Origin of the sequence: Photobacterium sanguinicancri (assembly GCF_024346675.1) — a bacterium.
Lineage (GTDB): Bacteria > Pseudomonadota > Gammaproteobacteria > Enterobacterales > Vibrionaceae > Photobacterium > Photobacterium sanguinicancri.
On the sequence record NZ_AP024851.1, the window covers coordinates 1,441,784 to 1,672,469 of the forward strand.

Here is a 230,686-nt window from a genome sequence, read left to right on the forward strand (position 1 = left end):
CAGGAAGGTGTCCTTTCCAATGAGCAATAAACGGAACATGCACCCCACCGCGGTAACGCTGGCCTTTAAATGCGCGATCCATGCCGTTCATTGGCATTGGTGATTCATGCACGGCACCGTTATCTGAAAGGAAGAAAATCAGGGTGTTCTCGTACTCACCCATTTCTTTCAATTTATCGATAATTTTACCTATGCCTTCATCGGACGCATTCACGTGGGCATAGTACTTATCGACTTCAAGATTACCGGTATTAAAGCGCTCCATGAACTTAGCAGGTGCAGGCTGTTCTAGCGGAATATGTGGCACGCTGTAAGCTAAGTTGATGAAGAAAGGCTGCTTTTCTTTATCCGCTTTTTCAATAAACTGGATAGCCTCATTAGTCAGGTTATAGGTGAGGTAACCTGGCGCTGGCGCACTCTTTCCATTGCGGAATACGGTCGGTGAGTTATATAGCGCGGCACCTGACACATAGTAGCTGTAGGAATAATCGAAGCCTCGCTCTTCAGGGCCGTAGCCTGGTTCAGCAAGCGAGATTTGATTATCGTGGTAATCACGACTTTGCTCATCTTTAGGAATGAACTCTTTGCGAACTTTGGCGTTGTGGTACTTCCCAATATTGGCCGTTGCGTAGCCGTTTTCGTTCATTAATGCCGGCAGCAATTTGATATCAAGCGGGATCCCCAGCTTGGCATCATCATTACTGTAGGTACCAAAGCTATGAGGGAAACGGCCTGTCATCATACCTGCGCGAGAAGGGCCACAAACAGGGGTTGCAACGTAGGCATTCGTCATCCGCACGCCTTCATTGGCTAGCTGGGTGATGTTTGGCATCGAGCGCTTCGCAGCATCATAAAGCTGGTCAAAATCGCCGTCGTAACGTGCGGGTACCGGACGCTTAACCAATTCATCTTTATTGATATTATCTAGGGCAAAGTCCAATTGCGCAGACCCAAGATCATCCATCACAATCAATAACACATTGGGTTGTTCCACTTTTTCTGCCGCCTGACTCAGGGTCGGGGTAACAGCACAAGCAGCCGCAACAAAACCAGCAAGTATGGTTTTTTTCGGCAGTAACAGATTCATTCTCTACTCCTTTATTTGAGGGTTAACTGTTGATTTGAAACCGAGTAAAACTAACGAGGTTGTTCGCTATGCTTTAAATTCTTGAGGGTCGCCATTACGCTTGCGGCAACACCACCACGCTGAATTTCTTGAGTCATTAAGTGCATGGCTGGCGCTGTATGATGGAAAATGCGTTGATAAGAAGCGCACAGATAATTCTGCTTATGTTTCTCGCCTTGAATGGGCGTAATGCGGTGTTTAGGGCAACCGCCATAACACAATGCATGGACTTCACATTGCTGGCATTTATCGGTCAATTTGGTCTGCTTGGCTTTGCCAAATCGCAGTTGCTGTTTGCTGGTTGCTAGCGAGGCGATGTTAGTGGTTGCGATATTGCCCAATTTATTGGCGGGATAAACGTAATGGTCACAAGAATACATGTCGCCATTGGCTTCCAAGATCATGGCTTGACCACACTCTTTGGATTGCACGCACACCGAAGCTGGGTAACCCATCCAAGTGGCGAGAATGCTATCGAACATACGGACAAACACAGTACCGATATCCTCTTTCACCCACTCATCGAATACATCCGTCATAAACTGGCCATAGCCTTTCGCAGGCACAGAAAAGTGGGCTAATTTGGGGTCTGAATTTAGCGTGTAATGGCCGCTGGCTGCGCTTTGGCAACTAGGCTCAACTTCAACAATGGGAATAAATTGCATGAACTGCGCGCCTAATTGTTTTAGCGCGAGATAGGTTTCCTTACCACGGTGCCAGTTCTTATCGTTAATCACCGTGAGGGTATTGAACTCAACCTGATACTCTTTGAGTAAATCAATCGCTTGCTTAACACGTGCAAAAGTTGGTTTTCCGTTTACCGAAATACGATACTGATCGTGCACCTCGGCTACACCATCAATCGACACCCCGATCAGAAAATTATGTTGCTTGAAAAATGCCGCCCACTGCCGATTTATCGCTATCGCATTGGTCTGAAAACTGTTGGTAATGGTTTTGCCATTGGCATACTGCGCTTGGTATTTCACAACCGATTCATAAAATGCCAATCCCGCCAGTGTTGGCTCACCACCTTGCCACGCAAAATCGATGGTATCGGCATCTTGCGATCGAATGTAATCACGCACATAGCGCTTTAGCATCCCATCCGACATACGATCAGATGACATGCCAGCAGGCGTAACCTCACCACCATCGAGCATGGTTTCTTTTTCTAGATAGAAGCAATAGTCACACTTTAAGTTACAACGATAACTCGCAGGCTTTGCCATCATATGAAAACGGGCGTTCTGTGTTTGCTTCATCGTAATTCCATATCTCGAATCGAAGGAGTTTGAAAATACTACGAAAGAAATCGTAAGAATAAAATGACAAAAGTCACAATAAAGACTATTTCAAAAGCAATTGAAAGAAAGGAGGAAGCTAAAGATCGATATCAATCGAAAATGAAAGAAGTAAAGCGAAGGAAGTGAAAGTCGCTTGGTAATTAAGGTACGACAGAATCGCTTGGTGATCACACGAGCTAGCAACAGTAGCTAGCTCGTTGTTGGACAAAGATGTGTTATATGTTTTGCTAATTTAGCAATGCATGAATTAGTTGATGTATGGGAATTCTAACTCACTTAGATGATTGTCCCGTATTGCTGGAGAAGATCAGTTCAAGTAATGGCAGAGTATCAAACACTAATAGTCGCGGTTGTTAGTGCCTTATCTAGCGGGGTAGGTGTAGGCATTACACTCAAAACCGATGTTAAGTGGTTACGCCTGATGATGGAAAAGATGGATGAGCGTTTGACTCGGCTAGAAAATAAAAGCCCTCTATAGGAGGGCTTCATACTATTTTTTCGCTTTTGGATCTCGGAACATTAATGAAAGAGCTTGCTTTACTTCTTCTGTATCAATGCCTTCAGGAGTCGAGGCTATGCTTCGGTCATAAATATCTCGTAGCTTCAGTTTCGCTGAGGCTTCTCTTATCTTTACTGCCTTTGAGCCACTTTTATCAGATGGCTGATATACTAAGTTACAGAAAAAGTGCCGTACAAAAATGTCAGAACCGCGATCTAATGTAACTTTGGTATCTACAATATGTTCACTTCTATCTATGAGCTCATGTGTGTTCATGAAGTTTGTTACTCCATCCCTGAACTCTTCTTGGACAATGTTCTCGACATAGTGATTCCAATTTCCAGATGAAGATAAAAACTCTAACCAAGCATCAATTTTTTTACGATATTGGCCAGTCTGAACATATACAAGTAAGCCTGCTTGTTTATCTCGTTTAGCGTACCTTGTTAGCAGTTGGAGTATTCCTTCAAAAGCTTTGTCATTAGAAGTTAGCCTCTTAGCTTCGGCTATCCACTCGTGACCATAGCCTTTTACGACAAGATCTACTGCCCCGCCTTTACGTTTTACTTGGCTTTCTGCTTCTAAATACTCATTGACATTGAGTTGGCGGACTAGTGCACTTGTGATGCTGTCTTCACTGCTTTCTAAGAAGTGGTCTGCATCATTCTCTAATGCTTCAAGTTGAAGGGCAATTTTATCATAGAGAATAGCGATGAAATCTCCGTATTCCATCGATTGCATTGTTGGTAATGCTGCTTGTGCTAATTTTGTCGCTGAAACTCGGCTGTTGATTAGTTCAACTATTTCAACTTCAGTCATGCATTTCTAATCTCAGGGTGAATGAAACAAGAAAAACCTAATCTCTTCTGATCGAAGTCCTTTATCTCACGCCCATCTCTATCGACTGGCGGTAGGTCATGAGTCTTGGCTTCAAAGTATGACTCAGATGTTACTTGTATTGCATCGCTATTATCGAGTGGGTAATAACAGAACTGTAAGGAAAAAATCTTTACAGGCTTGGATGATAGGAATAAAACACTATCAATCAGTCCTTCAAGATCCATAGATTTTGATGCTTCAAGTAGTTCAACGATCGAGTAGTACGTTCTATTCGGGTGTTGTTCGATAGAGTTTAAGATATTGACAATCAAACTGTGATTGTCTTTACCATGAGTTAGGTGTCGAGCCGCCTCGATTTTCTCGATAAGCAGTTTGAGGTTTACCTTTCCAGTAATTCGGCTCATTTTTTAAGACCTTGATAGTAAGGTGTTTATTGTATTCGAAAGCATTAGACTATCTTTAGGTTCTTTTATCACAATGCTTTCACACTTCTTAGCGTCCCAATGTGTTCTGGTTGGGTCGAATGATAGTTCCATTTCAAAGTCATCATGATTAGGGTAAAGATAACGCAATGTAATTTGAAATGGATGATAAGTATTTCCATTAGCACTTACATCATGCTTTGCGAGTTCGGGCCTACAGCAGTGCCCTGGATCATTACAAGCACTTGAGGTTTGATGCGGTTTTTCTTCAAATGTTGCCACTCTACCCCAGCTTATTCTGCCAGCGTTTTGGTCTTCATAAAGTGATTTGATAGCTTTGAAAAAGTTTACAGGGGTACCATCGACTTTTCCGCCTCGAACATTCACGTCATTAACAAATGCAATTTTGAGTTGTTTGAGTTCATCTTGAGTATCGCTTTTGCGTATCTCACATGATAGTCGATACTCTACTCTATCACTCGTATGTGGAACAAAAACTGTGTGAAATGCTTGAGAGTGTACAAGCTTATAGGAGTTTTGCTTTATTCGAACTGAAGAATAAATAAGAGCGTAACCGCCATTTATATCTGAAATTTTGCACAGCTTTACACCAGTTTCGTACGAAATACCATCATCTAAATCGAATTTAGATGGATATAAGCATGCTGCTTGTGAATTTGTTTTTGCTCGATTACCCGCAGCAGCTATTTGGGTTCTTAACAAAGTTGCGGTAGCGCTGTCTAGTTCAACGATTTCATAGCGATGGTTGGCGCTGGATAAAAAACGATCAATGGTATCTGCTAGTGCGCTTATAGTGCAGCGAGCTTTGCTAGCGTCTTTAGACTCTATATCTGTTTTGATGCGCTCTTTCAAAGTACCCCAACGACCCGTTGTACTGAACCCGACGTTTTCAAGGAGGTGACGGAAATAAGTTAGCCCTTCAGTCTGTCCGACGGAAGCGAGTAACTTATCCAGCGTAATATCTGTCGCTGGTTGAGAAGTCGACTGTGGAGAGGTTGTTTGACTATTTACAGAGCCCATACTTATCTTGATTTATAGTTTATTGATTTCATAATGTTACCTTGGTTTTAACTGATATTGAATCAATATTAACTAATAGTGAGACGATTGAGGCAAATTCAAAGCAATTAGAATACTCGGTGGCTAAAAGCTTTCAACTAGTAGTAATCGTTAGCGGTTATGAAGCTTATGTGGAAATAACTGAGTATAAACTTGCCACAAAATATTCAAATTTCGGTGTCCGGTTACTTGAGCAACTTCCTCAATGGAGTACCCTCCCTCAAACAGGCGGCTTGCGCCTTCCCCTACCTGTCAGGCTAGTTGTCACTGTTAAAAATTAATCAATTAGAGCGGCTTGTTAAGTTGAAATCCCTGCTGGATTCGAAAGTAAATACCACTTTCCCATTTTAACAACTAGTGCTGATACGTAGTTTGTAAGGCAGTATCAGTTTTGCATGAATATGCAAATTGAGTTCTGTATTGACATTATTGCATTTTGAAAGGTTCTGAGAGTTTTCTTTCACCGCTTCTTTACGGTCATGCATAAGCAAATGTAGGGCGAATTATGGCGAGATTTATCAGCCGAAAATCTCGCTAGCTTGGAATGGGGCAGATCTGAGTTAGCTGGCACTTTTTGAGAAAAGTGCCACGAGTAAAACTTCAGGTCTATGAAGCCTCTGGACACAAGCGAGTCAGTGACTTTGCTAATTTAGTAAAAGGCGGATTAGCTCAGTTAATGATAGAAACCATTTTCTAGAGTAGTTGGCTTAATAATGAAAGTGACAAGACTAAATGGGTGACATTCATTTGCAAATGCCCCCACTTGAGGTTTTGATTGTGGTGGAGTTACGCTAGTTAATATCTTTTGACAATGGTATTAACTTCTCACCATTTGCTTCTGCAAGAACTAGAGGCGAACTTGCATCAGTAATATGGAAACGCTCTAGATGATTTTCAATGAACTTCTGACCTTGGTTAGTCAGTCTGTCAATACTTTGGTTAAGACTAACAATGTCTCTGTTAAGCTCTTCTAAGAAGCGAGTTGATGTATCAATGATATTACCCATTTTGGTATCAACAGCTCTGATTAGAATGTCTTTTGCCCTTTCATTATCACCAAATTTTTCTTCGATTCTAAGGAAGTCATTCATTGCTTCTTCCATAGCGGTATTTTGTAGCTCTTTATACTGAATAGTTTTTTCGTATACGAGTTGTTGAGCACGCTCTTTAAGTTCAAGTTGCATATGACCAATAGCATTGATCGTTTCAACGTTTAATTTGGTCAACTGTTCAAGGTAAAGAGCAATTGCTGCGGTGGTGCGCTCCATACGCTCAAACTCTTTCTCCTTTTTCCATTCTTGAATTTCAGCTACAGCCATTTCGATTTCACGAACTCTACGAACTTCAAGATCTACATCTAGTTCTTTCTCTTTAGCCTTAAGTTCGTGCTCAATTTCCATCTCTCTAGTTCTGATTTCGTGTTCAGATCTTGATTGAGCTGTTAAAGTTTCCATATTTCGTTGATGAGCAGAATCCCTTGCCGATTCGCTTCTATCGTGAGATCTACTCTTTAACGGTTCAGAAGCCCAATCACACAAAACTTCAACGGGCTTACTGATGCAATCGAGAAGAGCACCACCCACTTTACTTAACCAACCCATTTTGTTCTCCTAACAGTCGATTAAATTCTCTTTCAAAAAGAACTTGATCCTTTCTTCTTATGTAATTAATTTCTTCGAGTCGATCCTTGTCTTTGTCAAAGATTGAGAAGATTTTTTCAATCTGTTTGACTTTATCATCAAGGAAGAACGTGTCTATGCAAGAGGTACTTTTGGATTGCTTAAAGCTCACAAATTCTTCGGTGATGTGCTTTAACTTCTTCTTCGTGTCAACATCTTCAATATCAGTGATATTGTTTGAAAATTTTTCCAGATTACTATTGATGAAAATGGAATATTCTCTTTCAAAAGATAATGATAAAAGGTTTTCGTTGTTCTCATATTGAAAGAACGCTGAAAAAAGTTGAGGATCTTCACTAATACTACGAGAAACAAGGTCAGTCCTTGCCTCTCGTAAAGCTTTCAATAGCTCTTGCATTGCTTTAGGAGCTATCTTTGTCTCTGCCGTTTTAAGTTGCATTATTGAATGTAATACTCTTAATAAGGTTTCTATAGCATTTCGATGCAATTAATTTTCTAAAGCTTTACGTTGCTTGATAAAATGAAGTACACCTACCAAAAGTCTTATCTGAGTATCATTACCCATCAATTAGCTGTAACGGTAGGTTTGTTTAACTTAGCTTCTGAACGGATTTTACCGATAGTATCAAGCGTATGCTCTTCAATCAGGTTACTACTTAGATCTAAACTTTTTGTGTAACTATCAACAAGTTCTTTTAACCACTTGGAAGCAACATCACCGTCAACTTGAGACTCACTAAGTGTATGAGAGACTTCTTTAAGTGTTTCAGAAAAGAACTTTGAACGTTCTTTACGTAAATCTTCTTGTAGTGTGCTGGCGAACTTGATCTCTTCTTTATACTCTTTAACCAGTTCTAGATAGTTTTTCTCAAAGTTATATAGAACTTCTAGCTTAGTCTTAAGAAGTTCTAGGTTGACGTAGCCGTTAAGTTCTTTATTTAAAGCTTCTGTCAATTGAGCGTTAATTGAATCGTCTACGCCTGATGCTTTAACTGCCGAAGAGATTAGTTGATTTAAATCTGTCATTACGTACTTTCCATTGAATGTAATATTGGGTTACTTAGCTGTATATTCAGGCTTGTGCGTATCAAAATCAAAGCATAGAGATACTTATCTTGATCTTGCTCATACACGGCAGAATCATCAGCCTAGATTTTAACCAACAGATAATGCCACTTAGTGGAACTTAACCCATGATCCCATTGATGTTGCATGCCCACTCAGATAACTTTTGATAGGGGAAAGCCCATTAACAGGATATGAATGAGTTTTTGTTCTAGATGATAAAGGGGCACTTCTATGTTACGAAGTGCCAACTGTGAAGGTTCTGGACAAAACCGAGATAGCCTCTCCGGACAGAATTGATCCTTCAGATAACTTCTGATATCGCAAAACGTCAACGACCACCGTTAGTAGCGGTGGTCAAAGTGAAAGGTTTTGGGCAAAAGTTATCATTCGCAGCCTGAGTTAAGTAATAATATTTATGCATAATTTGCAGTAAATGATGCTGTATCTCGCTAATTCCTAAGTTGCTTTAGCCCCAAAATTAGCTAGCGTAAGCACTCAGTAGTTGAGTTCGTATTGATTTTGAATCAATTAACCTAATGTCAGCGACGGGAGTATAAAGGCCGTAAGCGCAAGAGGGGGTATCAAAATATATATCGAAAAGCTAAGTAATACTTGCTGGTCTTCTTCGTTATGGTCACTGTTTCAATAATCATTACAGGATGGGAGAACCTGAACTTGCCTATTGTAAATAGTCAAAAAGAGCGATTATCTAGCTGATTTATTTAGCCTGTTTCTATTTCTTCAATGGACGATGGGTTTTGAGTTAGTTAAAATTTTAAAAAAATTCATGTGGTTTTGGCTATGGAATACAATCAGAAAGATAAATATTTTTTGGCAATGCAGGCATACAAGGAAGATGACTTTACAAAAGAAGTTTTAGTTCCTTTATTTAAGTCCATGGGTTATGACCGCGTAGAGTTCCATGGTGGGCCTAGTGAGCGTGGTAGAGATTTGATTGCTACAGCTATATTGCCTCCACCAAAACGAGGAGAATATGTAGTCTATGTTCAAGCTAAAAAGCTCAACAAGAATAAAACGTTAGCTCAAAATGACTTATCTCGGCTTTGTAGGCAGTTAAGACAAGCAAAATCAAAAGGTTTTACAAAGGGAACCGGAGAGCGAGTCAAGCCTGATCATGTCTACATGGCGACACCGCATGAAATCACTCAAAGGTTCATAGAAGATTTGGAAGATGAGCTGTTTTGTGAAGATTACAGTGACTGGTTAGAGTTGTACGATTGTGTACGAATTTTGAAGGATATTGAAGAGTTTTGCCCAGAACTTTTAGAAAAACTAGAACCATTTGAGGAAAAAATCTGGAATGCTAAAAGTGAGAACACCGTAGACAGAAATCATGAGCTGTTAGGAGCACTTTGCTCAGTACGTGACTCTATTGACATTAGTAAGTTTTACAGTGACTTATCGTTCTTTGTCGGTTCAATTGATAGCAGGGTACTTGTTACATACAAAGCACATGTAACGAAAAAACGCTTTAGACTTATTAGTAAAGAGCAGTGGGAAATGCTCAAGTCAGAGCGTGTAAAAATCATTGGTTTGGTTGGCTTAGATATTTTAAAAGAAGATACACAAGTTATCGAAGATAGATATAAAGATCATTATAATCAATATAACTCGAAAGAGAATAAAGCTAACGAATCAGCTTATGATTCATCTGTTGCACATTTATCTTCTATTGTTGAAGAGTTTGACTCAAGAGCCTTTTTACTTTTAGAGAGGTTAGAGTCTGAAGCAAAAAAACAGCCTAGCCTCAATAAAAACAAGCTTGGTTTTGTTACAGCACAGTTGAAAAACATTCGTTCAAAAGTTAAAAATGAAAATTTTGAACTGGAAACATCTAGTTATGTAATTGATACATCTGAATTAAGTAAAGAATCTGCTGATTTAGTCGAAAAAACTGTTGAGTTTATTGATGACTTTTCTAAAAGAATTATAGAACAACAAAGATATGTGAAGTCAATAAAAGAAGAAATTATACCTGAGCCTTACTACGATGTGTGTTTAAACTCTTCTCAACTTGAAAAAGAAATTTCACAACGTGTAGACGAATATCGTTCTTGTGTTAAATTTCTAAATAGTGATGATCGCCCTAATATGGCAGGTGTGCGCCGATTGCTTGACTCGGTAGAAGTTAGCCTTAGATTTTTTGAGTGCATTTATACAGATGAATCGGTTCTGAGCTCAATAATTGAGCTGAAAGAGTTAGAAAATTGTTCTGATAGGGTATCAATATCAGCTCATGATGTATTCTATACGGGCAAGGATGTTGCTATTTATGGTGGTGCTGGTGTCGGTAAGACAACAACACTAGAAATGTTTTTTAAGTCTTATGAAGAAACTATTAACGGAAGGAAAATAATATTCTGTAGTTTGAATAGGGTTGTTCAAAGCTTATCAGACTTGAGGATAGAAAAGAGAAACACAAAAGACACTAAGCCAGCATATTTGGATAAAGTAATCTATTCAATTATTCTGTTATCGTATGGGCTAGATGTTAGTGATGATAATATTGATAGGATAAAACCATATTTAGAAGATGGAGTGGTTCTTGTTTTTGATGGATTAGACGAGATAGTTACTGAATACCCTATTGTTCTAGATGCCATGAATAATTTCAAGAAGAGTTATGGAAAAACTCAATGGATTATTTCAAGCAGGGATTGTGTTAGCTATCTTAAAGAAATAAACTTTTTAGGAATTACGCTATTGCCGTTTACGCCCGAACAGCTGCGAAGTTTTATTTGTGGTTGGTTTAATAATGAGCGTAAAGGAATGAAGCTCTGGAATGAAATTTCAGGGACGGAACTTCATGAAAACCTGTTAACACCATTGGTTGCAACAATTCTTTGTACATTGGTTGAAAAAGGGATAAAAGCTCCTTCTAACGAATCTGAAATATACGGTGAGCGTTTAAGTCTTTTACTTGGTAAGTATGATGCGAATAAAAGAATACGGCGACAGGAACAGGGTAGTGATGAATTATTCACGTGTGCTAAAGCCCTTGCTTGGATAATGCATTCTCATGGTATTCGTACCATAAGTTATAAAGAAGCTATTGAAAAGCTAGAAATTAAAGTTGGGGCAAAGTATACAACGAGACTTATTTCAAAGTGTGTGAAAGAGTTAGAAGACCCATGCACGGTATTGGTTCGAGATAAAGTGTCAGGAAAGCTGTCATTTGGTCACTTTAGATTTCAAGAGCATCTTGCATCACTAGAGTTGAGGGACAATAGATCTATTGATCTTAGTACTATAATCATTCGAGATTGGTGGCGAGGGGCGTTTAGTTTGTTTGCCCAAAGCTTGGATGACATTGAGTCTACAATAGAAGAGCTCACTAGAGGTGATAAATTAATCCCTGAAGAAGCATTCACAACATTATATGCGATGTGTAATGTTTTGAGTCCTAAAAAAAGGGGGAACATGAAGTCATTGCTTGATCATCTTAAGCAAGATAACTCCTCTTTCTATGAAGCAGAACATTACGATTTCTCAGATAATTATGGTAATGATCGCTATGCTTATTCTACAGAGTTAGGGCTTGATTGGTGATCTTTACAAGTTCAGCTCTACTCTGACAGTTACTCATCTTCTTATTGGGTAACTATCACAGTTTACAGTTATACAGTTCTGAACGCCTGTATAACAATACAAATGAAAATCGCTGGCTAGAAACGTCGCTCTTGCACGAAAATGGGAGTTTCCTTTCATCGCCTCACAGTCGTCAGACATGAGGAAATGTATGGTGATTCCAGTGGCGCGATCTACCACTGAGTAAGTGCGTTAACAAGTAACGGGGCACTTCTGATTTACAAAGTGCCGACTGTGAAGGTTCTGGACAATTCCGAGTTAGGAGGTACGACTGTGGCCGCTCAGTTCGGATAACTTCAGATAAGGGAAAATGGACTAGATGGCTTTGTTGTTCAGGAAATAGCTAAACAACATAGGAATCACCCTGCGAACCGTAGGTTCGAATTACAGATAACTTATGACTAAAAAGAAAGACCCAACAATCAAAGCTATTAGGCTTAGTTCATTGGGTCAGTAATTATCGTATTTAACGATTGTTTATTATGTAATGCTTAAACTTGTGCGTATTTATATCGATGCTAATCACTTCGAAGCCGAAGGACTGTAATGCAGGTAGGTACTTATCCAAATCCTTATGGTGTCCACCTGCCAATATCAAACGATGGTTATCTATTGATTGACTGTAATGCATCAATTGCAAAATAGCTTTGGATATCCCCGCTTCATCTAGTTTTACCTTCAATTCAACAATCGAAGTATCCGTCAGAATATCAACTCGACCTTGATTAACCCATTGCTCCTGTCGAGGATTCTCTCCAATGCTACTCGGAAACTTAGATAGGTAATTGCGTAATTTTGCTTCCTTAACTTTAGGGGTGTCGATGAACTGATATATCGGATTCTTTATTTCAGTAGTTTCGTCTGGTTCAGAAGACTGTGGGTTATCTGAAGTATTTGGAGTACCTGAAGATGTATTGGTAGGTTTAGGTCCTTTACTAGAACGGTCTTTAGCTCGACGTGTGTACCAAGCCTCAATTTGTTCTGGAGACACTTTGAATAAATCAGCTAATTCTTCTTTAGTGTATTCGCCATTCTTGATGGAGTTGTATACAAACTGCTCACGATTAACACGACGGTAGCTGGTATTATATCGTTCAACGAAGTCTAGGATTAGCAGGCTTGAAGATTTCAATGCAACAAGGTCAGCCAGTTCTTGAGGAGCCATCTTACGAAAACGAGCTTTAATATCTGCATTGTTTGCGATTTCTTCACGCAGTTCTTCATATGCATCCTCAATACAGTTGATTAAGGTTGCTTGATTACGTCTTACACGTGGCTTAGTGATTGCATTAGCCTTTCGAGCTAATCGACGTGCATCTCGTTTAGTACCTTCACCTACAACAATTGCATCGATGTAATCTGCACCGTTTTGTACATGGGCTGTTGTACGGTGGAATCCATCGATGAGGTAATAGTAAGTACCGTTTGTAACGTCAGTAGCTTTCATTACTTCAATCGGGTCTAATGTTTCCCCTGCCTGAAATACTTCATTCAAGTGCGTCAACTGGCTTTGACTGGGCTTATCTCGAAACTGTGTAACTTCCTCTGCAATTATAGATTTAATCGTTACAGCCAGAAGGTTATTAGATTTTAGTGTATTCATGTAATTTTCACGTGCCGTGATTCTATTAGTTGGGGAATCCTACATTAGAGCGTTAGCTCTATATGGATAGGGAAGCAGGGGATGGAATCCCCTTTAATAGTCAGTAATGGGTATGGAAAGCCATTCTGGAGGACTTATATCTGTGTTAGTGCATTAGGTCAACTTTAGCTTTTGGTACGTTGACGTACTGCTTATTGGGGGAACCTGAACGTTTGTTAGCCCTGTTGCCCATTACTAGCACTAGACTCTCTCATTTGCTTAATATTATCTAGATTTTCGTTATAAACGGGCTCAACAATGTAGATAAGGGGCATAAATGTGCTAGCGATGAGCACGTAGACACGCCTCTACACATTTCCAGCGAGCTCCCTGCTTTCGCATAACAGTTACACCACCTACCACATGATCGGCACAAGCCCAATTAACTGTCGGTGCAAAAGGTAACGAGAGCAAAACAACTGCGTTAAAATAATAAACCACACCAAGTGTAATCTTTCACAACACATGCGAAGCATCACTTTTGAAAGTACCCGCCCGCCAATAGCGAAAATAGACAAGTCAAAAAAATCAAATCAAAACCAACAACGAAACATTATGAAATGTGATAACCGATCAAAAACCACAAATGAAACCATTTGAAAGTCATTAATTGCTATTCAGTGTGAGATCGCTCAACAAAACGTCATAGCACTTTCATTACCCTTCGTTATCAAATAACGTAAGTAAGGGAAAACAATGAACACAACAAAATGGTGTAAGCCAAGCTACCTCGCAGTCAGCTTGTTATTGGCCTTAACGGGCTGTAATAGCGAAAATGTTGAAAGCGATAAAGGCGGAGCCGGAAAAACCGAACCCGGCGGGTATATGTATTTTTTTGAACAGGGACTCCCCTCAGCCATTACAACAACGTCGATAAAGCCATTAACGATCAGCAATAAACACTTTAAAGATGGTAATAATGCTTTGCAGTGGCGTTTTAACCCTAATAGCCAATTAGTTTTCTCCCAAGATATTGGCTATAAAACCGATGACAGTGACATCACCCCCTACACTTTCATGGCGTGGATCTACAACGAAACACCATCGGATCAATCCCTCACTTTTCAATTTGGCACCGATGACAGCCAGCAAAGCCAATTTAGCTATGGCTTAAACTTCAAAGGGTGGCGCGGTATATCTGTGCCGTTTAGAGATATGAAAGGCACGCCTAGTGCTGGAATGAACCGCTTAACCGTCACAGCTCCCGACACCAACGGCACGCTCTATTTTGACCAAGCAATGATGGCAGTTCCTGTCGATAACCGCTGGCCAACCGCCGATATTCAGCAGCCTTTCGTTAATCCTAATGTCGTTAACATGGCCAGTAAAAACTGGACAGCATTATTGATGTACGATCAAATGCTGCGCGACCAACAGCCTAGCTTTAACTACGACCTTGCCTTTGATGACAGTCAAGGTGATACCGCTGTCTTGTATCAAAACTTCGATAAACACTTAGGGGTGAATAGTCAGCAAGTCATTTCCCAACAAAAGGTCGATGATAACTTAGCGAAATACCAAGCATTTATGATCAGCCAAAACAGTGATGGCAGCTATGTGGGTAAACCACTCGATCACCCCAAAAGGCACAACTTCCTAAAAACAGGCATAGTGAGTGACGATACTCTGGCCATGCTCACCGACACCATGAGTATTCGGACGCTGGGTAAAACCATGCTTGAAACCGCCAAGTACCTTCGCAGCCAATCACTCTCAACTGAAAACAAAGCGGCGTTAGAAAAAGCCTTCACCGACGCAGCTCGATACGCCTTTGATCAAGGTTGGGAAGGTGGCTCTGGTTTCCAAATCATCACCCATGTCGGCTACCAAACTCGGGAGTTCTTCGATGCGCTATTTGTCGCCAGAAAACTGCTCGCTGAACAAAACCTGCTTCAACAAGCCCAGCAATCTATGATGTGGTTTAACGCGACAGGCCGCGTATACGAACAAGATAAAGACATTAACTCTTCTAACGTGGATATTCTTAACACCCAATTGCAGTGGATGACAAAGAGCTTTTTGTTATTGCCCGATCAGGCGCAGCGCCAAACCATGCTTCATCAGTTGCAGTCATGGTTAAGCACCACACTATTAAGCTCTGATGGTTTAGCCGGCGGCTTTAAACCCGATGGCAGTGTATTCCATCACTCACAACATTACCCAGCCTACGGCAAAGATGCTTTTGGCGGCTTATCTGGGGTTATTTTTGGTTTAAGCCACAGCAGCTATCAAATATCCCAACAGGCTCATGAAAGGATCAAAGACGTCTTACTCAAAATGCGGGTTTACACCAAAGAAACTCAAACCCCGATTGTATTAAGTGGTCGTCACCCAGACGGTAAGCAAAAGATATCTGCGACCCCATTTAAATGGATGGCGCAATCTGGCGAACCTGATCAATCCGATGCTATCGATCACGAACTTGCTGCGGCCTACGCTAACTTAACCAATAAGCCGAGCTTTGAAGGTATCTCTGCCGAAAAAGAACCGACTGGGGTATGGGCAATGAACTACGCCTCTATGGCGATAGCACGAGGCGCTAACCCTGTTGATGCAACACAGTCTTGGCTCGCGACCGCTAGAGGATTTAGTCGCTATTTAGTGGGCAACGAAACCTACGCCGCCAACAACCTTTATGGGCGTTACCTGCAATATGGTCAATTTGAGATCACCCCAGCCGATCTGAGCAAACGGGCGTTTAGCCATGATGGCTGGGACTGGAACCGCTACCCGGGCACAACCACGATTCAAATGCCAAATAACGAACTTCGTGCTCAGTTGAACCAATTGCCGGGGGCTGGCATTGAGGAAATGCTGTTATCTACAGAAAGCTACTCAGGTGCCAATACGCTAGGCAACGACAATGCGATGTTTGCGATGACGCTGCACGGACATAAAAAATACCAACAGCAGAGCTTCTACGCCCATAAATCCTATTTCATCTTTGGGAATAAGGTGGTCGCACTGGGTTCTGGCATCAAGAACGATATTGCTGAGCACGAAACCCAAACGACGTTATTCCAGCACAGTGTTAAAAACCTTGAACCTGTCGAAATCGATGGGCAACAAATAGACACGCTTGGTACCGATTCTATCTACGCCAACGACACCACTTTGCTAGACCCAGCAGGCAATCGCTACTTTGTGACCAGCAGTTCGGGACAACAAGTCCACTTCACCTATCAAATGCAGCAATCCAATGATGAAGATGACGCCGCACCAACAACAGGCCAGTTTGCGACCGCTGTGATAGAGCATGGCAAAGCGCCGACCAATGGCAGCTATGAGTATGCGATTAAGATTGCGGCTCAAGATGCTGTGAAACCAATCTATACTGTGCTGCAAAAAGACCAAAACCTGCATGCGGTAAGAACAGAACAAGGTGTCGAAGGCTATGCGTTCTTTAGCCCAACAGCAACCAATCAAGCGGGTTGGGTATTGTCATCGGCAAGCGCAAGCCAAATCATGCTTCAAGCCAGTCCTGCTCAAGATCAGTTGTCACTGAGTGTGGTGAATCCAGATCTCGCGCTGTACCAAGGGCAAGATCCTGACCAAGTGGACGCCAATGGCGAACAAGTCGAAGTCAGTATTTACGATAGAGATTGGCGCTTTAACCTATCACAACCCGTCAGCAGCGAGTTTACACTCAAAGGGCAATGGCAGTTGATAGGCAGCAACAGCCAAGTATCTATCCAATCTACTACCGAAGGAAACACCAAAGTACGTGTTACCACCAAAGACGCTAAACCTGAAAAATTCATGCTGAAAAAAGTATAAGTAATAAAAAACCAGCAGCTATTACAGCTGCTGGTTCTATTTATTAGGATCGAAGCTAGCCTCACACTTTACAAGTGGACGCTCTCGCCTTGGCGATAACCTCTCTTTTCGCTTTTTCAACTGCCGCATAATCTTGCTGCTTCTCTAACGGCCGAATATTACGTAGATAAAGATCAATTGATGAATCACCTTTATGGTGTTTATAACCAACTGGATGAGCTCGCCAACGTTGATCAATAACAGCTTCTTGAGTGAGAAATGGATCCACTTGCTCTGCCAAATAGGATTTAAACTGAGCTCGCATTTGCGTTAACAGTGGATAGAACTCACTCATCTGGCTCAAGTTTTTCTTTTCACCGGGATCAGTAAACAAATCATACAGTTCTTCGTCATTATCTTCTTGATACACGATGTACTTGTATCGCTCCGTGCGCATCATTCTGCCCGGTTGAATAGTCATTTCCCGATTGGTATGCCACTGAGATACCACTTCTTGACGCCAATTTTCGACCTTTTCTCCACGCAACAACGGCAACAGTGAGCGGCCATAGAGCTGGGCAGGCGGGGCTATTCCAACGTAATCACATAATGTTGGTAATAAATCACACAAGGAAACCAACTCATTATGAGTTTGACGTGCAGTAATACCAGGACCTGAAAAGACGAGAGGTACATTCGTGGTTTCTTGATAAAACCAATTCATTTTCGTCACTAAACGATGCGCTCCCATTGAGTCACCATGATCAGAAAAAAATACGACTAATGTTTCGTCTTCAAGCCCTCGCTGACGCAAAGTCTCTAATACTTGTTCAATACACTCATCAGCCAACTGGGTGTAATGATAATAAGCCTTTAAATACTGCCTAAAGTTAAGTGCATTCCATTGTGTCGATTGTCTTGTTCGATTATGAGTACAACACGAATATTGCACAGATTTAGAGCGTGTCATTAAATCCGCTTCAGTGTCAAAGTTATCAGGTAATGGTGGTAACTCACCTATCCCCTCTACATCTCCATGCTCGCCTTCAAAAGCACCAACCCAACCACAAATGTTATGAGGATTATTAAACTCTACTGCCATCATAAATGGCTTTTTACCGTCATACTCCTTTAAATACTTCACACTTTCTTCTAGGCAATAAACATCCTCTCGACTATCGTAATTGACAGGGAATGCATTATTCGACGCTAACTCTTTTTCAACTTGCTGTGCTCGTTTAAAGCCATCTAATGAACCATAATCATGCTGCTTGCCAAAGTGAACACATTCGTAACCAGCTCGAGTAAATATCTGACCTAATGTTGGCATCGATTGCGGAATATTAGGGCTACTATTTGCGTATACTCCTGTTTGATGTGGGAGTTTACCTGTCCAAAATGAAGCCCGAGACGGAGCACAAAGAGGAAAAGCACAATAGGCCTCTTCAAAGCGGTGACCACGTTGGATTAAGCTATCTATAGCAGGAGTCTTTACAAACGTATTACCGTAGCCTGCCACCGCTTTTTTGGCTAATTGATCTGCTGTAATAATGAGGATGTTCTTGGGGTTAGTCGGGGTATTTAACGCAACAGCTTGGTTTGATTGTGAAAAAGCTTGCACTGGTGAAGTGGCTGCCAACGCACCGCTTACCGCTGCACCTTTCATAAACCGTCTTCGTGTTATAGACATCATTTATCCTTAAATATAAATACATATAGGGTTAAATTTCAGCCACAAGTAATCGTTACAGCGCTTAACTCTGAGTAGAAGAAATAACGACTCTTATATTTAATATGTTTATTAATGGCTAAATATTTATGGTAACTCTCCTCATAAATTGTCAGTCGTTATCTCCTTATCTAGTGTTTAAATATAAAAAAAGCCGAGTCATAACGACTCAGCTTTAATGAAATACAAATTAATTACTCGCCAAGCTTTACAACTTCTGTCGCCGCAAGCATAAATGCCCCAGCGCCATAATCGATATTATGCTCAAACTTCACATCACGTGGATTAAAGGCAGGAAGTTGTACCCAGCCCATCATGCCGTTGTCGTGAATACAGCCTTGCAAAGCGGCCCATGCTTTTTCAATTATTGGAAGGTAGGTATCACGATCAAGTTGCTCGGTATTAATCCCCCATGCTAAGCCATAACAAAACAGCGCAGTGGCACTACTTTCAGGCGCTGGGAAGTTATCAGGGTCGAGCAAACTGGTTCGCCAAAAACCATCATCTTGTTGGTATTTCACTACCTCTGCCGCAAGGTTATTAAAAAGCTCAAGGTAGCGACCACGTTCGCTATAGTCTTCTGGCATACGTGCCAATAAGCGCGGTACAGAGGCTAATACCCAACCTATACCTCGGCTCCAGAACACTTTATTGCCATTCACTTCGCGTAATTCATTGCCGCTGCCATCTGGAATGTAGCGGTGATCGCGATAAAACAAACCTGTTTCTGGATCAAACAAATGTTCAACTGAATCCCAGTAGGCGGTGTTCATGTAATCAAGGTATTTATTGTCACCGGTTTGCTGCGACAAGGCGGCAAAGGCTGGCGGCGCCATAAATAATGAATCACACCACCACCAATCTTTACGCCCGAGCACTGGGGTCTCCACCATCAGATCCAACGCTTTGATCGTTGGCTCAAGGGCTTCAGCTTGATTCACCACAGGGTAGACATCAAGGTATGCCTGACAACAGATATGGTCATCCGCAAAACGCGCATTAGGGCCTGCACGAAAACCTGTGTGCAACGCGTAATTCATAACACCGTCGAGGTATTCTGAGTCATCGGTTGCTAGCCATGCTGCTGAGGTACAAGACCAAAATACGCCTCGTTCCCAATCGGTATCTTTAATAAAACGGGTTTTACCACTACGACGGATCACGCTGCGAGTTTGATTGGCCGCTTGATAGCGATATACCCGCTTCATGGTATCGAGAATGGCTTGTTTAGTGCCTAACGTCATCTTGCTTCTCCCTTTTCCTTTTCTTTTGCTTGCTTGCTTGCTTAACGCGCCAACCAACCACCATCAACCGCAATGGTATAGCCGTTTATATAGTCGCTCGCAGAAGAAGCAAGGAATACCGCAGGGCCTTCTAAGTCCGATGGTAAGCCCCAACGATTCGCAGGAATACGCTCTAAAATCGCTGCATTACGCGCTTCATCGGCACGCAGAGCAGTCGTGTTGTCGGTTGCCATGTAGCCCGGCGCAATCGCATTCACATTGATGTTGTGCTCGGCAAGTTCAGTCGCCAAGGCGCGGGTTAAGCCCATCACAGCCGACTTACTCGCGGTGTAAGAAGGTACGCGGATACCGCCTTGGTAAGACAGCATTGAAGCGATATTGATGATCTTGCCGCCATTGCCCTGTTTAACAAATTGCTTGGCAACAGATTGCGATAAGAAGAATAAGGTTTTCTGGTTAATGTTGATCACATCATCCCAGTCTGATTCTGAGAATTTCAGCAGATCTTCACGGCGAATGATGCCTGCGTTGTTGATCAAAATATCAACCTGCCCCATCACCTCGACCGCTTCCGCAACAATGGCTTCAAGCTTATCTTGTTCCATTAGGTTGGCCGTAATGTAGTGGAACTTACGACCCAGCGCTTCCACTTGCTGCTGAGTTTCTGGGGCTGCTTGGTGGCCAATGCCTACAATATTTGCGCCCGCTTTCGCCAGCCCTAACGCCATACCCTGACCAAGACCCGTGTTACAGCCAGTAACGATGGCAACTTTGCCTGAAAGATCAAACATGTTCATTTGGAATTCCTAATTTAGCTGGGCGGTATAGCAAGCAATGAAAAGCTAATTGCTATTCGCTATACCGCAAATTGAGAGAGGTGTTACTTCAGATCGCTCATTGCGACGTGGTCCATGTCATGGAAGGTTTGGTTCTCTCCCACCATGCTCCAAATAAAGGTGTAAGCCGCGGTGCCAACGCCTGAGTGAATAGACCAGCTAGGGCTGATCACCGCTTGTTCGTTACGCATCACAATATGGCGGGTTTCTTGTGGCTCACCCATGTAATGGAAAACGATATTGTCGTCTTTCATGTTGAAGTACAGGTACACTTCCATACGGCGTTCGTGGGTATGGCACGGCATGGTATTCCAAAGGCTACCCGGTGCTAGCTCCGTCAAACCCATGAGTAACTGGCAAGTTGGTAGAACCGCAGGGTGCAGGTACTTGTTGATGGTACGAACGTTACAGTTTTCTTGGCTACCTAGGGTTTCTGGCGAGGCATCTTCACGGGTAATTTTGCGGGTTGGGTACGTCATGTGGGCTGGCGCGCTGTTCACGTAAAAACGAGCAGGCTGTTGAGCCGAGACACTTTCAAATTTAACTTCTTTAGCCCCTTTACCCACATAAATGGCTTCACGCGTGCCAATCTCATAGGTTTTGCCATCCACAATGACTAAACCTGGTTCACCGATATTGATCGCACCCAGTTCGCGACGCTCTAGGAAGTAATCAACACCGATTTCTTTACCGCCCTCAAGCATTAATGCTTCGTCAGTCGGTACGGCACCGCCAACAATAATGCGGTCTATGTGGCTATAAGTCAGGTTCAGTTGACCGTCCTGAAACATATTTTCGATCAGGAACTGCTCACGAAGCCCAGCTGTGTCGAGTTGTTTAGCGTGTTCGCTATGAATTGGTTGACGAATTTCCATGTTAAACCTCTTATTCATTTGTTTGGCAAGGTACACAACGTTATGTCGTCGTGGCTGTTAGTGACCGCTTTTACTCGCAGCGGCTTGGTAGGCCCATTCACCTTTTAGTAAGGTCCCTTGCACGTGTAATGCTTCATTCATAACAATCAGGCTGGCATCCATGCCTTCGGCAATACTGCCAAGGCGGTGGGCAAGCCCAAGATAATTTGCAGGAACATACGATGCCATTTGCACCGCTTCCCATTCAGGTACATGGCTGCTGAACACCATGTTTCGCAGCGCTTGATCTAAGCTACAAGTGCTACCTGCGAGCGAACCACACTTAGTGCGCGCAGCGCCATCAGTGACGGTAATGGTTTGCGCGCCAAGTAAGTATTCACCATCGGCTAAGCCACCCGCACGCATACAATCTGTGATTAGGGCAATGCCTTGATAGCCTTTCATTCGGTAGGCGAGTTGCATCATGACTGGGTTAACGTGAATACCATCGGCTATGAGTTCTGCCAGCATGTCGTGGTAAAGTACCGCGCCACAGCAGCCAGGTTCGCGGTGATGTAGCCCTCGCATACCGTTGAAAAGATGGACCCCACAATCAGCGCCACGGTGATAAGCTTCTGTGACTTGATCAAAGGTGGCATCGGTGTGTGCAACCGACGATTTGATTTCACGCTCGGCCAGCCAACTGATCGCTTCCATTGCCCCTTTCGCTTCTGGTGCAACCGCCACACGGAGTAGCGACTCCCCCGCACTTTGATGAAGCTGTTCAAGCTCAGACAATGATGGCGATTTTAAATACGCCGTTGGGTGCGATCCGCGATGAGGCTCTGTGAAATACGGACCCTCTAAAAAACTCCCCAATAGTTCCGCACCTTGGTGCTGCACTGTTGAAGTGAAACTGCGAACCTGCTCTAAAGCATTTAGAATATCGGTCCAAGGCGCTGTCACTGTGGTGCCAACCCAAGCAACAACCCCCGTTTGGGGTAAGGCATTGGCGATGGTTTGCAGTGCGTTATCTGTTGCATCCATCACATCGGCGCCGTCACGGCCATGAATATGAATATCAACAAAACCCGGCATTAAAGATTGCCCTTCAAGGCGAATAACAGGGCAGTCTGTTGGAATATCCGTCGTGAGTGCTGCAATCTTTCCATCTGCAACAATAACTAGGGTATCTGTGGCTATACCTTGTGGTGTAAACACCCGATCGGCGTGTAAAGCGTATCGCATGGTTATAACCCATCTTCACATTCAGAAACGGGCTCAGGTTGCATCAGCGCTTCGACTTCTTTGCGCATGTCTTGCATACACGAAGTGCCAATCTCTAGTAATAAGTCCACCAGTACTGGCAATGTCACGTCTTCACGTTCAAAAGCGGCATTGGCTATCATAGGTAAGTTAGCGCCACCAATAAGCTCAACGTTTGGCTGATCCATCAAAATCGCCAACGCACGGTTACACGGTGAACCACCTGGAATATCGGTTAAAAACAACACCCCTTCGCCCGAATCTACGTCTTGTGCCGCTTGACGAAGATCCGCTTCAAGTTGCTCTGTCGACATTGATTCTACAAAGTCGATAAACGCCATTTGCTCTTGCTCACCCGCAATCGCTTTTACTGCCGACTGCATCCCAGATGCGAAGTTAATGTGGCCTGAAACAACAATACCAATCATCTTAAAATCCTTGATTAGGGGGGAGGTTATCCCCCCAAACTATCGAAACGTATGGCTTACAAAATACCGAGGAAGTGACCGACAACACCGGCTGCAAGGGTTGAGAAAATCAACACTGGCGGTTTAGCCCAGAAGCCCGTGCCCTTCACCATTTTGAGCATAAAGAACACCAATGCCAGTGGCAGAATGTTCGGCATGATCTTGTCGAATAAGGCACTTTGTAGTTCGACTACCTTGCCCCCCAATTCGAGCGAGGCCGTGGTCTGGACCCGAATAAAGGTGGCCGATAACGCCCCAATAACAAAGATACCCATGATATTGGCCGCTTTGGCGAGCTTCTCGGTGGCATCACTCATGTTCACCATGGCGGCAGTACCCGCTCTGTAACCCATGAACATCAAACCGAAGTACACAGCAAAGTGAACAATTTGGTACAAGAAGAAGAACACGAATGGACCAGCAATCGAGCCTTCCATCGCAATCGACGCACCCAGTGCCAAGGTCAATGGCATCAAGGTCATGTGGTCAATCGCATCACCGATACCGCCTGTTGGTCCCATACCCGCAACTTTCATGACGTTAACGGTCGACGGTTTTTCTTTGTTCTCTTCCATTGCAATGGCTGTACCTAGCAAGAAAGTGAACAACTTAGGACTGGCATTAAAGAACTGTAAGTGGTTCTTTAACGATTTCGCCAAATCGCGTTTATTATCACCGTGGATTTTCTTCAGTGCTGGAATGATGGAGTAAGCAAAACCACCCGCCTGCATCCGCTCAAAGTTAAAGTTACCTTCCATGAACAGGCCACGTAACGCACAGATCCAAAGATCTTTTTTCGAAATCACTTTGCGTGGTGTGGTGTCTTCGTATGAATCAATATCATCAACCAGACTTTCATGAACCTTGGTGTTGTTATCGGCTAAAGTGCCTGCTGTGATATCAGATGCCATCTTCAAATTCCTCTACTTGTTGGTTGTTTGAACTTCCATTGTTTCCACTGAAGAAGTAGTAAAGCGCGGCTGCTGACGCACCTAGAATTGCTACAGCCATGATTGGTAACTTGAGGTACGTTGTCATTACGAAGCCGATGAAGAACACACCCGCCACTTCTTTTGACCACATGATTTTCAGTAACATTGCGAAACCAATTGCCGGAACCATCTTGGCACCAATGCCTAGGCCTTCTAGCAATACTTTCGGTGCGTTTTCATCAATCCAGCTAGCGGCGTGCTCGCCAAAGTAAACAGTGATGAAAGCAACTAAGGCGTACAATAAAGAACGTAACGAGATGGTGGTGATCAGTAGCCTGTCGATACCGCCTGAGTCTGCAGCTTCAGCAAATCGATCTGCTTTACCCATAGTGAAAGACGTTAGCGCGAAGAAACCAATGACCAACATTTGCATCATGACGGCAATCGGCATACCTACACCCATTGCTACTTCTGCTGATTGGCCTGTCATCACGGCAAAAGCAACAGCAGCAATCGTACCCATGGTCACATCTGGCGGCTGTGCCCCAGCGTTAGGCACTAAGCCTAACCAAGCCAGTTCCAAGGTGGCACCAGCAATCAGACCAATTTGCATATCACCCATGATCAGACCAACGACAGGGCCTGTGATGAGTGGACGGTGGATGTTCAACGCGACATCGTATTTATCGATACCACAGAAGAACGCCCATACTGCGACCAGCGTAGCTTCAAAAAACATGATTTATTCCTTGTTTAAATCTCTGTTTATAGTGAGGTATGACGCGGCTTACGCCGACGCCATGGCAAGTTCAAGAACGTTAACTGGTTTTTGATCCGGCGTGTTTTGCACTGTGCAAGTCACACCACGCTCCACCATACGTTCAAAAGCATTAATGTCTTTTTCATCGACCGAGACCGTCTTGGCGATCTGGCGTTTACCCTCATGAAAATGCATATTCCCAACATTGCAATGCGTCAATGGCACACCACCTTCAACCAAACGAGCAACATCTGTAGGGTTGTTACATAAGACGAAGATCTTCTGTTTCTCTGACGCTTTGTGGATCACATCAATGGTTTTTTGGATAGAGAAAAAACGAACGGCATACTCACCACCAGCTGAAGCTTTCATTCCCGCTTGCATAAAGGCAGCGTTTGGCCCTTCAGCAGCGTCATCATTAGCAACAAGGATTAAGTTTGCTTCGGTGTGCTTTCCCCACGTGATTCGAATTTGACCATGTAGTAGGCGCTCATCGATTCGGGTCCAAACAATGTTAGGTGCTGTCATAAGAGTGCTTCCTGTCTACTTATTAAAATTATGTATAGTGACACCTTGAACAACGCGGTTTACTTCACCGGTAGGGCAAGGATTATCAGGCGTATTACCCAATGCTATTGCACGATGGAATGCATAAATCTGGGCAAAAATAATGTATGGGAATAAGAGCTCGATATCAGTCGCAGTATCCATAGTAGGGACATGTAGGTAGTCACCACTGGTTACTTGATCGTCTAGCTGAGCTGTAATCGCAATGACCTTACGCGCAATCTTGTCGCGACGAAGCTCACTGAGTAAATCAAGGTCATATTGGCGGGTATATGGGTTGTTCGAGATATACACAACTATCAACGTCTCGTTATCAACAATGGATTTAGGTCCATGACGAAAGCCCAGTGGCGAGTCATACGTTGCCACGACTTTGCCCGCCGTCAGTTCAAGTAGCTTCAGTGCTGATTCCTGAGCGAGCCCTTGTAAACCACCACTTCCTAAGTAAATGACGCGGCTAATATCTAGCTTTGCTATATTACTGATAGGTATATTAATTTCCTTGACCAGCCCCTCAGAACATAAGGATAACCTTTCAATCTCTTTCGAATGATCACGTTTTCCATCAAGAATCGAAAATGCAGCCACCATCATCGAAGAAAAGCTCGAGGTCATCGCAAACGATTTATCATTGGTTTCTTCTGGCATCAGCAGGGCGAAACAACGATGATCATTGATACTATTTTTATATAACTGCCCCTCTGCATTGCAGGTCAGCACAAGGTGATAGCAATTGGTCAGGCATTGGTTCGCTAACTCAACCGCAGCAACACTTTCAGGGCTGTTTCCTGAGCGGGCAAACGACACCAATAACGTTGGTAAATCCTCCGCAAAATATTGATACGGATTCGAGACTAAATTCGTTGTCGCAACAGCATCGACACGTCTTCCTGTATTTTCAGCTAAAGCGGGTGCCAATGCTTGGCCAGCAAATGCCGATGTTCCTGCGCCTGTCATCACAATGCGTAAGTTTGAATGTGCTAGCACTTTCGCCATAAAGGCGTCGATTGCAGGAAGGCATTCGTTAAACGTCGCCTGCGTTTTACGCCAGCATGAAGGTTGCTGCTCAACTTCTTTAGCAGTCCAGAAAGCACTTAAGCTTTCAAGATCTTGCTCTGAGTAGCCCAGATATTGGTTCATGTAGTACCTCTTAACCTTTAATTTGCTTACAGGCTTTCGCATAACTACGAAGCACCTGATGAATTTTGTCTAAAACCAAAGCCTTAGGCTCAGATTCAATCAGGCCTGCACGAACCGCTTGAAACTGCTCAGGCAAATACTGACTTAATAGGGGAAGTGGAATGCCTGTACGCGATAGGTTGGCAAACAATGTTTCTTGGGCGTGATGAATTTGTTCATTCGGCCAGTAATAACGAATGCGATCACTGAAGCTGTAACAGCGTGCAAAACGCTGTTGGTGTTCATCACCGTGGTAGTATTTGTTCCAGTAATCGGGCGCATTACACATCTGCTGCTCGATCATTTCACGGAGGTTTGAACAATGCGCTTTGGCGACAATTTCTTCTTCAATATCGCAAAGATTGAACAGTGCTTCTCGCATTGCAAACGTTAAAGCTGGACCAACTTTCAGAATCGCAAAATGCCCTTCGACCAATGCTTTATAAGCTGTATCGGTTTGATAATCGGTTGAGTGCGCTTCAAACACTAAGTGTTCGTAATCATTCACCACAGTACTTAAAGACACCGCTTTCTCTGGGCAATAATCAATAACGCCTGTGTGGTCAAATTCAACCCCAGGTTGAACCACTAAACCGATAACCCGTGACCAACAATCAGCAACACCAGCGGTATCAAATGCAGCTTGATGGCATTCAATGGTTTTAATTGCTGCAGCAGATGAGGTGACTTCAAGCTCGTTCAGTGCTTCAGCGGCCCCGCCCGGTACTGGTACTTCGGTACCAATCACATAGGAAAGATCACTAAATCCAAAGCCTGATATCGCCGTCTTTTCAGCAATATTTGCCAATCTAGCAGCACGTTCCGCGACAATTTCATCAGATAGCGGCACGGGATCATCAAGACAAGACATGCTGCAATCGAGGTGAATTTTCTTAAAACCAGCAGCGACATAAGCTGCGATCAAATCATCGGCATTTCGCATGGCTTCATCGGCATTAAGGCCTTGCCAGCGATTGGGACCTAGATGATCGCCACCTAAAATGAGTTTTTCCGTAGGGAATTGAAGTAATTCCGCCATCTCCAATACGAAATTTCGAAAGTCGACAGGCGTCATGCCTGTGTAACCACCAAATTGATCGACTTGATTGGAGGTAGCTTCAATTAATAATAAAGAATCGTCGCTCAACGCCTGCTTGAGAGCGGCTTCTATCACCAGAGGGTGAGCAGAACAAACAGCATAAATACCGTTTTGTTCACCCGCTTTATGGCGTTGAACGAGATTTTGAAGGGTGTTCATGTACTAACTCCACAATCCACATCTGGAATGCTGTTATGGAGTTAGTGGGTTAATATTCTTTTTCTACAATAATCACATCAACTTTCATATCACGAAGACCTTGAACATAGTCTTCAGGAATATCAGAATCTGTCACTAAAATATCAATGTTTCCGAACTCACGAATCATGTGGCAACTGCGTTTACCGAATTTACTTGAATCGACAACCGCAATTACTTGCTCAGAAATCTCACACATCAAACGGTTAAGACTCGCTTCCTGCTCGTTGTGTGTTGTGATACCGGCTCTTAAATCAAAACCATCCACCCCAAGAAAAACCTTATCAAAACGATAGTTTTTCAAGCTGTGTTCGGCTTGAGAGCCTGAAAAAGAGAGTGCATTCTTACGAAGTACACCACCCGACATCAGAACCTCTATTCCAGGTGCTGACGCCAACTCCATTGCAACATCCAGACCATTGGTCATAACCACTACATCTTCCAGCGATTTCAAGCTGGATGCGATTTCTCGCGTAGTCGTTCCCGAATCCAGAATTACAGTGTCACCACTTTCGATAAGTTTCGCTGCAGCCTGACCAATCAGAGATTTAATACCCGCATTTTGGCGGCGTTTCTCATGAACAGTCAGCTCTGCAATCACCCCAGTATTCGGAATGGCTGCGCCATGAGAGCGGACAACATAACCATTCTTTTCCAGAAAACTAAGGTCACTTCGAATCGTGACACTAGAGACATCAAACTGTGCGGCAAGGTCCTCGACACGTGCTTTCCCATCACGGTTAACCACGTTCACAATTTCCATGCGCCTTTCGACTGCACTTTTCACTTTACCTTGTCTCCTTACGAAATCAGCAAAATCTCTTTCGCTTGATTTCGAATACAGCTTACACCTAAAAACGAAAGCAACAACGCAAGAAATGAAAACTTTTGATCTCTTTCACAATCTTTCGCATTGTTACGTTTACTCTTGCGTAGACTTACGCATTTGTTCATATCATAACCTTCGCCAACCTTAATGCCAAACTCTAACCACTTATATAGCGCCCAATTTTAACTAATTGTGTGACATATAAAGATAATAACTTTCGCTAAAAGCACCAATTAACTTTCGTTTACTTTTTTGTGATCAATTACACAGCCATTTAAATTTCGATCACTTACGATCCGAAGCAATTCGCAAGCACTTCGTAAGTAATTAATCGTGCTAGGTCATAAAAATAACTAAACACAAGGCTAATGAAAGAAAACACACCTTTCATTTGTTTTTAAACATCCAATACGTTTCACTTTCAGGAGAACATATGTCTATCTCGCGACGTAGCCTACTAAAAGGCATGGCAGCCACCAGTGCTGTCGCGGCAACGGCAGGGTGTGCCACATCACCCAATACCCTCACAGCTAGTGACAGCAATACACCACAAGAGAAACAACCCAATCTATTGATCGTCTTTCCTGACGAGATGCGTGCCCACGCGTTAGGTTTTATGAAGCAAGACCCTTCTGACACGCCAAACCTGAACCGCTTTGCGAAACAGAGTGTGGTTTTGCGCCAGGCAGTGTCTAACTTCCCGCTTTGTACGCCTTTCCGTGGCATGCTGATGACGGGGCAATACCCTTACCGAAACGGGATTCAGGGCAACAGCCATACTGCAATGCCGGGCAAATTTGGCGGTAAAGATTTTGGAATTGAATTAAAGAAACAGACCCGAACTTGGTCAGATATTTTGAAAGATCAAGGCTATAGCATGGGCTATATCGGGAAGTGGCACCTTGATACGCCAGAAGCACCCTTTATTCCAAGTTATAACAACCCAATGGAAGGCCGTTACTGGAATGATTGGACAGCCCCTGATCGTCGCCATGGTTTCGATTTTTGGTATGCCTACGGCACTTACGATAAACACCTAACACCTATGTACTGGACCAATGAAACACCGCGTGATCAGCCGATCAAAGTGAATCAATGGAGTCCAGAACACGAAGCTGATATTGCGATTAAATATTTACGTAATGAAAACGGTGCCTACCGTGATAGCGATAAACCCTTTACGTTAGTGGTGTCGATGAACCCACCCCACTCGCCTTACGACCAAGTACCGCAAAAATATTTAGATCGTTATAAAGATAAAACCTCGCAAGCGCTGAATACCCGACCAAATGTGCAATGGGATAAGGAATACCTTGAAGGTTATGGCCCTGAGTATTTCAAAGAATACATGGCGATGGTTAATGGCGTTGATGAGCAGTTTGGTCGTATTGTCGACGAGCTTGACCGCTTAGGTCTTGAAGAGGAAACCCTTGTGGTCTTCTTCTCTGATCATGGCTGCTGCCTTGGTTCACACGGTATGCCAACCAAAAACAACCATTACGATGAGTCTATGCGGATCCCTATGATGTTCCGTTGGCCAGGCAAACTCGCGCCACGCCAAGATGATCTCTTATTCTCAGCACCGGATATTTACCCAACCTTATTTGGCTTAATGGGTATCCCAGCTCTGATCCCAGATACCGTTGAAGGGGCTAACTTTGCCAATACTATCAATGGCATCGAAGGTGATGACAAACCTAGCTCGCAGTTCTACACCTTTATGCCATACGGCGGACAATCCTATGGTCGCCGTGGAGTAAGAACCGATCGCTACACCCTCATGATGGATAGGAAAATCGGTAAACCACTATCAGTGGTATTACACGATAACCAGCAAGACCCTTATCAAATGCAAAACATCGCCGAGCAAAATGAAAGCCTAGTACATCAGTTAGTCGAAGAGGAATTGATGCCTTGGCTTGAACATACCGGTGATCCTTGGCGCCCGACCGAAGTACCCGCCAATACCGCGAATGCTTACACCTAATTTAACAATCACAACCAAATCAAATACCAACTTAAACAATAAGGTTATTATGAACACGACAACGAAATTTATGCTGGCCTCTTTATTAGCAGCATCATCAGCACAAGCCCTTGCTAACGACTATAAGACCACGGTTGAATACCGCCACCAATATTTAGACGGTTCAGAAAAACATGCTGATCGTTTCAAAGCCTTTTTAGACACAGGTAAAAACATTGGTTTTGAACTTGATGCGCGTTATTCAAATGATGAAGGCGCTTTCGATGCTATGACAATGAACGGTTCTGAATTCTCAGCCTTCTATTACAAGAAACTGAATAAGAACATCGTTGGGTTAGTCGGTACCTCGCTCGACTTTACTTCTGCGGGTCTTGTATACGTGCCGTATGCGCGTTTGAACTACGCGTTTGACAATGGTTTCCGTATCCAAGGTCGTTATAAGTGGAAATTCTGGGATTACGGTCAACAAGGTACTGACGGCAATAGCTACCATTCAAAAATCCAACAATTTGATACTTGGCTAGGTTATAAAACGGGTGACTGGGACTTCCAATACGAGTTCCAATTCTGGAAAGAGATGTCTGACAACGCGCAACCACTATTTGATAACGGCTCCACCGACTACTTACATAATGCGCGCGTGATGTACTCAATTAAGACCACAGACGGTGAAAACTGGCGTCCATTTGTTGAAGTGGGTCAGGTAAAACAAAGCCGCACTAGCGATGAAAGACAAATCCGTTACCGTGTGGGTATTAAATACACGTGGTAATAACGCGGTTCCTTATTTAACTAAATAGAAAGCCTCCAATAGGAGGCTTTCATTATACTAAAGCAATCTACGCGTTAACGACTCACTCGCTATTACTTCGATTTTTCCGCAATCATCTTTTTGACCATTGGCGCTAGCTGTTCATAAGGTAGATAACCCGGTAACAACTGCCCATCAATTAGCATTGCTGGCGTACCACGAACCCCAAGATCGTTGAATAACTGATAGTTTTTCTGAACGATATCAGTTGCAGTCGCATCTTCAGGTACATATTGAGTAACGTCATTTGCTTTTGCTACTTTCATGATTGAGCGTTCGTTATGGATCCCCGGCTTACTGATCAACATTTTATTTACAGCATCAAACTTATCAGGTGCATTTTTCCATACATTAAGCGCAAATGTGGTTGAGTTTGCCGAAGACGACATTTCTTTTAACGGCACAAGAATATTAATAACTTTAATATCCGCTGGGTTTTCATTCGCAATACGTTGAACAACCGGATCCAGTTTTTTACACCAAGGGCAGCTAAAATCAGTCAGAACCACAATGGTTAACTTAGGATCGCTTGAACCAAACCAAGGTAGGTTTGGATTGTTATAGATATAGTCATGATTGTCGCTAAGCACTTGGTCAAAATGCTTTTCTTGCGCAAAATACGCATTCAAGTTGTCATACAGGCCATCAATAATACTTGGGTTAGCTTGGAGCATTTCATTAATTCCTTGAATTTTTTCTTGTTGCGTCTTAGCTAAAGACAGCGGCGAAAAAATCATAGTCATAATAAATGTAATAATAAGTGTCGCTTTAAATTTCATAATTTTTCCAACTTAAATCTGAGTTAACAATAGACGAGCAAGTAATCCCCAAGGCGTTGTCAGGCCCGTCGTTATCGTTTTAATTTCACCGTTATCAATGATTGCTATGGTCGGAGTTACGGATATACCCCATTGGCTAGAGATATCATGTTGCACATCATTGATATTGTTAAAGTGGTAATCTTTCGCGTTGAGATAGCGCAGAACCCGCCGATCTTCACCGGAGTTTAGGCTAACCCCAACAACCGGATAAGAATCGCTAAGCCAGTTAATTGTTGGCGTCACAAACTTACAGGCAGCGCACCAAGTCGCCCAAAAATAGACAACGACAGGCTTTTGCTTACTCATTGTTATCACATCAACAGGCACATTATTTTGTGTCATCCCTGTTATTGCTGGCATCGAATCTAATGGCATATCTTGGGTTCGCCAAGCATCCATCACAAAACCAAAAGCAATAAATACCATTACGTAAGTGAGTACTTCTTTACGCCAATTCTTTACGCTTTTCTTCGCCTTCACTTTTCCTTTAACCATTATCAATGCCTGCTTGCTTTATCGCCTGCATCACAACATTGCTGGTTAAAATAACGGGCAGCTTAATGCCTTGTGGCGCATTGGGGCCATAAACCACGTTGAAAGGCACCCCAAAACGATCATGACGTTGTAAGTAAGCCGTTATCGTTTTACTTGGCACCGTCCAATCACCTTTCATAGCAATAACATCTTGGCTATTAAGTTTACTCAGCACTGGCTCTTGTAGAATAACGCCAATTTTATTGGCTTTGCATGTCACACACCAATCGGCAGTCACATCAACAAAAACAACTTTACCATCAGCAACATAGTTATTAATCGCATCCACCGAAAGTGGCTGCCAATCGGGTTCAGGAGGGAGAACTTTTGCCGTTACCGACTGTTCAATAAATACCGAAGATGAAACCACGATAGCTAACAATATCCCAGCGAATCCCGTTGCTTTCAAACCATGTATTTGCATCATTCTGATTAAGAAAGTTCCTCCAGAAACCCACGCTAATGCATAGAGCCACTGTGGAGAAATATGATTAGACAGCAAGGAAAGTAGCCATAAACTCGTTATCAACATCATGATTCCGAACAGGTACTTAATACGGTTCATCCAAGCACCAGGTCTGGGTAACGCAAGTGCTATCGATGGAAAAGCAGAGACAAGGATCCACGGTAGAGCCATACCAAAAGCCAGTGCAGTAAAAATAGCAAACATAGTCGGAATGTTCGTCGCAAGCGCATAAGCGATAGCTGTCCCAAGGAAAGGAGCAGAACAAGGCGTTGCTAATAATGTTGCAAACATGCCCTGAGTGAAATGGCCTAAGTGCGAGTTATCCCCTTGTGAAGCCATCCATGTATTGGTATTTGAAGACAAACGGATCTCAAACAAACCCAACATATTTGCCCCAAACAAAGCCGTTATCACGAACATCAATCCGATAAACCAACCACTTTGGAATTGGATCCCCCAACCAATAGCACTACCTGACAGCTTCAATACGGCCAAAAAGGCGGCAAGCAGCCAAAATGAAGCAAAAATACCACTAGCTGACGATAAGAACTGGCGTCTAACTTGCTTCTTCTCTACCCCTTGAGCACTAATAATTCCGCTTAACTTCATGCCTAATACAGGGAATACACAAGGCATTACATTCAAGATCAAGCCGCCAAGTACTGCAAACAAAACCATTTTCACTATCGAACTATTACTGCTCGAGGTAACAATCGTATCAGCCTTGATAACAGTCGATTGCTCAGCAAAGAAATCACTATCTTTAAATGTAATCGCTACTTTTTCATCCGATAAGTGTGGCGTTCCCATCCAACTACTGACATCAAACGTTGCAATCAAGTTGTTTCCGTCTATCTCAACGACAGGGCGCGAAAATGTTGAATCCTGCACTTCATCGCTTTGTCCATCAACAATAACATCAGGTGCTTTCCACCCCATTTTATTGACAGTGGTCACTTGAAGTTGTTCTTTAGTTTGATCCCATACCGCGTTTACACCAGATAGCAAAGGTGAGGCTTTAGGCACCTTGCTCACACCTTTCGCATAGGTACGCATCGCATCATCTGACACCGTTAAGTGGCTAGGGTCAAAAGACAGCTTTATTGGATAATCGGTTAAAACACAGATCGTCGTGCACGATGACAACGTTAACTTTGCATCCAATACAACGGGCTTTGTCAGATCCTTGATATGCAATGTCATCGGAAAAATGACATCTTTCTTATACCCAAGTGTTTCTAATCCCAGTGTTTGAAAACGCTTTGGGTACGGCCAATGCCAATCAACAGCACTGATATTTTTAGATTTATCCCATCGCATTTCAGGCGCAACACCGCCTTCACCAGGACTACGCCAGTACGACTTCCAATCTCCGTCGAGGCGAACTTCAAGGTATCCAGCTAATGTCTGATCAGACTCGCTAACTTGGCCCGTGACAACAAATTGTGTCTCTATGGGTGGATGGTTAGGATTCTGCAGCCAACCCGTTGCTTGTGTTTCTGCATTAGCATTCACTGCGGTAAGAGCGTAAAAAATCGCGAATAACCAAAACATGGCTAAACGTCTATATCGATTGTTTTTTTGCACGTAATTATTCCTTAAAGATAAATAGTTAGGGTGTTATCAAAACAACCTAAGATTTATTCTCTAAAGACACACAATGTGAGATGAAGCCGCCTTCCTTTATGCAGGATAGGCTCTGTAAATGGCGGGTGGTAATTGGGTATTGAAAGAAGCCACAATATAAGCACCAATATCACAAACTGCATGATTAGCGCATATTCAGCAACTTGGTGCTGCTCAAAATTGATCAAATGCTCAGACAACTCACACTTATCTTGATCATCTACATCTTGCTGAGCTTGCTGAGCTTGCTGAGCTTGCTGAGCTTGCTGAGCGGAATGACTTACAGCGTTGTATTTCACTGAGCAAGTTCCCAACAAGCCAATATTGTTCGCTAAACAGACACAAATAACCCACCACACTAACAAGAGCGTTAGCTTGGTCAGTTTATTCTGTTTTTGCTTAGCTACATACATGCAGGCATCTTTCAATTAACACAGTGAGGATAGTTATGACTGACTAAAGGATTGTTAGTTCCACTTAACGTGAAATTTATTAATATAAATAAAAAGCACTCCCTACATGGTGAGTAACTGAACAACCCAACACCTAGAGAGTGATTAAAACCAAGCGACTACGACTAGCTAAGCATTTGAGCTTTCAGCTTGCGTACTTAGTGTGCCATCTTTATTAAAGACGCCTTCTAGCATTAGCGTTAATGCCCCGTCACCCGTTACATTACAAGCGGTTCCGAAGCTATCTTGCAATGCAAAAATGGCAATAAGTAAGGCAACACCAGCAGGATCAAAACCAATGACGCCAACCACGATTCCCATCGAGGCCATTACCGTCCCGCCTGGTACACCTGGCGCACCAATGGCAAAAATCCCGAATAACAATACGAATAAAGCCATGGTGCCAACAGGTGGTATCGCGCCATAAAGCATCAATGAAATCACCATAATAAATAGCGTTTCGGTTAATACAGAACCCGCCAAGTGAATCGTGCCACCTAACGGCACCATAAAATCGACCGTTTCTTTACTCAAAACATTGGATTTTCTCGCGCAATCTAAAGCAACGGGTAAAGTTGCTGCGCTAGACATAGTGCCCACAGCTGTCAGGTAAGCCGGACCATAGTGCTTTAACACTTCCCACGGATTTTTACCCGACACAGCACCCGCTAATGAATACAGCACACCCAGCCAAATCATGTGGCCAACTAAAGCCAGTACGACAATCTTCAAAAATACTGGAAGTTGCAAAGTCAGCGTACCTTCGTAGGCCAAGCCTGCAAAGGTCGTTGCAACAAAGAAAGGGAGTACAGGGATCACCGCTGACTTAATCACCATCAGCATCATTTTTTCAAATTCTTGTAAGCCCTTTTCAAACACCTCAGCTTTGGTTTTAAGCGTCGTTATACCGAGCAAAATGGCGATAACCAATGCCGACATCACAGGCATCACAGGTGGAATCGCAAGTTTAAAGCTGGCTTCAGGCAACTCTTGTAAACTATCCATCACACTGGGAACAGAAAGATGAGGAATTATCATCAAACCCGCAATATAAGCAAAACTTGCGGCACCTACAGCTGATAAATACGCCATCCCAATGCCCATACCTAACATTTTATTCGCATTGTTTTTCAATTTAGTTATGGCAGGAGCAATAAAAGCAATAATAACCAAAGGTACCGTAAAAAATATAAATTGCCCTAACACATATTTAATTGATACAACCACAGACATTACCGATTCAGTGGCTAACAACCCAATAACTGAACCTAATAAAATTCCTATTAATAATTTAATGATCAGAGACCATTCATTTTTAGCATTCCCTTTATTTTTCATAACGTACAACTTCTTAGTATAAGTATATTTAAATCCATCCGAAACAAACAAACGCACTTATCATATCACCAGCTAATTAAAGCAGTAATTAAGCACGCATCTATGTAAAAACCAGCAGAGCATTCATCCATACTATAATAAAAAACTGAAATAAAAATGAACGTTTTGCTATATATTATTCAGATAAATACGCCTTATCACATTTACGACACAATATTATAAACAGGTAGCAGCAATAAATCGTGACTAGCAACATATTTACAAAAAGAGAACACTTTTACATCTCATTTTGTGCATAAAAAACACTACTTTTAAATAAATGTCCCTTTATAACAAAGAGATAAATGGTCAAAGACTAACGAATAAATAGAAAAACTGTGCCATTTAATGCTGCCTTTACTCAAAAAGTACGGCATCAAAGCGGTCGTTTATATCATCACTGGTGAGGGCTTTAATCGCAGGGGTGTGGAAAATGCAGGCCGTACTATGAGCCGAAGATGGACTCGCTTTCACGTGATGAGCCGTTTGACGAGATCCGTCGTATTGGTATTTTCCCACGAACCGATGTCTTTGGACTATGGCGTAAGGTACGAGGTAATTACCTTTTCAGGAAAGTGAAAGCTTAATAGCTTAATACGGGGTCAATCATATTTTGAACCCGTATTATGCTTAATCCATTATTAAAGCTTTTACCTCAAAAAGAACATTTGTTCTCTACAATGTATTTTTGTAGACCATGCCATCTTTCATGATTAAGTTTTGCTTTTCAGGATTGGTAACACATTCTACGCCCGATAATGGGTTACCATCGATAATCAATAAATCGGCATACGCACCTTCAGTAATAACGCCCAACTTACCTTGCTGATAAGGGTGCTGATACGTCGACATCTCGAATAAACGACCACAGTTTGCCGTTACCATGCGTAGAGCCGTTACCGAATCAAATACATTTTCTATGGCTTGTAGTTCATTTGACTGTGTTTTGTGCACATCGAGTCTGCCGACACAATCGGTACCAAAACATACGTTTTGAATATCGTATTTTTTGATTAATTCAGCGGACTTAAACATCGCTTTACCCACTCGCTCAGTCTTTTGGTACAGAACTTCACTACCGAGTGGGATCTTGCGCTCAGCAATCAACGACGATGTGAAATACGAAGGAATGACATAAATACCTTTGTCTTTGATGATTTTCGCAATGTCATCGTCCATGATAGTGGCATGTTCAAATGACATCACCCCCGCTTCAGCAGCACGACGCATCGCATCTGCCGTATGAATATGGGCAGCAACATACGTGCCGTAATCCGAAGCCGCTTCAACGGCTGCTTTCATTTCATCAAGGGTATATTGCAAAGTATCTAGCGGATCGAAGGTTGATGATGCACCACCACCAGCCATGATTTTGATCTGAGATGCGCCCATAAATAGCTGTTCACGCACCGCTTTAAGCACACCAGAACGTCCATCGGCAACGGTAAACGCACCTGTTTTCATTAGTGGAGAATCTTCGTGTCCACCCACACGTTGTTGTGCCTGATTTTGGCGATAATCTGAATGACCGCAAGTTTGCGAAATAGCAGCTTGTGACGGTAGAATTCGAGGGCCAGTCGCATAACCTTGGTCGATGCTATTTTTCAAACCCAACGTGTTACCCGCCACATCACGAACAGTCGTAAAGCCTCGCATTAGCATCTCTTCTGCCACTTTCGCAGAACGGATTGCAACCTCTTCACGCGTCATTTTATCTAGCTCATAGAAAGGTGCTGACATCGTGATATGAACATGCGCATCCATAAGCCCAGGCATAACTGTTTTGCCTTGAGCATCAATAACTTCATCCGCTATTGCTGGATCAATGTCTCCGATCTTTGTAATCAGATTATCTTCGATAAGAAGAGATGTATTACGCTCAAGTTGATCATCAGTACCGTTAAAAACATTGGCGTTAATAATTGCAATTTTCATGACAAAACTCTCTCTGTTTTTTCGTGTTATGACTTAGGGTGTGGTCATATCATAGGAAAAGAGTGAGAGAGAGAATTGCCATTTGATGACAGTGGCTATTTTGACCGATTCAATTTCCGATATTGGGATGGCGTCATCTGCATCTGACGTTTAAATGCGCGGGTAAAATGGGCGGAATCTGTATAACCCATCTTACTGGCTATACTGGTAAGCGATAAATCAGTATTACAGATAAGGTCAATAATCTGCTCAAGCACCATCTCTTCAATAATGTCGCTGTATATAGCGCCTTCTTTTTCTAAACGCCGCTGCAAAGTACGCACATTAATCCCCAAGATGTCTGAGGCCCATTTGATTGAAAGCTTCCCCATCGATAAATAAGGCCTAATCGCCAGCTTAAACACAGCAACAAATGAATCTGCTTTAATTGAATCTGTCGTGCTATCTGAAAACGAAGCCCGCGATGACAAATGAATTGGACTTAACATCATTTCTTCAGGGATCGCGACCGCCATGACAGAACGTGCAGTATAAAGCTGAGTATTTATGAGTGGCTTGAAGCTACGAAAAATATCGGCATCGTGGGATTGCAGTGCCAATTCACTCGCACTCCATTTACCCGAGGTTAATGTAGACAACAATTCATGAATAAAAATCACCGAAAACAGCTCGGCATACTGAAAGCTTAAATCATGGTTAAACGGTTTATCCCTGACTAGCCACCATTTTCCACCTCTATGCTGGGTATAGACTCTACTGCCAGTGGCAGACTGTTGCAGTAACCCACAGCACTCATCTAATGCTGCCTTTAAGCTTGAAGAGTGAGTAAGCTTTTCAAGCAAGCGAGGAATATACACATCATGGCAAACACTCCAGACCAAGAGTCCAAACTGATCAGGTGTTGTTCTACTGCCTAAAATTTGAATAAGATTTTTCAGTGCATTTTCAGGTAAATAATCGTAGCGGCTGTCATTGCTATGCAGATCATTAGGGATTCTGGACTCTTTCAACAACACATACATATTATGATCTAACGTTTTGAATAGTTGCGAAAAAAGCGCAATATCTTCGCGCTTAACTAATGCTATTTCTCGATTTTCAACCATCGCATTCACCCTTATATCGACCCTAGATAGATAAAAACAGTATTGTCATCAAATGGCAAGAACTTCCAAGCCTGATCGCTAAGATGGAACAACACTTAGTCACGAGGTATAGCGTTATGTCACATCAATTCAATCAGTATAAATCACCATTACAGCAATCATTTAAACATGCGGTTTCTTATATTGAGTCACTGCCAGATCGAAAAATCGACCAAACACCAACATCGCAGCAGCTTCGCCAAGCAATTGCAGGGCCACTCCCCCTTCATGCTACTGATCCTGCAACCGTTATCGATGACATGGTTAAAAATGTTGACGCTGGACTTATTGCGTCAGGTGGTCCGCGTTTCTTTGGTTATGCGATTGGCGGTTCATTCCCAGCTTCATTAGCGGCTGATTGGATGGTGAGTGCTTGGGACCAAAATGTACCGTATTTTGTTGCAAGCCCTGCAATGGCCGTTGTTGAAGAAACTGCAGCCGAATGGATGGTTGAGCTACTCGGCCTAACAAAAGGCTCGGCTGTCGGCTTTACTTCTGGCGCACAAGAAGCGATTTATACTTCGTTGATCACTGCAAGAAATACGCTGTTGCAACGTGAAGGTTGGGATGTGGCAGCCCGTGGTATGTATGGTGCACCTCGCATCCAAGTGGTTATTAGCGATCAAATCCACTCTACAATTAAGCGCGCCTTATCCATGATTGGCATTGGCTTAGAAGACATCATCAAAGTACCAACAGATGACAACCTAAGGTTGATCCCCGAAGAGCTGGAACGCGTGATGAAATTGTGCGAAGGACCAACCTTGGTATGTGCACAAGCGGGCTGTATTGATTCTGGTGCATTTGACCCCTTTGATCAAATTGCTGATTGCGTAGAAGCACATAACAACGCATGGCTACACGTTGATGGTGCTATCGGTTTATGGGCGGCGGCAAGTGATAAACAAAAACACCTATTGAAAGGCATTGAACGTGTCGACTCTATCGATACCGATGGCCATAAATGGTTCAACATGCCTTACGACTGCGGCATGGTGATTGTCAAAGATCCAAGCACGATCACTACCGCTATGGGCGGGAACAACATGGGTGATTACCTGAATGATGCGATGGAGAAGCCCGATCGTAATGCGATCAACTTCGGCATTTCAGCATCACGCCGTGCACGAGGTGTGCCAGTGTATGCTGCATTTAAATCGCTAGGTAAAGAAGGTATTGTCGCTCATCTTGATAATTGCAGTGCACTAGCAAAACTCATGGCAGAAAAACTGGCGGCGGTTGACGGAATCACCATTCTTAACGATGTCGTTTCAAATCGTTTTTCAGCTCAATTTGGCTACGGTGATGAGAACTACCGTAACGAACTGACAGCACGTGTCGTACACCACTTACAAGAAGAAGGTTATTTATACCCATCAACATCAGGCTACAAAGGCTTAAAAACAATGTTGATTTCAATTCTGAGCTGTCATACCAGTGAAGAAGATGTCGTAACTTCAACCAAGAAAATCATTGCTGCCTACCATCATGAGCAAGCAATGATGGAAACAGAATCGCATCAAGCAGAATGCATGAGTTAAGTTACCTATATCAGCCACAATCAAAAACGAGCTAGCCTTTAAGGCTAGCTCGTTTCATTTCTACCGCTATCGTAATATAGTGAATATGCTTGGTCACACTCAACTAGAAAACTTATATTATCCGTTATTTTAAATGTGGATAAATTGCATAAACAAGGATGTCGATAATGAGTATCAACTTTCTCAAAATCAATGGTCATATTGCTGAAGAAGTGATTAAACTCGCAGTCGGAACAAATCAAGATCACTTGATTGCGACTAACGCAGAATGGCTTACTCAAGCTAATTTTAATAATGACAGCATAGACTTTGCTATCTATCACAGTGGACAACCCGCCGGGTTAATTTCACTCATCGACCCAAGAATTCGAGCGATTCCAGATGATCACTTTCAACCTGATCACCTGTACGTCTGGCGATTAATGATAGATCATGCATTTCAGGGCAAAGGTATCGGCAACAAAGCGGTCAACTTTGCTAAAAACTATGCGCAACTGGTCGGATTATCGGGTGTCTCGTTAACTACAATGGATAATGAACAAGGCAATGCCAAGCCCTTGTATTTAGCGAATGGGTTCACGCCGACAGGACGCAGACTTGAAGATGAAATCGAGTTAATATTTAGCCACGATTAAGCGCTCCCATTAACTCACCGACTAATCACCTACCCCAACCATCAAGTCTAACGAGCTTAATCTTCAAGACTCGGCGCGCGTAAACAACGAATAATACGTGTTACATCAATGTTCAACGGTTGGAATTTTCCTAAACTGATGAAAACTTTTCATCAGTTTAGATTATGAGCCAAGCCAATACTCAACCAGCGACACTACAACAAACCACACTACAACAAACCATTGCCAGCTTTACTTCTATCGAACAAGCACTGGAATACTTCGACATTGGCTTTGATAGTCGCTTTATTGATACCAATCGCCTTGAGTTAACCAAACGCTTTAATGGCTATTTATTACTCACTAAACCTGATGATTGGTTTTCAGGCAGACGCGCACTAAAGAATGCCTACTGCAAAGTACAACGGAGTAAATTAGACCGTCATACCCGTTCAGCTTGCCGTGGCTGCACCTCTTGCCAGCGACGCTAAAATTCATCTCAACTCATATTTACTATCAATATTGGCTATTCACATTTATTTAGTCATTCACTGAAAGCTTGAGTAGCCCTTTAAATACATCGATTAAGTACAGATCAACATCTCTTAATCCGCGATTTTTTGGCCAAATAGCGTCGTACTGAATAAAGAACTCCGTTTGTGCAAACTCAGCATCGAGCTCAACCATCCCGTCAGGCATAGGATCATTACCACACATTAAGGTGGACCAGCCTAAGTTCTGTCTAACCATATCAACAGTGCCATGATACCCCTGAGCAAACCACACATAAGGCGACATTCTTGCTGCCTGCATCATATTGGGCTGACTTTGCCAAGAATTCGATAATATTTGAGTTGTCATTGCTAACTGATCATTCGATACATAGCGTTTCCGAGCAAGCGGATGCCCTTTCCCAACAACAATTTTCAGATTACATTGGCCAATAGCCATAAACTCATAAAAACTACTTTGCCCTTCAAGGGTCGGCGCAAGAGCTAGGTCTATCTGTCCGAGCTTTATACCTTCAAAAATATGTTCAGGGCTTAAACTCACCACACTTAACCGCAGGTGGGGCCATTTTTTTTGAAATTCAGGTAAAGCCGCAAATACGCGATCAACATTGAGATCTTGGTCTAATGCCAATGTCAGCTCAGCAGGTACCCCCATAGATAGCTGCAATGCGTTATTACTAAAACGTTCGGCACTATCAACAACAACCTTCGCACTATCGTAAAGGTTCAACCCTTCTGGTGTGATTTCGGGGTATTTCCCTTTCCGATCAAACAACACCACCCCAAGCTCATCTTCTAACCGCGCGATATTACCGCTCACTGTCGCAAGGTGTTTACCCATCAACCGCGCGGCAGCACTAAATGATCCCGCGTCTGCTGCAGCAATAAAACTCTTTAGTAATTCAAGCCTAATCATAAACCCTCTGGTGTAACCATAGGAAACCTATTAAATGATATTGAAAATATGATTAACAATACACTCGTTCTCAACAATAACTCCGAGATTTTCGAGGTAATTATGAAAAAGACGATTCTAGCTCTGACGTTAACTGCATCATTTTCAGCTTTCGCTACCACACCTGTCGCGGGTGATGACCTGCCGTTTTTCAATGCTGAGCGTCAAGCCGTTCAACATGGTGCAATTGTAAAAGACATGACTGGACAAGGTCAGGTTGCATTAGCGCAATTTATGGCAACACAGCCTTTAGGTGAGTTTTCAGAACCAGTATTAAAGGCCGCCCAACATGCCGTTGAAAACAACCGAAAAATTGCACCTGACTATGTTGCTATGATGGAAGCGTCTGCCAAAATTCGAGGCGTAGATGTTGCTGAACTCTTTGCCTCTGTGTCACAAGTTGATTACAGCGTAAACCAAGCCGTTAAAAGTAGCATGCAGGCGGAGCAGGATGTTGAGGAAATCAAAGGCTGTACTTCTATTGCCTTTAATAACGGTATTGTCGGTCAGACCAATGACCTCAGCCTAGCAACTAGCTTAACGGATCACACCACAGTCGTAAAAACTGATGATTCAATTTTTGTCGTGGCTGATGGTGCACACTTCCAAGGCATGGGTAAACATGTAGGCATCGTGATTAACTTTATGGGGGCACCAGCCGGAGAAGATGGTATTAACAGCGAAAACCTTGTCACTGTTGATGCTATTTTTGCTGCGGCAACCCAAGCAAAAAGTGTCGATGCTTTCCTAAACACAATTAAAGATGTACGTACCATCATTCCTTTCAACTTCACCTTGGCTGATGATCAGGGTAATCACGCCGCAGTAGAAATAACGGTAGAGAATGGTGTTAAGGCTATCCAGTACTCAGATAGAGGTTCTGTTCATGCCAACCACAGTGCTGATTTTAAGCAGGCTTTTCTTACTGAACATACCGCAATAGAGGCTAATACTGCATTTTTCAGTACGTTTGCACGTGAAGCTGCTGCCGCTAACTTCCTCGATTATTCACCAGAACTAACAGTAGAGTCGATGCAATGGTTGTTTAGCCAGCGTCCAATTAACATGACTAAATACAAAGGCAAAGATTTTGTGACAGTAGAAGCCATGATCTTCGACACTGCGGAAGGTTGTGCGTATGTATCAGGCGACAATCCAAACTTCGCGGGGTATTCTAAAGTCTGCTTTGACTAAGCCAACCTGCAATCCGGCCATCGCGCCGGATTGCATTATATCCATCGTCATAACCCCTGCATAAATAATGACTCCCGCAACAAATAATATGAATCAAATAAAATTCACTAATTTATATTTCGCCCTCCAATATCATCCTTAATGCCACAGCAGCCAACATTAGAGTATTAGCTCATTCACAATTTTGTCTTCTGCATTTGCTTTATATTAACCGTTATCATCTACTCTAAATAAAATTAAACGCACAAAAACTGATTGCATTTTTATTCAATAGTTATTATTTAAATTTAGCCTTACCGCAATTTGATTTAAATATTAATTACGGCAATAAAATCTAGGCCATTTAATGGCTGAACATTTTTAGACTTTACTTTGAATAAATAACATCCGATGAATCTGCATTAAATAATAATGAATGGATGACATATGAAAAAACTCCTCGCAATTAATCTCTGTTTACTTTCGTCTGTAGCCTTTGCATCGCCTTCAACCATCACAAACAATGCGCCAGATGGATACTACATTGAAGCACAAGGGTTAACAGGTGAAGCATTAAAAGACATGCTCGGTATTATCGCAGCACGAGGGCAGCATCAGCTCAGCTATAGCCAAGTTTGGTCAGCGTTAAAAGATGCTAACGAAGATCCTAACAACGCTGACAATGTCATTTTGTATTACAGCGGTCGCTCACAATCAAAAGATTTCAATTCATCAAAAACGAATAACCAAGACGCGTGGAACCGCGAACATATTTGGCCTAAATCATTTGGCTTTAAGCGCAAAAACCAATGGGGATATACCGATATCCACCACCTTCAACCAACGGACGCCAAAATAAATTCTATTCGTTCCAATAAAGATTTCGGTTATGGGGGTCAACCTGTTGCTAAAGCACCGTTTAATAAAACCAGTACAACCACTTTTGAACCTCGTGATGCAGTAAAAGGCGATACTGCCCGATCTATTTTTTACATGGCTGTTCGCTACCAAGGTAACGATGCCAACATGCCAGATCTATTCCTTGTTGATAATACGTCAAGTACATCAGGGCAGCCTAAAATGGGTAAACTCTGCACCTTGCTTCAATGGCACAATGCTGATCCTGTCGATAACTGGGAGCAACAGCGTCACGAAAAAGTCGTAAAATGGCAGGGCAACCGTAACCCATTTATAGATAACCCAACATGGGTAAATGCTATCTACGGTGCTAAGTGTCAATAAGGCACTAAAGAACAACGTCCTTACGCGTGAAATCACACGTAAGGACGAGATAACAATACCCGAGATGCGATCTTACTCTTCATCGTATTGATCGAGAATGAAGGCAAACTCATTCAAGAAAGTTTCTATATCTTGATGATCCAATTCACTCAGAGGGTAAGCAGGTTTTCGGCAATAATTGGTAGTAATAATTCCGCGCCTGACCAATATTTCTTTTTCGACGGCGATAATGTATTCACAGTGGCTCATCCACTTACTGATATATCGAAACAACAGCGTATGCAGCGCCTGTGCTTGTTGTTTATCCCCATCCAACCATAGCTGATATATCGCATTGTAGATCTCAGTGAAAGAACACCCCGGCATAACACCTTTACCACCCACTTCAAGCATATCCAGCATATATAAGCCGGCATAACCGTTCATGATCACCGCATCTGGCAGTAACGTAAGCAGCTGCCGAGCATATTCCACAGGCGGGTTACACTCAATTTTAAACACCGCATTAGGATGGTTATCGGTGATGGCTTTCATGTCTTGCGGTGTGATCGGAATCCCCGTCTCTGTTGGCGCGTATTGGATCAATACTGGAATATCAACCGCACTCAACACACTTTGGATATGATAAATAATATGCTCATTACTTGGGTTCAAGAAAAACGGTGGTAATAGCATTAAGCTATCAAAGCCTTGTTGTTGATATTCCTTGGCTTGTTGCACCGCAAGTTCAGTGGCGTGTTCTGTAATTGAGACACAACTAAACACCTGAGATTCAGATGTAATCGCCTGAAACCAGCGAGCAAGCGTCCGTTTCTCATCTTGATTGAGCTTATAAAACTCACTCGCAATCCCAAATAAGGTTAAGCCATGACATCCAGTTTGAATCAAGTGCTTGACCAGCTGTTTAAAACTTTCGATATCAACAGCGCCATTATCAGCAAATGGCATCGCAACGATCGGGTTAACACCAAAAATATCTGTCGGTTTTAATCGAGACTTTTGCGCTGAACAAGGTGCTAGCAATGTGTCCGTTTGTGATGTATTCATTTCAAGATCGCTCCGTGCGCTGCCGATGAAACACGATCCCGATACAAACGCAGAAAGCCTTTTGGCACTTCTTTATGCAACCTTGCCCATACGGCTTTTCGGGTTGCAATCGTCGCCTCATCGACCTCAAGCGTGATTTCTCGTGTTGTTAAATCGATAGTGATGCCATCGCCATCTTGCACTACACCAATCAAGCCCCCCTCATAAGCTTCTGGCGAAATATGCCCCACAAATAGTCCACGATTCGACCCCGAAAAACGACCGTCGGTGATCAAGGCACAACTTTCAGAGAGCCCCATTCCTTCCAGCAACTTCATGGGTTTATACATCTCAGGTAAACCTGCGCCACCAGTGGTGCCTTCATAACGAATGACAATGACAGATTTTTCTTTAATGGTTTCCTGCATAATGGCTTCAATGGCAGCTTGTTCTGAATCAAACACCACCGCTTTGCCAGTAAAGTAGAACATGTCTTTTGGCACTGCTGCGGGTTTGGCTACGGAGCCCCAAGGCGACAAGTTGCCTCTCAATACACCCACACCCGACTCCAACATAAAAGGATCGTCAATCGGGCGGATCAATGCACGATTGTCAGTGCTTGCGACCTCAGCTAGACAGTCTCGTTTGGTTCCTGAAACGGTTAACGCATCGAGTTCTAATAACGGCGCAAGCTCTTTTTCGACCGCCGCTACGCCACCAGCCTCAAAGAAATCGACCATATCGTATTCAGAAGCCGGGTAGATTGACGCGAGCAAAGGCACCTTGCGGCTCATTTGATCAAACACATCCAAATCTAGCTCACCTAAACCCGCTTCATAGTGGATCGCTTGTAAGTGAATAATGGCATTAGTCGAACCGCCCGTGGCTAACAAGGTGCAAATGGCATTATGGATCCCTTGTTTGCTGATAATTTTGCGCGCGGTTAACCCCTCTTCCAACATGCCTACAATGCGTTGTCCGCTCTGATAGCCCACGTGTAAACGTTGTGGGTGAATGGCAGGAATAGTGGCGGTTTGTGGCAAGGTCATACCTAGAGATTCCGACAAACAACACATGGTATTCGCTGTACCATACATGGTGCAGGAGCCAATGGTTGGCTCGGCTAGATCTTCAATTTTACGAAACTCTTGCTCGTCGATCTGTCCTTTATTTTTCCAGCCAATCGCTTCGGTAACGATATTGCCATCCCAATGCTTACCCGCATACTCTGCAGGGTACATAGGACCGCCGTTAACCAAAATAGCGGGAATATCAAGCCGTGCTGCCGCCATTAGCATCGCTGGGACAATTTTGTCGCACGAGCCAAGCAACACCATAGCGTCAAAGTTATGCGCTCTAACCATGACCTCGATCGAAGCGGTGATCACCTCTCGCCCCGCCAAGATATAGCGCATCCCTATATGCCCTTCAGCAATGCCATCACACGGTGCAATCGTGCCAAACGTCATTGCAGTACCACCCGCTTCTTCAATCCCTCGGATCACTTCGGCACCAACAACATCAAGATTCGCATGCCCTGCGGTAGCATTGGTGTAACTATTCACGACCGCAATTATAGGTTGTCTTAAAGCACTATCGCTGTGCCCCATTGATTTATACAAAGCGCGTTTTAACGCACCGTCATCGTCTTTCAGTATTTGATTGTGGTGAGGCACACACGCCCCTCCTCCACATGAACCGCATGATCCGCAATTACTCATAGTTACCACTCCGCAAACGAACCATCTTTGTTAGTCCAGTGGGGGTTGCGCCATTTAGGTTCAGTCAGCGCTTTATCATGTTGATCCCGCATGAAGCCCTCGTCGATTTCAATGCCAAGCCCCGGCCCTTCTAGGTTCAAGCAGTAACCATGGTCAAAATCAAAAACATCTTTGTTCTTGATGTAATCCAATACATCGTTACCTTTGTTGTAATGAATACCAATACTTTGCTCTTGAATGATGGCGTTCTGACAAGTGGTATCAATATGCACTGAAGAGGCCAGTGCAATCGCACCTAAAGGACAGTGTGGCGCTAAAGCCACGTCGTAAGTTTCAGCCATAGAGGCAATTTTCTTAAGCTCAGTTAGCCCACCGCAATGGCACACATCGGGCTGAATAATATCGACGCCACCATGCTCGAGTAGTTTTTTGAACTCCCAGCGTGAATGAAGGCGCTCGCCTGTCGCAATCGGGATAGCCCCGTATTGCGCAATTTCATGGATACAATCGAAATGCTCAGCCAGTACCGGCTCTTCGACAAACATAGGGCGCATCGGCTCTAATTCTTTCATCATGATTTTTGCCATGGCTTTATGAACACGACCATGAAAATCAATCCCGATACCAAAGTCTTTACCCATGGCATCGCGTAAGCCTTGAACACGATCAAGCAGCGCATCAACTTTGCTAAAATCATCAATAAAGTTGAGCTCTTCAGTGCCATTCATCTTAATCGCATTGAAGCCTAACTCTTTTCGCTCCTTTGCCATGCGAACGACATCATCTGGCCTATCACCACCAATCCATGAATAAGTTTGTATTTTGTCACGGCATTTTCCTCCTAGCAGCTGGTAGGCAGGTACATCTAATGCTTTACCTTTGATATCCCACAGGGCTTGATCAATGCCAGATAAGGCACTCATCATTACTGGACCACCGCGGTAAAACGTCGAGCGATATAAATAGTTCCAATGCAATTCAATATCACGCGGGTCTTTACCTATCAGGTATTCCATCAACTCATCGACACAGGTATGCACCGTATGAGTACGCCCTTCTAAGCTCGGCTCACCCCAGCCAACAATGCCTTCATCAGTGATGATTTTCAGAAAGCCCCAGCGTGGAGCAACAATGAATTTTTCGTAGCCAATAATCTTCATAATTCAGCCTTACTTAAATAGATCGGGTAGGAAAGTAATAACGCCAGGCATAAACACCAATGCTATTTGCACAAGCAACATACTGATTAAAAATGGAATAACAGCACGAGTTAGCTGAACCATCGACGAGCCAGTGATCCCTTTAGCGACAAACAAATTCACCCCGACTGGTGGCGTAATCAATGCCAGCTCAGTACCCACAATCAAGATGATGCCGAAGTGGAACGGGCTCACACCAAGCTCCACCAAAATTGGTAAGAACAAAGGGGTATAAATTAAGATTTGAGCCGCCGTTTCGATAAACAGACCGGTAAACATGATTAACGCAACAAAGATCAGCAGAATAAGCGTAGGGCTATCAGTAAATTGTAAAATAGCCTCACCGATCATTTGTGGGATCATGCTAATCGTTAAATAACGCGCAAAAGCAGTCGCAAAACCAAGGATGATAATGACACAACCCGTAGTTAACGCAGCCCGTGAGACCGTGGGGATTAAATCTTTAAAGGTCATTTCTTTATGGATAAAGAAACTTACAATCAAGGTGTAAATAACCGTGATACACGCCGCTTCCGTGGCAGTGAAAATACCGGAGTAAATCCCCCCTAAAATGATGACAGGCGTCAGCAATGCCCATTTAGCTTCAAGAAACGTCTCTTTCACTTTCGAAAGGGAAAAGTCTTCATCCTGACCTTTATAGCCGCGCTTTTTAGCAATTAAATAAACAGCAAGGATCAACCCAAAACCAATCATGCCGCCCGGAATAAAACCCGCCAAGAACATATCACCGATCGAAATTTCAGCTGTGACCGCATAAATGATCATCGGAATCGACGGTGGAATAAGGATCCCAAGCGAACCCGCCGAAGCCGTTAACGCCCCCGCGAAATGGCGGTTATAGCCCTTTTCTATCATCGAAGGCACCATCATGGAGCCAATCGCCGCAACCGTGGCTGGTGATGACCCAGAAATAGCAGCGAAGAACATACACGCCACCACAGTGACAATGCCGAGCCCACCCGCCGTTCGCCCAACTAAACTGGCAGCAAAGTTAACGATGCGCTTAGAAAGCCCACCTTTTTCCATCACAAAACCCGCCATAATAAACATCGGAATGGCAAGGTATGTAAATGAGTCCAGTGAGGTAAAAGCAATTTGAGCAATAAAAGAAATTGGAATATCAGCCAGCATCAAAGCAAAGGCGGTACACATACCAATACTAATGGCAATGGGCATGCCAACAGCAAGTAGTGCAACAAAGACAAACATTGTAATTAGAAACACATCCATTATTTGTTTCCTCGCTCATCTTTAATTTTTTGTAAGGCTTCTTCCGCTTCACTTAGCGCATATTCTTGTTCGAGTTTACCGGTCACTCTTCGATATACTCGTTGAACTAATCTCAAGGCGATTAAATAAAAAGTGAATGGTATAATTGCGTATACCCACCCTGCTTGCCATTCAAGTGCCGGTGTTGTTTGCTCTATCGCTAATGCATCAACCGATAATTCCAAACCATAATAACCAACCCAAACCATGAAGCTGGCAAACGATAAATCGACAATTGAATCTAATATTTTTTTATTTTTACCTTTTACAAACCCATCAATAACTTCAACTCGAACATGTGCTCCGCGAACAACAGCTAAACTTGCTGAAAAATAAACTAGCGCAATAAACACATAACGGGATAACTCTTCAGTCCACGACAAAGAAAAATTAAAAACAAACCTAAATAATATTTGCAAAAAGCAAAGAATAATTAGAGCAATAAAAAGAAACGTACTTATATATTCTTCAATATTGTCTAAGAATGAAGTTTTCTTATCATTCATAACAGCACCATATTTTAATTATAGGGCTGCATTGCACAGCCCCTTTGCGATAATTTACTGTAACTTAGTGACTTCTTCGGTCAGCTTTTTATATAAGTCAGGGTTAATTCTATCGGCATATTTTTGAACAACAGGTGCGACTTTCTCGTGCATTTCGGCTTTTACTTCTGGTGAAAGTGGGGTGTAAACCAAGCCTGCATCTATCATACCTTGCAACGATTTCTCATCTTGGGTTTTAACCGACACTCGCATGTGGTCAATCGCAACACGAGCAGCTTGCTGCATAGTGGCTTGCTCATCGGCTGTCAGGCCATCGTAGAACTTTTTACCGACGACAAAGACAACCCAAGAATACACATGGCCCGTATCAGACACGTATTTTTGAACTTCATATAAGCGCTGCGAGTAAATATTGGTGTACGGGTTTTCCTGACCGTCAACAACACCTTGCTGAAGTGATGAGAATAGCTCAGAGAATGCCATTGGCGTTGGGTTTGCGCCTAGCGAACGGAAAGCATCAAGGTGGGCTTTATTCTGCATAGTGCGCAGTTTCAAGCCATCCATATCTGCAATCGTTTTAATCGGGCGAACATTATTAGTGACATGACGGAAACCGAAGTTACCGTAGCCTAAACCCACATAACCAGCTTTCTCTAGCTTGGAAGACAATTCCTGTCCCCATTCACCATCAACAACTTGATTGGCTACATCATCATTAGGAAAGATAAAAGGCAGGGTTAATATATTGAAATCTTTCACAATATTACCAAGCACAGCCGGTGATGGTAAATTCATCTGAACCGCATTAAATTTAATTTGTTCTAATGCCTCTTGGTCATTACCTAACTGGTTACTCGGGTAAATAGTTACTGAGATATCAGTATTGTCTTCTACGTATTTCTCAAATTTTTGCATTGCTGCAAATTCAAAGTGAGATTCAGGTACCCCAATACCAATACGCATAGTTTTTGCTTGAACATGTAACGACATTGCCATTAGGGGTACAGCAGCTAGAGCAGCAATTTTACTTAGTTTCATAAGATAACCTTTTGCTTTTCGTATATTAAATGGACATCCAACTGTCACGATACGCCTTCGCGCGTACGCTTAGCTCTGAGGGCTTTATGCCCTTCTTATACAAGCCAGACCCCAAGCCAAAGCCGTCTACGCCAACATCAACGTAAGACTTCATTTGCTCGGCATCTGCCTCTATACCGCCAGTAGGGCAGCAAATCATTTCAGGAGGTAATACTGATTTGATTGCCTTCACCCCTAATGGCTGAATAAGTTCTGCCGGGAAGAATTTCAATGCGGTAACACCACAATCTACAGCGGTAAACGCTTCCGTTGCGGTTTGTACACCAGAGAACACCACACAATTATGAGCACGGGCAGCTCGAATCACTTCTGGGTTCATATTCGGTGTCACTATTAATCGTGCTCCCGCTTCAAGCACTGGCATTAATTTATCAATATTGGTCACAGTGCCTGCGCCAATAACGGCTTGCTCGCCATAGGCTTCTACAAGCATTTTTATACTTAATACAGCATCAGGCGAATTTAATGGCACTTCAATAAATCTAAATCCGTTATCAATTAAGACATTAGCAATATCTAGAACTTCACTTGGTTCAACACCGCGTAATATTGCTATTAATGGTAACTCTTTAAACCATGCATTATTTCTTAGCTCTTCAGTATTCATTGCTTTCGTCCTTGCTATAGATTTTTGTCATGCCTTTCAAAAAGCATTCATCACCATCAATAACATCAAACTCGATATTAAGGTGTTCTAATGCCAACGCATAATTTGATGCTAACTTTTGTGAACCGACTAAATATAACTTATTCAACCGATTTGATATTATAAACTCATGCCCAATAAGTAACCCCGATATATAAGCATGTATATTGGTATCTTGGACATCATCAAATAACTTGAAGGTTCTTGCACTAAATAGCACATGGTTCAATGGATATTTATTACCAATTTCAACACCTTTAATAAATACGTCTTTATTAAATACCTGCTCAGGTAATGATTTCCCTAATATGCTGTGATTAACCAAAAGAGAATACAATTCACCTGTCATTACCGTTGAGTAATTTTCTATTTTCCCATCACACCAATAAGCATTTTTACTATGAGTACCAAATAGAATAGCGTTGAAGTCACATTTTATTATTGCGCCTAAGCCAATAAGCTGAATTTCTTCCCCTCGCATGACTTCAGGGTTACCAAACGCATTAATACAACGAACACCAGAGACAATTTTTGCTTTGTTACCAGAAAGAAGATCCACACTGTGTATGTTATTCGCTAAGTCTTGTGCAGATGCCGGCGTATGAACGTAAGGCACTTCGCACCATCCTTGCTGCGATCCGACCATGCCGGCCATTATCACAGGTAAGTGGCCATATATGCCGTTCCACCGACTGATTAACTCATCAAACACGTGGGGGAACTGATCTTGCTCTACAGATAACAGCCCCTTTGCTTGTTGGATTTTATCTAGACACTCCCCCGTATCGGACATTAAAAATGCCCTAAAATTTGTCGTTCCCCAATCTACTGCAATCCAACTCGCTTTCATTTCTCCTCCATGTGTTACTATGATTACAATCTTGTAATACAAGGCGTTTCATGTCGAAAAGGAACACCTTGCAGTGTTCATGCGTATCAGTGCGGCTGTGTAACTAACGTATTAAATCAGTACCTTTAAGGGTTTTAACCGTTTTCGCGATAGCCCCCATGATAATTTCACGCATCTTTTCTCGAGCATCTTCAGGTTTACGCATTCTTACCGCGTCCATCACATAATAGTGGTCATCCAGCGCGGGTTTACTGAGCAATACATCTTTCTCTAAGGTACGGGAAAAAGACACTTCCATAGTCGTTGTTAAGGCATCACCGAGAGAAATCAAAAACGGATTCTTGGTCGCCAGCAAAAGCTGCTTATGGAACTCAATATCACCCGTGTTGATCTGTACCCTATCATTATGTTCCAGCCCAGAGGCCATCATGTTGTAGCTTCGCTCAAGTGCGGCAAGGTTATCCCCTGTTGCGTTTAAAGCTGCCAGTGCCGCTGCGTTGGGTTCCACCATCAAGCGCACTTCAAGTAAATGCGGGATAAAAGTATCGGATGCTTTATATTCCGTCACCCAACGTAGTACATCGTGATCTAACCAATTCCACTGATCGGGCGTATTTGCAATGCTGCCCACTTTTGGCGTTATGGTTATTAGGCCTTTACTTGCTAATGTCTGCAAAGCACTGCGTACTGAAGTTCTAGAAACACCTAATGATAGTGCTAGTTCATTTTCACCTTTTAAATATGCGCCAGCAGGTGTTCGCTCTTTTAAAATGTCACAGACAATCTGATTTATCGCCAAGGTTGATTTCGATTTTGTCATTCTTGTATTCATTCACCTCTATCTTGTAATACATGGTAGAACGAAATTTAACCAGCTTCTGTGATCTATCTTCAGCTTCATAACGACAACAAAAAATTAACCTACAAGGTTATCATTTAATCAGATCCGCGCTGTCTAAACGCTGTGTCATTTCTAATGTTGAAATCGACTCAGGAAAACACGGAATACTTCCAAGCACTTTCTGAGAACGCTGGATCTGTACACTCACCCAATTTACCCCACCTTAAAATTTCAGCTGCCTCACTGTATATCGATAAAATTTACGACCAAATATCCAGGCGACACATTTTGTCGTCTGGATGTTTAATATAGCACTTGTTCACAACACATCAGGGGCTAGTCATGCAAACACAGGCAATGGATATACAGCAAGAACAAGGCAATTTCGCTTTCTTAAAAGAAGGGCTAGGCGAGCTTTATACCCAAGCTTGCTTAGCTGAGCGTTACTTTGCGAACGATCCTCAATCTAGCCTCGTAAAGATGCGATTATTCGTAGAAATTGCCTGCCATGACTTAGGTCGACACTTTTCATTACGCCCTCCTGTTCACGGTGAATTATCCAACAAAATTAAAATGCTCGATGCCTCTGGATGTATTGAGGGCTGGGTTATCGATGCGATGAATTCACTTCGTTTAGAGGGAAACCGCTCTGTTCATCTAACAGAAATTAATGGTAATCATGTTGCTAAGCTGGAGGTGTCCACACTGCGTATGCGCCAACACATGCGCAATCTTCATGATATTGCTCGCTATGTTGCTGAGAAAGTTTTGAATACCTGTTGCAAGCAGATCCCTGATTGGCATCAACCTTTGCAGTGTGACATCAGCGAACATGTCGCTGCAGCCTTAAATGGTCATCGTGATTCCAGCTTTTACCTTGCTAATCGCTTCTACCATGAACTTGAAACCATGCGTTCTATTAAAGGCACTGACCGTTGGTGGACTAAAAATGCATTTGCCGACAAACAAGCAGACCTCGCTTATTGGCTAGAAAAAGCGCACGTGCAAGGACACAGTGAAACTTGGTTATTGTTTGCGAAAAGTTACGCGAAAAAACTATTACAAAACGTCGATCAACGTGATGCAAAAACCTGCTTTAAGCTTGCCATCAAGCAAGATGAAACGGGAGAAGCCGCCTACGAATACGGTCGCTATTTAGCAAATCACGGTGAAACGAAACTAGGGCTGATTTTCATCAAGCAAGCTGCAGAAAAAGGCTGTAGTGAAGCGCTATCTTCGATGTTATCTAAAACGGTTGCTACAGATGAATATGCTAATTGGTTACATCAGGCTCTTAAATTCAATGTATTAGAAGCCTATACCTGCGAAGCCTTTCGTATGCTCGATGTTTATGAAAATCAGCCCTCAGAAATAGCTGCAAAGCGCATCAAATCAGCACTGGTGAATGCCCAAGCACGGCGTTCACCTGGCTATCAATTCGTGAAAGCCTATGCCGAACAGCATGTTTTCAACGTAATCACACCTGAATGCGCAGCAAAAATCATGGTTGATCACTATAAAGATCTCCCTGAGTACCTCTGGTATGAAAGTAAGTTGTTTACACAAATCTGCCAAAACAGTGCGTACTTCAGCTTGGTATCAGAGCTATATCAACGCGCTATTTACCAGGCGGACGATGAACACCAAGCGTCAGAAATTAAATTCCGTATGGCCCAATTAGCATTGGCTGAATTCACAACCAAGAAATCAGTTAAAACCCCTGCCGATATTCCAACGATGTTAAAAGAAGCCGCTGATGCTGGGCACTCAGAAGCAAGGGAGTTTATAAACAGTACGGAAGGAAAAGCCGTGATGAAACGCTGTGGCTTTCGTTCATCAGGTAATCATCAAAAAAGCGCCACCAGCAAAGATAAGCAAAAGCGTAAACGTAAACTGGCTAAAAAAGCGAAACGTAAATAAGGGCTCAACATGACAGCATTAACTATATCAACCACCGAACTTGGCTATGATTTTGATATTGAATTAAGCAGTTGGCACCACAAACTCCGTGGCTATCGCGTGTTCCCAAATAAAAAAACACCTTTAGACGGCGGCTTAGGGATCGGCCTTAATTTTGTGGCGCAATTCGACCTCGATGGCGAATGGCTTTCACAAATACCTGAGCGTTATTTAGCAATAACGGAGCCCTTTCCTGAATACCAGTATCAATTACTATGGTTAGCCGCCAATTCAGTGGCTGCAGCACAAATATTAGCAAGTCGCCCGATCATTCTAGTCTTAGTGTGTCATCGCTTTCGGGTGGATAATGAAAGCGCACTAAAACTCTGTCAATTAGGGCAACGCTGTATTCTACAAGCATTAGGGTTTGATGGGCGAAAAGCCGCGCTTAAGTTTTTAGACCGCCTGAATTTACGCTTTAATCAAGGGAGCGAACTAGAGCACATCATCCGTTTACTTAACGTCAAAGAACAGCGCTACCTTAAATTTAAGCACTACTCATCAATTGAGTACAACAATCTGGTGCTCGACCAAATCCACCCTTTCCTTACTGGAAGTCGCTTGGGGCTCTCTGTCGCCAAAGAGCAGCGGGGCTATCGCACTTGTGGCTTAGCAACCTTTCAGGATGTATTAATGCTCGGGCGCGATCTTGGTATTCATGATCCTATTGCTCATATTGTTCGACAGCCATCATTAGCCGCATTAGAGCAATTACATGATCGCTGGACAGAGCAACGTAACCAGCGAATTTATGGCGAGAGAGTAAAACCCATAGATCATGATGTCCCCTATTCTCTTCCACTCAAAGGATCTAGAAGCATCATCCCAATCAAAGACTACCAAGCCTTAGTCGAAGAGGGAAGAAAGCAGCGCCACTGTATTTCGGTCTATCACAGCCGTATTACCTCAGAACGGTACTGTGCATTTAGCATGCAACATCCTGAACGCCTAACCATTGGCATACGCCGCCTGCCTCGTGGACGCTTCCCCTTTGAAATTGACCAAATCTCAGGTGTTAAAAATGCCCTTCCATCGGAAGAAAGTCGCCAGCTTGTTCACGCTTGGTTTAGCCAATGCCGTCAAACTTGGTATGCAGAAAAAGCCGGCTAGAATTGTAAATATCCAGCTTCAGCTATTTCTTGTTTTTGCCAAAAATCAAACAATTGGTTATGCATATTCGGGCTAGATAAAATTGTGACGTGATCGTCGTCAAAGCCAATGACCCTCTCAGCTTGTAACTGAGCAGACGGTCTCAGTTGGCTCGAAAGACTAATAACGCCATCGCTACTTTCAGCATTAAGCGCACCTTTTAAACGATAACCAAAGATCAGAAAATGCGGTGGTGATATTTCGCTAGCGCTCACATCAAACAAGGTCGAAATTACGGTGCTATTAGGGGATAAGCCTCTCCATGCAGGCATAACTACAGGCGCATATTTAACGCCCATTTCTGCAGATTTCACCCCAGAAAACGGCGATGAAATAGAAGTAAATGAACGGATGAAATCACACTCTTTAACGGCTGAGCACTGGTTGAGATAGCCTTTTGCTATTAATCCGCCCATGCTGTGGGCAACCAAGTGAAGGGAATCAATTGAGTGCCTTTGGGTGATCTCTTTCATTATTTCTGATAACGCTTTGGTCAAAAAAGGCAAGGATAATGAAGACGGGTAATTATAAAGCCAAACTTGATAACGCTTAGTATCAATCTGATCGATAATCGGCGTGAAATCCCCACCAGTCCCATTCATGCCATGGACAAACAGTACCGGAATCTTATCTGGGTCATAGGCTTGCAAAAAAAATAGCCCTGCATATTTACTGTCGATAAATTCTGCGGGCTTCCACATCCCAATATTTGCAGTATTGCGGCTAAACGTCTCTGATCTAAGTGATGTGATCTGCCCTATCGCGGCCTTTTTAACTTCAATGTTTAACTTGAAAATGAAGTTTACCCCAATAAATGGCGCTTCGAACTGATCATCGTTTTGCGCTAAAACTATCTCAATACTTGGAGCAGGGGGAGTTACGCTTAATGAGTTCGAGTTTGCCCTCGCTTTATCATGCCAGTTTCGAAGATCAATAAGCTGGCTCGGCTCATTACTCTGCATGATGAAATCACTGTCTAAGTCTTCAAAAACCAGTAAGTAATGAGTTTGGTCAAAAGCACTAAGTTGAAGCGTATTACTTCGTGAAGTGCTATCAACAGACAGGACATCAAGAGGATCGAGCGATCGCAGTTGAACAATAACTACAGGCGATTGGTATGACATGTTCGAAATAGAAATTGAATACTCAGGAAAGCTTTTATCAATGGTTTTTACATTCTGATGCAAGCTATGAAACGACGAACAACCAAGCAAGGCTAGCATTACAAAACTGAATAGCCCGCATAATCGCAATCGCATCACCTTTCCTTATTTGGATTAATACATTATCTGCATCACAGACTATTTAACGGCCTAACCCCTATCAACTGCCGAGCAAATGATAGGGGGTTCTTAATCGATAATGGTAGCCTCTGTTATTTACACTTACCAAATGTCACTGTATTCAATCCTTCAGAGGCTTGCTTTACTGTGTCTGCACACATGGTTTCTGTAAAAGCGAGTGTATCGTTAAAGTTGTAACCAATTTGCTCACGAGTATCGTAATTGGTGAACAAGAAATCACCGTTGTCATGGTTATAAACAAATTGGGTCCACGTCGCGTAAGTTTCGCCGTTCACTGGGTCAATCAGATCCTGTGGTACAAGGTTACCCGCATTGAAGGTACTCAATAATTTACCGCGAATTTGCGCCCAACTTTTGTCTTCCTCGAGTGCTATGTGGCTCGTGTTAAACAAACCACGTAAGTTACGATCAAGCGATGAAATCGATGATGGAATATCTTTCGCTGCTAAGTCGGTTAAATCCACCTTTTCAACATACGCTCGGTGCTCTTGTTGCAACGGAGCATTGGCCATGACACGAAGATCTGATTTTACATCACCACGATGCATCACCATCTTACCACCTTTGTTCAATTGGAAGAGCGCAATGTTACCCGCTTTATCTTGAACTGAAATATGCAAACCGTGTTGCGTACCATGCAAACCATCAGCCCATGCAATCTGGAACGCATTAGCATTAAAGGCAGCAGCCACTTCATCAACGGTTGCGTAATTTTCAACTAGATAATCAATCACATTAAGAAAGCTAACAGCTGGAGCACCAGAGTCTTGATAGTCTTTAATAAATTGCTGTGAATCGTACATATAAAGCAATGATGCCGCTAAGCCTTTAGCATTAATCGCATCAGATGTAACACCATGGAAAACATCATATTCACGCTGGGCAACGCTGTGATATTTCGTTTCCCACGCCATGGTCTTCGCATAACTCGGGGTTTCCGCACTCACGCGCTCAATACCAACAGGGTTTACTTGAGTAACATTGCCAAGTTGATCACCCCAATCGAGTGAACGCACTGTCGAGACACCGTGCGGTGTATCAAGCGTGATACGTGAACAGGCATGCGCCGTTGACGTTACAGCTGCAAAGGCCGTCGCAGCAATAAAAATAGTGGCGAATTTATTCAGTTTGAAGTTTTTCATAACTTAACCCTCGACAGTAATAACCTTATTCATTAAGGGCGTTCATGCCCTTTCGATGTAGCTATTATCGCTAAGTTATTCTAATCTAAAAGCCGCTAAGCATAGGGGATCCCCCTTCAATACTATCAAGTATGAGGATTAATATGGCTGTCTCGTTAGACCAACTCCAAGCTTTTGTTGCCACTGTTGAACAAAAAAGCATGGCACAAGCAGCGCGCCATATCGGTAAGCACGTTTCGACGCTTCGAGAGCAAATTAATAATCTAGAAATTGATACTGGGTTGACCCTATTTATTCGTCATCCAAAATCACTTGAAGTCACACATGAAGGTAAGCAACTCTATAACTTTGCTCTCTCGATGTTAAAAGAGTCGGCTCATTTTGATGCTAAGGTCGATAGCTTATTACAAGGGATCCCCGATAAACTCACTATCGCGATAGATGCGAGCTTAATAGAACCCGCGCTTGATTTACTCATTGCCGAGATTCTAAAACAATATCCCTACCTCACGCTAAAAGTGCTGAATGGTGATACCTTACAAGTTCGCGGGTGGGTGCTATCAGGCCAAGCTGATATTGGCCTCATGTTCAGTACCATCAATATGCCGACAGAAATGATCGTCAGCAAAGGGTATAACTTTGAAGTGATTCGCGTCGTTCCTCCACAATGGGCATTGCCACCGCATGCTTCTCATCGTGATTTTCTCGACCAATTACAACTTACCTTTACCTTTTTACACGATATAGGCATGCGTAATGCTGATGTGCTCAGTCACCGCTATATGTTTTGCAACAATGCCACCCAACTGCTCAACTTAATCAAAGCAGGTGTAGGTTGGGGGCATTTGCCTAAATTTGTTTGTGAAGAAGCCTTATTAACCGGTGATGTTATTCAGAACCAAGAAAAAGACGATATATACCCGAACTGGCATGCAGATCTCACTTGGCTAAAAGAAAAAGCGATGAATCCTGCCATGCAGATGTTTATCGACGGTGTACGTGCGTTTCCAGTCCATTAGGAAGCGAGCCAGCCATGTTCGATTCTATTCGTTTTGAGTTGCATTCTCCCATGCCAAAATGGCCGCTTTTCTATCCGGTCGCCAACGGTAGTTCCCAAGTTCACCATTACTTTTGATCACCCGGTGGCACGGGATCAAATAGCCAATCGTGTTATTGGCCAATGCCGTTCCAACCGCCCTTGACGCCTTAGGCGAACCCATGAGTTGCGCAACTTGAGAGTAGGACAATTGTTGCCCAGAATGAGTATTGATCATCGCCTCCCATACTTTCACTTGGAAGTTCGTGCCTTTCAGCACTAGATGAATTTTACCTCTTGCCAACTTTTTATCCGGTTCAACAGAAAATATGGTATCGCTATATTCCTGTGCTTGTTCACTATTAACCTCGAATGTCCCGTTTGGCCATTGCTGGTATAACTCATCAATAACGGTTTTTGCATGATGATCGGTAAATTGAAGAAAGCAAATCCCACGATCTGTCCACGCAATCACAGCCTCATCAAAGGGTGTTACGGCGACGCCATACTGAATACTGACCCCTTCCCCGCCTTTTTTGATTTCACCGGGCGTCATGGCTTCACACGTCACCATCAAATCGTGTAATCGACTGGTACCCGATAAGCCTACTGATTGGCTTGCTTCCATTAAGTTTCGGGTTTGTTTTAATGCATCTAATGCCGCTTGTTTGGTCACAACCTGCAAAAAACGCTTAGGCGAGATCCCTGCCCATTCCGAAAATACCCGTTGTAAATGATGCTCGCTCATATAAACAGATTGTGCAATTTCAGCCAGGGTTGGCTGACGTTCAAAATTGCGATGAATAAAGTTTATCGCTTGCTCAACGACATGGTAATGACGATGGATCTCTGAATTACTCACCTTATACCACCTTTTGCTGGAAAAATTGACGTGGTGAAAATCCCGTCACTAACATAGTGCCAGTTATGACAAAAATCGAACCGATAACAGTATTAAAACCAATCGCTTCATCTAAGAAAAGATGGCCCCATAAGATACCAAAAACAGGGATAAGAAATGTTACCGACAACGCAGACGATGGCCCTAAATCACTGACTAAACGGAAATACAATAAATACGCTAACCCCGTACAAACCACGCCCAATAGAATAACTGCCGTCGCGATCTCTGACGTTGGCGCTTCTCGGGCTGGCAGGAAGAAAACAAGCGGTAATACCAGTACCACCGAAGCCCACATACTGCCATGCGCATTATTAAAGGCTTCGACACTTGGCGCATGTTTCGCATAATTAGTGGCAATACCATAACTGACCGCTGCACCGATGGCTGCCATCATAGGAAAAATGGCATCTTCACCTATGCTCATGGCTTCCCAGCCCACCAAGACACTGACACCAACGACACCAAGCCCTAGCCCCAATAACACAGGTTTAGTAAGTGCTGTACGCGTCCAAATCGCGCCTATGATGGCGCCCCAAATCGGTGCTGTGGAATTAAATATCGACAAAGTCGACGCATCTAAAGACTGTGCAGCATAAGCAAACAACAAAAAAGGCAACGTCGTATTAAACAGCCCCAAGGTAAAATAATGTTTAGCGTTCCCCGCCATGTTGAGCTGTTTTTTTAAATACAAAGCAATAACCAATAATGTCACCGCGGCTAATCCGACTCGCGCCTCAATCAGCACGGCAGGGCCTAAAGGGTTTGCGGCAATGCGCATAAAGAGAAAAGACCCACCCCATATTGCCGCTAGCGTGATTAATCGAAAAAAGCTGTTCATGTTTATTTCCCTTGGTAGCGTTATAGCTAACTGTGAATGAAGCCCTTTCATTCCTCAACCCGATTCTTGCGCAATTGCCTGTGATAAGTTCACCTTGCACAACACCAAATGCGAATAATTATTTTTCACTTTTAGTGTTGCATCAGTAGTACCTAGCATGATGAATCAAGTAGTATCTAATCATCATTGTTAATATCGTCAGTAAAATGGATAAGATAGCCACACAAGATTCACCACAAGAAGATACGCTAACTCGACTCAAGCGAGCATTTATTGCTGGAATTTGGGCAACGCTCGCCAGCATATCAATAGGTTTTTTCTTTAAAATTTGGCTTGCTCAATGGGTCGCTAAAGAAGATCTCGCACTATTCCATAGTGTGGTAGATATTATTTCCTTGTCACTGATCCTAATGACAGGCTTTCGATCATCTATGGTGGTCAGTTATAGCCAAACCCAAAATGATCGCGACATTATTAATATCTTCCGCTTTAGTTTAATCACTATGGTTCTCATCACTTGGGGGCTAGTGATCCCTTATATTAAACATGAGCTTAATATCAACGTTAGCTATTTTCAGTTGGTTGGGATCATCTTTAGTATGGGGCTAAAGGTCTACTTCACCAACCTTGTAGCCATGTATCGGCTTTACAGCATTTCCAACAAAGTCACCTGGTTAGACCCATTAGCAAATGCCGTACTGTTCTTATTCTGTTTCTACGGTGTCGGGTTAAATCCGCTTTCTTCGCTCTTTTATAGCATGACTCTATCTTCACTCGCCGTTGCTGGATTTATGTATATTCGCCGAAGAAAAGAGATAGCAACCAAACCGCTTTCTACCGTTCAGCTAGATCCAACACTGATCAATTATGTCAAAAAAAGCTTTACGGCCTCGCTCGAAGCAGGCGCCAGTATCTTAATGATATATATCACGGTACTACTGACCATCAGCCATTTTAGTATTGATGAACTCGGTGATTTTCAGGTGGTGGTTCGCCCTATTTTCACCTACATGACCATGTTGTTTGTCTTCCCTATCTACCGTTTTGTGCTGCCAGAACTGGCCGTTTGTGTCCGTAACAAGCAGCATGAACAAATTACATTAATTCGTAAATGGGTATTCAAACTGGCCTTTATTGTCTCAGCCATATTTTTTGGCATCATGCTGATGTGGGCAAAACCAATTGTCCTTTGGGTGTTCCCCGCAGAATATATTGGCGCAGTACCTGTCTTATTTCATTTTTCAATTTTCTTTATTTTCATGATGCTTAACGCATACCAACTCGCCTACATTAAAGCACATGGTCACTTTACACAGAGTCTACTTATTCGCCTAAGTGGTATTGTTAGTTTGGTTATTGGTTATTATGGTTTATCACTCTTTACCAATAATATCGTCGCTATTATTGCAGCGCTAGGATTGGGTTATATGATGATGTTTATCTTATCAACCATCGCTGAACGCAAAATATTGCGACAACAAGCACAGCTGTAGAGGAAAAACGCATTGAAGTTAACTAACAAGCTCGTACATTACCCACACATTGATGTTGCTCGTGCTTTTGAAAAAGAAGATGCGTTATTACAGCAAATTCAGGCGGGTGATATCGCGCAAGCCCTATTACTTTGGCAAGCAAAATCACCCACGCTTGTTTTGCCCGCAGGTAATAAATGGCCCGTTACCGAGCAATCTAAACAACTGTTAGCTGCACAAGGCTGGCAACTCACATCACGAAAAACAGGTGGAGCACCTGTTCCCCAATTACCGGGGATCATTAATCTGTCGCACATTTATCATTGGCCCAGCAAGGAACCTTACAATATTCAGAAAGCTTACTTGCAGTTGTGTCATGTTCTAACCCTGTTTTTTAAAGGGCTTGGTGTAGACGTAGATATTCACGCAACACCAGGGTCGTACTGTGATGGTGACTACAACCTTAATATCAATAAACAAAAAGTAGTGGGAACCGCCCAGCGTGTTTTACTCAAAAAAGGCGGTGGGCAAATCGTACTTTCTCAAGCCTGTATTTTGCTTGATGTCGACTTAGAAGACATCGTTGTCCCCGTGAACTTTTATAACCAAGTTTGTGGGAATTCAACTGTGGTTGACGCAAAAGTTCATACTCCTTTGTACTCACATCTACTCACGCCACCGAATGTTGATTCACTCTTTCAGCAGCTAAGCCAAGCTTTCATCAAGTATGCATAATGTCATCTTTTCGGTAATACCATGCTAACTCTTAGGGGAATTATCCATCGATTCTAAGGCTCGTACACGACGCTGTTGGTCAGCAGAAAATGTCTGATGGCGAAGTTCGTCAATTGCAGTCAGCTGTGCGTCTGCATCAAGGTTGTGATCCGCGGAAATTTCAGCACGAAGCGCTAAATAGTTATCAAGCTTGAGTTGAAAGGCTTTACGATCAGTACGAAGTTGTTCCAGTCTATCTGCGGCCTCAGTTCCGACTAATGCTTGCTGCTGCAAATATCGATTTTGATCATCTAATGCTTCGGTATCATGAATTTCTGTTAGTAGGCTGGCATTACGATAGCCTTGCTGTAAATCTGGCGAGAGCTGATCAAGCTCTTGTTGCCACGCTTGTTGATAGGCCTCTTTATCTTGGAATTGTTCTTTTAATCTCAACTGCATAAGCGCAAGTTGACGCATCGTATTTTCATTCGCAAACAAAGTTTGCTGTTCTGCGGCTGAAAAATACCTCAGTTGTAAAGCAAGTAACTGATCATCGAGTTGCTGCAAGGCGTTAAAATCGAGGTTTTGAAAAGCGCCCGATTCAAGATCAGCTAAGGCAGCACGATATTCAATAAAGCGTTTAAATAAATCCTCATCAAGCTGATAACCCTCAGCCTGTTCTTGATTGAAGCGCAAGAAATTCGCTTTTAATGTCTTCAAGTCTTCTTCGCCAAGCCCTGCTAGAAAGTAATCAAATGTATCACGCGCCGAATCTTTATCTATATCGGTATCTTGTTGTGAGTGAACTTGAACTTCAGTGATTTTGGTCGGCGACTCAAGGTTGAAATAGACCGCACAGGCAACTCCAACAATGCATAATAGCGACAGTACGGTCTTTTTCATTGTAATTAGAGTCCCTGAAGTTGTAAGCGGTTAGCGTGCTGACGATACAAAGTCGTTGGCGCTGTCTCGAACAAATGAGTAACACCTAATAGGCCGTTTATTTCATCGAGGTGATTCATCTTGTAATCATTACGAATCACTTTCCCTAGATGCGTACTACACTGCCCGACAAGACCGTCATTGGGTTCATCAAACGCTAACCCTAACACCACCATCGCTGCGTCAGTTGGATCTAACGCATTGGTAAAGTTACGGGTACCTGTCCACGAATAGTAATAAACGCCATTAGCCGCAACATAATCGCCTTCACCACACTCGGTTACTGGCACACCTTCTGGGTATTTCTGATTGAACTGCAATGAACCTTGGGTTGTTAACGCAGCCAGCGACGCTAATGGATCTTGTGGTAAATCTCCGCCGCCAGAAAGCAAGTTAATCAGCGAAACTAATCCTTCTGCTAATTTCACAGCAACGCTTTCAGGAATCGAGCCTTCAGGAATGGTCCCTCGCGCAATATCTGCAATACGTGAACCTTTGTTCACTCCCCCAATACTTGTTACCGATGCAACGAGCTCAGGCGAAACAGACGCAACATAACGCGCAGTAGGTCCACCATGACTATGGCCAATCAAATTGACTTTATCTGCCCCTGTTATTGCTAATACATTTTGTACTTGCGCCAGTAATTGCTCACCACGCAGTTCTGTACTATTGGTCGCTGAAATTTGCGCAACATACACTTTTGCGCCGCTCTTGGATAAGGCTTGGGGAATACCATAAAAGTAATCAATACCCGCTAACGTATCAAAACCAAATAAACCATGTACCAACACAATCGGGTATTTAGTCGCGGTATAGCCTTTTTGACTAGCTCCTGTAGCACTCGTGCTGCCGTAGCTTGATAGCGGTAACATGCAAAGCATTAAAGTAATTAATAAACGTTTCAATTTTACTCTCCCTGTTAGAGATCCGATGAGTAAAATAACGCTAGCATGTAATTGGATGCATATATAATTAAGTAACATAAATGTGATCTTAATTACATTTTTAATATACAGTCGCAGAATTAACTTTTAATGAATAACAAGAAATGAAGTTTAGTATTCGCGGAGTAATAAACAACCAAATAAGCCCAGTCATTAAGGATGACCGCTAAATTGAAATAGCTGGCGGTTGCTTGCTGTGTACTTGATAAAAATATGATTTTCACATTAAAGCACAAGTAATAAAACACTTATAAAATATTCAAACGAGAGATTTACATAACGATAAGCAAGTCGATCAATCATGACCGACTTACTCTGAAAGCCTTGTTAGAAGTTGTATGTTGCCCCCAATTTGGCGTACGTTTCATAACCTTTAGTTACTTGTGAATATTCACTCGAAAGTTCCACAAATGGCATGAAATCATATTCAGTCATTGTTACTCGGGCTTCTAGGTTTACCCACTGATCCTTGTGTAAGTTCTTACCTATGGTGTTATTCATTTCTTTCACACCAATCACTTTCGCCTGCGCATAGAAAACATCAAGCTGCTTACCGGCATAATAATCTAAACGAAGTTGTTTAGAACGTTCGCTATTCGTTTTTTCAGTTTCAATATCAGCACGAACACGGAAACCATTATCAAATAATCCTTCAAATGGGCTACCTGACACAGTCAAACCCGCTTTAGCAACATTCACCGCATTATTTTTCTGTTCATATTCAAGCTCAGGGGTAAACTGAACTAAGCCGTCTTTATTAAACTGATAGCTTAAATTAGTTTCTGTGCTTTGGGACAGGCTTTTGAAAGAGGCATTAAACCCATCATAACCTACACCGACTTTATAACCCGTCACAGCAGGTTCTGCTAAACCGCTGGTATTAAACTTATGGTCAAACTCTAATAGTCCACTTAATTTATCATCGGCTAAAATATTACTAGAAAATAGAGCTGCTACGATAAGTAATACTGATTTAGATTTATTCATACATCCTACACACTTAGTTTAATAAAAAACAACCATCAAAAGCACTCACACTGTAGTGAGTATTAAAGTTAGTTGGTTGTTTCAAGTTTTCTAAATTATGCAAAAAATTATTGAAATACGAAAATAAGGACCTGTAAGCAAGACTAATAGTCACGACCTAAGCTACCTTCGCACGCAGCACCCCACTAGGAAATAAATACCTTGATTACATCTTATGTTAAGTCAGCCTAATAGATCCTATTTCGATCCCCGTTGCATCATTAGTTAACATTGCGACATATAGCAGGGAGCTATTTTGTGTATAGGAGTACATCTTGGTTCAAATTAGATTGGGGGAACAATGGATTTTTCACGTCAACTCGCAATTGCAATGCAAGAATATGGGAATGGATGGTCGAAGCGGTGGCCCGAATGGGCAACTGGCAATGGGAAAGTAAAAGCATGTACGCCCATACGTATGAAGCGTAAAATTCATGATTTTCGACTGAAAGAACGTAAAATAATGCGCCTCGGCTCATTTATAGGTGGCGATGAGAAAACGAAACATCAATGTCTTATTTGCGATCATGAGTTCCTCACTAAGCCCAATAATATCACCAGTGGTGGGCACGGTTGCCCTCGGTGCGCACGCCAACGCAGTAATCTCAGCTGTCGTCATAGCCAAGAGCAGTATATACAAAACTGTCTAGAGCTTTCCGTTCGCCCTCTTGAAGACTACCAAGGTTCTGGCTTCGCCATTTTGCACGAATGTATAAAGTGTGGGCATCAGTGGCGGGTAACTATCGGGAATATCCGACACGCAGGTGGATGCCCTGAGTGCCGCTCTCAAAGTAAGTTAAATCAAAGTAAGCTAAATCAAACTATTTGGGGATAACAAATCATTCTAGCGCACTTAACAATACTTAAAGAAGCTACCTAGATGACACTATATTAAGTAAATTAAGCTCTGTCCTATGGACGACACATGCTCTATCACAGAGCTTTGTTAATCATATGCTTTTTCATCTTATATCATGATGAGACCACTCCCAGGTTGCTAGTGCTTCCTGGGATTTCTTTAATCGACAGTCAGGCTATTCCAGATAAATAGACGATAAAAGCCATCCGCTTACCCGCTAACTTTACCTTTCTGTTTTTAGAATTAAATTAAGATCATACAAGCAAAATTTATGATTTATTAATTCCAGAAAAAAGTGCAACGCAGCCAACAACATGAATATTCACATTTGAAAAGTTCTTTTCTAACGCCAGCTTTAATGTTGATAAATCATCATTAGAGTTACTGAAAATACCCTTACTATTGTAGAAATTCATTAGTTTTTCAGCAAACATATTTTTTGGTACTCCTTGGCCAAGTATTGTACTACCAAAGAGTATCCCACCATCATTTAGCACCTCTTTTAGGTATTCAAAAATAACACCTTTTTCTGAAAATGAACCAGGAAGGCAGTGCAGTAAATAATTAATGCTAATTGAATCAAATTTATCACAGCCTAGTGATAAAGGTTCCAAAACATTAGCTCGATAAATTTCTGGCTTGAAATGCTGAATGGCATTTGCTGTTGAATCCAAGCTATTTTCATTTAAATCAACTAGGCCAACTCTTCTTTCAACCTGTGATAAGTGATTTTTCAAATAATATCCTGTTCCAACGCCAACATCGAGATGGTTTATTGAAACAAGCTCTTCAAATTTCCGACCTATCAATGTTGTTGGGCACTTCCATAAGTAATGGTTAGAAAATCCTAACACCCACAAATCATAAATTGAAAGTACTTTCTTTGTGTAAACTGCCTGTCCGGCGACTACCGCTTCTTTATGCATTATCAGCCAATCATCTATTATCTTAATCAATAAATTTAACTGAAATATCGGTTCTATCAAATCTTACCAGCTAAAGAAAAAAGACATACCCTCCAACAAGCATGCTAAAGAATGAGCACCGCGAAATTAATAACCCATTGATTATTTTTATACGCCATAAAATAAATGGAAAAATTAGCGCACAGTTGTTGACCCGCCTATGAGGTAAGGGTTGAGAATGTTCACAACGGTTGAGATCAACGACGTTAGATGCTGACTGAGTTCATCACGACAGCCTAGCCTATTAAACAATATCGTCTCTTTAATCGAAACATCTATTGAAGTCACTAAATCAAACTATCGGAGTTAAACATGCTAAATAAATCACGCTGGATTGAAATAATGAAAGCCGCAGGTCTTACAGATGAAAACATGAAAAATTGGCATAAACAATTCGAAACAATGGAACCAGAAGCGCACCAAGCATTTTTAGAATCGATAAACATTGATGCTGAAGAGATCAAAACAATTCGTCATTGGGCACAAGCTTAACAACAATAGAGTGCGGTTCAGTCATTGAGCCGCGCTTTACCCTATAATCACTCAAAACTAGTCACCCAAACCCCGTCGCATAGCACACATGACAAGGCTTACGACTTAACCTTTTTAATCAATCACCTTCTATTCTCAATTATTTTTTGATAACTATTCAAACTCAACGCTATTTATCACTTCATTAAAGCCTTCTATGATCTACCGTATCAATCGCAATCAACACAGATAGATATAAACAACCACTTAAAGGATATCAGCATGGCCCTTACCATTATCGCGAATATTATTGCTAAAGACGATAAGATCGATATTGTGAAATCAGAGCTTATAAAGCTCATCAATACAACACGAGCAGAAGAAGGGTGTATCAATTACGATTTACACCAAGACAATGAAAATCCAGCACATTTTACCTTCTATGAAAACTGGACTTCACGTGAGTTGTGGCAAACACATATGGCTAACAACCACCTCGCCATCTACATGGCTGAAACCGAGGGTGCTGTCGCATCATTTACGTTAAATGAAATGACTAAAATCGGTTAATCAAACCGTCATTGCACCAAGTAATTTGCTAGACACTGTAGAGTTTCATATCAAACAAAAACAATTTATATCGGTTATAATTTGAATAAAGCTATGACCGATACCTTTATGAGGCTGGAAAATATCAGCTCACTTCCATCTTATTCCTGCAGAATATACTCATTCATATTTGCTGCTTCAAAGCACTTTTTGGATCTGAGCATATATTTCCAACCACAGATGAACCCGCTTTTATTCCTTTAAAAACAAAACACTCAATAAGATACCCTTATTGCAGTTATGGTATTAGTGTTTTGCTCCAATAAATCTAACGACTTTAGATTTATTAACCACATCATTTTGTACACTCTGTAGCCTATTTATAAAATACTCAGCAACACTTTGATATATTGAATATTTTTCTGGAAATTAATACTTTAGGGTTATAGTATTCAAGTCCTATTCAGCAAGTATAATTGAAACTAGATGCATCAACATATATGGAATGGATACCTCAAATGAAATGTAACTGTACTCAAGTTAAACGCATTCGCCGCAACTTCTGGCAACGTTTAGTCTATACCTCAATTCACCAGTGCCAGCAATGTGGAAAAATCTTTAAATTATAAATCGCACACATTTGGCTCCACATCCAACCTAAAGCTAAATTAACAACGCTCTACGCTCTTGGTGATACTCTATAGTGACCACTTTTCATCAGCAAGTGTAGGTAACCACAACATAATGTCGTGACCTACTTTAGTGCTTTGCTCATTTAGAATAATGAAATAAAAAGCGCACAGAATAATTTCTGCGCGCTTTTCGTTTATTTGGTTATTTGCTTATTTAAATAAAGTCTCTATACATTATCGTCGACCAAGCTATGATCATCTTGCTGAGCCGAGTGGTCATCATTGTCATACGATGAACTATCATCCATCACATCTATGCCGCCATCTCTGTTGTCACCCTGCGTCCAATCACCGCCTTGGCTATCCTCGCCCTGCATCCCTTGTGGGTTATCTTGTGCGCTCTGACCAGACTGCATTGCATGCGCATCATCAACATCGATAACTATCTCACCAGTCGCGCCATCAACAGGCTCTCCAATATCCGTCTGGCCTTCAAAGTTGATTGTCGTTGTCCCTTCATGCTCATCGGAAAGTGTCATGGTTACAGGGCGCGATAAATCGCCGCTCACGGTATAAGAACCATCATCATTCATAATGCCGTTTGATATGGTGGCCCCTTCTGGCAAGTTACTAATCTCAACCTGATCAACATCGGGATTATCAGCAACCTCATCAGGGATATCGACACGTACCGTACCACCTGGTGCAGCATTGAGATCAGCGTCTTCTGACTGGCTATCTTCTGCGCCCCCTTCAGCTTGTTCGCCCTCAGCGGTCCGCGTTTGCGTATCGACATCTTTTGCTTCCGGCTCGCTAGCCAGCGCTACTTCAGGAGCAGCATCAGGATCGCGATACTCATCCACCGTCAGGGTTAAGTCGTGCTGCGTTTTGCTTTCGCCATCTGAGGTGGTGACATCAAGTTCAAGGTTTCCATCAAACTCTTCATCCGTCCAGAACATCCAGCCACCCTCACCGTCCTCGATTAAGGTGCCAGCTTCACCATGGTAATCCACTGCAGCAACATCTAGGCTGCCATCAAGACCCAATGAGGTTAAGATATCACTTGAGCTTAACTCAAGCGCACCCTGTTCATTGAGCATAAATGACGATTCAGGTTCAGCGACATTCACATTAAAGTGGCTACGAATACTTTCTTGTCCATCAGAGGCGATAAAGGCAATTTGCGCTTCACCGTTGAATCCCTCGGCTGGCGAGAAACTGTACTCACCCTCACCCTTTGTTTCTAATATGCCTTGCCCTGACATCAGCTGCACAGACTCAATGCTCAACGTATCGCCATTAGCATCGGATAGTTGTGCCAACAGATCACGGTCATCGAAGGTTAAGGTATTGCCGGCATCAAGGTCTGTTGTGGCGATACTGTCTACCCGTGGTGATTCATTACTTGTCCCTTTCTCTTCCTCGCCCTTACTTGGCGTCGCCTCCTTTTGATCCGCAACAGCGATAGTGCTTTGCACATCAATCGTATTGCCATCATTTATCACCTGATAGGCAAAATCAACATCCCCCGTGAAGCCTTCAGCAGGTGTAAACGACCACGTACCATCATTGTTATCCACCAGCTCGCCCTGACTGCGATCAATTAAATGAACACCCTCAACCTCATCACCTTTGCTTGTCTCTATACCATCAGCCATAGCAAGTAAGTCATCCATGGATAACACTAAGGTGTCACCCGCTGTGGCATCAAAATCAGCATACGATTCGGTCGGTTGCGAGACCTGGCTGGAGGACTCTTCACCATAATCGGCCGTTGTCGCCGACACAGTGATAAAGAAGCTGCCCGTAAAGTCTTGAGGCGGAGTAAGTGAAAGATCGTCCATGCTCCATGTTGTGACATCAAGCACTTGGTTTTCTTCCGTGATAGTTATGGTATTCACACCATCAGACACTTCAAACCCGACAGGGAAGCCAGTAATCACCAAGTGACTCAGTTCTTCTGATGCGTCGATCATCTCAACATTTAAGCCAAGTAAACCCGAGGAATCTTCGTCAAAAACGAGTGGCCCTTGATGATCCGTCGTGATCACCGCACCGTCAGCGACAGGACGTACATAAACAGGCATCTCTAACATGGCGGTTAAACCATCAGGGTCTTTTACTTCAACTTGTAGCTCAGCCGTGCCTGAATAATCCTCTGCGGGGGTAAAGGTCCAACTACCATCTTCATTTTGTTCAACCTTTCCACCTTCTTCTCCTTCGGCTGTAATAATGCGAGAGATCACCAGATCATCACCGTCAATATCACCAAACAGATCCAGCATATCGTTAGCGTTAAAGGTAAAAGCGCCATCTTCATGGGTCGTTAGGTGAGCGTTACCGCTGCTAAATGGCGCATCATTAACAGGCAGTACATCCACCTTCATTGCGCCTTCGGTTTTATCATCGCCATCAGACACTGTGTAATTTAGCTCAATTAAACCATTAAAATCAGGCGGCGTAATAAGGTGGTACATCCCATCTTGCTGAAGCTGTAATTGACCATTAGGCGGCTGTTTTAATGACAGATCTTCTAACGTCAGTTTGTCACCATCAGCATCGCTGGCTTGTTTGAGGATATAAGCAGGGTCTATCACTAGCACTTGATCTTCATCGACATTGAAGCTCAAGTTAGGTGCGACAGGTTCGTCTTCAACCGGAGTAACATCAACAGACACTGTCGCTGTATCCGTCGAGCCATTACCATCAGAGACGGTATAGGTGAACGAGGCTGGACCGTTGTAATCAGGTTCTGGTGTAAAGACGACATTACCATCGTCATCAAGATGTACCTTACCGTGAGTATCATCTGTCGCTTCAACCCCCACGATCGTTAAGGTATCACCATCTACATCAGTATCATTCAGTAAGAGATCAGCGGGATCGATCACTAACTGGCCATCTTCTTCAACTTCAATGGCGCGTGAATGGATGCCTTCTTTGACTTCAACAAGTTGATCGGTCACATCCAGAGTTTGATCTGCGGTACTGTAATTCAGATCCAAATTCATGGCATGTGTCACTTCACTGCCATCGGGTTGGATCGTCGTCATCTGAATCTCTTCAGACATAGTACGAGACACCGTCATATTCTGCACCACATAGGTGCCGTTACTGCCTGTTGTTCCTAGTGTAAAGTGGTGCACTGGCACATCTGTGGTAAATACGTATTCATCTTGGTATTCACCCGACTCGCGATAGCCCCCTTGTGCATCTATTATATTGCCATCAGAATCATAGGCTTTAATCATCACTTCGGTTGCATGACGACTGGTTTCATCAAAATAGCCACCAAGACCATCTAATTGGAAAGTAATTTGGTTTACGTCTTCCCCTTCGACCGTCACTGTCAGCAATTCATTGGTATCTAACCCTTGGCGGCTTTGATTACCTATTCCAGCACCCACATGGCTACCCGCTCCATTCCATGCGGCTAATTCACCTGTATTCACTTGAGTGGTAACAGTCACACCATCTTCTTGATAAACAGCGGTATCGCCATCGACTGCCCCCCAATCTTCTACTTTGGCTTTGCCATCAAAAACTTTGGTATCGGTATTGCTATCAAAGCTACCAATACGAATATCGCGGGTATCAGCTTGGATTTCTTCGGTATTGGGCGTGAACTGCACTTGGGTATCGGCTGGATATTCAATGCCAACAACCATATCAGCCCATTCACCCTCTTCAGTTTGATACTGTACCGAGCCATGCTCAGGGGCTGCATCTAGACGGATCATAGGATCTGAACCATCTAGGCGATCATCATCTTTCGCCACCACAGGATCATTGACTGGGTTGACTGTTAGATCTAAGCCAGTCGAAACCGTGTATTCACCATCGGTTACGTCAAAGGTTAGATCTAAATCGCCATTAAAGTTCTCCGCTGGTACGATCGTAAATGATCCATCTTCGTTCGCAGTGACCTGACCAAAGGCCTCTAGCTGTAGGTTCTCTGCCACTAAGGTTTCGCTGCTATCAATATCTGTGGTATGCATTAAAAGCTGGGCTTGGCTGAGTGTAATACTGCCATCTTCATCCACACTGTAGGCAACATTGCTGCTGACTACGGGGCTGTCGTTTATCGCCAGTACATCAACATTCGCCGTTGTTGTCGCCGTTGCCCCTTCTTCATCTTTGACGGTCACATCAATCGCAACGTCACCATCAAAATTGGCATTGGGTGCAAACGAATAACTGCCATCGCCATGATTTGTCAGGATGCCATCTTCGCCGCTATAACTCACGTCAGCGATACTGACCCCACCTTCGACATCACTGCTGTTGGCTAGTAGTTGTTTGTCATTGAAGGTTAAAATACCGTCTTCATCAACCGAATAGGTCGTCGTTCCTGCCACAGGGATATCGTTAACCGCATCGACGGTAATATCGATATTGGCAGGCGTAGAAATGGTGCCGTCATTCACAGCAAAGCTTAAATCCACCTCACCGTTAAAGTTCTCGTTAGGGGCAAAGGTATAGCTGCCGTTGCCATGATCAGTAAAGACACCATCAGCGCCGTTATAATTCACCGACTCAACCGTTAGATCATCACCATCAACGTCTGTCGCTCCTGCTAACAAATCCTTATCTGTAAAGGTTAACGAGCCATCTTCATTCATGGTGAAGGCTTGGTCATCTACCTTGGCAGCATCGTTCACCGCGGCAACGACCAAACTCGCATCCGATGACACCACGCTGCCGTTGTCATCACTGACATTAAAGCTGATCGACAAATCACCATTCACATCAGTATTTGGCGTAACAACGAAAGATTTATCACCTGTTTCGCTGTCTATCACCGTTTTGAAGCTGGCATTATCAACCTGAAGGTTAGTCACCATTAGGTTATCACCATCAGCATCACTCGCATTGGCCAGTAATGCTGCTTCAGTGATGATAATTTCACTGTCTTCGAGGGTATTGAATTGCAGTGGGCTATTTTCATCAATAACAACGGGATCGTTCACCGCTGTAACATGAAAATCAAGCGTCGTCGTGGTAGTTGCCGTTTCAGGCGAATCCGTTTGCAAGGTACTGCTTTCGACAGAGATAGCAGAAATAGTTAATGCAACATCGCCATTAAAGTGTTCTGCACCTTGGAATATCAGTTGGCTTACATCCCACCCAGCCACATCGGTGCTATCACCATCTTCACTAGCCGTAAAGGTATTCACACCGTCAGTTAGCGTTGCGCCATCAGGCAAGCCGTCGATCACCAATGATTGTAAAGATTCAGAGCCGTCAGTATCGGTTAGTGAAGCATCGAGGTTAATCGGCACAGCTTGATCTTCGCTGATCACTTTTTCTATGCTGATCGCATCCAACAAGCCCCCCAAACTATTGTCGTCTGGCGAATCAAATTCTAATCGAGGGTTATCTTCTGTCGCGGTAAATTGATAACTATGGTGATGCCAACCCGCATCATCTTCAATCAAGGTATCAACAAGCTGCCCTTCAAAGTACACATCAACCTGAGAGTCTGTTCCTTCATATTGCAAGCGAGCAGACATATCGAACTCTAACGTGACAACGTCACCCTCTTTAACATCGAGTGTCGTATATAAATTCGATTCATCACCACGATTGGCTTCCAACTCAATCACACCGCCACGGTTATCCCCCACACCGTAGACATAATCTTGGTGGATTTCGATCGCATTGTTGGCGTTGTCGGTATGCCAACCTGTTAGTGCACTATCATACCCTTGCCCATACTCCACTAACGTCATATCGGTTAACGACACCGTTAACGAAGGTTCATCGGCATCTGGGGTGATGGTCACTGGTGCCGTAAACTCAGCATCAACGGTGCCATCGTTAATCACTATTGTGAGGTTGGCATCACCGCTGTAATCTGGGTTAGGCGTATAGATCCAATCACCGTCTAGATTTTGTTCTATGTGGCCGTTTTCATCTGCGGTGATCTTAACGACAGATAACGCATCGCCATCAACATCTGTGGCATTATCGATCAAAGAGGCTTCGGTAATTTTAATCGAACCATCTTCGTTCACCAGATAGGATGTTTCAGCCAATACTGGCGCGTCATTAACCGCGGCAAGGTTAACGTTGCCCGTTGCCGAGGTAACAGCACCGTCGTTATCGTCAACATCAAAAGTGAAAGGTACATCACCGTTGTAATCTTCAGTTGGCGTAAAGGTAAAGGTGCCATCTTTATTATCAACTAAGCTACCGTATTGCTCATCAATCTGGAGATTTAGTGCAGTCAGGTTTGTACTATCGACATCCGATGCATTTTGCAGCAGCATCGCTTGCGTGAAGTGAACCGTATTATCTTCGTCACCCTCAATCACGGTCTCTGATACTGTGGCGGCATCATTGACGGCGGCAAGATCGACCTTGCCAGCAGCTGGGGTCACTGCGCCATCGTTGTCATCCACATCGAAGGTAAATGGCACCTCACCGTTGTAATCATCGGCTGGTGTGAAAGTAAATGTGCCATCTTTATTATCAACGACGTCACCAAACGCGGGATCAATACTCAGATTCACCGCAGTCAGCTGATCACTATCAATGTCAGTGGCATTTTCAAGCAACATTTCTTGGGTGAAGGTAATGCTAGTGTCTTCTGTACCTTCAATGAGGGTATCAGTCACCACCGCCGCATCATTCACATTCTCAACTTGAATTTCGAAGGTTTGCGAGACGGTTTCAGTATCGAAATCGTCTTCAACAGCGAGCTCTTTGGTTTGGGCATTGGCAACATCAACTTGGAAGGTTTCACTGGTGGTTGCCGTATCAAAATCTTCGGCCTTCGATTCTGCAGTGGCAGGACTTACGCCACCTCCTGCCCCCGACTGTTGATCTGCACCTTGTTGCGAGGCTTGATTTTGTTCTGCTGATGATTCATCACTCCTCGCACGTTCACCACGCGAACTACCACCTCCAACAGCCTGCGCTCCCACTCCACCGCCACCACCAATCTCTTCACCTTCTCGGCCATTATCTAACGCTGGCGTTTCACCTTGATTGTCACCACTGCGCGGCCCGCTTGGGTCTTCATCTTTTGACTGGCTCTCTTGTGCGCGACGCTGCCCACTTCGACCACTCTGTTTAGCGGCACCAGCACCATCATCGGAAACCATGTTTGCTTGGGTGTTTTGATCGGCCGACTCAGCCCCCGTTGCCGTTGTAGACGCCATGGTACTTTGCTGATTTTGCCTGTCCTGAGCACGGTGTTCATCGGTGCTTTCATCTGGCGTCGCATTGTGTTCAACCGCATCATTGAGTGTGTTGTCTTTCGCGTCATGCTTGTCTTGATGCTTGTTCTTTGCCATCACTGGCCTCCGTGCTCATGTCAGTGTTCGCATACAAAGTAAATTTCCCTTTATAAAATTAAGAACACCCTTATTGCTTTAGCAAATATCTAAACACCAAAAGCCAAATAAATAACAAAAGCTAGAAGTTACGCACACTTACCGTCAAAAAAACGACACTCACAGAGATGAGATATTGATCAACAAATGATAATGCAACCACAGAACTTGCCTTGAAATATAGCCAAAGCTAGACCATACATTATGAGTAGAGGAAACCCTGTTATCTCTCAATAGCTTGAGTAAAAGAAAAGGAAAAGGAACAACGCAATGATTAATTTTGAAGCTTTTAGCGACGCAATGGATGGCGATGACGACATGATGTCGATGATCATTGAGCTGTACAACGAAGAACACGGTAATGACATTCAAGTGATTAAGGATAAATACGCCAGCAGCGATATTGACGGTCTGTTTCATACCGTGCACTCACTAAAAGGTGTGTTACTGACATTATGTGAAGAAAACGCAAGTGAACAATTTGAAACCATTGAACGCCTGTGCAAGCGCGGAGAAAAACCCAGTGCAGAGCTAATCAATGCTGTCCTAAATGAAATGGTCAAAGTAAACCAGCAAATAGCCACCCACGCCCTGACGAATTAACGGTATTGGCTCTTAACTGCCCCAATACCACTCAGCGTAATTAAGGAGCTATTGCGATGGGCATCGAGAACCACATAAAGAAAGCATTGATTGAATCGAAGCAAAACGACGGTGTTGAAACTGATCATTCAATTTATATTCAAAGCGCAATGACGACAGTGCATAAATCATTGCTCTTCTTGTTCATTGCTCTGTTATTGCTGATCGCTTTAGCTTCACGTGCGCAGATTGACATTGTGGTTTCATCGCGTGGTGAGATGCTACTCGATTCTGATATCGAACGTGTTCAACATTTAGAAGGCGGTATTTTAGATACCCTACTCGTCCAAGCAGGCGATTACGTATACGCAGGGCAACCTATCGCGCGCTTAAAATCCGTTGATCGTGCAACACAATTTCAATCGGCAACCATTGATATCATCGGATTAGAAATGGAAATCGCCCGCTACCAAGGGCTGATAAATCAAACCAAACCGGATTATTCTCGCTTTTCCGTTTACCCACAACTCGTTACTCAACAAACAGAATCGTGGCAAAAAGAGTTCCAAAAAAACACCTCAAATCAAGAACTCATCGCGCTGGATATCAAGCACAAGCAACGCTTAATTGGCTCCATGAAAAAGCGTATTAACAGCTCACGTAAACAACTGGGTTTAATTCGCAAACAGCTATCCATCAAAGAAACGCTATATAAAGAAGAAATGGCCTCGTATGTCGATGTATTGAACATGCAAGTACAAGAAACCAACATGATCCGTGAGATAGAAAACCTCAGTGAAGCGGTAATGAGCGAGCAATTTCAGTCAACAAGATTAGAAAAACAACTGAACGATACTATCGCAAACCGTAATGCGGGCTACCAAACGCAAATTAATCAGCTTGAAAAAGATCGCTCGCTCAAACAAGCGCAACTGCCCCAGCATGCCGATAAAGTGGATCGTCTAACGGTTTATTCGCCCGTCGATGGCGTCGTCGATAAAGTGCATTTCAATTTTAAATCCGCGGTGATCCCGCCTAATGAAAGTATTGCCGACATTGCCCCTATCCGAAACAGCTTACATGGTGAAGCCAAAATACCGAAAAAAGACATGGGTTTTGTCGAAATAGGTCAAGAGGTGAAGCTAAAGTTTGATACTTATAATTTTGCGAAGTATGGCTTTGTTACCGGCACAATCGACTCCATTAGCCGATCTTCGTACAAAGAAGAAGAAAACGAATTCTATATTGCCAAAATTTCGATTCAGCAAAACTTCCTTGAAAAATCAGGCGCTACATACACCTTGTCACCGTATATGGAATTTACAGCCGATATCAAAACAGGCTCACGCTACGTCATTGATTATGCGCTAAAACCTGTAATGAGCGCGATGGAAGACGCATTTGATGAGAGGTAATACCAAGTGAAAATAGCAAAAAAAAACATCACGCGTTTTTCTATCGCTTTATTGGTTGGCTTTGTCATATCGCAAGCCTTTATTGGCTGGCGCTGGATCAATAATAGTGACGCACAACATAGCGCAATAACACAATCCCCACTACTGATTGAATCAGCAAGCTTAATCAACAAAACTGAGTTATTACTGCACGCATCTTTAGCATGTAAAGAACAAGCATGCTCTCCAACACAAGCACCAATGGCAGATTTAATCTCGGCATTACAGCAGCAGATTACAACCTTTACCCACTTAGCCGCTGCTGAAAAGTCAAAGATCAGCCTTGTCGGTAATGTTGTGTATCCGCAATTAGCGGTCACCCTAGATCGCTTTACAGCCGTTGGCGACACCACACAGTTACAACGAGCGTTGCTAACAAGCTACACCACCCTACAACTGGCACACCAAAACTTAATCACTATTGTAGAATCTGGCTATCTCTCCCAACAGCAGCAGTTATTTCATCAAGCACTGTTCATCTTTGCGCTATCCATTATCACGGCGCTAGGTTTGCTCTTTCTTATACGCCAACAGCGTCCTCAACATTCAGGGCATCACACAACGCAATCTCAGTACGATATTAGCCAACTTGCGACTCAGCTGGAAAATATCGATGCCCAAGGCATTCAAGCAAAACTCAATAACCTAGATACCACGCCGACAGAACGGCGTATTTTTGCCAACTTGGCCTCTATGTACCAAGACGTTGAATTTCAAAAGCGTAATGCCGATTTATACCGCCAACTTTATGCCTTAATCGGTTATGAAATTCGCGGTATGACCAATACCATTCAAGGTGGTGTGCGTTTAATCGCCCAAGATGCAGGTGAAAATGGCGCAGTAATGGCACGCGATATTACCCTCGCCACCAATACACTGTCGGATTTAGCCGATAACTATAACCGCCTTATTTCAGGTGGTAATCAAGCACAAACGGGCAACGTAAATTTCTTGCCATTTATGTCTGAATTAATTGTCCACCTCACGGCTAAAACGCAACACTCTCAACGTACCTTTGAGTGCCGTTTGCACGATAATTTACCCGAAGTCATCGAGGGCAATGCCACCAGCTTGTTCTGGGTACTTTTCCTTCAGCTTTCTAATGCTATTTCAGCGCAAAGCGATAAATACCTCCTATTGAACATTCGCACCGAGGCCGCAGAAGAAGTCGAACAAACGCGCTTGGTATTTGAAATTATCTTTTTGCCGACCAATGCTGTTGGTCTAACTGAAATTCAGGAAGCACAGTGGGAAGCCGTTGATGAAAAAAGTGGCATTAACGATGAGTGGTCAAAAGCTATTCTAACAAAGGTTAATCACTTTAAGTCCTCGTGGTTTCAAGCGCCATCGCCAGTACTATCATCAACCGCCGATAGCGATAGCTCTCCTCTGTCGCCTTTTCAAAAGCTGCATATCGGTATCGATATCACGCCAAAAAGTTTCTATCGTGTAGATCGCTTACTTGAAAATAAACGTGTCATGGTTTGTACCGACTCACCGCTACAAATCGATATTATGTCGCGTATGCTCGATCAATATGGGGCAAGCGTGACTGTCGTACGGGCCGCTAATGATATTTTTAAATCATTACCCACTATTGGTGAATACGATGCCATCATCATTACCGATACACTCAAGGGCATTCAACTTAAGTCTTTCTGTAAAACCCTGCATTCTCGCCTGAAAAAAGCCGCGAAAACCAAACTCTTCTTAGCGGCTTCCGAATCCAGTACGGTTCAAGACACCCACGAATATGTTGATCGCGTGTTCTACACACCACTGATCCCATACGAGCTTATCCCTAATTTAACCGAAGCCATGCAAGCCGCTGAAGAAGCGGATGTGCAAACTCGAAACGCCTTCCTGATTGTTGAAGATGACCGTGTTCAGCAGTTCTTATTGAAGAAACTATTAAGCAAGCAAGGGTATGACGCTCATACCGTCAGTGATGGAGCTCAAGCTGTTGAGTACATGAAAGAGCAAGGTGCAGACATTGTCTTTATGGATTGCATCATGCCAGGCATGGGCGGTATTGAAGCCACCAAACTGATACGCCAACGGGAAGATGAAATGGACATTCAGCAACCCGCCACCATCATTGGCGCAACAGCACTTACCAGTGCGAGTGAACACAAGTCATGTATTGAAGCAGGGATGGACTATGTCATCAGTAAGCCGTACAAAAATGATGAAATCATCAAAGTTATTAAAAAATACATGGCCATTAAGAAAATCTGTTAGCGTCTCAACAGCCGTTTCCTGCGCCATTGTTAGCCTCTCATTACTCGGAGGAGGACTATCTTCGTACGTACAAGCCGCCAATTTGCTTGAAGTCGTAGATACAGCATTAAAACAGAACCTGTCACTAAGCAGTGCTGAAACACGCCTTAAATCATCTGAATATGACCTCGACATTAACCGAGGGAAGTTTTTACCGTCGCTCGGCTTGTCTGCCAATACACGATGGAACGATAGTGCGACCCACCAAGAAACAGGCAGCGATGCCAATAACCGCTACAATAGTCACGGCGTCAATGTGACGCTATCGCAAACCATTTTTGACCTTGGTGATCTTTATTCGCAAGCCAGTACTCAGGTGAGTGTGGATACCGAAACACTACGTACAGAACAAACCCGTCAATCCATTATTCGTGATGCCTCAACCACCTACTTTGAGTATCTGAAGAACAATGCGCAAATCCGCGCCACCCAAGCTGAATTTGATTCTTCAGCTGCTCGGCTCACGTTTATTACCCGTAATGTCGAGCTAGGCAATGTAGCAGGAACCGAAAAATATGAAGTCATGGCGCAAAAAGAAAAAAATGCAAATACCCTGCGCAGCTTAAAAAAAGAACAGCGTGTCATCTTAACTAAGCTTGAAAATATTGTTCAACAACCGCTAAACCCTGACCATGATTTACAGTCGACGATTCAATTCAATGAAATATCGCTCACTCGCCAACGGCAGCTTAACGAGATCATGTACACCTCGGGCTACAACTTACTGATTGCTCAACAAGAGGTAAAAAGAAATCGCCAGTCATTAAAGGAAACAGGGGCAACCTTTGCACCATCATTAAAAGGCAGCGTGGGTTATACCTACGACAACACCAACGATGCGTCAGCCAATGTGTTTCCCAATAACGGCACCACTGAAGAAGCGGTTTACACCCTAACCTTGGACGTGCCCATTTTTAATGGTGGCAAAGACTATTACCGTTATGAACAAAACAAGGTCAATATCGAACGCGCTGAAATTGACCTACGAGACAGTAAGCAACAAAGCCAACAATCATTTGATACCTTTATTTACGACATTAATGATTACTCAGCTTCGCTACGCAGCCTCACAACCATCATTCAAGCCAATTACGCCTCATATAAAGGTATTCAGAAAGCACATAAACTCGGGACTCGCACCATAACTGACTTGCTATCTGCCGAGAGTAAGCTTTTCAGTAGCATTAGAGATTACGAAAACGCTCGTTACGATTACATCATCAGCTTAGTGCAACTTAACGAATTAATTGGCAATTTAAACATGAACACCATAGGCAAGATTGCAGCACAAATGTCTCCTGCGAGTGACAGCAAAACCGATTCGCCAATTCCTCTTCACCTCTTGGCTCAATAAAGGAATAACGCATGAAAAATCCTTTATTTACACGAAAAATCAGCCCGCTAGATAAGCTGTATTTGGTTTTCTCTACCATAATGACAACCCTGCTTGGGCTGGTGTTGCCGTTCTCTATTCTGATCATTTTTGACCGTATTTTACCGAATCAATCCACCCATTCGCTTATGCTGTTGTTTGGGATTATTCTCACGGCTATTTTCCTGGACTACCAATTAAAACGCCAAGAAGAACATTTGGTATCAGTGATAATGAAACGCTTTGAAAGCCAGTTAACCAACCGCGTTTTCATGGCAATTTGTTCCGCCAATATCGAGCGTTTTAATCGCTTGGAAATGGGGGAATATTTAGAGCGGATCGCTACGATCCCAGACATTAAACAATTCTTTGGTGGTGAGTCGATTAAAGCAATGATCAACGGTGGTACCAGTGCCATAACTATCTTGATCATCTTCCTCATCAATATGTGGGCAGGCATTGCCTTAATATTGGCATCGACCATTTTATTGATTGCTGCACGTTATTTAGCGAAAAGAAGGGTCGAGATCTTATCTCAGCGTTCAGATATAGAAGGACTGACCAATTCAAAAATCATCGAAATTGTCTCTAATCCGCTCGATATCAAAAGCCGCACTATGGAGTATCGTGTCGAAAGTGTGATGGTCGAAATGATTAGCGAACGCGAAACCCAAAGTATTGCGTATGAACGCCTCGAATCGTCTTTTAATCTGACTCTTAACCTTATTCAGCAGCTCTCCGTGGCTATCGTGGTTGTATTATGCGCCCGTGCAGTTATCAACCTAGAAATTAGCCAAGGGGTAATGGCGGCAGTTATCTTGCTGACCAACCGTTATTTTGCCCCTTACCAACAAGTCATGCGTACCCTAAGCCGATGGCGTGTTAACCAACTCAATATTGCGCGTATTGCGGAATTGTTAGCGTTAGAATCTGCGCGCGCGCTCCCTCAAAGCCAAAGCCACCTTTCACCACAAGCGCCAATTTCATCACAAGCGTCTTGCTCAGCACAAAACCAGAACCGTGAGCAAACACTCACACCCTCAAACACTGATATGCTTTTTGCGGGTAAACAGCCGATTGCAGCTATCACAGTTAATAACACAGCGTATGTACCCAATCAGCTAACACTGGCAACTGGACACATTCATTTGCTAACAGGGCCCAGCGGCAGTGGTAAGAGTCACTTGCTGCGCTGTTTAACCCGTGACACACACGACGATTGTTTTCAGATTGAGGTTAACCAGCAAGCATTTGAAAATATTGAGTACACCACATGGCGTAATCACATTATTAAAGTCGATAAGAATACCTCACTGGTGGAAGGATCCATCATCGACAACCTGACGTGTTTTCAATCTCACCTCAATAACGCGGCTTTTGCATTGTGTGAAAACCTCGCCATTAAAGACAAAATTAATGGCCTCAAAAATGGCTTTTATACTCAAATATCTAGCCAATCACAGTTGCCTTTTTCGCGGCAGGTTTTATTCGCGCTACTGATCGTGCGAGCACTACTAAGTAATAAGTCAGTCTTAATGATCGATGATATCGACATGGTGTATGACGAAAAATTTGGCCGATTGTTACTGGCCTGTATCGCCCCCAAATCAAACAACTTTATTTGTATGATTGTCAGCAACAAGCTCGGTCAACTCGACACTCGTTTGGTTAAACATAAATTTGATAAGAAGGTCGCCGCATGAGTGTATTGATTGATTTTAGCAATACCGAAGAACGGCTGAGCGATTTTGGTTCTGCCAAATTTAAAGAGCGCTATAACAACTCACCCACCATTTTAGGGATCGCCTACACCTTAATAACGCTACAGTGGGAAGGTACACCAGATATTCTGACCGATGCCTTTGTGCCCCAAGCCAAAGACATAGACAGTTTTTCGAGTACTTTAACGCGGCTGGATTACGAGTGTAAAACACGCCAGCTTGCATCCATGACAGAATTAAGCCGTATTTCCGTGCCCGCTTTCGTCGAGTTCAATAACGTCTGTACCATTTTCCTTGGCATCGAAAATGGGATGGCTAAGCTGTTCGATTATCGTAACAACGTCTTAATTGAGCATACTCTTACAGACGATACCTGCGCCGTGTGCGAAATTTCCGAATATTCAAAGATTTTCCGCGAACCGCCACCAGAGTCACAAGATAAATCTAATTGGATCAAGTACGCTTTCTATCGCTATAACAATGAAATGAAAAGCTTGATGCTCCTTAGCTTGATCATCAATATTCTTGGTGCAATGCAGCCTTTTTTCATCATGGGCGTATACAGTTTCGCGCTTACATCGGGCTCTGAAACCACGTTATTTTGGCTTGCTGCTCTTGCGATTTTCTTAGCCGCTTCCGAGTATGGTTTTAAACGACTTCGGATGAATATATTAGCAACATCAGGTAAAGATCTGGCGACTCACATCTCAAAAAATGTCATCAGCAAGTTGCTTTGGCTGCCCTACTCTATGACCTCTTCGGCGGGAGTCTCTTCCCAGCTGGCTCGATTAAAAGATATCGACCAACTCCGTAAGCTAGTCACCGCGGAATCAACCCTTAGCTACTTTGATTTGCCTTTTGTGATTATCTTCATTTTAGCTATCACGATTATCTCAGGAACCGCGGCGCTAACAGTACTCGCGGGTATCGTGCTCATGCTGCTATTTTGTGTGTACTCACGCTATATCTACAACCAAGCCACATCAAAAAGCTCGCGCGCTAATGCGATGGTGTCTTACCAATGGAATGAGCTACTGCGTAGTATCAGTACCATTCAAGGCTTACCGTTATTGCGTGTGATCCGCTCTCGCTTTCATGCGGCACACAATCAGAGCCTTGAAGATGCCAAGGGTGTATCGATCACCAATGGTAGAATTCAATCTATGGGGCAAGGACTCATTCAAGCCATAGGCACCGCCAGTATTGTGACCGCGGTACTCGGTGTGATGGCAGGTAAAACCGACGCCGGTGCGATGCTGGCAATCATTATTTTGGTGTGGAAAGCCCTTGGGCCAATTATGGGGATATACAATGCCATTACTAAATTCAAAACGATTAAAGCTGCCAGCGCCCAAATCAATGCGTTAATGTCATTAAATGATGATCGTACTCAGCTTGAAAATAGCCCACCGATTCGTCAATTTAAAGGCAATATTACGGTTAGCGGCCTGACGCATCGCTATCAAGGTTCACCTACAGGGCTCACCAACCTTGCTTTATCCATTCCTGCTGGCGACAAAATATCGATATCTGGCATGTCTGGTTCGGGGAAAACAACCTTACTGAGTATCTTGGCTGGGCTTGAAGAACGTTATCAAGGGAATGTGTTAATTGATGGATATAACATCAAGCAATTCAATAACTTTCGCTATCGTAAAGCGATTAACTATATTCCTTTTGAACTGCACATCTTTGAAGGTACGCTGGAATCGAACTTCATTATTCATGATGGGGTGATAGCGCGGCATCAGATGGAAGAAATTATCGATTTCTTCGATTTACACTCTTGGTTACCACAAGGGCTTGAGACCAACATGACCTCAGAATATGTTGAGCAACTACCCAATGGTGTGCAGCAGTTATTGCGGATGGCACTGGGGCTGGGTTGTTGTGATCAAGGGGTGATCATCATCGATGAGCCGTTTGTCGGTTGCGAAAAAGAGTATGTAAAATACATTAATAAACTGTTTACGGAAAAGTTAGCGCAGGCGACCGTCATATTCACGACCAACGACAAGTCTTACATCGCAGCGTCGAGTAACTGCTTGCTACTCGATAATGATGGTTCACAAAAATACTTTGGTTTCCCAGACAAGGTAATCCAAACCATTAAGAGCTAATTTCTTTAATACCTGACTAAATCACTGTAACAAAAAAGACCGCAAGTTCAGCGGTCTTTTCATTTTTAGCTTTGCTTATACGCAATAAGGTTACTTTGTCATATTATGGATGACAGAGAGACATTACATACGATGAACCGCACAAATCTTGTTACCCGCAGGATCGCGCAAGTAGGCAATGTACAGCTTCATCAGACTGCCTTCACGCTCGCCAGGGGGCTCTTCACATGTCACGCCACCGTTAGCGATACCTGCCGCATGCCACGCATTAGCCATATCGGCATTTTCCACTGAAAAGCCAATAGTGCTGCCGTTGCCGTGAGTCGCCGACTCGCCATTAATCGGCTTCGTTATTGAAAAAACACCGGTCTTAGTGACATAGAAACAACGACCTTTCTCATCCATCATCCCTGGTGCGTAACCCAACTCGGCAAAAGTCGCATCATAGAATGCTTTCGACTTCTCCATATCATTGGTACCTACCATTACATGACTGAACATAACAACTCTCCTTGTGATCTTTATATTTATTTATTGATTTTTTCATGAGCTTATCTCAGCCTACTGGCTAGATTCGCTTAGCTCATCAGTAACCAAATCGCGACACCAAACATCATGCTACCCGCTATTCGATTCATGGTTTTCACGTTTTGTTGATTCATCAACAATCGGCGTAATGCCTTGCCACCGCTGGCATAAATCGACATACAAACAAACTCAGAAATCATAATAATGCTCACCAACAACGCAAGCTGTGGGGCAAAATCCAGATCTGACTTAATGAAGGGAGGTAATAATGAGATCATAAATGCCCACCCTTTCGGATTGGCAATCGCGGTAATGAACCCCTGTGCGACTAAGCCTAAATTCGATGCTTGGGATGTCTGCAACTTATCATCGCTCAATGCCATCTTGCCCTTAGACTGCCACATTTGCAGGCCAAGATAAGCCAGATACATCGCACCTATGGTTTTGAACACCACGAACAGCCAAGGCATTTTGATCATAATTGCTGCTATGCCCAATACCGCACTGATTGCGACTAATGCCACACCCACCACTTCACCCAGCATCATCCACAGCGTTCGACGAAAACCAATACTCATCCCCAGCCCTAAAGCCAACGTCATGCACATTCCGGGAGTTATCGACACAAAAAAGAAAGTTGGAATAAACACCAACAACACACCGTATTCCACTCTTATGCTCCTGCGAGTGACTAATTAAAGCACTGTAACGGTATTTCGCTTGTTAACCAATAGCTAAGAAGCATATCAATAACGACCTTTATAACAAGGAGTACAAAATGCGGAGATAAAAAACACACTGCCTATCAATTCATTCGCTCTAAACAAACACCGCTTTACACATAACGGTGTAAAGCGGTGCTTTCATTTTCACAGTTATCTAATAGAAGCGAACCATTATAAAGGGCGGTTATTACGAACCTTCCATTCAAGCACATAGCCGTACAGTGCAGGAATAATGAGTAAAGTCACCAACATTGAGATGACACAGCCCCAACCAACAACAAGCGCCATCGGTGACATGAAATTATCATACCCCCCAAGCCCATAAGCCAAAGGGACTAATCCAACGACAGTAGTGATTGTCGTTAATATGATTGGCCGTACGCGGCTTTTTGTTCCTTTAATAATAAATGCCATCACGTTATCGCGGTCCAACTCGGCAATGGTAGAGCGGAAATGCCAAATCAAAACAAGGCTATTGTTCACCATCACCCCAATCAGAGCGATCATCCCAATGATTGAGAAAAAGCTCAGTACTTGATTATGTAGGAACAAGATAAACAAGGCACCACTAACACCAAAAGGCACAACCAAAAGCACTAACAGCCCTTCAATCATACGATCAAACAGCAATAACAATAGTATGCTAATGCCCGCAAAGGCCATCAAAATTGCAACACTAAAGCCTTGTTCAGCTTGAGCTGTCTCAAGAATCTGCCCTGCGGCAACCAAACGTGCACCATCATAATCTTTACCAGCAAATTGCGTTTCAACCAGCTCAAACACTTTGGTTGGATCCGTCAATGTTGGATCAATACCGGATGACACTCGGATAACTCGTTCACCATTATAGTGAGTAACCTGCGATGCCGATGTCGTCTCTACCCAGCGGATTAATTTGCTTAATGGAACAAGCGTACCGTCACTAGCACGGACCATGAGATTATTAAGCTCATCTAGCGTTTTATCATCTTCTTCTAGGCTGACTCGGAAGAACACCTCTTCTTCACCGTTAAAAATACGTGAAACACGTTCACCCTCGACGGCATATTTGATCAGCCCACCAACTTGCGCGGCACTGATACCGTAATAATTTAACCATTGGTATTGCAGTTGTGCTTCTACTCTTGGCTGGCTATCATGCAGATCCCGACTCACTCGTTTAGTACCTGCGATAGTTTCAAGGTAAGCAGCAAGATCATCAGCTAAAACATTACGTCCTTCATCGCTGCCACCAACGACTTTAATATCGACAGGACGCCCCGCAGGTGGACCACCGCCATCAATATCAAATTCAATTTGTGCCAAACCATCAATGGCTTCGCCAGCGACTTCCCACTCTTCAACAATATCATCGGCGGTTCGATCGCGATCGTTCACTGGGGTTAACGAAATAATCCAATAGCTATTCGGCGTACCGACTTCACCGTACCAACTAGACACTTCATCAGTTTCACCGATCAAGGCTTCTAATTGCTGAGTACGCTGCCATACCTGATCTAAAGATAATTCTGGGTCTGTCTCGGCAGATACTTCGATTAAATACGCACCGTCCTCAGGAAAGAATAAATAACTAAGTTGTTTGTAAGAATATACGCCTACACCTACGCACAATATTATGGCAATACTCAGCACGCGTTTACGCTGAGTGAGTACCCACTCAATGGCATGGTTCACATGGCGAAAGCTATCTCTTCGTTTACTCACCAAGTGACTATCTTTTGCTAGCACACCTTGTAAATGAGCTGGTATAAAAAACAAAGCATCCACAAATGAGAAACACAGTGCAACAATAACGGTCAGTGGAATGACATACATCATTTGACCGCTATCCCCGGGAAGGAATAACAACGGAATAAAGGCAATCATGGTGCTGAGGATACTGGCTGTTATCGCAGGGAAGACCGCTTTAATACCCTTAGTTACAGCCTGTTCAATGGGTAAGCCTTCTTCAACAAACGCGATAATTTTGTCACTGACCACCACTGCATCATCAACAATGATCCCGATAATCAAAATCAAGGCTGATAAAGTATAAGCATCCAATATTTGCCCCAGTGCCGGTAAGACTGCCAGAGTACCAAGCAGACACACAGGAATAGACACCGCGACCCAAAATGCGATGCGCTTTTCAAGAAACAAAGCCAACACCACCAATACGAGGATCAAACCCACTAAGCCGTTGTTACGAACAATATCGGATTTGGCCTGAATTTCATTCGCCAGATCAAAACCAACATCAAGCTTAAAATCAGTACCGAACTGACGCTCCATGCTTGCTAATAAATCTCGAACATCTTGTGACGTTTTTAAAACATCGGCCTGTTGATCAGTGCGAAGATCAAAAAGAATGCTTTTTTGACCATTCAAAGAACCATAAGCCGACGCTTTTTCATAAGAGCTCGTAATATCACCAGAGACATCTTTAAGTTGAATATTGGGTTTAAAACCAATAAACATGTCGCTTAGTTTGTCTATATTATCCAGCTCTGCAACAGTAATCAGCTCAGGGTTATCTTGCAGCAGCTCTAACCGCCCTCCACTAATTAATATGTTTCTCTCTGCAATCAACTGTGCGATTTCATCGACCGTTAGACCATAACGCTGTAGCTGAGTAGGCTCTAAATTGATTAAAAACTCAGGTTCACGTAAATCGATTGGATAAACTTGGCCAATACCCTCCACGCGCCTTAAAGCAAGCTCTAAACTTTTCGCGCGATCACGCAATTTAGCATAGGGTAACTCACTGCTGATCCCGACCACCATAAAATCTAAGCTATAAGATTTTTCAACGGATAATTTCGGTGACTCAGTCACACCAGCAGGTAAGTCTGAAACTCGAGCTAAGGCATCGCGGACATCTTGATACACCGCATTTGGATCTGCGATACCTGTATTTAGTCGAAACTCAATTTCAGACACGCCAGCTTCAGAGACAGAGTGAAACTCTTTGATCCCGGAGATAGAAAGTAATTCTTTTTCTAGCTTACTAGTAATATTACTTTCAACATCAGAGGCCGATGCTCCGGGGTATTCTGTCGTGATCAATCCTTCTCCCATATCGAAGCGGGGCTTTTCTGCCAAAGGAAGTTGAGTCAGGGCAAATAGCCCTAATACAATGAGCACTAACGTTAGTAATTTAGCCGCCAAACGTCGCTGACTCAGCAGCATTAACAAATATTGCATTGCTACTCTCCTTGTTCAGCAAGTTTTACGCGCGCTTGCATTCCAGGCTTTAATTTACTTCCAGTATTATCAACAATAACCTCAACTAAAAAACCTGGGTCACCCGCTTCAAATGCCGGCGATAATATATCGACATAGCCTTGGACTGATTTATTATTAAGAGCAGGAATAATAACGTTAACAACATCACCTTTATGCGTGCTCATTACATCAGACTCTAATAAATAAAACTCAACTTTAACCTTGCTCATATCAACTAAAGTATATAATTTTTCACCAGACGGAATAAACTGTCCTAATTCAATGTTTCTTTTTAAAATAAGGCCTGAAAAAGGTGCTTTCACTTCAGATTTTTCTTTCTCTCGCTGCACCATCGCTAATTTGATTTTATCAACTTCAACCTGAGCACGGCTTAGTCGTGTTTTACGATGCTGTTCATCATAGTCACTGGCTGAGATACCCTTTGTTTCATAAAGAGACGAAAATCGTTGAAGTTGCTTCTCTTGAGTCGTTAGCTCATGCAAACTAACATCCAACTCTGCCTTAGCAAGCTTAATATTCAATGCGTTATCAGCAATTGATAACTTAACAAGCACTTCACCAGCAGCGATACTATCGCCTACACCCTTATCAAACTCATCGACAATGCCAGTCACTTCACTACTGACTGTAACGCTACGAACTGGTACAAGGCTTCCCATTGCATAGTCTTCCGACATAGCAAACGGACTGATTATAAATAAAGTAATAACCCCTAAGTCTTTTAGATATTTATTCATGACAAATTCCCTTGTATTTCCTTACGAATTTCAAATATTAGTGATACCAAACATCTTTCAGAATAGAATACTGTATCCAAAATGAACGCAATATGAACTAGCACCAGTTCGCATTTATTACATAGCTATAAAGTATAATAATGAGAGGGGAAGCAGGTTTATACATATAGATATAACAGCAAGTATTATATCTAAGCCGAATATCCAACAATCAAACCAGTGGCGTATTAATTTATCGTTAAATAAATTATCAATTTAACAAACACCAAAAAATAAATGCTAACAACCATCTACACCCCACCACCATCCTTAAAATAAGTCAGAAGATAACGCCATTTAGTTTGTTAAGATCAAGCAAAATAACTGACAACTCAATCAGTTAAACTGCTATCTAGCCAGAATTGCTTTACAGAAAGTAGAAATAAATCGAAACCCAATATGCAACAGATTTAATTGGCTACACTAAAGTTAGGACGAACGTTGATTTAAAAGGACTTGCCGTGCAGCATCTATCACTCCGTTGGGTTATACCTTGCCTTATCGTGGCGCTATTTAGCGTCTATCTCTACTTCACCTTTCGTGAACCTATTCTTAATGATTTACCCAATACTAACAGTAGAACGGAAAATGCTTTTTTATCTCAATCAGTCAGTGCAATTGAAAAGCAAACAATTACAGAAAAGAGTAAAGCTAAGCTCGGGTTCGAGCTATTCCTCGAACCTAGGTTGTCCTCTAATAGCCAAGTAAGCTGTGAGTCTTGTCATCATATTTACAGTAATGGCGCGGAGTCTATCCCTGCATCTGTCGGTGTCAATGGCGAAGGTAAACGTAATTCACCAACGGTGTTTAATATCAGTCTTAACTCTCGCTTTTTCTGGGATGGGCATGCGGCCAGTTTAGAACAACAAATTGATGGTCCTATTCATAACCCGCTCGAAATGGACAGCGATTGGCCGTCTATTGTTCAGTTTCTTAATCAATCTAAATATTACCAAAAGCGCTTTGACCAAGAATACAGTGGTGATATTTCTGAAAAAACGGTCAAGAATGCACTGGTGGCCTTCATGAATACCCTCACCACACCAGACGCCCCTTTTGACCGTTTCTTAGAAGGCGAGGCCGATGCCATATCAAATGTCGCGCAAAATGGCTGGCAAAAATTTCAGCAACTTGGCTGTGTGTACTGCCACCAGGGTCAAAATATCGGTGGCAACCTTTTCCAAAAGTTTGGCAATCTCACCGCACTGGAAACGCAATTTGGTCCCTCGGTAAATCAAGATTTAGGACGTTTTGAAGTCACAGGGGAAGAAAACGATCGCCATGTATTTAGGGTACCTAGCCTGCGGAATGTCGCCATCACAGCACCCTATTTTCACGATGGTAAAACCGCCACTCTTGAAGAAGCCATTATCGTGATGGCACGCGTGCAATTAGGCCAAGAGCTAAGCCCTATGACAGTTGTTGAAATTAGTGCGTTTTTGAATGCCCTCACCGCCCCTAAACCGTCTGCGTTAGAGGAGTTAGTGCAATGATGAAAACACTTACCCATCAACTCAGTTGGTTCTTTATTGCCACCATTACCAGCCTTGCGCTTTATTTGGCCTTCATCGTGACTAAAAGCCACCAAGTCGAACAGTATCAACGTGCTTACTTGTCACTGTCGAATAATGTGATAAAAGCCAGAGAAGAGCTGCATTATTTTAACCATCAAGACCACAAGGCCTACGATACTTACTCGCTACAGCTTGTCGAAGCCGAGATCAAAGCCAATGCGCTTTATAATACATTGAGTAAGAACCAAGATAACTGGCTAAATCGGATGGTGATCAGTACTGACGAAGTCATCGTTCAAGCCAAAGCCATCAATAAGAATATCTCTTCGTTTGTCACCGATCTTGAAACCTTACTGCGTTTAAAAGTGTCGAATGAGTATTCCACATTAACCACCTCATTACTGGAAGAAGAACTATTAGACACCTTAAAGAGTCCTGAAGATAAGCTGTACGTTTCAGAACTGACACTTAAAGGTGCACTTGTATCCCTACCGAGTCCAACATTACAGGGGAATACCACCTTTCAAAGCCTTCAAAATTACATCTCTTTTCGTGAGCGAATTAAAGCAGAGAGCAAAAACAAAGAAAAAGACATTATGACAAATGGGGTAAAAGAAGACCTCGCAAAACAAAATAGCTATTGGCTTGAAGAAGCAAAAACCATCAAGCTACATGCGTTTATCACTATGTTACTGTTTGCTTTAAGTATCGCAGCTTATTTCTATTTACAGCTGCGTGAGCGTTTACTACAGACTTTAGATATCCAACATAAGCTGAGCGCATCTGAAAAAGAAAAATCCACCTTGGCATTAGTGGCAGAGCATGCGCAAGATGCGATTGTGATGACAGACAAAGAAGGCTATACCACGTGGGTGAATAACAGTTTTCTAAGCCTTTCAGGTTACAGTTTTGATGACGTTATTGGTAAAAAACCGGGCGACATCTTACAAGGAGAAAATACCAACCAAGCAGAAGTAGCTCGAATTTCAGAAGCGTTAAAACAAGGGCACTCAATAGAATCTGAGCTGATCAATTACCATAAAAATGGGACTCCATACTGGATTGATATCGCGATTAACCCAACATTTGATATCCACGGCAATCTACAAAGTTTTATCGCGGTAGAGCGCGACAGCACCAAACGAAAAGCCCTAGAGCAAGATCTTGCCTCTGCAGCCAAACAAGCCGAAGTATCTAATCAAGCCAAATCAACATTCCTTGCAACCATGAGCCATGAGTTACGCACCCCACTTAATGGGATTCTAGGTATGGCACAAATAATAGAATCTAACACCCAAGACCCTGAGAACCACAAACAAATTGAAGTATTGTTAGAGTCTGGTGAGCACCTACTCTCACTACTGAATGACATCTTGGATTTCTCTAAAATAGAAGAAAATAAGCTGGAATTAGAATGTACCAAATTTCAATTTAACGATGTTATCAACCCCATAGCCCATACCTACCAACAAATTTGTACCAGTAAAGGGCTAGGGTTCGTCATTGAAAATGAGCTGAGCCCTAACGCAACTTTTAATGGTGATAAGTCACGAATTAGACAGATCATTTTTAACCTTATTAGCAATGCGGTGAAGTTTACTCATCAAGGTACTATTTCTCTGTCGTTCAAACACACCCTAGCGGCTAATAACCAGCAAGGAGTCACTATTGTTGTCAAAGACTCTGGCATCGGGATCCGACAAGAACGCCTCGCGAATATTTTCGACCCCTTTACGCAAGCTGAGTCCTCTACAACCCGCCAATATGGTGGCACAGGGCTGGGTTTGGCAATTGTGAAACAATTAGTTGAAATCATGAATGGGCATATATCTGTTAACAGCGAGTTAGGTAAAGGTACTGAATTTAAGGTAACCATCGCGCTGGACACAAGCATTGAAAAGGCGTCGACTCAACCTCTTATTTCGGGTAATACCACCGCTTTAGCCGATCGCCATATATCGGCACTATGTGAGGCGATCACACCTCAAGAACATGCCACTACTGATACCGCGCAGCATAATACTGAAGAGACTCATCAGCGACGAGAGCCACAAGTGAGCAGCGCTGACAATAATCAGCATCAGAAAGCACTCAAGATATTGATTGTTGAAGATAACAAAATCAACGCGTTAGTTGCTAAAACGTTTTGTCAGCGCCAAGGGTATCACGCAAGTGTTGCTGAAAATGGACAGGTTGCTTTAGAGCGCTTAAAAGAAGAGAGCTTTGATTTAGTGCTTATGGATAACCACATGCCTGTCATGGATGGTGTATCCGCCACCCAAGCCATACGCCAAGAGCTCAAACTCCCCACAGTCATCTTTGCTTGTACTGCCGATATATTCCAAGAAGCACACGATAACTTAATTCAAGCTGGGGCGAATTTCGTATTAACGAAGCCCATTCAAGAAAAAGGGTTTATTGAGGCAATTAACCAACATTTACCCACTATAATGGAGAATCAATCGAGCCTTCACATCACAGCCCCCCGACAGCCAGACTTCAACGTCATTGCACTTACGCGCCATACACAAGCTGCGATCACTGAATTAGCTGTTACAGAGGCAGAAATCAACATTTCAGATCTCCAAAAAATAGATGGCAATAAGAGTATCAACGAATACTTACACATATTCATTGATAGCGCAGAACAAGGCATTAACTCACTTATCATTGCGTACGGTGACCAAAACATCGAGCTGATTCACTTCTTTGCGCAATCCATTAGTGAGTTAGCGGACAACTATTCCATACCCCGTTTGATTAATTTAACCGCAGAGATACAACAACAAACAGGCCAAAATCATCTTCCCAAGATTCACCTGATGCAGCAATTTATTAATTTACTAGAAGTGAATATCCATCAGTCATCTCGGTTAATCGATAGTAAAGAAAGACAACAGAGCTCGGACAATAAGAGTGTCAATTCACCGCAACAATCGTAGGCCATATAAAAGGCCCATCGCAGCTTTCAAGCAAAGCAGCGATAGGCCTTGAGGGGATAACTAACTGAGCCACACTTCACACCCGAGATACGGCAACTACAAGCATGTGCTCACAACTTACAAACAAAAACACCGCAGAGTGATAGTCTCTGCGGTGGCGTCAAACTAGGCTACTTCGTTAAGTTTATCGAGCTTATCTAACAATACTTCTTTCTTGAATGGCTTAGCCACATAATCATCCATACCCGCTTCAAAACACTTATCAATATCTTGGTCGAGTACACTCGCAGTTAACGCAATAATTGGCAAACGAGATTTTTCGTTTTGACCTTCCCAAGCACGAATGGCTTCTGTTGCAGAGAAGCCATCCATTACTGGCATCATGCAGTCCATCAAAATGGCCTTAAACTGCTTACCTTGCGTTATCGCATCGACGGCCTCTTGACCATTATTTGCTAACTCAAAATCGTAGCCCGCCTTTTTCAAGAAGAGTGATGCGACTTTCTGATTAACAAGGTTATCTTCAACCACCAGCACCACATCTTTCACGCTAACGGCCTCATCAAGAACAACGCCAAGTGAAGCTTGAATTTTCTTATGATGCTCTTGCACTCTTTTCAATGCTTGACTGGTCGCTTTCACTAAACGGCGACCAAACAATGGCGCACTAATCACACCATCAATGTGAGTACCAAAATCATACTGCTCGTCGCTATGGCTGGTGCATACTACAACTGCGGCAGGTGATTTCACCGCTTTAATTTCAGCTATGGTATCTATAGTGCGGATCAGAGAACCCTGACAGAACAGGATCAAATCATAGTAATTTGAAGAACGATCTACATTGCTCATGACCGTTTCAACATCCACGGAAAGGCCATGCTCTATACACTGCACTTTCAGTGTTTCTGCATAACTCACTTCGTTAGTTACTATCAGGGTCTTCACATTTTGTAAACTCGCTACTTTCGGCGCTTGTGCCTTTACAATATCGACATCAATAGTGAAGTAGAAAGTACTACCTTTTCCTTTTTCAGAATCTAGCGCTAAGTCGCCATCCATTAACTCTACAAGCTGACGACAGATCGCCAGCCCTAAGCCCGTACCGCCAAACTGACGAGTGATAGAACCATCTTCTTGCGTAAACGGTGCAAAAACTTGGTCCTGCTTGTCTTTCGCAATACCAATGCCTGTATCGATAATTGCAAAACGAATAGCAGCTTGACCGTTGTCTTTCATCTGCTGGGTGACCGATAACGTCACCGAGCCCGATAAGGTAAACTTCACGGCATTCGACATTAAGTTCATCAGTATTTGACGTAAACGGTGTTCATCTATCATGGTTAATGCCGCAACGTCAGGAGCAATATCGACTTTCAATGCTAGATTCTGCTCAGAAGCTTTTGCCATCACAATCGACATAGTATCGTAAGCCACCTCACGCACGTTACATTCCGTCGGTGCGATAACCAGATTACCCGATTCGATTTTAGACAGATCCAATATGTCGTTAATCAACAACAGTAAGGTTTGTGAAGAGGTTTCTACAATTTGCAGGTATTCAGACTGGGAAGGATTAAGGTCGGTATCTGACAGTATTGATGACATACCAATGATGCCGTTGAGCGGCGTTCGAATTTCATGCGACATATTGGCAAGAAAAGCACTTTTCGCCACATTGGCATTTTCAGCGTCCTCTTTTGCTAACACCATTTTAGCTTGGTTATGGTATCGCTCATCAATCAGAATATTCAGTTTTTTGGTAAAAACAGTGAATTCATCACGCCCATCTTCTTCGACCTTCACCATGACATCAGTCGATTCTTCAATTCTCGACATCGTGTTAATCACGCGCCCTAAATACTGAATAATACGCTTAGCTAGGTTCACCCCAAGAATACTGAGTACAAGCAGAGTCAGTAAAATCGCGCTGGTAAAAATACCCATTTTCACTTTAGCACTGGCTATCGTTGTATGAATTTCAGACACTAACTGCTGACTCACTTCGCCAACAACGAATTGAATCAAGTTATAGCGTTCATCCAGAGCTTTCAGCCCGACACTAATCGCATCTTGAGAGACACCGCCACCGAGTAAGCCTTCCCGTAAAATATAGCTATTAGCAAAAGCAGGATCTGAAAATGTTTTTTTAAGCAATTCGATTTGCTGTGGGTCGGCATTAATAGAGATAAAACGATCAATATAAAGTTGCTGATTTTGAATAACACTAACGAGCTCAGGTTTAATATCTTCGGCTATATCAGGCATTAGCAGCAACTGGCGGATAAACCAATTTTCTTGTTGAGACCACAAAGATAACCAGTTGAGCTGGTATAAAACACCAAGGTTTTGTTCCACTTTTTTATTATTAATTGTCAGTGGTGACTTTTCTAAACTGGTCAATACGCCATTAAGGGTCTCATCAATCCATGCCGACCAATCGAGTAAATCATCTTGTTGCGTCTCTGAAAACTCCGAAACAGCATCAGCTAAATCATCCATTAACACATTGGCTTTTTTTGCTTCTGGTGCTGTAAATGCATCTGGAATGAGTAAGCGTATTTTTTGGACCTTTTCATTAAGATTGTTCGACATGGAATTGTCATTTGGGCTCAATGTCTCATTTTGCATACTTATTTTTGCCAAATGTGCTTCAGACAAAAAGGAAGAAGCCTCACTCAATAACATGACACGCGTATTAAGCATGTTTAACGTATTAACGTTTTTATAGAGACTTTGAATCTCTAATCCTGCAAAAATCGTCATAAAACCAAGTGGTAAAATGACTAAAACGAGCAACCTCGATTTAATCGAAATCCGATTCAAAAGGCTCATATCTTCTCCTTGAACGTGAACCTGAACACCTTTTTAAAATGTCTATTTGTAGTTACACAAGTGTCAACTATTATCAATATTAGGACTAATTCAGGATGAATGGTAAATAATTAATGAATAACGGACTCAACCTAAAACCTATTGTGATGAAGCTCGTAATTGCTAGTTTTTCCATTGGGTTATCCCTTTCTGCATTTGCCAATAATAAGGCTAGCGAAGATGTCGAGTTTGCTGTTTTTTCAATGAACAAAGACATTCCTCAGCTCAGTAAAAGCAAGGCAAGAATGCTATATAAAGGCAGAACAAAAAAACTAAACGGCAGCATCAAAATCGTTCTGGTTGATCTACCAGAGAACTCAATACATAGAGAAGAGTTTTACGACATGCTTTTAGGCAAGTCGGTATCACAAATGAATGGGTACTGGGCATCACTGTCTTTCTCTGGCAAAGGGAAACCACCAGCAGAACTCAATAGCGATGATATTAAGGACATTCTTGAGTGGCTCAATAAAAACCCGAATGGGATTGCCTATGCGCCAATTACGGCTGTCCCTGAGAATGCCAACATTCTCATCACTGTCTTACAAGGAGAGTAAGCATGAACATAAAATATACCCTTCTTGTCGCAGCAGCCATGCCCTTACCTTTACTTGCTGCTATAGATATTACCGATGACTTTTCAATTAGTGGCTTCGGTTCAACCTCAATCGCCAAGTCAAATAACACAACGCCTTTGTTTATTCACCGTGAAATTACGGACGATACTTGTTACGACTGCGACACCATTTTTGGTATCCAAGCAGATTACACAATAACGGAAGCACTCAATGCATCTTTACAAGTTGTAAAGCGCCCACAAGATAAATGGTCAGACCCTGAAATTGAGTGGGCCTATTTAAGCTATGAGATAAATGACCTCACCTTCAACGGTGGTCGGTTACGCTTGCCGCTATTTTTAGCCTCTGAGTATTACTATGTCGGCCAAGCCTATACGTGGGCACGTCCACCGCAAGAGGTGTATGACAGTATTCTTGGATTTACCTTCTACGATGGTTTCTCTTTACGCTGGGAAACATCAATCTCCGATGAACTAACCGCGTCGGTAATGCCATTTTATGGCTTTGGTCGTGAAAATAAGACCAAACTAGGCACGTTCGAGCTTATATTTGAAACGGATTATATGGCAGGGCTATCAGCTGAGCTCACAGGCTTTAATTACCGTATTCACTCGGCATATATGCACACCAAGTTTGAACAAAACGGTGCAGCTTCTGAGAAGATGAATATCTTTACTTTGGGTGGGGAATATTCTCTCGATCAGTGGCTATTCATGGCTGAGGTCGAACACGATAAATTACAAACTAACTGGTATGTGTCTGCAGGTTATTCTTATGACGCCTTTACGCCTTATATAACATACGGCCAAAGCCATGACCGTCGATACTCTAAAAGTGTAACGGCTGGGGTGCGTTACGATGTCACACCACAAATATCACTGAATGCGGAATGGCAAGGTGTCTACTTACCTCAAGATCGCTACGACCAAGGCAAAGATGGGCAATTTGTGATTCCACCAATAGCCTTACAAGAAGATAAAGATGTACAAGCCTATACGCTAATGCTGAATTTTGTTTTCTAAATGTTCTACGAGACAATTGACAGAGAAAACAACGCCCAGTGATACTGGGCGTTGTTTTTATCTATCATTTCGCTTTCGCGATAAGTGCTTCGCCATTAACAGTTACTTCAACATCAATATTGCCTCACACAGCATTTGAGTATGGACAAGCTATGATGTGTAGAGCCAATTACCGCTAGAAGAATTGGCTGCACTTAAAGAAACTTGCGATAAGCTATATGTTCAGCTGAGCAAATAATATCTTCTCTGAAATAATAAAAGCCAGAACATTGCTGCTCTGACTTCATCACATACTGAGAATGTCCTTTAAAAGCGATGCTTTACATTTTTTCGGGCAAAACCAAAGCCAGCAAGCGTAAGTAATATCATCGAAATAGAAGCGGGCTCAGGAACACTCGTCAATGTCGCAGAGCCAGGATAACCAATAGCAATGGAACCAAGGCCACTACCAACCTCATTTGTTACCTCCATTCGAATATCATATGTTCCTACGCCAATAATAGGGGCAAAACTGTATAGCTCATTGACTGAGCCAACGCCATCGGTATCTAACCATGACCATCCCCCCACCAACACATTATTTACAAACACATCCCAAAGTGTTGAAGCACCACTATTCAAGACATTTTGGGTTACCTCAAAATCTAGTGCTAATTGATCGATAGCATGAAACCCTGTCCCCGAAAAAGTTTCGCTAATACTGTCACCACGAGACATTGACCAAAAGTAACCAAACTCACCAGGAGTGATGGTACCAACACTACCAACAACCGTTGCATCCTCAGAAGGAAAATCAACAGTCAGTGTTGTTGCATTCACAAATGACACATTAAGAAAGGACACAAAGAACAAAGACATTGATAATGCTTTGAATATTTTAGAGACAATTGAAGTGTTTTTCGTATTCGGTAATTTCATTAGATACCTCCTTGGCAGATACCTAACAAAAGCAAAATCCGTTCCAAAAAAAATAAGCCTATCAAACAATAAGTTATATCGTTAAATTCACAATCATCAAATGTTTTGTAAAAAATACTGACACTTTCTCATATAAAAGAATCTATTGTCATTGTACAAAAAAGCACGCCACCAAAAATGGGGCGTGCTTTATTTTATATCAGTAAAAACTAGTGGCTTTTCATGACAACCACGGGTCGCTGATCAACCGTGATGATGTGGGAATCAACATCAAAAAGATCCCAAATCAATTGCGAGGTAATGGCGTTACTTGGGTTATCAAACGCGAACAACTCGCCCCGATGCAAGGCCGCAATTTTATCGGCATATTGAATTGCGAGGTTCAAATCGTGGATCACCATTAATACGCAGGCATTACAGGTTTTAGCATAGTGCTGAACATAGTTAAGCAAACGTAACTGGTTTTGCATATCCAGTGCCGATGTAGGTTCATCTAACAACAAAACTCTAGGACGATTGATAATCGCTTGTGCTAACCCAACCATTTGGCTTTCACCACCCGATAAATCAACACAGTTTTTATTCGCTAAATGCAGGATCCCCATCTCTTCTAAAAGAATTAATCCCTTTCGTGCACTGTCTTTTTTCGCCATTAACGACGTCGAGTCAAGATTGAGCGTGGTGATCAATAACTCAATCACAGTAATACTGGCACTGATACGATGATCCTGCGGTAAGTAACCAATATCATCCAAGGTTAAAGGCCGATCACAATACTGAATTTGCTGAGACTGATGCGGTAACTGCTGACGTAGCAAGGTGGTCATTTGGCGCAATAACGTCGATTTTCCTGCCCCATTCTTACCAATGAGAGCCACCATTTCTCCATCCATGATGGTGGGAATAGTGAGGTTATTTAAGACTGTTTGCTTACCAAAGGATACCGATACTTGGCTAATCGTTAGACTCATCCGAAACGCCCTCCTTTCTTGATAATCAAAAAGATAAAGAACGGGATCCCCACAATCGACATCACGACGGTCAGTGGCAAAATAATCCCCGGCATAATGGCTTTACTTGCAATGGACGCTAATTCCAACAAAACCGCACCGACCAGAAAAGATGCCGGTAAGAAGAAGCGCTGATCTTCGCCCAATACCATCCGTGCAATATGCGGTGCCACTAAACCAACAAAACCAACCGCACCGACGAAAGACACAGAGAGCGACGTGATCACAGACACTAAGAATAAGGTTTTCATCCGTAGCGCCTTAACATTAATTCCCATGGCTTCTGCACGTTCAGTACCTATTTTTAGGCTCGATAAGCGCCATGCATCTTTCATCATGATGACCAAGACAATCGGTAGCACAATTGCCAATATGCCTATTTTCTCCCAACTACCACGGTCTAACGAGCCCATTTGCCAAAAGACTAAGGTTTGCAACTGTGTCTCACTGGCGATGTACTGCATCATGGTCAACAGGCTATCGTAAGCAAACATGACGGCGACACCAAATAGCATCACGCCTTCAATCGAGACTCTTTTCGCTGAGGATATGCCAGCAATAAGCAAGGTTGTCAGAAGGCACATCACAAATGCCATGACAGCGATTTGGTATTGCTCGGGGATAAAAGGGATCGCCACAACATTGGTGATCACTAAAGATGCACCAAACCCAGCAGCTGCAGAGACACCGAAAGTATAGGGGTCAGCTAAAGGGTTATTCAATGTGGTCTGCATTTGGGCACCAGCCAAGGCGAGCGCACCACCGACAAACGGTGCCATCAGCGACATTGGCATTCGAATGTCCCAAACAATGATTTTGCTGGCTATCGCGCTATGACTTGGATCGAAAATAGCTTGAATGACTTCGGTGAAGGCCAGTCCCTGTGAGCCAATGAATACATCAGCAATCACGCACACTATGCTCAGAATAAAAAAGGCTGCTAACGCAACCTTCTTTTTATTATTGCGAGCAAGATGAGCGTTTAACTCAAGTTGCAAGGCATTCACTTCGTCATTGCCTCTGCGTTGTTTTGACCAAACAGACCGCTAACGTGGCGATCACCAAATTTTAGGTTCATTTCTTCAAATGTCTTTTCTGGATCTAAGGCAGTGAAGACTTCAGGATGCAGCCACTTAGCGAAGTATTCCATTGCGACCAAGTTGTATGGCGAGTTATAGAACGGCATGTAAATAGAATACACATCGTTATTTTGATAAGCCGTTAACGCTTTCAACCAACTACGGTCCATTAAACCTTGTGTCGCTTTCTGAATCGCTTCTTCATTTGGCTGATAACCCAGTGGAATCCCATGTGTAGGTTGACCATCTTTATTGATCCAGCCCGTTGTCTGCATGATATAAACATCAGGCTGTGCCGTAATCACGGTTTCTGGTGACATTTGTCCAGTATTCGCCCCTTTCAACGGCTTGATTGCAATGTTGGTAGCCTTTAAGAAAGGAATGTATGCGCCCATATTGCCCGTGGCAAATGTACGGCAACACGATGCTTCATAACCCGCTGCACGTTCGATGAAAACACGCTTGGTTGTTGCTTCAGGGTGTTGATCTAATGTGTGCTTTATTGCGGCAACATGCTGGTTGTAATAATTGGCAAAATCGTGACCTTTTTCTGCACGATTAACCGCATTCGCAACTACTTCAACCGATTTAACCGTATTTTCTAGTGGGTTTTCACGAAAATCAATCGCGAGGGTTTTGATACCAGCGTGCTCAAGTTTTTCTAGTAAGCCTTTCTCTTGTGCCAGCTTGATATTAGAAACATCAACGATAAAAAGGTCCGGTTTGGGTTTCAGATTAATGAAGCGCTCGGTATCAAACTCCCCTGATTTAATTTTGCCAATAACAGGCACAGTATCCAGTGATGGATACTGCTCAAGATAGTTTGCATACATGCTCGGGGCAGACATGCGCATGTCATCACGTGCTGCGACAAGATGCTTCGCTGCATCTTGCTGGTAAATAATTTCTAATAACGGGAAGACACGAGCAGAGGATAACGCGATATGTTCAGGTTGATGCTCAAAAGTGACGGTCCTTCCTGCGACATCGGTAACGGTTATAGGGTAATCAGCAGCGAAAGTTGAAGTAGAAAACAGCGAGCCAACCGCGATAGTAAGTATTGTTTTAGTTATGTTGAGCAAAGTGAATATCCTTCGAGGGAATTTTATTCACGAATAATAATGAGAACGGTTATTGTTATAAATGCCATTTATTGCAATATTAGTCTTCGCAAAAGATCCCCTTTCACTCCTTTATGACACAGCCCGTCAACATGGTCCCAACATAATGACTACCACCACCGCTGTAAAACAATTGCATATAGGCATGTCTCAATTCGTATCTATGCTTGCTCACACTTTTATTCTGTCGAGCAGCAATTAGCAAGTTAACGGCAGGTTTCGGCTAGTTATCCCCCCTCCTATCAATCAGTATTAAATGCAATCACAACACGTAAACCCGTATACAGGTGGGTGTTGCTATAAGACCTTGAAATAGGGAACGAAAATGCTAACAGGATATTGGTCAGTCGATGCGTTTATAGTGGCAAATCTTGTACTATGTGTGGTTGTAGCTGGTATTTATGGCTATTACCAGATCACCGGTGGTGGAATGCTTTGCGACCAGCCTAATGATATTAATCAAAGGAGCAAGTCATGAACACCAAAACATTGGGCTACACAACCATGATCGTCTCAGCGGCACTCATGGGCTGTGTGGGACTTTTTGCAAGGAATATCAACACCAGCGGCGATGTTATCGCTTTTACGCGAATGACAGTTGGAGCAATCTGTATTTTTGCCCTCATGTACCATCAAGGCAAAATACACCTGATTAAAGCCACCAAACTTTCACCCACTGTTGTTCTAAGCGGCGCATGCTTGGGGCTATGTTTAGCGGCGTATGTATCATCAACCCAATACACTACACTCGCTAACGCAGTTTTCCTCATCTACACAGGTCCAGTCTTTTCCACCATCCTAGCGGCTGTGTTCCTCAAAGAAAAAATATCGGCGCTCACTGGCGGCTTACTGACCGCCGTCTTCATTGGGTGTTTATTTATCATAGGGATCATCAGTTACGATGCAACCAGCGGTTTAACCATGTCTTTGTCTTTCTCTAAAGAGACCTTCATTGGCGATATGCTCGGGTTAGCGTCTGGTTTTGGTTACGGTTTATACCTATTCTTTAGCCGCTACCGCACCGATGTAAGTTCTGATTCTCGCTCTTTCTTCAACTTTACCTCTGGCGCACTTGCTATCGCAATTTGCTTCATGGTTAATCCGCCATCACTGGCAGAAATGGATGCCTCTTCTTGGGTATGGCTACTCGCAATGGGCTTCTTCATTGGCTTTGGTGCCCTTACGCTACTCACCATTGCAGCCAAGCACTTGAAAGCCGCTGAACTAGCCTGTGTCTCTTACCTTGAAACCGTCGTGGGCGCAGGTATTGGTATCGCCATGTTTGGTGAGTCACTCACCATGTTGCAAACAGTCGGTGGCATCTTAGTCATCGGTGGTGGTATGGGCGAAATCGTCATAAGCATGGCAAAAAAACGTGCTTCTATGAAAAACGCATCAGTTAACGGTTAAGGATAACGACTATGATCACCTCATTGAATTGGGTACTGCTCTTGGTGACGGTGATCATCATGGTTGGACTCGCACTGTTTAGTAACCGCATCATGAAAACGCGTAAAGGTGAGGGCGGCTTTTTACTAGCCGCCAACTGCCTAGGTCCTTTCATTGGTGCGGCCACCATTGTCGCAACAGGATTTTCTGGGTGGGGCTTTATGGGCTCGCCCGGTGTTGCCTACAAATATGGTGCAATCGAATTACTCGGTAACTTTTTTTTCGCGCCAGCCATGGTGTTTGCTGTACTGTTCTGCGCACGCTTTCTTCACCAGAAAGCACAATCTGTGGGCAGCCTAACCATTCCAGAATATATTGCACGTAGTCATCAAGGACCTGAATCTGCAAAACGCTTCACACAGGCTTTTGCGGCTGTTATTACAATTTTACTCTTAATGGTATTTTTAGTTGGTCAGATAAAAGCGCTTGGTTTATTGGCTGGCCAATGGTTAGGGATTGATGATCAGAGTGCTTCACTGCTTATGGTCGGTATCATCATTCTTTATACCTCAATTGGTGGATTAGCGGCCGTTGCATTTACCGATGCCTTTATGGTGATAGGGATGTGTGTATCGGCTTTAATTATTGTGGTGACTATTTTCGCGGACTTATCACCCAGTGAATTGATCACAGGGTTAAATGCCATAGACCCGCACCTGTTAGCGCCCGACAACTCAGGGCCTTACGGCTCAACCCCTTGGCACGTATTTATGGTTTTACCTTACGCCTTTATCTACAGCGCCACTCTACCTTATATGTCAGTTCGTTTTATGGCACTCGCCAAGACCACTAAGCTACACCATGTCGCCGCTTACATGACACCGATTGCGTGTTTACTCAGCCTTGTACCACTCGCAGGTTTATACACTCGCTTAAAAGTGCCTGGTCTTGAAAACCCTGATCAAGCAATGCCTGTTTTTCTTGCTCAATTCCTTTCACCATCAGTTTCAGCCGTTGTCACACTCTTTATTTTGTTTGCTATGAAATCTACAGCAAACTCTGTCCTGCATGCCATCGCAGGTTCGGTTTCACATGATTTACGCCAAGCCATTTGGCCTAATTGCCGCTTATCAGATAAAGCCTTACTCATACTCAACCGTTCCTCTGTGTGGTTACTCGGTGCTACAGGCTTTTTCGCCATGATTTATGCACCACCTTTTATGCTATCTATGCTGGCTATTTTAGGATCAGGTACCCTAATGGCCGCCCTTGTTGCCCCAACTCTATTAGCGCATTTCATTCCGGCGAATATCTACGCAGCACTGTCATCAATAGTTGTAGGTTTTCTTACAGGGCTCATATTCTTCTTGTATTTTGATTTTGGCTGGGTTGAAGCTCCTCTTTATTCATCGGTATTAGCATGCTCAACTTACTGGATTACGGCTAAAGCTTTTAGTCATCAAGAAGATATTGTTTCAATATCATCAAGTCATTCATAATGTTCAGCTTTACTATTAACTGTAAAAATAAAACGCTATCAGTAATGATAGCGTTTTCTTATTTTATAAATAAATATCTCTTATTTATATTTTCGACTTCAACCAATAGTCACATCTGCTAATTGTTTTTGTAACTGCCCTTCAATAGCTTTGCTACTTTCTATATTTTCCCGCATATCTACATGGTTAGAACGATACTCTCTTGGCGTCACACGCAGTAAACATTTAAATTTAGCATTGAAATTAGAAAGTGATGAAAAACCAACTTCAGATCCAATACGTGCAATTGTCCAATCCGTCGAGACTAAATAACGAGCAGCTTGGCGTACACGTTGTTCTATTAAATATTGTCGAAATGTAATCCCTAAATTTGCATGGAAAAATCGAGAAAATGTACTATCTGCCATATGGAGCTTATCTGCTAACATAGTAACAGAAAGTGTTTCTGCCAAATTTTTAGCAATGTAATCTTGGACCATTTGAACGCGGGTTTCTGTTCGCTTTATATTGCTAACTTCAAATGAGTTATCAATAAGATAGCGTTGCGGTGAAAGTTGCGATAGTTTTTCTAATAGTCCGAGTAGATTCAATACCTGAGAGAAATCAAAGGTATTTTCCATATGGTTGAGCAAGGCATGAATCGTATTATTATGAATCCCTTCAAACAACAACCCTCGCCGTGACTCTTCTAGCATGGTCTTAATCGTTTTAAACTGTACGCTATCAACAAACGTCTGTCCCAGTGCATTTAAACGAAAATGCAATACATCACAATCTGTTATGCCCGCTTGATGGTTTGATTCCAAGGTTAGCCTAAATGGGTTAAATGGTGCTAAAAGCACTAGTTGGCAGGCCCTTAACCGATAGTGAGTATTCGCTAAATGGAGCGTACACCCTGAGGTTCTTGGGCGGATCAGTATATAGTCCGCACCAAAGATCATATGTTCGGTTTCTTCTACTTTTTGTAAATCAAACATAAGGAACTTTGGTGTATTTGCGATAACACGTTGACACATGTTCGTACCTCCTCGTTGTACCCCTCATATTTACTCAATAGATAAATAAACACCAAGGCATCGCAATTAGAAATGTGATATTCAACCAGATTATCTACATAATGTGATATCCACGATAATTATTGACGACAATTATTGAAGTAATATTTCGCTCAACAAGGATTTCCCAGTGTTTTCGCAAAGCAATAACTTTAACAAAAAATGCATATCGTCAACATGTGATTTTTTGTAGTTAGAAGCATCAATACGAATAGCATATTTATAGTCAAATTTAAAATTATCGGCACGTCGGCAGAAAAACGTCATTCATCAGCATCAATTCACTATTATCAGCCTGCGATTAGAGAGATATTAATGTCATTGAAGAGCAACATTAAATAGCTCATCAAACTAAACGTTACACCTAATTGAATACCTTAAGGCTTATTTGTTTATTATTTTCGCTCTGCCTAAAGGATTATTTATCAGCAATTAAAATATAATTTCATTATTATGTTATTGGAGATTTTGCAATGAGTGTTTCTAACGACCTATATCCAAATGCCTCTCACCCTCTAGAAAGAAAAGATTCTGGTGTCCCTTATGTTCGCCAAGGCCTTCATGTTGAATCTTATAATGATTTCGATCCACTACGCCATGTTATTGTAGGTATTGCAGATAACCAACATATTCCAGAAGCTTGCCCTGCAAGTAATGAAAAAATCCCAGCTGACTCACCAATGCGTGGCAGTAAAGCAGGTCGTCGTACTCAAGAGTCTATCGACCGTGCAAATGAATGCCTAAATGGTTTTGCAAAAATATTAGAAACACGCGGAATAACAGTTGACCGCCCAGGAGCGGTAGATTGGAACGAACGTATTACCACGCCTGATTTCTCAATCAGCTCTGGTTTCGGTGTTATGCCACCTCGTGACTGCTTACTTACCATGGGTAAAAGCATTCTAATGGCACCAATGAGCTTCCGTAGCCGTTACTTTGAGTACCTAGCATACGTTGATCTTCTACGTGAATACTTCGAATCAGACAACCAATGTATGATTGAGCAAGCACCACGCCCACGTCTATCTGATGATAGCTTCCGTATGGACTATGTTGCAGCATACGAATACCTTTCTGACGAAGAAACCATGGAGCGCTCACTTCGTAAAGAGTACAGCACCAAAGAAACAGACATTCTATTTGATGCTGCTGACGTAATGCGCTTGGGTAAAGACATCTTCGTTCAACACGGCTTAACCACTAACCTTGCTGGTATTCGCTGGATTAAACGTAAATATGAAGCTCAAGGCTACCGTGTACATACTCTAAGCTTTGAAGATAACCACCCTATCCATATTGATGCAACCTTCTGTCCGCTACGTCCAGGACTGATGCTGCTTAACCCTAACCGTCCACTGTTCAAAGGCCAACGTGAAATCTTTGAGAAGAATGATTGGGAAATCGTTGAAGCAGTTAGCCCTGCATGGGATAACCCACCACCACTATGTTACTCAAGCACATGGCTATCAATGAATACCTTGATTCTTGACCATAAAACCGTGTGTGTGGAAGCGTCTGAAAAAGGACAAATGGAACAATTTGATAAGCTTGGCTTTGATGTTATTCCTGTCGACCTACGCGATGCTTACGCATTTGGTGGCGGCCTACACTGTGCAACAGCCGATGTATGGCGTGAAGGTACTTGTGAAGATTACTTTGCAAACCAATTCACTGGCGCTCACAGTATTGAGCACTGGGAATACTAGTCGTCATTTACTAGTTAAAACGTGGTGATAATGGCTTCTTCGGAAGCCATTTTTTATCGTCTGGAGATAACGCTAACAAAGGTGTACAGCTAAACTTAGAATAACCAAGTAAGCTCAGTTTGCGACGAGCATGGCAGCCCCAAACACCCCTGCACTATCTCCTAAGGCTGGCTTTACAATCCGTGTTGCTAACTTTGGGTTAAATAAGTGTGGCAAGATCGCTTGCTCTGCATGCTGGTAAAGATACTCAATATTACCTACACCGCCACCAACCACAATCACATCCGGATCTAGCACATTAATGATAGCCGCGACGGCTAACCCAAATTGGGAGACGAGCCTATCTAAAGTTTGTTGTGCCGCTTGCTCTTGTTGCTCTGCTCGATAAACAATATCGGGTAAACCACACTCAATGCCAGATAGTTGATGATAATACGCTTCCAATCCTGGCCCTGATAAGACCGTTTCAACACATCCCTGTTTACCGCAATAACACTGTTTGCCGGTTGGATCCAAAACGTTATGTCCCCATTCACCCGCAATACCATGACACCCTTGCAGCACTTTGCCATTGACAACAATCCCTGCACCGACACCTGTCCCCATGATAATACCAAACACGACTTCGGCATGTGGGTTCACCACAGGTACAATACCTAGCCGAGACTCAGCCAATGCAAAACAGTTTGCGTCATTGGCCAGTACGACTTTCACACCCAGTAATTGCTGTAAATCGGTATCTAACGGCTGTCCATTTAACACGGTAGAATTACAGTTTTTCATCAAATGAGTGCTAGGGTCTAACGTACCTGGCGTACCAAAACCAATGCGTTCAGGGTATGTACCAACCTCCTCTGAACAACGATGAACAAGCCGCTGGATCTGCGTAAGAATATGGTTATAACCTTGCTCTCGCTCTGTTGCTATTCGCTGTCTTAACACACACTGACCAGTGTTTTTTGCTAGCACCGCACACTCTATTTTCGTGCCACCAAGATCAATACCCCAATCAAAGCTCTGCATCTTGTCACCGCCATAGTTCACTGATTTATTCAGCATAAACAATCACAAACAATAATCTGAAAATAGTAATGAAAACCGTGACCTTAGCCTCTTTGTTGATATATAGGCTTATTGAGGTAAGACCCTCAGAAAATGAAAGAAAGTAAGAAGTCGCGGTTAGACAGAAATCAACCATAATTAGGGGTACAACGAGATGCGATTACCAAGATGTCCATAATCTGGTTATTAGCATTCTGTTTGCAACAATGAAAGATAGGGGCAATGTTATGTTTCTGAAAGAAATGCGTACTGGGGATTTAGTCGATGTCGTTGATATGTCGTCTTTAATAAACCCATTTACCCAACACGTTACCGTGCAATATCAATCAGGAGAAGATCTTGCAGACCCTGTTGCGATTGATAAACAGCAACTGGCGTTTCCTTCTGGAGAAGAATTACCAGAGTGCTGGATAAATGGGTATTACCGTATGAAACCTTAACCCATACTACTGCGCTTGAACGCGGGTCATTCGGGCTGCTTCAAATCATAAACACGCAATAATCATTGTATGTTTACTTTGTTATTAACCGTTGAGCAATCTGTGTTGTCAGCTGATCAACACCTTGTGATAGCGCATTTACTTGTGCATCGTAGCCAGATTGCGCCAACGGCACTTGCAGTTTAAAAGGGTAAACGCCTTGCAGTTTACCGTCTTTATCTATCACCAAATACTCCCCCATTAACTCAGCATTCCCTGTATATCGACCATTAAACTGAGTGAATTTAACTTGCAGCTTTGCTTGCCCCGCTGATGACATCGCAGGCGTTAACTCACTTGGCCAATACCGTTTTTGCTTAGCACGTAGATCCGCTGTGATACGCCGCGTTAATTGCTGTGTAATGCTGTCGGCCCAGGTATTTTGCTGCGCTTGGACGATTTCAGTATCACTTACTTGATACACCAATCCCATGCCTGCTAAGTGAGCCGCCATTTCAACAGGGCGCACCACCAGCAATGCTTGTGATTGCCCTTGCGGTATTGGACTAGCTGCTATCAAAGAATTTGATATTGGTGGCAGTAAATAGGTCGAGCGTGTCACCTCTGACTGACTACTGCACCCAGAGAGTAATGCGACCGCTGCTATTCCACCGACGAACCATGTTTTCATTATTCTTGTCCTTTTGCTGCTGGAACAGGATCTTTTGCTTGTTCACTACTGAAAATTAACGAATTTGGCTTTTCGTTCAATTGTCGCAATACTGGTTCTAGTTCTGCTAATACATTTTCAAATCGTGCAATAGCTTGCTCTAAATTCTGATACGGCGCAGCATCTGGACCAAAACCATTCAATGTAGTTTGAATATCTTGCAAGCTCTTACGCACATCAGCCGGAATTGCTTTCGTGTCTTTTTGTTCAAGAATGCTATTCAACGAATCCGCTACACTTTGCGCTGAACGCAGTGTTTTCTGGGAAGCCATTAGGCTGTTATTAAGCGAACCTAATGTTTCCTCTAACGGCAAATCATTGAATTTGTCCAATAAGGTTGTCACTTGCTTTTGGATCTCAGCAAAACCACCAGCTTGGGTTGGGAATATGTCGTATTGCTCGTAATGCTTAACTGGGTACTTATCTGCTTTTTCATACACCTCGGTATCAATAAACAGCGCTCCCGTTAAAAAACTTCCCGTTTTCAATGTGGCACGTAAGCCTTGATCAAACTCATTCGTCAGGCTCAGTTTCAGCGCTTGCAAATCAGACGCGCCAATATTTTTATAGACTCTGCCTAACTCTATTCGCACTAATACAGGGATCTGTTTGGTAGAAAAACCCTGCTCTTTTGATGGCAAATTCAGCGGCACTTTCTTCACGGTACCAATGCGGATGCCACGATACTCAACGGGTGCACCTACATTTAACCCACGGACAGATTCATCAAACATCATCACGTATTCTAAATATTGATCAAAAATACGCTCTCTAACTTGCTTGAAGTTGTTATACAGTTTGAAATGCTTTTGCTGTTCTGTGACTTGCTCACCCGGCTCGGCACCTTTAGGAACACGGAAGCTCACCCCGCCAGTGATCAACGACTCTACTGAGCCAATTTTCAAATTAAACCCTTCCGCTGACATTTGTAAATCGACACCAGAGCTTAGCCAAAATTTAGTATGTTTACGGATCAAGCTGTCGTAAGGCTGAAAAATAAATAGTTGGTAGTTTGCTTTTTTAGTTGCAGGATCAAAGCTGACTTTTTCCACTCGCCCAACCGTGAAACCCTCATATAATACAGGATCAGTAATGCTTAGCTTACCCGCTTCTCGGTGCGTTAAGACAATGCGAAGTCCCTTCGTATCAGGCGGAGCAACGGGAGGCGTATCTAACACGGTAAAATCCAATTTCTCTTTGTCTGCGCGGCCAGGTTGAAGTTCCAAATAAGCGCCAGAAAGCAAAGTATCTAAACCAGAGATCCCCTCTTTGCCAATACGCGGCTTCACTACCCAAAACAAAGTATCGTCTTTCAGCATACGGGCTGCATCTTTGTTCATCTGTGCAGTAGCGGTGATGTAGGTATAATCATCACTTAATTTTACGCTAGTGATCACTCCCACTTTTACATTGAGCGATTTAATTTCTGTTTTACCAACTTCAATCCCTTCTGCGGTTTTCAAAGTTAGCGTGACTGTTGGTCCTTTACTGCCAACAAATTGAATCAACATCCAAATACCAATGGCTACAGCCACAAGCGGTACGAGCCAGATGGTTGAAAACTGCTTTGTTTTTTGTACTTCAGCCTGTGTTGGCTTGTTATCACTCATAGTGCTTGTTCTCATTGAAAGGCAATAACACATCATTATTGCCATTGCTTGGAATATCAGAAGTAGAAGATGCCTGTGGCATCTTGGATTTTGAACTTTGTGTCCAAAAAACACGAGGATCAAAGCTCATGGCTGATAGCATGGTAAATACCACTACAGCCGCAAAAGATAATGCCGCAGGCCCAGGGAAAATCGCCATCAAATTATGTAGTTGAACCAGTGCCACTAAGATAGCAACCACAAAAATATCTATCATCGACCAACGGCCAATAAATTCAGTCATCCGGTAAATTTTCAAACTTTGAATCGCTTGTTGAGCGGAACTTTCATTGCCGCGCTGAGCATGAATAAACAACCATATCAAAGCCATCATTTTTGCGAGTGGAATAATCACGCTGGCAAAAAAGATCACAAACGCAATGGGATAAGATCCTAATTTCCACAACAATACGACCCCTCCCATGATTGTTGAGCCTTCGGTTTGCCCTAAGCTCACGGTATACATCATGGGATATAGGTTCGCGGGAATATAAAACACCATAGAGGTCAGCAATAACGCCCACGATCGCTGCAGAGTACGCGTTGGATCGTACGGATGTAATCGGCTACCACAACGATGACATTTAGGCGGTTTGTGTTGATTGGAATCTTGAGGGGGCGCATTGTTAACTGGCGGGTTCAGCTGAGCGCACAAATGGCAGCTTTCATGATTACCCGAGATATGGCTATCGCCTTCGTTCACTCCAGCTAATGGTTGTAAAGGCTCTATTTGATGCCATAACCACGTCCTATCGACCATAGAAACAAACTTAACAACCAAGCCAGTGTAAATACAGAATGCCCAAAAGGACATGCCTAAGCCCACATCGGCTAGCGATGCTATTTTAATTAAGCTCACTAATACGCCAATCAAAAAAACGTCAACCATGAGCCAAGGTTCAATATGAAAAAGTAACCTCGCCACACGCTTTACCGTATTCTTATTTGCGTGATAGAAGGTTCCCTTCTGAATATGGGCAGATTGACGATACAAATACATCACCATCACGATATAGCACCCCGGCAAAATCACGACAGTCAGCAGTAACAATAATGCCAGTAAGCTATTTTCAAAGTGTTGAAGCATGAATGCCGCGTGCAACAAAGTGATGTTTTGATTTAACCCTTGCACACTAAACGACATAAAGGGAAAACTGACACTTAGCGCTAACATCACGAGCGTAGCTATACCAAAAGCCATGGGACGCTGAAACGGCTGGTTAATCTGTTTCACCACGCCATGATGACAACGTGGGCATGTTGCTTTTTCGCCTTCGTCTAGCACGGGAACAGACATGACGAGCCCACATTCTTCGCAAGCGATTTTGGCCTCTGTCGTAAAACGATAAGTCATGACTTACCCTATATGATAAATAAGTGATCTTATTATAGAAAAGATTTGTTCAGTACATTTGTAGCACTTTGCTAAAAGGTTTGCACTGACTCCCATATGATGTGCATTTACCGCACCGATGAAGAAAGTGACCAGCTCATTACAGTGATCAAGCTTGCATATCAGCATGTTTTTGCAGAATGTATCAGTTTATTTTTAAATCACCTATCAAAATTATCCTACCAAAATATACGCCTTTCCTACTGCAATATCATTTACAAAAAACACCTTTCAATTAGGGTGCAAATACTGCAATAATTTGTTAAGTACATGGATAGAAATCTATAAATAACAGGGATGGTATGAAAAATTTAAGTATCGCGATCAGTTTAAGCTTGCTACTCGTCGGTTGTAACACTACAACCAACGACCCAAATACATTTACATCACAATGCAGTTATTCTGAACTTGAAGGAGATAAACCTCTGACCTTTACGGTAACAAGCGTAAACGAAGCAACGCTTGAAGGTGTTATTTGCTCTGGGTCATTAGATGCCTTTGATGATATGCGCACACAATTCCCTTCTGTGGCTACCTTCAACATACTAAGTATTCCAGGCAGCGCAGATGATGAGATCAACCTACTGCTATCAGCAGAAATCCATCAAAATGGCATTGCCACACATCTTGTTAACAGTGCCATGATCGCAAGCGGGGGGACTGATTTATTCCTGGCAGGCACTCAGCGCACCGCCGATGATGCACTGCCTAAAATCGGCGTGCATAGTTGGTCAGATTCAAGTGGGCAGTCTGGCAAAGATCTTCCTCGTAGCCATGAAGAACACCAGCCATATTTAGATTACTATCAGGAAATAAACATTAACCCTGATTTTTACTGGTACACGCTAGATGCTGCGCCAGCTAATGACATACATTGGATGACCAGAGAAGAAATAGAACAATATAATGTTTTAACAACGTCATTGATTCAGTAACGGCTTTCTTTACTAATCCATGAACATAAAAAAACCACTGGCGAATAACCAGTGGTTTCTGTATTAAATCAGCAATGTAAATGCGAGGCTTAGATACCCGCACGCTTTAGCAGGCCAGCCATTAAAGGTGAACTTGCTTTAACCATTTTAGATTTATTCTTGAATTCACGCGCAAGCGATACATCATTCATTTCATTCGCAATATGGATCATTGCTTTGTACATATCACTTGGATTTTTGATGCGATCCGCGTTATTCAGTGGGCTAATGATTTTAACAACATCATTACCGGTTTTGTTGTTCGCGTTCGCGTAGTTAAGTACTGAATCAAGTAGCTTATCTAGATCAATTGAAAATTCAGAACTTTCAACACCTTGTTTTTTCATTTCTTTCAGGTTTCTTTTACGTACCTGACTGATAATGAATGCTGGCTTATTAATTTTTTTATAGCCAAAGAAACCAGCTAGGACAAGTAAGGCAACACCGCCTGCTACATATCCCCAAATTGAACCTGAAGACTCCGCTACGGGTTGGATTACTTCAGCCGCGCTTACAACAGATACTGGTACATCAGACATATTCGTAACCTTATTACTTCAATAAATGCTTTCACTGGCCACAGTATGCACTCAATGCGCCAATAACCATGCGATTAATCAATATTTACGTTAAATTGAGTGACGAGGTTCAAGGTTTGGCTGATACCTCGCGTTTATTGCTGCATAAAACCCCAGAAAAGTAGACCTACTTGCCGACAAAAAAACAAGCCCGTTATCTGCGGGGGTCAATCTGAGTGAAAGTAAGCGTTGATATTCACCATCCAGATCCCCTCCGTTATCTTACCTCTGCTGATTTTTATCCAAGGTATTTGCATTGATAAGCATGCCGATGCCTAAAATTTGAACATTCTTTAATCTTGACTAGTGTTGACTATGATCTCACATACTCATTCAAAGGAGTGAATTATGAAGCACTACGCGATTGCGTTGCTGACAACCGTCATCGCTTTTAATAGCTATGCGGCTGACCCCAAGCCCGCAACACAAGCCACCATAGATGCCAACCAAACAGTTTTAAATACCCTCCCTTTTAAAGATAAAAAAGACTTCGACGATGCACAACGAGGCCTTATTGCCAAGCAAGATACTGTGACAATAAAGAACGAAAATGGGGATGTTGTTTGGGACTTGGAAGCCTATAAAAAATTTATTACCCTTGAAAACCCGGCCCCTGATAGCGTAAACCCAAGCCTGTGGCGTAATGCCCAGCTCAATATGATTAATGGCTTATTTGAAGTGACCGATGGGATCTATCAGGTTCGCGGCTATGATCTAAGTAATATTACCTTCATCAAAGGCAAAACGGGTTGGATTGTTTTTGACCCTCTCATTTCGCAAGAAACCGCCAAGGCCGCATTAGATTTTATTAACAGTGAGCTTGGTGAGCGACCAGTAGTAGCGGTAGTGTACAGCCATAGTCATATTGACCATTTTGGCGGTGTACGCGGTATTGTTAACGAACAAGATGTCATCGATGGCAAAGTCACCATTATTGCTTCCCATGGCTTTACTGAACATGCGGTGTCAGAAAATGTTATTGCCGGTAATGCCATGGGCCGACGTGCTATCTACATGTATGGCGCCTTACTCCCTCGCGATGAGTTCAGTGGTGTCAATGGCGGCTTAGGTCAAACCACCTCTACAGGCCTTGCAACCCTGATTAAGCCAACTGACATTATTGAGAAAACAGGCGATGAACGTACCGTCGACGGCATTAAAATGGTATTCCAATACACGCCAGGTTCTGAGGCACCAACAGAGATCAACACTTGGTTCCCCGACAAAAAAGCATTATGGATGGCAGAAAATAGCACCAATACCATGCATAACATACTTACTCTCCGTGGCGCACAAGTACGTGATGCATTGAAGTGGTCCAGCTATCTCCAAGAAACCATTGAGACATGGGGTGATGAGGTAGAAGTGAAGTTCCAAAGTCACCATTGGCCATTGTGGGGACAAGCCGACATTGTCGATTACTTCAAAAAACAACGTGATATGTACAAATACACCCACGATCAAACCGTACGCTTGATGAATCAAGGCTATATCGGGTCTGAAATTTCAGAGATTATCCATTTCCCTGATTCACTGGATAAAAACTGGAGTACCCGAGGCTATTACGGTACGTTGCGCCATAACAGCCGTGCTGTCTATCAACGCTACATGGGCTGGTATTCAGGTAATCCATCCGACCTTAATGACCTACCACCCGCCGATGCCGCACAAAAATACGTTGAATACATGGGTGGTGAAGACGCTGCGATTAGCAAAGCAAAAGCCGACTTTGATAAAGGTGAATACCGCTGGGTTGCTGAAGTGATGAAGCACGTTGTTTTTGCAAACCCTGACAGTAAAAATGGCAAGATGCTACTTGCAGACACTTATGAACAGTTAGGATACCAAGCCGAATCAGGCCCTTGGCGATCTGTATACCTTCAGGGCGCCTATGAACTACGCAATGGCACACCGAGTGCAGGAGGCACGACAACAGCCTCGCCAGATATCATCAAAAATATGCCACCAGAGATGCTATTCGATTATCTCGCGGTGCGTATACTTCCAGAGAAAGCCGTTGGCAAAAATTTCTCGATTAATATCAATTTCACCGATTTAGATGAAAAATACACGTTATATATTGAAAACTCAGTACTTAACCACACCACGAAATTATCCGACAAACCTGATGTCACATTAACGCTGACCAAAGCCGCTCTCGACGATGTGCAATTAGGTAATATCACATTAGAGAAAGCCATTGCTGATGGTGATATTAAAGTCAAAGGTAACGAGCAAGTCTTTAAGGACTTTGTTGGCATGCTAGATACCTTTAATTTCTGGTTTAATATCGTTACACCATAGTGCTAGTTATCTAAAGCTAGTCATACACATGGAGTGTACATGACAGTATCAAAACTATTATTGGTACTCTCATTATTAGGAGCAAGTTCAGCCTCTTGGGCTTGCTCTTACGATGGGCAATTCAATAATCCCTTTGCTGAAAGCTACCCTGGTTCACTCAGTATTGCATTAGCAACACAACGTGCCATTAGCCAGCAACAGATAACGCAAACAAATAAGCTTGAAGGGCAACCAGGACTTCGACGTGCCAGTTGGTGGTTACAACTTTTTGTTAAAAGAAGTACGCAATTACCAAACGACATCCATATTTATCTTGTCGACAGCCAATTATGGTCCAAATATCATGCTGGTAATCCCCTAAAGATCCACTCAAAACCACCATCAAGTGATGATGCAGTCTTGATGCTAAGTGAATCTGCACTAGACAACCTAGTATCAAAGAAAATCACCTTTACACAAGCAATAAACATGGGGCTAATTAAGCTATAACCAAGAGAGAAGAAAGCACAAAACGAAACTCATAACGGTAATTAATTTCATATCCTCGCAAAACTTTATTTAAGTGCGAATTAAGTCATTTGAAGCCTAAAGCATGATCTCGCTCGATCTTATTTGTATCTAATACCGCAACAAAACATTAACGAGACCAGCGTCACACAACTACGCCCCGCTCTTTAACTAATTCAAAAACCAAGAGTTCTCAGAAGGTGACGTACATCTAAATATTTCATATAAACAGCCCTGAATGTATAATTATTTGTGATTTCAAGCATAAATCTCATTCATCTTAATTTTTAAAGTTAAAAAACTTTCGTATTCTAATTCCAGATTTGAAATTTAATTACTTTATTTTCAGGAATGGATTCATGTTGAAAAGAACGCTTCTTTCTACTGTTATTATGGCAAGTTTAGCTGCTTGTTCTTCTATTTCATCTGAGCAATCAACGGTTAATCAACTGGCAGAAAACCTAGATATTAACTACACAGTAATTACTAACCAAGGCGCCGATGACGGCCTTGCATGTAAAGAACTTCAAGCGGAATGGGCGTCATGTAACAAAGTAAACATGACAATCACGAACACCGGCGAAGCAGTTGATTCCAGCGATTGGACAATTTACTTCCACAGCATTCGCTTAATTCTAGATGTTGAAAATGATCAGTTTAAAATTACTCGTGTAACGGGCGACTTACATAAACTAGAACCAACCAATAAGTTTGATGGCTTTGCGGCTGGTGAAGAAGTTGTTCTTCCATTAGTTGCTGAATACTGGCAGTTATTTGAGACCGACTTCATGCCGGGCGCATTCGTAACGGCACCTGGCGTTGAAGCACGTAATATCATCTCTTTAGATACTGAAGATACAGGAGAATACGTAGATGAAATTATTGGAAACCAGCTAAAACGTACGCTTGCTGATAATAACGTTGTCGCAACAGCTAAGACGCGTTTCGAAAAAAATGCAGACGTTACAGAAATCGATGCATCTACCCATATTATTCCAACACCGTTAAAAACAACGCTAACTTATAAGAAAGTTGATTTAGAAAACGGCATTGCTATCACAGCTAACGGTATTAATACCGACCAACTTGCGGCGTTAAATCAGCGTGCTGAACTTCTCGGTCTAGAAACAGCGGGTGAATATCCAGTTTCTGTTTCTGTAAATAAGAGCCAATTTAAAGATGGCGTTTCAGGTGCATACAAACTAGATGTGTCAGAAGATAAAACAACGGTTATTGCATTCGATGAAGCGGGAGCATTCTATGGCGTCCAGTCTTTACTGGCGTTAGTCAGCTTAGATAGCTCTGAGATTCCAACGTTAAGCGTAGAAGATGCACCTCGTTTCGAATACCGTGGTGTCATGGTTGATGTTGCTCGTAACTTCCACTCAAAAGGAGCGATTCTTGCAACTATTGACCAAATGGCTGCATACAAGTTAAACAAACTGCACCTTCACCTTACCGATGATGAAGGTTGGCGTTTAGCCATTCCTGGCCTTCCAGAACTAACAGACATTGGTAGTCAGCGTTGTTTCGATGAATCAGAAACTTCATGTCTATTGCCTCAACTAGGGTCTGGTGCAAACGCAGATAACTTTGGCTCTGGTTACTTTACAACAGATGACTATGTTGAAATCCTAACATACGCGAAAAACCGCAACATTGAAGTGATCCCTGAAATCGATATGCCAGCTCACTCACGAGCAGCAGTGATGTCAATGGAAGCGCGTTACACACGTCTTGCTGCTGAAGGCAAAATGGAAGAAGCGAACCAATACCGTCTGATGGATCCAAAAGACGAATCAAACGTAACAACGGTTCAGTTCTACAATAAACAAAGTTTCATCAACCCGTGTCTAGATTCATCTGCAACCTTTGTCGATAAAGTCATCACAGAAGTAGCAGCAATGCACAAAGCCGCGGGGGTTCCTCTATCAACTTGGCACTTCGGTGGTGATGAAGCGAAAAACATCAAACTTCACGCGGGTTTCCAAGATATTAACGATAAAGAAAAAATTGCATGGAAGGGCGATTTAGATTTATCTAAGCAAGATTTCCCATTTGCTAAGTCACCGCAATGCCAGTCACTGATTGCCAGCGGTGAAGTTGCAGATTTCGAACACCTTCCAAGCCATTTCGCAGAGCAAGTATCTAAGATTGTTGCAGATAAAGGCATTCCGCATTTCCAAGCGTGGCAAGATGGTCTGAAACACTCAGAAGATGCAGATGCATTCGCAACTGAATCTGTACGTGCAAACTTCTGGGACACTCTGTACTGGGGCGGTGGTGCTTCTGCATACGAGTGGGCAGAAAAAGGCTATGACGTAGTTATCTCTAACCCAGATTACGTGTACATGGACTTCCCATACGAAGTAGATGCCAAAGAACGTGGCTACTACTGGGCAACGCGTGCAACCGATACCCGTAAGATGTTCGGTTTTGCACCTGAAAATCTACCTCAAAATGCAGAAACGTCAGTAGATCGTGACGGTAACGGCTTTGAAAGTGCAGGTACAGTAACGCCGAAGAAACCTTTCTACGGCCTGTCTGCACAACTTTGGTCTGAAACAGTCCGTACCGATGAACAGTATGAGTACATGGTATTTCCACGTGTTATCGCAGCAGCAGAGCGTGCATGGCATGAAGCGTCTTGGGAAAATGAATACAAAGCGGGTGTTAAATATTCTCTAGAAACAAATTTAGTGAATAAGAAAGCACAGCTTACTGATTGGACGAACTTTGCAAACACTATGGGTCAACGTGAATTAGCGAAGCTTGAAAGAGCGGGCATTGATTACCGTTTACCAATCCCAGGTGCAGAAATTGCTAACGGCGAACTAAGCATGAACATTTCATTCCCAGGTGTAACGCTACAATACTCTGTAGATGGTGGTAAAACATGGTTTGCATACGACAATGCAAACAAACCAAACGTAACGGGTGACGTTCAAATTCGCTCAGCATCATTTACTGGCGAACGTGTTAGCCGAGTAACAAACGTTAAATAATTAACGTATAAACAAGCATTCAATAAGCAAACGGCACTTCTTCAGAGGTGCCGTCTTTTTCTAATCCACTGATTCATTTAAGAACCCTCTCAAGATCCTCAATAAATGTGATACTGCGCCCTTGCTATCATTTTTGTGAATATATTAACATTAAGTGTTAACCGTGATCTCAGTTTGACTTTCCTGCAATTGCTTGCTCATTTCAACTTCTATATAGTGCCCTCGCCCCATATTTCCGCGGATACACCTTCAAGCAGTGGCAGTTAACGCTTCTTGGCTATCCATTTTGCAGATAATTATAAAAAGGTATCAACATGACGTTCTCCAAGCCTCTTATCGCGATGTCTATCACATTGGCACTTACAGGCTGCTCGCTTAGCTCTGCACCATCAGACGATGCTTTCACTCTAACCGTTGCTCATATCAACGACACGCATTCAAACTTCGACCCTGTAAAATCAAGTTTTAAAGCAAACGATACCTTGGTTTACAATGAGTTTGGTGGCTACCCTCGCCTTCAAACTATGGCTGAAGAGTACAAACAAGCAGCCGCTGAAAACAACGACAGTTTCTTGTTCTTACACGGTGGTGACGCATGGCAAGGCAGCGCATACTTCAAATTAAATGAAGGCGCGATGAACGCAGAGCTACTAAGCCGTATGGGCTTGGATGCTATGGCGCTAGGTAACCACGAATTTGACCTTAATAACGCGAAACTGAATACATTCATTAGCGATATTAATTTCCCGGTTCTAGCTGCAAACGTAGATATCAGTAAAGACCCAGATCTTAAAGGTCAAACGAACCTAAAACCTTTTGTGGTATTCGCATTTGATGGTAACGACAAGGTTGAAGTAAAAGATCTAACTAACCTACCAACAGACAAAGATTTAGTCGCTGTATTTGGTATTGCGCTTGATGACATGCCAAACCTGTCACCAAACACAGGCAAAGTTGAATTCCATAATATGGTGGAATCATCACAAGCAACTGTTGATATGCTAAAAGCGAAAGGCATTAACAACATCGTTGCTGTTACGCACATTGGTAACGCAGTTGATCTTGATGTTGCATCAAAAGTAAATGGCATCGATCTGATTGTTGGTGGTCACTCACATACCCTACTGGGCGATTTTACCAACATTGGTCACGACCACACTGGCACTTACGCACAAATGGTGACAAACCCGAACGGTAATAGCCAAACATGTGTTGTACAAGCAGGTCAATACGCGCAAGCAATCGGTCAACTTGAAGTAAGCTTTGACAAGCAAGGCGATGTAACCTCTTGTGCTGGTTTGAATACATTGCTAAGTAATGACGAGTACTACCACTCGCCAATGCGTGAAGCAGACAGTAAATTCAGCGCGGCTGATAGTGAAAAAGTAGTCGATTTCATCGAAGGTGAAGACAACATCACCATCACCGATGAAGAGGCCTCAATGCGCTCACTGATCGACTCCAAATACAAACCAGCAGTTGATAAAGCTTACGGTAAAGTGATTGCACAGGTACCTGAAGAAATTAATCACGAGCGCCGCCCAGGTGACAAAGGCACTGATGAGCATGGTTCAGATGTTGCGGTATTAATTGCAGCTGGCCAATACTACTGGGCTAACACGCCAGAAGTGAAAGCCGTGACGGGTATGGACGTTGATTTCGCGCTAATTGGTGCTGGCGGTATCCGTACGAACATTGAAGCCGGTGAATATCGTGAAGGTAACGTTGCCCTTGAGATGCTACCATTCTCTAACTTCATGTCTGTTGTACCCGTTCAAGGTAAAGACATTAAAGCGTTAATTGAAAGCACAATTACCGCAACGCTACCAGCAGGTGCACACGCGGGTAAATTCCCATACGGTGGCCACATTCGTTACCAATTCACTGAAACAAAAGCGAATCAAAGCGGTAAGCTAGATTTTGTTGAAGTTATGACGGGTACGGCAAGCAACCCAACATGGACTCCACTACAAGACAACAAAACCTACAACATTGCAGTGAACAACTACAATGCAACAGGTAACGATGGCTGGACTCCACTATTTAAAGCACAACAGAAAAACTCTGACCGTGTCGACCTTGCTTATGTCGATGGCAAACTAACGGGCTTTAAAGTGAAAAATATTGACGAAGTGAACGGTAAATACAAAGTTCGCTACGAAGATAAAGCGCCGAACTGTAAAGCAGCCAATACCCGCTGTAATACTGATGCACAAGCAATGATCGACTACATCGCCAATGAGATGCCAGTGATCACGCCACAAAGCTACGAAGTTGTTACATTCAAACGTGCAATGTAATTTCTAAGTAAGCCAATATATTAAGGGTCTAGTGATAGGCCCTTTCTTACATTAAATACATATCCGAGTGGTTATTATATTTGAACCTTTATAAATCAATCACTTTGTCAACACATCGAAAGCGAGATAATTAAGTATTAATTTTCTCTCCCTTCCTCTGCCCATTTAACCCTAACTTCCTTGGGAGAAAGAGGCGGAAAGATCACACCGCGATCAATTAACTGTTGCTTGACTTTCACAGCCCATTTATAGGCATCCGTATCTGTATCCAATAAAATATTGCTTAGGCTATCATGTATTTGCCAAGCCATATCAGAACCACCAGGAGTTCTACCCGCATGATCAGCACCTAACTCCATTAAGTAGTGGGCTACTTCAAAGTTATTTATGTATAAAGCATAATGTGCGCTATTTACATTTCTTTTATCAGTTAAAATACGGGTTAAATCAGCAACTTCTTCTACCATCCACTCAACAGGTAATAATGTAACTGGCTTGATACTTTGATCACCCCACTGCGCCCGACATTTTGCCATGCTACCGCCACCTAACCATTCAAAATAATGGCTAAAACCAGATGCTCGCTGGCAACAGGTAAGCAAGTTATCGTCGCAATATTGATAGTGTTCGGTCTGTTTATTTCGGTTTGTTGCCGCAACAAGCTGCCCGTCGGCATTATAGCTATAAGAAGCGATGACGTTGACTATACTGTCGAGCTAGCGATTCAGGATGTCCCAACAAAGTGGTCGAAGCCCATTCATAATTGGAAAGCGGTGATGAACCGTTTTATTATTGAATTTGAAGACCACTTAAAAGATCACATTTAAAGAGGTAATTACACAGAATTATTTACAGGATCTAATTTACAGTCTCCTTTTTCATAAAATAACCACTATTACTCAAAATAAAATTTGGGGCTATTCAGTAACTTTAGAGCAAGTGCTCCCACATCCTCTGCGAGAGCAACAGAGCCACCATCATCACGATAAACTCTGTCTGGAAATTGCGAATTAGGGCGAACAACTAAAAATTTATCACCTCCACAATCTAAAATAGGTAAGTCTCCATCTAAAAATACATCTAATGGGGAAAATTCTGACTCACATTTATATAAGTCAACAATATCTAACGGATGAATAATTAAATTTCTCACATCAGCACAAGTATCATCACCTAACCAACCATACCCAATCGATGAATAGAATCTCTTTAAGCTTAATGGTAATGAGAAACCTAGTTCTACTTCAGCCTCATTAACGTCTTCAACTTCAACAGGCAGAAAGCGAATAGAACCTGTATCTAAGTTGACATAACTCTTTAATACATCAATTTTACTCATTTTTAATTACCTCAAAATCTATCCACAATTTTACTATAACCACTACCTGCTCCGTGGATACCTCCTTGATGAGCATTCGGCCTCTCAGCTGGAACTATATTCCACCAAGAGTGGGGAGCATTATATTGATTTGGTATTATCTCATGCGCATCAAAATATTCACCCTTTCTTATGTAAACTCTTCCCCTTTTTGATAGTTTATCCTCCTCATATCTTGGCCACTTTTGCCCTGTATTCATTTCCCACTCTTTTATCAACTGATCTTTTGTTGAGTTAGTCCACCGATGAGCTTTCGCATCTTGAGTAGAAAGTTTTTTAATACCATTATCTTTATTTCTAAGAAACTCTTTAATCAAGGCCTTCTGGTCTCGGCCGAGTTTAACTTTTGAAAACTTTTCTACCTCTCTAATATATTGTTTAAATATTGGAAGGTTGCTAATACCAACAACTTTAGTCACGCTCCCTTTAACTAACGATCTCGGATTAACCACCATCCCAATCGCCGCTAGGTTACTACCAAGTCCTTCCCAGTTACGACACTCCCAATTAGCGACTGTGTTTACCTTCAGCTCTTGCGCTGCACCCAATGCGTCGTTGATTCTTGCATTGGTTCTATCAACTGCATGGGTGGTAAAACCAAGTGGGCGAGTCACAATATCAATAGGATAGTATACCGCATCAACTACCGTATAGAGTGTATCCCATGCAACGCCAGTAGGATCCGCATATATTGCTTCAATAGTCCCTGTAACTGCGTTTCCAGAATATTTAGTTATACCACCAAGAAAGTACGCTGAATTTAAGAGTGCATTTCCTCCCCCCTCTTTACAACTCAACCCCAATGGATCGACCCATTGCACGGGATTGGGCGCATAACGATAGTGATTTATTCCCCCCAATAAGCCAATCGGATCTTGGTGGATAAAGCGACCCGTGATCGGATCGTAGTAACGGAAGCGGTTATAGTGCAGGCCTGACTCGTCATCAAAATACTGCCCTTGGTAGCGCAGGGGGTTTTTGACTTTTTCTATGGTGATATCAGCAAAGCCAAAGGTACGATAATTGGCTTGCCATACCGTTTCTCCGCAACTATCGGTAATCGCCAGGGGTGTGCCTTGGTGATCGGTGTGGAAATAGTAGACTTCACCGTTATCAATCAAAGCCAGTGGGGTGAAATCATTCGGTGCATAGATATACCAGCGGTACTGGCCTTGCTGATATTCGCCAATGAGTTGATCACCATCCCACAGAAAATCAACCATTTCTTGCTCGGTCACTTTACGGCTACGGCGCCCTTGCGCATCGTATTCATAAAAACTTGTTCGGCCTTGATGATTAACTTGAACAAGTTGATTAAGCCCATTGAATTGGCGATGCTGGGTCGCACTCTGGGAGCGTGAGAGGATCTGGTTACCGTACAGATCATAATTAAACGCAATATCCTTGTGCGCTAATAGTTGATCTTGCTCGACCACACTTGATTCAGATACCGGATTACCAAAGCTATCAAACTTATAACGATGAATATCTAAGCCAATACGGTGTGATTGAAGTTGGTTTAGCGCATCAAAGCTATAGGCTTGTTCACCTAGGTGGCGATCATGAATACGGGTGAGTTGACTGGCTTGGTCGTAAAAATAATGGCGGTCGTGGCTACTTTTTTTATCACTTAATGGCGTATTCCACTGCTGATGAGACAAGCGGCCTTGTTCGTCATAGTGTGTATTCAGATTAAACCCATTACCTTGTTGGCGTTGACACTCCCTTCCTTGATTATCATGTGATATATCGAGGATCATCTCACCATTAAGCAAGATCTGGCTCAATTGCTGATTAGCGTCATACTGGTAGGTGATATTTTGGCTATCAGCCAGTACTAACTGCTGACGTAACCCTTGGCGGTTAAAACCATATTGAAACTGATGATGATCTTGCCAAGTGGCAACAGGATGCGAATGCAACAGCCACTCTTGGCGTAATTTTCTTGTCGCTGTATTGGCATTAATGAGGCGATTAGCATCATCATAGTGGAACTGAATGCTGTCTCGTGTGCCGCTTGCAGACACGGCAAACATAGTCGTCACACGCCCTGCAATATCTCGCTGTATACGAACATTTCTGTCGGCTTCTTGGAGTGCGATTAACTCTCCGTTCTCATCGTAACGGTAGTGCTGTTCGCGTCCATCAAAGCCGACAGTGCGACTCAAGCGCTCTTCTTCATCCCATTCCAGTTGATAACAACAACCATCACTTCGGCTAATACCTACGAGGTTTCTCTCTTCATCATACTGGTAAGCAATATGACTGCCATCAGCTTGAATAAGCGCTTCAGGCTGAGATAATCCCCCCCAAATCACCCGTAATTTACGGCCAATAGGATCGGTATGGCTAACAATACGCCCGGCCTGATCATACTCGAACGAATGGGTTATTACGGGTTCATCTGATCCTGGATGATATTGGCTACTTTTAGTGATATTACCACTGCTATCACGTTGAAAAGCGGCAACCTTCCCATCAGGATAAGCGACACCATTTATTTCACTAGTACTATCATAGCTATAACGTGTAAGTGCATTATTCACTTTTACAGCATCAAGCAAGCCACGTTCATTCCACCAATATTGTAGCTGATCACCATTAGCCGCTAGCTGCTTAGTCAATCGACCTTGATGATCATAAAGGTATTCATCATTACGCCCATCTGGATGTGTCGTTGAAAGTAATAATCCAAGGCTATTAAAGCGATGGGAAGTCACTAAGCCCTGTGTGTTTACTTGCTCAATACATTGGCCAAAACGGTTATAACGAAAAGCCGTTAATTCACCACTCGGCATTTCTAGTTCAGCTAATAATCCTTGATTATTGTAGCGATAATGCGTCACCCCGTTATTAGGCGCTATCTCGGTGACTTTTAAACCCAGTTGATTATAGTAATACTGCCAACGCGCCCCTTTCGGGCTCACTTTCTCAAGCAGTAATCCTTGTTCGTTATGTCGATAGTGCCATTGATGACCGCGACTATCAGTACTGATACTGACCTTAGCTTGATCGTCATAATCAAATTGGTAATGATAATTGCCTTTATCGCCATACTGGCTACAGCATTTAGCGCTTTTACCGTCACCTAGCCATTCAAAATAATGACGAAACCCGGATGCACGAGTACGACAAGTTATCAAATGATCATCACGGTATTGATAGTGCTCAGTCTGCTGATTACGATTAGTTGCAGAGATCTGATGACCATTCTCATCATATTGATAAGAGGCAAGCACAATGATCGGATCATTTTTAGAAACTTGAGGGACTTCAACTGAAATAAGATGACCGCTGCGGTCGTACCTTAGTGCTAATACAAGGTAACCATTAATATCAATACCTGTCATTCTTCCAGCAACTGAATACTGAAAACCATATTGGACAGTTTGATTGATACGGAGTTTGTCCATTCGCCAGGCACCATGAAGCCAGTTAAAGCGAATTTGACGGCCATCTTTTAGGCGTAACAAATGATATTTTTCTGGATGATGGTACAGACTAGCACCAGCACGAATTTGATAGCTAACAGCGCCAATATCGACATCATCGAAAAACAATGTGCTACCTTCGTTATCGGTAAAACACCATTGCTTCGGAAGCTCTTTTTTTTCCGATGTATCAACCAAGCTTAACTCGTATTGGAATTTACTTCGCCAGCCAAATCCCATGCCAATGTCAATATTACATTGACCAGAACGATATATACGCCCCCACTCAAGCGAATGCCCTCCAGCTAATGTTACATCGGTAAGTGAGAGTACTTCCTCACCCGTTACCATCGAAACGGGGTCACCACAAAATTCAGTTTCACTTAAAGATACAGCTGGCGTATCCATCCGTATTGCATCATCACCAACAGTCTCCTTTTGCTGTGTAGAACCGCCAGCTTTGGGTAACGATGCCTGGCTTTGAACAGGTGGGATACTGGGTTGTTCTTCATGTGCAATTACGGGCTTTGTCTCTGGCATCCTTAAACAGGACAAACGCTGCTTCATGAGTGCTTGGTTTAAGACTTGCAATATTTCAGTCTTATACGCAGATGGCTCTAATCGCGCTCGTCTTGCCAAGGTTGGTTCAACCAATTCAGCAACAGACAATAAATCACGACCATGAACACCTTCGTAAAGATGCTCAAACATTTTTATTAATATATGGGCAGCAGAAGGATGGTTAAAAGTAACAGCATCAAGATTACCAGCCTGCTGAGGAGTAGTCACAAAGTGATATACCATGCCATCGCTGGCCTTGAGTTTAATGCCAATAACCAAACTCATTATGCAGCATCACTTTTTTCACTTTCCCAGCCAAATAGGGCTGCACTCTGGTATAAACCATCAGAGATATCTAATTGTAAGATAGATTGTCCAGATTCTAATTCGCCTTTTTGATACAAACTTTGAGTGTGCAGTAAATTAAACAGCCCGACAGTTGTACCTAAGTCTCCGACTCGAACACCATTAAAGAAGCACTTCAGATCACTACTTAATGAGGAAGCTATTTCAGAGAGTTGCCCAAGCCATTCATTAGCCATTCTTGATGTATTATTCAAAGGAAGGTGGATCGCATCAATAGAAGATTGGTACTGTTTGTTAAATAAATAAAATAGATTAGCCACACCTTGCCCCGGTTCATTTACTCGCGTTAGTGCAACCTTTCCATACCAATTAATAACTAAACCCACCTTAGAATATTCAACGTTAACTAACGCCGCACTATCACAAGCTGTTATATGTGGTTCTTCATAACATTGAATATCGCTATATGATTTTGACGATGTTGGACATAATCGCTGATGAGTATCTATAGAAATAATCAATAATTTAGAAGCATATTCTTGTTTAAAAAGATTTTCTATTTGCTTAAGAGCAAGCAGGCATGCCGAACGACCATAAGGGTAGAAGTAAATTTCCCTATGTTCAGCTAAAGAGGGTAAGACTTTACAATACGAATTAAATAGCGAAGCAGTACTATCTTTTGAACCTAACGCAGGTGTCAGAAATAAGATAGGATGAGACTGCCAATCGTCAGGAAGACTATCGACACACTGATGAAATAATTGAGTCAAGCGAGCAATATAATCTAATGATAGATCATATATAGTTAAATGTGCTCGCCCTTGATTGGATTCAGAACCAATCCATTCAGCTGCTATATTCTCTTGACCAAACAGCTTTTCTTGATCTGACTCAACACCAACTTTTAGCACTAATGGCGAAAATAATAAGGGCATAACTACCTAACCAACACTTAAATCAAAATAAAACTAAGCCTTAGCACTCATTAACTTTAATTTTTACTTTTGTTTGCTAAAGCTCTCCTACCGTCGATTGCTACTCAAACAGCTAGTTAAGTGCAATTTGCCCTGCTTTTAGGGTAATGGCTTGACCATTAATACTAATATTTGAACCTTGAATACTAATATCCCCTCCGCTAGACATAGTAATAGAGGCTGACCCTGCTTTTAGGGTGATCTCACTGCCAGCGTCAATCACTATTTGTTTCCCAGCTTTATTGGATTGATTATTTTTCACATCGACAATATGGTCATTATTTACTGTCAGCTGTTGGTTGTTTTCAACAATAACCATCTGATCATTTTTCACGGATAGTTGGTGATTATTATCAACCTGCTCAATATGGTCATTTTCTACAGTCACATAATGATTTTTCTCAGCATGGATCGCTAAGTGTTCATTATCCTTGGTATCATCAAAACGAATCTCGTTAAAATTGCTACCTCTACCTTCAAGTGACCGAGTTCTAATACCATTAACTGCACCGCTAGTATAAGGTGGCACTTGACTTGCGTTATAGAGTGAGCCACAAATCACAGGTTGCTCTGGGTCTCCATTAACAAAATCAACAAGTACTTCTTGCCCAACGCGCGGAGTAAAGAAACTTCCCCAGCCAGCGCCAGCCCAACCTTGAGCAACTCGGATCCAACACGAACTATTTTCGTGATATTCACCTTCACGATCCCAATGGAACTTCACTTTCACCCGGCCAAGTGGGTCTAAGTAAACTTCTTCACCTTCTTTACCTGAAACAATGGCAGTCTGTACGCCGTGAATTCTTGGCTTGGTAATAATATTATGCGGACGGTATGCGACAGTTTCGGGAACACAACTAAATTGGTTATGAATAACTTGTTGAGCTTCTTTCTGCGATCCCATCTGAGAATGAATAGCCACATGAAGATGCAGCTGGCTGATAACATATGTTTTTCCCACTTGGGCGGGGTCTTCATGATCAGAAAAAGTAAAGGTTTTACCGACCGTGAATGAGCGACAATTACTGGATCCGTTACATGACATCGTGTCACGTTGTAATGCATCTAGAATATTACTGCTACAAAAATCAACTCTAGGATTAAAACCAGATTCAGCCTGATATTGATATAACTCACTTTCAGGAGGGGTTATCCCTTGAGTACACTGGCTATGAACCCCTGAAGGGGGATTACTTGGGCTTTCCAAATTAAAGCCTGAAACGGCACTCGCTCCAATAGCTAACTGTAAACCTGTCGTCCAATGGTGAACATGAGGTTCGTTGTATGAACCTGTCATGTGATTCACTGCACCTTCTTCACATTGCGTATAGCTTTCAATCGAATCAGCTAACACTAACTGGTGCGTATCTGGGCTATGCTCAAAAAAGAAAAATATGCCTTCTTCTTGTAGCAAGCGCAGAATAAAATCTAAATCCGTTTCATGGTATTGCACTTTATAGCCATAGATAGGATACGATTTTACTCTGTCATCTCTAAAAGCAATGCTATGCCGGCCAAACACCTCACCGACAATCTCTTCAAGCATTTTATCTTGATAAATTTTATAGTGATTCTTAAAACTCGCTAAATAAAAATCAGGACGAACCGTTAAAATATAATCTTGATATAGCTTACCGTCAGCACTATCAGGAACACGACTACCTACGCATTCCAATTGCGAAACAACACCACTGAAGTAACGTGTAATAGGTTGCTTATCAACATTATATTCAAACTCAATGGTTACTTTAGATCCTATAAGTGCATTTCTATCAATGATTACGCCATTAGCAAATGCATTTACTTTTAGTGAAAACAATTCAGAGAAAGCTTCATTATAATCAAAGCTTGTTAATATAAGAGCATCCAGACCCAGCAGCGTCGATATTTTAATGCTGTTTTTTTCTTGTGATGTTTTCTGCATTTTACCTATTAACCATATTAACTATGGGGTGGTAAACCACCCCACAGAAATTACATTGATTGACCTTTCGTGCCACTATATGCGTAACGTAATGTATCGCCTTTCTTATTCGTATCATCTGATGGCATTACATTCATTTCCATTTGTGTGTAGGAAATAGTAATAGTTTCAATTGGACGGTCATCTTGTACTGATACAGCATAAGATGAAATCATTGCATCAGTAAGCGTGATATTCATGATGTCTTCCACACCATCTTTACCTTGCTTAGTCATGTGGAAAACCGCTTGAACACCCATTCCGATAGTCGCTTCTTTAAATAAAGCAGTAGAGGCTGAGTCTTGCAGTTTAGTGATAGTCATATCATATAAACGAGCAGCACTGGCTTCACGGTCTTGAGCTGTACCTGTAAATGATGTGATTTCACGACCCACACTCCAGTCTACAGAAAGAAGTGTAATCATCTCTTTATAAGCTTCGGCTGTAGCTTCACCCTTGATATCACCATATTTCAGGTAAGTATTCGCTTGCATGCAAATCTCCTATTAGCATTCATTTTTTGCATTTAAATTAATCATTTGCGCATTAAACTTAATGCCACCAGCATTCCTGATAGCATTAACCATAAAGATAGAATTAAATTTCTAGATAATAAAAATCACGAGTTATAATTACACACACAGCGAGTAGCGCAATTTTCATTTTTATTTTCTTGAAAATGGCTCACAAAACCATATGAGAATAAATGTTGTTTATTTTATATCTACGGTGAAATTATCATCTTTAACACTAAGTATGATTTTATCAATAGGACTATTGACTGAAATCCTATTTAATATATTAGTTGATAATATTGGCAATAGTGTTTTTTGTATATTTTGCTGAATAATACGAGCGCCAGCACTTGGCTCATGTGATAAGTCAATTAAACAGTTGATAATATCATCGCTATATTCAAAGTGCGCACCGTAATTTTTTTTAAAACGTGTCACTAATCGGTTTAGCTGTAATTGAGCGATGTCTTTTAATACAGTCTGTGTTAATGGGAAAAAGGGGATAATATTCATCCGTCCTAAAAATGCAGGCTTAAATGCTTTTAACAATTCATCTTGCAACGCATCCGTTAACCCTTTTGGACTTGGCATCATGTCAGGATCTTCGCAAAGCTGCATGATCAAGTCAGTACCTATATTCGAGGTAAGAATAATAATCGTATTTTTGAAGTCGATATCTCGCCCTTCACCATCCTTTATCGTCCCTTTGTCAAAAACTTGATAGAAAATATCTTGAACGCCTGGATGAGCCTTTTCTATCTCATCCAATAAGACCACGCTATAGGGTTTTCTCCGGACAGCCTCAGTGAGCACTCCCCCTTCACCAAACCCAACATAGCCAGGAGGCGAACCAAGTAACAATGAAACCTTATGCTCCTCTTTATACTCTGACATGTTAATTGTCGTAATGTGTGCTTCACTACCGTAAATTTGCTCAGCTAAAGCTAATGCCGATTCAGTTTTCCCTACACCACTTGGACCTGACAACAAAAAGACACCGTTGGGTTTATTTTCATCATTTAGGTTGGCACGTGAAATCTTAACGACTTCAGCTAAATGATCTAGTGCATGATCTTGCCCTATAACACGTTGCTTTAAATGTTTTTCAAGTGACAATATTTGTTCAATTTCATCCGACTGCATGCGTCCTACAGGAATTCCCGTCCAGTCTGCAACCACTTCTGCAATTAAGTGTTCATCAACCTCAAAGAACACCATAGGTTCATTATTGATTGCAAAAGATTGTTTGATCGCCACTAATTCTTCATGAGCTTGTGGCTGTTCATTGCCTTCAAGCAGTTCAGCTACTAATAAATGCGCTTGCTCTACCTGCGTTTTTTCAAGTTGCCAGTTGTTGTTGTAGATATGAAGTTCTGTTTCTTTTTCGTCATGCTGTCGTTTCAGTTCAGCGATTTGCTCTTGGTGAGGTGAACCCGTTATTTGCTCCTTTTCCAACTGATTAATTTCAACAAGCTTTTGTTCAAGTGCTTTTGTTAATCGCTCAACCTTTGCAGGAGTTGTTGCTTGGCTCATTGCTACGCGAGCACACGCAGTATCAAGTAACCCCACAGCTTTATCCGGTAGCTGTCGCCCACTAATGTAACGATTCGATAATTTAACGGCGGCTTGTAACGCCTGATCGGTAATACTCACTCCATGGTGTTTTTCCATCACGGGAAGTAAACCGCGCAACATAGCAACTGCAAGGTCTTCACTCGGTTCTTCAACCTTTACCACTTGGAATCGGCGAGCTAACGCCGCATCTTTTTCAAAGTACTTTTTATATTCAGCCCAAGTCGTTGCCGCAATCGTTCTAAGTTCACCACGAGCGAGTGCAGGCTTTAAGATATTAGCCGCATCACTTTGACCAGCTTGCCCCCCACTCCCTACCATGGCATGTGCTTCATCGATAAATATTATGATAGGGACTGGCGAAGATTTAACTTCTTGAATAACTGATTTCAGTCTATTTTCAAATTCCCCTTTCATCCCCGCCCCCGCCTGAAGCAACGCAAGATCAAGAGAACGAATAGCGATCCCTTTTAAGCTATCAGGGACATCGCCAGCTACAACTCGTAAAGCTAGACCTTCGACAACGGCCGTTTTTCCGACCCCAGCTTCACCCGTTAATATCGGATTATTTTGACGGCGACGAGACAAAATATCGATCATCTGACGAATTTCATCATCTCGTCCAACAATAGGATCAATCTCGCCACTTCTAGCTTGCTCTGTGAGATCCATCGTAAATTGCTCTAACGCAGGTAAAGCACTGGATGAGGTTGCTGATGATGCTTCACTCGCTACGCTGTTATTCAATTCAGGCCAAATATGTAATAGCTTTGCGGGTTCTATTTTTGTAATTTCTTGACTATATAAGCTAACAAAAGAAGACAAGCTTTCATCAGCTGACAGTGCATAAAATAAATGGACAATACCAAGACTGTTATCACCAAATTCAATCGTCGCGGCGAGCCATGCCTGTCGAAGTAAAGTAACCGTATGAATCGCTAAACCAGGAGCATCCTCACAGCCTGTTTGTAGGCGTTCAAGCCTAACCAATAAATCATTCTTGAGCTTTGCATCATCGATTGCAAAGAATTGACTTACTGCTTTATATTCAGTGGTTTGTGCGTCCAAAATACAACACAGCCAGTGCAACACTTCTACGCTTGAGTGGCTACGAGAATTTGCTAATGCGGCACTAGATTCCAGTGTCCTTTTTGCGTCAGGTGTGAGTTTTTCCACCAACGACTTCAACGTCATTGTCGACATAGATTACCTTTAGCTAATACTAATTAATTGAAATTTTCACTGGCTTAGTCGCAAGTAAAGACGACATGCCTAGCATCGCGCTCAGACCTAATTGGGTTTCACTTCCCAGAGCGGCCAATGGAAGATCGGCATAATACGTTTGTACCTCCCAATCCACCTGCGTGGACTGCGGGACAAAATGCCGGGCAAGATTATTTAGGCGGGTCATTAAAACGCTTTTTTGGATAAGTCGTCGTGTTAGCTGTGCATCTTGTACGTAAAGCACAATCCTAATTGCGGCATTAACATTCCAAACTTGCTTACCCAATACCGTTGTTCGGCCTAATTGAGCGTGAAGTCCGTCAGGTTCAGCTCGTGAGCATAATGCTGTTTGTTCATTACCTTGAAGTGGGATCCACCGTCCAACAAATTCATCAACATCAACATCACATTTAAGCGTGTGAGAAATAATGGCTTTCATAGATGCGACATTTCGCACCGTTTTAGCCAGCAACCCTCCCCAATAAATATCACTATCATCGATAGAACCTGTTAACGATTGGAGTGCTTGATGTATATCTGTTGGTTGCCCCCATAGGTGACGTTGATGATGAACTGAATACTGATATTTCTCCCAAGATCGATAATAGAGGGAAATAAGTCGGTGATTAAACAAATCAAGAAAATCTCTTAACGCGTAATCCTTACGTTTCATACGCTGCAAAATCAATTCGGTATAATGCTGAGGTAATACCCCTGCAACCCCCGTTAATCCAAAAGAGCTGACCTCTAATGTTAAACCCTCGCCACTTTTTTCAGGTCGAACAGTCACTTCATTGGCTGCAAAGCCAAGATGCTGCGATGCAACAAACCGTATTGTTTCATCATCAATAAATGCATCAGAACCTAATTCGAAATGGCCATCAGTACTAATATAGTGTCGATGTAGGGCATATATTACTTCGTAAAGTTCTCGTCCTTGAAAGTCTGTTAAATCAATCGCTTTACTCACAGCAGTACCTTCCCACCAGCCGTCGCTGGCCACTCATGAAAAGCTTGCTCTTGTCCATACAGCCACACCCGAAGGCGAGTGAAACTGTTCACAGCCGCGTATTGCGCAAAAAAATGGGCTAATACATTGCTGAACAAAAATATCATGGGTTCTTGTACGTCATTAATTGAAAAAGTGAGGTCGATATCAGACCCATGACAGAATCCTACACGCCCTTCTTGATTCACTCGTGCCGTTGCAGGTGTAACCTTCAACCCAACAATGGCATCAATCAGCACTTTTGTTTGGGGGGAGGCTTTAAAATCATATAGCCTTAATGTTTCTTTCAGCGTTGCCAGACTATTTCCATCAGTAAAGCTATTGAGTGTTAATAACTTCGCTAGCTGCCAGCGGGTGCTATCATGTAACCGAGGGCGAATAGGTTCTGTTGGCGGAAATAAACAACGTACCTTTTCAAATACGTCACCTTGCTGCGTTAAAAAAACTTTAGGCTGCCCGCCACCAAATGGAAGTCGAGAAGCTAAATTTCGATTACTGCACAGGGTCTCTATTTTTAAGCTCCACCGATCTTTTTCAGCAGGATCAAAATGTTTGGAATAGCGATCGACTATTGATATGAATGTTTCACGGCCGGGTTCGTCAAACCCACCCGCCCAATTCACATCTTCTCGACGAATATTCCAGTACAACTCACTGTCAGATAAATAATTGGGATGTTCCCCACCATAAAACGGCATCACTTCAACTTCCGTGTTATGCCAGTTGTAAGCAGTGACACGCTCAACGCTGATCACTTCATTTGCTTCAGATTGATTATATGACGGTACAATCGGGTATTCATGACTCACGTGATCAAGCGCGATCGGCTCAACCTGTTTTTCAAATAAATTAATAACGGGCACACACCCCAGCAAGACATTTTCTTTTGCTAGCTGCTTCACCATAAGATCTGATGGCTCATCGAAGTAAATGAATAATTCAGCCTCATCACTATCCCCAAACCAACGAGGTTCGAGATCAACTAAGTCAATGAATAGAAACTTCTCTGGCAATAAGAAATACTCGACTAACAGCCTATAACCAGAAAAACTTTGCTGACGATATGGAATAACAGATTGCTGCGCCTCAAACCCAGTCGCTTTAATGTGCTTTGAACTGATGTACTTAACATTCTGAGGGTGATTTTTAGGAACAATTGCAATCCCGACGGCATAACGTAACAAATAGAGATAGAGTTGATAGCTAATATGAGAAAGCCCGCCTAAATGGAACCTCAATGAAGAAAAAGCATGATGGCTTAATCGATGATCACCATCTGTTCCTGTTAATTTCAGCTTAAGTACCGAGCGGGCTGCCCGATTAAAATGCGGTTCAGGGGCGTGAAATGGGGAGTTCTCGAAGCTCACTTGGCTCAAGTCAAACGGCCATAGCTCAGCCGAGTAGCTAGTTTGAAAATGGCAACGCTTGAAATGATCTGCAACCAGTTCAACTGATTCACCTTTATCAATAGAGAAACCGACACCGATGTTATCTTTTGCTGCCATTTTAATCACACTCATAGAGGGGATCGTGGCATGATAGTCAGGATAAAGTTGACCAATCAAGGCTTCCGTCAATTGCGGATAGCTGTCATCTAAATTACGTCTAATTTGCGCCGTTAATAAAGCAAAGCCTTCCATCATTCGTGATGCGTGCGGGTCTTCAATTTGACTATCACTCAATCGTAAACGACCTGCTATTTTTGGATGCTTCTCCGCATACTCAGCCCCCATTTTTCGCATGTAGGCCAGTTCACGATTGTAATATTTTAATAAATCATCGCTCATTTTAAGACTCCTCTACCTTGATCCCTAAACTCACTGGCTCAACTTCAGAATCGAAAATAAGCTCTTCTTGTTCAGTTCCAACACGAAATATGGCTTGAATACGAAGTCGTAACACACGATCTTCCGGCGCGCCGTCTTCTAATACAGTGACAAAAACAGCATCAAATCTAGGTTCAAATCGAGTTATCGTTTCTTCTACAATTCGGCACAAGTAGCTACGCCCGTCACTGCTACTAAATGGCATCGAAGAAAAGTCAGGTAAACCGTAATTCATCACTGAAATATCTAATTCTTCCAGATGTTTCGACCACGTAAGCCAAGAACGGCGAGAATTGAGCAACCACTCGATATCTCTACGCACACTATCTTTTAGCGCCTGTAAGCTATAGGTAATAGGTTGTTCCGTTGTAATTTCCGGTGTGTCATCAATGAGATTATCCAATAGCGATGGTTTTAACGGCACATACATGATTTAGTATCTCGTCAACGTTAAGCCATTTTTTCCATTAACTCACACTGAGCAAGAAGAAACGCTTCATCGCCAACTAGCCACATCTTTTGACCTTGGCCAATAACAACGGGTGTATTGGGTAATTCCACCCAGTCCGTTTCACGCGCCAATTTTTGAGCATCGGTTTTACTGTCAATATAGGTTATAGGAAGAAAAGCATCACCACTTGGCCCATCAATAACTTCGATGCTTACCTTGCGCCAAATATATTCAACTAAGGACGTTATTGGCATAAACTGCAGATGAGATACTTCAGAAAATGGAACAAGATAATATTGCCCATCGGTCCCGAACAACTCGATATAACCAGCCAAACTATCATCAAGATCTCGACAGTCAGGCACGCTAATATTGTTAACGGTAAAAGCAGACTTGCAACGCTCTAACTCTAATTTTTCCGCGTGCTCTTTTACCCCAGAATCATCTTTTCGGCATCGAGCCACATTTAAAGCGACCAAATTTTCAAAGCTTTTAGTCTCACCTTTCAACAATTGAACAGTGGCATTTCCTGAAAAGAAATCAGCTCTTGCTTGTGCCGCATGAATAAGTTGACGTAGGTTATTTCCACCGACTAGATACTCAGGATATTGTTTTATCAACAACGAGAGTTGCTGATCAGCTCGCTCAAGCTGTCCATCAATACAAAGAAGCTCAATGAAATTGCTGCGTAAATCACTATCTGTCGGTTGCGATTTTAGAACATCCATATAATCACAGAGAATATCTTTAATACTTTCCTGCTGTAAGCGAATATTTAAGCTTTCCATAACTTTATCCATTTTTAATTTGATATTGGTGATAGTTCTGTAATTAATCGAATATTAGAAACCATTTGATCTAATTGAAAGTGAGGGCGTAAGTGAATGACAGAATAAAAGCACCCTCTTTTCCCCACTTTTTCTTTAACACTTATTCTTGCCTCATGGAGTGGATATTTAGAACGCATTTCATCTGATAATGAATCAGACGATGTAGTGTACTGCATTAGCCACTTTTGAAAATAACGCTCTATCTGATCTGCGGTTTCAAATGATCCTATTTTGTCTCGGCCAATTACTTTGATGTAATGAGCAAACCTTGATACACATAAAATATATTGCAGCATTGATGCTAAGCGTGCATTTATCACATCAGATTCTGATGAATACTTTTTTGATTCATTGACTGACGAGTTACTATAAAAGGACAAAAACTCTGTCTCATAGACAGAAGATATAGGTATAAAGCCGCTATCAGATAATTGTTTTTCAAGTCTATCACCGACCTGTAAGTTAACTGACATCTTATTCTTTTTTAATCGACGCGTTACACAAAAATGACTTTGCGGTACTTTTACCACTAAGCCTTGTCGAGACTTACCGGCTTGCACACCACGTATATGTGAAAACCACCCTGATTCACAAAAAGCACGCACTGCTACGGCAGCAAAAGCATAAGCCGCATTTCCCCATAAATAACCATCTTCTGAGTGATATATCGACTCTCGATAAGAAAACTTTTCTCTTCTTGAACCATCGGGAAGATAAGGTGATCGAAGAAGTATATCGGGTAGAGTGATACCTAAAAATTTAGCATCTTCCATTGCTCTTACACTTTGCCATTCAATATACTCAGGCTGTGAAAACTGCGTTTCTATATGTGTAACAGAAGCTAATTCCGAAAAATTATCAACACCAAAAAAACTAGGATCAGCCGATGTAATAAAGGGAGAAAAAGATGCAGCTGCGGTTTGGGCGATTTTCCGTAAGGTGTCAATATCATTAGCATGCTGATAACCATGTAAGTGATGCGTTATTTTATAATCGCCAATTAACAAGCCAAAAGGCTCTCCACCAGGCATGTTAAACTCATTATTATAAATTACTCTGAAAAAATCACTTTGGTCAAAATCAATCGCCTTTGAACAATCTCGAGTCAATTCACTCCATGTCAAATGCAGTAGCTTAACTTTACATTTTTTCTCAGTATCATATTCATTCTCTTGATCAATTAAATATTCAGCCCCTCGCCAACTTGATTCAAGTTTCTTGAATTCCTTGGCATGCAGTATTTGATCCAACTGTTTGGATATTTTTTTATCAATAGCGACAATGGCAGACAATAATAACGCCGTTAATGATTGCTTATTACATTCACCATCATTAAAGCAGGTATCGATATCAAGCCACATTCTTAACGATAGAGCATCATCCTTAGTCTCTAAGAAAGCATCAACAAGCTGGCTTTTAGCGTATAAGTCATGCGCTTTTTCATTCTGACACTTATTAAGAGGTAATAATTCTTCAGAGATAAATGAAAGCTTTGGATTAACCAACGATGATCACCATTTAAAGTATTAGAGCTGGCTACTTGACCAGCTCTAAATATATCAACCGTTATCGGATCTTATTTATTTAAATATAAAAGCATTCACCAATTCAAGTTGATTTGAATAATATCAACCAACTTCAGGGATCTTTGCGACTAACCGCAAAGATGTTGTCAGCTCTTCCATTTGCAACCAAGGTCGAAGCCATGCCACCGCATTATACGCACCAGGTTGACCTGGGATTTCCTGTACTTTGACTTTCGCACTTGCTAAGGGGTATTTAGCTCGACTTTCTTGGCCTGCACCTTCTGATGCATTGACATAAGAGGAGATCCAACGGTTCAACCAACGCTCGACATCATCAGCTTCCATGAAACTACCAATCTTATCGCGCGCCATCACCTTCAAATAATGCGCAAAGCGAGAAGTGGCCATGATATACGGTAAACGAGCCGATATTTCAGCATTAGCTGATGCATCTGGTGTATCGTACTTAGTCGGTTTTTGACAAGTTTGACCACCAAAAAATGCAGCATAATTTGTGTTTTTATAGTGACATATAGGTAAAAAGCCCAACTTACCCAATTCAGCTTCACGGCGATCTGTGATACCGACTTCGGTCGGACACTTCAATGTTGGATCTCCCTCATGACTCAAATAGCTATGAGCCGGAAGAAAATCAACCTTACCGCCACCTTCAGCACCTCGGATTGCCGTACAAAAGCCTGATTCAGAAAAAGCATGCGTCATTTTAGTCGCAAGGGAATAAGCAGCATTCATCCAACAATATTCTTCATGCTTGACGTCGACAGCTAAACCACTGGCCTCATCAACCGAAAACTCCTCGTAACCAAACTCTTCTGTCGGTAAGGTTGCTTTACCATAAGGTAAACGCGAAAGCACACGCGGCATGGTTAAGGTAACAAAGCGAGAATCAGGGCTCTCACGGAACGAACGCCACTGTGCATACTCCATTGACTCAAACACTTTCTCTAAATCACGTGGTTTATTTAACTCTTCCCACTCAGAAAAACCAAATAGTCCAGGCGATGCCGCCGATAGGAATGGGGAGAAACCTGCAGCGGCAACATTTGACATTAGACCAAGAATTTCAATATCTTCAGGGTGGTTGGTAAATTCATAATCACCGACCAATGCACCATAAGGCTCACCGCCTGCAATTCCAAATTCAGCCTCATAGACTTTCTTAAATATTTGGCTTTGATCGAACTCCACCGCCTTACTAAGATCTTTATGCAGTTCTTTCTTACTCATATTAAACATACGAATTTTCAACGTCTGTCCAGTATCTGAGCTCATTGTAAGGTGGTGTAAACCACGCCAACTCCCTTCCAACTTCTGAAATTCAGCACGGTGCATTATTTCAGCCAACTGTGTTGAGATAATGCTATCTATTGACTTAATGGCTTCATTGAACGTAACCGTTAAGTTTTTATTCCACGTCAATGTTCCCTTCAATGCTTCTTCTGTCAGCGTGCGCAATAACTCTTCGGCACGTGAAGCTTCTGTTTGTTTAGTCGCAACGAGAGCCTGCTCTAAAAACGATTGACTAGTTTCTTCTACTGTAGGATCAAGTAGCTCCTGAGTTTGCATGTTCATTACACCCCTTCTCCTTCTGGTTGTTTCGGCGATGTCTCCGTATCATCATTAAGGTTCAGTTCACCCGCTAATTTATTGAGATTCTCAGTGTTGTTTAATACCGCTTCCAACACATTTTCTAAATCTTCAGAGCGGTCAATTTTGGTCATTAAGTCACGTAATTTATTGCGTGTTTCAAGCAGCTTTTTCAACGGCTCAACCTGATTAACAACGGCGGCTGGCTCAAAATCTTTCATTGAAGAAAATGCCAGGTTGACGGCCAACTCTGTGCCATCATTTGCCAACGTATTATCCACTTTAAAGTTCAAGGCGGGGCTCATACGTTTCATGACATCATCAAAATTATCACGATCAATTTGTATGAATCGACGGTCTTTTAGCGGTTTCACGTCATCGGTGTTATGACCGGCAAAATCCCCCATAACACCAACAACAAACGCCAATTCTTTTTTGACGGTTAATCCTTCTGTTTCAACATCATAAGTAATGTGAACACGTGGTTTTCGTACCCGAGACAGCTTCCCGTGGATACTTTCCATATTTATCTCCCTTCTCTCTAGCTGGTGTCATAATGTTAAGATGAGGTGTCATTGTCAGAAGAAATGCCAACTAACCTGAAATAACCTTGTCGTGCAGAGCCATCATCGATCAACTCAGCAAGCAAATCGGGTAAAGCGAGATCACTCCACCTCACAACCTGATCGATGGCATACGACATCGGTGAATGTGGTTCTGTTTTCCTAAAAAAGTCTGAAATGGTTTTCAGTTGTAAGATGGCATCTTGTCGAGTACGTAATTGTTGCTCAGCGAGGTTTTCATGCTTTTCCGCTTGCTCATCGATCTCGGATATAGGTTCTTCCTCTGATTTTTTTGATGGCATAGCTTCATTCATTTGTCGCAGCTTATCTGCGGCAATATGGTTAACAGCATCTAAAGCTGCTTGTAGTCGCTTTGAAATATGTGACGTTGGTAATGAGAGACCTGATGCTTGATCCATCACAGTCACAAGTTGCTGATAAGATGAAATACAATTTTCAATATCACGCACTAAATCGACATAAAAGCTTCCACTAGACTGGTTCACCGCTGATTCAAAGCGACTCAGTTCAATCGCCCCCTGATCGATACGATGACGCTTTTTCTCCGTCTCCAGACGATCAACTTCACATGCTTGTTCATACTCCCAAAGCACATAAGCTTGATCACCGTCGTACTCGGTAATTGGAATGCAAGAAATAGGCATAATTAAGGTGCCTTCTCCTTCTACCCCGTTTAATCCAATCAAAGGTGCAACCCGTGTTTCTAAACCATCTTCATCAGGCCATGGATACAAACCATCCCAAAACTGTTCAATAAGCTGAGTGGCAACAATAAATCCGTGGTTTAACCCTGCATAACCGTAGGTACGGATCAGCGCTTCGATGTACCATGCTGTAAATTCTAGATCTTTGGTTTCATTCAATAAAAGATCTGGGACTTGATCAATCAGCGGCTGCCATTGGTTTGCAAAACTCAGTAACGGATCCCCATCAATCAGTGCATTACGCTCCAATGTACGAGCATTATTTCGAACATTTTTTAGCTGGTAATAGACCGATAATGGTGAAGTGTCATGTCTTGGATCTTCACCGCAAGGCTGCTCTGGTGTGATGGCCGTTATTAGCGCTGCTATATCTATTTGTGCAGATTCTTCAAAAGGAAATATCGACATCATTCACCTTGTAAAGTCATGCGTTGATGATTAAAAAGAGGCACGGTGACATCACTATAATTTGAGTCAGTAGTAGGTTCCGCCATCGCATGTTCGGCCGCTTTCACTACCGCGCAAGTGACGTTATCTGAAGCCCCTCGTACTAACGCAGAATGAATCAAAGCCAAACCAACTTCGTTTACACTGGTAGCTTTAAAACATATCGCCATTTCAGAATCAGCAAGTTCTTTAGTTAACCCATCGGAACACAGCAGAAACTGATCGCCATTTCGTAGCGAGCCAGATAAATGATCGATACTGATATTTTCGTCAACACCAACTGCTCGAGTGATCACATTCGCCATTGGATGTTGTTCCGCCTCGCGTTCATTCAATAGACCTTTATCTACCATTTCCATCACTTGGCTATGATCCCGAGATTGTTGCCGCAATTGTCCTTCTCGATACAAATACAGCCGACTATCACCAACCCACAAACAGTGAAATTGCTGTTCTTTAATAAACAATACAACAGCCGTTGTACCCATAATGGATTTTGCTAGATCGTGATAACCAAATTGATAAATACGTGTATTGGCATCGCTTAATGCTTCATGTAAATGCTCTACGGTTAAAAATGGCAGCCCAATGCTTGATACTTTTTGCTCGATAATATCCACCAACATACGGCTCGCAATATCACCAGCTGAGTGCCCTCCCATGCCATCCGCAACCACCCACACACCTTCATTCTGCATGGCTAAGCAAGCATCTTCGTTATAGGCACGTACTTTCCCTGGATGCGATTGTGTGAATGAAAAGTAATTCCATTTTGCTTCCTGCATTACCATCCCCACTCTTCCCAACGCCCATCTAATAAAGCTGAAAATTGACTAACTAAAGGCAACCCATTTGAAATAACACTGCATTCAGGAACATATTCAGAACCATTCGTCCACCATACGCAATAACGGCCAAATCGCTGTTGATAGCTATGATGGAGTAACTGGCTTGCACTCATGGGCTCTGCCGCAATGGTATGGCGATTACTCTCAACTAGAATGCGTAATGGCTCTGCAGATGGAGTTACATCGTGATGCCAGCACGCTTGTTGAGTCGCTTCCACCCATGCGGCCAAATCCACTTCATCGTTAAGGACTTGTAGGATGTGTTCTTCGGCCTTGATGCTCCATTTTCGATTTAGCATAAAATCGATTGGCGCTTGCTCTATGGGTGCCGCTAATGAGAAATAAAATTGTCGGCCAACGTTATCAACACTTGGCATCAGGCTCCCTATCATGGCTTGTTCGCCGCAGACATTGGCAGAAAAAGCAAAGTGCCAAATCGGCCCAGTCATATAATAATCAAGCCATGATTCTTCTAATTGCTCTCGGCTAACCGCCATTGCAGCTTGTAACCATTCACTCCAACTATTAGAGAAACCCGTTGAGAGCTGAGATTGAATAAAATCACCACGCTGAGGCACTTTCCCAAAATACCCAAAACCTGGTTTTAAAGTGTGGCTGGACATGCAAAACGCTCCATATCACGAGACCAGAATGGGTTAATCGCACTATTTGGAATGAGCTCTAGCTGTGCTTTATTCCCTTTTAGATCCACCATCAAAATATTGTCTTTACGGGACTTTGGTCGCGCTTTTAGTGATTTATCCAATAAACGGAATAAACCCCAACTTCCGCCATAAGACTCAGTGACAACATGCCCCGTTTGTGGCGGTGTAAAGACAACACGAGTCTGACCAGCACCCGGCCAGTACAAGGTTTTAGCGCGAGTAGGTCCATGTTGATACGTTACTGCTTGCTTACCCACTTCAAGTTTAAAGTGACTGATATGCTGATCTAAATAGATAGGCTTGATACCAAAACTTACTTTGGCTTTTTGGCTACCTACATCAAAAAAAGCTTTACGAATTATCTCTGCTTGCGCGAAAACCTGTAGGCTTTCTTCATTTAATCCAATCGATTTATCAAACCGCCATTGATGCTTAGATTTATCAACAAATGGCGCTAAATACTGATTAAAAAAGCTATCTAATGTGCCGTTGTAGCCAAAGAAACGCTCAAAATCTTTAAGAGGTAAATCTTGTGATGACTTAGGATTAAACGGATACTTCCCTTCTATCAGAGTTTGATATTCTTTTAATACCGTTGACTGCCAAATATCGTTCACGTGCAGTTGAGAGCCCTTTTTCGCAAGCTTGGACGTTTGCGAAGAAATGTTGCCTAACCAACTAGAAAAAGGATAAGGCAGGTTTGCTTTAACGGTTTTCATCGCAGCGCCAACCGTTTTGTTATTACTCTCACCTAATAGGCTCTTATAGGCGATGCGCTCGTTATTGCCAGAGCTGGTTAGCTCGGCAAGGTAGTTATTTAAGTGCACAAAAGACTCATGAACCGCCTCTAGCTGCGTTTCTGATACACTGAGTAGCTCCCCAAACGCATCTTCCACTTCTTTACCAGGCAACGAAATTTCAGTCTTTCCAAGATCTGAGGGTAAATAACGTTTAAGCCGTTGCTTCTGATTATGTAACGCGGCATTAGCAACACTGGAGGCTATTTTCCCTGCGGCCTCAGCTTCTTCACTTACCTGAATTTTAGTAAGGCGTAACTGTTTTTGCGCTGCAAGGATCAAGGCCTCAACGGGCCTTTCAGGACCAGCTAGAATTTTAGCTTGGGACAAACCGCGTTCTGCGGATTGATATGATTTCAACTGGAGATCATTCAGCAATTGTGTCCATTCATAAATGTAATCACGGTAGTACTTAAACCTAACGTCTTTTACAACATGATCTATATTGCCTTCCTGAAGGACTAGTTCATCACCATAAACCCAACTGTCCTCCATTAAACGTTTCACCATTCGGTTACTTTCAAGCTGGAAAACGCCATGGAATCCGTTGTACGTATAAAGCCCAGGAACTCCCATGCTTAACGGCTTTCCACTTTTACGTTCAAAGATGGTGAGGCTTTGGGACCCAAAGACATCCGTTAAACGAAATGAAGGCACATGGCTATCGATGTATTCCAGTTTTAAACGCTGATATGCACGCTCAGACAAGGGCATCGCAGTCAGCACGTTACGTGCACTGCTCACCGCATCATCATTTATAGCAATACTTAATACACCGGCCTGCTGGAGGTTATTACTGTGAACCAATAACGCAGCACGTAACGACTCGTTAATTTCACCGGGATAAGCACGATCAAAGTACGCTTCAAGCCAGCTTGTGACTTGCGTTACATCATAATGCTGAGGTTGAAACAGCATCAGATAAGTCTTCAATGTCTCGTACAAGTATTCGCGATACTGCACGTTGTCACGCATTTCTTTTTCAATCCCTGCAGTCAGGAATTGAGCAAAAACACCTTGTAACGCTTGGTGATACGCAGTAAGGGCAGGCTGACCTAACTTTTCACCTTGATAAAGACCAAAGTGTTTAACGCCTTCGTCATCAAGCATGTACTGCTCGAAACCTGCGGGTAGGTGCTTTAGCTCATTGAGTGCATCAATCAAACTCACCACATCCAAATCAGCGTTTAGTCCATCGCCAACAATAGTCTGATAGCGTTCTACCGCAGTCAGTGAATTATCCACCAGTGATTTATTCCATTGATAACTTTGAGTCCAAATACCGCCCATAACAGCAACGGCGGTACAGCTAACACCAACGACAGCGCGATGTAGCCATCGGTTTCGCTTTTGATGAACACGATTGACTGTACCCAAAAATTGCTCTTTGATGATGACATCTTCAAACAAGCGTTTGATAAAGAAGCCCTTCGCTTCTCCTCCTGCTTGGCGCAGAGGTACTTGGCTCAGGCCGAGTCCACCTGATGTTTCTTTCATTACCCGATCAATCGGTACACCTTCTTGCGTTGCACTTGCGATAAATACACCACGCAGTAAAGGAGGCTCTTCAAAAGCATTAGCTGCAAAAATTTCTTTTAAAAAGTCATCCGCGGCGGCTTGCAGTAGCCGTAGTTGCTTAGGAAATTCATAAATAAGAGTTCGTTTATCTATGTCACGCTCAGCCGCAAGACGTGAGTTCATCTTCTCAAGTAAGTGCGTCAATAAATGGTGAAATTCTTTATTAAACAGCCCCACAACACCTTTTTCAGAATTAGGGGCAGACTCAGGAAAGGTAACGCCCCAAATTTGATCTCTTTCTTCTGCCGTAAGGTCGGCAAAGAACTCATTAAACCCAGCAATCAAGTCAGCCTTGGTTAAAATCACATAGACAGGAAATTGCATTCCTAACTGATTTTTTAGCTCAAGGATGCGTTGCTTGATTGCACGTGCATGCAAATTGCGTTCAGTTCGCGTTTGGGTGAGTAAATTCGCAAGGCTCACAGTGATAATCGCTCCATTAATAGGGCGACGAGTACGGTGCTTTTTCAGTAAGCCTAAAAAACCGAACCAAGCACGAGAATCTTGATCTGTATTGCTATCTTGCGTGGTATATCGACCTGCGGTATCAATCAACACGGCTTTATTAGTAAACCACCAATCACAGTAACGTGTCCCTCCAATGCCAGCTAGCGGATCATTACCAAGGCTTTCTTGAAGCGGAAATTCCAATCCTGAATTTTGTAATGCCGTCGTTTTACCCGTGCCTGGAGGACCAATTAAGATGTACCACGGCAGTTGATAAGCACCACGGCCTCGTTTACCTGAGGTTTTACTCATTACATCGAGTGCCTGAACGATACGTGAGCGCAGCGTTTCTATCTCTTGTTGCGAGGCTTCGTCAGCAGGATTTGTGTCATCGCCATCCAACAGTGTTTTTACTGTCTGCTCATTTTGTTTTTTACTTTTTGCTTGATGAACAATATTGTAAAAACCCCACAACATCGCAAATACAAGCAACACAACTAAACGAGAAACGGGACTTGTTAACGGCTCCGATCCCGCAATGGCAACCAGCGGGCCGCCAAACCAAATAAGCAAAGATAACGCCACTAGCCCGAGTAAAGTAATGACCCACTTTTTACGGAAAATATCAATCAATGCACTAAACATCCGCTTAATAAACATCATTATTTTTCAGCCCTGCGTTGTTGATATAAGAGGTCGATTTCGACTCGGCGGTTACTCGCACGATTTTTATCGCTGGTATTCGGCTGGCGTGGATTTGCATCACCTTGACCTTCAGGCCACAAGCGCCCTCGAAGTTCAGTGCCCATTGCTAGCACATTGGCAACAGACGTTGCACGCGCGAGTGATAAGTGCCAATTAGAGGGGTATTTACTGGTAAAGATCGGGCGATCATCAGTATGCCCAACAATCATCACTCGACCTGTTGTAGATTCGAGTGCATGGGCAATTTTAGATAGCACTGGCATAACAGATGCTTGGATCTCATTACTTCCAGAGGCAAACAGTTCACTGGATTTAATAATAAGGCGAATACGATCAGGGTGTTTTTCAAACTCGAGTAGTGCTCGTTCAACTTCCGATTGCAACAGCTGTTGTAACTTCAGCGCGGCTGGATCTTGATAGTATTGCACCTCAGATTCGTCAATATGCGCGGGAACTAAGCCACTCAATGACTGAAATGCTGGATTAGAATAAGTATTTATATGGTAGTTAAACCCCATATACATAGAGAGCATCAGCAATCCAAAAAAAGACCCGGTTACCCATAATGGGATCCCACTGTGCGTTTCACTTCCCCCAAGAACATTCGCTTGCCATTCTGGTGACAGTAATTGCTGTTGTTTGCCTTTTACTTGGGTCAAAGCTTCAGACACCTGCGAGCGATATGCTTGCAGTTTTTCTTCACCACGTTCTGCAATTCGTAGCTTGCCAGTAAACCCTAATGCTAAACAAAGGTGTTGTAACTCGAGTCGTTGATAAAACTGATGGGGCTGCAATAACGCCTTATCTAGTAAAGAATAAAAGTAATCTCCGCCCCATGTTTCAGCATGAAATACCGATAGTAAACTTTCTGAACGCCATACCGACTGCTCCCCCCAAGGAGTATTCAATACGGTTTCATCTAAAAAAGAGCACAAGCAATAACGGGCTGCTTCAATATCGTCACTCGCGACGGCTAACCCTCGTAATTGATTTTCATATTCACGCACCTTTTCGATACATGTCTGACGCAGAAAAGTCACATCACTGTGATCATGTGTTGATCGAATTTGGCCAATCAATGACAAAATACCGCTCGCTTGATCAACCAAGGGATTTTCACCCAAAGAAGGCAAGCGACGCGTATTCGCGCTTTTATTTGCTTGCATCACAAGTACCGTTTGATTTAAATCGGCCTCGTTAACCACTTCAGGTTTACTCTGCGGCGCATGACTCTTACGCTTGCCAGGCTGAGGTTTCAAAACGGTTTGATCGGACATATTCCATTACCTACTCAATGATTTATTGACTAACTGACCAGCACTGCAAACTTAACGATGGGTAATTACCTGACAAGTGGATTGCGATACCACCACTGGCATCCAAACGCGCCCAGTAGTCATTACTTTTATCTAATTGAAAATAATGGAAACCTGAATGGTATGGAATTTGTCGTGGTGCCACAGGTAGCGCATCAACAGAAATCCCTTGCAGTTGGTTATTAACCAAATCACGGATATGTTCAACAGGGCCAATTTTCACCTGTGCAGGGAAGCGTTTACGCAACTCTTCAGGCTCAATATCCGCTTTAACAGCCAAAACAAATTGGCTTTTCGCCAACAGCGTCTTATCCGCTACGGAAGCGATATGAATGCCAAATTTTGTCGTTTCAATCGGGATCTGAATCGCTGTTTGTTCAAGGACTGTACTTAAGCATTGATTAAGTACACCTGAGAGTTTGCTAAAAACGTCTGTTAACCCGTTATGCGTATACACCGGCAATTCAGAAGGGCGCTTCCGGCTACTGGCATAAGTTGCTAGCTCCCCAGCCATACCATAAAGTAACTGACAGATTGTCTCTGGGTGCGTACCTTCGATTGTTGAATAATGCTTTAATACAGGTTCGTAACGGTTTAGTGTCTGCAACATCAAAAAGTCTGCAATCGAGGTTGCATTACCTTGTGAGTGATTTAAGCGCCCTGCCAACGTATCAGCCCGTAATTTTATTTTGCCAACGAGGCTAGAAAGTAAGCCATGAATATTGGGGTTTAACTGCGCATTTAGCGTTGGTGGAATGAAGTGCTGATCTAAAATGATATTGCCTTCATTCGTCACTTCAACAATACGGGCTATCGGTAATGTGTAATAGCCTGTTAAGCGCTCGCTATCGAGTTTTAATTCGATAGCCAGTGACGCTAATTGAAGGACCTCTTCCCCTAAATTTCCGCTTGTATCAACAATTGTTTGATCTTTAAAATGATAGCGAGTGACTTGGTTATCACCCATACTTGAAATAGTGGTACTGTTTGCTTGCTCCATAGGAACGGCAATAACAACAGTACGATCTTTTGTGTTTTTATCAATGGTGAGCGACTCAGGTAACTGATCGCGCAGAGGTGATAATAAGACGCGACTATCAGGCATAACGACATTCGCTTTTTTTAAAGCGAACGTACTCTGCTTTAATAAAGCGTCATCAAGCAATAGCTCAATAACTCCCCAAGGGTAAGTTGCTAAGTGACTCGAAAATGTTGAACTTTCATTTAATATATAGCGCTCTTGTTGTTGAAAGTGCTGCGGCCTTAAAAACATCCCTTCACACCAAGCAACACGTTCCCAGTTACTCATAAATAACCTTATTCAATAAAAACAATTACGCAAAAGATTAAAACAATCAATACAGTGTAATAATATACAAGTCAGAAAGTTAACGACAAACCCAACATAAATTACCTGGGTTCACTTCTCATAAATTAATTAAGGCTTCTCTACATGTATTGATAACTTATCTATAATAAGCTTGTAGGTATTATAGCCTTTATGATCGATTTCAATTATTTCACGCCATTTGGCATTTTCTAAATCTCGATAAGCAACAACCACACCAACATATTTACTACCTGGTGACATTTTTATATCGAAAGAAAGCTCTTCGCCTGGCGATAAAGACAGTGTATCTTTCGAGACTAAATCAGGGCCAAAAATATTATCCGCCTCATCATAAATCATGAAGAAATCTTGGCTTTCAAATATCGTTTTTGATTGTAATTCATAGATTTTCACAACAACAGGTGATGCTCGCCCATTTAAATCAGGATTAACTTTATTACTAACATCAAACTTTAGGGTTGCATAAGGGTCAACAACAAGGTTTGCTACCGTACATCCATTCAAAAAAATCATCATCAACATAGAAAATAAATATAATTTAATAGTATTAAGCATAGTTACTTTTCTCCCATTCCTTTTAAGCTCGCTTCATAATGCTTCACAAAGTCATCTAAATAAAATGGCTGCTCTTGGCGAAGATCACTTTCTAATTCATAAAATAAAGCTTCATAACGCTGCCAGTTATTTGCTTTTTGCTTAGATCCAAACCAATTTGATAGCAAGCCTTCGGGGGGTTCTATACTCGTAACCCGATTAGGTTCTAAGGCTGACATAACCCCTTTCACAGCGCCTTTCGTGCCATAAACCATGGCTTTTTCATGCTGATCTATATCTGAAAATGCCTCTTGTATCGCTCGCGGTGCTGATAAAAAGCTGGGGGATTTTCGATGATATAGGTTATGAATTGCGTCTTCAAAATTAGCAGAAAACTTAAGTGGGTTATTTTCTTGACGCTTAAATGACGTATGCATTAGACGATTGGTTTGCTTGAAGTCCGAACGCTTTTGCAGTGTTGTCATAAGACCAGTTAGTAGTAAGCACACACTTTCACCCATTTCATACCACCACTGTTCATTCATTTCAGGGTGGATTTGATGCCCATGTACTTTCATACCCTCAATGAAGGCTTGTAAAAGTTTAGACTCATCATTTTCTTCAGCTAAGCTAAGTGTACCTAACGGTGTTTTTTTTGGTTGAACGGGTTGAGGCCGCATAGAGCTGTTGGTATTTTCAGTAACAATCTCGGAACTCTCTTCTTGTCCTTCTGTCGCTTCAACACAATCATGCTGATTACCTACCACTTGCGAAGCCTTATTGTATTGAGGGGCTTGAGAAACGGAGTTTATCGGCGTTGGCTCTTCAAAAAGAACACTCCAGTCTTCAGGTATGCTTTCGTTAAATTGCATTAAGTCTATACTTTCATTACTTGGAGAAGTGAAGCTATCCTGAATATTTCCAATATAAAGTTCGTTATTGACTTCAGAAATACTTTCTTTTTTAGCATCAGATTTAAGCATTAAATCTTTAGCAGGAATACCCAATTCATCACTATTACTTTGTGATGCCTCTGCCCGTTTAGAGCTCGGTTCAACTTTATCAGAAGTAAACACTTGCACTTCTATTTCATAATCACTTAGTGATATCACATCACCAATAGCGAGTTGGTGATGTTTGTTTTTGCCTAACGGCTCAACATTACGATTAATAAACAACCCATTTGTTGACAAGTCCTTAATATATAATCTTCCGTCTTGATTTTCTATCACAGCATGTTTACTTGAAATAACACGTTCTGGATCGGGCAAATTCCAATCACATAATTCAGAACGACCAATAAAAAGCGGTGTGTTTTCTTTGACGCTATTTAAAGGTTTAACGGCGTCTAATTGAGATGTATAGCGATGATAGCTAATAACTGAAAGTTGAAAATCCATAATAAACCTACACCCTTAAGCTTTATTAACTTAAAGATTAATAACAAAACATCAATAATGATTCATTATGTAGATTAGAAAATTCTCATCAACGAAATTTGTCATCTATCACAAGCAATTGAGAGACAACCTTTATTTTGTTTTTATCAATTACATTGGTTTCAGTGTTGAGTCGGGCTCATGACAAATAAAAAGAAATTAATGATTGCACTGCAATTTACCGAATATATCATCAGCTTCAATTAGCATTGGAGACATCTCATGGCAAAGAAAACAGAAAAAGAAAGCACCCCACAAATAGAAAACACGTCCCATGAGATCGAAAAAAAAGAAGATATAAATAATAAAACAATCGTTAGAAGTCATCATGACTCACAACCAAATAAACCATCCTCTAGTGAGCCAGTACCAACCAATGAGTCAAATGATCTGATTAATACAGTTATCAAAGGTCGCTATCGCATTGAATCACGTATTGGTAATGGCGGTATGTGCAATGTATATCGAGCAACAGATCTATTGTTAGAAGCAGCAGGGGTTGCCAATCCTTTTGTGGCCATCAAAGCCCTTCAGAATGAATTTATTAATCAACCTGATGCGGCAAAAGTGCTGATCCATGAAGCGCAAACAACGCAAAAATTAAGCCACCCGAATATTATTCGTGTCTACGATTTTGGGATTGATAAAAAAGTTTATTATATCGTCATGGAATACCTTGATGGTGAAACGCTTGATGTTGTTATTCAACGTTCTCGACCTCATGGCTTACCTTACAAACGAGCAATACCATTGCTTGATCAAATGATGTCGGCGCTCACTTATGCGCATAAAAATGGCGTAGTTCATGCCGATCTTAAACCCAGTAATATCATGCTTACGCGAGACGGTGATATTAAGGTCTTCGACTTTGGAATAGCCAAGAAAACCTCATTGAACTATGACCAATACGCCGCAGTTCAAGAAGAAGCTGATGATGTTGAATTTGGAGGTTACACGCCAAACTATGCTTCTATTGAATTACTAAATGGTAATCCACCAAGTATTAAAGATGACATTTTTGCACTCAGCTGTATCAGCTATGAACTATGTTCAAGCAAGCACCCTTATCATCGTAAACCGGCTGATATTGCACTAAAAGAACATATACAGCCTTCACGTCCGAAACACCTTAGTACATCCAAGTGGCGTACTATCCAGCAAGGTTTAGCACTGGATGCAAATAAGCGTTCTGACAATATTGGAACGATCCAAACTCAGCTTCATAAACAGCATAAACCCATGATAATGATGACGGCTGCAATTCTCGGTTTAAGCTCAGTTTTAGGCTATGTGTTCTTCCAACAAAAAGAGACAATATCAGATTTAAGCCGAACAATTAGCCAATTGCAAAGCAGCATCCAAGCCCAGTCTCAACTTGAATATTTACGACCGCAGGAAATTGTCGAACAACTACCAGAATTAAGAAAAGAGCATCCAGTACTCGCTCAGGGCTTACTCCGCGACAAACAAAAAGCGATTCTAGCCATCTATGAACATAAGATCGATCAGATCTTCAATACACGTACTAACCATTATCCTAATTACTACGCAATTGAAGCTGAGCTTGCACAAGCGCATAAGCTCTACCCTGACTCCCATGCCTTAAATGTTCTTAGTACTGATATTTCAACCAGTTGGCAATCAACACTCGATGTCATTACTAATCGTATTAATACAGCGCTAGAAAAAGGAGCGTATACAGCGTCAGATGAAACTAACATCTACCAGCTACTTACTCAGCTGCAAACATTACGTCATGACGCAAAATTCAAGCCTACATCGTTAGCAGAAGAAACGTTTACTATACAGTTCGATGAAGCAATGAAAAATCATGACGTAGAAAGTTTGGAAAACTTAATTAAAGCAGGGAAAACCTTCTTTGCAGACAAGGTACAGACACTAGATAAGATTCAGCTCGCAACACAACTCAAGCAAGCAATTACACATGTAGAGATGTACCGAACAGCTAAAGCTCAAGGCGTACCCGCTCCTTTTCCGTATGAGTCAGCGGAACTGTTGTATGCACCCAAATTTACTAAATTTAATCAACAGCTCAGTAAAATAAGATCAGAGTCAAAGCTGGATGCCTTATTAAAGCAAGTTGATAGCGTTGCAAAAGAATTACCGGCTGATTTCTCATCACTGATTACATTAAGGTTAGCAAGTGCAAACCAATACCTTGATTTCTCAGAGCAGTGGCAGAAAAAACGAAAACAACGCGCTGCGCGTGATGCGATGAAAAAAGCGACACATCAGTTTAATTTGGTTGAAAAAGCACGCTCAAACTCTTAATGAGAAACCAGCTACTCTGAAGTGACCCATAAAGTTGGACACCAACTATTGGGGGCTTCGGAGTAGCCATTAACACAGAACTTACAGGTTTGTTGTCTCAACACATTGGTCCGTTTTAGCCGCACAAATGAAATCATTGCGATGCAGACCTTTGATCGAATGGCTCCACCAGCAAACGGTCACCTTTCCCCACTCTAGCGTTATTGTGGGATGATGAAACTCGGCCTCTGCAATTTCAGCAACTTGATTACTGAACGCCCAAGCTAATTTGAAATTTTTAAATTTATACTCACGCTCTAACTGCAAAATACCGTCACGGTCCATCACCTTCCAATCAGGAATGTTTACTCTCAGTTTTGCTATTTCAGCATCATCGACAGGCAGTGCATCCACCTGACACGCTTCGCATTTCAATTGGTGTAATTTAGACGTCATTAAAAACATTCCTTGTGTAAATACATGCCGAGTTCTACCTAATTTCATAAGTATAGAAACGCATTGCGCATTAGGCAGATTTCAAATGAGGGTCTGGTTTCTCTGAGGGTAATTTAGGTGGGTAAAGTGGTGGATGTAGCCCAAGCTGTTTAGCTTCATGAGCCATTGCCATAATGTCTTGCTGGGCCAGTTCGTACAGTTGTGAAATAGAAGACAATTTAAAATATATGGGCTGCATAATGTCGATTCGATAAGGTGTGCGCATTACCTCAATAGGATCAAAGGGACTAATCTGCGCTTTTTTACCAGTGGCATCGCTTGCCATTGCGTATTCGGTCTCAGCTGGAGAAGACAAGATCCCCCCGCCGTAGATCCGCAGCCCTTGCGGTGATTGCAACAAACCAAACTCCACCGTAAACCAATATAACCGCGCTAAATAAACCCGATCTTGACCCGATGCCGCCGCACCAAGTTGACCATAGGTATGCGTAAAAGCCGCAAACGCAGGGTTGGTTAACATGGCACAATGCCCAAAGACTTCATGGAAAAAGTCCGGCTCTTGCAAGTAATCAAACTCTTCCCGACAACGGAGGAAAGTCGCAACGGGAAACTGCTTATTCGCAAGCATGGTAAAAAAGCGGTCAAAGTTAATCAGCGCAGGCACTTCAACACATCGCCACCCTGTCGTCGCCAACAACACTTGGTTAATATCGTGCAGTTGAGGCACACGATCTTGTGGAAGTTCAAGTAAAATCAAACCGGCGCTGTACTCATCACAAGCTCGCCCTTGTATGCAGCGAAGTTGACGAGTAAACAAATCATGCCAAATCTGGTCTTCATCATCACTCCAATGAATCACACCCTTGGTATCAGGTTGCTTGGATACATACTGAGTTAGACTTCCCATAAAATACCTTTTTGAACATATTACTGCACATATGCACACTGACTTCACACGACAGACGCGTGTTTATTATTGTTTCTATAATTAAAGGGTAGGAAGTTTCAGCACAGTTAGAAAAGCCAGAATTAAGAAAGCCAACGCACCGCGTGTAACATTTTATTTACAATCTCATTTTTATGAATGAAAATCGATTTGCTCAAACATGATCGCTTGCTAGCTTGGTTGTAGCTTCTTATCAACTAGCGTTCCCAAGAGACAATTCGCCACCTCTGTCAATTTATTCGCACAACAAGCCACTCAATATACCTTTCAACCCTGCTCATAACCTCACGCTGACACGCTCGCTAACCTTGCCTGTTTGCTGACTCTCAACCAAAGTTAAGGTAGGCATTCAAATATTTGTGAGGATCACGGAATGCGCCAATGGTTTCAATTTCCCATCGTTGAAGGCAATGCTTCTCGTCAAGCGCACTGCGATTTACCGCAAAACACTTATGAACGAGAATGTGGTAAAGAGGGCTTTTTTGGCCCAGCCAGTCACATGTATCATAAGCACCCTCCAACGGGCTGGATCGAGTGGGAAGGAGAGCTGCGCCCTCGCGCCATAGACACCAATAAGATCGCCATTACAGGCCAAACACCTTGGGATGCTTCATTGTTGCTCTATAACGAGCAGCTGAAAATGCGCATGTGGCGTACCCATACTCACATGGATCACTTAGTGCGTAACGGTGATGGTGATGAGGTGCTGTTTATCCATCAAGGTAGTGGGCATTTATATTGCGATTATGGCCATTTCACCTTTAGAGATGGTGATTACATCGTACTGCCAAGAGCCACCAGCTGGCGGGTAGAAGTCAATGAACCCGTCGCTATGCTAATGATCGAAGCCACCAACAGTGGCTATCAAATGGCTGAGCGGGGATTAGTGGGGCAGCACGCAATTTACGACCCTGCAATGCTGGAATATGCGCGGATTGATGAACCATTTTTAACACAGCAAAACAGTCACCAGCAATGGCAAGTTAAACTCAAAGCACGCCAACGTTTAAATACTATCACCTACCCGTTTAATCCTTTAGACGCCCAAGGCTGGAAAGGAAACCTAACCGCGTTCAAACTTAATTGGCGCGACATCAGGCCATTAATGAGCCACCGTTATCACTTACCGCCGTCAGCACACACCACCTTTGTCGCCAATGGCTTTGTGATTTGTACCTTTGTCCCTCGCCCCATAGAGAGCGACCCTCAGGCCTTAAAGGTGCCTTTTTTCCATAATAATGATGATTACGACGAAGTGCTTTTCTACCACAAAGGTAACTTTTTCAGCCGAGACAATATTGAGGCAGGGATGATCACGCACCATCCTTGTGGCTTTTCTCATGGTCCTCACCCCAAAGCGTTAAAAACAAGCGTTGAACAATCCAAAACGCAAACCGATGAAGTCGCAGTCATGATTGATGCTCGCTTTCCGCTCGATGTCGCCGAGCTGCCACAAGGTGCTGAAAACAAAGACTACGTCCATTCATGGCAACAACAAAATTAACGGCATCTCGTCTACCACTTTCACTTCCATTTACAATGTAAACCGATACGAGGAACTTACTGTGAAATTAGCCTCTCTCAAGCAAGGTCGTGATGGTCAACTTATCATCGTATCCCGCGATTTAACCCGTGCCGTCCATGCACACCATATTGCACCGACCCTGCAATTTGCACTCGATAATTGGCCCCATGTTGAAGCGGATTTAGCGCATTTATACCGCAACCTGAATAATGACGATGCACCAGACAGCTTTGTGTTCAATCCAGAACGCTGTGCCTCCCCTTTACCACGAGCGTATCAATGGGCCGATGGCAGTGCGTATGTCAATCATGTCGAGTTAGTACGCCAAGCCCGAGGGGCTGCCATGCCTGAGAGCTTTTGGACCGATCCTCTGATGTATCAAGGCATGTCTGACCGATTCTTAGGGCCAAACGATGATATAGAAGCGGCAGACGAAGCGTGGGGGATCGACTTTGAAGGCGAGATAGCCATAGTGACCGACGATGTCCCTATGGGGCTGCGAACTGAAGAAGCCCACGACCATATTCGGTTATTGATGCTCGTGAATGATGTCTCACTGAGAAACTTAATCCCTAACGAACTGGCGAAGAGTTTTGGATTTTTTCAGTCCAAGCCCGCCTCTAGCTTCTCTCCTGTGGCCGTCACCCCTGACGAACTTGGCGAAGCATGGCACGATTATAAGCTTCACTACCGCTTACACGTTCACCTCAATGGCCAATTATTTGGTCGCCCGGATGCAGGCACCGACATGACATTCAACTTTGCTGAACTGCTCCAGCACATAGCGAAAACACGCCATGTGAGCGCAGGTTCTATTATCGGATCTGGGACTGTTTCTAATAAAGACCGTTCGCAAGGCTCATGTTGTATTGCTGAAAAACGCATGTTGGAAATCCTAGAGCAAGGTGCAGCACAAACCGATTTTATGCACTTTGGCGACACAGTGCGTATCGAAATGTTTAACGAGGCAAACGAATCTATTTTTGGCGCCATAGAACAACGTGTTGTGCGTTACCAACATACTTATCTTGATGAAGACTTAAACCATCACGCTGTACATCCCTCAACCAAACGTTAAAACGTATTACTAGATTATCAGAGGGAAGATTGATGAAACTCTATGATTACTACCGATCGTCAGCATCTTATCGAGTACGTATCGCACTTCACCTCAAGGGGCTAAGTTATGACGCTGTGCCGATCTCTTTGATTGATGGCGAGCATCAAAATGATGATTATCGCCACACCAATCCGAATCAACGCGTGCCGAGCCTAGAAAATGAAAATGGGCCATTAGGACAATCCCTGGCGATCATTGAGTACCTTAACGAAATCCACCCAGACCCCAAACTACTCCCAAGTGACCCTTGGAAAAAAGCCCAGTGTCGTTCGCTGGCGATGCTTATTGCTTGCGATATTCACCCGCTGAACAACTTACAAGTGCTCAACTACCTCAATACAGAGTTAGGCGTTAATCAAAACGAAAAAATGGTGTGGTATCACTATTGGCTCAGCCGCGGTTTATCGGCATTTGAACAACTCTTGATGCAACGCCCGACGCCAACAGATTTTTGTTGTGGTGATCAACCGACCCTCGCTGATCTGTGTTTGATCCCGCAAATTTACAATGCTCGACGATTCAATTTTGATTTAGATCCCTTTCCGCTCATTAACGACATAGAGCGTACTTGCCAATTGCTACCCGCTTTTCAACTCGCTCATCCTGATCACTCAATTAAGGAATAGTTATGGCGGCATCAGATGCAAAAAAACCAAAAGACGAGGGCGTAATAAGCTGGCAGCCAAGCAAAGAGCGAATACAAACTAGCTTGCTGTATCAATTCATGGTGGATGTCAGTCGTTGTCAAAACAGGCTTTTTCACGATTATCACCAGCTCCATCATTGGTCAGTAGCTGACAGTGAACAATTTTGGGCCACAGTATGGGATTTTTGCGATGTAAAAGGGACCAATATTGGGACGGGTGAAGCTCCTAATATAGGTATTGGTATAGCCGAACAACATTCTCCCATAAATCAATGTGATCCCTCTTCCGCCATACCAGCGAAAGACACAGTCTGGTTTCCCAATGCACGCCTTAATTTTGCCGAAAATCTATTAAAAAGTTGGCAACAACATCCTAAGGAAGATGCGATTGTATTTTATTGTGAAGATGACGATGCATTAACGCAGCGGATAAATTGGCAACAGTTATACCAACACACCGCCTTATTAGCACAATACCTTACAGAGCAAGGTGTCCAACAAGGCGATGTCGTCGCGGGCTATTTGCCCAATATTCCACAAACCGTGATTGCAATGCTCGCCACGGCCTCAATCGGCGCGATTTGGACCTCAACCTCCCCCGATTTTGGGGTCGAGAGCGTGGTCGAACGATTTGGTCAAACCAAACCGAAAGTCTTATTAGCCGCAGATGGTTATCGTTATAGTGGAAAAACACACAGTTGCATCAATCCTATTCAACAATGCCTTGCGCAGCTACCCAGTGTTGAACTGCTGATTATCATCCCCTACCTTTCCAGTGAGATGCCAGTAGTAACAGCAACCAAGGTCACGCTAATCTCTTGGGCACAGATCATCAAACAAGGCACCAAGGAAGCGTCATTTCATCTTGAGTTTACCCCTATACCCTTCAACCACCCTTTATATATCCTGTACTCCTCTGGCACCACAGGGAAGCCCAAGTGCATCGTCCACAGCTGCGGTGGCACCTTATTGAATCACCTCAAAGAACATCAGCTTCATTGCAATGTAAAACCACGCGATCGCCTCTTTTATTTCACCACTTGTGGGTGGATGATGTGGAATTGGCTCGTTACTGGATTAGCCTCTGACGCCACGATTATTCTGTATGAAGGATCGCCCTTTTATCCTAATGGCGACAGGCTCTGGCAACTGGTCGACAACGAGAGAGTCAGCTTATTCGGTACCTCAGCGAAATATTTGGAAGCCTTAGAGAAGCATGGCTATCAGCCTCGCCACCAGCATAACTTATCCTCGTTAAACACCCTATGCTCAACAGGCTCTGTGCTTGCACCTGAACAATTTGATTTCGTCTATAGCCATATAAAATCAGATCTACAACTAGCGTCAATTTCAGGCGGGACAGACATTTGTGGCTGCTTTGTGATTGGCAATCCTCTCACCCCGGTTTATCGTGGAGAGTGCCAAGGTGCCGCTCTGGGTATGGCTGTCGAAGTCTTTGGCCCCAATGGCGATCCCGTACTCAATCAGCAAGGCGAATTAGTCTGTACCAATAGCTTTCCCAATCAACCAATTGGCTTTTGGGATGACCCAACAGGTGAGCGTTACCACCATGCTTATTGGGATACCTACCCAAATGTATGGCATCACGGAGATTTCGTTTGCCAGCATACTCACTCGCAGGGCGGGTTTACCTTTTTGGGCCGCTCAGATGCCGTACTGAACCCAGGAGGCGTTCGTATTGGCACCGCAGAAATTTACCGCCAAGTGAACCCGCTTGCGGAGGTCGTTGACTCTATTGTAATTGGTCAACAATGGGGAAATGATGTTCGAGTGGTACTCTTTGTTCAGTTACAAGCTGATCAGGTACTGGATGATGCACTCAGGCAGACAATTAACGCGAGGATCCGCCAACATTGTTCACCACGTCATGTCCCCGCCGTCATTCTTGCCGTTACAGATATTCCTCGTACCAAATCAGGCAAGTTAGTCGAACTGGCAGTTAAAGACGTCGTAGAAAACAGAGAGGTAAAAAACCTCGGGGCTTTGGCAAACCCTCTCGCATTGGAAGTATTTAAAAATAGATCTGAATTACGCCAATAATAACAATGTCAATAAAGTGAACGCTTCATCACAGAAGCAGTATCACTTCTTTGAATACGCCTTACTAATCACGCTAAACTTTAGTTAATCATACGTTACAATTCGGTTAAGTCGCCGCTATTATCAGCGTAGTGTGGTTCTGAATATTTTCGGACCACTAAATTTGTTAACCACAGCCACAAGCCTGTATTCCACTATGGCTTTATAAAACATGGAAAATCATTATGTTGTCTATTTTTGATATTTACAAAATTGGGGTCGGGCCATCCAGCTCACACACCAATGGGCCAATGATTGCAGGCTATCAATTTTGTCAAAAAATTCTGCCTATGCTCGATAACGTTCACACTGTGCGGGTGGATCTTTATGGTTCGTTATCATTAACAGGTAAAGGCCACCATACTGATCGCGCAGTATTTCTCGGCTTAATGGGCAATAGACCCGATAACATCGATATTGAGGCCGCAAACAGCGAAATGACGGCAGCAAAAGAAAGCCACACCTTACTGCTGGGCGCAAAAAAACGGGTACCTTTTCAGTTTAACGACGACATTGTCTTTCATACCTGTAATCTGCCGCTACATGAAAATGGCATGACAATCACCGCACTTGATAATCAAGGCAAGTCCGTATGTGAAGAAACCTATTACTCCATTGGTGGCGGCTTCATCGCTACAGCAGATGAAATGACAGGTACTCAATCAATCAGTGAAGATACGGTGACGTACCCATTTAAAAATGCCGATGAAATGCTGGCAATGGCAGAACGTGATGGATTGAGCTTAGGAGCATTAGTTCAGGCTAACGAAATGACATTTAATGACGCCAAAAGCCTTGAACAACGTGCCGCTCAAATTTGGCAAATCATGTCAGATTGTATGCACCGTGGATTCCAGCATGAAGGTATTCTCGAAGGGGGATTACACGTCACCCGCCGCGCCCCTGCGCTATTAAAACAACTCGAATCCAATCAGCACATTGATAATGACCCTATGACCATTCTTGATTGGGTTAATTTATTCGCTTTTGCGGTAAGTGAAGAAAACGCTGCAGGAGGCCAAGTAGTGACCTCTCCTACCAATGGTGCGGCAGGTGTCATTCCTGCAGTACTGATGTATTACAACAAGTTCATCGCGCCATTAGACACCAAACAAGTTAAAGACTTCCTTTCCGTATCTGCAGCTATCGGCATGCTCTACAAAACCAATGCTTCCATTTCTGGTGCTGAAGTGGGGTGTCAGGGCGAAGTGGGCGTATCATCGTCAATGGCAGCAGCTGGGTTAACCGCACTGCGCGGCGGCAGTAATGAACAAATTTGCATGGCCGCTGAAATCGCAATGGAACACTCACTCGGCATGACATGTGATCCTATTGGTGGCTTAGTGCAAATCCCATGCATAGAGCGCAATGCAATGGGTGCGATGAAAGCGATAAATGCTTCTCGGATGGCATTGAAACGTAATAGTAAATCGCTTATTTCACTCGATAAAGTCATAGCGACCATGTACCAAACTGGTAAAGACATGAACAAGAAATACCGAGAGACATCCTTAGGTGGACTCGCTGTGATTCACCTCGCACCACCATGTGAGTAATTCGTATTGCTCACGCACTTTTGTAAAGGAAAGACGATGTCTTTCCTTTTTTTTCCTCTTCTGTCTTCACGTCATCCACACTCTGTTATTTTTGTTATACTATAACGTTTACTTATCTCAAACTCAGTACGGGCCTTATGAAGCGCATTCCTACTAATATCATCACTGGCTTTTTAGGTGCCGGTAAAACAACGTCTATTCTGTCATTACTTGCTCGCAAACCAGAAAATGAAAAATGGGCAATCTTAATCAATGAATTCGGTAACATCGGTGTTGATGGCGCTATCTTGGATCAGCAAGGTGCATTAGTACAAGAAGTACCTGGCGGCTGTATGTGCTGTGTAGCAGGCTTACCGATGTCTGTTGGGATCAATGCCCTTTTAGCAGAAAAACCTGATCGCCTACTGCTTGAACCAACAGGCTTAGGCCACCCTAAAGAAATCATCAACAAACTCACGACTGAGTCATTTGCCAATTACATCGACTTAAAAGCAACCATAACGCTGGTCGATCCTCGCCACTTATCAGATACTTTATATACCGATAATGACAACTTCCAAGATCAAATTGGTCTCGCTGATGTATTAGTCGCTAACAAAGTTGATGAATGTGTGGAATACGACCTTGTCGCTTTTGATACCTTTGCACAAGCGTGCGATCCAACTAAAGCTGCTATTGGTAAAGTCGAACAAGGTAAGCTTGACCTCGAGTGGCTAGAACTTGATCGCATCGAACGCCCTGCGGTACACAGCCACCATCATCATCACAGCGATAATGCAGTCCCACTGCCAGGTTTTGAACTTGCCCCTGGGCAAACCTATGTGCGTAAAGAAAATAGCGGCCAAGGTTACCGAAGCTGTGGGTGGTTCTTTGGTGCCGATCAAATTTTTGATTTTTCGCAAATGTTTAAACTGCTTTCTAACATTAACGCTATGCGTGTGAAAGCGGTTGTGAATACGGAACGAGGCTGCTTTGTGTTTAATGCCGTAAACCAAGTAGTCTCAGTGAGTGAGTTATCTCTAGATGGCTTCGAATCGCGAGTTGAAGTGATTGATAAAGACCTTCTTCCGTGGGATGAGCTTGAAACTATCTTGCTATCGATTGTGCAAAAATCGTAATTTGGTTGTCATATCGCTAAGATACTTAGATATCTTAGATTCATAGTAAAAAGTTAAGTCTATGATTGAAGAAAGAGTTTCGTTTACTCTCTTCCCTATGCCATGAAGCCAACGTAGCTTCGCAAGGGCGTACAATCACAATTATTACAGCAAGGAGCACCTATGCTAAACCCTGCTATCGCCAAAGCGGTGATTGATCACGCGCTGTTTCTTGGCGCAGACTTCGCAGAATTGTTTGTTGAACACCATCAATCCAGCTCTGTTGAACTCATTTCCGGTAACGTAGATAAAATTAACTCAGGTATCGATTTTGGTATCGGTATCCGCCTCTTCTTCGGTTACAAAGTGTTATACGGCTACACTAACAGTACCGAAGAAGACGAATTAAAACGCGTAATAGGCTTATTAGCAGCCAAAGATAAACGCGACCAAATTGCTCAAGCAGGTACACTGAACCTTAATAAGTACAGCAGCAAGCACCATTGCCAACACCCTCTTGCGCAAGATACCAATTTAGAAGGAAAGATCGCCTTTCTACGAAAAGTTGATCATGCAGCTCGTCACGAAGATGACAAGATCTCTCAATTTATTGGTCGTATTTTACAACGCGAGCAACAGATCGAAATCTTCAACTCCAAAGGCCTACACATTGGTGATACCCGCCACTATTCTCGCGTAGCCGCAACAGCGATTGCACAAAATGGCCAAGAACAATCTACTGGCTTTGAAGCCCCTGGCGCCTTAACGGGTTGGGAGTTCTTAGATACCCTGAACGCAGAACAGCTTGGTCAAGATGTCGCAAAACAAGCGATGGTCAAACTGTATGCCGCCCCTTGTCCATCAGGCGAAATGCCTGTGATCATAGGTAATGGCTTTGGTGGTGTTATCTTCCACGAAGCCTGCGGCCACTTACTTGAAACCACCTCTGTTGCCAAAAAAGCCTCTGTCTTCCATGACAAGATGGGCGAAATGATTGCTAACCCTGTGGTTAACGCCGTTGATGATGGCACCATGAGCAACGAATGGGGCTCTATTAACATCGATGATGAAGGCATGGAAACCCAGCGTACTCAACTGATCAAAGACGGTAAGCTCACCAGCTTTATGGTTGACCATATGGGCTCATTAAAAACAGGCTATGCACCAACGGGATCTGGTCGTCGTGAGTCTTACAAATATGCGCCAACTTCCCGTATGCGTAATACCTTCATTGAAGCAGGTAACAGTAGCTTAGATGAGATGGTATCCAGTGTTGAACATGGCATTTACGCACAGAAAATGGGTGGCGGCTCAGTACAACCGGGCACTGGTGAATTTAACTTCGCGGTACAAGAAGCCTACCTGATTGAAAACGGAAAAATCACTAAGCCTCTGAAAACAGCAACCTTGATCAGCACAGGTCCTAAAGTGCTGCAAGAAATTAGCATGATCGGCCAAGACTTTGCCCTAGCCGCAGGTATGTGTGGCTCGGTCAGTGGTTCAGTACCGACCACAGTTGGACAAGCTGCACTAAAAGTGGATAACATTTTGGTTGGAGGGGGTAACTAATGGCGGATTCAAACACACTACAACAGGCTATTGAGCAGGTATTAGAACGAGTTCAAGCTGCGGGTGCCCAAGCCGATATTATTGCTAACCGTAGCAATAACTTCTCACTCAAAGCTAACGCGGGTGAATTAGACGAATACAAAGTCACCTCAGGCCAAGTGATTGGCGTTCGCGTGGTTAAAGATGCCCATGTTGCAACCAGCTATTCAGAGTCACTTGAGCCTGCGAGCTTAGATGCAATGGTTGAGCAAGCACTCGCTAATGCTAAATTTACTCAAGCGGATGAGCACCAAACCATCAGCTGTGTCGGTAGCCAGTTAACCACGAATGTCGCAGAAATTTATCAGCAAGATGACACTACCGCGGATGAGAAAATAGCCTTAGCACTGGCGCTTGAAAGTGGTGTAGTCGCAAAGCCTCACGCTAAAAGTGCGCCATACAATGGCTTTGGCGAATCAGACAGCCAGATCATTTTGGCCAATACCCAAGGTAGCCGGTGTCAGCACCAAGAGCGATCAACCTATTGCTACGCCTATAGCCTGATTGAAAAAGATGGCCTTCAAGCAATGCACGGCGGCATGTCTTCGGGTCGCCGCTTTGATCAACTCAATCCACAATACTGTATTGATCATGGCTACGAGACCGCCTTTGCCTTATTAGAAGGCAAGCCGATTGCCACTAAAAGTTACAGTGTCATGTTTGACCTGAGCTGTTTAAGTAGTTTATTTGGCGCCTTTGGCATGTGCCTGTCGGGTCAAGCAGCAATGAAAGGTATTAACCCTTGGCGAGAAGCACTGAACACTCAGGTTGCTAGTTCCCTTCTAACGGTATCTGATATTGCGCTGGTTGAAGGTGGCTCAGCGATTAAAGCCTTTGATAGTGAAGGCTTCGCGACTAAAGATACGATTCTTATTGGTGAAGGGCAGCTGCAAAGCCTATTACACAATAGCCATACTGCAAGCTACTTCGGTATTGAGAATACAGCCAATGGTTCTCGCTCAGCTAAAGGTGGTCTAGGCGTTTCTAGCCGTCATACGGTTATCGCTGCAGGTACAAGCTCTGATGCTGAAGTCTCGGCAGGTGAATACCTTGAGCTTGTTGAACTGCAAGGCGTGCATTCGGGCGCTGATGCGGTTAGCGGTGATTTCTCATTTGGTGCAAGTGGCTTCTTGTGTCGTGATGGACAGCGCATCCAACCTGTTCGTGGCATTACCGTTGCGGGTAACTTCTACCAAATGATCAAAGAAATAGACGCCATCGGGAATACACTACAAAACGATTACGAACGTGATTTCTTCGCACCTAAAATCCGTTTTTCTCGCTTAAGTATTGCTGGTAATTAAACAGTAGCCCAAGGCTAGCAGATAGAAAAAATAAATCAGCGCCCCGCAATTATTCATACATTGTGGGGCGTTTTTATCTCACTGAAAAGTGAAGCCAATACCCTTCCATCAATATATGATGGCAAGGTTTTCTTATCCAATCGCGATATCAGGATCAACCTCAAAGTAGCTATTCACCGCACAATCCGAAAACTCACTATCGATAAAGTCCAGTACAGCTTCTAACGACTCAACCTGCCATATACATTGGCAGACAGCTTCGTGACGATCGAACATTGCCGTCATCATGTACATCCCCGAAGGTGGGTTACGCAGCTTCTCGCCTGCTTTTTTTTGAAATAATTCAGGATCTATAATCTCATGCTCTACTGCAACAAACATTTAGCACCCCCTATTGTCGTAAGTATAGATGAGCAAAAAAACAGAGGCAGAAAACTAAGTAAGAATATAAAACGAGATAAGGAAGAACTCTACATTGTAACAATGAGGAAATTGTGACTGCTCGGCGTTAATAACTTGAGATTACCCGTTTAAAATAGGCAAGATTACACTTGTAGAGAGAAAGTTGCAGACAACCAAGTAAACCAACGCTCAGGCCTCACAATCATCTAGCCATTCGCACATTATTTGCTAAATAACAGATAAAAAATAACCCCGATAGTTTTCACTATCGGGGTTATAAAGTTAATTAACGAAAGGAGCTAAATTATTTTCTAGCTGCTGCTTCGCGTTCTTTAACTTCAGCAATTACTGCTTCTGCTACGTTAGCAGGACATGGTGCGTAGTGTGCGAACTCCATAGAGAACTGACCACGACCAGATGTCATTGTACGTAGAGTACCAATGTAACCAAACATTTCTGATAGTGGAACGTCCGCTTTGATACGTACGCCAGTAACACCAGCCATTTGGTCTTTGATCATACCACGACGACGGTTAAGGTCACCGATAACATCACCAACGTGATCTTCTGGTGTGAACACGTCTACGTGCATGATTGGTTCAAGAAGTTGTGCACCTGCTTTAGGCATCGTTTGACGGAATGCGCCTTTCGCTGCGATTTCGAAAGCTACTGCAGATGAATCGACTGCGTGGAAACCACCGTCGAATAGTTCAACTTCAACATCTAGCGTTGGGAAACCAGCAAGAACACCGTTATCCATCATGCCAGCAAAACCTTTTTCGATTGCAGGCCAGAATTCTTTAGGTACGTTACCACCAACAACAACAGACTTGAAGCTGAAACCAGAACCAACTTCGCCTGGTTTGATACGGTAATCGATTTTACCGAATTGACCAGAACCACCAGATTGTTTCTTATGCGTGTAGCTATCTTCAACTGCTTTAGTGATAGTTTCACGGTAAGCAACTTGTGGTTGACCAACGATTAGGTCTACGCCGTAAGTACGCTTAAGGATATCTACTTTGATATCTAGGTGAAGCTCACCCATACCTTTAAGGATGGTTTCGCCAGTTTCTTCGTCAGTTTCAACTTGGAAAGATGGATCTTCTGCAACCATTTTACCGATTGCGATACCCATTTTCTCAGAACCGCCTTTGTCTTTCGGCGTAACAGCAATAGAGATTACTGGAATTGGGAAGATCATTGGCTCAAGCGTACACTCGTGCTTAACATCACAAAGAGTGTGACCAGTTTGAACGTTTTTCATACCTACAACAGCGATGATGTCACCAGCTTGTGCAGATGTTAGTTCGTTACGCTCATCAGCTTGCATCTCAACCATACGGCCGATACGCTCTGTTTTACCAGTTGCTGAGTTAAGGATTGTGTCACCTTTATTCATCTTACCTGAGTAGATACGGATGAAAGTAAGTGCACCGAAACGGTCGTCCATAATTTTGAACGCAAGCGCTTTTAGTGGCTCATCAACAGATACTGTTGCAACTTCACCAGTTGGCTCACCAGTTTCTGGATCTGTTAGCGGCTGTGGATCAACTTCTGTTGGAGACGGAAGGTAATCAACAACTGCGTCAAGGATTAGCTGCATACCTTTGTTTTTGAATGCAGAACCACAGAACGTTGGGAAGAATGCGATATCGCGAGTACCTTTACGGATACAACGCTTAATGTCTTCGATAGAAGGCTCTTCACCTTCCATGTAAGCTTCCATTAGATCGTCGTCTTGCTCAACAGCAGTTTCGATCATCTCTTCACGGTAAGCTTCTACGTCATCAACCATATCTTCTGGGATTGCTTGAATTTCGTAGTTTTCAGGAAGACCAGTGTCATCCCAAACGTATGCTTGACGGTTTAGAACGTCTACAACACCAACGAAGTCATCTTCACGACCGATTGGTAGAGTCATAACTAGTGGGTTAGCACCTAGTACTTTTTTAACTTGATCAACAACGCTAAAGAAGTCAGCACCCATGCGGTCTAGTTTGTTTACGAAGATCAGACGAGCAACTTCTGATTCATTCGCGTAACGCCAGTTAGTTTCTGACTGAGGCTCAACACCACCAGAACCACAGAATACACCGATACCGCCATCAAGTACTTTAAGTGAACGGTAAACTTCAACTGTGAAGTCAACGTGTCCAGGAGTATCGATAACGTTTAGGCGGTGATCATTCCAGAAACAGCTTACTGCTGCAGACTGGATGGTTATTCCACGCTCAGCTTCCTGTTCCATGAAGTCAGTTGTTGATTCGCCATCATGAACTTCACCGGTTTTATGGATTTTACCAGTAAGCTTCAGGATACGCTCAGTAGTAGTAGTTTTACCCGCATCAACGTGCGCGAAAATACCAATGTTTCTGTATTTAGATAAATCTGTCATTGTTTTTCTCTATAAACAATTACTGTCACTATTCAAGGTGGGAAGTATAACACTTATTGTGATAAACAAAACATAGCTATAGCGTCAATTACAGGAATCGCTGCATATAGTATTGATTGTTTGGTCACATCGGCATCAATTTACTTGCCCGCCTAAAATAACCTGACAACAGGCTGTAATAAAGGGGTGAGTATAGCTTGCTAAAATATAGCACTGTCTGAGTAATACTCACGCTTCCACTCCCCTATATTTATGCATCGATGCTATCAGGACGCCTAGTTAACCGTCTTCATTAGCTGAGAATTCACTCAACCATAAACACGTGCTACATACGAAAAAACCCGCCACTAGGCGGGTTTCTAAAATTTGGCGGAGAGATAGGGATTTGAACCCTAGGACGGGATAAACCGCCGCCGGTTTTCAAGACCGGTGCTTTCGACCACTCAGCCATCTCTCCGTAATTGCGGCGTATGTTAACGATGCTTCGGTAAACTGTAAACCCCTAGAAACACTAAACGGGCATAAAACCAGCAAAAAAATCAAAAAAAGGAGTGTTCCCCTCTTTTTATACTGATATTACATCCTTTTCAGCTTGAATCTCAGTGATCCGGGAGCGTATTTCATCGGAAATATGGGCTTTTTTATTGGTTTTAAAGTTAAACATCACCACTTCCGCACTACCAACTGTGGTTATTTTCCCTAACTTTTGGCTATAAACACTGTATTCCATCGTAAAACGATCATCACCCATATCGCAGATTTTAGATCCGACATGCAAAGTGTCGGGAAAAGTCACTGGAATTTTATAGCTACATTGCGTTTCTTTCAGCACAGGTCCAATCCCCGTCTTTTGCAAATCATCCATTAATGAAAGCTGCAAAAAGTAATCAATGCGCGCCGTTTCAAAATAGCGGAAGTAAACCACGTTATTGACATGATTGAGGGCATCCATTTCTCCCCATGCTACTGGTATTTCAGTAATGACAGGGTAACCCTTTAGCATTGCTTCCATGTTTTGTTCCTCAATAAAAGTAATAGATCTAAACAACCGTTTGAATAGAGTCTTAACCCTAGAAGGGGGTTAACATTTTTACAACATAAGTAAGTGGCAAAATTCGGATTATTGACAACCGTCACACGCTTGCTCAATACAGGTTCTCGTGCAACAAACAGACACAAAAAAGCGGCAGGGAAACTGCCGCTGACTAACATAGGAAAACTAACTAAATTCGGTTAGTGTGGTGTGTTGTGGTAAATACGACCATAAACAGGTTTTGGTGTTTCACTTTTATAGCCCAGCACCACTAAGTCCTCATCACCATCTTTATCTAAGTCGATGGTGTGCAAGTCATCCGTAGTTCCGAAATCAGAAGCGCCAACCACTGTATGCGACAAAGTATAAGTACCATTGCCATTGTTTGAATACGCTGTGACTAAGCTATTAGCATCTAGAATTAGGATGTCTGGTTTACCATTACTGTTGATATCTGAAAAAACTGCGCGTTGACCTTGAGTACCGAAGTTCGAACTAGACAAGCTAAACGTAACATCGCCTTCATTAAGGTATAAACGGTTTCTGCCATCTTCATCTGTTACAAAAACATCCAGCTTACCGTTATCGTTCACATCTGCTAGCACGACAGAAGTTGAAGACTCATGATTATCGTCCCAAATGACCTTCGAACTTTCAAAGATACTTTTGCCATTGTTCAGATAAATTAACCCTTTACTTCCAGTACCAGATTCTCCGACAACAATGTCTAGGTGACCATCATTATTCATATCGCCAATCGCCAATACTGACATCTTATTTCGATTAACCTTAGACATGAGCTGTTGCTGTGAATCAATAAACTTACCGTTACCTTGATTAAGATAAATCAGAGTACGGCCACTCGCGGAACTCGCACCAGCTCTAAGTGCAACAACGTCCAAATCACCGTCGTTATCAAGATCAGCAACTTTTACGCTATAAATACCGGTATCCTCAGTCTGAGGCAGTAAATCAGTATCTTTCGCAAAGTTACCTTTTCCGTCATTCAAATAGACTGATAAAACATCCCCCTCTTCTGCACTCAATACAAAATCCAGATCACCATCACCATCCAAATCACCCAGCGCAACCTGACGATAAGCCGCTGGTAATATTTCTTGATACGTGGACTTATAGCTGCCATCAGGTTGAGCGATTTCAACCTGATAGCCTCGGTATCCACCAAAAACTAAATCAACTAAACCATCACCATTAATATCACCAGTGGCAATTGAATATGGATCTACATAACTTGATGCATAAAACTGGCTCTGCTCAACAAAATTCCCCGTACCCAAGTCAGGGTTACGCCCTAAGTACAAAGCCTTATTCAATACATCGAGAGGTTTGACTTCGATACTATCTTTCGCAATAGCATTACCTTGAGAGGCTTTCACCATATACTCGCCAGCGACCAAGTTCAGCTTTAATGAACCAGGGCTCAGTTCTTTACCTGTGATACCGACTAATTCATTATTAAGGTAAACCTTGGCACCACTCGCAGCCTGAGACTGTTGATCGATAATATTAAAGTGCACTGTCCCTTTAATATGACCTGTAATAATACCTTCGCGTTTAAGGCTTAACTTACAACCCGCCCCTTGATTCAGCGCTACATTAATATCACTTAGGCATTGCGCATACGGTGCTTTCAGGTAGCCCTCTGCCGCTTCATCTATATGATGAAAAGACAAACTTGCAGTTACTGCACTTTCACCTTGGGTTTCAAAAATATCACTCGCGACAAAGCCACCTTTATTATCGCTAACAACCGTGAGCACTTTTTCATGAATTAAGGCATCCGTGCTGTTAGATGAAAGACGAACAATTAACGAGACCTTGCTTTCATCGCCAACTTCTTCAACGATCTCAGACGGAATATTAAAGGTAAACTCGCCCAGATCTTTTAGCTCATCCAGCTTCACCGTGACATCCGCTTGTAACGGGATCACGTCTATCTTGGCATCAGAGCCTTCAACGATATCTAGCTTAGTTTCATTTTCATTTTTGCCGACCATCAGATCGCCATCGTACAATTTCAGCGCCATGGTGTACTCACCTGGCTGAACATTTAGCACGATTTCGGATAAGCCAGTCTCTTTATTAATGCTGAAAACGCGTTCTTTCTCATCATTAATTTTCAAGCCAAACTGGGGCTCAATCAACTCAGATAACTCTTCAGCAGTAAATGAGAATTTTAAGTTAGTCACATAAGCGACAACATCAAGATCGGTAATGGTTTCGCCAAGGTTTGGCTTTAATACAAACTCGAGCTCTGGTTGCTCATTATCAACAATCTGCTGACCCAGTGACTCTGCTAAATATTGATGACCTTTACTGTCTGCAACAATTAAAAAGAAATCATAAACACCTGGTTTTAATGATAATGCACGGTGAGACTCCACACTACCATCGGCACGTTGCGTTACTGGCCACTCATAATCGGTGTGTTCAGAAGGGGTGGCACGATTGGTAATACGTAATGTGCCTTGATAAGACACATCTTGCGCTGCCTTAGAGACTGTCATCACCTTAGCGGTCGACGCTGACGCATCATATTGGACTGAATAACCACTGAGTGCTGGCGGCTGGATAGTTTGGAGGTAAGTTGCAGCAAATTGTGCATTAACAGTCGCTTGAGGTTCTTTCTTCGGCGTACTTTCATTGCTATCGCTGTTACACCCAGCAACAGATAAGCTAATCAAGGCGCTCGCTAGCCATGACCCTACTTTTTTATTGTTCATTATTATATGTGCACTCTGTGTGTGAATGGTTGAGCATATACTCATAATCGCTGCGAATATTACATCCCAAAAGGATTAATAACAAAAATGCACACGTCAACAGAGCAAGAATTAGTCAATTTAAATCAATAAGTTAACAACATTCCTTACGGGTATTTATACGACACACAATAAGAGGCGTTTATTGGTTACTTGTTTATTACTATGGCGGCATTGCGCTGAACCTAACATCAACTGTTATGGTCTGTTTTGCCGCTTTCTGTACTACTACCTATCTATTAATCAATGTTTTACTAGTAACTCACATTGGGTAACCAGAGAGAGGTACACAAAATGGAAAAACGCGCATTGAACAGCGAAGTTAAACTTATTGTTGTTGCGGTTATTTGTGCTTTTTTGCTCATTGCTGGGCACGTTATTTTAGCAAAGAGTTTTGCTTATATGATGTGGAGTGAATACATTGCTGCGGCCATTCCGTTCATTCTCTTTTTTATCGCGGTTGCTGCGGTTAAGTACACGATAAGGCTTGAGTCTAATAGCGATTCAACGTCCTCACATTAAATATACCTATCTTTATACTGAAGAGTTTCCAACTAAGTGTTGTGATAACAAGACAGTTTAGTGTGATTATTTGGTTAATGACTATTGTCTTTAATCACTTGCGCTATCGTTCTAATGGCTTGCTGAGTAATAGAATTCCACTCATAGGCGCAGTTAAGCCGAATACAATGCTTAAAACGATCATCACTCGCAAACAATGTACCAGGAGCAATACTGATATTATGTTGCTCTAATAATATAGGTAGTAAGTGTGCACTGTTGATCACAGCGGGTAACTCAACCCATAAAAAATAACCGCCGGATGGCTTAGAAACAATCGAAGCTTCAGGGAAATATTGCTTAATAGCCACTAATGTTTGTGTCATTCGCAGCTCTAATTCAGCGCGTAACCGTCGTAAATGAGTATCATAGTTTCCGTGCTGCAAATAATTGGCGATGGCCAACTGATTAGGAATAGCCGCAGACAAGGTCGACATTAGCTGTAAGCGCTCAACCTGTTGAGCATATTGCCCTGCAACAACCCATCCTACGCGAAATCCCATCGCTAAACTTTTAGAAAATGAGCAACAGTGTAATACCCGATCTTGCTGATCAAATGCTTTAATCGGTTTGGGCTTTTCGTCTGAAAAATACAACTCACCATAAACATCGTCTTCTATCAACGGGATGTCATGAGAGTTCAATAAAGTGATTAGGCGCTGTTTGTTTTCATCTGGCATGCTGGCGCCTAACGGATTTTGAAACGAACTCATCACCCAACAAGCTTTAACCTCATGAGTTTCAATCGCTCGTTGTAACTGCGCAACGTCAATTCCGTCATGGGGGTGGGTTGGAATTTCAATCGCCTTTAATTTCAACCGTTCGATAGTTTGCAGTACACCATAAAAAGCTGGAGACTCAATTGCGACACTATCTCCTGGTTGTGTCACCGCCATCAGGCTCAATCCCAGAGATTCCATTGCGCCAGACGTAATAACAATATCATCGACCGAAACGTCAATGCCGTCGCGTAAATAACGTTTAGCAATGGCACGGCGTAATGCCATGTTGCCCGGTGGCAATTCTGTTAACATCATTTGCGGTGACATGGTTTTCATCACCTGCCCCATCGCACGGCCCAATGCATTTAATGGCAAGAGTTCTGGATCAGGAAATGCCGACCCGAATGGAATTACATTCGGTTTTTTACATGCACTCAACACATCAAAAACATGTGCATTAATAGCAATAGACCGATTTTCAGTTTGCAATTTATCAGGCTGACTCACGCTTATTTGATTTAAGTGCGCAGAAACAAAATACCCCGATTTAGGCTTAGCATGAATAAGTCCATCCGCTTCTAATTGTTCATAAGCACGGATCACCGTCATGGGGCTTATGCCATGCTGCTTGCTCATCGCTCGTATGGAAGGGATACGTTCACCTGGTAACCAAATACGTTGTGTTATCTGGTTTTCAATTTCGGTAATGACTCGTTGATAGCGTTTTAGGGGATTTGTCACACCACTCAGATCCATAAATATTTTGTCTGATTGCAGTGTATCTTTGCCCTCCACCAAATACACATTAAATGCAAAAAAGTGTGCACTCACCTCGGGTGAAATCCATATTTTCACTCAAAATACCATGCCGATACACCAAGCCCACTAGCACAAGATAACTTTGCTACAGCATAGTATCGTTCAAGCTTTAAACAGTTATGAAAGCCGAGTGTGAATTTACGGCTGAAAAAGGCTCTAAGGGCTTATTTATAAGGGATAGCACCGCTTTTTAAGGTATCCTTTCGCACCTTCAAATTTGAGTGCGATGGGCTCTCCGTCCGTCGTGCAGGGTTTAACGACCTACGCAATAGATACGATAACTATGATTTACAATGACACACTACCTGTAAGGTACCCTAAAGGCTCGTTCGCAATGTGGACGGTTTACAGTTTTACAAGCGCTTCCATTCTAGCGTCGATTGTTTTCTCATTATTACTCTTCTTGTCAATCGATGAAAACCCGCTAATGCAGGTCCTTTTTGGTGGTCTGGCGGTAATTTTTGAATTGGGCAAATTCTTTGCGTGGTATGAATTTGGCGAACGCCGCGCGCGTCGTAATTACACTGGTGCCTTTTCCGCTTTCGCCTTCTACACCGTTCTCGCCGCGATCTCTATAGGAGGCTCGATTGGCGGTATCAACAGCGCAACTAACCAAGCGCAAAGCCATGTCAATGTGCAGCAAAGTAAGATCACCGCTTTCAATATGCAAATTGAAGCTATTGAACAGCAGATCGCCCTTAACAATGTTGCGGCTGAAAAATATATTCAGATGGAACGTATCGCAACAGGGGTTACTCGTATTCAAAAAGCGAATGATAAATTACGCCACCAACAGCAAGAACTGGCGATGCAGCGTGATAGTTTACCCGTGGTGAGTCAAGGTTCTGTCCTTGGATTAATCGATAGCCTAGCGAAATCGTTAAACGTTCAGACCCAAACAGCACAACTTGGTTTAGTGGTTTTCCTTTCTGTGTTACTTGATTTCTTCGCAGCTTTCTTTGTCGGCTTAATCGGTGAAGAGCAACGTTTTCGTCATCAATTCCGCCGTATGAACCCGATTACCATCGATGCTTTTGATAACGCGCCGCATAAACAGCCGGAACTACTAACGGATATGCGCAGTGAAGAAGACATCAAGGCGTCTGCTGAGTCATCGCAAGACAACGAGTCGGATATACCCGCAGAGCCACAGACGCCCTACGAACAGGTATTCTCGGCACTCAACACCAACAAAGTCAACTGTACCAAACGGGCGGTGACTCGCTTCTTAAAGATGAGCAGTGAAGAAGTAGATGAAATTTTCAAACAGTTCATGGAAGAAGGTATTGTAAGCAAAAAACCAAACAACCATTACCAATGGCATGGTTTACAAGAAAGCTAACCACATTCGATCCTGATTTTCTAAGCCTGCTATTGCAGGCTTTTTTCTATCTCTAATACCCATTTTATTACATCACAAACTTCGGTTCTAAATACACGAATTCATGTTTATATTATCAATTCTTTAAGTGCTACACTTTGCTATACCGCTCCCTAATTAGCACAATTAATGCACGCTTCATTACCCCGATATTTTCTGATTAAGTTCCTATTACTTTGTTATGTGGCCCTTCTTTCAGGGTGCGCACAAACGACACTCTCCGATCCTAAAGCCATTAGCTACGCCATTGCGGCACACCCGAGCTCTAAACTTGCACGATACATCGCCCCTGAACTACAAGAACACCCGAATCAAACGGGGTTTTACCCTCTTGCCAATGGAAAAGATGCCTTTATTGCTCGCTTAGCGATAATTCAAAGTGCCGAGCATTCTATCGATGCCCAGTACTATATTTTTCGAGACGACTTAACCAGTACGGTTATCTCTATGTACCTCTACCAAGCTGCTGAACGTGGTGTTCGTGTTCGGTTACTCTTAGATGATATGCAAAGCAGAAATGACGAAGACATGGCAAACATTGCGGCTCACCCCAATATAGAAGTCAGGTTATTTAACCCTTTCAAGCAGCGTAATGTTCGATCTATCGGCCTAGTAAGTGACTTTGACCGACTCAACCGCCGCATGCACAATAAATCACTCACCGTTGATGGTATTTTTTCGATTGCTGGTGGGCGCAATATTGGCGACGAATACTTCTCGGCTGATAGTTCTGTAGAATTTGGTGATTTCGATTTGCTGATGGTCGGCGATATTGTCTCTCCCATTGCAACGCAGTTTGACGTGTATTGGAACAATGACGCCGCGATCCCGATTGAGCACCTGCAAGGTCAAGGCAACAAAATCCCTCATGATGAATTAGCGCAATGGTATAGCGAGCAACACCAAAACATTGCCACATCAGAGTATTTCTATACCCTTGCTAGCTTGCCTATTATTGAGAAATTAAAAACTCAAAAAATCCCTTTCTACTGGGGCGATGCTGAACTGTATTACGATTTACCATCCAAGCTATCAGCGCCGAGTCAAGAAAACCCATTGCTCCACCAAATTTCTGAACTGCTCGATCATACCAAACAAGAACTACTGCTGATTTCGCCTTACTTTGTACCAACCAAAGCAGGCGCAGAAGCACTGGCAAAAGCCTCTCGTGATGGTATGGAAATCACCATCATCACCAATTCATTGGCCTCTAATGATGTGTTCGCGGTTCATGGTTGGTATGCCAAACGCCGCCAATTGCTATTAGAAAGCGGTGTTCATATTTACGAAACCCAAGTTAATCCATACATCAGCCAAAAGCATTCTTGGATTGGCAGTTCACGTACGAGCTTACATGCTAAAACCTATATTCTTGATCGTGAGCAACTGTTCGTCGGCTCTTTCAACTTCGACCCACGTTCAGCGCAATACAATACTGAAATGGGCGTTGTTGTTCATTCGCCCCTCTTTATAAAAAAGATTTATCAGAAGCTAGATGGCTCATTAAATAAAAATACTTACAGACTGATTCTTGACGAAAATAACAACATCGTTTGGGTCGATGAACGTACTCAGAAGCGCTATACCAGCGAGCCTGATGCAAGCTTAATGTTACGTATGGGCGCTTGGTTTTCGGGCATGCTCCCGATTGAAAACCTACTTTAATAATAGTCAGCGATATAAACCAAACTATCACAATCACTAACGGCGGTTACATCATGATATAACAGCCGTTATCGGGATCTATTTCGCTAGAAACTAGCGAAGCTAAGGCTTATCCAATACCCCTCGTCGAATTTGGTCTAGTTCTATCGATTCAAATAAAGCTTGAAAATTCCCTTCACCAAAGCCCTCGTTACCCTTGCGTTGGATAATTTCAAAGAACACAGGCCCAATAACGGTATCGGTGAAAATTTGCAATAAAATGCCGCTTTCGTCACCGTCAATCAAGATATTCAGCGATTGCAGCTTAGCGACATCTTCTTCATGACCAACAACACGCGTATTAATGCCTTCAAAGTAAGTCGCTGGTGTGTTCATAAAAGCTAACCCACCAGCCTTTAGCTGCGTTACCGTCGCATAAATATCTGGCGTGCTAAGGGCTATGTGCTGAATTCCCTCGCCGTTGTATTGCTCTAAGTATTCTGCAATTTGCGATTTATCATCACTTGATTCATTAATTGGAATACGAATTTTCCCACACGGCGCTGTCATGGCGCGTGACACTAGCCCTGTCAATTTCCCTTTAATATCGAAGTGGCGAATTTCACGAAAGTTAGCAATTTTCTCGTAAAAACTCGCCCACAAATTCATATTCCCTTGTTTCACATTGTGGGTAAGGTGATCAATCACCTGGAGACCGGCATCTGCATCAGCTAAACGCATAAGGTAGTCAGGGTAGAAATCGAAATCAATGCCATAAATGTCTTGATCACCATAGCGATCTACCAAATAAATCAGCGACTCGCCAATACCGTAAATAGCGGGAATATTCAGTTCCATCGGTCCCGCTTGAGCCGCGCAGGGGGTTGCACCTTTTTCAACGGCGTACGCTAACGCTTGAGCCGAATCATTAACCCGAAAGGCCATCGCATTAACACTCGCACCATGCACACCAGCAAAACCTGCGGCCTGTGATTGCTGTTCACCATTGATAATAAAATTGATATCACCCTGACGAAACAACCACACCATTTTGTGTTTATGTTTCGCAATTTCCGCAAAGCCCATCAAGCTAAAAAGGTGTTTAAGCTCTATTATCCCCTCTGAGGTTGGCGCAGTATATTCCACAAACTCAAATCCATCGGTACCAAGCGGATTCACATATTCCCTTTCCATTACTCACCCTATTTGTCACAGAAAACCTTATTAATAGGATTAGCAGTAGTCAGTCTATGATGAGAAGTTCAAGGACAAAACAGCGTTACACAGTTGTAAATAAAACCTGTAAACACAGCTTGCCAATATAACAAATGAATAAGTTCACCACACAGCAGGCAAAGACACGCTAGATTTATATAACGCAGGAGGAAAGGTATGACTGTAACAACCCGAGACACACTAAAGTTACCAGTAAGAAAAGCACGCAAAGCTGCCCTCATCGCCGATGCGCCGATACCTCCTTTGTTTCAACAATTTATTTTGAAAGAGTTTCAACACGCACGACTGCACGAAAAAGGGATCATTCGAGATGATAATTTAGAATTCCTACACCAATACCGCGTGTCGTTACGCCGTACTCGCAGTTTAATGAAGCAACTAAAATACCTCTGCCCTAAAAAGCATTACCCTACACTGAACATACACTTCAAAACGCTGATGGCTCACACTAATCAATTGAGAGATTTAGATGTTTATCTGCAGAAAATGGACGATTATTTTGATTGCCTAGATCATATTCATCACCAAGGGCTAGCCCGTTTTTTTGATGATCTTCAAGATGCACGAAAAGGCAGTTATAAAACCCTCAAACGCTGGCTAAAAAGCGACGAATACCAACAGCAGAATCAACGAATTGAAAAACAATTAACAAGCAAGTGGTATTCAGGTTTTCAAGCAGATAATGCCTCACCTTCCCTTAAACAGATCAGTTGCAAAGAAGCCGCCAAGCAAGCGATAACCGCCAGCTACCAAGAAATTAGACAATACTGCGACGCAATCAATAACGACAGTGACGATAGCCAAATACACCAACTACGCATTGCCTGTAAGCAACTACGCTACTGCCTAGAGTATTTTTCTCCGCTCTTAAAACGAAATGCACTTACCGTAGAGTTAACCTTACTAAAAACACTGCAAGATAATTTAGGCGACTTTAATGATGCTTCTGTTCAACTCCAATTTTTACTGAGTTATCGGGCAAATAAAAAGCCCAGCAGCCATCGCTACCGAGCTATTTCAGAACTCATTAACATCACAGAGCACCAACATGACAAAAGCCGTAAACGTATTATTAAACAACTTTCAGCATTTAATCTGGCATTAGAACAAAAAACGCCGTTATTTCGCTAATGCACGGACAATATCCGCTTCCATCGAGGCTGGTTTTTTGGTCGGCGCGTAACGCTTCATTGGTTTCCCATTACGACCGATCAGGAATTTTGTGAAGTTCCATTTAACCTTACTCCCAAATGTTCCCGGTAGTGCTTTTGCTAAATACTGGAATACAGGGTGGCTATTTGCGCCATTAACATCAACCTTAGCGAACATAGGGAATTCAACGCCATAATTGATTTGGCATGCCTGTTCAATCGTGTCATTTTCACCAGGTTCTTGCCCGCCAAATTGATTACACGGAAAACCAAGAATCACCAATCCTTTATCCTGAAACTTGGCATACAAATCCTGTAAGCCTTGATATTGCGGCGTAAAGCCACATTCACTTGCAGTATTCACTACCAGTACAACCTTACCGGTGAAATCGGCCATCGCAATATCTTCACCGCGAATGTTCTGGGCTGATAAATCATAAAACGTTGTCATTCATATTTCCTTTCGAACAAGGGTTTATAGCTAACAGGGAATAATAGAGATGCTATAACGCGCATACTACCTACAATGTAGCAGCTTATTGATTAAGATTTGAGTTATTGCTCAAAAGTGAGGGCCGTACGCTAACGCATTGTGATAACAAACGAATATTAGTAGGTCTGTCGAAAAGATATTACGACCACGTAACGTGAGGCAGTTAAGGGAGATAGGGCGTATAATAGTCGGATAATCGATAACACTGAGTAAACTATGACGGTCTCCGCATTACATCAAACTTTCACCTCAATCGGCCTAAATCAACTTTCGTTGAGTCAGGCGGAACAAAAAGAGCTGACCGCATTCATCAACCAGCATCATCAGTTCTTCGACAATGTTTGCCAGCAAAAAGCGGATAAAAAACCCACGGATTTACTATTGGGTTTAATGACGAAAACCCAACAAGAAACAGTCCAGCACTTCGTACATAACCAACAAGCTATCGAGAGTATGCAGCAAGTGTTGATCGATACCCTTGGAGATCAACAAAAAAAGTTTGTTGCAACAGACAGTCATAGGCTCGCCATTGAAACAAGGTTATGGTTATTGATCCAAGGCTACTGCGGAATTGATTTTAGCTATGCCAATGAACAAGCCGAACAGAGTGCTGCTTTACTCACTACCAGCTTAGCACTGCCAGAGCACGCAATACGGAGTGATTTATTAGTTGCCTATTACGCAGGTAAAAACCAAAAAGAAACAAAATCAGCATCCCAAGCTAAAAGCTCAATCATTCAACGAATAAAGTCATTTATTAGCACAAATAAACCGTATTAAAACTAATAATAATTATCATATACAAACACTAGAGGTAGGTGTAACAAGGCATCTTTGCCTACTTTATATTTTCAGCCGTGTTCGTTTAGTAATTTATTTTAAAGCTAAGTTTTTAACACTAAAGTCTTTTAACATTCGCGCATACAAGTTTTACAAAATTGATCGTTGTGTGTTTTTTGCACACCTATATACTTCTGGTCAAGCTTTAACCAAGTATGTTGTTCCTTAAGTATTTACTTACTTTATTTCCCAGCCTGTCATTTCTTTTGACAGGCTTTTTTTTACCTGTAATTCTCTAGCGGTACACCGCGATACCAAGCTCAAAGACACTGACGTTAGATGATTGGATCAACGGTTTTAATCCGATTTGTCTCTGCTAATAGCACAAATAGACCTTGTGTGAAGTGCGCCAAATCTCATGCGCTATGTTCAAAACCCATTAAAGGAGAGGTCAGCCAGATGCGGAAACTACCTCACACTTTTAGCAAATGATGGCCAAGAAGGATTGTCGCCAGCATGGACAAGCGGCATGGTAATGGAGGACTTCATCATCTTCCAAGGCTCTTCATGACCGTAAATACTCTCTTGCATTTTTACGTCGGCACCTACACTGACGCACCAAGCACAAGCTCTGGCATCGCTCACATCAGCCTAGATCCTCATTCCGGCGAGCTAAGACGATTAGGCGATATTGTATCTATACGTAATCCATCCTATCTCGTGTCGACAGAAAAGGGGCTATATACCTTTAGTGAAACATCGAGAGATGAAGGTGCCAAGCTGCAATTTATCTCATCTTGTAGCAGCAGTAACTTACCCATTGCAGGAGATTACCCTGCCACCTAGATATCAAAACGCCTTACCTTGCCATTGCTAACTACGGTTCGGGGAATACCTGTGTTTTCCAATTGGATGAAACTGGAAAACCGCAAAAACTGTTATCTGAGCTGTATATAGACGGAGAAGGGCCCAACGCTGATCGCCAACAATCACCGCATGCACACCAAGTCACCTTCTTGGCACATTCAAATCAACTGGCAATCGTCGATCTTGGCACTGACCACATCCATTTATATGACTACGGCCCTAGTGCCATATCTGATGAATTCTCACTAACACAAAGCATCGCCATGCCTTCGGGTTCTGGTCCTCGCCACCTTGTCTTCAATAAGAATGAAACACAGGCCTATGTGGTATGCGAGCTTTCTGAAACACTCGTGATTCTTTCTAAAAATAAGGGGAAATGGGTCACCTCTCACCAGTGCGATTTACTAACGGATACCGAGAACGGAGAAGCTGCTTCAGCCATTCGCCTCAGCGCTGATGAGAGATTCTTGTATGTATCTTGCCGAGCTCAGAACAAGATATGCCTGCTAGATGTCTCAGCGATGACGCCAATTAAGCTTGCTGAATACGATTGCGGAGGTCGTTCCCCTAGAGACTTCATTTTATCTACCGACGGGCAGTGGCTGCTGGTTGCAAATCAACATTCTGGCAATATCGTCTGCTTTCACAGAAATAAGGAGACTGGCGAGTTAGTACCAACGGGATACCAATGCGCTATCGATGCACCTGTATGTCTCGTTGAGTTTATCGAGTAAGGGTTCTTTTAACCACAAAACTCAGATGTAAAAAAGCCAGCAATTAAGCTGGCTTCTTTGAATATGACGGAGCGCTTTGGGTATGGCGGATTTGGTACAAACCCTGCGCACGTTAGTTCAAACGTAAAAAAGGCGCTAATAAATTAGCGCCTTTCTTGTATATGGCGGAGAGATAGGGATTTACTACTCGCAAGCTCGCGCCCTTTGGGCTATTGCCTTTTCGCGCCTTCGGCACTGGCAATGTGCTTTCGCTTCGCTCAGGTGAACCCTAACCTAGGGTTCGGCACCCTATCTTTTCATTACCAAGTAACAGATGTAAAAAAGCCAGCAATTAAGCTGGCTTTTTTGAATATGGCGGAGAGATAGGGATTTGAACCCTAGGACGGGATAAACCGCCGCCGGTTTTCAAGACCGGTGCTTTCGACCACTCAGCCATCTCTCCATGGCGCGAATAATAGCGATCTACGCTAACCGTGTAAACCCCCCAAACAACCAACCGAAGATAAAACAACCAAGAGGCAGCAATAACAACTGAAATACCACCAAGTTATAAAGAATAATTACAACATCGACGCGTAGCTGTGCTAATCCTTCACCAATATGGTAAACAGCTCTGGCCCGATAGACCCTTCGGATAAAGCTGCGTTGTATAAAGAATTCATGAGCCAAAAAACAACAGCTGAACTAGAACAACAAGTAAAAACGTTAGCCAATGACGAAACAACAAACAATGACCTAGCACCCGCGAAGGCATAACATTTCCGTTGTTCCTTTCCCCCTTAAATAGGAAAAGCCGCTTAGTCAGCTTTTTCTATTTATTACCGCAATTTGCCTCTCAATCCTATCGTTATTTATCTTCTATATCTTTTGGTCAATCTGTACGAAGATCTTGTTACAGCACTCTCGATATGCACTTGATATAACATCAAAAAAATATAACTAACCACTTGTTATATAAAGATTAAAAAAGTAGCAAGAATGATGAAAAAGTATCGGGAATTCACACAATAATGACTGGATAAAAAGAACGCAATTTCCGAGCGAAATTACGCAGAGAGGAACGATCGAGACTACCTGTATTTATTCATAGGAGCTATCATTTTCGATGATAATTATTACATTTTTGCAGCGAGTCACAGACCTGATCATCTTGTCTTATAACTGCCATATTCCTCTGATAAACATATTACCGATGGCGACGCATTCAGTCTTTAGGAGGTCATTGTGTCTATCAATTCATTGAACCATGCAGAAATGTCTGATGTCTCTTCCAAGTGGGACTTCAAAGATGAAACAGCTTCAAATTTAACAGATAACAAAAAGCAACAAGCTGAAGCACGCAGAAAGATCGAGATGATGCGAGAAATCCGCGAGAGTGGTTTAACCCTAGAAGAAGCAAGAGATCTCGGCTTACTCCACTGAAAGTACAGTAAATCAAATCAGCAATAAGGGGCGCTCAGTCTTGCGCCCCTATCAGGCATGATGAAAGGCATACACTAACGCTGTTCATTCCACCCAAGATAGCGTTCATATAAAGCCGTAATGTCGCGACTACACATAAGGTCCATATTCTCTTGTAGCCGTTCTAGTGGCCAATCCCACCAGCACATATCAAGTAACATCGTTATTTCATTGTCGCTAAAGCGTTTTTTAACCGCTTGGCCAGGATTGCCAACCACGACTGAGTAAGGTTCTACATCTTTTGTCACCACTGCGCGTGCACCAATAACCGCACCATTGCCGATGTTCACTCCCGGCATAATCACACATTCTGTGCCTAGCCAGACATCGTTGCCGATTAGCGTATCACCTGCTCGCTCAAAGCCAGATTTCACTTTATCGCCAAACACTTTGTAATCAAAAGGAAAAGCCGATACCCAGTCATGACGATGCCCTTGATTACCCGCCAGCATCAAGGTTACTCCCGACGCGATAGAGCAAAACTTTCCGATAATGAGTTTATCAAGATCAGGGAACATACCCGATTCCCACGCCTCTCTGCTGGGCTTATCACCCATAAGATAACGAACACATTGATCTTCAAAGTGCTTTTCATGGTAATAACCGGAGTAATAACTGTATTCACCCACCTGAATATTAGGGTTCGTCAAATGGTGGTGGATCTCATGCCCACTTAACCACGTTGGGAAGATGGTAGATGCCATAAAAAAGTCCTTATAATTGTTATTTATTTACCACTGTTTCACCACATTTTCACACATACGCTTTCGCTTTTCGCGCTTTGAGTGCGTTATGCTACCAATAAGTATAGGTAGTCTCTGTACAAGCATTCACACACCCACTTACAACTCTTAAAAATGCGATTATCTCTGCGCTTTTAATCTTGCGCTGTATCCCATTTATCGCACCAATAGCCTATCCATATATGATTCAGATAACAAAAGTATCCAAATGCGATTGTAGTCATTTGTAGCTCGTATTATCCCTATCTATACAAAAAATAATGACGCTCTATGCGCACACAGGATCAAGAATGGAAAAATCAAAAGACATTCAGTGCATCATTTTTGACTGTGATGGCACTTTGGTCGATAGCGAAAAACTCAGTCAACAAGCGATTACTGAAACCTTTGCTCAGTTTGGGGTCACTCTAGATGCCACGAGTTATTGGCAGCATTTCAAAGGTGGGAAAATGTCCGACATCCTCGCTGAGACGTGCTCTCGTGTGGGGCTACAAGCGCGTGTAGACGATCTCGAACCGGTATACCGTAAAGCGTGCGAGCGCGTATTCCTACAAGGAATAGAACCAATAGCAGGCGTACCTGAGCTGCTTGATACGTTAGAAGCCCAAGGGTATGAAATGTGTATTGCATCAAATGCGCCTATTGAGAAGGTCAAACACACACTAAAACTAACAGGGTTAGATCACTACTTTACAGGCAAGATCTTTAGTGGGTTTGATGCCAATAGTTGGAAACCTGAACCTGATGTTATCCATTACGCAGCGATGTTGATGGGAGTACCGTTAGACAAATGCATCTTCATTGATGATACCGTTCGTGGGGTTGAAGCTGGCATCAATGCACATGTCCAAACATTCCATCTTTTGTCTACGCCAGATGGGCAAAGAATCGATCATCCAAACGTCATTCCACTTACTAACATGACGGAATTGCTCAACTATATTTCCCAATCTAAACAAGAAAAAAAACAAGAAACATGCCCAGTATAGAGGCTGCGCTGATTCATAAACGGCTATGGCGCTAAAGCGATTCATCAAGTATCGCTTTAGCATTTCCGAAAATTTGGTTACTGGGATAGGTGTTAAATAAGCAGGTAAGAACCAAGTAGGTCTAACGATAAATATCGCTAAGAAGGCGTATGGGTAACAGCTACTGAGGTGCTTTTCTCAATGTCGTTATTAAGTGAGTCCCACGATGAAGACCAATTCATTGCTTGATATTGCTGTGATCCAGCAGCATGAGGAGATTCATTTCCAGCCTCCACACTATCACCAGAGGCAGCTAATGCAACGTCTGGTAAAAATGAACTTTGCTCAGTTTCACCTCGCTGGCCATCATAATACGGCTGAGGTGTATATTCCGCTGGTACTGAGTGATTTTCTGAATTACGGCTCGATGCTGAACCTTCCGCAAAAAAGAACTCTTCACTATCAATCAGCATATCATCCGACGCCAAATGTGCTAATTGTTCGGCATTTGGACGATACCCTTCACGAGAATAGACTTTATCGATCAAGTGAATAACGGCGTGTTCTGGTACCATTAATTCAGATATACGTCGATAAATTGTCTTCGTTAGACGTTGTACTTCAAGAATCGAGGTGATCCCGACAACCTGAACCACTTCATCACGTGCTTTCTTTGCTTCTTTAATGCCACCAGCATAGGCAAGAGATAACCAAATATAAGCAATCGCAGCATCATTAGCCGTCGATCCAAGGTGCATTTTGGCGGCAAGATATTGCGCTTCCGTATTCCCTTGTTCAGCCGCTCGCTCAAGCCAATAAACCGCACACCCTTTATCTTTCGCGATCCCAAGGCCACTCTGATAGCAATAAGCTAATTTAACAAACGCTTTAACATCATGGTTAATTGCGGCACGCAAACGCCAACGAAAGGCTTCACGAGGGATGTTATTAGGGTTCATCTCAGACACAAACCAGTCCCCCAAAAACAGCTGTGCAGGGACATAATTCATCGTTGCGGCAATTTGGATGTTATCTACTCCGGCTTCGATATTTATATCTGTGCCGTAGCCTCGAATTTGGTAACGCCCTAGCTCAAATAGTGCTTCTTGATTACGGCGCTTAGCTTTGATGAAAGATTCCCAATACAGGGAGCGAGCCTCGCCATTTGGGTCTTCTTCATCTAACTTACATAATCGAGCCAATGAGTGCTGAGCAATCTCATTACCTAAATCAGCGGCTTTTTGGTACCAACGAACAGCCACAGGAATGTTATTCATTTCTGTTTCTTTCGCTAATGAGAGCAAACTGGGAATATGACCTGTTTGTGCTTTAAATATTTTTTCTTCATGTTCAGCCGCTTTGGCTTTTTCTAGCACCAATTGGTACTTTTCAGCTTTCAGCACTTGATCACGACTTTCCTGCTCTTTTCGTCCCGCCGCTTTAAAATAGCGGTGTACAAACCAAGCAAGCGGTACTGTTAAGCCACCAATACCAATGGAAATAGTGGAAAGTTGATCCCATGAAAACAAAGCTATTTACCTTTTTACACATACAGAATCAGCATGATACAGTGATTTTTGCTATTTATTGCAAAAACATCAGTAAAAGCACACTTGCATAAGTAAATTACGCCAGATAAATCACACCTTGGTGATTTCTAAACCAATTAGCGCTTTGTTGGCAGCATCAAAATAGATTTGATCTGATGTAGCTTATTAGCTGCATGATCTTCCAGAAGGATATTCCTGCTATCTTAAATACGACTATATTTGGACATAAAAAGACCCCCAATAATTGAAGTCCAACTATTGGAGGTCAGTTCAAATTATAGATAGGCTTTGTATTGTAACTAAGAATTAGATCTTCGTTAATTACGTACTAGTCGAATTCAACCAAGTTTTTCTCGTATTGCTCAAACTGCGTTTCAACATTCGCAGGGGCATTACCCGTCATTGAACTCACAGCAATGATCGAGATCGTTGCCAGAATAAACCCAGGGACAATTTCGTACAAATCGAAGATGCCACCATTGAGCTGCTTCCAAATCACAACAGTCATTGCGCCAATAACAATCCCCGCCAACGCACCGTTGCGGTTCATCCCTTTCCAGTAAAGACTTAGCAGAAGAGCAGGTCCGAATGCGGCACCAAAACCAGCCCATGCATACGATACTAAGCCAAGTACCGAGCTTTCAGGGTTCATTGCTAATACCAATGCCACAATCGACAGGATAATAACAGCAGCACGCCCTACAGTTACAATTTCATCTTGAGAAGCTTCTGGACGGAATACTTGCTTATAGAAATCTTCCGCCAGCGCAGAAGAAGACACCAGTAGTTGTGAATCTGCCGTACTCATGATCGCCGCCAGAATTGCAGCGAGTAAAATACCGGCAACAACAGGGTGGAACATAGAGTTAACCAATAGCATAAATATTTTCTCGCCATCAGCTAATTCACCCGCCAATTGGTTATCGACGTACAAGATACCTACCAAGCCAACCAAAACAGCCCCAACCATTGAAAGCGCTGTCCAAATCACCGCGATACGACGCGCCGTTGTAATATCTGCATTTGAGCGTGTCGCTTTAAAGCGCGCCAGGATATGCGGTTGACCAAAGTAACCCAAGCCCCACGCAGCCAATGAAATGATTGCAATGGCAGATAACGGCTCACCTTTAACATCGTTAAACAGTGTCATTAGTTCTGGGTTTTTCAGCTCTAGCGCTGCAGTTAAATCACCCACACCACCGCTCATCGCTGCAATAGGGACGATTAACAGTGCCGCTGACATTAATAAGCCTTGGACTAAATCAGTCCACGATACCGCAAGGAAACCACCAAATAAGGTGTAAGAGACCACGCAAACAGTACCGACAATGACAGCAATGGTGTAATCAAGACCAAATACCGTTTCAAAAAGTTTGCCGCCAGCAACCAAACCTGAACTTGTGTAGAAAAGGAAGAATAGCAAAATGAAAAATGCTGATATGGTTTGGATTAACTTAGATTTATCATCAAAACGGCGAGCTAAAAACTCAGGTAACGTCAATGCATTATCAGTAGTAATACTGTACGTACGTAAGCGCTTTGCACAAATTAGCCAATTCAGCCACGTACCCAGTAATAAGCCGCCAGCAAGCCACAATGACTCGATACCTGCAGCATAGGCGTAACCAGGCAAGCCTAATAACAACCAGCCACTCATATCTGATGCGCCTGCAGATAAAGCCGCAGGCCAAGGCCCAAGTGTACGCCCCCCCAAGAAGTAATCGGCTGAATTTGATGTTCGCTTATAGGCAATATAGCCAATGGCCATCATAGCGATCAGGTAAATAATAAACGTACCTGTTATCGCAAAGCTGTTTTCTATCATTCTAGAGTTCCCTCACTCATAGTCCCAGTCATAGCTGGGACTTTGGTTATAACCTTTGATGCGTGTCATCAATAGGCGTATTGCAACCCACGTAGTACTGCAATTCATTAATGTCATAACAAATAGCAGAACACGTGAAAGCGGTTGTTAATGTTCTTCCCCACTGCCGAGTTCAAGCAAGGTTGCGTTCCCGCCGACAGCAGTGATGTTGATGGTACGAGTACGCTCAGTAATAAAGCGCATCGAATACGTTGGGCTGCCAATTACAGGTAGCTTGATACAATCGGTTTCAGCTATAAGCTGAGCCAGTAAACCATCACGTTCTGCCAGTTGACGTGCTAGTCGCTGAGCGATAGCCGCCTGGCCCGCAAACGCCACACCAAAAATCGAGGCATTTGTAATTAGTGCTGTTAGCTGTTCATGCTCCACCGTCTGTACAACATGCAATGGACATCCGGCAAGCGTCAGTTGATTAATAATATTGCCCGCTTGTATCGTTGAATTAGCCGACAAACATAAAATCACACAGTTGCCATTCACTAGCGCTGCTGTTAGTTGCCCTACAATGGCAACAGCAGAGGTGTCGTCGTCAGCGGTAACCGCAATAGTGCCTCGACCTGCGCTATATAATTCATTGGTTTCGCCCGTAGGGCCCGGCATGAGCAAGGTTTCACCAAGGTGTTCTTGGGCATTGAAACACTGAAAAGTCACCATTTTTTTGCAATCTTCATCAAGGCTATTCGCCCAAACAGTCAAAATACGAGTGCGTTGTTCATAGCCAAGTGCATTCCAATTTTCCCATGCGACTAAGCCATTGCTTACCAGCGTTTTAATTTGTGTATTCATTTTCTATGTCCTTGATCTTGTTAACAGCTTAGTCCAAATTACACCGCGTAAACGTCTTGCGTGAAACGGTATAAATAGTGTGGGCCACCCGCTTTCGGTCCAGTGCCAGATAACCCCTGACCACCAAACGGTTGTACCCCAACGACTGCGCCAACCTGATCACGGTTGATATAGCAGTTCCCCACACGCATACGTTGCTCTATATAGCTGTATGTGCGTTCATTACGGCTGTGAACGCCAAGTGTTAAGCCAAATCCCGTATGGTTAATTTGATCAATGACTTGATCGAGTTTGCCTGCATCAAATCGGACGACATGCAAAATCGGTCCAAAGTTTTCGTTTTCTAATACATCAATATTGCTAATTTCGAAGGCGGTGGGCGCTACGAAGTCACCGTATTGGCAGACCTCTGGTAATTCTGCTTGTGCGATTAACGTCGCTCTGTTTTTCAGTGCTTGAATATGGGTAACTAACTTGTCACGCGCGGTTTTATCAATCACAGGACCCACATCGGTACTGTGCAGTTCAGGGCGTCCAACCGAGAGCTCTGCCATCGCGCCTTTAATCAAGCCCACAATCCGATCTGCAATATCTTTTTGGACAAACAACACTCGTAATGCAGAACAACGTTGACCTGCAGATGCAAACGCGGAACGCACAACATCACGAACAACTTGCTCTGGCAGTGCTGTGCTATCGACAATCATGGCATTTTGTCCACCGGTCTCAGCAACAAATGGAACAGGAGCACAATCACGAGCCACAAGCGTACGGTTAATACGTTGCGCTGTTTCTGTTGACCCCGTAAACGCAACACCCGCGACACGAATGTCAGACGTTAATGCCGCCCCCACTTCTGCGCCAGTGCCAGGTAGTAATTGAATGGCCCCATTCGGCACACCCGCTTCCAACATCATCTCGATTGCTCTAAACGCAATAATCGATGTTTGCTCGGCAGGCTTAGCGACAACGGTATTACCCGCGACTAATGCCGCTGATACTTGGCCTAAGAAAATAGCCAGAGGGAAGTTCCATGGGCTGATACAAGCAAAAACACCACGCCCTTGGTAGGTTAGCTGTTTTGTTGCACCATCATAGGTTTCTATAATATGTGGCTGAGCAAATTCCGTGGCCGCTTGATGGGCATAAAAACGGCAAAAATCCACCGCTTCACGAATTTCATCAATACCATCTTGAATGGTTTTACCCGCTTCACGATGACATAAGGCGACCAACTCACCCGTGTTCGCTTCCAACAAATCAGCGAGTCGCACTAAGCAAGCAGCGCGCTCAGCAACGGGAGTTTGTGACCATTCAGGGTAAGCATTCGACGCAACATCAATCGCTTCAATAACAAGATCACGCGTAGCGAAACTGACTTCACCAACGGACTCTCGACGATCGTACGGTGCAGTGATTGCCAAAACCTCACAAGCTGGCGCTTCACCACTAAGTGTTTTTCCGACTAAACGCTCACCATTTACAATCGGGCCAGCTTGCCATTGGGTCTCGTTAAATACATCAATCGACGTTTTAAAGGGGGTCCACTCGGATTCAATCTCGATATTGATACCCTCGGAGTTTTGACGTGATTCGCCAAAAATAGCAGGGGGCAGTGCTATCAAGCCATTGTGTAAACTCGGACGTGATTTCAAAATATCGACAGGGTGTTCCGTCAAGGTATCAATCGGACAATCAGCATCTACCAAACGGTGCACAAAAGAGCTATTCGCACCATTTTCTAACAAGCGACGTACTAAATACGGCAGTAAATCTTTATGACTACCAACTGGCGCGTAAATACGTACATTGGTCTGATACATGTCCATCGCATGGTTATAAAGCGCATCGCCCATGCCATGTAGGCGTTGGAATTCAAAATCTTTATGCTCCGCCATTGCGACAATCGCTGAAACGGTATGTGCATTATGACTAGCAAATTGCGGGTAAATCAGACCACGAAAATGAGTCGCTAATAGCAGGCGAGCACATGCTAAGTAAGACGTATCTGTCCCTTCTTTTCGAGTAAAAACAGGGTAAGCGGCATAACCACTTTGCTGCGACATTTTAAGCTCGCTATCCCAGTACGCTCCTTTGACTAAGCGTAATGGGATCACATCGCCTTGCTGTTTACTTAACGCCGCAAGCCAAGTCAGCACGGGTAGCGCTCGTTTAGAATAAGCTTGTACCACTAAACCAAAACGTCCCCACCCTTTTACTTCGTCAGAGCGGTACAGTTTTTCAAAAAGTTTTAACGATAACTCTAGGCGATCAGCTTCTTCTGCATCAATCGTGATCCCAACATTGAGTTCACGCGCTCGCGCTAATAGTGATAATACCGACAGATACATTTCATCTAATACGCGGGCTTCGTTGGCTACATCATAACGCGGGTGCAAAGCAGACAGCTTGATAGACACAGTGGGATCTGGTGACTTGGGGTTATGGTAACCGTTACGCCCTACGGCTTCGATCGCCATAATATAGTCTTTGAAATACTTTTGAGCATCTTGCTGCGTCAGTGCCGCCTCACCCAACATATCAAATGAATAGGTAAACCCTTGATCACGTTTATCTTTGCCATTTTTCATTGCTTCTGCAATGGTTCTGCCTAAAACAAACTGATGCCCCATGATCTTCATCGCTTGGTTCATGGCTTGGCGGATCACAGGTTCAGACATTTTGTTCACAAGACGGTTGATCACATGACTTGGCTGACCATCGGACTTAGCGTCCATAGTGACCACTTTCCCTGTTAGCATGAGCCCCCATGTGGACGCATTCACAAACAAGGATTCTGAATTCTTAAGGTGAGACTTCCAATCCGCTACGCTGAGTTTGTCACGAATAAGTGCATCTGCTGTGGCTGCATCAGGAATGCGCATTAGGGCTTCCGCCAAGCACATAAGTAAAATGCCTTCTTTAGTATCTAGGCTGTATTCAAGCAATAAAGCATCAATCATTTGTACGGCTGTCTTATCAGCACGTACACGCGCGATCAGCTCAGCGGCACTATCAGTCGTCTGTTTACGTTCTTGCTCAGATGGCTCAGCCATCGGAAGTAGTTGCGCTAACCACAGCGATTCGTCCACTGAGTACAGTGGAGAGATTAACTGCCACAATGACGATAATGGCCTGTCGATAAAAGATGGCTGAAGTGCATCTACCGCATTAAACATAATCATTTCCTCAATAATGGTTCTTGATGCAATCACAATAAATGTTACACCGATGTTGCTATTGAGGGGATCATATTTTCAGCCGCTCACTTAGTCTTGCTATATTCTCCGATATTTTTTAGAAAAAGTCCGTTTTTTAACAAAATCAGACACAGAACGGCAGCGTTTAAGGCTAAAAATCACTAACAGGCCTTATAAGAACAGATTTGGACGGCGTACAAAATGAAATTATCGATAAGTCAAAGCCAATCCGTGGCATATGAGATGAAGCGAGGAAAGTAATCAGGCAGTCGAGATAAGATTTATTCGCCAAGGGAATATAAAGATAAGCTCTGGGAATAAATGAAAGCTAAAACTATGTTACGAAAATGCCTTACGGTATTTTGCTGGTGGCATACCGTAACAACGGGAAAAAGCTTGAGTAAAACTACTCTGGCTACTAAAACCACAAGATTGGGCCACCTGAGCCAAACTCAAGCCAGATTCATCGAGTAACTGCTTGGCAAGATCGAGTCTTTTCTGTAGCACATAATGATGAGGCGTCATGCCTGTCTGTGTTTTAAATAAAAGGTGAAACTGACTTTCGCCAAGATAAACTAAACCCGCAAGCTGCAATACCGAAATTTTCCGCGTTATGTGCTGCAAAATATATTGATCGACAATATCCATATTTAAACGCGGTAAATATCTATCTGAAGCGACAGGCTTAAAGTGACGCTGTAACACGCACATTAATGTGTCGGTACAGGCTCTACTCAATAATAAATCATCAGGACTTGCCATCATTTCAGCCGTCAGTGCTTTGATTAGGGTTTGCACTTGGGTATCAAGATGAAAATAACTCGATTGAGTAAATAAGCGTTCTACTCTTTCTGTGGCATAGTCATGTTGCGCCAGCACTTCGGGCACATTCAACACTAAGATCTCATTTTTACCTAAACCTGAAAATGCATGCTCAGAATCCGAACTTACAAGGCAACCTTGACCAGGACCGACCAAGTTTCCATAACCTTCAATATCAAATTCCGTTTGACCAGATAACCCGATCACAACTTGGTTATAACCATGGTTATGGTGTGCCATCTGTTCGGGCAACATAACAATTTCAGAGGGTTTATATTTTTCAGCCATAATATTTAGGCCATTCATCTAATTAGCTTCATTGAAGGAGGAAAGACTACTACATAATACAGTAAAAACGAAAATGCAGATGCCCACTCAGCAGCAATATCATAGGCGATCAGTGGTATTCTCGATTATGTAAACATAACAATGCACCGCTCAAAATTTACGTAGACATCTTCTCTACTAATAATGGAAGAATGATCAAGAGAAGCCAATGTTACGGTAAGTGTAATTTCAATTTTATGAATTAGCTCTTCAGGCTAGACATAGTAAAGGATTCGACTGTATTTCTCAGAAAGTTCTTTTTATCGTTCCACAACGTAAAAAAGATTAAAATATAATTTATTAATTTAAAATCAACAATATAACAAGAAATCTATCTTGATCATCGTTCCATGTTTTTAAAGGCCGATTAACAGCCTAAATAGCGGAGCAATGCAATGGTTTGATACTACCTTGATCATCGTTCCATTGCTGTATTAGATCAACATCATGATCACACTTGATCATTGTTCCAGTTGAACATACACCCTCAGTTAATTGGTCGCTCTTGATCATCGTTCTGTTGATTTTAAAGGGCTGTGAGGCCTCGGTAACTCAGAAAAAACATCTTCGTTTCGACATTACTCCTAGCATCAGCCAAAAATTGAAGCCGGTGATCTTAATAAGATCGGCTTCGTGCTCGATTTTCATCAACGTTTTTGTCAATAAGTCATACATTTCATTTCTTATTCTGTGGTACAACAACAAAGGATCCTAAAGGAGTGACCATGAACGCATTTATCGAGCAGCTATTTTTTTCCATTTCAGTCACCGGCCCAATTTTTATCATGCTGGCACTGGGTGTGGTTTTAAAGTCTAACGGCTTGATTGATGAAAAGTTTACTGAAGGTGGCTCACGTCTTGTATTCAATGTGACGTTACCAGCTTTGCTCTTTTTAAGCGTAGTAAAAGCAGATTTACAACAAGCTGGGCATTTTCAACTTATCGCTTTTGCGCTGATTGGTAACATGGCCCTTTTCGGCCTTTTTGAATTGTTGTGCGGAACGATGATCAAGAAACGATCGGATCTTGGCGTGGTGGTGCAAGGGGCCTTTCGTGCTAATACCGGCATCATTGGTTTAGCTTATGCCGCCAATGCTTACGGTGAAGAAGGATTAGTTATTGGCTCGTTATATGTTGCCGCTATTACCGTGCTCTACAATATTTTGGCCGTCATAACACTTACTCGCCATTCAGAGACCAATACTCAATTAAATATTCGTCATTTACTGCATTCAATCATACGAAACCCACTGATCATCAGTATTCTGATTGCTATTCCAATTTCTTATTTACATATTGAATTGCCTAATATTTTACTGCAATCAGGCCGCTACTTTGCAGATATGACACTACCACTTGCGTTGCTATGTACAGGGGCGAGTTTGGATTTCAGGCAACTAAAACAAGAATCAACCAGCGCCAATGTCGCTGGTTTTAGCCGTTTAGTTATAGCCCCAACGCTACTCACAATCACAGGTTACCTACTTGGCTTTCGCAGTGTAGAGCTTGGCATTATCTTTTTGATGTCTGCAGCACCAACCGCTGCAGCCAGTTATGTAATGGCGCATTCGATGGGAGCCAATGCAAAATTAGCCGCCAACATTATTGCCTTAACAACAATCGCCTCGACGTTCACCTGTAGTCTAGGGATCACACTACTTAATATGTGGACAAAATAACAACAAAAACCAATTGATAATAATTCTCAGTTACAGTCTAATAGGCTAAATGGAATTCAAGCCGAAATTAGCACTGCGGAGTCTTATCAATGGCATCTTTACAAAAAGCGCAATACAACCAGCTTCAAAATCACTATTGGCGTATTGCAAACAAGCGCCTAATCCTTCCTGTGATCTTATTTGCACTATTAGCAGCACCATCAACACGCGAGATCACCGTTGCTGTTTTATCTGATGCTTTTTGGCAAGTTGCCGCTTATGTCGCTGCAACACTGACGATTTACCATATCATCGCGAATAAGATGAGCCAGAAAAGCAGACTTAAAACCCTGTTAAACAGCAACGCACGCTACCAAGTCATCTTTGCAGCACTAATGGGTGCCCTACCTGGTTGTGGTGGTGCGATAGTCGTGATCACCCAATATGTGCGAGGCCAGCTTAGTTTTGGAGCCGTCGTAGCTGTTTTAACTGCAACTATGGGGGACGCAGCTTTTTTATTGTTAGCAACTGAACCAAGTACAGGGCTATTGATGATGGCCATTGGGTGCTGTGTTGGCCTCATCTCAGGTTGGATTGTCGATGCCACTCATGGCTGCGACTTTATGCGGCCTGAACTCAAACCCAAGCAAGACACAACAGCAACTCAACACGAAAAAAGAACGTCACCAACAGTGTTAAAACTGCAAGGTCAATTTTGGAAATGGGTACTGGCCCCAGCCATAGTGATCGCAATTATGGGTTCGCTGCAAATCGATATCGATCAAACGTTCAAACTCAGCGCAGGCACGATTGATATTATTGGTACAATTGCTGTCATTATGGCTTTACTGCTATGGGCAACATCGCGTGATATCACTGATTATGAATCCGCTGTTTCAGAAGATCCTAAATTAGCCTCAAGTCACATGTATCAACGTATCGCTCAAGACACCAACTTTGTCACTAGCTGGGTGATCGGTGCATTTTTGATTTTTGAATTAACCATTTTTTGGACAGGCGTCGATCTACAAGGCCTCTTCTCTAACTGGGCGTTATTAATTCCATTAATGGGTGTAATGATCGGTCTTTTGCCGGGTTGTGGCCCCCAGATTATTGTCACTAGCCTTTATTTATCTGGGGCTATTCCGATGTCGGCACAAATAGGCAATGCAATCAGCAACGATGGCGATGCGCTTTTTCCTGCCATAGCACTTGCCCCAAAGGCCGCTTTCATCGCCACACTCTATTCAACGTTCCCAGCCATCATTGCGGCATACGGTTACTTTGTCTTCTTTGAATGAGTCAATTTATAGCCAATATAATATTTCCTAATAAAAGAGCGCCTTTATATTAAAAAAAGGCGTTTTTTTATTTCGACGTAATATTTCAAATTGGTGAAAATAACCGCAACTTAGCATCCCTTTCTAGACCACGATCACAAAAACAATCCAGCTCACAAGGCATAAACAATGTCAATAGGTGAATTCCCCCCTATCTGTACTGCGTACGGTTCGTTATATTTCACTCATAGGAAGCAACGTGGATATACGTTATTTCTTATTGCATCCTTTTAGGATGCTCTCCAATAAAGCGCATAGTCAGTATAAACCCTCATACTGAACCATTATGAACTTCATTGGATACCTCTTCTACACGTCGTACAGGATTGTGCTCTTCGGAGTCAAACTCTTGTCTTTGCCGGCCTTCTAGGCCGGCTTTTTTTTATTTATTTACAATTTTGTCTAAAATTCCGTCATGGTAGTCTTGTATCATTTACGAAAGTGATTAGAATCACAGTTGATCTATGACTATTAGCCCGATCTAGGCATGCCGCGTGACAGATAAATTAAATCCATCCTTACTTAATATGTTCAGTCAGCTTCCCGGATGTTGGGGCTGTAAAGATAATGACTCTGTATTTGTATTTGCGAATAAAGAATATGGAAATATCATTGGAGTAGACCATCATTTAGATTGTATTGGCCGAACAGATTTTGATATGCCAAGCCCAACAGCTGAGTGCGCTGAATCTTTTATTATTCAAGATCAACAAGTAATAGATTCAGGACAAAGGATGAAAATACTTGATATTCACCCTTATTCAGATGGTAACTGGCGAGCTCACTTATTTACCAAAACTCCTTGGAAAGATGATGACCAAAATATTATCGGTACTATTTTTTCAGGAATAGAATTAAAAGATACTGCCATTTTAGAAGTGGGACACTGGATTTGCAGAGCGGCGGGTTTAAGCAAGGAAAGTCAGGCGTCATTTAGCCTCGATTTAAGCCATCACCATATAGTGCTCAACACTCGCGAGTCTGAAGTGTTATTTTTGCTACTTTACGGTAAGAAACCACAATATATATCTCGTGTGCTCAATGTTTCAGTGAAAACAGTTGAAAATTATGTATTAAAGCTACGAGAAAAATTTAATGCCAATTCTAAAAATGAACTGATTGATTTGGCACTCGATAATGGCTTTGGATCGCATATTCCAGAAAGTATGCTAAATAGACAACTCTCTGTTATTCTAAAAGAATAATATCCATAATTTTTATAATCTTATTCATTTTTAGAAAAGTATTATAATCGTTTCAATATTTTATCTATTCCAGATTAAACACCATGCTTACAATATAGTTTCATAGTAACAGCGTGTATATAAAATTATGGAATAAAAAACGCGCTGATTTAGCGCGTTTTTTATTTAAGGTGCTAGGCGCTCTATATCCCACGAAGCATTATCATCACTATTGAGTGAAAATAAAAAACGATCATGTAGACGATGCTCACCCCCCTGCCAAAATTCAACAGAAGATAATTTGACTCGGTACCCCCCCCAAAATGTAGGAACTGGCACTTCACCTTGAGAGAACTTCTGTTTAAGTTCCATGTACTTGCCTTCTAACGCTTGCCTTGCTGTTAAGCGACTGCTTTGTTTACTCGCCCACGCGGCAATTTGGCTTTCCTTCGGTCGGGATGAAAAGTACTTCATGACTTCAAATACGGATAATTTCTCAGCGACGCCCGTTACATGCACTTGACGCTCAATCCCATGCCAAGGAAAATGTAAGCTAATTTTTGCGTTATCAGATAAATGTAAAGCTTTACGGCTACCAAGGTTGGTATAGAACACAAAGCCATCTTCATCAAAATGCTTCAGCAAAACGATACGCTGGAACGGTTGCCCATCTTGATCGACTGTCGCAACCGTCATTGCCGTCGGGTCCGTCAACTTCGCTTCAACCGCCTGATCAAGCCACTTCCTAAAGAGGGGAACAGGTGATGTAGGCAAATCGTTACGGCGTAACCCACCTCGGGTATATTCTCGACGAATATCAGACAAATCCATTGTTATCTCCACTGATTAACTGGATACCGAGTGATCACTTCAATCACACTAATTGGCGATTATAATACGATAATTCCCCTGAGAATGATCAACTAATCCCCACCAGACAACAATTTACTTTCTTTCACGCTATCGCCGCTAGGAAACTTTGCAAGAGCAGTCACACCTTATACACAGCTCCCGTAGCATTCACAGTTTGATTGGTATCATTTCCCTATACGATCTTGCAGGAATGTTCAGTGTGAACAGAAAGAATACCCTTGTCCTTTTAAGCCTGGTTGGAGCCTTACTGTGTGGCCTCGTCAGTGCTATTACTTATCAACAAGTCAAACAGCACCTCTCTGATAAAATCATCAGCGATGTCAATCAGCTTGGTGAAAAAATTGACGCACAATTATCACGTTACAGCCAACTACCCAAGGTGCTCGCGAGCGATCCCCGCTTACTCGATGCTCTGGTAACCGATGAACAAAGTGCACGTGCAATCAACCATCAGTACAAGCAAACAAGTTTATTGCTAGAGTCTTGGGCTTCAACCCTTCGTGCAGACACCCTTTACCTTATCAATCGTCAAGGCGATACGCTCGCCGCGAGTAACTGGCAATCAGAAACCAGTTTTGTCGGTCAAAACTATGGCTATCGTCCTTATTTCACCCAAGCACTTGCAGGTAATGTCGGGCAATATTTTGCACTAGGTGCACGCTCTGATAAACGCGGTTACTACTTCTCTGCACCTGTGTACAAAAAAAACGAAATCATAGGGGTATTAGCACTCAAAGTTGACCTCTCGATTATCGAAGATATTTGGAACTACGATCAAGTAGATTACGCCATTGTTGATCAGCACGGTATCGTCTTTTACAGTTCGGAAGATGCTTGGTTGTATCATTCACTCGTCGCTTTACCAAATACGTTGCGTAAAAGCGTCATCGCATCGCGTCAATATGGCAATGCTAAACTGCAAGCAATAAGTAAGCACTCACTTCTAAGTGATTTTCAGCAACAAGACATCACTGAAATACTCATCCCAACCAAAAAAACAACAATAGAAATGCTGACAACCTACCGTGAGATGAACAAGGTAGGCTGGTCAATATATGGCTTTTCGCCTATTAACGCCGCTTATCAGTATGTATTTCAAGCGCTATTTATTTTTATCGTTTTCTATTTAATGCTATGCCTTGCCATTGTGTCTTGGTTACAAACCAGCTTTGCTCAAACACAGTTAGCCCTACTTAACGACAAGCTTGAACAGTTAGTCATAGAACGTACCCGCAATTTAATGGAAACCAACCAAGAATTACGCGACACAATTAATCAATATGAACTATCACAAGCTGAGCTTAAACAAGCACACAGTGAGCTAGTGCAAGCCGCTAAGCTTGCAATGCTTGGTGAACTATCAGCCAGTATTAACCATGAGATAAACCAACCATTAGCCGCCATGCGTACCTATGCAGAAAACTCTCGCAAGTTATTGGTCAAAGAGCGTTACGACGCAGTCGCCGGTAATATTGAAGAAATCATTAGTCTTAATAAAATGATCGCTGACATTATTGCGCGCTTCAAAGTTTTTGCCCGTAAAACCACCGAGAATAATACCCGCACAGCCGTCGCTGACTCCATTCGCTCGGCAACCAGCTTGTTACGCAATAAACTGATAAAACACGGTGTCATTTTACGCGTTGAAGAATTACCACCACATCTTGTGGTAAACATAGATGCCGTACAGTTTGAGCAAGTACTCATTAATTTGCTCCATAATGCGATACAAGCGCTAGAGAATGCGCATCCACCACAAATTGGTGTTCACTTCACGCCACAAGAAGATACCGTTGCCATTCACATTTGGGATAATGGTCCAGGCTTAGATGACGAGCAAAAACATAAAATTTTCAATCCTTTCTATACATCTAAACCAGACGGTTTAGGGCTTGGATTGACCATATCACGACGAATTATCGATGCTTTTTCTGGCACATTAACCGTCAAAGATCACAGTGGCGGAGGGTGTGAGTTTATTATCACACTGCCACGTAGTACCGAGGATGGACAATGAGTAAGAAAGTCATTTTTATTGATGACGAAAAATCAATACGTGATGCTTTAGGTCAAACTCTAGAAATTGAAGACTATGACGTGAGCTTATTTTCCAGTGCTAAGCCAGTCCTAGCGGAATTAGATAACCATTTTGAAGGAGTGATTATCTCTGACATTAATATGCCAGAGATTGATGGCATCACCTTCTTAAAGCGCGCCTTGGCGATAGATCCAGAACTGTCTATTATTTTACTGACAGGACACGGTGATATTTCTATGGCCGTTGAAGCGATGCGTCTTGGAGCATATGATTTTCTTGAAAAACCGTTCTCTACCGATAATTTACTCGACGTAGTTAAACGCGCGGGTGATAAACGAGAACTGATTCTAGAAAACCGCGAATTACGCCGTGAACTAGAAGCACAAAGCGGCCCAGGCCCACGTATTTTGGGTAACAACCCGAAAATAAAGCAGCTACGGCGTATATTAACTCACATAAAAGATGCTCCTGCCGATGTGATGATCCATGGTGAAACAGGGACAGGTAAAGAGCTGGTAGCACGCTTTCTTCATGATCATAGCATCCGTCATGATAAACCTTTTGTCGCAATCAACTGTGGGGCAATTCCTGAGACCATGATTGAAAGTGAGCTGTTTGGTTTTGAATCAGGGGCTTTCACTGGCGCACAAAAAAAACGCGTGGGTAAAATTGCCCATGCCAATGGCGGTACATTATTTCTTGATGAAATTGAATCGATGCCAATGGCGCTACAAATAAAGATGCTGCGTGTATTAGAAGAGCGCAAAGTTGAACCGCTTGGTACCAACAAATGTGTTGATCTTGATGTTCGCATCATTGCTGCAACCAAAGAAGACTTACGAATCAAGAGTGATAAAGGCGAGTTTAGAGACGACCTTTATTATCGGCTTAACGTCGTCTCAGTGGAAATTCCGCCTTTGCGTGAACGTAAAGATGATATTCCGATGTTATTTCAAAACTTCGTTCGTTCAGCCTCTACTCGCTACAGCATTGAACCAACAGCAATTACATTAGAGCAACAACAGAAACTCCTTGAACATGACTGGCCTGGCAATGTCCGCGAACTTCGTAACTTAGCGGAAAGATTAGTACTCATGGGCGATGCATCTGGTTTCAACGATGGTGAGAATTTGCATGCAGACCAGACTTTATTAAGCTTAAGTGAACGTGTAAATCAGTTTGAATTCACCTTGGTATGCGACGCACTCAAACGCCATAACGGCCGTTTAAAAGAAGCACAAGAAGAGCTAGGACTCGCGCGAAAAACACTCTATGACAAGATGAAATACACAATATCGACAAAGATGATTTTAAAGCATCCCATTAAGGACGAATTTCAGGCCTAACTCACTGTATCCGCATTACTTAACCACCGTGACTACCCCCTGTTAAATGGTGTAAACACGGTGGTGTTTTCAGAATCCAACCCTACCTACCTCGCAAAAAAAAGCTCTTAAGCCAAGCCCCTATCTGTTAAACGCCAAGGCTCTGATAGATTTTTGTTTACGTCTATCTTTTCCTTTAACTTATCAGGTCAAGCACGTGCTATGACACTATTTAAGAATTTATTTCGCATCTCTCTACTTGCCGGTTTGTCTCTAATTATGGTGATGTCCGTAACGCGTTTTATCGCCTTACAGTCAGGAACAATACTCGCTCAACAGCAACATATCCAACATGCACTCTCTCAGGATTTTTCGTTGCTTCCTCGCCAGCATTACGATACGAGCCTTGTCGCGCTTTCCGCTTTTTTGACAATGCAATTGCACCCTGATGATTACCAGTCCATAGCCATCGCGCCAACACAGGCACAGCAACAATCATTGACGATCACCAGTCCTCAAACCAAATCGGCAGCCCCAGCGTGGTTTATAGCCATCTTTGGTGACAACAGCTATTCGCAAACACAGACGATTAACTTGGTTAATGACACCGTAATCGTGACAATTTCAAACAATGAAAAATGGCTTGCAGATAATTTATGGCACCACACCCAACAACTTTTAATTGAAGCGGGCATTATTTCATTTAGCTTTACCTTGGTTATTTTTTTCTTATTACGCTTATCATTTACACCATTCCAACGTCTAATTACTTACTCCAAGCAACTAGAACAAACGCATCAAGCCAACCCTCCACCTCACACCCGCTATCAAGACTTAAATCTACTCAATAAGAGCTACAGCTCACTCGCACATAAATTAGAGAGCCACTTTCGCGTTCAAGCAAAGGAAGCGGCTCACTTACGTGAAAAGGCATATCGAGATCCAATTTCACAGCTAGGTAATCGCGAGTATTTTTTAAATCAGTTAGATGCATGGCTCACGAAGTCTGAGCAAGGCGGTTTAATTTTGATTCAAGCAAAAGTGATTAACCAAAGTTATCGCCACAAAAACTACCAACGTGGTGATCATCTTATTCGTGAAATTGCCCAGACATTGAACCAAACAATCACACACAGCAACAGTACCCTTGGTCGAATATCTAAAACGGAATTTGCCGTATTATTGCCACAAATTCAGCAAGAAAAATTACACTCGTTAGCCGAATTAATACTTGGAACTCTGCTTCCCTTGACGAAAGAATTTGATACCCCGCTTGGGATCACGATTGGGTTAGTCATTACAGAGCACGGGACGTCTGCGAGCCAATTACTGGCGCAACTGGATAATGCTGTCATCGCCGCAGCACAGTCGCCCTCAAGCCCGATAGCGCTGTCTGAAGGGGAGAGCAATACCAATAACAAAGGAAAGCAATACTGGAAAGAACTCGTACTGTCAGCCATACGTAACCAGCAAATACATTTTCACTATCAACCGGTATTGATGCAAAACAACACCGTCTATCATCAGGAAGTATTTAGTACTATTAAACGTAATGATGAAGTTATCTCTGCTAATCAATTTGTCGGAGCTTTAGATGAACTAAGCCAAGGCACTATATTTGATAAACATGTCATTGTATCTTGTGTGAAGCAGCTACAAACAGATCGTCAATTACCAGCACTTGCTATCAACTTAACCCGTAGTAGCGTTCAAGACCCAGCTTTTCATCGTTGGTTGCATGAGCTGCTCCCATATCATCCGCTTATCTGTAAACGTTTATTTTTTGAGATCCAAGAAGGGTGTTTCATTGAAGGCACCGATATGACGCAATTGCTCTGTCAGTTACTCAATCGTTTTGATGTTCGCTTCGGTATTGATAATTTTGGTCGTCACTTTAAATCGCTTGAGTACCTTAATGATTTCAAACCAGCATACGTGAAAATTGATTTTGCCTTTACCATGCAATTAAACAATCCAACACAATCGGCTGTACTCACATCCATATCTCGTACCGCGCATAGCCTTGGTATAGAAACCATAGCGACTCGTGTTGAAACTGAAACCCAACTAGAGCGATTATCTGAATTGTTCATCAGCGGTTTTCAAGGCTATATCATTGAACGGCAAGTCACACGCACTAACAATGTGGCTTAGCGATATGATTAAGCGGTGAATTTACACTGTAAAACGGAGGAGGGAATGTTGTGACTTAGAATAATTACCGTCTATTTACAGTGTAAATAGATCAACGGTTTCCAGCTAGGCGCCATAGAAAAGTACCATTTACACTATAAACTTATAGCGGCTTAAGTTCGATACCTTGCTCTTTAACGCGGATAATACTCGGGCCATGTTCCTGAGAAACGGGTAAGGCGTACTTCTCAAGCTGACAGTTCACACCAGCATTGATCCGTTTTGCCGCAGTAATGCTAACCTGTGACAGCACATCAATATACTCTTCTTTTAGTTTGTCGTAGCTCTCCTTGCACCTTCTCAAATTCGCGGTATGAAGACGGTGGCTTTCAACTACTTTATTAACGAGGTCTTTAGGACGTTTATTGGTAGGGATTTTTAGTAACTTAATCTGAGCTTCACGCATCTGCGCTAAGTATTCTTTTTCTTCATCCCATAAACGGCAGGTGTCACTGATTTGTTTTCTTAAATGTTCGTAGTTAGTAAATGCTGATATTGATGTGACGGTACCCGCCAACGCCCCAATATTGAGTGCATGGACACTATAGCCCACAGAAACATACCCCCCACTCAATGTGCCATATCGCTTAGTATCATCAATAACAGACAGCTTGCCTCGTGTCGTTATGTGGCAATGCAAAGCATGGTGGCTTAGGCAAATATCGTCTTTCGCATCAAGCAAAGTGTATTGAGCAAATTTACTGGTAATCTTTCCACCTGATTTTATCGTGCAAGCGTATTCAGAATCACCCACAGATTGTTTGCCAAGGATCCCTTTAGCAACAGTAATATCGGCACCAGCTTCTAGTTCGGCTAACTCAACGAAACCCAGTACAGTTAGTGACCCCGAAGCCGTTACCTTCATTCCAGGCTTAACATCGCCTTGTATCACAACACTACCATCAAAGTTCACGTGCCCTGTTGTCGCACTCACATTTTTAACCACCAGTGCATCATCAACTTGGACGCCATTTTTTTTAAAAATAGGAACACCTGGTTGCGTCGCAATAACGAGATCTTCATCGTAATCACTAATCTCAGCGCCATCGTAAAACGAGAACGGCTTATCTTCACCAGGCTTAGCTGGCAGCGTCTCCCCTAACACCGTATAACCATCAATGCCTGCTGTTGCGCGGATACGCTTCATTAATGATTGACCCTGAGCAACACTACATAGCTCGCCTAAATCTCGCATATCGACTTTGTCATGCTCTAACTCACGAGGTTTTAATACTCGCCGACTAATATCATCAACAAGCAGCTCAAAAACACTGTCTTTACCATTCTCAGGTAATCGACCTAGCGCTACTTGCATTGTGATTTTCTCACCAGAAGAGAGTTGATGCGACTTACTCAACAATGTTTGAAGTAAGTTCTTACGTACGCCTTGAACAATATTGTTCTGTTTAAGGGCTGCGATCAGCAAGCTCCCATCTATCGCTCGGCCACCATAGGCACCAATAACAGTAATAGAGGCCGACATATTATTTTTTGCAGTTTTTACGATGAGGCTAGCATCACGTTGTTCTGCAATAACAATAGCTTGCGGGGAAAGGTGCTTGTCAGCATTGAGAATAGCAATAGCGGAATCTATCGCACTTTCAAACAAGAAAAGTCCCTTGCCATGAAGTGCTGAAAGTTCGAGGTATATATCCCCTCGCTCAACAAGTTTGCTCGGTTCAAGCAAAGGTTGGGCATGAATAGAAATGGTATTATTTTCTTTGCTCAGCTTCAGGAGCGATTGGGACATAGAGAACTCCTTTGCTCAGCCCGTAAAAACAATCACTAATCGCAGATTATCTTTCATTCTTTATTTTACTTATTTGGGGTTAGGTTAATAGGGCTATCCTTGAAGAACGTCGGTTAGGTCTCATCAATTAAGTGTTATTGTTTATGTTATCAACAACATTGACCCACACTGTTCTTCGGCATGTTTTTGGGTATATATCCCAACACCAAAAACACCCAATGGGTACAACTCCACCCATTAAGTAATATCAACAATGACTAAGAAATGAAACAGAGAAAGACAAAACCATTAAAATCAACAACTTAAAATTAATCCTTTATGGTGTATAAAAGTGGCATGCTATTCGCAGTATATAAAGTAACTAATCTAGGGCTACTTCTGAGTAAAGTGATGGCATTCCCCCGATTACGGCCGTCACTTTGTCCTATTTATTGCCTCTCATATTTTGAGAGGCTTTTTTTTATCCAAAACAAATTACGACAGAGTCATCACATGGATCATTATCTTTAAATCAATAGAAATGGCTCAGCTGGCCTTCGTTAAACATCTTATTGGTCTTAAACAAATAGTGGTATAAACCGGATTGTTTCGTCAGAAGCTCTGTAACCATGCCGTCAAGTTGCCCTAATCGAAACAATGAAAGTTGATATTCAACGCTCAAGTCGACAGGAACCACAGATTCAATCGCAAGGCATGCCTTCCCTACCTGAATAACACGTACTCGAAGACCTAATTTACCAAGTTCATCGGCTGACGCAGTTTCTTTAATTAACCTTGCAACAAATCCTGTTGGCTCTAGAGTCAACATTTCGTCTTTAAAAGGCAGATAAGGTGGCGTTGATAGTAACTCAACAGCTCTGCTCGGTATCCGTATCAAGCTCATGACTTCTCACCTTATCATCAATATAAATAAACATTGCGCCTGACTGAACAACGCAGGCGTCTTCAGTTCAGGGCTGATAACTTTATTCGGGTATTGTTAACTTTAGACCAAACAAGAAGAAGAGCATTATTTGAATGATAAGTCGGAGTGAAAAATTTTTAGAAGGGAACATTTACAGTGTAAATTCGATTTAAGATTTACACTGTAAATTGACATATATTATTAAAGCGCAGAAAATGCATCTATTGGCAGTCGTCCACGCTCTTGTAAAAAACGTAAGAATGTTGCGGGTGTATGAGTCACAACTTGCTCGACTGGAAACGCGACTTGTTGAAGTAAAGCTTGTACATGCTCGAAATTACCCACGTCATGGGCAAAGTGTGCGTCTGAACCTGTGGTAATTCGTCCACCGAACTCTTTAATACATGCGGCAATATCAGCACAACGCATCTCACTACCAGCGCGAGAACCGCAAAGTGATGAATTATTAATTTCCAATACCACATTATTGTTTGCAGCTGCGCGAATCACAGCTTCATAATCGAAATCGAAATTGGGGTTACCAGGATGACCAACCGCATCAATACGTCCTGATTCGATGGCGTTAATTAACGCTAAGGTATGTTGGTGTTTATCAGTCGGGCGAAAAATCGGTTCATGAAAACTGCCGATCACCCAATCCAACATATCCAGAATACGTGCATCCATATCAATCTCACCATCTGTATTTAGGATGTTGGTCTCGACACCACGAATGACACCCACACCATGCAAAAATCTCGGTAGCACGCGTTGATTAGCAAAGTGCCAAAAATGCGGAGCACCTGGCATGGTTGGCGCATGATCTGTAACACACATCAGCGATAAACCACGTTGTGCAGCCGCTTGAGCATTTTCTAAAACGGTGCTGTAAGCATGGCCACTCGAAATAGTGTGAGTGTGTGTATCAACCGATAGTTTCATAAGTTCCTTCTTTACGTTTTATCTGATGAATGTAATGAATCCAATAAAAGTGAAACTTGCTCTCGCATTGCTGCTTCGGCCTGTTTACGCCCAACCAGATTATGTAATTTAATCACAGCTGCCCATGATTTTTTTTGAATAACTTTATTAATAAGTAACGCTTCATTTAAACACGCGAAATCATAAATAACTGAAGTAGGTACAGCAAAAGATAGCCATCGTTTAACTAACCACTCGATACTACCAGCTGCGGTATCATAGCCGAGTCCACCTTGGTAATACGCTGATAGTTGCTTGAAAACGAGGGCTTCAATTCTTGCGGGCTCAGCAGATGGATAACTGGCTAACAACCGGTAAAGCAAGCGAACCGTCGTCGCCTCTAGATCTTTAAATTGCTCGTGGCATTGAGCGCTGAAATTTATAGCAAACAAATCTTGAGCATCTTGCCACCACGTAAATGACCGTGGTGATAATGGCTTAACGGCTAAGGCAGAATAACTGCCGCTGGCAGCATCTTTAGTAACACCGAGCCGAATAAGTGAAAAACCTGCACTCTGCCAAAAGGCGACTAATTCGTCAGCCACACCAAAGCTAGTGCCTAAGTAATCAAACCCTTTATCTTGTGCCCAGCAGGTTATATCGTTTAATAGCTGCTGCCCGATCTGCTGACGCCACAGAGTAGGATGAACAGCAATGCGTTGGATGCGACCACCTTGCTGCATCGCTGCATCCGTTAAGCCAATATGTGCCGCAATAGATTGAGGTAACAAATGCCCCTTAGGGCGACGCTGTCCTAAAGTAACTTGCTCTGCCAGTTCTTCAGAAAAACGCCCTTCTTCAGATAACAAGCAACAGCCAATCACTTGATCATCACTTTGGGTAATCCATACCTGTAAGGCGTCATCGTCTAACATTTGAAAAAAATCAGCTGGCGATGTTTGATAGTGCGCATTAATCAGTAAACCAAAGATTTGGGTTAAGCGTTGCGGATCTGCCAGTAACTCAGCTTTCGTTAACATTTTGTTTGTACTGATATACGCCTGCGGGTTGGCTTTTACTGATTTTTCTGTTCCAGAGAGAGAAGCCATTTCGGCATTTAATAACAGCGCCTCAAACACCCAATGTTCTAGTGGATCATTCTCTGCCCAGCGAATAGGCTGATGAATATGTAGTCCTCGCCATTGCGGCATCAGTTTTTCAAGATAGCCACGAAACTTAATGGCAAACCCGCGCCCAGTTCCTTCGTAACCATGAATGGTACTAGCAAAGGCAATGCGATTAAAACGGCGAAGCAAAGGTATTAATAACGGCGAAGGAATGGCAGCAGCTTCATCAACTAACAAGAGATCACACGCTATCTCTTGTTCAATCAAACGATCTGGCGCAATAAACTCAAGAGAGCTAGTGTGCCAATGGAGCTCAGATTCTGATACAATACGAAAACCATTACTATTGCGATCGAGCTGATGTCGGGCGTGTTTAAACAGCGTTTCAGCCGTGGCATAACTAGGGGCTGTTACTACGATCTTAATGTTACGCTCACGCATTAAACTCGCAGCAGCTAGCCCTAATGCCGATGATTTACCTCGCCCACGATCAGCCGTCAGAACCAAGGGCCGTTTGCGATGCCCTAACGCCACTTTTCGTATCGCTTCAACTGCTCGAGTTTGATCTGCAGTTACACCCCCCCATGCTTCATCGATAACCGAGATACTCGGCGCAGTAGGTTTATCTGTTCTCAGTGGTTGAGGCTGGCAAAGAGGCTGTACGATACAGCGGTCTAGGTCATCACTATGGGCTTCAAAATGGGCCAATTGTCTTTCTAAATGAACCCCCTCATCGGCCAATAACGTCAGATCGCTTTGCTGAAAATAAAAACAATTGTTGCGAGTAAATTGGTTGCGTAGCCATTGCCATGATGGTTTATCACCATCTGCTCCCGTCGGTTTAACCAATAAAATGACCACACCGCCACCAACAACAGTGCCAGCCAGCATGCCAAACGCTTCCGGGGAAAAAGTACAATTGGCATCAACGATTAAGCAATCAACTTCTTGTCCAAGCCAGTTTTTTGCTTTCTTCGCCGTCACCACATCAATATCCAACTGGACCTGTGATCCTAACCATAGCGGTGCTGCATAGTGAGTAATAAAACTCGAGACTTGGCTAAGCTGCCAATCGAGATCACCTTCAAGTACAACTAGCGCACGATGGTGGCGACGATGAAGTGTAGTGATAATACGGGTTGAATAATCTAGCGGCTTAGCCATGGTTACACTCAATAAAAAAGAACTTGCCGATCATAGCATGCTAACTACAAATCAAAAAAAACCACGCTAAAAAGCGTGGTTTTTTAATAACGGATAATAACGTTATTTTAAATAGTCACCGATATAAGCCAAAATGTCATCAACCTGCTTACTCGAGAGTTTTTTCATTTTCAGCTGTAGTTTATCTTCATCACGAAGGAAACTCACTTTTCCCTTGATCAACTCTTGTTGTTTTGGCTTTTCGACCACAACACGGGGCTTGATAGTCTCACCCATATCTTCCAGTACCACGGTTACTTCACGCGTGATACGGGCGATACCTTGAACATTTATGGTTTGCCATAACGGCGCATCATTTGCTGAAAGTTGACTAATAAGTTGCTGTTGATCAGGTTGCGTTAAGCCGTAATATAAACGGTGCAACTTAACAATTGTCGGACGGCCTAACTCACTGACACTTGGGTAAGCCATCAGTAATTCCATTGGTAAACTGGCCGCTTTTAGCGCACCACTAACAAGTGCTTCGCTGCATTGACAGTATTTTGCGAGTTCTTTTTGGTCATCAACTTTGCCTTGCTCAAGCAACAATTGCATTTCTTTACCGCGCTCGTACAAAGATAGCGGCTTATGAGCATTAGCAACGTCAGACAAGAATTTAGCATGCTCGCTATTAATGCCTTTCGCGACATAAATTAGAAAGTCTTTCTCTGCCAAAATACATGACATACGACGGCGGCTACCGTCTAGAACTTCGATACGTCCATCATCTAACCATCGACCAACAGCAGGGTATTGTTGACCACGTTCTTTCAACGTCGTCAAAATATCAGCCAAGGCGTGCTCATTCAAAAATGCCTGTTCACGTGCATTTTCGGCAAACACTTGGGTCTGTTGGCGCACCTTATCGGCATTCACTTTAATCAGTTCAAATGCGACGGTATCTTCACCGGCAACCGCTAATTCGATGACTGCGGCTTTATCTTGCGCGGCTTTTTGCGCTTCAACAACATTTGTTGCACGACGTTTATCAGCTTTACCAAATAAACGGGCATTTAAATCCGTTGTATTAATAGCCATTCGACTATGCCTCCTTATTCAGGTTTGCCCAGTGACTGTGCATAACACGCTCGAGCTCTAAACCAACACGTTGGATTGCATCTTGCGCAGTCGATAGTGTCTTTTTACCGCCTTCAAACTCAGCAGCAGTTAGATCAAAAACCGTGCTGTATGTATCGGCACAGGTTTCGAATGCGCGGCTGCGAGGGACTGTCGCCATCATGACCTGCTCACGTAACAAGTAGTTCATTTCGGTGAGTACAGAAACTTGCTTTTTGTTGTCATCTTCAAACATGGTTGGCATCAAACGAATGAACTCAAGACCATGCCATTCTTCAGGGAACATTTCGTACACTGTGGGCAAGTGCTGGAAAAAGTTAACCGTCGATGCCCAGTCAAGACGCTTGGCCGCACAAGGGATAATAAGCGCATTAGAGGCGTACATTGCGTTCCAAACCAACGGATCGATGTGAGGACCAGTATCGATCATGATCATGTCAAATTCGTCACCGATAGGGTCAATTACACGCTCTTTCAGTAAACGTACAATATCTAAATCTTGATTGACGGCTAAATCTTGCCATGCATCCGCATTAAACATTGCATCTTCAGGGAAGGCAGCAATCGTCTTTAAGTTTGGATATTGCGTTGGCATTACCACATTATCCATCAAGAAATCTTTATCCATTTCTTGACCTTCAGGTACATTGTTTAACATCACATCTACTGCAGAATAGATAGTTTCCTGTTGGCCGACACTGATCTGAGGGTTAAGGAATAAACGTAATGAACCCTGTGGATCTAAGTCAATTAAACAAATGCGGTAACGCTTATCTAAGTCTAACGCCAGACATGCAGCAATGTGCACAGCCGTCATTGACTTACCAGTGCCACCTTTTTGGTTTTGCACATTCACGACCCATGGCTTACGGCCAGCGCCTTCACGCTGATAAAATGCTGGCTTTTTCGCCGCATCCATCAATTTATGTGCTTCTTCCAGTGTAATAGAGTAGTGGTTTGCATTGTTTTTAGTAAATTGATGCCCCGTTGCTTCCATTCTAGAAATCGCATCATCCAATTTACGGCGCGTCAAACCAGAACGCGTTTCCATTAATGCTTTCGACATTGGAGGGAAATGCTCTTCGCGGCGCTCCTCTAAAACAATCTCGATACGGTCAGCTTGAACCTGCTTTGTTTGCTCTGCAATATTGAGCAAGTTTTGAATTGTTTGTTCCCTGTTCATTATCACTTATCACCATCAAATATCATTGGCTCTATTGTACAACAAAAACAAGTATCAACAATAAAAAGCTGAACATTAGCAACGAATACTCAATACCATTCAAAAAGCGGTTCTCATCATAAAAAACAGTTTTTACTGGTGGTCCATATTTTAATAAACATGGCTAATCACCCTAATTAAACAAATCACTTAAAGTGTTACAGCGTCACCTTTTTACAATGTAAATCTATCCTAGCGCCCGAAAAGTACGAAAACTATGCCGGAAGCGTGATAAGTCATAATGAAATTACGGCCGATGTCAGATCAATTCGGTGGATATAAAGATCAAGCTGAAATCGTTGCTCAAGCTCGATCATCACGACTCGATTTTACTCATTTCAGGCTGATCATGCCCCACTCATCACTAATTAAGCGACAAATAACAGCTTTAGCCCTTTTTCACACTCTCTAGCTTGATCATTGTTCCAATAATAAATAATAAAACTCGCAACGATGATCAAGGCTGTAAATCTAACTGTAGGATCGAACGAATCAGCAATAATGGACAAAATGATTCGGATCGATGATCAAGCTAAGCCCTATGGTGTATAATTTCTTTCGGAAGCATGATAAAACCTCACCAAACTACGGGCAATGCAGTTTCTATAAGGCTTTGCGCGTCATAGCGAGAACGCTGTAAACACGGAAAAAGTACAAAATACCTCATATCACAGAGATTGAAATGCAATATTTCAGACTTGATCATGTCTCCGCTTGCGGACACATGTAATAACAGGGGAAAATTACGGTTGATGTCAGTTCAATTTTTGTATTTCAACTTTCACATCGTGTATTTATAGGTAAGCTTTGATAGAAAAGCCCCAAAACAGAGTCAAAATGCATTACGTTGATCATCGTTCCAGCGATAAACTAAGTAAAAAAAACGATGAATATGCTTAGTTGGATGATTTTTCACCCACACAACAATAACAAGCTGTGGATAAACTGTTATTTATGCATGATCATCGTTTCTATGCTTTGTTGATCATGTTTTCCAATGATTGATGATCATCGCTCCATTACATTAATGATCATCGTTCTAGCTTATGTTTGATCATACTTCCAACAAAAACTTGATCATCGTTCCATAAGGGCTGCTTTTTTTATATCTATCTTTCAATATGTTAGCGTTAAATGATTGCCCTGATCATATAATCACTTAATCATAAAGATCAGTTTTAATCATAAAGATCATATTTTAAGAGCTTCAATAAAAAGAACTTTCTTTCTTAATCTTTTTCTATTAATCTTTCGGAAAAATGATGAATGTACGGCTAGTGATAAATGAAAATTGGAACAGGTAACAATAACGATCCCGTTGAGAAAATATTGATCTCTTTGCCACGATCGCACAAAGATGGACATCTTTTCGCGATCCCAGCTGGCTTAGTTGATTGGTTACCGCAATATCAACATTTTAAAGGGGTCACAAAAAGTATTGTTGAACTACTCAATCTCATTTCACTACGAGGCCTATCTTGCCAAGATGGCATGGTATCAACGACTGAGTTAGTTGAAGCGACAGAAGGGCAATTAACTCGAGCGGCAATTCAGCAACGTTTACGAGCGGCAGTTGGTATTGGTCTTTTTAAACAACAACCTGTGCGCTTTGAAGAAGGGCTTGCAGGAAAAACCATGCTTCATCATTTTGTAAACCCAGCTTTGTTAATTTCGCAACTGGGCACAGGTAGCCTGCATTCTTTACAAAGCAAAGAGCAAGAAAAGCAAAAACGCTCGAAGGCGTTAGCGCAAAATCATGTTAACCGTCGTTTGCTAACTGAACATGGTTTAGGTACACCACCAAGTATGCCAGATGAAGCGGATCAGATTGTGGTTTCTCCCACCAGCTGGGCTGGGATCATTGATCAGGCATTAGCGCCACCACGCACAAAGAAAAGTTACCAGAAAGCCATGGTTGCGATCAGTGGCACTAAAGCGATCATAGAAACACGCTCGTCAAAGTCGATCATGACTGTTGATGATCTTATGACCTTGTTTGCGTTGTTTACATTAACCGTGCAGTACCATGATCATCATATCGATGATTATGAGATCCAATCACGTACGCTTGGTAACAAGACCCCAGTTTACATCACTGATATTTTGGCGTTACGGGGTAAGAAAGACAGCGGCCCTGCACGTGACTCTATTCGTGAAAGTATTGATCGTATTGAATTTACCGATTTTCAATTGCATGAACTCACAGGCCGTTGGCTTAGTGAAAATATGCCAGAAGGCTTCAAAAGTGATCGCTTTCGCTTTATTGCGCGGACGATCACCGCTTCTGAAGAAGCGCCTCAAGAAGGTGAAAACGGTGAGATCAAGATCAAACCCAATCTTTATATTTTAGTTTGGGAGCCGTCTTTTTTTGATGAGCTTCTAACCCGTGACTACTTCTTTTTGTTCCCGCCAGAGATCTTGCGTCAGCATACCTTGGTATTCCAGTTGTACACTTTTTTCCGGAGTCGAATGTCGCGTCGAGTCAATGACTCGATGCTGCTGAGTGAGTTAAATCAGAAATTGGCGCGTAATATTGAGTGGCGCCGTTTTTCTTCTGATTTGATCCGTGAGTTGCGTAAATTGGCCGACGATAAAGTCACGGATGATGTGTTTGCGGTCAATTTGTGGGGCTATCATTTAACCATCATCCCTGAAGATGCCAACCAACGTTATGCCGATTACCAAATTGATATTCGTTGTGATGCCGCCGAAGTGATCCGTTATTCACGCGCCAAAACGACCAACGAAGGCAAGCGCAATATGGCGCCGACTATGCCTAACCCGCTGCGTAATGAAATTTTGCCGAAGCGTGAACTTGATCAGTTATCTCAGATCATTGATGGTGAATTTGAACCGATCCAACGCAAAGAGGGGCGGACAAAAGGGCGTTTAGGCCGTCGCGTGAAGCTGCGTAAGCACTTGGTAGAGATCAATGCCGACGAATTAACGATCATCTTATCCAAATATACCTCACCAGAAGCCCTTCAGCGCAGTATAACGGCGTTATCGGCAATGACTGGACACTCATCTTCTAGTGTTTCTGATGAGTGCCATGAGCTACTAGAGAAGCTTGATTGGCTGCGTGTCTCTGATCAAGTGGTGAGCTACGAAACATTAAGTAAGACGGTTGAGCTTTACAACAGCCAACAAGAAGATCGTCACTTATCGATAGAACGTTTAATTTCTGGGCTGGCTGTACGCCGAAAAGTCTGTAAATTAGTCCATGAAGGGCACATTAACGAACAAGTACTTACTGCCCTCGACGATGTTGCTCGAGGCGTGTAGCCGCATTTAAAGGGATACCGTGAAGGAAATATTATTACGCCGAAGGATTCGCGTTGCGACGTGTGCTGTCTTACTCACTCTGAGTAGTCAATCTGGTTGGGCTGCTGAGCGTGAGAAAATCGGTGTCGTGCTCAGTGGGGGCGGTGCTAAAGGTGCCGCTCACATTGGGGTACTTGAGGTATTAGAAGAGAACCGTATTCCTGTTGATCTCGTAACGGGAACGAGCATCGGTGCCTACGTCGCGGGCATGTATGCGATGGGGCTGACAGCGCAAGAACTAAAGCAAAAAACCATGTCAGCGAACTGGCAAAGCGGTTACCTCGATCGCGTCAGCCGTAATGATATGGTGCTGCGTCGTAAACAGCAAAATGATAACTTTCAATTACACACCGATTTAGGTGTCACGCCGCAAGGTGAATTTAGGGCTAAGCCTGGCGCCTTTCAAGGGCAGGGGATGGCGATCCTTTTACGCGATCTTACCGATAACCTCCCCGTTTTAAACTCGTTTGATGATTTGGTGATCCCTTATCGTAGCATTGCTACTGATATTGCCAAGGTTCAGCCCGTAGTGATTGATTCGGGTCATCTTGCGACTGCGATGCAGGCATCAATGGCAGTACCGGGTGCGTTAACCCCAATTGAGTGGCAAGGTCATCGTTTAGTGGATGGCGGCGTGGTCAATAATATGCCAGTTGATGTGGCGCAACAGATGGGGGCTGATGTCATTATCGCTGTCGATTTACGTGACCCATTGCTGGAAGATGAAGAACTGAGCAGTGCGTTGACGATTATTTCGCAGTTAACGACTTTCATGACCAACAGTAGTGCAGATCGACAAAAAGCACTCATGACCGAACAGGATATCTACCTCAAACCTAAACTGGCCTTCATGACAGCCCCCGATTTTGATCAAATGGAACGGGCCTATCAAGCTGGACGTAATGCTGCGACTCAAGCACTACCTCAACTATTGGCGCATCAGCTATCTGAAGCAGATTACCGTCAATATGTGCGTTATAAGCAAGATCGCCGTAGTCAATTGATAGCAAACTCAGCATATTATATTGATCGTATCGTCATTAATAACCAGACCATGCGCAGTGATGAAGCCTTATTAGCGTTACTTGATCTTCAAACGGGTCGAGTTCTCACCAATAATGCGCTTGAAGATGCGGTTACACGGCTCAATTCAGAAGATCTTTTTTCGCGGATTACCTATCAGATCGAGCAACAAGATCAAGAAACTGTCTTGCTCTTAGATGTGATTGAAAAAACGTGGGGGCCTGGTTACCTTAATTTCAAATTTGCCTTTGAAGACGACTTTTCACAGCGTTCTGATTTTACTTTTGGTGCTCAGTATCTCTATACCAACCTCACCGATAAAGGTGGTGAATGGTTGTTTGAAGCTGAACTTGGTAGTTGGAAGGCCTTCAAAACAGAGCTTTACTTGCCGCTTGATTACTCACAGCGCTTCTTTTCATCCTTTTCAGTTGAGTACAATAGTCAGCTACGTGGCTTCAAGAGTGCCCAATTAGACCCTGAGTTTGGTCAAGCTACAGGGCTCAGTACCATAGATGGCCTATACGAACGAACCACTTACACCGCTGATCTTGGCGTGAATTTAGCTCGCTGGAGTGCATTTAGAGCGGGTTTTATTGGGCTTGATGGGAGTGTTTCGTTATCGTCGGTCGATTTAACTGAAAGCTTTAAAGCCTTTGGTGGGTATACTCGTTTTGAATACGATAATTTAGATAATCAGTTCTTTCCTAAAACAGGCTGGCAAGGCTCGATCGATTTGGGGTTATTGCACACCCAAAGTGAGATTGATCAGCGTCGCACCGACGATGACGCATTGGTATATCGGGTGCACTTTCTTAAGCCATTTGATTACAACCGTCACAATGTGGTGGCATTGCTTGACTTTGCGGGCTCTGATTCTAATGAGCTACTGCCTATCTTTGCGCAAGATTTAGGGGGCTTGTTTAATCTTTCTGGTTATCATAAATATGAGCTAAATGGACGCTACAGCGGCTTAGGTGCGCTGATCTATCGCTATCAATTAGCCGATAACGACTTTGGTGCCTTCTCCACCCCTGTTTTTGTTGGAGGCTCATTTGAGCAAGGTGGAGTGTGGAATGCATACAGCCAGATCGATGCGAACAGTTTGATCACCGCTGGTAGTGTTTTTGTCGGCGTTGACTCGGTATTAGGGCCGATCTACTTTGCTTATGGTATGGCGGAAGGGGGCGAGCGCTCTTTCTACCTGACGCTTGGGAATACCATCAAGAATTAAGTGTTAATACTTGATGACTCCCGAGTCTTTCCATCTGTTTTTATTAAGGCAATATTGAGGTATTGCCTTTTTATTTGCTAATTTTAAGGCTAAAACCTAGCCAGTGGTGGAGTAAAGTGTTGCTCATGGTATGGATAGTTTGCTTACCGAATGTGATTTTTACGCGCTTTTTTTATTTTGCCATCAAGCCTTGCTACCGTTTTGCTTGTGATTATTGATAATAGCAGTGGACTATCGCCTCAGGGCTTTAAGGGTGATGAGTAAGAAAAGGTTTACAAGCAAATGACAGAAAAAGAGAAGATGCTGACTGGCGAAATTTATCAAGCATTTGATAAGCAGCTGGTGGCGGAGCGTGATCGTGCTAAAGCGATATGTTTTCAATTAAATCAAACGTGCCCGACTCAGCGTGAGAATCGACAGTTGCTGATTAATACCTTACTTGATCAGGAAAGTGATGCATGGATTGAATCACCGTTTAATTGTGATTACGGCTATAACATCACAGTGGGGAAAGGTTTTTACGCCAATCATGGTTGTACTATTTTAGACGGAGCGCCAGTGACGTTTGGTGATAATTGTTTGTTAGCGCCTAGCGTGGTGATTGCGACGGCTGGGCATCCATTGGATTCGGTTGAGCGTGCGAAAGGTGACGAGTATGCCAAAGCAATTACAGTGGGTAACGATGTGTGGCTCGGAGCGAATGTGACAGTGTGCCCTGGTGTCACTATTGGAGATAATGTCGTGGTTGGAGCGGGAAGTGTGGTTACCAAAGATTTACCAGCCAATACTGTGTGTGTCGGCGCGCCAGCCAAGCCTGTACGTGTTATTGATTGATGAAGTCACGTGTTGCAACACTAAAGCTTTGTGGTCTTTTGATACGGTTAGGCGACCCGGTAGCTATTGGGCATACCGAGGTGAGTGAAGCGATTTAAAATAGAACAATCGAGTAACATTTCCTTTGACTGATTTTCAAACTCTCTGCTGTGTAATGTATTGCCGCACGCTCTGCCAACCGATAATGCCAAGGGCGAAGCAACCTATCAGGCGCTCATCCTCTTTGGAAGGTGAACTTCATCAGCAAACGTATTGTCTTTCGGCGGAATAACAATCTCAGCCTCCGGGAAATGCTCCTCTAATGTCTGGTACACCGCATTGGTATCATACATTTTATCGGCACTGATGTGCTCGACATCCGTAGTGATGGACTGACATAACGTCCCGACAACCTGATCATCCATGGTGTTTTTATCGGTGAGGACTGCACTTTGAATGAAGTGAGCCTCATCAACAGCGAAATGCGCCTTTCGCCAGCTGCATTTTGCATTAACCTTATGTTTTTCTTGATGCCATTCATCCTTCCCAAACCGTTTGAGCCCCGTTGAATCAATGGCTATTGCTGCAATTTTGTCATCTGGTCTTTCATGCTTTCTAAATCGTGGCACCGTAAGATTAAGTTGCTTTAGCCGCTTTGACAGCAGCGTATTATCAGGGCATTGAAGGTTGGTCATGCCAAACTTCATCAGTAAACTATCAATCAACCCTTGAGCTTGATGTAGAGGAAGTTTATACCCCAGTCGGGGCTTTGTTGCCTAAATCAGCTTGAACTATTTCCGTATTCACGGTTCAGATCTTACTCATAACCAGAATGAGTAAGTTTAATGGCCAAAGTGAAGTACAAAACCTCTAATTGGAAGCAGTACAATCAAGCTCTTGTTAACCGTGGTTCAATTACTTTCTGGATTGATGAAGAGGCAATAGCTTCTTGGCTTTGTACTCAACATAGCGAGCGGCGTGGACGAAGATTTCAGTACTCAGATACTGCGATTACTGCTGCACTGATGCTCAAAAGTATCTTTAAGCTGACACTACGGTCATCTGAAGGCTTCCTTAACTCTATATTTTCACGGATGAAATTACCCCTTCGCTCTCCTGGCTATACATGTATTAGCAAACGAGCGAAGACAGTTAACATTAGTATCAAAATGCCTGTTCGTGGTGAAATTCGTCACCTTGCCGTTGATTCCACTGGCTTGAAAGTCTTTGGTGACGGTGAGTGGAAAATGAAAAAGCATGGAAAGGAAAAACGCCGAGTTTGGCGTAAGCTGCACCTTGCCGTTGATGCTGACTCACAGCAGATTGTTGCTGCTGAAATGTCCCTGTCAAATGTCACGGATGGAGAAGTACTTCCTCAACTACTACAACAGACCCAACGAAAAATCAGAGCAATATCAGGGGATGGTGCTTACGATACTCGTCGGTGTTATGAGGCGATAGCAAAGAAAAAAGCATAACCTTTAATTTCCCCTCGTACTGGGGCTGCTTACTGGGAGCATGGACATGCTCGTAATCGAGGTGTCGCCAATCAGCGTATTCACGGTAGTAACGAGCATTGGAAAAAGTGATTGGATATCATAAACGGTCATTGTCAGAAACAGCAATGTTCCGCTACAAAACGTTGATTAACCCATCACTGACATTAAGAGATTACAATGCACAAGTAGGCAAAGTATATGCCTCAATCCGAACTATGAATAAGTTAACAAGACTGGGAATGCCGGTTACACAAGCTGTCCGCTAGCATTTAAATTAAAGGGTAGTTCTATCAGATGTTCGATTTAGGCAACAAAGCCACCAGTCGGATGTAATGGCAGGCTTCAATGGTGCTGCCAGGATACTTTACAGAAGAACCAGTACCATCATAAATACGAATGTCATGCTGCCAATGTTTGATGATATCGTCAGATATCCAAATATCGAACCGCCCACGTTGCCTGAGAGCCTGGTTATACTCCCGATAGTTATTTAAGGCGTAGGTATGCTTCTTAAAATGATGGCGTTTTTTTTCATTGTGTTTGTAGGGCATGTGTTAAATAGCTAACCGGAATGAAGGGCTGGCTATGATAACTGAACTCAGTGCTAATGGAATGATTGAGCGTTATATGAGCAATTCAACAAAGCCTTTATTCAATATTAATGCTATATTGTTTTATTTTAAAAGAATTAAAAGAATTAAAAGAATTAAAAGAATTAAAAGAATTAAAAGAATTAAAAGAATTAAAAGAATTAAGGGTCAATCTGCCTTGGTGTATATTAAAGTTAAGGGTGAGTCTTTGATTGGTTTTTAATTGATGGTACAATTTAATTTCCTAATTATATATCTCAAAGTTACACCGTGCAATCTTGAAAATATACTTTAAATGTAAGTTTTGTTTGAAAGGGATGTTTTAGATATGGATTTATCTAGTGATTCATCAATAGACAGAAAACAAGCTGCTCGTTTTCTATATGCCTCAACATTTGGACCCAAAAAAGGTGATATCGATAATCTAGTTAATAAAGGTTATGACGATTGGTTTGATGAGCAATTTAATACACCACCGAATTATCACCTTCCACTGACTCGCCAATATAAGCGATCTAACAAAAGTATTGGAGAGGAAGAAAGATTGGGCGTTTGGTGGAAACATACCATTCATGGAAAAGATCAATTACGCCAACGAATGGTCTTTGCTCTCAGCCAAGTTTTTGTTGTTGGGGTCTCACCACAAATCTCATCTGAGAAGCAAGCTTATTACTATGACATGCTTACAGAACATGCGTTTGGTAATTTTCGAGACCTTCTTACAGCTGTAACCTTGAGTCCTGAAATGGGGTGGTTTTTAACCTATGGAAGCCTGTCTATCCCTCGTCGTTATGATGAAAATTATGCTCGCGAGCTCATGCAGCTTTTTACCATCGGTCTTTGGAAAATAGCATCTAACGGCTTACCAGCAGTAGACAAGGATGGACTCCCTATTCCAACTTATAGTCAAAATGATGTTGAAGAGCTCGCGCGAGTATTTACAGGTTGGCGTATTGAATCTTGGTTCGAACCCATGTCTGAATATAGTCGTTCGCACGATCATGATTCAAAGATTGTTTTAGGTGAGTATTTTCCTGAAAAACAAACAGCAGAGCAAGATATGGAACAGGCTCTTGATTTACTGTTTAATCACGCTAATACGCCATTTTATATATCAATGTTACTTATAAAACGTTTTACAATTAGTAACCCTCGGCGACAATATATTGATCGAGTTGCGAAAGCATTTAGAGACAATGGATACGGAGAGAGGGGAGATCTTAAAGCCGTTCTCATCGCAATTTTGACCGACCCTGATGTTATCAAAAGCTATGCGATAAGTGATCATCTTGATACAGGTAGGTCTGAGAGTAACTATGGACGAGTTAAAGAACCATTGATTACTATGGCAAACCTTGCAAGAGCTTTAGATATGAATTCCAACGATCCTGAACGTTGGTGGGACTCTATTAGAACAGAAGCTAATTTAGGAATGTCTCCACTAAGAGCT

Annotated in this window: 171 protein-coding genes, 2 tRNA genes and 5 pseudogenes (2 of these 178 cut by a window edge); 68 read left to right on the top strand and 110 right to left on the bottom strand. The window is 42.7% G+C overall.

The features are described 5' to 3' along the window. Both OCU87_RS23375 and OCU87_RS23380 read right to left on the bottom strand, forming a co-directional pair. Positions 1 to 1,087, bottom strand: the 5' portion of a protein-coding gene (locus OCU87_RS23375) for a sulfatase family protein (RefSeq protein WP_261858669.1). It extends 521 nt beyond the left edge of the window; only the first 1,087 of its 1,608 coding nucleotides appear in the window; the start codon lies at positions 1,085 to 1,087; the stop codon falls past the left edge of the window. Between the two features lie 50 nt (positions 1,088 to 1,137). Beyond that, the gene (locus OCU87_RS23380; RefSeq protein WP_261858670.1) at positions 1,138 to 2,391 is read right to left on the bottom strand and encodes an anaerobic sulfatase maturase; all 1,254 of its coding nucleotides are present in this window, start codon (positions 2,389 to 2,391) and stop codon (positions 1,138 to 1,140) included. Positions 2,392 to 2,752: 361 nt separating this feature from the next. Here OCU87_RS23380 and OCU87_RS23385 point away from each other — a divergent pair, with 361 nt between their 5' ends. Next, positions 2,753 to 2,911, top strand: coding sequence for a hypothetical protein (locus OCU87_RS23385; RefSeq protein ID WP_261858671.1), 159 nt, complete (start codon positions 2,753 to 2,755; stop codon positions 2,909 to 2,911). Between the two features lie 12 nt (positions 2,912 to 2,923). Here OCU87_RS23385 and OCU87_RS23390 read toward each other — a convergent pair whose 3' ends face one another. From OCU87_RS23390 to OCU87_RS23420, 7 genes and pseudogenes are all read right to left on the bottom strand, one after another. Continuing rightward, entirely contained in the window at positions 2,924 to 3,751 is an 828-nt protein-coding gene (locus tag OCU87_RS23390) for a hypothetical protein (protein WP_261858672.1), read from the bottom strand. After that, complete coding sequence (locus OCU87_RS23395) at positions 3,748 to 4,176, bottom strand: hypothetical protein (protein ID WP_261858673.1); 429 nt, start codon at positions 4,174 to 4,176, stop codon at positions 3,748 to 3,750. The genes OCU87_RS23390 and OCU87_RS23395 overlap by 4 nt, the downstream gene beginning before the upstream one ends. A gap of 3 nt (positions 4,177 to 4,179) precedes the next feature. Then, on the bottom strand, positions 4,180 to 5,235 hold the full coding sequence (locus OCU87_RS23400; protein ID WP_261858674.1) for a hypothetical protein: 1,056 nt from the start codon (positions 5,233 to 5,235) through the stop codon (positions 4,180 to 4,182). A 150-nt stretch (positions 5,236 to 5,385) separates the two neighbouring features. Further along, a pseudogene (locus OCU87_RS23405) lies at positions 5,386 to 5,517 on the bottom strand (site-specific integrase); the annotation flags it as partial. 548 nt (positions 5,518 to 6,065) lie between these two features. After that, positions 6,066 to 6,875, bottom strand: coding sequence for a hypothetical protein (locus tag OCU87_RS23410; protein ID WP_261858675.1), 810 nt, complete (start codon positions 6,873 to 6,875; stop codon positions 6,066 to 6,068). Then, entirely contained in the window at positions 6,859 to 7,353 is a 495-nt protein-coding gene (locus OCU87_RS23415; protein ID WP_261858676.1) for a hypothetical protein, read from the bottom strand. The genes OCU87_RS23410 and OCU87_RS23415 overlap by 17 nt, the downstream gene beginning before the upstream one ends. Before the next feature lie 125 nt (positions 7,354 to 7,478). Beyond that, the gene (locus OCU87_RS23420; RefSeq protein WP_261858677.1) at positions 7,479 to 7,940 is read right to left on the bottom strand and encodes a nickel transporter; all 462 of its coding nucleotides are present in this window, start codon (positions 7,938 to 7,940) and stop codon (positions 7,479 to 7,481) included. An 843-nt stretch (positions 7,941 to 8,783) separates the two neighbouring features. On the opposite strand from OCU87_RS23420, the gene OCU87_RS23425 reads away from it, so the two are divergent. After that, on the top strand, positions 8,784 to 11,552 hold the full coding sequence (locus tag OCU87_RS23425; protein ID WP_261858678.1) for an NACHT domain-containing protein: 2,769 nt from the start codon (positions 8,784 to 8,786) through the stop codon (positions 11,550 to 11,552). A gap of 505 nt (positions 11,553 to 12,057) precedes the next feature. On the opposite strand, the gene OCU87_RS23430 is transcribed toward OCU87_RS23425, so the two are convergent. Beyond that, entirely contained in the window at positions 12,058 to 13,194 is a 1,137-nt protein-coding gene (locus tag OCU87_RS23430; protein ID WP_261858679.1) for a ParB N-terminal domain-containing protein, read from the bottom strand. A 735-nt stretch (positions 13,195 to 13,929) separates the two neighbouring features. Between OCU87_RS23430 and OCU87_RS23435 the strand changes: the two genes are divergently transcribed. After that, positions 13,930 to 17,010, top strand: coding sequence for a chondroitinase family polysaccharide lyase (locus OCU87_RS23435; RefSeq protein WP_261858680.1), 3,081 nt, complete (start codon positions 13,930 to 13,932; stop codon positions 17,008 to 17,010). Between the two features lie 61 nt (positions 17,011 to 17,071). Here OCU87_RS23435 and OCU87_RS23440 read toward each other — a convergent pair whose 3' ends face one another. The 12 genes from OCU87_RS23440 to agaR all read right to left on the bottom strand — a co-directional run bounded on the left by OCU87_RS23440 (position 17,072) and on the right by agaR (position 28,907). Continuing rightward, positions 17,072 to 18,655 carry a sulfatase-like hydrolase/transferase gene (locus OCU87_RS23440; RefSeq protein WP_261858681.1) on the bottom strand — a complete coding sequence of 528 codons (1,584 nt, stop codon included), beginning with the start codon at positions 18,653 to 18,655 and terminating at the stop codon, positions 17,072 to 17,074. A gap of 257 nt (positions 18,656 to 18,912) precedes the next feature. Next, entirely contained in the window at positions 18,913 to 19,962 is a 1,050-nt protein-coding gene (locus OCU87_RS23445) for a glycoside hydrolase family 88/105 protein (RefSeq protein ID WP_261858682.1), read from the bottom strand. A 41-nt stretch (positions 19,963 to 20,003) separates the two neighbouring features. Then, complete coding sequence (gene kduD, locus OCU87_RS23450) at positions 20,004 to 20,759, bottom strand: 2-dehydro-3-deoxy-D-gluconate 5-dehydrogenase KduD (protein WP_261858683.1); 756 nt, start codon at positions 20,757 to 20,759, stop codon at positions 20,004 to 20,006. Positions 20,760 to 20,842: 83 nt separating this feature from the next. Continuing rightward, complete coding sequence (gene kduI / locus OCU87_RS23455; protein WP_062692392.1) at positions 20,843 to 21,673, bottom strand: 5-dehydro-4-deoxy-D-glucuronate isomerase; 831 nt, start codon at positions 21,671 to 21,673, stop codon at positions 20,843 to 20,845. Between the two features lie 57 nt (positions 21,674 to 21,730). Further along, on the bottom strand, positions 21,731 to 22,900 hold the full coding sequence (nagA, locus tag OCU87_RS23460; protein WP_261858684.1) for an N-acetylglucosamine-6-phosphate deacetylase: 1,170 nt from the start codon (positions 22,898 to 22,900) through the stop codon (positions 21,731 to 21,733). Positions 22,901 to 22,902: 2 nt separating this feature from the next. Beyond that, the gene (gene agaF / locus OCU87_RS23465; protein WP_062692390.1) at positions 22,903 to 23,346 is read right to left on the bottom strand and encodes a PTS galactosamine/N-acetylgalactosamine transporter subunit IIA; all 444 of its coding nucleotides are present in this window, start codon (positions 23,344 to 23,346) and stop codon (positions 22,903 to 22,905) included. Between the two features lie 56 nt (positions 23,347 to 23,402). Further along, positions 23,403 to 24,296, bottom strand: a complete 894-nt coding sequence (locus tag OCU87_RS23470; protein WP_261858685.1) for a PTS system mannose/fructose/sorbose family transporter subunit IID — start codon at positions 24,294 to 24,296, stop codon at positions 23,403 to 23,405. After that, complete coding sequence (gene agaW, locus OCU87_RS23475; RefSeq protein WP_261858686.1) at positions 24,286 to 25,056, bottom strand: PTS N-acetylgalactosamine transporter subunit IIC; 771 nt, start codon at positions 25,054 to 25,056, stop codon at positions 24,286 to 24,288. Before agaW ends, OCU87_RS23470 begins: the two co-directional genes overlap by 11 nt. A gap of 48 nt (positions 25,057 to 25,104) precedes the next feature. After that, positions 25,105 to 25,605 carry a PTS N-acetylgalactosamine transporter subunit IIB gene (gene agaV / locus OCU87_RS23480; RefSeq protein WP_062692387.1) on the bottom strand — a complete coding sequence of 167 codons (501 nt, stop codon included), beginning with the start codon at positions 25,603 to 25,605 and terminating at the stop codon, positions 25,105 to 25,107. A gap of 15 nt (positions 25,606 to 25,620) precedes the next feature. Then, the gene (locus OCU87_RS23485) at positions 25,621 to 26,784 is read right to left on the bottom strand and encodes an SIS domain-containing protein (protein ID WP_261858687.1); all 1,164 of its coding nucleotides are present in this window, start codon (positions 26,782 to 26,784) and stop codon (positions 25,621 to 25,623) included. Positions 26,785 to 26,794: 10 nt separating this feature from the next. After that, positions 26,795 to 28,081 (bottom strand): tagatose-bisphosphate aldolase subunit KbaZ, encoded by a 1,287-nt coding sequence (gene kbaZ / locus OCU87_RS23490; RefSeq protein WP_261858688.1) that lies wholly within the window; start codon positions 28,079 to 28,081, stop codon positions 26,795 to 26,797. Positions 28,082 to 28,130: 49 nt separating this feature from the next. Next, entirely contained in the window at positions 28,131 to 28,907 is a 777-nt protein-coding gene (agaR, locus tag OCU87_RS23495) for a transcriptional repressor AgaR (RefSeq protein ID WP_062692383.1), read from the bottom strand. Positions 28,908 to 29,382: 475 nt separating this feature from the next. Between agaR and OCU87_RS23500 the strand changes: the two genes are divergently transcribed. Then, the gene (locus OCU87_RS23500) at positions 29,383 to 30,936 is read left to right on the top strand and encodes a sulfatase family protein (protein WP_094958086.1); all 1,554 of its coding nucleotides are present in this window, start codon (positions 29,383 to 29,385) and stop codon (positions 30,934 to 30,936) included. A gap of 49 nt (positions 30,937 to 30,985) precedes the next feature. After that, on the top strand, positions 30,986 to 31,708 hold the full coding sequence (locus tag OCU87_RS23505; protein WP_062692671.1) for an oligogalacturonate-specific porin KdgM family protein: 723 nt from the start codon (positions 30,986 to 30,988) through the stop codon (positions 31,706 to 31,708). Positions 31,709 to 31,800: 92 nt separating this feature from the next. On the opposite strand, the gene OCU87_RS23510 is transcribed toward OCU87_RS23505, so the two are convergent. From OCU87_RS23510 to OCU87_RS23530, 5 genes are all read right to left on the bottom strand, one after another. After that, on the bottom strand, positions 31,801 to 32,526 hold the full coding sequence (locus OCU87_RS23510; RefSeq protein ID WP_062692382.1) for a DsbA family protein: 726 nt from the start codon (positions 32,524 to 32,526) through the stop codon (positions 31,801 to 31,803). Positions 32,527 to 32,538: 12 nt separating this feature from the next. After that, positions 32,539 to 33,063 (bottom strand): protein disulfide oxidoreductase, encoded by a 525-nt coding sequence (locus OCU87_RS23515; RefSeq protein ID WP_062692380.1) that lies wholly within the window; start codon positions 33,061 to 33,063, stop codon positions 32,539 to 32,541. Then, complete coding sequence (locus OCU87_RS23520) at positions 33,056 to 35,122, bottom strand: protein-disulfide reductase DsbD family protein (RefSeq protein ID WP_390961502.1); 2,067 nt, start codon at positions 35,120 to 35,122, stop codon at positions 33,056 to 33,058. Before OCU87_RS23520 ends, OCU87_RS23515 begins: the two co-directional genes overlap by 8 nt. Before the next feature lie 86 nt (positions 35,123 to 35,208). Then, positions 35,209 to 35,607 carry a copper resistance protein gene (locus OCU87_RS23525; RefSeq protein WP_261858690.1) on the bottom strand — a complete coding sequence of 133 codons (399 nt, stop codon included), beginning with the start codon at positions 35,605 to 35,607 and terminating at the stop codon, positions 35,209 to 35,211. Positions 35,608 to 35,775: 168 nt separating this feature from the next. Next, positions 35,776 to 36,984: a dicarboxylate/amino acid:cation symporter gene (locus OCU87_RS23530; RefSeq protein ID WP_261858691.1), complete on the bottom strand. Its 1,209-nt coding sequence runs from the start codon at positions 36,982 to 36,984 to the stop codon at positions 35,776 to 35,778. 497 nt (positions 36,985 to 37,481) lie between these two features. Between OCU87_RS23530 and OCU87_RS25105 the strand changes: the two genes are divergently transcribed. After that, positions 37,482 to 37,610: a hypothetical protein gene (locus tag OCU87_RS25105; RefSeq protein ID WP_390961535.1), complete on the top strand. Its 129-nt coding sequence runs from the start codon at positions 37,482 to 37,484 to the stop codon at positions 37,608 to 37,610. Between the two features lie 88 nt (positions 37,611 to 37,698). Here OCU87_RS25105 and OCU87_RS23540 read toward each other — a convergent pair whose 3' ends face one another. Both OCU87_RS23540 and OCU87_RS23545 read right to left on the bottom strand, forming a co-directional pair. Further along, positions 37,699 to 38,958: a metal-dependent hydrolase family protein gene (locus tag OCU87_RS23540; protein WP_261858692.1), complete on the bottom strand. Its 1,260-nt coding sequence runs from the start codon at positions 38,956 to 38,958 to the stop codon at positions 37,699 to 37,701. A gap of 95 nt (positions 38,959 to 39,053) precedes the next feature. Next, the gene (locus OCU87_RS23545) at positions 39,054 to 40,064 is read right to left on the bottom strand and encodes a helix-turn-helix domain-containing protein (protein ID WP_261858693.1); all 1,011 of its coding nucleotides are present in this window, start codon (positions 40,062 to 40,064) and stop codon (positions 39,054 to 39,056) included. A 116-nt stretch (positions 40,065 to 40,180) separates the two neighbouring features. Between OCU87_RS23545 and OCU87_RS23550 the strand changes: the two genes are divergently transcribed. The 3 genes from OCU87_RS23550 to OCU87_RS23560 all read left to right on the top strand — a co-directional run bounded on the left by OCU87_RS23550 (position 40,181) and on the right by OCU87_RS23560 (position 42,749). Beyond that, a complete protein-coding gene (locus tag OCU87_RS23550; protein WP_062692374.1) occupies positions 40,181 to 41,644 on the top strand; it encodes a pyridoxal phosphate-dependent decarboxylase family protein in 1,464 nt (487 codons plus the stop codon). Positions 41,645 to 41,811: 167 nt separating this feature from the next. Continuing rightward, complete coding sequence (locus OCU87_RS23555) at positions 41,812 to 42,279, top strand: GNAT family N-acetyltransferase (protein ID WP_062692372.1); 468 nt, start codon at positions 41,812 to 41,814, stop codon at positions 42,277 to 42,279. Positions 42,280 to 42,443: 164 nt separating this feature from the next. Continuing rightward, positions 42,444 to 42,749 carry a nitrogenase-stabilizing/protective protein NifW gene (locus OCU87_RS23560; RefSeq protein WP_261858694.1) on the top strand — a complete coding sequence of 102 codons (306 nt, stop codon included), beginning with the start codon at positions 42,444 to 42,446 and terminating at the stop codon, positions 42,747 to 42,749. Positions 42,750 to 42,798: 49 nt separating this feature from the next. Here the strand turns inward: OCU87_RS23560 and OCU87_RS23565 are convergent, their stop codons facing one another. Then, positions 42,799 to 43,686, bottom strand: coding sequence for a LysR family transcriptional regulator (locus OCU87_RS23565; protein ID WP_261858695.1), 888 nt, complete (start codon positions 43,684 to 43,686; stop codon positions 42,799 to 42,801). Between the two features lie 102 nt (positions 43,687 to 43,788). Here OCU87_RS23565 and OCU87_RS23570 point away from each other — a divergent pair, with 102 nt between their 5' ends. Together OCU87_RS23570 and OCU87_RS23575 are read left to right on the top strand one after the other, a co-directional pair. Then, positions 43,789 to 44,919, top strand: a complete 1,131-nt coding sequence (locus OCU87_RS23570) for a C45 family peptidase (RefSeq protein ID WP_261858696.1) — start codon at positions 43,789 to 43,791, stop codon at positions 44,917 to 44,919. A gap of 426 nt (positions 44,920 to 45,345) precedes the next feature. Further along, positions 45,346 to 46,140, top strand: a complete 795-nt coding sequence (locus OCU87_RS23575) for an endonuclease I family protein (RefSeq protein ID WP_094958671.1) — start codon at positions 45,346 to 45,348, stop codon at positions 46,138 to 46,140. A gap of 72 nt (positions 46,141 to 46,212) precedes the next feature. On the opposite strand, the gene OCU87_RS23580 is transcribed toward OCU87_RS23575, so the two are convergent. The 9 genes from OCU87_RS23580 to OCU87_RS23620 form a co-directional block, all read right to left on the bottom strand. Continuing rightward, entirely contained in the window at positions 46,213 to 47,187 is a 975-nt protein-coding gene (locus OCU87_RS23580) for a dihydrodipicolinate synthase family protein (RefSeq protein ID WP_315972491.1), read from the bottom strand. Further along, positions 47,184 to 48,887, bottom strand: coding sequence for a dihydroxy-acid dehydratase (gene ilvD, locus OCU87_RS23585; RefSeq protein WP_315972492.1), 1,704 nt, complete (start codon positions 48,885 to 48,887; stop codon positions 47,184 to 47,186). Before ilvD ends, OCU87_RS23580 begins: the two co-directional genes overlap by 4 nt. A gap of 2 nt (positions 48,888 to 48,889) precedes the next feature. Next, positions 48,890 to 50,047 carry a galactonate dehydratase gene (gene dgoD / locus OCU87_RS23590; protein WP_261858698.1) on the bottom strand — a complete coding sequence of 386 codons (1,158 nt, stop codon included), beginning with the start codon at positions 50,045 to 50,047 and terminating at the stop codon, positions 48,890 to 48,892. A gap of 9 nt (positions 50,048 to 50,056) precedes the next feature. Next, on the bottom strand, positions 50,057 to 51,337 hold the full coding sequence (locus OCU87_RS23595; RefSeq protein ID WP_094958667.1) for a TRAP transporter large permease: 1,281 nt from the start codon (positions 51,335 to 51,337) through the stop codon (positions 50,057 to 50,059). Next, positions 51,337 to 51,882 (bottom strand): TRAP transporter small permease, encoded by a 546-nt coding sequence (locus tag OCU87_RS23600; protein WP_261858699.1) that lies wholly within the window; start codon positions 51,880 to 51,882, stop codon positions 51,337 to 51,339. The genes OCU87_RS23595 and OCU87_RS23600 overlap by 1 nt, the downstream gene beginning before the upstream one ends. 54 nt (positions 51,883 to 51,936) lie before the next feature. After that, complete coding sequence (locus OCU87_RS23605) at positions 51,937 to 52,920, bottom strand: TRAP transporter substrate-binding protein (RefSeq protein WP_094955961.1); 984 nt, start codon at positions 52,918 to 52,920, stop codon at positions 51,937 to 51,939. A gap of 25 nt (positions 52,921 to 52,945) precedes the next feature. Beyond that, positions 52,946 to 53,587, bottom strand: a complete 642-nt coding sequence (locus tag OCU87_RS23610; protein WP_062692361.1) for a 2-dehydro-3-deoxy-6-phosphogalactonate aldolase — start codon at positions 53,585 to 53,587, stop codon at positions 52,946 to 52,948. Continuing rightward, the gene (locus OCU87_RS23615) at positions 53,577 to 54,476 is read right to left on the bottom strand and encodes a 2-dehydro-3-deoxygalactonokinase (RefSeq protein WP_261858700.1); all 900 of its coding nucleotides are present in this window, start codon (positions 54,474 to 54,476) and stop codon (positions 53,577 to 53,579) included. The genes OCU87_RS23610 and OCU87_RS23615 overlap by 11 nt, the downstream gene beginning before the upstream one ends. A gap of 103 nt (positions 54,477 to 54,579) precedes the next feature. Further along, positions 54,580 to 55,296 (bottom strand): FadR/GntR family transcriptional regulator, encoded by a 717-nt coding sequence (locus OCU87_RS23620; protein ID WP_083541031.1) that lies wholly within the window; start codon positions 55,294 to 55,296, stop codon positions 54,580 to 54,582. Positions 55,297 to 55,659: 363 nt separating this feature from the next. Between OCU87_RS23620 and OCU87_RS23625 the strand changes: the two genes are divergently transcribed. Further along, the gene (locus OCU87_RS23625) at positions 55,660 to 57,237 is read left to right on the top strand and encodes a DUF4145 domain-containing protein (protein ID WP_261858701.1); all 1,578 of its coding nucleotides are present in this window, start codon (positions 55,660 to 55,662) and stop codon (positions 57,235 to 57,237) included. A 9-nt stretch (positions 57,238 to 57,246) separates the two neighbouring features. Continuing rightward, a complete protein-coding gene (locus tag OCU87_RS23630; RefSeq protein ID WP_062692355.1) occupies positions 57,247 to 58,386 on the top strand; it encodes a PcfJ domain-containing protein in 1,140 nt (379 codons plus the stop codon). On the opposite strand, the gene OCU87_RS23635 is transcribed toward OCU87_RS23630, so the two are convergent. Together OCU87_RS23635 and OCU87_RS23640 are read right to left on the bottom strand one after the other, a co-directional pair. Then, positions 58,383 to 59,684 carry a lipase family alpha/beta hydrolase gene (locus OCU87_RS23635; protein WP_261858702.1) on the bottom strand — a complete coding sequence of 434 codons (1,302 nt, stop codon included), beginning with the start codon at positions 59,682 to 59,684 and terminating at the stop codon, positions 58,383 to 58,385. The two genes, OCU87_RS23630 and OCU87_RS23635, sit on opposite strands and share 4 nt — an antisense overlap. Positions 59,685 to 59,800: 116 nt before the next feature. Continuing rightward, positions 59,801 to 60,871 carry a linear amide C-N hydrolase gene (locus tag OCU87_RS23640; protein ID WP_261858703.1) on the bottom strand — a complete coding sequence of 357 codons (1,071 nt, stop codon included), beginning with the start codon at positions 60,869 to 60,871 and terminating at the stop codon, positions 59,801 to 59,803. A 143-nt stretch (positions 60,872 to 61,014) separates the two neighbouring features. Here OCU87_RS23640 and OCU87_RS23645 point away from each other — a divergent pair, with 143 nt between their 5' ends. After that, positions 61,015 to 61,890 (top strand): LysR family transcriptional regulator, encoded by an 876-nt coding sequence (locus tag OCU87_RS23645; RefSeq protein ID WP_261858704.1) that lies wholly within the window; start codon positions 61,015 to 61,017, stop codon positions 61,888 to 61,890. Positions 61,891 to 61,914: 24 nt separating this feature from the next. On the opposite strand, the gene OCU87_RS23650 is transcribed toward OCU87_RS23645, so the two are convergent. Continuing rightward, positions 61,915 to 62,769 carry a bifunctional helix-turn-helix domain-containing protein/methylated-DNA--[protein]-cysteine S-methyltransferase gene (locus tag OCU87_RS23650; protein ID WP_261858705.1) on the bottom strand — a complete coding sequence of 285 codons (855 nt, stop codon included), beginning with the start codon at positions 62,767 to 62,769 and terminating at the stop codon, positions 61,915 to 61,917. A 1-nt stretch (position 62,770) separates the two neighbouring features. Then, complete coding sequence (locus OCU87_RS23655; RefSeq protein ID WP_261858706.1) at positions 62,771 to 63,649, bottom strand: DMT family transporter; 879 nt, start codon at positions 63,647 to 63,649, stop codon at positions 62,771 to 62,773. A gap of 206 nt (positions 63,650 to 63,855) precedes the next feature. Between OCU87_RS23655 and OCU87_RS23660 the strand changes: the two genes are divergently transcribed. Further along, positions 63,856 to 65,142: a polysaccharide biosynthesis protein gene (locus OCU87_RS23660; protein WP_261858707.1), complete on the top strand. Its 1,287-nt coding sequence runs from the start codon at positions 63,856 to 63,858 to the stop codon at positions 65,140 to 65,142. Positions 65,143 to 65,154: 12 nt separating this feature from the next. Continuing rightward, on the top strand, positions 65,155 to 65,856 hold the full coding sequence (locus OCU87_RS23665; RefSeq protein WP_261858708.1) for a lipoate--protein ligase family protein: 702 nt from the start codon (positions 65,155 to 65,157) through the stop codon (positions 65,854 to 65,856). 24 nt (positions 65,857 to 65,880) lie between these two features. Here OCU87_RS23665 and OCU87_RS23670 read toward each other — a convergent pair whose 3' ends face one another. The 3 genes from OCU87_RS23670 to OCU87_RS23680 all read right to left on the bottom strand — a co-directional run bounded on the left by OCU87_RS23670 (position 65,881) and on the right by OCU87_RS23680 (position 68,711). After that, on the bottom strand, positions 65,881 to 66,738 hold the full coding sequence (locus OCU87_RS23670; RefSeq protein WP_261858709.1) for a lipase secretion chaperone: 858 nt from the start codon (positions 66,736 to 66,738) through the stop codon (positions 65,881 to 65,883). A 5-nt stretch (positions 66,739 to 66,743) separates the two neighbouring features. Then, complete coding sequence (locus tag OCU87_RS23675) at positions 66,744 to 67,652, bottom strand: lipase family alpha/beta hydrolase (protein WP_261859359.1); 909 nt, start codon at positions 67,650 to 67,652, stop codon at positions 66,744 to 66,746. A gap of 399 nt (positions 67,653 to 68,051) precedes the next feature. Then, the gene (locus tag OCU87_RS23680) at positions 68,052 to 68,711 is read right to left on the bottom strand and encodes a hypothetical protein (protein ID WP_261858710.1); all 660 of its coding nucleotides are present in this window, start codon (positions 68,709 to 68,711) and stop codon (positions 68,052 to 68,054) included. Between the two features lie 340 nt (positions 68,712 to 69,051). On the opposite strand from OCU87_RS23680, the gene OCU87_RS23685 reads away from it, so the two are divergent. After that, positions 69,052 to 69,585, top strand: a complete 534-nt coding sequence (locus tag OCU87_RS23685; RefSeq protein WP_261858711.1) for a zinc-ribbon domain-containing protein — start codon at positions 69,052 to 69,054, stop codon at positions 69,583 to 69,585. Between the two features lie 293 nt (positions 69,586 to 69,878). Here the strand turns inward: OCU87_RS23685 and OCU87_RS23690 are convergent, their stop codons facing one another. Further along, positions 69,879 to 70,535, bottom strand: coding sequence for a class I SAM-dependent methyltransferase (locus tag OCU87_RS23690; RefSeq protein WP_261858712.1), 657 nt, complete (start codon positions 70,533 to 70,535; stop codon positions 69,879 to 69,881). 351 nt (positions 70,536 to 70,886) lie between these two features. Here OCU87_RS23690 and OCU87_RS23695 point away from each other — a divergent pair, with 351 nt between their 5' ends. Next, the gene (locus tag OCU87_RS23695) at positions 70,887 to 71,066 is read left to right on the top strand and encodes a MerR family transcriptional regulator (RefSeq protein WP_261858713.1); all 180 of its coding nucleotides are present in this window, start codon (positions 70,887 to 70,889) and stop codon (positions 71,064 to 71,066) included. 261 nt (positions 71,067 to 71,327) lie between these two features. Beyond that, on the top strand, positions 71,328 to 71,615 hold the full coding sequence (locus OCU87_RS23700; RefSeq protein WP_261858714.1) for a putative quinol monooxygenase: 288 nt from the start codon (positions 71,328 to 71,330) through the stop codon (positions 71,613 to 71,615). Positions 71,616 to 72,453: 838 nt separating this feature from the next. On the opposite strand, the gene OCU87_RS23705 is transcribed toward OCU87_RS23700, so the two are convergent. Beyond that, entirely contained in the window at positions 72,454 to 79,527 is a 7,074-nt protein-coding gene (locus OCU87_RS23705) for a tandem-95 repeat protein (RefSeq protein WP_261858715.1), read from the bottom strand. Between the two features lie 309 nt (positions 79,528 to 79,836). Here OCU87_RS23705 and OCU87_RS23710 point away from each other — a divergent pair, with 309 nt between their 5' ends. The 6 genes from OCU87_RS23710 to OCU87_RS23735 are packed head-to-tail and all read left to right on the top strand — an operon-like array spanning position 79,837 to position 89,095. Next, positions 79,837 to 80,169, top strand: coding sequence for an Hpt domain-containing protein (locus tag OCU87_RS23710; RefSeq protein ID WP_261858716.1), 333 nt, complete (start codon positions 79,837 to 79,839; stop codon positions 80,167 to 80,169). Between the two features lie 56 nt (positions 80,170 to 80,225). Then, positions 80,226 to 81,563: an HlyD family type I secretion periplasmic adaptor subunit gene (locus OCU87_RS23715; RefSeq protein ID WP_062692328.1), complete on the top strand. Its 1,338-nt coding sequence runs from the start codon at positions 80,226 to 80,228 to the stop codon at positions 81,561 to 81,563. Positions 81,564 to 81,569: 6 nt separating this feature from the next. Beyond that, positions 81,570 to 83,843, top strand: coding sequence for an ATP-binding response regulator (locus OCU87_RS23720; protein ID WP_261858717.1), 2,274 nt, complete (start codon positions 81,570 to 81,572; stop codon positions 83,841 to 83,843). Then, positions 83,764 to 85,236: a TolC family protein gene (locus tag OCU87_RS23725; RefSeq protein WP_261858718.1), complete on the top strand. Its 1,473-nt coding sequence runs from the start codon at positions 83,764 to 83,766 to the stop codon at positions 85,234 to 85,236. Before OCU87_RS23720 ends, OCU87_RS23725 begins: the two co-directional genes overlap by 80 nt. Positions 85,237 to 85,247: 11 nt before the next feature. Further along, positions 85,248 to 86,957, top strand: a complete 1,710-nt coding sequence (locus tag OCU87_RS23730; protein WP_261858719.1) for an ATP-binding cassette domain-containing protein — start codon at positions 85,248 to 85,250, stop codon at positions 86,955 to 86,957. Further along, a complete protein-coding gene (locus tag OCU87_RS23735; protein ID WP_261858720.1) occupies positions 86,954 to 89,095 on the top strand; it encodes an ATP-binding cassette domain-containing protein in 2,142 nt (713 codons plus the stop codon). Before OCU87_RS23730 ends, OCU87_RS23735 begins: the two co-directional genes overlap by 4 nt. Positions 89,096 to 89,218: 123 nt before the next feature. On the opposite strand, the gene OCU87_RS23740 is transcribed toward OCU87_RS23735, so the two are convergent. The 4 genes from OCU87_RS23740 to OCU87_RS23755 all read right to left on the bottom strand — a co-directional run bounded on the left by OCU87_RS23740 (position 89,219) and on the right by OCU87_RS23755 (position 94,310). Then, positions 89,219 to 89,596 (bottom strand): VOC family protein, encoded by a 378-nt coding sequence (locus OCU87_RS23740; RefSeq protein WP_062692322.1) that lies wholly within the window; start codon positions 89,594 to 89,596, stop codon positions 89,219 to 89,221. Between the two features lie 77 nt (positions 89,597 to 89,673). Next, positions 89,674 to 90,294, bottom strand: a complete 621-nt coding sequence (locus OCU87_RS23745) for a LysE family translocator (protein ID WP_261858721.1) — start codon at positions 90,292 to 90,294, stop codon at positions 89,674 to 89,676. A 225-nt stretch (positions 90,295 to 90,519) separates the two neighbouring features. Then, positions 90,520 to 93,531 carry an efflux RND transporter permease subunit gene (locus OCU87_RS23750; RefSeq protein WP_261858722.1) on the bottom strand — a complete coding sequence of 1,004 codons (3,012 nt, stop codon included), beginning with the start codon at positions 93,529 to 93,531 and terminating at the stop codon, positions 90,520 to 90,522. Positions 93,532 to 93,533: 2 nt separating this feature from the next. Further along, positions 93,534 to 94,310 carry an efflux RND transporter periplasmic adaptor subunit gene (locus tag OCU87_RS23755; RefSeq protein WP_261858723.1) on the bottom strand — a complete coding sequence of 259 codons (777 nt, stop codon included), beginning with the start codon at positions 94,308 to 94,310 and terminating at the stop codon, positions 93,534 to 93,536. Between the two features lie 500 nt (positions 94,311 to 94,810). On the opposite strand from OCU87_RS23755, the gene OCU87_RS23760 reads away from it, so the two are divergent. Further along, positions 94,811 to 95,842 carry a cytochrome-c peroxidase gene (locus OCU87_RS23760; RefSeq protein WP_261858724.1) on the top strand — a complete coding sequence of 344 codons (1,032 nt, stop codon included), beginning with the start codon at positions 94,811 to 94,813 and terminating at the stop codon, positions 95,840 to 95,842. Continuing rightward, positions 95,839 to 98,805 carry a PAS domain-containing hybrid sensor histidine kinase/response regulator gene (locus tag OCU87_RS23765; RefSeq protein WP_261858725.1) on the top strand — a complete coding sequence of 989 codons (2,967 nt, stop codon included), beginning with the start codon at positions 95,839 to 95,841 and terminating at the stop codon, positions 98,803 to 98,805. The genes OCU87_RS23760 and OCU87_RS23765 overlap by 4 nt, the downstream gene beginning before the upstream one ends. A 165-nt stretch (positions 98,806 to 98,970) precedes the next feature. Here the strand turns inward: OCU87_RS23765 and OCU87_RS23770 are convergent, their stop codons facing one another. Continuing rightward, positions 98,971 to 101,640, bottom strand: a complete 2,670-nt coding sequence (locus OCU87_RS23770; protein ID WP_261858726.1) for a hybrid sensor histidine kinase/response regulator — start codon at positions 101,638 to 101,640, stop codon at positions 98,971 to 98,973. Between the two features lie 113 nt (positions 101,641 to 101,753). Here OCU87_RS23770 and OCU87_RS23775 point away from each other — a divergent pair, with 113 nt between their 5' ends. Both OCU87_RS23775 and OCU87_RS23780 read left to right on the top strand, forming a co-directional pair. Continuing rightward, positions 101,754 to 102,236: a hypothetical protein gene (locus tag OCU87_RS23775; protein ID WP_261858727.1), complete on the top strand. Its 483-nt coding sequence runs from the start codon at positions 101,754 to 101,756 to the stop codon at positions 102,234 to 102,236. Positions 102,237 to 102,238: 2 nt separating this feature from the next. Then, on the top strand, positions 102,239 to 103,279 hold the full coding sequence (locus OCU87_RS23780; RefSeq protein ID WP_261858728.1) for a porin family protein: 1,041 nt from the start codon (positions 102,239 to 102,241) through the stop codon (positions 103,277 to 103,279). Between the two features lie 306 nt (positions 103,280 to 103,585). Here OCU87_RS23780 and OCU87_RS23785 read toward each other — a convergent pair whose 3' ends face one another. From OCU87_RS23785 to OCU87_RS23800, 4 genes are all read right to left on the bottom strand, one after another. After that, positions 103,586 to 104,197 carry a PEP-CTERM sorting domain-containing protein gene (locus OCU87_RS23785; RefSeq protein ID WP_261858729.1) on the bottom strand — a complete coding sequence of 204 codons (612 nt, stop codon included), beginning with the start codon at positions 104,195 to 104,197 and terminating at the stop codon, positions 103,586 to 103,588. Between the two features lie 209 nt (positions 104,198 to 104,406). Then, positions 104,407 to 105,168: an ABC transporter ATP-binding protein gene (locus OCU87_RS23790; protein ID WP_261858730.1), complete on the bottom strand. Its 762-nt coding sequence runs from the start codon at positions 105,166 to 105,168 to the stop codon at positions 104,407 to 104,409. Continuing rightward, complete coding sequence (locus OCU87_RS23795) at positions 105,165 to 106,205, bottom strand: FecCD family ABC transporter permease (protein WP_390961083.1); 1,041 nt, start codon at positions 106,203 to 106,205, stop codon at positions 105,165 to 105,167. Before OCU87_RS23795 ends, OCU87_RS23790 begins: the two co-directional genes overlap by 4 nt. Before the next feature lie 5 nt (positions 106,206 to 106,210). Continuing rightward, a complete protein-coding gene (locus tag OCU87_RS23800; RefSeq protein WP_062692662.1) occupies positions 106,211 to 107,359 on the bottom strand; it encodes an ABC transporter substrate-binding protein in 1,149 nt (382 codons plus the stop codon). 522 nt (positions 107,360 to 107,881) lie between these two features. Here OCU87_RS23800 and OCU87_RS23805 point away from each other — a divergent pair. After that, the gene (locus OCU87_RS23805; protein ID WP_062692307.1) at positions 107,882 to 108,817 is read left to right on the top strand and encodes a DMT family transporter; all 936 of its coding nucleotides are present in this window, start codon (positions 107,882 to 107,884) and stop codon (positions 108,815 to 108,817) included. Positions 108,818 to 108,828: 11 nt separating this feature from the next. Then, the gene (locus OCU87_RS23810) at positions 108,829 to 110,295 is read left to right on the top strand and encodes a sodium:solute symporter family protein (protein WP_062692305.1); all 1,467 of its coding nucleotides are present in this window, start codon (positions 108,829 to 108,831) and stop codon (positions 110,293 to 110,295) included. A gap of 98 nt (positions 110,296 to 110,393) precedes the next feature. Here OCU87_RS23810 and OCU87_RS23815 read toward each other — a convergent pair whose 3' ends face one another. Beyond that, positions 110,394 to 111,311 carry an AraC family transcriptional regulator gene (locus OCU87_RS23815; protein ID WP_261858732.1) on the bottom strand — a complete coding sequence of 306 codons (918 nt, stop codon included), beginning with the start codon at positions 111,309 to 111,311 and terminating at the stop codon, positions 110,394 to 110,396. 512 nt (positions 111,312 to 111,823) lie between these two features. On the opposite strand from OCU87_RS23815, the gene OCU87_RS23820 reads away from it, so the two are divergent. Continuing rightward, positions 111,824 to 113,056: a serine/threonine protein kinase gene (locus OCU87_RS23820; protein ID WP_062692302.1), complete on the top strand. Its 1,233-nt coding sequence runs from the start codon at positions 111,824 to 111,826 to the stop codon at positions 113,054 to 113,056. A 114-nt stretch (positions 113,057 to 113,170) separates the two neighbouring features. Here the strand turns inward: OCU87_RS23820 and OCU87_RS23825 are convergent, their stop codons facing one another. Next, positions 113,171 to 114,115 (bottom strand): ROK family protein, encoded by a 945-nt coding sequence (locus OCU87_RS23825; protein WP_261858733.1) that lies wholly within the window; start codon positions 114,113 to 114,115, stop codon positions 113,171 to 113,173. A 230-nt stretch (positions 114,116 to 114,345) separates the two neighbouring features. Between OCU87_RS23825 and OCU87_RS23830 the strand changes: the two genes are divergently transcribed. Then, positions 114,346 to 114,558 (top strand): hypothetical protein, encoded by a 213-nt coding sequence (locus tag OCU87_RS23830; RefSeq protein WP_062692297.1) that lies wholly within the window; start codon positions 114,346 to 114,348, stop codon positions 114,556 to 114,558. 73 nt (positions 114,559 to 114,631) lie between these two features. On the opposite strand, the gene OCU87_RS23835 is transcribed toward OCU87_RS23830, so the two are convergent. Genes OCU87_RS23835 through OCU87_RS23845 form a run of 3 tightly spaced genes read right to left on the bottom strand, consistent with a single transcriptional unit; the run spans position 114,632 to position 118,270 of the window. Continuing rightward, positions 114,632 to 115,228: a PqiC family protein gene (locus tag OCU87_RS23835; RefSeq protein WP_261858734.1), complete on the bottom strand. Its 597-nt coding sequence runs from the start codon at positions 115,226 to 115,228 to the stop codon at positions 114,632 to 114,634. Next, entirely contained in the window at positions 115,228 to 116,877 is a 1,650-nt protein-coding gene (gene pqiB, locus OCU87_RS23840) for an intermembrane transport protein PqiB (RefSeq protein ID WP_261858735.1), read from the bottom strand. Before pqiB ends, OCU87_RS23835 begins: the two co-directional genes overlap by 1 nt. Continuing rightward, positions 116,870 to 118,270: a paraquat-inducible protein A gene (locus OCU87_RS23845; protein WP_261858736.1), complete on the bottom strand. Its 1,401-nt coding sequence runs from the start codon at positions 118,268 to 118,270 to the stop codon at positions 116,870 to 116,872. Before OCU87_RS23845 ends, pqiB begins: the two co-directional genes overlap by 8 nt. 341 nt (positions 118,271 to 118,611) lie before the next feature. Between OCU87_RS23845 and OCU87_RS23850 the strand changes: the two genes are divergently transcribed. After that, a complete protein-coding gene (locus OCU87_RS23850) occupies positions 118,612 to 119,244 on the top strand; it encodes an alpha/beta hydrolase (RefSeq protein ID WP_261858737.1) in 633 nt (210 codons plus the stop codon). Between the two features lie 89 nt (positions 119,245 to 119,333). On the opposite strand, the gene OCU87_RS23855 is transcribed toward OCU87_RS23850, so the two are convergent. Beyond that, a complete protein-coding gene (locus OCU87_RS23855) occupies positions 119,334 to 119,822 on the bottom strand; it encodes a hypothetical protein (RefSeq protein ID WP_062692290.1) in 489 nt (162 codons plus the stop codon). A 387-nt stretch (positions 119,823 to 120,209) separates the two neighbouring features. On the opposite strand from OCU87_RS23855, the gene OCU87_RS23860 reads away from it, so the two are divergent. The 4 genes from OCU87_RS23860 to OCU87_RS23875 all read left to right on the top strand — a co-directional run bounded on the left by OCU87_RS23860 (position 120,210) and on the right by OCU87_RS23875 (position 127,977). Then, positions 120,210 to 122,165: an alkyl/aryl-sulfatase gene (locus OCU87_RS23860; protein ID WP_261858738.1), complete on the top strand. Its 1,956-nt coding sequence runs from the start codon at positions 120,210 to 120,212 to the stop codon at positions 122,163 to 122,165. A gap of 39 nt (positions 122,166 to 122,204) precedes the next feature. Then, the gene (locus tag OCU87_RS23865) at positions 122,205 to 122,654 is read left to right on the top strand and encodes a hypothetical protein (protein ID WP_261858739.1); all 450 of its coding nucleotides are present in this window, start codon (positions 122,205 to 122,207) and stop codon (positions 122,652 to 122,654) included. Positions 122,655 to 123,031: 377 nt separating this feature from the next. Beyond that, positions 123,032 to 125,677, top strand: a complete 2,646-nt coding sequence (locus tag OCU87_RS23870) for a beta-N-acetylhexosaminidase (RefSeq protein ID WP_261858740.1) — start codon at positions 123,032 to 123,034, stop codon at positions 125,675 to 125,677. 314 nt (positions 125,678 to 125,991) lie between these two features. After that, entirely contained in the window at positions 125,992 to 127,977 is a 1,986-nt protein-coding gene (locus OCU87_RS23875; RefSeq protein ID WP_261858741.1) for a bifunctional metallophosphatase/5'-nucleotidase, read from the top strand. A 137-nt stretch (positions 127,978 to 128,114) separates the two neighbouring features. Here the strand turns inward: OCU87_RS23875 and OCU87_RS23880 are convergent, their stop codons facing one another. After that, positions 128,115 to 128,513, bottom strand: a complete 399-nt coding sequence (locus OCU87_RS23880) for a hypothetical protein (RefSeq protein ID WP_261858742.1) — start codon at positions 128,511 to 128,513, stop codon at positions 128,115 to 128,117. Between the two features lie 27 nt (positions 128,514 to 128,540). Here OCU87_RS23880 and OCU87_RS23885 point away from each other — a divergent pair, with 27 nt between their 5' ends. After that, positions 128,541 to 128,804, top strand: coding sequence for a hypothetical protein (locus OCU87_RS23885; protein WP_062692282.1), 264 nt, complete (start codon positions 128,541 to 128,543; stop codon positions 128,802 to 128,804). A gap of 68 nt (positions 128,805 to 128,872) precedes the next feature. Here OCU87_RS23885 and OCU87_RS23890 read toward each other — a convergent pair whose 3' ends face one another. The 21 genes from OCU87_RS23890 to tagH all read right to left on the bottom strand — a co-directional run bounded on the left by OCU87_RS23890 (position 128,873) and on the right by tagH (position 158,527). Further along, positions 128,873 to 129,316 carry an SMI1/KNR4 family protein gene (locus tag OCU87_RS23890; protein ID WP_261858743.1) on the bottom strand — a complete coding sequence of 148 codons (444 nt, stop codon included), beginning with the start codon at positions 129,314 to 129,316 and terminating at the stop codon, positions 128,873 to 128,875. Between the two features lie 11 nt (positions 129,317 to 129,327). Then, positions 129,328 to 133,632: an RHS repeat-associated core domain-containing protein gene (locus tag OCU87_RS23895; protein WP_261858744.1), complete on the bottom strand. Its 4,305-nt coding sequence runs from the start codon at positions 133,630 to 133,632 to the stop codon at positions 129,328 to 129,330. Then, complete coding sequence (locus OCU87_RS23900) at positions 133,632 to 134,588, bottom strand: hypothetical protein (RefSeq protein ID WP_261858745.1); 957 nt, start codon at positions 134,586 to 134,588, stop codon at positions 133,632 to 133,634. Before OCU87_RS23900 ends, OCU87_RS23895 begins: the two co-directional genes overlap by 1 nt. A 112-nt stretch (positions 134,589 to 134,700) precedes the next feature. Continuing rightward, positions 134,701 to 136,551 (bottom strand): type VI secretion system tip protein TssI/VgrG, encoded by a 1,851-nt coding sequence (gene tssI, locus OCU87_RS23905; protein WP_062692270.1) that lies wholly within the window; start codon positions 136,549 to 136,551, stop codon positions 134,701 to 134,703. Positions 136,552 to 136,601: 50 nt separating this feature from the next. Beyond that, positions 136,602 to 137,084, bottom strand: coding sequence for an Hcp family type VI secretion system effector (locus tag OCU87_RS23910; protein ID WP_261858746.1), 483 nt, complete (start codon positions 137,082 to 137,084; stop codon positions 136,602 to 136,604). A 219-nt stretch (positions 137,085 to 137,303) separates the two neighbouring features. Beyond that, a complete protein-coding gene (gene tssH, locus OCU87_RS23915; protein WP_261858747.1) occupies positions 137,304 to 139,880 on the bottom strand; it encodes a type VI secretion system ATPase TssH in 2,577 nt (858 codons plus the stop codon). A gap of 19 nt (positions 139,881 to 139,899) precedes the next feature. Further along, on the bottom strand, positions 139,900 to 140,871 hold the full coding sequence (gene tssG, locus OCU87_RS23920) for a type VI secretion system baseplate subunit TssG (protein ID WP_189337939.1): 972 nt from the start codon (positions 140,869 to 140,871) through the stop codon (positions 139,900 to 139,902). Continuing rightward, positions 140,868 to 142,697 carry a type VI secretion system baseplate subunit TssF gene (gene tssF / locus OCU87_RS23925; protein ID WP_261858748.1) on the bottom strand — a complete coding sequence of 610 codons (1,830 nt, stop codon included), beginning with the start codon at positions 142,695 to 142,697 and terminating at the stop codon, positions 140,868 to 140,870. The genes tssG and tssF overlap by 4 nt, the downstream gene beginning before the upstream one ends. 1 nt (position 142,698) lies before the next feature. Continuing rightward, positions 142,699 to 143,166 carry a type VI secretion system baseplate subunit TssE gene (gene tssE, locus OCU87_RS23930; protein ID WP_261858749.1) on the bottom strand — a complete coding sequence of 156 codons (468 nt, stop codon included), beginning with the start codon at positions 143,164 to 143,166 and terminating at the stop codon, positions 142,699 to 142,701. 20 nt (positions 143,167 to 143,186) lie between these two features. Then, positions 143,187 to 143,975, bottom strand: a complete 789-nt coding sequence (locus tag OCU87_RS23935; protein WP_261858750.1) for a type VI secretion system accessory protein TagJ — start codon at positions 143,973 to 143,975, stop codon at positions 143,187 to 143,189. 14 nt (positions 143,976 to 143,989) lie between these two features. Next, positions 143,990 to 145,522: a type VI secretion system contractile sheath large subunit gene (gene tssC, locus OCU87_RS23940; protein WP_261858751.1), complete on the bottom strand. Its 1,533-nt coding sequence runs from the start codon at positions 145,520 to 145,522 to the stop codon at positions 143,990 to 143,992. A gap of 123 nt (positions 145,523 to 145,645) precedes the next feature. Further along, positions 145,646 to 147,136 carry a type VI secretion system contractile sheath large subunit gene (gene tssC / locus OCU87_RS23945; protein ID WP_261858752.1) on the bottom strand — a complete coding sequence of 497 codons (1,491 nt, stop codon included), beginning with the start codon at positions 147,134 to 147,136 and terminating at the stop codon, positions 145,646 to 145,648. Next, positions 147,136 to 147,675, bottom strand: a complete 540-nt coding sequence (tssB, locus tag OCU87_RS23950; protein ID WP_261858753.1) for a type VI secretion system contractile sheath small subunit — start codon at positions 147,673 to 147,675, stop codon at positions 147,136 to 147,138. The genes tssC (OCU87_RS23945) and tssB overlap by 1 nt, the downstream gene beginning before the upstream one ends. 35 nt (positions 147,676 to 147,710) lie before the next feature. Then, positions 147,711 to 148,850 (bottom strand): type VI secretion system protein TssA, encoded by a 1,140-nt coding sequence (gene tssA / locus OCU87_RS23955; RefSeq protein WP_261858754.1) that lies wholly within the window; start codon positions 148,848 to 148,850, stop codon positions 147,711 to 147,713. After that, entirely contained in the window at positions 148,847 to 149,671 is an 825-nt protein-coding gene (locus OCU87_RS23960; RefSeq protein WP_261858755.1) for a PP2C family protein-serine/threonine phosphatase, read from the bottom strand. Before OCU87_RS23960 ends, tssA begins: the two co-directional genes overlap by 4 nt. Continuing rightward, complete coding sequence (gene tagF / locus OCU87_RS23965; protein WP_261858756.1) at positions 149,671 to 150,357, bottom strand: type VI secretion system-associated protein TagF; 687 nt, start codon at positions 150,355 to 150,357, stop codon at positions 149,671 to 149,673. The genes OCU87_RS23960 and tagF overlap by 1 nt, the downstream gene beginning before the upstream one ends. Continuing rightward, positions 150,339 to 153,884 carry a type VI secretion system membrane subunit TssM gene (gene tssM / locus OCU87_RS23970; protein WP_261858757.1) on the bottom strand — a complete coding sequence of 1,182 codons (3,546 nt, stop codon included), beginning with the start codon at positions 153,882 to 153,884 and terminating at the stop codon, positions 150,339 to 150,341. The genes tagF and tssM overlap by 19 nt, the downstream gene beginning before the upstream one ends. Further along, entirely contained in the window at positions 153,884 to 155,203 is a 1,320-nt protein-coding gene (gene tssL / locus OCU87_RS23975) for a type VI secretion system protein TssL, long form (protein ID WP_062692246.1), read from the bottom strand. Before tssL ends, tssM begins: the two co-directional genes overlap by 1 nt. A gap of 22 nt (positions 155,204 to 155,225) precedes the next feature. Then, entirely contained in the window at positions 155,226 to 156,551 is a 1,326-nt protein-coding gene (gene tssK / locus OCU87_RS23980; protein ID WP_261858758.1) for a type VI secretion system baseplate subunit TssK, read from the bottom strand. A 129-nt stretch (positions 156,552 to 156,680) separates the two neighbouring features. Next, positions 156,681 to 157,148 carry a type VI secretion system lipoprotein TssJ gene (gene tssJ, locus OCU87_RS23985; RefSeq protein ID WP_261858759.1) on the bottom strand — a complete coding sequence of 156 codons (468 nt, stop codon included), beginning with the start codon at positions 157,146 to 157,148 and terminating at the stop codon, positions 156,681 to 156,683. A 2-nt stretch (positions 157,149 to 157,150) separates the two neighbouring features. Continuing rightward, on the bottom strand, positions 157,151 to 158,527 hold the full coding sequence (tagH, locus tag OCU87_RS23990) for a type VI secretion system-associated FHA domain protein TagH (RefSeq protein ID WP_062692242.1): 1,377 nt from the start codon (positions 158,525 to 158,527) through the stop codon (positions 157,151 to 157,153). A gap of 261 nt (positions 158,528 to 158,788) precedes the next feature. Here tagH and OCU87_RS23995 point away from each other — a divergent pair, with 261 nt between their 5' ends. Then, positions 158,789 to 160,858 carry a serine/threonine-protein kinase gene (locus tag OCU87_RS23995; RefSeq protein WP_261858760.1) on the top strand — a complete coding sequence of 690 codons (2,070 nt, stop codon included), beginning with the start codon at positions 158,789 to 158,791 and terminating at the stop codon, positions 160,856 to 160,858. An 81-nt stretch (positions 160,859 to 160,939) separates the two neighbouring features. On the opposite strand, the gene OCU87_RS24000 is transcribed toward OCU87_RS23995, so the two are convergent. Together OCU87_RS24000 and phhA are read right to left on the bottom strand one after the other, a co-directional pair. Next, entirely contained in the window at positions 160,940 to 161,293 is a 354-nt protein-coding gene (locus tag OCU87_RS24000) for a 4a-hydroxytetrahydrobiopterin dehydratase (protein ID WP_062692234.1), read from the bottom strand. 70 nt (positions 161,294 to 161,363) lie between these two features. Further along, positions 161,364 to 162,200 carry a phenylalanine 4-monooxygenase gene (gene phhA / locus OCU87_RS24005; RefSeq protein ID WP_261858761.1) on the bottom strand — a complete coding sequence of 279 codons (837 nt, stop codon included), beginning with the start codon at positions 162,198 to 162,200 and terminating at the stop codon, positions 161,364 to 161,366. Between the two features lie 412 nt (positions 162,201 to 162,612). Between phhA and OCU87_RS24010 the strand changes: the two genes are divergently transcribed. The 8 genes from OCU87_RS24010 (at position 162,613) to OCU87_RS24045 (ending at position 173,195) form a co-directional block, all read left to right on the top strand. Next, positions 162,613 to 163,743, top strand: a complete 1,131-nt coding sequence (locus OCU87_RS24010) for a homogentisate 1,2-dioxygenase (protein ID WP_261858762.1) — start codon at positions 162,613 to 162,615, stop codon at positions 163,741 to 163,743. A 61-nt stretch (positions 163,744 to 163,804) separates the two neighbouring features. Continuing rightward, positions 163,805 to 164,842: a fumarylacetoacetate hydrolase family protein gene (locus OCU87_RS24015; protein ID WP_261858763.1), complete on the top strand. Its 1,038-nt coding sequence runs from the start codon at positions 163,805 to 163,807 to the stop codon at positions 164,840 to 164,842. 32 nt (positions 164,843 to 164,874) lie between these two features. Next, positions 164,875 to 165,510 carry a maleylacetoacetate isomerase gene (gene maiA, locus OCU87_RS24020; protein ID WP_261858764.1) on the top strand — a complete coding sequence of 212 codons (636 nt, stop codon included), beginning with the start codon at positions 164,875 to 164,877 and terminating at the stop codon, positions 165,508 to 165,510. A gap of 2 nt (positions 165,511 to 165,512) precedes the next feature. Continuing rightward, positions 165,513 to 167,591, top strand: a complete 2,079-nt coding sequence (locus OCU87_RS24025) for an acetoacetate--CoA ligase (protein WP_261858765.1) — start codon at positions 165,513 to 165,515, stop codon at positions 167,589 to 167,591. 224 nt (positions 167,592 to 167,815) lie between these two features. Further along, positions 167,816 to 169,186 carry an L-serine ammonia-lyase gene (locus OCU87_RS24030; RefSeq protein ID WP_261858766.1) on the top strand — a complete coding sequence of 457 codons (1,371 nt, stop codon included), beginning with the start codon at positions 167,816 to 167,818 and terminating at the stop codon, positions 169,184 to 169,186. A gap of 137 nt (positions 169,187 to 169,323) precedes the next feature. After that, positions 169,324 to 170,304 (top strand): CobW family GTP-binding protein, encoded by a 981-nt coding sequence (locus tag OCU87_RS24035; RefSeq protein WP_261858767.1) that lies wholly within the window; start codon positions 169,324 to 169,326, stop codon positions 170,302 to 170,304. Positions 170,305 to 170,466: 162 nt separating this feature from the next. Continuing rightward, positions 170,467 to 171,852, top strand: a complete 1,386-nt coding sequence (locus tag OCU87_RS24040) for a TldD/PmbA family protein (RefSeq protein WP_261858768.1) — start codon at positions 170,467 to 170,469, stop codon at positions 171,850 to 171,852. Further along, the gene (locus tag OCU87_RS24045) at positions 171,852 to 173,195 is read left to right on the top strand and encodes a TldD/PmbA family protein (RefSeq protein WP_261858769.1); all 1,344 of its coding nucleotides are present in this window, start codon (positions 171,852 to 171,854) and stop codon (positions 173,193 to 173,195) included. The genes OCU87_RS24040 and OCU87_RS24045 overlap by 1 nt, the downstream gene beginning before the upstream one ends. A gap of 132 nt (positions 173,196 to 173,327) precedes the next feature. Here OCU87_RS24045 and OCU87_RS24050 read toward each other — a convergent pair whose 3' ends face one another. From OCU87_RS24050 to OCU87_RS24070, 5 genes are all read right to left on the bottom strand, one after another. Further along, complete coding sequence (locus tag OCU87_RS24050) at positions 173,328 to 173,576, bottom strand: hypothetical protein (RefSeq protein WP_062692220.1); 249 nt, start codon at positions 173,574 to 173,576, stop codon at positions 173,328 to 173,330. Positions 173,577 to 173,901: 325 nt separating this feature from the next. Next, positions 173,902 to 175,995, bottom strand: a complete 2,094-nt coding sequence (gene fusA, locus OCU87_RS24055; protein ID WP_062692218.1) for an elongation factor G — start codon at positions 175,993 to 175,995, stop codon at positions 173,902 to 173,904. A 367-nt stretch (positions 175,996 to 176,362) separates the two neighbouring features. Next, positions 176,363 to 176,452: transfer RNA gene (locus OCU87_RS24060), tRNA-Ser, on the bottom strand. A gap of 108 nt (positions 176,453 to 176,560) precedes the next feature. Beyond that, the gene (locus tag OCU87_RS24065) at positions 176,561 to 177,007 is read right to left on the bottom strand and encodes an acyl-CoA thioesterase (RefSeq protein ID WP_261858770.1); all 447 of its coding nucleotides are present in this window, start codon (positions 177,005 to 177,007) and stop codon (positions 176,561 to 176,563) included. A 221-nt stretch (positions 177,008 to 177,228) separates the two neighbouring features. Then, the gene (locus OCU87_RS24070; protein WP_261858771.1) at positions 177,229 to 179,772 is read right to left on the bottom strand and encodes an FG-GAP repeat domain-containing protein; all 2,544 of its coding nucleotides are present in this window, start codon (positions 179,770 to 179,772) and stop codon (positions 177,229 to 177,231) included. Positions 179,773 to 180,105: 333 nt separating this feature from the next. Between OCU87_RS24070 and OCU87_RS24075 the strand changes: the two genes are divergently transcribed. Beyond that, positions 180,106 to 180,333, top strand: a complete 228-nt coding sequence (locus OCU87_RS24075) for a hypothetical protein (RefSeq protein WP_261858772.1) — start codon at positions 180,106 to 180,108, stop codon at positions 180,331 to 180,333. A gap of 74 nt (positions 180,334 to 180,407) precedes the next feature. On the opposite strand, the gene OCU87_RS24080 is transcribed toward OCU87_RS24075, so the two are convergent. Next, a complete protein-coding gene (locus OCU87_RS24080) occupies positions 180,408 to 181,949 on the bottom strand; it encodes an aminotransferase-like domain-containing protein (RefSeq protein WP_261858773.1) in 1,542 nt (513 codons plus the stop codon). A 298-nt stretch (positions 181,950 to 182,247) separates the two neighbouring features. Between OCU87_RS24080 and OCU87_RS24085 the strand changes: the two genes are divergently transcribed. Both OCU87_RS24085 and OCU87_RS24090 read left to right on the top strand, forming a co-directional pair. Then, positions 182,248 to 183,255, top strand: coding sequence for a Preprotein translocase subunit SecY (locus OCU87_RS24085; RefSeq protein ID WP_205049193.1), 1,008 nt, complete (start codon positions 182,248 to 182,250; stop codon positions 183,253 to 183,255). Between the two features lie 168 nt (positions 183,256 to 183,423). After that, on the top strand, positions 183,424 to 184,959 hold the full coding sequence (locus OCU87_RS24090) for a phospholipase D family protein (RefSeq protein WP_261858774.1): 1,536 nt from the start codon (positions 183,424 to 183,426) through the stop codon (positions 184,957 to 184,959). A 102-nt stretch (positions 184,960 to 185,061) separates the two neighbouring features. On the opposite strand, the gene hppD is transcribed toward OCU87_RS24090, so the two are convergent. Beyond that, positions 185,062 to 186,132, bottom strand: a complete 1,071-nt coding sequence (gene hppD, locus OCU87_RS24095) for a 4-hydroxyphenylpyruvate dioxygenase (RefSeq protein WP_261858775.1) — start codon at positions 186,130 to 186,132, stop codon at positions 185,062 to 185,064. Between the two features lie 198 nt (positions 186,133 to 186,330). On the opposite strand from hppD, the gene OCU87_RS24100 reads away from it, so the two are divergent. Beyond that, positions 186,331 to 187,305, top strand: coding sequence for a CHAD domain-containing protein (locus OCU87_RS24100; RefSeq protein ID WP_261858776.1), 975 nt, complete (start codon positions 186,331 to 186,333; stop codon positions 187,303 to 187,305). Here the strand turns inward: OCU87_RS24100 and OCU87_RS24105 are convergent. Next, on the bottom strand, positions 187,294 to 187,776 hold the full coding sequence (locus tag OCU87_RS24105) for a glutathione peroxidase (protein WP_062692202.1): 483 nt from the start codon (positions 187,774 to 187,776) through the stop codon (positions 187,294 to 187,296). The two genes, OCU87_RS24100 and OCU87_RS24105, sit on opposite strands and share 12 nt — an antisense overlap. Positions 187,777 to 188,034: 258 nt before the next feature. Here OCU87_RS24105 and OCU87_RS24110 point away from each other — a divergent pair, with 258 nt between their 5' ends. Beyond that, positions 188,035 to 188,598: a hypothetical protein gene (locus OCU87_RS24110; RefSeq protein ID WP_261858777.1), complete on the top strand. Its 564-nt coding sequence runs from the start codon at positions 188,035 to 188,037 to the stop codon at positions 188,596 to 188,598. A gap of 567 nt (positions 188,599 to 189,165) precedes the next feature. Beyond that, positions 189,166 to 190,199 (top strand): annotated as a pseudogene (locus OCU87_RS24115) (lactonase family protein). 352 nt (positions 190,200 to 190,551) lie between these two features. On the opposite strand, the gene OCU87_RS24120 reads toward OCU87_RS24115, so the two are convergent. Continuing rightward, positions 190,552 to 190,641: transfer RNA gene (locus OCU87_RS24120), tRNA-Ser, on the bottom strand. A gap of 782 nt (positions 190,642 to 191,423) precedes the next feature. Here OCU87_RS24120 and OCU87_RS24125 point away from each other — a divergent pair. Further along, positions 191,424 to 191,621, top strand: coding sequence for a hypothetical protein (locus OCU87_RS24125; RefSeq protein WP_062692198.1), 198 nt, complete (start codon positions 191,424 to 191,426; stop codon positions 191,619 to 191,621). Between the two features lie 74 nt (positions 191,622 to 191,695). On the opposite strand, the gene OCU87_RS24130 is transcribed toward OCU87_RS24125, so the two are convergent. Beyond that, on the bottom strand, positions 191,696 to 192,364 hold the full coding sequence (locus OCU87_RS24130) for a CatB-related O-acetyltransferase (RefSeq protein WP_261858778.1): 669 nt from the start codon (positions 192,362 to 192,364) through the stop codon (positions 191,696 to 191,698). Positions 192,365 to 192,693: 329 nt separating this feature from the next. Here OCU87_RS24130 and OCU87_RS24135 point away from each other — a divergent pair, with 329 nt between their 5' ends. Continuing rightward, positions 192,694 to 193,392: an HAD-IA family hydrolase gene (locus OCU87_RS24135; protein WP_261858779.1), complete on the top strand. Its 699-nt coding sequence runs from the start codon at positions 192,694 to 192,696 to the stop codon at positions 193,390 to 193,392. A gap of 137 nt (positions 193,393 to 193,529) precedes the next feature. Here the strand turns inward: OCU87_RS24135 and OCU87_RS24140 are convergent, their stop codons facing one another. From OCU87_RS24140 to OCU87_RS24160, 5 genes are all read right to left on the bottom strand, one after another. After that, on the bottom strand, positions 193,530 to 194,900 hold the full coding sequence (locus tag OCU87_RS24140) for a tetratricopeptide repeat protein (RefSeq protein ID WP_157072700.1): 1,371 nt from the start codon (positions 194,898 to 194,900) through the stop codon (positions 193,530 to 193,532). Positions 194,901 to 195,249: 349 nt separating this feature from the next. Next, the gene (gene putP / locus OCU87_RS24145) at positions 195,250 to 196,746 is read right to left on the bottom strand and encodes a sodium/proline symporter PutP (protein ID WP_261858780.1); all 1,497 of its coding nucleotides are present in this window, start codon (positions 196,744 to 196,746) and stop codon (positions 195,250 to 195,252) included. A 147-nt stretch (positions 196,747 to 196,893) separates the two neighbouring features. Beyond that, positions 196,894 to 197,592: an aldehyde dehydrogenase family protein gene (locus OCU87_RS24150; RefSeq protein ID WP_261858781.1), complete on the bottom strand. Its 699-nt coding sequence runs from the start codon at positions 197,590 to 197,592 to the stop codon at positions 196,894 to 196,896. 38 nt (positions 197,593 to 197,630) lie between these two features. Next, positions 197,631 to 200,771: a bifunctional proline dehydrogenase/L-glutamate gamma-semialdehyde dehydrogenase PutA gene (gene putA, locus OCU87_RS24155; RefSeq protein WP_261858782.1), complete on the bottom strand. Its 3,141-nt coding sequence runs from the start codon at positions 200,769 to 200,771 to the stop codon at positions 197,631 to 197,633. Positions 200,772 to 201,131: 360 nt separating this feature from the next. Next, entirely contained in the window at positions 201,132 to 201,902 is a 771-nt protein-coding gene (locus OCU87_RS24160) for an AraC family transcriptional regulator (protein ID WP_094958302.1), read from the bottom strand. A 764-nt stretch (positions 201,903 to 202,666) separates the two neighbouring features. Here OCU87_RS24160 and OCU87_RS24165 point away from each other — a divergent pair. The 3 genes from OCU87_RS24165 to OCU87_RS24175 all read left to right on the top strand — a co-directional run bounded on the left by OCU87_RS24165 (position 202,667) and on the right by OCU87_RS24175 (position 206,144). Beyond that, positions 202,667 to 203,620, top strand: a complete 954-nt coding sequence (locus OCU87_RS24165) for an AEC family transporter (RefSeq protein WP_261858783.1) — start codon at positions 202,667 to 202,669, stop codon at positions 203,618 to 203,620. Positions 203,621 to 203,709: 89 nt separating this feature from the next. Beyond that, positions 203,710 to 204,900 carry a putative manganese transporter gene (locus OCU87_RS24170; protein ID WP_261858784.1) on the top strand — a complete coding sequence of 397 codons (1,191 nt, stop codon included), beginning with the start codon at positions 203,710 to 203,712 and terminating at the stop codon, positions 204,898 to 204,900. 566 nt (positions 204,901 to 205,466) lie between these two features. Continuing rightward, positions 205,467 to 206,144, top strand: coding sequence for a helix-turn-helix transcriptional regulator (locus OCU87_RS24175; protein ID WP_390961505.1), 678 nt, complete (start codon positions 205,467 to 205,469; stop codon positions 206,142 to 206,144). 165 nt (positions 206,145 to 206,309) lie between these two features. Here the strand turns inward: OCU87_RS24175 and pdxH are convergent, their stop codons facing one another. Further along, a complete protein-coding gene (gene pdxH / locus OCU87_RS24180) occupies positions 206,310 to 206,954 on the bottom strand; it encodes a pyridoxamine 5'-phosphate oxidase (protein ID WP_261858786.1) in 645 nt (214 codons plus the stop codon). A 232-nt stretch (positions 206,955 to 207,186) separates the two neighbouring features. Between pdxH and OCU87_RS24185 the strand changes: the two genes are divergently transcribed. The 3 genes and pseudogenes from OCU87_RS24185 (at position 207,187) to OCU87_RS24195 (ending at position 212,513) form a co-directional block, all read left to right on the top strand. Then, positions 207,187 to 209,013: a sensor histidine kinase gene (locus OCU87_RS24185; protein ID WP_261859360.1), complete on the top strand. Its 1,827-nt coding sequence runs from the start codon at positions 207,187 to 207,189 to the stop codon at positions 209,011 to 209,013. Further along, a pseudogene (locus OCU87_RS24190) lies at positions 209,010 to 210,361 on the top strand (sigma-54-dependent transcriptional regulator). The gene OCU87_RS24185 and the pseudogene OCU87_RS24190 overlap by 4 nt, the downstream one beginning before the upstream one ends. A 220-nt stretch (positions 210,362 to 210,581) precedes the next feature. Continuing rightward, positions 210,582 to 212,513 (top strand): EAL domain-containing protein, encoded by a 1,932-nt coding sequence (locus OCU87_RS24195; protein WP_261858788.1) that lies wholly within the window; start codon positions 210,582 to 210,584, stop codon positions 212,511 to 212,513. A 142-nt stretch (positions 212,514 to 212,655) separates the two neighbouring features. Here the strand turns inward: OCU87_RS24195 and OCU87_RS24200 are convergent, their stop codons facing one another. From OCU87_RS24200 to OCU87_RS24225, 6 genes are all read right to left on the bottom strand, one after another. Further along, a complete protein-coding gene (locus tag OCU87_RS24200; protein ID WP_261858789.1) occupies positions 212,656 to 214,302 on the bottom strand; it encodes a DUF342 domain-containing protein in 1,647 nt (548 codons plus the stop codon). Positions 214,303 to 214,813: 511 nt separating this feature from the next. After that, on the bottom strand, positions 214,814 to 215,185 hold the full coding sequence (locus OCU87_RS24205) for a hypothetical protein (RefSeq protein ID WP_062692182.1): 372 nt from the start codon (positions 215,183 to 215,185) through the stop codon (positions 214,814 to 214,816). Between the two features lie 222 nt (positions 215,186 to 215,407). Next, positions 215,408 to 216,148: a phosphatase gene (locus OCU87_RS24210; RefSeq protein ID WP_094957845.1), complete on the bottom strand. Its 741-nt coding sequence runs from the start codon at positions 216,146 to 216,148 to the stop codon at positions 215,408 to 215,410. A gap of 11 nt (positions 216,149 to 216,159) precedes the next feature. Further along, a complete protein-coding gene (locus OCU87_RS24215; RefSeq protein WP_261858790.1) occupies positions 216,160 to 218,418 on the bottom strand; it encodes a tRNA(Met) cytidine acetyltransferase TmcA in 2,259 nt (752 codons plus the stop codon). Positions 218,419 to 218,520: 102 nt separating this feature from the next. Next, positions 218,521 to 219,495, bottom strand: coding sequence for a ParB/RepB/Spo0J family partition protein (locus OCU87_RS24220; protein ID WP_261858791.1), 975 nt, complete (start codon positions 219,493 to 219,495; stop codon positions 218,521 to 218,523). Between the two features lie 4 nt (positions 219,496 to 219,499). Beyond that, positions 219,500 to 220,717, bottom strand: a complete 1,218-nt coding sequence (locus OCU87_RS24225) for an AAA family ATPase (protein ID WP_062692168.1) — start codon at positions 220,715 to 220,717, stop codon at positions 219,500 to 219,502. 1,323 nt (positions 220,718 to 222,040) lie between these two features. Between OCU87_RS24225 and OCU87_RS24230 the strand changes: the two genes are divergently transcribed. The 3 genes from OCU87_RS24230 to OCU87_RS24240 all read left to right on the top strand — a co-directional run bounded on the left by OCU87_RS24230 (position 222,041) and on the right by OCU87_RS24240 (position 227,168). Beyond that, entirely contained in the window at positions 222,041 to 224,041 is a 2,001-nt protein-coding gene (locus tag OCU87_RS24230; protein WP_261858792.1) for a replication initiator protein RctB domain-containing protein, read from the top strand. A 19-nt stretch (positions 224,042 to 224,060) separates the two neighbouring features. Continuing rightward, positions 224,061 to 226,334: a patatin-like phospholipase family protein gene (locus OCU87_RS24235; protein WP_261858793.1), complete on the top strand. Its 2,274-nt coding sequence runs from the start codon at positions 224,061 to 224,063 to the stop codon at positions 226,332 to 226,334. 282 nt (positions 226,335 to 226,616) lie between these two features. Beyond that, entirely contained in the window at positions 226,617 to 227,168 is a 552-nt protein-coding gene (locus OCU87_RS24240) for a sugar O-acetyltransferase (protein WP_261858794.1), read from the top strand. Positions 227,169 to 227,215: 47 nt separating this feature from the next. Here OCU87_RS24240 and OCU87_RS24245 read toward each other — a convergent pair. Continuing rightward, positions 227,216 to 227,911 (bottom strand): annotated as a pseudogene (locus OCU87_RS24245) (transposase); the annotation flags it as partial. 81 nt (positions 227,912 to 227,992) lie between these two features. On the opposite strand from OCU87_RS24245, the pseudogene OCU87_RS24250 reads away from it, so the two are divergent. From OCU87_RS24250 to OCU87_RS24260, 3 genes and pseudogenes are all read left to right on the top strand, one after another. Then, positions 227,993 to 228,912, top strand: a pseudogene (locus OCU87_RS24250) (IS5 family transposase). 319 nt (positions 228,913 to 229,231) lie between these two features. Beyond that, positions 229,232 to 229,459, top strand: coding sequence for a hypothetical protein (locus tag OCU87_RS24255; protein ID WP_261858796.1), 228 nt, complete (start codon positions 229,232 to 229,234; stop codon positions 229,457 to 229,459). A gap of 105 nt (positions 229,460 to 229,564) precedes the next feature. Next, positions 229,565 to 230,686, top strand: partial view of a DUF1800 domain-containing protein gene (locus tag OCU87_RS24260; RefSeq protein ID WP_261858797.1) — the 5' portion only. It continues 390 nt past the right edge of the window; the window shows 1,122 of its 1,512 coding nt (coding positions 1–1,122); it begins with the start codon at positions 229,565 to 229,567; the stop codon falls past the right edge of the window.

What these genes read in the sequence shown, in the direction of transcription:
- OCU87_RS23380 (WP_261858670.1), bottom strand. Translation starts at nt 2,391, where the DNA reads ATGAAGCAAACACAGAACGCCCGTTTTCATATGATGGCAAAGCCTGCG.
- OCU87_RS23385 (WP_261858671.1), top strand. Translation starts at nt 2,753, where the DNA reads ATGGCAGAGTATCAAACACTAATAGTCGCGGTTGTTAGTGCCTTATCT.
- OCU87_RS23390 (WP_261858672.1), bottom strand. Translation starts at nt 3,751, where the DNA reads ATGACTGAAGTTGAAATAGTTGAACTAATCAACAGCCGAGTTTCAGCG.
- OCU87_RS23395 (WP_261858673.1), bottom strand. Translation starts at nt 4,176, where the DNA reads ATGAGCCGAATTACTGGAAAGGTAAACCTCAAACTGCTTATCGAGAAA.
- OCU87_RS23400 (WP_261858674.1), bottom strand. Translation starts at nt 5,235, where the DNA reads ATGGGCTCTGTAAATAGTCAAACAACCTCTCCACAGTCGACTTCTCAA.
- OCU87_RS23410 (WP_261858675.1), bottom strand. Translation starts at nt 6,875, where the DNA reads ATGGGTTGGTTAAGTAAAGTGGGTGGTGCTCTTCTCGATTGCATCAGT.
- OCU87_RS23415 (WP_261858676.1), bottom strand. Translation starts at nt 7,353, where the DNA reads ATGCAACTTAAAACGGCAGAGACAAAGATAGCTCCTAAAGCAATGCAA.
- OCU87_RS23420 (WP_261858677.1), bottom strand. Translation starts at nt 7,940, where the DNA reads ATGACAGATTTAAATCAACTAATCTCTTCGGCAGTTAAAGCATCAGGC.
- OCU87_RS23425 (WP_261858678.1), top strand. Translation starts at nt 8,784, where the DNA reads ATGGAATACAATCAGAAAGATAAATATTTTTTGGCAATGCAGGCATAC.
- OCU87_RS23430 (WP_261858679.1), bottom strand. Translation starts at nt 13,194, where the DNA reads ATGAATACACTAAAATCTAATAACCTTCTGGCTGTAACGATTAAATCT.
- OCU87_RS23435 (WP_261858680.1), top strand. Translation starts at nt 13,930, where the DNA reads ATGAACACAACAAAATGGTGTAAGCCAAGCTACCTCGCAGTCAGCTTG.
- OCU87_RS23440 (WP_261858681.1), bottom strand. Translation starts at nt 18,655, where the DNA reads ATGAAAGGTGCAGCGGTAAGCGGTGCGTTGGCAGCCACTTCACCAGTG.
- OCU87_RS23445 (WP_261858682.1), bottom strand. Translation starts at nt 19,962, where the DNA reads ATGACGTTAGGCACTAAACAAGCCATTCTCGATACCATGAAGCGGGTA.
- kduD (WP_261858683.1), bottom strand. Translation starts at nt 20,759, where the DNA reads ATGAACATGTTTGATCTTTCAGGCAAAGTTGCCATCGTTACTGGCTGT.
- kduI (WP_062692392.1), bottom strand. Translation starts at nt 21,673, where the DNA reads ATGGAAATTCGTCAACCAATTCATAGCGAACACGCTAAACAACTCGAC.
- nagA (WP_261858684.1), bottom strand. Translation starts at nt 22,900, where the DNA reads ATGCGATACGCTTTACACGCCGATCGGGTGTTTACACCACAAGGTATA.
- agaF (WP_062692390.1), bottom strand. Translation starts at nt 23,346, where the DNA reads ATGATTGGTATTGTTGTTTCAGGCCACATTAACTTCGCATCTGGGATG.
- OCU87_RS23470 (WP_261858685.1), bottom strand. Translation starts at nt 24,296, where the DNA reads ATGGCATCTGATATCACAGCAGGCACTTTAGCCGATAACAACACCAAG.
- agaW (WP_261858686.1), bottom strand. Translation starts at nt 25,056, where the DNA reads ATGTTTTTTGAAGCTACGCTGGTCGCAGTATGGGCGTTCTTCTGTGGT.
- agaV (WP_062692387.1), bottom strand. Translation starts at nt 25,605, where the DNA reads ATGACAGCACCTAACATTGTTTGGACCCGAATCGATGAGCGCCTACTA.
- OCU87_RS23485 (WP_261858687.1), bottom strand. Translation starts at nt 26,784, where the DNA reads ATGAACCAATATCTGGGCTACTCAGAGCAAGATCTTGAAAGCTTAAGT.
- kbaZ (WP_261858688.1), bottom strand. Translation starts at nt 28,081, where the DNA reads ATGAACACCCTTCAAAATCTCGTTCAACGCCATAAAGCGGGTGAACAA.
- OCU87_RS23500 (WP_094958086.1), top strand. Translation starts at nt 29,383, where the DNA reads ATGTCTATCTCGCGACGTAGCCTACTAAAAGGCATGGCAGCCACCAGT.
- OCU87_RS23505 (WP_062692671.1), top strand. Translation starts at nt 30,986, where the DNA reads ATGAACACGACAACGAAATTTATGCTGGCCTCTTTATTAGCAGCATCA.
- OCU87_RS23510 (WP_062692382.1), bottom strand. Translation starts at nt 32,526, where the DNA reads ATGAAATTTAAAGCGACACTTATTATTACATTTATTATGACTATGATT.
- OCU87_RS23515 (WP_062692380.1), bottom strand. Translation starts at nt 33,063, where the DNA reads ATGGTTAAAGGAAAAGTGAAGGCGAAGAAAAGCGTAAAGAATTGGCGT.
- OCU87_RS23520 (WP_390961502.1), bottom strand. Translation starts at nt 35,122, where the DNA reads ATGTTTTGGTTATTCGCGATTTTTTACGCTCTTACCGCAGTGAATGCT.
- OCU87_RS23525 (WP_261858690.1), bottom strand. Translation starts at nt 35,607, where the DNA reads ATGTATGTAGCTAAGCAAAAACAGAATAAACTGACCAAGCTAACGCTC.
- OCU87_RS23530 (WP_261858691.1), bottom strand. Translation starts at nt 36,984, where the DNA reads ATGAAAAATAAAGGGAATGCTAAAAATGAATGGTCTCTGATCATTAAA.
- OCU87_RS25105 (WP_390961535.1), top strand. Translation starts at nt 37,482, where the DNA reads ATGGACTCGCTTTCACGTGATGAGCCGTTTGACGAGATCCGTCGTATT.
- OCU87_RS23540 (WP_261858692.1), bottom strand. Translation starts at nt 38,958, where the DNA reads ATGAAAATTGCAATTATTAACGCCAATGTTTTTAACGGTACTGATGAT.
- OCU87_RS23545 (WP_261858693.1), bottom strand. Translation starts at nt 40,064, where the DNA reads ATGGTTGAAAATCGAGAAATAGCATTAGTTAAGCGCGAAGATATTGCG.
- OCU87_RS23550 (WP_062692374.1), top strand. Translation starts at nt 40,181, where the DNA reads ATGTCACATCAATTCAATCAGTATAAATCACCATTACAGCAATCATTT.
- OCU87_RS23555 (WP_062692372.1), top strand. Translation starts at nt 41,812, where the DNA reads ATGAGTATCAACTTTCTCAAAATCAATGGTCATATTGCTGAAGAAGTG.
- OCU87_RS23560 (WP_261858694.1), top strand. Translation starts at nt 42,444, where the DNA reads ATGAGCCAAGCCAATACTCAACCAGCGACACTACAACAAACCACACTA.
- OCU87_RS23565 (WP_261858695.1), bottom strand. Translation starts at nt 43,686, where the DNA reads ATGATTAGGCTTGAATTACTAAAGAGTTTTATTGCTGCAGCAGACGCG.
- OCU87_RS23570 (WP_261858696.1), top strand. Translation starts at nt 43,789, where the DNA reads ATGAAAAAGACGATTCTAGCTCTGACGTTAACTGCATCATTTTCAGCT.
- OCU87_RS23575 (WP_094958671.1), top strand. Translation starts at nt 45,346, where the DNA reads ATGAAAAAACTCCTCGCAATTAATCTCTGTTTACTTTCGTCTGTAGCC.
- OCU87_RS23580 (WP_315972491.1), bottom strand. Translation starts at nt 47,187, where the DNA reads ATGAATACATCACAAACGGACACATTGCTAGCACCTTGTTCAGCGCAA.
- ilvD (WP_315972492.1), bottom strand. Translation starts at nt 48,887, where the DNA reads ATGAGTAATTGCGGATCATGCGGTTCATGTGGAGGAGGGGCGTGTGTG.
- dgoD (WP_261858698.1), bottom strand. Translation starts at nt 50,047, where the DNA reads ATGAAGATTATTGGCTACGAAAAATTCATTGTTGCTCCACGCTGGGGC.
- OCU87_RS23595 (WP_094958667.1), bottom strand. Translation starts at nt 51,337, where the DNA reads ATGGATGTGTTTCTAATTACAATGTTTGTCTTTGTTGCACTACTTGCT.
- OCU87_RS23600 (WP_261858699.1), bottom strand. Translation starts at nt 51,882, where the DNA reads ATGAATGATAAGAAAACTTCATTCTTAGACAATATTGAAGAATATATA.
- OCU87_RS23605 (WP_094955961.1), bottom strand. Translation starts at nt 52,920, where the DNA reads ATGAAACTAAGTAAAATTGCTGCTCTAGCTGCTGTACCCCTAATGGCA.
- OCU87_RS23610 (WP_062692361.1), bottom strand. Translation starts at nt 53,587, where the DNA reads ATGAATACTGAAGAGCTAAGAAATAATGCATGGTTTAAAGAGTTACCA.
- OCU87_RS23615 (WP_261858700.1), bottom strand. Translation starts at nt 54,476, where the DNA reads ATGAAAGCGAGTTGGATTGCAGTAGATTGGGGAACGACAAATTTTAGG.
- OCU87_RS23620 (WP_083541031.1), bottom strand. Translation starts at nt 55,296, where the DNA reads ATGACAAAATCGAAATCAACCTTGGCGATAAATCAGATTGTCTGTGAC.
- OCU87_RS23625 (WP_261858701.1), top strand. Translation starts at nt 55,660, where the DNA reads ATGCAAACACAGGCAATGGATATACAGCAAGAACAAGGCAATTTCGCT.
- OCU87_RS23630 (WP_062692355.1), top strand. Translation starts at nt 57,247, where the DNA reads ATGACAGCATTAACTATATCAACCACCGAACTTGGCTATGATTTTGAT.
- OCU87_RS23635 (WP_261858702.1), bottom strand. Translation starts at nt 59,684, where the DNA reads ATGCGATTGCGATTATGCGGGCTATTCAGTTTTGTAATGCTAGCCTTG.
- OCU87_RS23640 (WP_261858703.1), bottom strand. Translation starts at nt 60,871, where the DNA reads ATGAAAAACTTCAAACTGAATAAATTCGCCACTATTTTTATTGCTGCG.
- OCU87_RS23645 (WP_261858704.1), top strand. Translation starts at nt 61,015, where the DNA reads ATGGCTGTCTCGTTAGACCAACTCCAAGCTTTTGTTGCCACTGTTGAA.
- OCU87_RS23655 (WP_261858706.1), bottom strand. Translation starts at nt 63,649, where the DNA reads ATGAACAGCTTTTTTCGATTAATCACGCTAGCGGCAATATGGGGTGGG.
- OCU87_RS23660 (WP_261858707.1), top strand. Translation starts at nt 63,856, where the DNA reads ATGGATAAGATAGCCACACAAGATTCACCACAAGAAGATACGCTAACT.
- OCU87_RS23670 (WP_261858709.1), bottom strand. Translation starts at nt 66,738, where the DNA reads ATGAAAAAGACCGTACTGTCGCTATTATGCATTGTTGGAGTTGCCTGT.
- OCU87_RS23675 (WP_261859359.1), bottom strand. Translation starts at nt 67,652, where the DNA reads ATGTTACCGCTATCAAGCTACGGCAGCACGAGTGCTACAGGAGCTAGT.
- OCU87_RS23680 (WP_261858710.1), bottom strand. Translation starts at nt 68,711, where the DNA reads ATGAATAAATCTAAATCAGTATTACTTATCGTAGCAGCTCTATTTTCT.
- OCU87_RS23685 (WP_261858711.1), top strand. Translation starts at nt 69,052, where the DNA reads ATGGATTTTTCACGTCAACTCGCAATTGCAATGCAAGAATATGGGAAT.
- OCU87_RS23690 (WP_261858712.1), bottom strand. Translation starts at nt 70,535, where the DNA reads ATGCATAAAGAAGCGGTAGTCGCCGGACAGGCAGTTTACACAAAGAAA.
- OCU87_RS23695 (WP_261858713.1), top strand. Translation starts at nt 70,887, where the DNA reads ATGCTAAATAAATCACGCTGGATTGAAATAATGAAAGCCGCAGGTCTT.
- OCU87_RS23700 (WP_261858714.1), top strand. Translation starts at nt 71,328, where the DNA reads ATGGCCCTTACCATTATCGCGAATATTATTGCTAAAGACGATAAGATC.
- OCU87_RS23705 (WP_261858715.1), bottom strand. Translation starts at nt 79,527, where the DNA reads ATGGCAAAGAACAAGCATCAAGACAAGCATGACGCGAAAGACAACACA.
- OCU87_RS23710 (WP_261858716.1), top strand. Translation starts at nt 79,837, where the DNA reads ATGATTAATTTTGAAGCTTTTAGCGACGCAATGGATGGCGATGACGAC.
- OCU87_RS23715 (WP_062692328.1), top strand. Translation starts at nt 80,226, where the DNA reads ATGGGCATCGAGAACCACATAAAGAAAGCATTGATTGAATCGAAGCAA.
- OCU87_RS23725 (WP_261858718.1), top strand. Translation starts at nt 83,764, where the DNA reads ATGTCATCAGTAAGCCGTACAAAAATGATGAAATCATCAAAGTTATTA.
- OCU87_RS23730 (WP_261858719.1), top strand. Translation starts at nt 85,248, where the DNA reads ATGAAAAATCCTTTATTTACACGAAAAATCAGCCCGCTAGATAAGCTG.
- OCU87_RS23735 (WP_261858720.1), top strand. Translation starts at nt 86,954, where the DNA reads ATGAGTGTATTGATTGATTTTAGCAATACCGAAGAACGGCTGAGCGAT.
- OCU87_RS23740 (WP_062692322.1), bottom strand. Translation starts at nt 89,596, where the DNA reads ATGTTCAGTCATGTAATGGTAGGTACCAATGATATGGAGAAGTCGAAA.
- OCU87_RS23750 (WP_261858722.1), bottom strand. Translation starts at nt 93,531, where the DNA reads ATGCAATATTTGTTAATGCTGCTGAGTCAGCGACGTTTGGCGGCTAAA.
- OCU87_RS23755 (WP_261858723.1), bottom strand. Translation starts at nt 94,310, where the DNA reads ATGAATAAATATCTAAAAGACTTAGGGGTTATTACTTTATTTATAATC.
- OCU87_RS23765 (WP_261858725.1), top strand. Translation starts at nt 95,839, where the DNA reads ATGATGAAAACACTTACCCATCAACTCAGTTGGTTCTTTATTGCCACC.
- OCU87_RS23770 (WP_261858726.1), bottom strand. Translation starts at nt 101,640, where the DNA reads ATGAGCCTTTTGAATCGGATTTCGATTAAATCGAGGTTGCTCGTTTTA.
- OCU87_RS23775 (WP_261858727.1), top strand. Translation starts at nt 101,754, where the DNA reads ATGAATAACGGACTCAACCTAAAACCTATTGTGATGAAGCTCGTAATT.
- OCU87_RS23780 (WP_261858728.1), top strand. Translation starts at nt 102,239, where the DNA reads ATGAACATAAAATATACCCTTCTTGTCGCAGCAGCCATGCCCTTACCT.
- OCU87_RS23785 (WP_261858729.1), bottom strand. Translation starts at nt 104,197, where the DNA reads ATGAAATTACCGAATACGAAAAACACTTCAATTGTCTCTAAAATATTC.
- OCU87_RS23790 (WP_261858730.1), bottom strand. Translation starts at nt 105,168, where the DNA reads ATGAGTCTAACGATTAGCCAAGTATCGGTATCCTTTGGTAAGCAAACA.
- OCU87_RS23805 (WP_062692307.1), top strand. Translation starts at nt 107,882, where the DNA reads ATGAACACCAAAACATTGGGCTACACAACCATGATCGTCTCAGCGGCA.
- OCU87_RS23810 (WP_062692305.1), top strand. Translation starts at nt 108,829, where the DNA reads ATGATCACCTCATTGAATTGGGTACTGCTCTTGGTGACGGTGATCATC.
- OCU87_RS23815 (WP_261858732.1), bottom strand. Translation starts at nt 111,311, where the DNA reads ATGTGTCAACGTGTTATCGCAAATACACCAAAGTTCCTTATGTTTGAT.
- OCU87_RS23820 (WP_062692302.1), top strand. Translation starts at nt 111,824, where the DNA reads ATGAGTGTTTCTAACGACCTATATCCAAATGCCTCTCACCCTCTAGAA.
- OCU87_RS23825 (WP_261858733.1), bottom strand. Translation starts at nt 114,115, where the DNA reads ATGCTGAATAAATCAGTGAACTATGGCGGTGACAAGATGCAGAGCTTT.
- OCU87_RS23830 (WP_062692297.1), top strand. Translation starts at nt 114,346, where the DNA reads ATGTTTCTGAAAGAAATGCGTACTGGGGATTTAGTCGATGTCGTTGAT.
- OCU87_RS23835 (WP_261858734.1), bottom strand. Translation starts at nt 115,228, where the DNA reads ATGAAAACATGGTTCGTCGGTGGAATAGCAGCGGTCGCATTACTCTCT.
- pqiB (WP_261858735.1), bottom strand. Translation starts at nt 116,877, where the DNA reads ATGAGTGATAACAAGCCAACACAGGCTGAAGTACAAAAAACAAAGCAG.
- OCU87_RS23845 (WP_261858736.1), bottom strand. Translation starts at nt 118,270, where the DNA reads ATGACTTATCGTTTTACGACAGAGGCCAAAATCGCTTGCGAAGAATGT.
- OCU87_RS23850 (WP_261858737.1), top strand. Translation starts at nt 118,612, where the DNA reads ATGAAAAATTTAAGTATCGCGATCAGTTTAAGCTTGCTACTCGTCGGT.
- OCU87_RS23855 (WP_062692290.1), bottom strand. Translation starts at nt 119,822, where the DNA reads ATGTCTGATGTACCAGTATCTGTTGTAAGCGCGGCTGAAGTAATCCAA.
- OCU87_RS23860 (WP_261858738.1), top strand. Translation starts at nt 120,210, where the DNA reads ATGAAGCACTACGCGATTGCGTTGCTGACAACCGTCATCGCTTTTAAT.
- OCU87_RS23865 (WP_261858739.1), top strand. Translation starts at nt 122,205, where the DNA reads ATGACAGTATCAAAACTATTATTGGTACTCTCATTATTAGGAGCAAGT.
- OCU87_RS23870 (WP_261858740.1), top strand. Translation starts at nt 123,032, where the DNA reads ATGTTGAAAAGAACGCTTCTTTCTACTGTTATTATGGCAAGTTTAGCT.
- OCU87_RS23875 (WP_261858741.1), top strand. Translation starts at nt 125,992, where the DNA reads ATGACGTTCTCCAAGCCTCTTATCGCGATGTCTATCACATTGGCACTT.
- OCU87_RS23880 (WP_261858742.1), bottom strand. Translation starts at nt 128,513, where the DNA reads ATGGCAAAATGTCGGGCGCAGTGGGGTGATCAAAGTATCAAGCCAGTT.
- OCU87_RS23885 (WP_062692282.1), top strand. Translation starts at nt 128,541, where the DNA reads ATGGCTAAAACCAGATGCTCGCTGGCAACAGGTAAGCAAGTTATCGTC.
- OCU87_RS23890 (WP_261858743.1), bottom strand. Translation starts at nt 129,316, where the DNA reads ATGAGTAAAATTGATGTATTAAAGAGTTATGTCAACTTAGATACAGGT.
- OCU87_RS23895 (WP_261858744.1), bottom strand. Translation starts at nt 133,632, where the DNA reads ATGAGTTTGGTTATTGGCATTAAACTCAAGGCCAGCGATGGCATGGTA.
- OCU87_RS23900 (WP_261858745.1), bottom strand. Translation starts at nt 134,588, where the DNA reads ATGCCCTTATTATTTTCGCCATTAGTGCTAAAAGTTGGTGTTGAGTCA.
- tssI (WP_062692270.1), bottom strand. Translation starts at nt 136,551, where the DNA reads ATGCAGAAAACATCACAAGAAAAAAACAGCATTAAAATATCGACGCTG.
- OCU87_RS23910 (WP_261858746.1), bottom strand. Translation starts at nt 137,084, where the DNA reads ATGCAAGCGAATACTTACCTGAAATATGGTGATATCAAGGGTGAAGCT.
- tssH (WP_261858747.1), bottom strand. Translation starts at nt 139,880, where the DNA reads ATGTCGACAATGACGTTGAAGTCGTTGGTGGAAAAACTCACACCTGAC.
- tssF (WP_261858748.1), bottom strand. Translation starts at nt 142,697, where the DNA reads ATGAGCGATGATTTATTAAAATATTACAATCGTGAACTGGCCTACATG.
- tssE (WP_261858749.1), bottom strand. Translation starts at nt 143,166, where the DNA reads ATGTATGTGCCGTTAAAACCATCGCTATTGGATAATCTCATTGATGAC.
- OCU87_RS23935 (WP_261858750.1), bottom strand. Translation starts at nt 143,975, where the DNA reads ATGGAAAGCTTAAATATTCGCTTACAGCAGGAAAGTATTAAAGATATT.
- tssC (WP_261858752.1), bottom strand. Translation starts at nt 147,136, where the DNA reads ATGAACATGCAAACTCAGGAGCTACTTGATCCTACAGTAGAAGAAACT.
- tssB (WP_261858753.1), bottom strand. Translation starts at nt 147,675, where the DNA reads ATGGAAAGTATCCACGGGAAGCTGTCTCGGGTACGAAAACCACGTGTT.
- tssA (WP_261858754.1), bottom strand. Translation starts at nt 148,850, where the DNA reads ATGATGTCGATATTTCCTTTTGAAGAATCTGCACAAATAGATATAGCA.
- OCU87_RS23960 (WP_261858755.1), bottom strand. Translation starts at nt 149,671, where the DNA reads ATGCAGGAAGCAAAATGGAATTACTTTTCATTCACACAATCGCATCCA.
- tagF (WP_261858756.1), bottom strand. Translation starts at nt 150,357, where the DNA reads ATGTCCAGCCACACTTTAAAACCAGGTTTTGGGTATTTTGGGAAAGTG.
- tssM (WP_261858757.1), bottom strand. Translation starts at nt 153,884, where the DNA reads ATGATGTTTATTAAGCGGATGTTTAGTGCATTGATTGATATTTTCCGT.
- tssL (WP_062692246.1), bottom strand. Translation starts at nt 155,203, where the DNA reads ATGTCCGATCAAACCGTTTTGAAACCTCAGCCTGGCAAGCGTAAGAGT.
- tssK (WP_261858758.1), bottom strand. Translation starts at nt 156,551, where the DNA reads ATGAGTAACTGGGAACGTGTTGCTTGGTGTGAAGGGATGTTTTTAAGG.
- tssJ (WP_261858759.1), bottom strand. Translation starts at nt 157,148, where the DNA reads ATGCTTAATACTATTAAATTATATTTATTTTCTATGTTGATGATGATT.
- tagH (WP_062692242.1), bottom strand. Translation starts at nt 158,527, where the DNA reads ATGGATTTTCAACTTTCAGTTATTAGCTATCATCGCTATACATCTCAA.
- OCU87_RS23995 (WP_261858760.1), top strand. Translation starts at nt 158,789, where the DNA reads ATGGCAAAGAAAACAGAAAAAGAAAGCACCCCACAAATAGAAAACACG.
- OCU87_RS24000 (WP_062692234.1), bottom strand. Translation starts at nt 161,293, where the DNA reads ATGACGTCTAAATTACACCAATTGAAATGCGAAGCGTGTCAGGTGGAT.
- phhA (WP_261858761.1), bottom strand. Translation starts at nt 162,200, where the DNA reads ATGGGAAGTCTAACTCAGTATGTATCCAAGCAACCTGATACCAAGGGT.
- OCU87_RS24010 (WP_261858762.1), top strand. Translation starts at nt 162,613, where the DNA reads ATGCGCCAATGGTTTCAATTTCCCATCGTTGAAGGCAATGCTTCTCGT.
- maiA (WP_261858764.1), top strand. Translation starts at nt 164,875, where the DNA reads ATGAAACTCTATGATTACTACCGATCGTCAGCATCTTATCGAGTACGT.
- OCU87_RS24025 (WP_261858765.1), top strand. Translation starts at nt 165,513, where the DNA reads ATGGCGGCATCAGATGCAAAAAAACCAAAAGACGAGGGCGTAATAAGC.
- OCU87_RS24030 (WP_261858766.1), top strand. Translation starts at nt 167,816, where the DNA reads ATGTTGTCTATTTTTGATATTTACAAAATTGGGGTCGGGCCATCCAGC.
- OCU87_RS24035 (WP_261858767.1), top strand. Translation starts at nt 169,324, where the DNA reads ATGAAGCGCATTCCTACTAATATCATCACTGGCTTTTTAGGTGCCGGT.
- OCU87_RS24040 (WP_261858768.1), top strand. Translation starts at nt 170,467, where the DNA reads ATGCTAAACCCTGCTATCGCCAAAGCGGTGATTGATCACGCGCTGTTT.
- OCU87_RS24045 (WP_261858769.1), top strand. Translation starts at nt 171,852, where the DNA reads ATGGCGGATTCAAACACACTACAACAGGCTATTGAGCAGGTATTAGAA.
- OCU87_RS24050 (WP_062692220.1), bottom strand. Translation starts at nt 173,576, where the DNA reads ATGTTTGTTGCAGTAGAGCATGAGATTATAGATCCTGAATTATTTCAA.
- fusA (WP_062692218.1), bottom strand. Translation starts at nt 175,995, where the DNA reads ATGACAGATTTATCTAAATACAGAAACATTGGTATTTTCGCGCACGTT.
- OCU87_RS24065 (WP_261858770.1), bottom strand. Translation starts at nt 177,007, where the DNA reads ATGGAAGCAATGCTAAAGGGTTACCCTGTCATTACTGAAATACCAGTA.
- OCU87_RS24070 (WP_261858771.1), bottom strand. Translation starts at nt 179,772, where the DNA reads ATGAACAATAAAAAAGTAGGGTCATGGCTAGCGAGCGCCTTGATTAGC.
- OCU87_RS24075 (WP_261858772.1), top strand. Translation starts at nt 180,106, where the DNA reads ATGGAAAAACGCGCATTGAACAGCGAAGTTAAACTTATTGTTGTTGCG.
- OCU87_RS24085 (WP_205049193.1), top strand. Translation starts at nt 182,248, where the DNA reads ATGTGGACGGTTTACAGTTTTACAAGCGCTTCCATTCTAGCGTCGATT.
- OCU87_RS24090 (WP_261858774.1), top strand. Translation starts at nt 183,424, where the DNA reads ATGCACGCTTCATTACCCCGATATTTTCTGATTAAGTTCCTATTACTT.
- hppD (WP_261858775.1), bottom strand. Translation starts at nt 186,132, where the DNA reads ATGGAAAGGGAATATGTGAATCCGCTTGGTACCGATGGATTTGAGTTT.
- OCU87_RS24100 (WP_261858776.1), top strand. Translation starts at nt 186,331, where the DNA reads ATGACTGTAACAACCCGAGACACACTAAAGTTACCAGTAAGAAAAGCA.
- OCU87_RS24105 (WP_062692202.1), bottom strand. Translation starts at nt 187,776, where the DNA reads ATGACAACGTTTTATGATTTATCAGCCCAGAACATTCGCGGTGAAGAT.
- OCU87_RS24110 (WP_261858777.1), top strand. Translation starts at nt 188,035, where the DNA reads ATGACGGTCTCCGCATTACATCAAACTTTCACCTCAATCGGCCTAAAT.
- OCU87_RS24130 (WP_261858778.1), bottom strand. Translation starts at nt 192,364, where the DNA reads ATGGCATCTACCATCTTCCCAACGTGGTTAAGTGGGCATGAGATCCAC.
- OCU87_RS24135 (WP_261858779.1), top strand. Translation starts at nt 192,694, where the DNA reads ATGGAAAAATCAAAAGACATTCAGTGCATCATTTTTGACTGTGATGGC.
- putP (WP_261858780.1), bottom strand. Translation starts at nt 196,746, where the DNA reads ATGATAGAAAACAGCTTTGCGATAACAGGTACGTTTATTATTTACCTG.
- OCU87_RS24150 (WP_261858781.1), bottom strand. Translation starts at nt 197,592, where the DNA reads ATGAATACACAAATTAAAACGCTGGTAAGCAATGGCTTAGTCGCATGG.
- putA (WP_261858782.1), bottom strand. Translation starts at nt 200,771, where the DNA reads ATGTTTAATGCGGTAGATGCACTTCAGCCATCTTTTATCGACAGGCCA.
- OCU87_RS24160 (WP_094958302.1), bottom strand. Translation starts at nt 201,902, where the DNA reads ATGGCTGAAAAATATAAACCCTCTGAAATTGTTATGTTGCCCGAACAG.
- OCU87_RS24165 (WP_261858783.1), top strand. Translation starts at nt 202,667, where the DNA reads ATGAACGCATTTATCGAGCAGCTATTTTTTTCCATTTCAGTCACCGGC.
- OCU87_RS24170 (WP_261858784.1), top strand. Translation starts at nt 203,710, where the DNA reads ATGGCATCTTTACAAAAAGCGCAATACAACCAGCTTCAAAATCACTAT.
- OCU87_RS24175 (WP_390961505.1), top strand. Translation starts at nt 205,467, where the DNA reads ATGTTCAGTCAGCTTCCCGGATGTTGGGGCTGTAAAGATAATGACTCT.
- pdxH (WP_261858786.1), bottom strand. Translation starts at nt 206,954, where the DNA reads ATGGATTTGTCTGATATTCGTCGAGAATATACCCGAGGTGGGTTACGC.
- OCU87_RS24185 (WP_261859360.1), top strand. Translation starts at nt 207,187, where the DNA reads ATGTTCAGTGTGAACAGAAAGAATACCCTTGTCCTTTTAAGCCTGGTT.
- OCU87_RS24195 (WP_261858788.1), top strand. Translation starts at nt 210,582, where the DNA reads ATGACACTATTTAAGAATTTATTTCGCATCTCTCTACTTGCCGGTTTG.
- OCU87_RS24200 (WP_261858789.1), bottom strand. Translation starts at nt 214,302, where the DNA reads ATGTCCCAATCGCTCCTGAAGCTGAGCAAAGAAAATAATACCATTTCT.
- OCU87_RS24205 (WP_062692182.1), bottom strand. Translation starts at nt 215,185, where the DNA reads ATGAGCTTGATACGGATACCGAGCAGAGCTGTTGAGTTACTATCAACG.
- OCU87_RS24210 (WP_094957845.1), bottom strand. Translation starts at nt 216,148, where the DNA reads ATGAAACTATCGGTTGATACACACACTCACACTATTTCGAGTGGCCAT.
- OCU87_RS24215 (WP_261858790.1), bottom strand. Translation starts at nt 218,418, where the DNA reads ATGGCTAAGCCGCTAGATTATTCAACCCGTATTATCACTACACTTCAT.
- OCU87_RS24220 (WP_261858791.1), bottom strand. Translation starts at nt 219,495, where the DNA reads ATGGCTATTAATACAACGGATTTAAATGCCCGTTTATTTGGTAAAGCT.
- OCU87_RS24225 (WP_062692168.1), bottom strand. Translation starts at nt 220,717, where the DNA reads ATGAACAGGGAACAAACAATTCAAAACTTGCTCAATATTGCAGAGCAA.
- OCU87_RS24230 (WP_261858792.1), top strand. Translation starts at nt 222,041, where the DNA reads ATGAAAATTGGAACAGGTAACAATAACGATCCCGTTGAGAAAATATTG.
- OCU87_RS24240 (WP_261858794.1), top strand. Translation starts at nt 226,617, where the DNA reads ATGACAGAAAAAGAGAAGATGCTGACTGGCGAAATTTATCAAGCATTT.
- OCU87_RS24255 (WP_261858796.1), top strand. Translation starts at nt 229,232, where the DNA reads ATGATAACTGAACTCAGTGCTAATGGAATGATTGAGCGTTATATGAGC.